We start from the raw sequence: 223,813 nt of genomic DNA, 5'->3' as shown, positions 1-223,813 counted from the left end.
AGCTCAGCGCGAAGGACAAGCAGTTCGACTCGGTGCGGTGGCTCGGACCGCATCCGGGGACGTAGCGGCCACGCCTGCTCCATGACATCGAGTCCGAACTACAGAGAGCTTCGGCGTACCGATTGAGGCCGGTGATCTTGATGCCGAAGCCGTGCACGTTCAGGTTGCGCGTGGCGAAGGCGCGCATGATGCGCTTGACGTCGGCGCTGCTCTGGCGGCGGTTGTCGCGGCAGTGGCCGTGTCCCGTTGTGAGCGTGTCGCGTTGCGACACAGCCAATGAAGCCCATCGGAGCCATGTGCGTCCACATTAGACGATCGGACTTGCGATCGGTGGATGGTGATGTCGTGTCGCGGTACGCCTTTGGAACAGATCTTCGTTCAGCCGCATGGTCCAGTGATCCTCGACTTCCTGGCGGTGGGGAGGGTGCGGACGTTGTTCGGCGAGTCGGTGCGCTGTCGAAGCCGGAGGATCTCTTCGTGCTGCGCGGCGAGTTGTGACAACGCGCGCTCCTTGAACTCGGTGAGTTCGGTGATCCGCGCATCGCGTTCCTGGACGCGTTCACGGAGCTTGGCGTTCTCGTCTTTCAGCCGGGTGATCTGGAGTTCGCGCGGGTCTGAGACGGTGCCCGCCTCGCGGAGATCGGCCAGCCGACGCTGAAACTCCTCGGCCAGGTGCTGATAGGGCCCTGGCCACTGGTGCCCTGTGGGTCGGTGCGTGCGTAGAAGCCCGTTCTGGCGACGCCGGCTTCTCGTGCGAGAGTCTTGAGGTTGCAACCGCCGCGGGCTGGAAGCTGCCCCAGCAGTAGGCGGTCCATCGCAGCACGGATGCTGGCCTCGTTGCGACGGCGCTGTTCGGTGGTCAGCGGCATGATGTGCACTCCTGCATTGCGGTCTGCGGAAACGTGGCGGAGGTCTGGGCCAGTTGGCGGGCCGATGATCGGTCCCTCTGCGTCGGCCGTTCACGAGGTCGTGATCATGGAATATCGTGCCGGTCATGACCACGGATGACTGGTTGGCCGACACCCGCACCTCTTATGACACGGTCGCGGTCAGCTATGCCGACCAAGTGCGAGGTGCCCTCGCCGGACACCAGTACCTTCGCGCGGCGCTGGCGTTGTTCGCCGACAGCGTGCGGGTCGCTGGCGGCGGGCCGGTCGCGGACGTCGGCTGCGGCCCCGGTGAAGTCACCGCCCACCTGCATGAGCTCGGTGTCGACGCCTTCGGTGTCGACCTCTCCCCGGGGATGATCGACGTGGCCCGGCGCGACCACCCCGGCCTGCGGTTCGAGGTGGGCTCGATGACGGAACTGGACCTCCCCGTCGCTTCGGTGGCCGGCCTGCTCGCCTGGCAGTCGTTGATACACATCCCCGACGACGAGGTGCCGACTGTGTTCGGGCACTTCCACCGAGCATTGCGTCCAGGCGGACCGCTGCAGCTCCTGTTTCACGTCGGTGACGAGTCGCAGTTGAAGACGGAGGGCTATGGCGGTCACCCGATGAAGGTCCATGTGTATCGCCGTCAGCCGGACCAGGTGGCATCCTGGCTGCGCGACGCCGGATTCGTGGTCGAGGCCGAGATGCTGCTCGACCCGGATGCGAAAGCTCAGCAAGCGATTCTTTTCGCACGCAGTAAGTCCTAACTTCTGCATCTGTCGGGCTCGCCACTCGGAACCGAAGGACATGCGGGTGTACTCATAGCGGTGCTGGTGGCCTGGTCGATGCTGTCGAGCACTCGTTGGACGCGGTCGTGCTCGCGTCGTAGCCGGGTCTTCTCCCCTGTGGGGACTCTGGGGTCGCCGAGGAACGCTTGAAAGGTGGCCGCCTGCTCGGCCCAGATCGGGCGGTGACCGGCATGATGGGTGGCCTGCGGACAGCGGGCCGAGTCGTAGAGTCCGATCAGCGGCCGAGTCGCCTCGGTGGTCCCGGCCAGCCGCAGGCAGAGCGCTTTCGTTGGGTCGCGGAACCAGCATTAGTTGGCCGGGCCGACATGCAGGGTTCCTGCGTGGGTGCGGAGCAGGTTCTCCACTCGACGGTCGGTGTCCAGCACCGACGGCTCCAACGAGGCGCCCTCCCGGAGCGCTCCGTCGACGTGGGTGAACGTCGCGATGAGATCCCGAGCTCTGGTCCGTCGACCAGGAGCAAAGAGTTCGGGTAGTGCCACGTTAGGCCCACAGCAGGTCAAAGGCCCTTCCCAGGGAATCGGGAAGGGCCTTTTCGCTATCCGTGCGGATGCGAAATACACAAAGGCGATGGCCCTTGCCCGCCGCGGGCAAGGGCCATCGGCTTTGTGGTCACTCAGGCGGATTTCACGCCATAGACGAGGTGCGTCACGCCTTTTCCTTCGATGACCCGGGGACCGGTCAGGTCGACCTCGAGGTCCTTGAACCGCTCGAAGAGGCGGATGCCGTCGCCGAGAAGCACGGGCACCACCGCGACCTGGATCTCGTCGAGGAGGCCGGCCTCCAGGCACTGCTGGGCGATGCTGGGACTCGCGACGCAGACCGACTTGTCGCCCGCGGCGGCCTTCGCCTGCGCGATGGCGCTCTCGATCCCATCCGTTACGAAAGTGAAGGGCACGTCCGCGCGCGGCCAGCCGTCCGGGACGCTGTGGGTGGCGATGAAGACCGGCACGCCCGTCGGGTGCTTGCCGTCCCATCCTTCGGCGAGATCGAAGGTGCGGCGACCCGAGACCAGCGCACCGGTGTCGGCGATGGCCTCACGCAGATACGCGGCGCTGTTCTCGCTCACCTGGAAGGTGATGTCGGGATGAGCGGACTCGACGGCGACATCACCGGTGCCGTACCAACCGAAAACCTTGTCGACCCCATCGGAAGGGTCGGCGACGAACCCGTCAAGCGACATCGACATGTCCGCGACAACCTTGCCCATTGTCTTCTCCGTTCATCGGTTGCGGTCCGTGGTCGTTCAGCCACGAAGTTCGCTTATTGAGACGTACGGAGTCTGGACGACTAATCGGTCCGCGCCGGGATTCACCCGTTAGTGCAGGTCACAAGGTCAGGGGCAGGCCGAACGCCGGAAACAGATGCGGTTCGAACGACATGACCTCCGCGATCTCGCCGTCTTCGATCCGCAGCACGTCGAGAACCTGGGCACGGAACACCTGCGTACCGGGCCGTTGTACGTAACCCGCGGCGGCGGGCTGCCGGTTCGCGACGGTCGGCAGATGCCGCCAGCGTCCGAAATAGCGCGGCGAACCGGGATCGATGACCGGCCCGAGGAATTTCGTGATCGAGTCCCTGCCGGACACCCACAGATCTTCGGGAGGCATCGTCAGCAGGGCGTCCTCACGAAGGAGTTCGGCCATCGCCTCGACGTCGTCCTCCTCGGTGGCGGCGATGTAGCGGCGCAGGACGGCCTGTTCGTCCTCGGTCGGCCCGGCCTGCCGCGGCCATTCGGACCGCCGCTCGGGAAGATGCTTGCGCAGGGTCGAGCGGGCACGCTGCAGCGCGCTGTTGACCGACGCCGTGCTCATCTCCAGGAGCTCCGCGGCCTCCGCGGCGGGCCAGGAGAGCACATCGCGCACGATCATCACCGCCCGCTGCCGTGGCGGCAGGTGCTGGATACCGGCGAGGAACACCAGCTCCACGGTCTCCCTCGACACCACCGCCGCGTCCGGCTCCTGCTCGGTCGAGACGACCTCGTTCAGCAGCTCGTCCGGATAGGGTTGCAGCCAGGTGATACGGGAAGGCGGTTCGGGACTGCCTTGGGTCACCCCCGCCGAGGCCTCGTAGTGCTGAGGCCGGCGCGAGTGCCGCCGAAGGAAGTCGAGGCACGCGTTGGTGGCGATGCGGTACAGCCAGGCGCGAAAACTGGACCGCCCCTCGAAGCCGTCGCGTTTGAGCCACGCTCGCAGGAAGGTCTCCTGCACCAGGTCTTCGGACTCGTCGTAAGAACCGACCATCCGGTAGCAATGCAGTTGCAGTTCCCGCCGATGCCGTTCGACCAGCGCCGCGAACGCGCCCTCGTCGCCGGTCCGCACCGCGTCCAGTGACACCTCGTCGCCGGGCTCGCCCGGGCACTCGGCCGGCGGCGACGTTTCCGTCACGCGGTCCGGTGTTACGTTTTTCGGCGGTTCCGCCTTCTCGGGCGAACCGGTGCCCGCCTCCGCCGCGTCCAGCGCGACACGGGCGACGCGGCGCAGCCTGCTCACCGAGGAAGACAGATCGACGACGTCGGCGTAGAAGGTGTCGGGGCGCTGCGGCGCGAGACTGGTGATCCGCTGCTCGATGTCGGCGATCAAATCGGTCACCCGATCCCGCTCCGCCGAGGTGTGCCGGTTCCGATACGACTTCTGACGGCACGCCGCCGAACAGTAGGCCGATGTCCTGCCCCTTTTGCCCGGCCGCCGCGGCAGCGGCTTGCCGCAGGTTCGGCAACCCTCGTCGGACATGACGCACCACCAATACTAGACCGGCCCTTGACATTACGCATTAAGCCACGTAATGCCAAGGGCCGCCAGCCGATCATCACAAACGTGAATTATTCATGAAACGACCGGTAGGAAATCATGTCCGATACTATCGGCGAACACCGACGAAGGTTCCGGTATCCGGCGAAAGCGCGTCCGCCCCCTCGACCAATTCGGCGGCGCAGCCCGCCTTTTCCAGCGCGGCGGCGTACTCGTCGCGGGTGAACAAGGTCAATCGCTGCACATTGACGAAATGGTTGATACCAGCGGAATCAGCGGTGACGAAGTGCGCCTCCTGCCGAACCCGGCGGCCCTCTCGCGCCGAATGCGAAACCCTGGCGATCGTCCGGCCGTCGTTCCGGGTGACGGAATCGGAGACATAACCCTCGATGTACTGCTCCGGTGAATACCACGGATCGATGACGAGGACACCGCCCGGCGAAAGGTGTCTCGCCATGCTGGCGACGGCACTGTCCAGCTCCTCGGTCGTGGCCATGAAGCTGATCGAATTGAACAGAATGCAGACCGCGTCGTAGGTGCGGCCGAGGTCGAACCGCCGCATGTCGCCTTCGTGGATCTGCACACCGGGGACCTTGGCGCGGGCTCGGTCCCTCATCTGCGCGGAGAGTTCCAGGCCCTCAAGGCGGGTGAAGGTCGACTTCAGCGCCGCGAGGTGCTCGGCCGTCCCGCACGCCACGTCCAGCAAGGAGGCCGCTTCCGGCCGCCGCGCGCGGACGATCGCGGCCAGCAGCGCCGCTTCGGCCTGGTAGTCGCGGGCGCGGTTGGTGTAGATCTGGTCGTAGATCTCGCTCAGGTCGTCGTCGTAGACGTTGTTGTCGGAGGTCTCAGCCTGGAGGGTCATGCCGCTTTCCTTACTGGAGAAGCCGAAAGGCGCCCCTGCTCACGGCGCTCACTGACACTGTCACGAACGGCGCCGACGATGCGCTCCACGTCGGCGTCCGAGAGGCCCTGGTGAATCGGCAGGAGCAGGGTGCTCGCCGACGCGGCATCGGACTGAGGCAGCCGCACGTCCGCACCGTAGGCCTTGACCTTGTGCAGCTGCGCGTAGCGGAAGGTGGTGTAGATACCTCGCGCGTACAGGTCGCGCGCGACGTCGTCCCGGATACCGTCGTCGAGCTGGATCCAGTACATGTAGTGCGAGGTCGTGTGCCCTTCGGGCAGCGGCGGCGGCTGGTGCAGGGCGTCGACGCCGGCGAGTTCCCGATCGTAGTGGGCCGCGATCTCGGCCCGGCGTTCGATGAATCCCGGCAGGCGGTCCAGCTGCACGCTTCCGACCGCGGCGAGCACGTCGTTGCTGATCGACCGCCTCGAAAACGAGGAAACCTGGAACTCCCACCAGCGGGTGCTGGAGCGCAGCGCTTCGTTGTAGCCGCTGGTCTGTTCCAGCCCGAAGTACGCCAGCTTGGGCGCGCGAGCGGCGAGTTCGGGGTCGCGGACGTACAACATCCCGCCGTCCACGGTCACCACGATCTTGCCGTAGTCGAAACTCCACACGCCGAAATCGCCGAACGTGCCACAGGGCTTTCCGTCCACAGTGGACGCGACCGAGACCGCGGCGTCCTCGATCAGCTGAATCCCCCGCTCCTTGCAGAGCGCCGCGATCTGGACGACGTCGCCCGGATACCCGCCGTAATGCAGGATCGCCACCGCCTTGGTCCTCGGCGTCAGGACGGCCTCGATGTCGGCGACGGTCGGATTGAGGGTGCGCCGATCGACGTCGCAGAACACCGGCCGCGCACCGCGCGAGGCGATGGCGTTGGCGACGCCGACGAAACAGATCGTCGGCAGCACGACCTCGTCACCCGGCCCGATATCGGCCAGTTCCATCGCGAGGAAAGTCGCTTCCGTGCACGAGTTCACCGACAGCACGTGGTCCTTGCCGACGCCGATGTGCCGGGCGAAGCCTTCCTGGAACTCCTCCACCTTCGTACCGCGGCCGACCCAGTTGCTCTCGAACACCTCTCGGATGGCCGACAGCTCACGTTCGCCCAACGACGGCTGAACCACATTGATCATCCCGGGCACTATGACTCCTCTCCGCACGGGTTTTCCACTGCTGGTCCGCCCCACCGCCCGACGGCGAGCACCGACCGGTCACGCGAGCCGCCCGGCTGTCTCCAGCCGGGCGGTCTCTTGGTTGCGTCTACGCGCTGGCCAGCGGAGCGCGCTCTTCTTCGGCGACGGCCTCCGGAGCTTCCTCGTCCCCGTGACCGTGGTCGCCGCTCATCGGCGGAACGTGCCGCAGTGTCGCGATCGCGACACCGGCGAGCCCGACGAACGCGACCGTGCACACCACCGCGACGATGTTCAGCCCGGAGGTGAACGCTTCCTTGCCGGAGGTGATGAGCGAATCGGCCACCGACGTGGACAGGTTCTTCGCGACCTCGAGCGCCCCGGCGAGCGATTCGCCGGCGGTCGCGCCGTCCGCCGTCCCCGCGATCTCGGCGGGAACGGTCACCTCACTGCGGTAGACGGCCGTGCCGATGCTGCCGATGGCGGCGACACCGAGCGCGACGCCCAGCTCACCACCGGTCGACGACAGCGACGACGCCGAACCGGCCTTGTCCTCGGGAGCGGCCGGGACGACCATCTGGCTGACCAGCGGGCCGACCGGGCTGACGCCCAGGTACACGATGGTGAAGCCGACGATCAGCAGCGCCACCCCCGTGGTCGCGGTCACCTGCGTCAGGACGAACATGCCGATCGCCGAGATCAGGGTGCCCGCCGCCAGCACGTAGGCCGGCCGGATCTTCTTGGCGACGGCCGAACTGATGAAGATCCCGGCCAGCAGCACCACGGTCGGCACCAGCAGCCACAGCCCGGCGTTCATCGGGCTGAAGCCTTCGACGAGCTGCAGCTGCAGCGCGATGAACAGCCCCGCGCCGCCCTGGACCGCGGCGATCAGGAACGACAGCAGCAGCGCGCCGCTCACCGCCTTGATCGCGAACAGCCGCACGTCCAGCAGAGGGTTCTCCAGCCGCCGCTGACGGAGGACGAACACGATGCCGAACACCACACCGACGATGATCGCCACGAACGAAAGCGTGTCCCAGCCGATCCGCGCCAGCTCCTTGAAGCCGTAGATGAAGGGCAGGATCGCGGCCAGCACGAGGATGACGCTGACCGGGTCGAGGCGTCCCGGGCTCGCTTCCTTCGTGTTCGGCAGCAGGAACGGTCCGGTCACCAGCAGCAGAAGCATCACCGGGACACCGATCAGGAAGACCGATCCCCACCAGAAGCTCTCCAGCAGCACACCACCGACGACCGGGCCCAACGCGACCCCCGCCGTCATCGCCCCGGCCCAGACCGAGAACGCGACACCCATTTGCTTCGGATTCGGGAACATGGTGAAGATCAGCGCCAAGGTCGACGGCATGATCGTCGCACCGGCGATACCGAGCAACGCCCGCGCCGCGATCAGCATCTCCGGCGAGGTCGAATACGCCGCGAGAATCGAGGCAAGTCCGAACGCCGCGGCACCGAAGAGCAGCACCCGGCGCCGGCCGATCCGGTCGCCGAGCGTGCCCATGGTGACCAGGAAACCGGCGATCAGGAATCCGTAGATATCACTGATCCACAATTGCTCCGACGCGGAAGCTCCCAAATCCGCTGACAAGCTCGGCAACGCAAGGAACAACACCGAAATGTCCAGCATCGTCAGCATTGTCGGCAGGGCCAATACCGCCAACCCCAACCATTCACGCCGACCTGCTCGAGGGACCGCCTCGTCAACAGACACAAACCTCACCTCTCTCGGAATGTTTCAAAGGGGCACCATCACGGGTCCCACTATGTGTAAGCGTGTCAAGACTCAGCGTCGGCGGCATCTTTCAAAATGCGACATCGAGGGCAAATGGGAACTTCTGTCGCCGGCAAGGCCTTCAGCGCCTACGATTCGCCTCGGTCAGTTTTTCGAGCATCGGAACGATTTCGTGCGGGCTCGGCCGGGAAAGCCACTCCTGGTACGCGGCCTCCGTACCCTCTCCGAACGCGGGTTCGGTCACCACCTGGAGGATCGACTTGCGAATCTCGTCGACCGACTGGGTCCGGTGATCGAGCCGCACACCGTTGCCGCGGCCGAGCACGTAGTTCGCGGTGGGAGTCGATTCCAGCTTCTTCGCCGGCATTTCCCACTGGGTGACCTTCTCGCGGGCCTCCTCGCGCACCCCGAACTCCCAGCCGACCCGGTACGTGCCCGAGTCCAGCGCACCCGGTTCCCCGGCGCCGGCGCACCGCGGGCACAGCCCGGCCGACGGCTCCTCCTCGACGGCCCGGATCAGCAGCGATTCGTCGGTGTCGCAGACGATCTGCGGCACCTTGAACGCGATCGACGCGGCGAAGGTGCCCATCCCGCCGTGGTGGATGATCGCCGAGCACGTGGGCAGCAGATAGGTCAGCGGGACCCACTCGATCCGCCGCACGTTGGCAGGCAGGGTGCCGACCCCGTACATCTGCAGTTCGTTCAGTGTCGCGATCACGTCGACGTCGAGATCGGCCACCGCCTCGATGATCGCCGGGGTGCGGCCCCAGTCCCCCTTGATGAACCGGCGGGTGGATTCGCCGAGCGTCAGCGCGATCCGCGGCCGCTCCGGCTGCTCGTACAGCCATTCCGGCAGCGTTTCGGTGCCCGAATAGGGCACGTAACGCATCGAAATACGGGTCGAGCTGTTCGGCAGGCCGAGGCCCGGCGGCAGCGGGTCGATGGACCATTGCCCGTACATCAGTTCGTCGTCGACTTCGATCCCGTATTTCTCGGCGAGCGGCCGGAGGAGATCCGCCTGTGGGTTTTCCGACAGACCCGCCGCCTGGAGCTCGGCACGGCGCTCGGCGAGTTTGTCCATGCTCCACGCGAAGCAGTCCGGGCCCATGAGGAAACGGGCGTGCGCGGCACCGCAGGCGCGGGCGGCGACCGGACCGGACGCGAACGTCGGATCCCAGATGACCAGATCCGGCTTCCACACCTTGGCGAAACTCACCAGGTCCGAGGCGTCCGGAAGGTCGGTCCGGACGTAGTCGGACACCGCGTTCAGCAGATACTGGTAGAAGGCGATCCAGTGCTCGCGACCCTCTTCGTCGAGGCCGAGGACCTCGGCGTAGTGCAGGACGTCCTCAGGCCCGGGCGGGGCCTTCGCGTCGGGACGCATCCGCGCCTCGTTGGCGTTCGGGTCGCCCAGCCCCACCGGCGAGAGACCGACGCCGGCGACGGCGTCGGCGAAGCTGGCGTGCGTGGCCACCCGGACCTCGTGCCCGGCGCTCTGCAGCGCCCAGGCACAGGGCACGATCGGCCACAGGTGGGCGAACGACGGATAGACGGTGAACAACACTCGCATCGGGACTCACCCCTCTCAGGCGACTCGCGCGGAACTGGTCCCGTTACCGGAAACGGCTCGCGCGTAGTGGTCGGCGATCGCGTGGAACGATTCCTTCTTCTCCCAGCGATACGTGGAATTCACATCCGAGAAGTCGTCCCTGATGGTCTTCAGGACGGCCATGCTCGCCATGTCCAGGTCGTATCGCGGATCGGGCGAATGCGGATGGGTCGGGTGGATCAGTTCCGAGACCGTGACGCCGTCGACGCCCGCCGTCTCGAACAGCTCCAGCATCTTCCGGTGGTAGCCCGCCTGCGCCGCCTCGTCGCGGACGTAGCCGTCGACGATCGTCGGCACCTCGCCGCTGCGGTCGGCGATGTCCCAGACGAAGAACGCCTTCTGCTCGGCGCCGGTGTAGGTCGCCGTCCCGTATTCGGTGATCCGGATCGGCTTGTTCCACTTGCGGTAGCCGTCGATGAACGCCAGATGCCCCTCGCGCGTCCGGGGTTTCGGCGTCCAGTGGTACTGGATGCCGACGAAGTCGAACGGATCCCAGTCCACGTCCTCGAACGGCGCGGCGGAGTAGCCGACCTCGCCCTCGAAGTTCGCCCTCGCCACCGCCGCGGCCTTGCCGAGGAACTCGTTGAGCAGGGGCGCGGCGGCCGCCGGATCGACCTGCGCGGTCGGGTGGAGCAGGAAGTGGTTCGCGTCGGCGAAGACGTTCGCCATCCGCTCGTGATAGAAGCCGCCCTCGATGAGCCCGGGGGTGAAGATCAGCTGCACGGCGCCCACGCCGAAGCTGATCAGAGCGCCGTCGCCGCGCAGCGACTCGGCGAGCCGGGCGCCCTCGGCGAGATGGTCGAGGATCTCCTGCTGCGTACCTTCCACCAGCCGCGGCTGGAGGTACACGTGCAGGCCGCGGTCCACCGCGGCGGTCGCGGTGGCGGTCAGCCGATCGAGATCCGTGCCGAAGACCGTGACCGAGTTGCAGTTCAGGTCCGAGCTGATGACGTCGATCTCGCTCTGCATCAGCGCGTCGCTCCAGACGTTCCTGGAGAGCTCGCCCTGGCCGGTGGCGAAGTTGGTGCCCGTGTCGTAGGCGACACCACGGTAATTCGTCATCGTGTCCTCCCCCTCACCAGGCGACCGGCAGCTCGAAGAGCCGCTGCAGGGTCCCGTCGTTGTTACCGGGGACCTGGTCGTGCGGAATGGTGATCCGCAGGTTCGGCATGCGCGCGATCATCGCCCGGAAGGTGATCTCGAGTTCGAGCCGCGCCAGCTCGGCACCGGGGCACCGGTGCACGCCGTGGCCGAACGCGATGTTCGCCCCTGGCTCCCTGGTGATGTCGAACCGGAAGGGATCGGGTGTCGTCGCCGGGTCGAACGCGACACCGACCGAGCTGATCAGGATTCCTTCGCCGGCCTTGATCACGTGACCGCCGAGGTCGATGTCCTCGGTCGCGACCCGGCCGTACTGCTCGATCAGGGAGACGTACCGCAGCATCTCGGCGACCGCGTTCGGCACGAGCCCCGGGTCGGCGACCAGCGCGTCCCACTGCTCCCGGTTGTCCAGCAGCGCCAGCGTGCCGAGTGAGATCACGTTCGTCGTGGTGTCCGTGCCGGCGACCAGCATCGCCAGCGCGAGCTGGATGAGGGTGGCCCGATCGACCTTGCCGCCCTTCAGCTGGTTCTCGACGAGGTCGTCGACGAGACCGACCGGACCGGCGCCCGGATTGGCCTCCTTGTGCGAAATCAGCTTCTCCAGGTAGGCGTTCAGGTCGGTCATCGCCTGCTCGGCCTGGCCCGGTTCCGCCGAGAACAGCCTTCTGGCGGGCTCGTCGAACTCTTCGCGTTCCTCTGCGGGGACACCGAGCAGCAGGCTGATCACCAGCGAGGGGACCGGGTGGGCGAACTGGGCGACGATGTCGCCGGTGTTCCCCTTGCTCATCATCTCGTCGAACTTCTCTTCGACGATGCGCTGGATGTCCGAGTGCAGCCGGTCGACGCGCCGCATCGTGAAGCTCGGCATGATCATCTGCCGCTGCTGGGTGTGCACGGGCGGATCCGCGCCGAAGAGCACCTCGGCGAAACCGCTGTCGACGATCGCCTCGAACTCCTCGTTCAGCATCGGGAAGTTCCCGACCTTGGCGCTGATGGACACCTTCCGGTGGTCCGCGAGGACGGTGCGGGCGGCCTCGGTGTCGGTCACCAGCCACGCGGTGCGGCCGTTGTAGAGCCGTACCTTGGTCATCGGGCTGTGCTTCCTGAGGTCGACGAGCTCACTCGCCGGCCGGTACGGGCACTTCCGCGGGATCGGGTACTCCGGCGGGTTTTCGGCGTGCAACGGCGTGGTGGTCATGGCGCCCTTCTCTCGGATATGAGGGACTCTGGTGCCATCTCCCCAGGCCCCGGCGAGCGGAAAGTCTTGCCTGTGAAGGGTTTCCGTCACAGGCGTTCGGCGGGATCAGTAGGTGGTCCCGCATTTGGCGCAGCAGCGCCCTTCGGCGGGTTTGCGGGCCGCGATGATTCCGTAGCCCATGCGTTCCCCGCCTGCCCCGAAATAGTTCCGGTAGCCCTGTTTCAAATTCTCGATGGCTTCTTCACCGAAGTCCGAGACCAGCTCGTCCTGCAGCTCGTTCGCCCGGTCGAGATAGCGCAAACCCATGCCGTAGACCCGAGGACCGCACTGGATGTACTCCTCGACGACGAAACCCGCCCGCTTCAACGTCTCGACCCACTGCGGGATCGTCAGCAGGCAGTGCATCTTGAACGCTTCCGACAGCTGGACGAACTCGTCGTCGCTCATCCCCGGTTCCCGGGTGCAGTCGGAAAGAGCGAGCCGTCCGCCGGGGCGGAGCACGCGATGGAACTCGGCGAGCACGGCGTCGAGATCGGGCGCGTGCATCAGCGACTCGATCGCCATGATCGCGTCGAAACTGCCGTCCGGATACGCGATCGACTGGTAGTCGCCGCGTTCGAACCGCACGCTCCGCGAAAGCCCGCTCTCGAAGGCGCGCCGCTCCCCCTCGGCGACCTGCGCCGCGCTGACGGTGATGCCCGTCACCAGCGCGCCGGTTTCCTTCGCGACGAGGACCGCGGGGGCGCCGACACCACAGCCGGCGTCCAGCAGGCGCTCCCCGGGACGCAGGTACAAGGTGTCCGCCACCTTGCGGGTGATCCGCTGCGCCGCTTCGAAAACCGTTGTGTCGTCTTCCTTTCCGTACCAGTACGCCAGATGCTCCTGCCCGTCGTTCAGCGCGATGGACAGGGGCGTGGTCTGGTCGTACATCTTGCCGAGCTCATCCGAGATCGTCCCCAGTTCGGTCATGGCTTCCCTCACCTCTTGTGCTGATGGAAACGCGCGCTCGACATCGGCGGATTCACTTGTCCATCAAGGTATCCGCGGCGGTTTCCGGTTGTCATCTCGTACGTTGCGCGAGGCGAAGCCACGCGGTCAGGCGGCCCGGCGCCGGATTTCGTAGGGCTCGACGAGGGTTTCGCGCAGGGTTCGCCGCAAGCCGTCCGCCGTTCCGGTGATCGTGGGCTCGTGGAAGAGATTGGTGTTGAACCCGAACTTGCCGAGGATGTCCCCGGCCGGGTCCAGTTCGAGCGACCACAGGGCGCCGTTGGGAATCTGGGTTCCCACGGGCGCGGACCGCAGCCGGCGGCGGATGGCGGTCCAGCGCACGCCGCCGTGTTCCTCGTCGGTCATGGTGAACGGCGACTGGACCGCCTGGAACACACAGGCCGCGCCGTAGGGCTCCATGACGGCGTTCATCAGTTCCGGCGCCTCGGCGATGATCTGGGAGAACGGGATTTCGTGTGTGTACGCCGAAACACAGGCCGCGCGCGTCTTGGCGACGACCTCCCGGAAGTCGGCGCATCCGGTGAGATCGACGCGCAGCGGCAGGAAATTGAAGAAGTACCCGACGCTTTCCTGAGTCCACGTGGGATGCCGCCCCGGCGTGAACGTCGGCACGACCAGATCGGATTCGCCGGTCTCGTCCCGCAGGTAGGTGAGATACGCGGCCAGCAGGACCATGAAGACGGAACTGCGGGTCTCCGCCGCCATCTCCACGGTCGCCGCACTGAACTCCGGCTCGAGGGTGTAGCGGTGCCACGAGGTCAGGAACGTGGCATCGGGCGAACGGGGCAGATCCGTCCGCATCGCCACCACGCGCCCGCCCCGCAGGTTCTCCCGCCAGAACTCACGCGCCCGGCGCACCGCCGGGGAGTCCGCGTTCTCGTGTTGCCACGTCACGTAATCCCGCATCTGCCGCACCGCGGGGAGCCCGTCCGCCGCCCCGTCCCGCCGCGCCGCGTAGCGGGCGACGAGATCGCGGACGAGCACCTGCGCCGACCAGCCGTCGACGGCGGTGTGATGCGCGACGAACGCGAGTACCGCGTCCCGTTCGTCGAACCGGCCGAGCAGGAACCGGACCAGCGGCTGTTCGCCGGCGCCGAACTCGCCCGCCTCGATCTCGTTGAGGAAGAGGTCGGCCACCTCGTCCCGGTCCGCGTCCCCGTCGAGCGCGCATTCACGCAACTCGGGCTCGACAGGCGGCAGGATCACCTGGTGCGGATCGTTCTCGTCGAGGACGACCCGGGTACGGAGTGCCTCGTGCCGCTCGACGACATCGGCCGCGGCGCCGCGCAGCGCGGCCAGGTCGATCTCGCCGTGGACCCGCCAGCCGCCGACGATGACGTACCGGGGCCCGAACGGGCCGGTGCCGTCTCCCCGGTCCATCATCCGCAGGAAATCGTGCTGGAACGAAAGCGGAAACCGCTCCGGCACACCGGACGTCTCGCTCATGAGGAAAGTTCCTTTCAGCTCGCGAGCCGCTGCGCGGGCAACGACCAGTGCAGACCGTCGGGAGAGGGGACGAGCCCCCCGTCCCGCACCGGGACCGTCTCGTCGGCGTTCGCGCCGACGACGGCCTGGACCTGGATCCTGGCCCCTTCCTTCGACACCGCCTTCGCCAGCGAGGTCTGCAGGAGGTCGCGGTCCTCCCCGGCCACCTTGACCGGTTGTTCGACGGCCTCGGTCAGCTCGCGGAACGCGGCCGCCCGGGAGTCCACATAGGACTTGGGATCGACGAGGGCGTGCTCGTGCGAGGCCCCGCCCGCCACCAGTTCGACGAACGCTTCCAGATCCGAGGCGACGTTGTTGGTGACCTTCTTCGCCTTCCAGAAGTACGAGTCCTCGTCCTGGTGCATGTCGTAGAACCCGACGAGGAAGTCGTGGAAGCGCGCGTATTCACCGCGGTACCGCGACTCGAACTCTTCGAAGCAGATCGTCTCGCCGACCTCACCGCGCAGCGCCGTGTTGAGGGAACGGGCCGCCAGCAAGCCGCTGTAGGTCGCCAGGTGCACTCCGGAGGAGAACACCGGGTCGATGAAACAGGCGGCGTCGCCGGCGAGGACCAGACCCGGCCGCCAGAACTTCTCCTGGATGTAGGAGTAGTCCTTGCGGACGCGGATCTCGCCGTACTGGCCCTCGGTGACCCGTTTCGCGTCGGCGAGGAACGACGCGATCAGCGGGCATTCCTCGATCAGGTCGAGCAGCGCCTTCTCGCGGTCCCCCTTCGCCCGTTCGAGCGCCTCCGGCATCAGCACGGCACCGACGCTGGTCAGCTCGTCCGAAAGCGGGATGTACCAGAACCACCCGGATTCGAACGCGGCGGCGAGGATGTTGCCCGCGTTGGGGGCGGGCAGCCGCTTGCCGCCGGTGAAGTAGCCGAACAGCGCGATGTTGCGGAAGAACTCGGAGTAGTGCCGTTTCCCGCCGACCCGGCCGTGGATCCGGCTCTTGTTGCCGGACGCGTCGACGACGTAGCGGGCGCGGATCTCACGCCGGACCCCGTCCTCGTCGGCGTACAGCACCCCGTTCACCCGGTCGCCGTCCTCGAGAACGTCCACCACCGACGCCTGCTCGCGGACGTCGACTCCCTTGCGGCGGGCGTTCTCGAGCAGGATCTGGTCGAATTTCGACCGCTCGACCTGGTACGCGGTCGACCCTTCGGTGGCGAACTTCGAAGAGACCGAGAACGAGAACGTCCACGGCTCCGGGTTGCGTCCCCAGCGGAACGCCCCGCCGCGTTTGACGACGAACCCCGCCTGCTCGAGCTCTTCGGTCACCCCGAGCAGGCTGCAGATCCCGTGCACCGTCGCCGGGAGCAGCGACTCCCCGATCTGATAGCGGGGGAATTGCTCCTTTTCGAGCAGCAGCACCCGATGCCCCTGCATCGCCACCAGGGTCGAGACGGTCGAACCGCAGGGGCCGCCGCCGACCACGACGACGTCGTAATCGTTCTCAGTGCTCACGTGTCAGTCCTCCTGATCCAATGCCGGCGAGCGGGCTTTCACCGAAGTTCGGCGCCGGCCCCCGTGGCGGCCGCGAGGAAGTCACCACGGGAGACCGCCTCGGCGATCGTCTCGATGTCGTCGGACATGTAGCGGTCTTCGTCGAGGGTCGGGACGAGCGCGCGCACCGCGTCGTAGGTGGCCTTCGCGACGGGGCTGAGCCCGGCGACCCGGCCGGAGATGTCGACCGCCTGCGCCGCGGCGAGCAACTCGACCGCGAGGATCTTTTCGTTGTTCTGCAGCACCCGGCGGGCGTTGCGGGCGGCGATCAGGCCCATGCTGACGACGTCCTGGTTGTCGCCGTTGGAGGGGACACTCTGCGTGCTCGCCGGGCCGATGGTCCGGTTCTCCGCGATCAGCGCGGTCGCCGGGTACTGGGCGCCGGCGAAACCGCTGTTGAGGCCGGGGTCGCCCTTGACGAGGAACTCCGGAAGACCGTAGGACAGGTGCCGGTTCAGCACCCGGTTGGTCTGCCGCTCGGAGAGCACGCCGAGCTGGGTCAGCGCGATCGTCACGAAGTCCATCGCGAACGCGATCGGCTGGCCGTGGAAGTTCGCGCCGTGGAAGATCTCCTGGCCCTCGAAGAACAACGGGTTGTCGTTGGACGAGTTGAGCTCGATGTCGAGCTTCGTCGTCGCGTGATAGAGGGTGTCCCGCACCGCGCCGAGCACCTGGGGGATGGCGCGCAGCGAGTACGCCTTCTGCAGGTAGATCTCGGTGCGCTGGACGCCGCCGTCGTGCAGCTTCCCGTCGTCACCGCCGCGCTCGCCCTGATCGGCGACCTGGCGCCGCAGATCGGCGTGGTCGACGGTGAGCTTGCTCCCGCTCATCAGCGCCCGCATGTTCGCCGCGGTGTCGATCTGGCCGGCGTGCGGCCGCGCGATGTCGTGGCCTTCACGGAGGAACGGGCTGTTCGAACCCTGCAGGACCTCGATGAGGAGCGCGGTGACGATCTCGGCCTGCCGCACCTGCTCGAGCGCCTTGTGCACGACGAGCGAGCCGACCCCGGTCATCCCGGAGGTGCCGTTGATCAGCGCGAGGCCTTCCTTGAACCGCAGTTCGAGCGGCTCGATGCCGAACTCGTCGAGGACCTCGCGGGTCGGGACCTTCTCGCCGTCACGGAGGACGTAGCCCTCGCCGATGAGCGTCGAGGCGATATGCGACAGGGTCGCGAGGTCACCGCTCGCGCCGAGGGAACCGATTTCCGGGATCGCGGGCGTGATCCCCAGGTTGAGGTACAACGCGAGACGCTCCAGCACCACGGGCCGCACCGCGGAGTGGCCCTTGGCGAGCGCGTTCAGCCGCGCGGCGACGATGGCCCGCGCCTCGGTCTCGGAGAACAGCGGTCCGACACCGGCGCTGTGGCTGCGGACGAGGTTGGTCTGCAGCGCCACCTCCTCCGAGGTGGCGACCAGCATGTAGATCATTTCGCCGTAGCCGGTGGTGACCCCGTAGATCGGGATCTCCTGGCGGACGATGTCCTCGAACATCGTCCGGCATTTGGCCGCTTTCTCCAGCGCGGACGGCGACACTCGGCACGGCACTCGGTCTTCGGCAACCCGCCGGACATCGGCAATGTCCAGCGTCTCGCCGTTGAAAACAACGGCTTCCTCGACCAGGGTCATCGCTCTCCTCCATCACTTGGACGGCAGCATTCGTCGCTGCCCGAACCGCTCATACCGCCATGTCCCGCACACCGTCCGGGTCTTCCCGCACGCCCGCCGATCCGAGCAACGCGGACAGACCGGAGACCGTGCAGTTTTCGAAGCAATCCCAGCTCGGGATCGCCACGCCGAACCGCTCCCGTAGGCGATCGGCGAGTTCGGGGATCAGCAGGGAATGCCCGCCGGAGGCGAAAAAACCGTCGTCGGCGCCGACTTCGACGAGACCGAGAAGGTCCGACCAGATGGCGGCGACCTCTCGTTCCACCCAGGTCCCCGGTGCCCTCCCGGCACCGGCCCGCAGCGCGCGCGGCGGGGGCAGCCGCCGACGGTCCACCTTTCCCGCCAGGTTGCGCGGCAACGCGCCCGCCACGATCTCGAACGACACCAGCACCATCGACGCGCCGAACCGGCGGCGCAGACGCGTCCGCCACTCCCTGACCGGCGCCGAGTCCCGCGGTACGACGTAGGCGATCAGCTGCGCGACCAGGCCGTCGTGGCCGGTCAGCGGGACCACCACGCATTCCGCGACCGACTCGTGCCCGGCGAGGGCGGCCTCGACCTCGGCGAGTTCGATCCGATTGCCCTGCAGTTTGACCTGGAAGTCCTTGCGGCCCCGGAACTCCAGCTGGCCGTCCCACCGGACCCGGGCGAGATCGCCGGTGCGGTAGCAGCGGATCTCCCGGTCACCGTCCGAGTCCTGGCGCACCGGGCGGAACGCGCCGCCCCGTTCGTCACCACCGAGGTAGCCCCGCGCGACGTGCGGGCCGCGGATCACGATCTCGCCGGTGACCCCGGTGGGGCACGGCCGGTCCGCGCCGTCCAGCACGAGCACCTGCCTGCCGGGGATCGGCCTGCCGATCGGCACGCTCCCGGCGACGGGCGGGTCGAGCACGCACCAGGTGGCCGCGATCGTCTCGGTCGGTCCGTACATGTTCGCGACGCGGGTCTCCGGCAGCGCCGCACGCAGGCCGTCGACCAGGTCGGCGGGCAACGCCTCCCCCATCAGCACCAGGTGCCGCAGCGAAACCGGGCGGGCGGCCCGCCCACCGGTGATCGCGACGAGCAGTTCCCGCGCGAAACTGGGTACGGTCTGCAGGAACGTGATCCGCTCCCCGGCGAGCCAGTCCGCCAGTTTCTCCGGATGCACCCGGACGTTCTCCGGCACCGGGAGCAAAGTCGCGCCACCGGAGAGGGCCGCGAACACTTCGCAGATGCTGGGATCGTGTTCCGGCGCGACCCAGGCCGCGACGCGTGCTCCCGGCCCGAAGCCGAATTCGCCCGCGAACCAGGTGACGAACTGGGCGAACGAACCATGGGACTGGGCGACGCCCTTCGGCTTCCCGGTCGAGCCCGACGTGTAGGCCACGTAGACCGGGTCGTCCGGCGTGACGCGTTCTCCGGCCGCCCCGGCGGCGTCCGCGCGGCCGGGCGCCGTGACGTCCACGATCCGGCCGCCGAGTTCGTCCCGGTAGTAGCGCGCCAGCTCGTCGGCGTCCGCGGCGCCGGCCAGCAGCAGGCAGGCGGGCCGCAGCTCGGCGAGAATCGATTTGGCCCGGTCACCCGCGTCGCCGGTGCCGAACCAGATCAGGTGCGCGCCCGCCCGCAGCGCGCCCAGGGACGCCGCGAGCTGGTGCGGCCCCGGGGTCATCCGGACCGCGGCGGCCCTTCCCGCGACGCCGAGCGCGCGCAGCCGGGTGGCGACCGCCAGCGCCTGGCGGTCGAGTTCCGCGTAGGTCACCCTGCCGCCGCTCCAGACGACCGCGTCGGCCGAGGGGATGCGCTCGGCGTGCCCGCGGACCAGCTCGTGCACGGGGACCGCGGCGGGCGGCTCGTCGCTCCGGTCCGCCGCACGGGCGATCTCGGCGGACCGTTCGGCGTCGTCGAGGGGAAGCTCGTCCACCACCGTGTCCGGCTTCGCCAGGGCGCCGGCCAGCAGCGTGCGGGTCTGCTCGAGCAGGACCGCCGCCTGCTCCGGCCGGAGCAGGTCGCCGTGGAATTCGAGCACCCCGTCGATCGACTCCCCGATCCCGGAGACGATCAAGGTGAGCTCGGCGGGCTGCCACGGGCGAGGGTGCCCGATCCGGCCGAGGTCGTACCGCCGGACCGTCGTTCCGGCGAGCCGCGGCACGGCCTCCGGTTCGTCGTGGACGACGAGCATCGCGTCGCACAGCGGTGCCCGGCGCGGATCGTGGTCGACGTCGAGCTCCCGCAGCAGCCTGCCGAACGGAACGGCCCGGCGCTCGAAGGCCGAACGCACCGTCGCGGTGCTCCTAGCGACGAGCTCGCGGAAGGTCGGTCCGCCGTCGAAATCGCCGCAGAGCACCAGAGTGTTGCCGAACGGGCCGATCGTCTTTTCCCAGCCCTCGGTGCGGGTGCCGACCGGGACACCGACGGGCACCCGGTCGCCACCGCCGTACCGGTACAGCACCGTCTGGAACGCGGCGAGCAGCACCGCGAGCGGCGTGGTGCGCTCCGCCCGGCACAGCCCGGCGAGCGCGGAGCCGAGTGCCTCCCACGAGAACGGGACGGCGCCGTCGGCAGCGGGCGGCCGGGTGAACCGGGGCCGCTCCACCGGCAGGACGGGCGGACCGGGTACCGGCGTCAGTTCCGCCTTCCACCACCGCAGGAGTTCCCGGAACTCGGCGGTCTCCTGCCGGGCGCGCTCCCGGGCCGCGTGAACGGCGTACGGGGCTGCGGCGGGGCCGGGCGAGGCCGGTCCCGGATAGCACGCGGACAGCTCGTCCAGGACGAGTGACAGCGAACGGTCGTCGGCGGCGGCCCGGTGCAGCACGAGGACGACGCGATGCACGTCGGCGCTCAGCCGGAGCACGGTCAGCCTGGTGACCGGTCCAGCCGCGAGGTCCAGCGGCTCGGCGGCCAGCCGCTCGGTGCCCGCGTCGTGGTCCGAAGGGGACAGATCGCTCTGATCGAGGTAGCGGAACGAATCCGTGCCGGCGGAGACGCTCGGCGCCGGACGGCCCGCGACGTCGGCGAGCGTGGTCCTCAGGATTTCGTGCCGTCCGACGACCGAGTACCAGGCCGCGCGCAACGCTTCCACCCGGAGGGGGCCGGAGATTTCGAACGCGCGGCACACCTGATGCGCCGGCCGCCACGACGCGACCCGGTCGAGCAGCCACACCGCGTCCTGCACGGATGACGTCACGACCGGGAAAGCGCGCGGCCCCGGCGCTTCAGAAGCGGTGGTTCCGCGTTCCTCTGGCATATTTGCATCGTCACACGGCGAAACCGGGCGCGGCATCTCACGAATTGCCGTTCCCGCGCGGTGAATTCCCGCCGGAAAGCGCGTATTTCCCGAACGCGTCGGCCCGACAGGAGACAGGACGCCATCACAGCCCGGCTACCATCAGTTTTCCTGTGATATCAACAAAGTCATCGTGCAGCGTCCCGCTCCCACCCGAGCGACACAAGGGCGAGACGGACATTTCGGCCCATGCGTTCTTCACGTCGAAAATATGTGAAACACCTCGATTTACGCCGAAAAAAGAAAAGGCGCCTTCCCGTTACCGGAAAGGCGCCTCGGCCGCGATGATCGAAGTTACTTCTTCCGCGCGATGGTCAACCCGTCCGCGAAAGGAAGCATGACGACATCGAACCGGTCGTCGGCGGCGAGGGCCGCGTTGAACGACCGCAGGGTTTCGGCGCACAGTCGCGGCAGCCCCGGCCCGGCGAGCGCCGGATCGACGACGTGGCCGTCGAGCAGCACGTTGTCCGCGATAAGCAGACCGCCGGAACGCACCAAGGGCGCGGCGAGCCGGTAGTACTTCGGATAGTTCATCTTGTCCGCGTCGATGAAAACGAGATCGGCGCTCGTCCCCTCGGCCAGTCCGGTCAGCGTCCGCCCGGCGGCGCCGAGCCGGAACTCGATGCGATCGGCCACCCCCGCACGCTCCCAATGCTCCCGCGCGAGAGCCAGCGAGTCGTCGGTGACGTCACAGGTGATGACCCGCCCGCCGTCGGCGAGCCCGCGGGCGAGCGCGAGGGCCGACAACCCGGTGAACGTGCCGATGTCGACGACCGTCTTCGCGGACACCAGCCTCGCCAGCATCGTCAGGAGGGTCGCCTGCGCGGCGGTCGCCATCATGCCCGCCGCCTCGCCGAGTGAAGCGGTGCGGTCGATCAGCGACCGCACCACGGGGTCGGGTGCCGTGGTGGCGGCGGCGAGATAGTCGCCCGTGGCCTGATCGACCAGTAAATGCTTGGTTTCGGCGAAACCCGCGCTGCCCATCGGTCCTCCTGGAACTCGGCACCCGGATACAGGGACATCGTCGGCCGATCCCGGCCGCGGGGCGTCCTGTCGATTGCGCTCGGCCGCCTCCGTATCCCCGCAAAGCGGAGGAGGCACGGGTGAGGGCACGGACTGAAAACTGATCGGCAAACTCCTTGGAGGTCGGTCGTGAGCCTTGCTGCCCCAGTCGCCCCGTTGGCCGCGCATCCGCTGCTGATCTTTCTCCTGGCGCTGGTCGTCCTGCTGGTGCTGGCCCGGTTGCTCGGCAGGCTGGCCGAAAGATTCGGGCTGCCGTCGATCACCGGCGAACTGCTCACCGGTGTCCTGCTCGGGCCGTCGCTGCTCGGCCATCTCGCGCCGGGTTTCACGGCCTGGCTGCTGCCGTCCGAACCGGCGCAGATGCACCTGCTCGACGCCGTCGGCCAGCTCGGCGTGCTGCTGCTCGTCGGGGTCACCGGCACCTATCTCGATCCCCGGATCCTGCGCCGACAGGGCAAGGCCGCGGCTTTGGTGAGCCTGTGCGGGCTGATCGTTCCGCTCGGCCTCGGCATCGCACTCGGCCTGCTGCTGCCGAGTTCGGTGACCGCGGGCGAGAAGGCGAGCCCGCTGGTCTTCGCGTTGTTCCTCGGTGTCGCCATGTGCGTCACCGCGATCCCGGTCATCGCCAAGACCCTGAGCGACATGCGGTTGCTGCACCGTGACATCGGCCAGCTCACCCTGGCCGCGGGGATGATCGACGACGCGGTCGGCTGGCTGCTCCTGTCCGTCGTCGCGGCCGCCGCGACCATCGGGATCAGCGCCGGCGGTATCACCCTCTCGGTGCTCTATCTGATCGGTTTCGTCGTGTTCGCCGCGACGATCGGGCGTCCGCTGGTCCGCAAGATCATGAACGTCGCCGCGCGATCCGCCGCGCCGGGGCCCGCGGTCGCCACCGCGGTGATCGTCGTGCTGACGGGTGCGGTGATCACCCACGCGCTCGGCATGGAGGCGATCTTCGGGGCCTTCGTCGCCGGCCTGCTGGTCGCCGGCTCGCCGGAGGCGCAGGTCAAACTGGCGCCACTGCGGACCATCGTGCTCTCCGTCCTCGCGCCGATCTTCCTCGCCTCGGCGGGGTTGCGGATGGATCTGACCGCGCTCGGCGATCCTTCCGTGGCGATCACCGCGGCGGCCGTGCTCGCCGTGGCGATCCTCGGCAAGTTCGGCGGGGCCTACCTCGGCGCCCGGCTCGGCAAGCTCAGCAGGCGGGAAGGGTTCGCGCTCGGCGCGGGGATGAACGCGCGAGGCGTCGTCGAGGTGATCATCGCGTTGACCGGATTACGGCTGGGCGTGCTGAACACGGCCACGTACACGATCATCGTCCTGGTCGCCATCGTGACCTCGCTGATGGCGCCCCCGCTGCTGCGCCTCGCCATGAACGGGGTCGAATACAGCGAAGAAGAACACCTTCGGCGGATCGATCACGAACGGTGGCAGGGCGCGCGCGCCGAAGACCCCGAATCCGACTACGAACGGCCGGCGGCCGCCTGATGTCGTGGCACACAAGCACTTCTCGATGCGCAAGCGCGACAGGCCCCGAAAGCGTCGAGCGGCCCGGCGCCGCCAGGACTGTCCAAAAAAGACTCGAGATCGGTCTTCGGCGCCCGATTAGAGCACTTCGCGCATTCTCGCGCCGGGGTCGCGAGCGGTAAAGAGGGCTACTGAAGGCTAGGCCGAGCGTGGCGTGATCCAACACGGGCCAGACCGGCTGACCCGAGCGGACGATGGCCCCGCGTGTCCGAGTGGGTTCGTCAGTGTTCGGGGTTCCAGTCGTCCTCACCACTCACGAGACCGGACGGCGTTTCCCGTGATGGACTGGACGACACGCGTGATCAGGCGGACGACACGCGTGATCAGGCGGACATCGCCGCGTGTCGTCCATCCAGTCACGCGTGTCGTCCGTCCAATCACGCGCATCGACAGTGTCCTTTATGGATGATCAGCCTGATCGGCTCGCGTCACGAAACCCTGCCTGACCCCTCGACAGGATGCGCAAACGTGAAGAGGACCGCCCAGGCGCACGCGTGTGACCATGACTGCATGGCTGAATTCGACGGCAAGACCGTACTCATCACCGGTGGCGGCAGCGGAATGGGCCTTGCCACCGCAGGACAATTGGTCGCCGCGGGCGCGAACGTCGTGCTCGCCGGCCGGGACCGCGAGCGGCTCACCACGGCGGCGAAGGAGCTCAACGCGGGAGACCGGGTCCTCGCCGTGCCGACCGACGTCGCGAGCACCGACGACCTCGACGCGCTCGTCACCGCGATCCGCGACCGGTTCGGCCGTCTGGACGGCGTGTTCGCCAACGCGGGCACGGCCGATTTCGCGCCGAGCGCGTACGTCGGCGAGGACGCCTTCGACAAGCTCGTCGGCGCCAACCTGAAGGGCGTCTTCTTCACCATCCAGAAGGCGGTGCCGCTGTTGGAAAACGGCGGATCCGTGGTCATCAACGGATCGTGGCTCGCGCATCGCGGGCTGGGCTTCGCCGCGGTGTACGCGGCGACCAAGGCCGCCGTCATCAACCTGGCCCGCTCGCTCGCGTCCGATCTCGGTGACGCCGGGATCCGGGTCAACGCGATCAGCCCCGGCTATATCCGGACCGACATGTTCGACGGCATTTCGCCCACCGAAGAGGCCCGCGAAGCGTGCCGGGTCCAGGTTTCGCTTGGCAGGCTCGGCCTTCCCGAGGACGTCGCGAGTGCCGCGCTCTTCCTGCTCTCCCCCAAGGCTTCGTACATCACGGGCCAGGAGCTCGCGGTCGACGGCGGCCTGACCACCTCCATCCCGATGAGCTCCGTCCAGGCCTGACGGCCACCCTTTGTCCCTTTGAAAGTGAAGGAGGTGACCGCGATGGGCCAGGATGCGCCAACCCGCGCGGTGGTACTCGGCGGCAGCATTGCCGGATTGTTCGCGGCCAGGGTCCTCGCGGACGCCTACGACGAGGTGCGCATCGTGGATCGCGACACCCTCGTCGGGACGAAGGGCCCTCGCCGTCACGCGCCCCAGGGGCGGCACATCAACGGTCTGCTCGCCAGGGGCCAGCAGATCATGGAAGAGCTGTTTCCCGGGCTCACCAAGCAGATCCTGGACTACGGGGTGCCCGGCGGCGACCTTTCCGGCAGCTGCCGCTGGTTCTTCGGCGGCAGGCGGCTGAAGCAGCAACGCGCCGGTCTCGTCACGCTGGGCGCGCGGCGGCCGGTGCTCGAGTTCCACATCCGTGAACGCGTCGAGAAGATCCCCAACGTGGTCTTCACCGAGCAGCACGACATCCTCGGCCTGGTCACCACGGCCGATCGCGGCACGGTGACCGGGGTCCGGGTGCAGCGGCGCGGTACGAAGACCGAGAAGGTGATCGAGGCCGACCTGGTCGTCGACGCCACCGGCCGAGGGTCGCGGACCCCCGTCTGGCTGGAAGAACTCGGCTACGGAGCCGTGCCGGAGGAACGGAAGAAGATCGACCTCGTCTACGTCACGCAGCATTTCCGCCTGCGCGAAGGGGCCGACCCGTTCGGCGACGACGTGGCGATCAACCCCGTCGCCTACCCCGGCAGTCCGCGCGGCGCGGTCTTCATCCGCACGGACAACGGCGAGCTCGAACTGACCACGTACGGCCTGCTCGGCGACCACCCGCCCACCGACCAGGCCGGTCTTTACGAATGGCTGAAGACGCTGCCCTCCAGGGACGTCTACGACGCCATCCGGTACGCCGACCCGGTCGACGAGCCGACGGCGTTCCGCTTCCCGACGACGGTACGCCGCCAGTACGAGAAGCTGACCCGGTTCCCCGCCGGCCTCCTGGTCACCGGCGACGCGATCACCTGTTTCAACCCGGTGTACGCGCAGGGCATGAGTGTCGCGGCGATGTCCGCGATGACCATGCGCCAGCATCTGCACAGCGGTGCGGCGCCCGAGCCGACCGACTACTTCCGCGATCTCGCCCACGACGTCATCGACCCGCCGTGGGAGATGACGAACACGGTGGACCTCACTTTCCCTGGGGTGAAGGGAAACCGCACGTTCCAGGTCCGGATGGCGCAGAAGTACCTGAAGCGTGTGCAGGTCGCCGCGACCCGCGACGGCAAGGTCACCGCCGCCTACATGCGGGCCGCGGGTCTCGTCGATCGTCCCGAGTCGCTGATGCGTCCCGGCATGGTCCTCCGGGTGCTGGCGAAGTCGCTGTTCGGCCCGTCGGCCGAAAGCGGCGTCCACGCGAACTGGGCACCGGCCGCGGACGTCACGCCGGTGATCGAAGAACGCCGGGCTGCGTGAGCGATGCCGACCACCACCGCGCACCGGACCTGCCCGATCTGTGACGCCGTCTGCGGCCTTCGACTGGTACTCGACGAGGGCCGCGTCCTCTCGGTGACCGGCGATCAGGACGATCCGTTCTCCAAGGGGTACATCTGCCCGAAGGGAGCGAGTCTCGGGAAGATCGAAGGGGATCCTGATCGTCTGCGGGTGCCGATGATCCGCGAAGGCGACCGGTGGCGGGAAGCGACCTGGGACGAGGCGTTCCAACGGGTCGAAACGGGATTGACGAAGGTGATCGAGACGCACGGCCGCGACGCGGTCGGTGTCTACTTCGGCAATCCGACCTATCACACGATGGCGGGTTTCATGTACCGGCAACCGCTGGCGCAGGTGCTGAACACCCGGAACGTCTACTCGGCGAGCACCATCGACCAGCAACCCAAGCACGTCTCGACCGGGTTCATGTTCGGTGATCCGTACGCCATCGCGGTCCCCGACCTCGACCGGACCGATTATCTGCTGATCATCGGGGCGAATCCGCTCGAGTCGCACGGGTCGCTCTGCGCGGCCCCGGATTTCCCGCGCAGGCTGAAGGCGTTGCGGCGGCGCGGCGGCACGGTGGTCGCCGTCGACCCGCGCCGCACCCGCACCGCCGAATTCGCCGACCGGCACCTGCCCATCCGGCCCGGCACGGACGCCGCACTGCTGTTCGGCATCATCCACACCCTGTTCGCCGAAAACCTCACCTCGGTCGACCTCGACGTGCGGGGGCTCCCGGAACTCCGGGAGCTCGCCGAAGAGTTCACGCCGGAGGCCGTCGAGGTGGTGAGCGGGATCCCCGCCGACGAGATCGTCAAGCTGGCCAGGGAATTGGCCGCCGCGCCGACGGCGGCGGTGTACACCCGGATCGGCACGTCGACGGCCGAGTTCGGGACCGTCACGCAGTGGCTCGTGGACACCGTGAACATCCTGACCGGCAATTTCGACCGGCCGGGCGGGGTGATGTTCACCAGGACGGCGGCACTGGAGATCTTCCGCACCGGTCAGCCGTTCGGTACCGGCCGGTGGCACAGCAGGGTCCGCGGCCTTCCCGAGACACTCGGCGAGCTCCCGGTCGCGACCCTCGCCGACGAGATCGAGACCGAGGATGACGGCCAGGTGCGGGCGCTGATCTCGATCGCGGGCAACCTCGTGCTTTCGGCACCGAACGGGCCGAGGCTGGATCGCGCGCTTCCCGGGCTCGACTTCATGGTGTGCGTGGACCCGTACCTGAACGAGACGACGAAGCACGCGGACGTGATCCTGCCGCCACCACGCATGACGCAGACCCCGCATTACGATTTCCTGCTGCTCATCGTCGCGGTCCGCAACTACACCCGGTTCTCGCCGCAGATCACGCCGCTGGACGACGATCAGCGGTCCGAGGCCGAGATCCTGGCCCGCCTGCTGCTCATCGCCGGTGGCCACGGCGCGGAGGCCGACCCGGCCGCGGCGGACGCCATGATCATCGAGGGGCTGCTCCAAGGTGTCACCTCGGCCCCGGGCTCCCCGTTCGCGGACGTCGACGTGGCCGCCCTGTACGAAGGGCTGACCGGGGACAGCGGTCCGGAGCGGATGCTCGACGCGATGCTCAAGCTCGGGCCCTACGACCTCTCCCTGGCCGAGCTGCGCGCCCGTCCGCACGGCATCGACCTCGGCCCGCTGGAGCCCAGGCTGAAGGAATTGATCACGACGCCGTCCGGGCTGGTCGAGCTGGCCCCGCCGGAACTGGTCGCCGACGTCGACCGGCTGCGTCGCGCGCTGGCCGGGCCTCCCGGCGAGTTCCTGCTGATCGGACGGCGCCAGCTCCGGTCCAACAACAGCTGGTTGCACAACACCGCGCCACTGGTCGGCGGGAGCAACCGGTGCACGCTGCACGTCAACCCGGCCGACGTGGCCCGGCTCGGGCTCGGCGACGAGGCGATCATCCGATCGGCGACGGGCGAACTCGTCGTCCCGGTCGAGCCGACCGACCGGATCATGCCCGGGGTGGTGAGCCTTCCGCACGGCTGGGGTCATCAGGGCAGTGCCCAGCGGGTCGCGGCGAACCATCCGGGGGTCAACGCGAACACGTTGACCGACGAGTCCAAAGTGGACGCTCTATCCGGGAACGCGGTCTTCAACGGCGTTCCCGTCACTCTCGCCCCGTACGACGGTTGAGCCGACCCATCGACGAGCCATTCGAGGAGAAGCAGATGCGCACAGCGCGAAGAGTCATGGGAATCGCCGCCGCCGTCGCGGTCGCGGGAGGCCTGACCCTGATCGCCCCGGCGACCGCGCAGGCGGGCACGGTCACGGTCACCTGGGGTTGCGGCTCACCGATGGGTCCGGGCGGCCAGAAGGGACTGCACGTCACGGTCACCGCCCCCGCCACGGCGACGGCGGGCGAAACCGTGACGATCCAGGCAAACACGGTGGAAACCTCGAACTATCCCTGGGCCGAACCGGCGGGGCGCTACACCGCGCGGCTGGCGATCGCCGTCGGCGGCCCGGCCGCGGAAACGATCCACGCCGAGGGGCTGTCGAATCCGGCGACAGCCGAGGGGACACCGTTGCGGCTGGACGGCGGGACGGCGCGGGTGACCTTGCCGACGGCCGGCGACGTCACCTTCAAGCCGACCGGCCTGCTCGTTTCGATCGACGGGATCTTCCGGTTCGTTTGTGGCGGGGCCGCCCCGATCGCGGCCACCACAAGGGTTTCCTGACCTTCACGCGGGCGTGAAGAGAGCAAGCTCGGAGACGGTGTCAGCCGCACCCGTGGAGGTACGGTCCGATGGTGGACAACGCAGCCGAAGCGGTCGTCGATCCGGGACAGGCGCTGCCCTTCGCCACCCGGCAGCGGTACGCCGAAGCGATCGAACAGGCCAAGGCCGCGGCGTCCGCGTACTACGACGGCGACGAAATCCTCGTCGACGACGCGACGTATGACGCTGTGCTGGCACGGATCGCCGCGACCGAAGCCGCTCACCCGCACTGGCGGGCGGCGGGGTCGCCGACCGGCGCGGTCGCCGGTGGCGCGGCGGCGGGCGGCGACATCGAGCACAGTTCCCCGATGCTGGGCCTCGACAACGTGTTCGCCGAGGACCAGCTGCGGAAGTGGGCGGCCCGGCTGGAAAAGCTGCTCGGCCGGCCGGCCGCCGGGTACACCGTCGAGCCGAAGATCGACGGCCTCGCCGTCGCCGCGTGGTACGCCGACGGCAGGCTGGTCCGGATCGCGACCAGGGGTGACGGGCGCACCGGCGAGGACGTGACCGGGACGGCCCGCCGGGCAGCCGGTCTTCCCGGACGGCTGAGCACCGAAGCGACCATCGAGATCCGCGGCGAGGTCTTCATGACCGACGCCGATTTCGAGGTGGCCAACGCGATGCGCGCCGAGCACGACGAACCCGTGTTCGCCCATCCGCGCAGCGCGGCCGCGGGAACGCTGCGCGCCGACAAACGCGGTTACCACGCGCCATTGTCGTTCTTCGCCTATGCCGTACACGGTCTGGACGCGGCGATGCCGCGTTCGGCCGCGGTCGCCGCGCTCGAAACCCTCGGCGTGAAGACCACGGCGAGTTCCGGACCGGGTATGACGATCTGCGACGGCATCGACGAGGTGCTCGCGGCGGTCGAGGCACTCCGGGAAGCCAGGGCGACGCTCGGCTTCGGGGTGGACGGCGCGGTGATCAAGGCGGACACCCCGGCGGACCGGGAGCTGGCCGGTTCGTCGAGCAAGGCCCCGCGCTGGGCGATCGCCTACAAGTTCCCCGCCGACACGCGCACCACCACCCTGCTCGGGATCGATGTCCAGGTCGGCCGTACCGGTGTCCTCACCCCGGTGGCCACGCTCGCCCCGGTGCTGTTCGGCGGCGTCAAGGTCACTTCGGCCACCCTGCACAATTTCGACGACCTCGTGCGGCGCAACGTCCGGGTCGGTGACACGGTGTTCGTCCGGCGGGCGGGTGACGTGATCCCGGAGGTCGTCGGGGCCAAACTGGACGAACGGCCGGCGGGTTCGGTCCCGTTCCTGCCACCGGCGCACTGCCCCCGGTGCGGAGGCGAGATCGACCGGAGCCAGAAGCGGTGGCGCTGCACCGGAGGGCGGATCTGCGGCGCGCGCCAAGCGCTCGCCTACTACGCGACGCGCAACGCGATGGACATCGAAGGGCTCGGCGAGAAGATCCTCGACCAGCTCGTCGGCGAAGGCATGGTCACCGACCCCGCCGATCTCTACGATCTCGACGCCGGGACACTGGCGACCCTCGAACGGTTCGCGGAACTCTCCTCGGGCAAGCTGGTGGCCGGTATCGCCGCGTCGAAGGGACGGCCGCTGTCCCGGTTGCTCACCGCGCTCGGCATCCGGATGGCCGGCCGCGCGATGTCGCGCCGGCTCGCCGCCCATTTCGGCACCATGCGAGCGCTGCTGGCGGCGACGATCGACGATCTACAGGCGGTCGACGGTGTCGGCCCCGAACGCGCGGTGACCATCGCGGCCGATCTCGCCGAACTGACCCCGTTGATCGACCGGCTGGCCGACCGCGGCGTCACCATGACCGAGCCCGGCCACGACCGGCCAGGACCGGACGGCGAGGAGCCCGCCTCGGCGCCACTGCGGAAACCGGACGGGACCCCGATGAAGGTCGTGGTCACCGGCGCGGTGCCGGGATTGACCAGGGACGAGGGCAACGAAGCCGTCGAACGGCTCGGCGGCACCGCGTCCGGTTCGGTCTCCGGCCGCACGGATCTGGTCGTGGTCGGCGCGGGCGCGGGGTCCAAAGTGGACAAGGCGATCGCGCTGGGCGTGCGCACCATGCCCGCCGAGCGGTTCGCCGCCCTGCTCGCGGCGCTGACCGCGGGCGAACCGGTCACGCTCGACGAGTTCCTGACCGGCTAGGCATTCGAGTCATGTTCGCGGTCTCCGCACCCAGGTGCCGCGAAAGTGGCCTTCGCGACACGCCCCCAGCCGCACGCCCCCTCGCCGGACGCCACCGCCCACTCGGCTGTCCACAAGGGACACTCTCCGACAGTGCGGGGCCCACACTGGGCCGATTCGATTGGCGCCACGAAGGGGTCGCGAGTAATAGAGAGGTTCTATCGAGAGGCAAGTCGAAGGTGGCGTGTTGCGAAAGCCACTTTCGCAACCTCTAGCGTTGCGAAAGTGGCTTTCGCAACGTCGGCGGGGATGGACGGTCGGCCGGATGGGGTCGATCGCGGCGGGAGGCGCCGGCGCTCTCGAGTGGGTCGCGAAGGTGGCTCTCGCGACGCTCCGACCGCACGACTAGACTGTCCACAAAGGAATCGCCCGGAGAAGACGGTGCCCACATTGGGCATTCGAGAGGACGCGGTCCGGTACCGGGCCGTGGGATGGTCGCGACGTTCCTTACTCGTGTCAGGAGGACATGATGCCGACCACCGACATACCGACGCGTGAGCAGCTGGTTCGCCAGGCCGCCGAGGTGGCGCCGGTATTGCGCGCGAACGCCGCCCAAGCCGAGGAAACCCGCCGGATACCGGAAGAGTCCATCGAGGCCCTCGCCGACGCGGGGGTCTTCAAGCTGCGTACGCCGGTCCGTTACGGCGGCTACGAAGTGGACACGAAGACACTGGCGGACGTGGCAGGAGAACTCGGTAGCGCGGATGGTTCGACCTCGTGGGTCGCCTCCGTCTACTGGATCCCCACCTGGATGACCGGTCTGTTCCCGGACCACGTCCAGGACGAGGTGTTCTCGACACCGGACGTCCGGGTGTGCGGCACGCTGAGCCCGGGCGGGATGGCCAAGCCGGTCGACGGCGGCGTCCTCGTCAACGGCAAGTGGGGGTTCATCAGCGGGGCGCTGCACAGCCACTGGCAGGAGATCATCGCGATCCTGGTCCCCGACGACGGTGAGCCGTACCCGATCATGGCGTTGGTCCCGATTTCCGACCTGCTGGTCGTCGACGACTGGCACACCGCGGGGTTGAAGGCGACCGGAAGTGTCACCACGGTCGCGCAGGACCTGTTCGTCCCGCAGGACCGGATCCTGCCGCTGCCCGCGGTACTCGAAGGGCAGAGCGCGTCGAAGCTGAACGCGGGGAGCCCGATCTACCGGGCGCCGCTGCTCCCGGTGGCGTCCGCGTCCGCGGTCGGCACGGCGATCGGCCTCGCGAAGGGCGCGAAGGACAGTTTCCTGAGCCGGCTGCCCGACCGGAAGATCACCTACACGGGTTACGAAAGCCAGCGAGAAGCCCCGCTCACGCACCACCAGGTCGCCGAAGCTGCACTGAAACTCGATGCCGCGGAGTTCCACGCGTGGCGGCTGACGAACCTCGTCGACACCAAGTCGGCGGAGAGCACGCCGTGGAAGCTGGGAGAACGCGCACAGGTGCGCGCCGACGTCGGCGCGATCGTCCGGCTCGCCAAGGAATCCATCGACATCTTCCAGTCGGCGAGCGGCGGTTCGTCCATCTACCTCGACGTGCCCATCCAGCGGATCGCGCGGGACATCCAGGCGATCAGCCTGCACGCGTTGATGAACCCGAACACCAACAACGAGCTGTACGGCCGGGTGCTGTGCGGCCTCGAACCGGACACGCTCTACATCTGACCGAGCCGTCCGAACGCGAGAGCCCTGGCCGGGTTTCCACCACGGCCAGGGCTCTTCTCCGCTCAGGACGCGAGGCGGGCCAGCAAGGGCACGACGTCCGCCGGGCGGAGCTGGCCGAACATCTCCCCGGCGACCTCGGTGGCGGCCTCGGTGTACCGGGGCACCGCCAGCAGTTCGCCGCTGTGGTCACCGATCGCGGCCGGGGTGAAGTCGGCCAGGGGCAGGCAGATCCCGGCACCCGCCCGGACCACCGCCGCCGCGTTGTCGAACTGGTCGTCGAACGTGGGCAACACGAGCTGGGGCAGGCTGGCCGCCAGCGCGGTCAGCGTCGTGCCCTGGCCGCCGTGGTGGACCACCAGATCACACGTCCGCAGGACCTCGGACAGGGGAAGCCTGCCCACATGACGGACGGCCTTGGGCAACGGAGGCCAGCCCGCCGCGACCTTCTCGTCCACGGCGACCACGATCTCCATGTTCATCCTGGCCAGTGTCTCCAGTACCGGCACCACCAGCTCATAGGCGTCGTCCAGGTACAACTGGGGCAGCACGGTCCCGAAGGTGACGCAAACCCTCGGCCGGTCCGCCGGGCGCAGCGCCCAGATCGGCACCCGCCCGTCGCCGTTGTAGTCGACGTTGCACATGCTCCGATGGCCGTCGGAGTAGGGCAGGCGCAGGCTCGGCGGCCACGGGTTGAGCACCGCCGAGGCGGACGGCAGCTCACCCAGTTCGGCCGCCGCCGACGCGCGGTACTCGCCGAGTTCGGCGACGGCCCAGTGCAACTCCACGACCGGGATGCCGCGTGCGGCGGCGGTCACCGGGCCGGCGTGCTCCGCCCGCTCGCTCACGACGACGTCCGGCCGCCACGAGTCCATCACCGCCGCCATACCCGGCAGGGCTCGCGCGGCGACGCGGGCGAACCCTTGCCCGTGCGCGTACCGCCGCTCCGCGAGTTCGTGCCCCTTGGCCAAGACGAAGGCCTCGTCCAGCCCGTCGGCCGCGGGACCGCACGGCACGACCGGCAGGCCCGACCGCGACACCGTCGGGACGAAGTTCTCCGCGGTGGTGACGAGCACTTCGTGACCGGCGAGCCGGCACGCCCAGGCCAGCGGAACCATCGGGAAGAAGTGCCCCGACAACGGAATGGTCGAGAACAGGACCCGCATCAGCTCCGCTCCAGCCGGTCAGGGGCACGGCGATCGTCGATTGCACCGCTCACAGCGATCTCCTTCTGATCTGAGGGGCGGCTTCGGAATCAGTGCAGCCGCATTGAGCAGGCTCGAAAGAATTGATTGAGCAATTCGAGTCTATGTCCGGGGACGTATTCCCGTACTCCTCGATTGCCCGCGCGATCACGGCTTCGCGAGCGAAGCCGCATCGGAGAAGGTGCCGCCGCGACGACACGGTGAAATGCTGATCGGAGAGGAATCCACGTGCGTGCTGTCGGGCAGGAATGAGGAAGAACTCGTGACGGGCGACCAGGACACCCCCGCAGGAACGCGGCCGCTGACCGGCGGCGAATACATCGAAAGCCTGCGTGACGATCGCGAAATCTACCTTTACGGTGACCGCGTCAAGGACGTGACCACCCATCCGGCGTTCCACAACCCCATCCGGATGACGGCGCGGCTCTACGACGCCCTCCACGACCCCAAGACCAAGGACGTGCTCACCACGTCGACCGACACCGGCGGTGGCGGCTACACCCACCGGTTCTTCACCACGTCGCGCAGTGTCGAGGATCTCGTCGCGGACCAGAAGGCCATCGCGCAGTGGGCACGGATGAGTTACGGCTGGATGGGCCGCAGTCCCGACTACAAGGCCGCCTTCCTCGGCACGCTGGGGGCCAACGCCGAGTTCTACGCGCCGTTCGAGGACAACGCCCGGCGCTGGTACCGGGAATCCCAGGAAAAGGTCCTGTACTGGAACCACGCGATCGTCCATCCCCCGGTCGACCGCGACCGGCCGCCGGACGAGGTCGCGGACGTGTTCATCAAGGTGGAGAAGGAGACCGACTCCGGTCTGCTGGTCAGTGGGGCGAAGGTCGTCGCGACCGGCTCCGCCCTCACCCATTACAACTTCATCGCGCACTACGGGCTGCCGATCAAGAAACGGGAATTCGCGCTGGTCGCCACGGTGCCGATGGGCGCGCCCGGGGTCAAACTGATCTGCCGCCCCTCCTATTCGGCGACCGCCGCGGTCATGGGCAGCCCGTTCGACTACCCGCTTTCCTCCCGGTTGGACGAGAACGACACCATTCTCGTGCTGGACAAGGTCCTCATCCCGTGGGAGAACGTGTTCATCTACGGTGATCTCGGCAAGGTGCAGATGTTCACCGGCCGTTCGGGTTTCGTCGAGCGGTTCACCTTTCACGGCTGCACCCGCCTCGCCGTGAAAATCGAGTTCATCGCCGGGCTACTGGCCAAGGCACTGGAGATGACCGGCACCCAGGACTTCCGGGGTGTGCAGAGCAGGCTCGGCGAGGTGCTGGCCTGGCGCAACCTCTTCTGGGCGCTTTCCGACGCGTCCGCGCGGAATCCGATCGAATGGAACAACGGCGCCCTGCTGCCCAATCCGCAGTACGGGCTCGCCTACCGGTGGTTCATGCAGATCGGCTATCCCCGGATCAAGGAGATCATCGAACAGGACGTGGCCAGCGGGCTGATCTACGTCAACTCCAGCGCGGAAGACTTCAAGAACCCGGCGATCCGGCCGTATCTCGACAAATACGTCCGCGGTTCGGGTGGCGCCACCGCGGTCGAGCGGGTGAAACTGATGAAGCTGCTGTGGGACTCCATCGGCACCGAATTCGGCGGGCGGCACGAACTCTACGAGCGGAACTACTCCGGCAACCACGAGAACACCCGGGTGGAACTGCTGTTCTCCCAGATGGCGGGCGGCGAACTCGACGGGTACAAGAGGTTCGCGGACGAATGCCTCGCCGAATACGACCTCGACGGCTGGACCGTGCCGGACCTCGCCTCGTACCCGGACTTGACGACGCTCCGGAACGACCTGCTCGGTGGAGACCTCGCGGCCTGACCGCAAACGTGGAGACGTGACGATCGGCGGTTCGCCGGGATCATGGATCGGAGAACCGGCGAGCAGGAGGATTCCACCATGACCAACGACGAGCGGCGTGCCGACCTGTCCACCGCGGCCGAGCACATCAAGGAGATCTGGAAGGACGTCCTCAACGTCCGCGAGATCCCCGCCGGCGCCACCTTCTTCGAGCTGCGGGGGCAGTCGATTTCGGCGGTCCGGATCGCGGCGCGGATCGAGGACGAGCTCGGCGTCCAGATCGACATGGGCGGCTTGTTCGAGGATCCCGACCTCGCCACCTTCACCCGGGACGTGGTGGCGAAGCTGGCGGCCTCGACGACCCCGGACAGCCGCACGGCCTGACGCCGTCGCACGAGATCCGCCTGTCGGGCCGGTCACGCTCACCCTTCCCGGGTGACGTGACCGGCCCTTTCAGTGTCCTCCCCCGTCGGGCCGGTGCACGACGTTCCACAGAGGACAGACGCCGACGAGGCCTGCCTCCGGCGGGAGGCAGGCCTCGTTCGGACATCACCGCCCGCAGGCGGCGGAACTCACTTGTCGCGCGGGGTGTTCTGGTACGCGGCGAGCCGCCACTCGCCGTCCTGGCGGGCGACGGTCCACGAGGCGCGGATCGCGTTGTGGTCGGCGACCTCGGACTCGCCCTTGTACAGCACACCTCCCTGGGTGAGCAGCACCGCGGAGTCCGCGGAGAGGAAGCGCAGGCCGACGGGCTTCCCGGTCACCTGCGTGCCCTTGTAGTTGGTGGCGTAGGCGTCCTTGAGGAACGCCCGGATCTCTTCGCGCCCGTTGGCGAAGCTGCCGGCGAGGATCATCGTGCCGTCCTCGGTGAAGACGTCGGCGAACGCGTCCGCGTCGTGATAGGCCCAGGCGGCGATGACCTTCTGGGTGAGGGCCGCGATGGCCGCCTTGTCCGCGTCGGTGACCTTGGCGGTTTCGGTGGTCGTCATGACTTTCCTTCCTGGAGGTCTCGGGTCGTCAGATGTAGAGGGTGTTCGGCTCGAGCCCGCACAGCACGCGCCCGTACAGCTCGTTGTTGGTGTCGGGGTGCATGAGCGCGTGCAGGTTGACCGCCTGGATGTCGCGGACGATCCGCTGGATCGGGACGTCGGCGAAGATCGACGACCCGCCGCTGGCGTTGGCGAAGATGTCGATGGCCTCTTTGCTCAGCTTCACCGTCGCGCCCATGTCCGCGCGCGCCTGGGCGCGCTCGTCGAGCTTCCACGGCGTGCCGTCGGCCGCCTTGCCGTCGACGAGCGAGGTCAGCCGGGTCGCGTGGAACTCGGCCTCGTCCAGCTTCAGCGTCGCGTCGGCGACCTGGTGGTGCGTCAGCGGCGCCTCACGCTGGCTTTCGTAGGCGGTGTAAGTGATCTTGCGGTTCGGCAGGCGCTTGAGGAACAGCTCCTTCGCGGCCCGGCCGAGGCCGAGGACGCTGCCGACCGACGACGCCGCGGCGACCGGGAGCAGGGGAGCCCGGAAGATCTCCAGCCCGGCGTTGGCCGTCGAGGAGTACTGCCCCTGCAGGACGGCCGGCAGGCTGATGATCCGCTCGCTCGGGATGAACAGATCCTTGGCGACCGTGCTGACGCTGCCGGTACCGCGCAAGCCGGTGGTGTTCCAGTCGTCGACGATCAGCAGATCCGTCAGCGGGACGACGCCCATGACCGGGTACGGCTCCGCGCCTTCCTCGACGAGGACCGCGATGACGACCTGCCAGTGGGCGTGCCGCGCGCCGCTGATGAAGCCCCACTTGCCGTTGACGACGATGCCGCCCTCGGCGGGCCCGGCGATCGCCGTCGGGCTGAGCGTCCCGCACACCCGGATGTCAGGACGGGAGAAGACCTCGTCCTGCACCGCGTCCGGGAAGAGACCGGTCATCCAGCTGGTGATCCAGCTGACCGCGGTCGTCCAGGCCGGGGACGCGTCGGCGCGGCCGAGTTCCGCGGCGACCTCGACGATGGTGCGGGTGTCCGCCTCGTATCCGCCGTACCGCTTGGGGACCCGCAGCCGGAAGAGACCGGCCTCGGTGATCGCCTCGATCGACTCGTCGTGCAGCCGCCGGTTCTCCTCCGTCCAGGCCGCGTGCTTCCGCAACGTCGGAACCAGATCGGTGGCCCGCTGGACGAGCTCTTCGCGAGTCGGGTTCTCGGTGATCGACACCATTTCCTCCTAGCCGTGGAACCGGGTGGGCTGGTAGCGGGAGGACACCGGTCCTCGCGTGAACCTGTTCCGACGATCCCAGCCGGGCGCGGCCGTGACGTCTCTCCGATTGCGGCAGGTTTAAGGACGTGAGGGGCCGGGCGGCGCGGAGACGATGGGTCGGCCGGGAGGGACTTCAGGCTCGCCCGCCGACCAAGAGGAGATCGTGGATATGGTCATCGTGATGACGCCGAACGCCACGGACGAACAGGTGTGGGCGATCGTCGACCAGGTGGAATCCGTCGGTGGAAGCGCCTTCGTCAGCCGTGGGGTGAGCAGGACGATCATCGGGCTGATCGGCGATGTCGACCTGTTCGAAACCCTGAATCTCAGCGGGCGCCCCGGCGTCGCACGGGTGACCCGGATTTCCGCGAAGTACAAGCTGGTCAGCCGCGAACACCGGCCGGAAGGCCGGTCGACGGTCGTGGTCGGCGGCGTGTCGATCGGGCCGGACACCACGACGCTGGTCGCCGGGCCGTGCGCGGTGGAGACGCCGGAGCAGACCCTCGAAGCCGCGCTGATGGCCAAAAGAGCGGGCGCCACCCTCCTGCGCGGCGGCGCCTTCAAACCGAGGACGTCGCCGTACGCCTTCCAGGGGCTCGGGGAACGCGGGCTCGGGATCCTGGCCGACGTCCGGGCCGAGACCGGGCTCCCGGTGGTCACCGAGGTGGTGGCGCCGCACGACGTCGACATGGTCGCCGAGTACGCCGACATGCTGCAGATCGGCACCCGGAACATGCAGAACTTCGGGCTGCTGCAGGCGGCGGGGCGGGCCGGGAAGCCGGTGCTGCTCAAACGCGGGATGAACTCCACCATCGAGGAATGGCTGATGGCGGCCGAGTACATCGCGCAGCGCGGCTGTCTCGACATCGTGTTGTGCGAGCGCGGGATCCGGACCTTCGAGACCTCGACCCGCAACACGCTCGACGTCTCGGCGGTGCCGGTGGTCCAGCATCTTTCGCATCTGCCGGTGATGATCGACCCGTCGCATTCCGGTGGCCGACGCGATCTCGTGCTGCCGCTGAGCCGGGCCGCGATCGCGGTGGGCGCCGACGGCGTGCTCGTGGACGTGCACCCGCATCCGGAGGAGGCGCTCTGCGACGGGCCGCAGGCGCTGGTGACCGAAGATCTTCAGGAACTGTCGCAGGCGCTGGACGCGCTGGGCACGCTGATGGGCAGGCGGCCGATGGTCGAGCCGTGGCGCCATCTTCGGGCCAGCTGATTCATTCCCGGCGTGTTGCGGCGTAGGCGGCGGCCGCCAGTGAGGCCGCGAAAAGCGCGTACGAGGCGAACAAACCGGTGCCGGAGGAGCTCAAAGCGCCACCGACGGCCCGGCCCAGCAGCTGCCCGACGCATTCCGCGGTGATGACGGCGGTCGCCAGTTCCGCGGCGGTGAAACCGCTCGAACCCGCGGTGGTGGCTCTGATGTACAGGCCCGGATAAGCGAGTCCGACGCCGATCCCGGCGACGGCCCAGGCGGTGAGAGCCGTGGCGAACGAACCACCGAAGGCGAGGACGGCGGTGCCGAGTGCGGTCATGCCCAAGCCCACGAAGGGAAAGCGAGCCGAAGTGAACTTGGCGGCCACCAGGCTCGTCACCGCCCAGCCGAGCGGGGCGGCGCTCAACACGATCGCCGCCTGCCCGAGGCTCACCTGGAACCCGCTCGTCAGGAGCACGGTGATGAGACTGTCCGCGCCGAAATAGCCGATGGCGAACAGGACCATCGCGCCGAGCGCGGCGGGGGTTCCCGGCCGGAGCCGTGCGGTGCCCGGCGGCAGGATCGCGACCATCCCGACGACGGTGATCGCCGCCCCGGCGAGCGCGAGCGGCCAGGAACCCCCGCTGAACACGACGAGTGCCGCTCCCAGCGGTACCGTCAGCGTCTTCGCGATCGGTCGCTGTGCGTCCTCTGTGGACGGTTCACCACTGGCGGCGCGCACGACCAGCAGCCGTCCGAAAAGGACGAACGGCACCGGGATCAGCAGGGTCCACCGCCAGCCGACGAGATGTTCCAGGCCGAGGGTCGCGGCCGGGCCGACGAGGGCGGGCACGATCCACATCGCCGAAGACGCCGCGACCACGCGGATCCGCAACCGGTCGTCGAGGTGCCGGATCGCCGAGCTGATCCCGAAGATCGCCAGCAGGCCACTGGCGAGCCCGGCGGAGAACTGGCCGAGGGCGAACATCCACGCCGTCCGGGACGTCGCGGCCAGGAGCAGCCCGCCGAGGTACGCGGCCATCCCGACGGCGAGCGTGCCGCGCGGGCCCAGCCTGCCGAGAACCCGGCTCGCCAGGGGAAGCGCGACGAACAACCCCAGTGTCGAGCCGGCGATCAGGAGCCCGAGATCGTTCCTCGCGTCAAGGTCCGCGGCGACGATCGGCAGCAGGCTGGAAGCGACGAAACCGGTGACGGCCGCCGCGAACTCGAGCGCGACGATGCCCACCGCGAGGAACAGCGGGCCCGCGCGCCGGGTCTCGGTCACGTGTAGAGGTCGCGGTCGTACAGGTTGAGCTGCACCCATACGCCGTCCGGATCCTGGACGCGCAACGAGTGACCGAAACCTTCGTCCATCGGCGGCCCCGGCTCGAAGCCGGCCGCTCGCAGGCGTTCCGCGACGTCCTCCAACGGTTCTTCGACCGCGAAGGCCAACTCGCAGCGGCCCACGTCGTCGCCGGAGGACCGGTGGATGGCCAGCACCCCGCCCGCGGCGGGCATCTCGACCCAGCCGCCGGGGCGGGACACCGGCCCGACGCGGAGGCCGAGCGTCTCGTAGAACCGCGTCATCGCCTCGACGTCCGCGCTGTAGCGGATCGGCATGACCTTCATCGCTCACGTTCCTCACTGGTCCGCAGCAGGTACTCCTCCAGCACCCGTTCGACGAACGACGAGAGCGACTCGTCGGCGTCGACGGACGCGTGCTTCACCCGCTTGATGAGGTCGTTCGGCAGGTAGACGTTGAATTGCCGTTTGGCGACCTGGGACATGCTCGCATGCTAGCAAGTGAGCATGCGATCACGCGAGCGGTCGAAGAGCACCAGCGGGATCGTGGCCAGCGCCAGTGCCGCGCCGATCCACGGGATCGCGGTCAGCGAAGCGCCCAGATTCAGCGCCCCGGCGGCGAAGGCCGGGGTGAGGCTGATGCCCAGTTGGAAGGCCGAGACCGTGGTCGCCCCGGCGAGGGTCGGGGCGGAAGCGGCGATCGTGAAGACCCGCCCGTAGAGCGCCGGATTGAGCACGAAGGCCGCGACACCCAGCAGGAACACCGTCGGCACGACCACCAAGGCCGAAGTCGCGAAAAGTGCGAGCAGCACCGAAAAGACCGCGATGCCGACGCCGCCGCCCAGCAGCGCGTGGTGCGGCCGTCGATCCGAGATCCGGCCGCCGAGCGACAGTCCGGCGAAGGCGCCGATCCCGAACAGCGCGAGGACCACGGGGATCCAGATCGCGGGCAGGACGTCCGCGAGCATCGCGGCCAGGTAGTTGAACGACACCATGTACGCGGCCGTGCTCAGGATGGTGATCGCGTAGACGCCCCAGAGGCGCGGCGTCCGCATGGCGCCCAGTTCACCCGAAAGGCTCGGGGCGGCGGACGTCGTGGCGGGCAGACCCACGGCACAGGCGACCATACCCACGGCGGTGAGCGCGACGACGCCCCAAAAGCCGCCGGTCCAGTCGGTGAGGTTGCTCAGCAGGGTGCCCGCCGGTCCCCCGGCCACCATGGCGACGCTGAGCCCGGCGACGACGACACCCGAAGCGCGGGCGTTGCGGTCGGGGGTGACCAGGCTGATCGCGGTCACGGCGGCGACGGCGAAGAAACCGGCGTAGGCGAGACCGGCGATGAACCTGGTGATCAGGAGGATCCAGTAGTCGTCGGCGAGCAGGCCGGCCGCGATGGCGACGGCGAAGACCGCCTGCGTGGTCATCAAAGCCGTACGCCGCGGCCACTTCAGGCTCAGTACGGCGAACGGTGGGCCACCGAGGACGACACCGAGGGCGAACGCGGTGATGAGCGCACCCGCGGACGACAAGGAGACGCCGAGATCGGCGGCGGCCGCGGGCAGGACCCCGGCCATCAGGAACTCGGCGCTCCCCATCGCGAACAGGCTGAAGGACAGGAGATAGACCCCGGCGGGAAGGCGTTTCGTCTCGATCATGCCGCCAGCATCGGAAGCTTCTGGCTGTTTCGGCAAAGAACTTTGCCGGAATCGGGACGAACTGCTGTGCTGGCGGCATGGAGAGCCAACCCACCGTCACCGCGGCGATCGAACAGATCGCGCCCCGGCTGCGCCGCGCCCGGGAGAAGAAGGGCACCACGCTGGTGGAACTCGGCCGCGCCACCGGCATCTCCACCAGCACCCTGTCCCGCCTCGAATCCGGGCAGCGCAAACCGAGCCTCGAACTGCTGCTGCCGGTCATCGCCGCGCTGGGCCTGCGCGTCGACGAGATCGTCGCCTCACCGAGAGTGCTCGAAGCGCCCGCAGATGGCCGGGACGGGCGTGTCCTTATCCCGCTCACCCGGCACGAGGACGGGCCCCGCGCCTACAAGATGACGATCCCGGCGAGCGACGACGAACCCCACCCGCGAACGCACGGCGGACGCGAGTGGCTCTATGTGCTGCGGGGCAGGCTCCGGCTCGTGCTCGGCGACCAGGACGTCGTGCTCGGCGCGGGCGAGGCCGCCGAGTTCGACTGCCGGACGCCGCACTGGTTCGGCGCCACCGGCCGCGGGCGGGTCGAGGTGCTCAGCCTGTTCGGCGAACAGGGCGAACGGGTCCACGTCCGCGCCCGCACCCGGTGAGCAGGTGCGGGATCCACGACACGCGTGTCGTCCATCCAGTCACGCGTGTCGTCCGCCGGATCACGCGTGTCGTCCGGTCGATCACGCGAAACCTCCGCATCGGCACCGGGGCCGGTCACGCCATGGACGACTTATCCCGGGATCAGACGCGCTGCTGGATACGGATCAGGTTCCCCGACGGGTCGCGGACGGCGCCGTCACGCAGGCCGTACGGCTGGTCGGTCGGCTCCTGGATGACCTCGGCGCCCGACTCGTGCAGGTGCTTGAAGAGGCCGTCGAGATCGTCGGAGGAGAACAGCATGCCCGCGTAGGTGCCCTTGGCCATCATCTCGCCGATGACGCGGCGTTCGTCCTCGGTGATGCCCGGGTCGACGGCGGGCGGGTGCAGCACGATCGACACCGGCTGCCCCGGCGGGCCGACGGTGATCCAGCGCATGCCGTCATAGCCGACGTCGTTGCGCACCTCGAAGCCGAGGATGTCGCGATAGAAGGCCAGAGCGGCGTCGGGGTCGGTCTGCGGGAGGAAGCTCCCGTGAATGGCGATGTCCATGACGGTCACGCTAGGTGAGGCCGGTTCCCTACGCTTCTCGATTCCTGATCGCCTCTATCGCGGCGACACTGCGGTCGACGTCCGCTTCGGTCGTGCTCCAGTTGGACACGGAGACGCGCATCAGGCGCATGCCGTGCCAGGTGGTCGCGCCCATCCAGCACTCGCCGGAACGCTGAAGGGCCTCGACGACCCGGTCCGTATCGTCGCCGAAGCTGACGAGGACCTGGTTCAGCGCCACGTCGTTCACGACGGTGACGCCTTCGCACGCGTCGAGTTTCTCGGCGAACCTCCTGGCCAGCGCGCAGCATCGGTCGATCATTTCGGCGATCCCGCCCCGGCCGAGTTCGCTGAGCGCCGCCCACGTCGCGAACCCCCGTGCGCGGCGGGAGGATTCCGGCACGAAGTCGCTCGGCGCCCTCACCCCGCCTTCTCCCTGGCCGGTCAGGTACGCGGCGGTGAGCGCCATCGCGGCCCGGTGCGACTCGGGATGGGCGCAGAAGGCGTACCCGCAGTCGTAGGGGACGTTGAGCCACTTGTGTCCGTCGACCGCCCAGGAGTCGGCTTTCTCCAGCCCCGCGGTCAGCCGCTTCAGCGTGGGGGCGGCGGCCGCCCAGAGCCCGAACGCGCCGTCGACGTGCACCCACGCTCCATGGCGGTGGGCGATTTCGGTCGCGGCGGCGAAATCGTCGAACGCGCCCGTGTTCACGTTGCCGGCCTGGAGGCAAACGATTGCGGGCCCGTCGAGCTTCCGCTCGAGATCGGCGATGTCGATGGCGCCTTGGCCGTCCGCGCGGACCGGCCGGACCGCGTCGGTGCCCAGGCCGAGCAAGCGGAGGGACCGGTCGATCGTCGCGTGCCGCTCTTCACTGGCGACGACCGGCAGCGGCGGCGCCCCGGACAACCCGCGGCGTTCGACGTCCCACCCGGCCCGCGCCAGGACGTGATGCCGGGCGGCGGCGAGGCCGACCGTGTTCGCGCCCTGCCCGCCGGTCACGAAACCGTACGAGGCGCCGGACGGCAGGCCGAGGACGTCCTTGAGCCATTCGCCCGCCACCTCCTCGACGATCGCGGCGGCGGGCGAGGTGATCTTGTTGAACGCGGGCTGGTCCCAGCCGGTCGCCAGCATGTCGGCCGCCGTCGCGGCGTCCAACGCGCCACCGGTGACGAAACCGAAGTACCGCGGGCCGGTGTTCGCCACCAGCGCCGACTCGACGGCGTCGGCCAGCCGCCGGATCACGTCGGCGGGCGCGGCGGGTCTTTCGGGCAGGTCACCGAGCTTCTCCCGGACGCCCGTCGTGTCGTCGGGGAAGACCGGGACGTCGGCGACGCTTTCGCGGTAACGGGTGACCCGGGCGGCGACGTCGGCCAGCAGATCCCGCAACTCGGTCATTCACTCATGATTCCACGACCTCGGCCGTGAAGGTTCTTCCCGAACCAGGCACCTGTCAGGAAGAGCGCGCCGATGAGCAGCAGGATCATCGTCCCCGCGTCGAAACCGCCCAGCAGTCCGAGCAGGACCGCCCACGCGACGACGCCCGAGCCCAGCCAAGCGGGCACGCGTTCGCCACGCCGGGTGTGCCGGACCACCAGCCCGCCGAGCAGGAGCAACGGCACTCCGAAACTGCCCGGGCTGAGCCAGAACGCCTCGGCCATGGGAAGCCGGTCGGGCGTGGGGTCCAGCGTGACCGTATTAAAGAATCCTTCGTCGAAGATCCGCGCCCAGACGTCCTGGCGCATGAAGCCGGCGACGACGGTGTGGAAGAGGCCACCGCCCAGCGCGAGGATCCCGCCCCAGGTGGCTGGGTCGCGCCACCGGAAGCGGGTGGCCGTGGTCGCTTCGGAAGTCGTTTCGATTGTCCGCATGCGCATCAGGCTGCTCGACGGCGCGACGGGAATCCTCGGCCTGAGGTAGTCGGCCCCTCCTCCGAAATGATGAGATCGGCTCAGCTCGGACGCACGAGTCCGTTCTCGTACGCGAAGATCACCGCCTGCACGCGGTCACGGACCTCGAGCTTGGCGAGGAGATGACCGACGTGCGTTTTGACCGTGGTTTCGGAGAGGAAGAGCCGCTGCGCGGTCTCGGCGTTGGAGTATCCCTGCGCGATCTCCAGCAACACGTCGCGTTCACGTCCGGTGAGCCGCTTCAGCAACGGAGAAGTGCCGCGTGCGACCGTGAGCTGGTCCAGCATGCGGCGGGTCGTGGAACGCGCGATCACGGCATCGCCGGCGTGGACCGCGCGGATGGCGTGCAGCACTTCGCCGGCCGACGCGTCCTTGAGCAGGAAACCGCTCGCGCCGGCGCGCAGACCGGCGATGGCGTACTCGTCCAGGTCGAACGTCGTCAGCAGGATCACCTTGGGCGCGTTCTCGCGGGCGGCGACCAGCCCGGTGGCCTCGACCCCGTCCATCCGCGGCATCTGGACGTCCATCAGCACAACGTCGACCCGGGTCTCGGCGAGCTTCGCGACCGCTTCCACGCCGTCGGCGGCCTGGACGACGATCCGGATGTCGTCGGTCGCGTCGACGACCATGGCCAGCCCGGTCCGGACCAGTTCCTGGTCGTCGACCAGCGCGACGTCGATCGTCATCTCGAAGCTCCCTGTTCGCCGACGCGGAACTCCGCGCGCACCCTGAAACCGCCGTCGGCCGGACCGGCCTCGAACGTACCGCCCGCGGCACGCACGCGTTCCCGGACGCCGCTCAGGCCGGCGCCCGTGCCGGGGAGCGACGGCCGCGCGCCTGCCCCGGCTCCGTCGTCCTCGACGACGAACACCGACACCTGCGGAGTGTGCGTGATCGTGACGGTGACGACCGTGCGCGGGCCCGCGTGCTTGACGCTGTTGGTCAAACCCTCCTGGACGAGCCGGTACGCCGCCATGGCCGCGCTCGCCGTCAGCGCGTCGGGCCTCCCGTGCTCCGTCAGGCGGACATCGGCACCCGTCGCGCGGACACGGTCCACCAGGGCCGGAATCCCGGCAAGCGTGGGCCGCGCCTCGGTCTCCCGCAGCACCCGCAGCGTGTCCCGCATGTCGGCCAGCGCCTCACGGGCGGTCCCGGCGATGACGGAAAGCGCCTGCGCCGCGCGGTCCGGCGATCTGGAGACGATGGCGGAGCCGCCTTCGGCCTGACGCACGATGACCGCCAGTGAATGGGCGACGATGTCGTGCATGTCGCGAGCGATGCGCTGTCGTTCCTCGGCCGCGGCGCGCTCGGCGGCTTCCGCGGCCTCGTCGGCGAGGCGGCGCCCCCGGTCGAATCGGAACCGACCCACGGCCCAGGTGCCAGCCACCGCCGCGACCAGAGCGAGAACGGCCAGCAGCAGCGTGAGCCACCCAGTGGGGAGCGCGCCGTAAGCCGTCGCCGTCCGAGCGGTGCACAGCAACGCTCCGAGCACGCCGATCCCGAGGGCGAGCAGGCTCTCGCTCCGCGGACGGCGCGCGGCGACGGTGTAGAGAAGCACCAGGAAGGCCGCCGACGTCGGGAGAAAGAACAGCGGGATCTCCATGCGGTCGCTGTCGCTCGCCAACCCCAGCGGGGCGGGCTGGACCACCGTGTTCGGCAGCGCGATGAGCACCGCCATCGCGAGCCCGGCGGCGAGGAACGCGGGTGCGGTGGCGAGCCGCCGCAACGCGACGGTGGAGTGCACCACGATCCCGCAGACACCCGCGACCCACAGCGCCCAGGCCGGGGAGTCCGCCACCAGGAGGATGTCGAGCGAAGGCGGCCCCAGCAGTGCCGCGACGGCCAGGGCGAAGAGGACGTCCAGAACGAGCGGGTGTGTCCGCGTCCACCGGTCCACGCGGTCGGTCCACGTCACGGCCATGATCGTAGCCACCGCCGGGCGTGACCAGGGCATCATGTGACCTTGGGAAACCTTGTTTGACCTGCGCCGGAATGCCCCGGTACCGTGTTGTGTTAGCACTCTTGTCGGCTGAGCGCCAATGCACGAAGGAGCAGCAGTGCCCACCTACCAGTACGCCTGCAAGGAATGCGACCACGCTTTCGAGGCCGTGCAGTCGTTCTCCGACGCGAGCTTGACCGTGTGCCCACAATGCTCGGGCCCGCTTCGCAAGGTCTTCAGCTCGGTCGGCGTGGTCTTCAAGGGCAGCGGTTTCTACCGCAACGATTCGCGCGACTCGAAGGCCAGCACGACCTCCGCCCCGGCCAAGACCGAGACCAAGTCGGAGTCGAAGACCGAGTCGAAGTCGGAGACCAAGAGCGCCGCATCCTCCTCCACGGGTACGACGAAAACGGCCACCGCCGCTTCCTGACGTCCCGAGTTGTCCACAGGCCCCCGGTTATCCACAGCCGGGGGTTTTCGTACTTTCCAGGGCAGCGCACCTGCCCCTAGCGTCGAGATCATCACCGATCGACGAGGGGGAATCCCGTGCTCCACCATCTGCCCGTCCTGCGAAGACTCCGCGGCAGGCCGGCCCGGCTGTTTCGCCGCTGGCTCGCCCTGTCCCTGCTGCTCGGCGGCCTGATCGTCCTGTTCCTGCCCGCGTCGGCGCGCGGCACGCCCGGCACCGCGACCGTCGTCTCCGCCCGCGACCTCCCGGCGGGTTCGCTGCTGCGCGCCGGGGACGTCACACTCGTCGACCTCCCGGACGACGTCCGTCCACAGGGCGCCACCGGCGTGGCGTCCTCAGTGGAAGGACGGATGCTCGTCGGGGCGGCACGGGCGGGTGAACCGCTGACGGACGTCCGCCTGCTGGAGGCGGGCATCCCCGGATCGGGTGATCCCGAGAGTTCGACCGTCCCGGTGCGGCTCGCCGACGCCGGTGTCGCGGAGCTGCTCAGGCCGGGCCGCCGGGTCGACGTAGTCGCGGCCGCCGAAGCCGGACGCGAGGCGTCCGTGCTGGCCAGCGCGGCCGTCGTGGCGGCGGTGGGCGAACAGGGCACCCGCGATCCGAAGGCCTCCGGCGCCGGGAGCAAGGGACCTTTGGTGCTGCTTTCCCTGCCTTCCGCGATCGCGACACGGGTCGCGGCCACCTCGCTGGAACGGTCCATAACGGTTACTCTCCGCTAGCTCGCGCCTGCCCTGCGGCGGCGGGCGCCTGCGTCCCCCCGGTATGGAAAAAAGGGACGGTCGGCGAACCGTCCCCAGGTGAAAGAGGAGAGCGTCTTGATCAAGGGCTTCAAGGACTTCCTGATGCGCGGGAACGTCGTCGACCTCGCGGTCGCGGTGGTCATCGGCGCCGCGTTCACAGCGATCGTCACGGCCTTCACGAACGGCCTGGTCAAACCGTTGATCAACACCATCGGCGGGTCGGACGCCGCCAAGGGGCTGGGGTTCAACATCCTCGCCGCGAACGATGCCACGTTCCTCGACTTCGGCGGCGTGATCAACGCGGCGATCAACTTCGTGCTGGTCGCGGCCGTCGTCTACTTCGTGATCGTGCTGCCGGTCAAGCACGTCCAGGAGCGGCGCAAACGCGGTGAAGAGGCGGGCCCCGCGGAGCCGACCGACGTCGAACTGCTCACCGAGATCCGTGACCTGCTGCGCGCCCAGCAGAACCGCCAGGGCTGAGCCGGATCACCGGTCGTGATGAGGCGGCCGGTTCTCCAGGAACCACGAGTCGGAGTCCGGGGGGCGCTGCCCCGGCTCTCGCTCGTCGGAGGTCGTGTCCGGCAGGACGTCGCCGAAGATCTCGTCGACCCGCCGTTTCTCCGTCGCCCCGCGGCGCTTGTCTTCGTCTTCACCTGGCATGACGTCTATTTTCGCACCGGTCGCGGGGGCCGTCCGCCGGTGGGACCATCGGCGCATGAGCATCGTCGACAAAGCGAAGGGGCTGGCCGCGCAGGCCATCCACAAAGCGGAAGAGGTCGCGGGCGACGTCCGCGAGAAGGCCGGGCCGCTGGCCGAGAAGGCGGGCGACTTCGCGGCCAAGGGTGTCTCGGCGGCGTCCGCCGGGGCGAACAAGGTCACCGGCGGCCGGTTCGAGGACAAGATCGGCCAGGTCACCGAGAAGGTGGAGGGGGTGCTGCACCAGGACAAAAAGGGCGAGCCCGGGACCGAACCCGGACCCGCCCCGAAGAACTGAAGAACTAGGCCTCTTCGAGCCCGGACAGTTCGTCGATCACGTACGGCACCAGCGACGAGAGCGTCGCCATGCCGTCACGCACGGCCGCGCGGGAACCCGCGAGGTTGACCACCAGTGTGCTGCCGGAGACGCCGACGAGCCCGCGGGAGATGCCCGCGTCCACCGCGCCGGCGGCGAGGCCCGACGCGCGCAGCGCTTCACCGATGCCAGGGATCGGGCGATCGAGCACACCGGCCGTCGCGTCGGGGGTGCGGTCGCGCGGGGAGACCCCGGTGCCGCCGACGGTGATCACCAGGTCGGCACCGCCGATCACCGCGGTGTTGAGCGCGTTGCGGATCGCGGCCGTCTCGGCCTCGACCACCACGACGCCGTCGACGATGAATCCGGCCTCTTCGAGCAGCTCCGTGACCAGCGGTCCCGTGTTGTCCTCGTGTTCGCCGTGGGCGACCCGATCGTCCACGATGACCACCAGTGCGCGGCCCAGCCGTTGTGCGCTCCGTTCCATGGTCACACCGTATCCGGTTTCGGCTGATCTTCGCTTCAGCGGTGCCGCGTAGTTGTGACGATTCCCTGACGTGAGCCCGCGATCCGGCGCCGCCGCCCTCGATCGCCCTTAGCGTCGGAACGGTGCGAACACTGGTAACCGGCGGGGCCGGGTTCATCGGCTCCCACATCGCCGATCTGCTGGCCGATGAAGACGAGAGCCATGAGGTTGTCGTTCTCGACAACCTCCTGAGCACCGCGCACGGTTCGTCCCGTCCGCCCGGCTACACCGGCCGCCACCGGTTCCTGCGTGGCGACGTCACCGACGCGGAGCTGGTCGCCGAGCTGCTGGACGGCGTCGACGCGGTCTGTCACCAGGCGGCCGTCGTCGGACACGGCGTCGACCCGTCCGACGCGCCGTCGTACGCGTTGAACAACGACTACGGGACCGCGGTCCTGCTCGCCGCGATGCACCGCGCCGGAATCCGGAAGCTGGTGCTCGCCTCGTCGATGGTCGTCTACGGCGAAGGCCGCTACGAATGTCCCGTCCACGGGATCGTGCCGCCGTCGGCCCGGAAACAGTCCGATGTGGACACCGGTCGCTTCGAACCCGCGTGCGTGGTCTGCGGCGCCGATCTCGATTGGCGGCTGGTCCCCGAGGACGCGCCGCTGCGGCCGCGGAGCACCTACGCGGCCACGAAGCTCGCGCAGGAACATCTGGCGGCGGCGTGGGCCCGGCAAACCGGCGGAACGGTCTGGGCTTTGCGCTACCACAACGTCTACGGTCCGCGGATGCCGCAGAACACCCCGTACGCGGGCGTCGCGTCGCTGTTCCGGTCCTCGCTCCTGCGCGGTGAGGCGCCGATCGTGCTGGAGGACGGGAAACAGCGGCGCGACTTCGTGCACGTCCATGACGTGGCGAGGGCGAACGTCCTGGCGCTGCGCACTGACGGGCCCGAAGGTGACCTGACCCCGCTGAACATCTGTTCCGGGCAACCGCACTCGGTCGGTGAACTCGCCGAGGAACTCGCGAAGGCCTGTGGCGGCCCGTCTCCGAGGATCGCCGGGGGCGCCCGGCCCGCCGACGTCCGGCACGTCGTCGCCGACCCGGCCCGCGCCCGGCAGCTGCTCGGTTTCACCGCGCGAACCGGTTTCGCCGAAGGCATCGCCGGGTTCGCCACCGCTGAGCTGCGAGAACCGGTCGGTCTCTGAACCCGGGAACAGACGCGGCCCCCGCTGGGTTGTCGTTCCCGGCAACGGAATCGACTTTTTGGGGGTTTTGGTGGGCATCACCATCGGAGACATCGAGATCGAAGCGCTCGGGGACGGTCTGATCAGGCTGCCGCTCGCGTTCTTCCCGGGTCTCGACCCCGAAGCCCACCCGGACGTCTTCGACGAGGACGGCACCGTGCACGTCCCGACCGGCGCGTTCCTGATCCGCGGCAACGGCCGCACGATCCTGGTCGACACCGGCCTCGGCCCGCGCGAATTCGCCTTCCCGCCGGGGATGACGCCCGCCAAGGGCGATCCCACCCCGCCGATGGGTACGGGCGGCGACCTCGCGGCCGCGCTGGACAAGGCAGGCTGCCCGGTCGACGAGATAGACACCGTCTTCCTCACCCACCTGCACAACGACCACATCGGCTGGATCGCCCCCGAAGGCGACCTGACCTTCCCCTGCGCTCAGGTCGTCTTCGGCCAACTCGACTGGGACGCCTTGATCGCGCCCGCCGGGACGGGCGAATGGAGCCGTGTCGGCATGGAGATCGCCCGCGGCGCGGGGCTGACCGAGGCGATCAGCGGCGACGTCGTCGAGATCGCGCCAGGGATCGTGGCGCGGCACGCCCCCGGTCACACGCCCGGCCATTACGTCCTCGACATCACCGCGGACGACGAGCGCCTGCTGCTGCTCGGCGACGTCCTGCACACACCCGCCCAGCTGACGGACACGCGAGTGGGCTTCCTCGGCGACGTCGACCCGGAACTCGCGTTCCGCACCCGGCAGCGGTTCCTCGCGGAAGCGGAAGAGGCCGGCGCGATCATCGCGCCGGCCCACTTCCCGGACATGGGATTCCTGCGGCTCTGAACTATTTGCCGCAGAGCACCTTGTCGGTGAGCAGCTGATCCGCCTCGCAGGTCCTGTTGCCGTCGGGAGTGCCGTATCCGTGAAGCCGAGCTGATCCGGTCAGGGCATGGCGAGCGGAAGCCGGACCTCGAACCGGCAGCCGGGGCCGTCGTTCCGCACGCCGATGCGGCCTCGATGGGCCTCGACGAGGCCTTTCGCGATCGCGAGCCCGAGCCCGCCGCCGCTCGCCAGCCCACCGCGCTCGGGAGTGCGCGCCGTCGTACCGCGGAACGCGACGTCGAAGACCCGCCCGATCTCGTCGTCGGGGATCCCGCCGCAGCCGTCGGAGACCGCGAGCAGCGCCTCGCCGCCGTCGATGCCGATCTGGACCGCGACCGTCCCGTCAGGCGGTGTGTGTCGCACGGCGTTGGACACCAGGTTGCGCACGATCCGCGCCAGTTCCGGGTCGCTCCCCGAGACCACCGGCCACACGTTCGCGTACTCGATCATCCGCACGCGTTTCTGCTCGGCGAGCGGCGCTTGCGCGGCGACGGCGTCGCTCACGACGTCACGCAGCGGTACCGCCGCCATGGTCAGCCGCAGCGCGCCGGCGGTGATCCGCGACAGTTCGAACAGGTCTCCGACCATGCCGGACAGCCGCGTGGTCTCGCCGCTGATCCGGCGCGCGTAGCCGGTGACCTCGATCGGGTCGGCGACGACGCCGTCCGCGACGGCCTCGGCCATCGCCTGGATCCCCGCCAGCGGGCTGCGCAGGTCGTGGCTGATCCAAGCGACCAGTTCGCGCCGCGACGCCTCGGCCGCGCGCTCCCGTTCCCGCGCCTCCCGTTCCCACACGCTGCGGCGCGCGATCGCGCGGCCGAGCACGAGCGCCGCCGGCACGGTCACCAGCGCGACCAGCAGGCAGACCAGCGTCATCGTGGTCAGCGCCGGGGTGAACATGAACCCGCTGATCCCGAGCACCGCGATCAGCGTCGCGAGCACCGGGATCAGCACGAGGATCGTCATCGTGCTGGCCAGCGAACCGCGCCGGAGCAGATACAGCGCCAGCCCGCCGAGCAGCATCACCGGCAACGCGAACAGCAGCGCGAACGGCAGGATGTGCCAGGCGTGCGCCAGCATCTCGCCGAACGACTCACCGGAGCCGATCATCGCCGCACCGGGTCGTACCGGTAGCCGACGCCCCACACGGTGGCGACGCGGACGGGTTTCGCCGGGTTCTTCTCGATCTTCTCCCGCAACCGTCTCACGTGGACGGTCACGGTGGACTGGTCGCCGAAGTCCCAGCCCCAGACCTTCTCCAGCAGATCGGCACGGGAAAACGCCACGCCGGGATGGGTGAGGAAGAACGCGAGCAGATCGAATTCCCGGCTGGTCAGGGGAAGTTCGACGCCACCGAGGGCCGCCTGCCGGGCGCTCATCTGCAACGCGAGGTCGCCGTCGGTGATCACCCGCGCCGCCGGTTCGGGCCGCGGCATCCGCGCGCGCCGCAGGACCGACGCCACGCGCAACGCGAGTTCCTTGGGGCTGAACGGTTTCGTGACGTAGTCGTCGGCGCCGAGCTGGAGCCCGGCGATCCGGTTCTCCTCCTCGCCGAGCGCGGTCAGCATCACGACCGGCACCTGGCTCACCTGCCGCAGGCGACGGCACACCTCCAGCCCGTTGAGCCCGGGCATCATGACGTCGAGGACCACGAGATCCGGCCCGGTCGCCGAGAAGAGCCGAAGCCCCTCGGTGCCGTCCCCGGCGACGTCGACTTCGAAGCCCGCGACCTCCAGGTACCGCCGGACGACGTCCCGCACGGTCTCGTCGTCGTCGACTACGAGCACCCTGCCCTGTTCCGTCATGCCATCCACCTCATCGTCTGTCAGTGAACCCGCGGCCGCGAGGGCGCCCTGCCACCGCGATAGCGGAATCTTCGCGCTCCGCCAACAGAAACTCACCAGCTCGTCAGCACCAGATGGTTCACCACCAGCGCCGTGGCCGCCGACGCGGCGAGCCACCACCGCCGCCCCTTCGACGGCAGCAGCGCCACCGCGGGCAGCAGCCACACCTCGAACGGTAACCAGATGCGTTCGACCTCCGCCTTCGACAGGCCGGACAGGTCGGCGAAGGCGATCGTCAGCACCGCGGCCAGCACGATCAAGGTGACCGGCTCGCGGAACGACCGTTTCGGCTCGGCGAGGAACTCCGCGCCGGCCCGTCGTGTCCCGGCGATCACGGCCGGGCCGAGCGCGATCAGCACCGCCGCGATATCCGCCCACACCCAGTAGGAGTACGGGCGCAGCGTCGCGATCCCCTGGTAGTAGCGCTCGACCACCAGGTGATAGCCGTCGAGCCACCAGAACCCGGCCAGCGCGAACGCCAAGACGACCACGGCCACCCCCGCCGTGGCGAGGAGCAGGATCCGCCACTCGCGGGTCAGCACAACGACGGCGAGCACGATCACGCCGAGCAGCACGAGACCGTAGGAGAGGAAGAGTCCGAACCCGAGCAGCAGACCGCCGGGGAGCGCGAGGATCCGCCGTCGTGTGGCGAGCGCCAGCAGCGCGATCCCGGTCGCCGTGACCCCCGCGAAGAGACCGTCGGCGGACACGCCGATCCAGATCGCGCCCGGGGTCAGGACGGCGAAGGGCAGGACCGTTCTCGCGGCGTCCTGCCTGCCCAGCGCGGAGAGCGTCACCGGCACCGCGACCACCGCGAGACAGCCGACCAGCACGACGACCGTCGAAGCCCACGCGCCGCCCTGCAGACCGAGCCGGTCGAGCCAGACGAAGACCAGCGTCGCGCCCGGCGGATGACCGGAGACGTGCGTCGTCCACGAATCCGGCTGGAAATCCAGGATGCGCGAGGAGAACTCGTTCAGCATCTTCGGGATGTCGGTGATCCCCGGGACCTCGTGCAGGTACTCGTGTTCGGTGGCGAGCCTGCCGGTGAAACCGCGCGCCCACCCGTCGATCATCGCCAGCGAGAACGTCCACGCCAGCGCGGTCACGTAGCCGAGCGCGAGCAGCGGACGCCACCGCAGCCGAGCGGCGAGCAAGGGACCTTTGGTGACGACCACGAGCGCGAGCACGACCGCGGCCACCGAACCCGGACCCACATGCGGCAGCCACAACCCGAACAGCGGCGGCGCGAAGGCGTAGATCACCACGCCGGAACCGGGACGGTTGTAGTGGAGGCCGACCGCGATCGCGGCGGCGACCACGAGCATCGCCAGCCCCACGGCGATCAGATCGGCCCGGCGGCCGGTGCGGGAAGGGGCGGTGACAGTGGGCATCACCGGCACCATAACCGCGTTCCCCCGGTCCGGCGGTCCGGAACGGTGGTCTGTCAGAACTCGGTAAGGACTTCCCCGGCGTCAGAATTCGGTAAGCAGGGCAAGGGTTTTGGTCCGTCCATCCCGGACTTAACGTGCGTTGTGTGAACGATGACCAGGTTGACGTCGTGCTCCCCTGTCTCGACGAGGCCGGTGCCCTCCCCGGCGTGCTGGCGGCTCTGCCCGAGCGGTATCGGGCGATCGTGGTCGACAACGGCTCCACGGACGGCTCCGCCGAAATCGCGGCCGGGCTCGGGGCGAAGGTCGTCCACGAACCCCGGCGCGGCTACGGCGCCGCGGTGCACACGGGGCTGGAGGCGGCCACGGCGGACGTCGTCTGTTTCGCCGACGCCGACGGTTCCCTCGACCTCGCCGAACTGCCGATGCTGGTCGGCGGCCTCACCGACGCCGAACTGACGGTCGGACGGCGGGTGCCGACCGGCCCCGGTGTCTGGCCGTGGCACGCGAGAGCCGGGAACGCGGTGATCTCGTCGCTCTTGCGGTACAAGGGATTGACGGTCCGCGACATCGCGCCGCTACGAGCCGTCCGGCGGCAGGCGCTGCTCGATCTCGACGTCACCGATCGCGCCTTCGGTTACCCGCTCGAACTGCTGATCAAGGCGAATCGCGCGGGCTGGCGGGTCACCGAGTTCGACGTGTCCTACGGCGAACGCGCCAAGGGCACCAAATCGAAGGTCTCCGGCTCGCTGCGAGGAACGCTCCGCGCCGCGCGGGATTTCGGGCGGGTGCTGAGCCGATGACCTTCTGCCTGTTGATCGTCGCCAAGGCGCCCGTGCCCGGTTTCGCGAAGACGCGGCTGTGCCCACCCGCGACGCCGGAGCAGGCCGCCGAGATCGCGGCCGCCTCACTGCTCGACACCCTCGAAGCCGCACTCCTGACCCCGAACGCACGCGTGGTCGTCGCCATGACCGGTGACCTCGGCAGGGCCGCCCGCGGCACGGAGATTGCCGCGATACTCCGGAAAACGGAGATGATCCCCCAACGCGGGGAAGGTTTCGACCTGCGGCTCGTCAACGCCCACGCCGACGCGCCCCGGCACGGGGAACCGGTGCTGCAAATCGGCATGGACACCCCGCAGGTCACCCCGGCGCTCCTGGCCGACGCCGCCGACCGGCCCGAAGATTCCGTCCTCGGGCTCGCCGAAGACGGCGGCTGGTGGGCGCTAGGGCTCAAGGATCCCTTGCACGCCAAGGCTCTCGCGGGCGTCCCGATGTCGCGTGACGACACCGGAAGGCAGACCCTGCGTGCTCTGGCCGACATCGGGCTGTCCCCCGGCGTCCTGCCCACACTGTCCGATGTGGACACTTTCCTGGACGCGCGCCGGGTCGCCGCCACGACTCCGCACGGCCGGTTCGCCCGAGCGGTGGCGGAAGTCCGGTGACCGCCTTCGACCGCGGCCTGCTCGGCCACCGCTGCTGGCTGGAACTGGCGACCGGCGAACGCGTCGACCTGCCGGTGGACCGCTGGACGGCCATCCCCTGCGACGGCGACGACGTCCTCCTCGGCGCGTGTGACGGCCCGACGCTGGACGTCGGCTGCGGGCCCGGCAGGCTCACCGCCGCGCTGACCGAACGCGGCGTCGCCTCGCTCGGCGTCGACATCTCGGCCACCGCCGTGCGGCTCACCCACGCCCGTGGCGCCGCCGCGCTCCACCGGGACGTGTTCGACCGGCTCCCCGGCGAAGGGCGCTGGCGGCACGTCCTGCTCGCCGACGGGAACATCGGCATCGGCGGCGATCCGCATCGCCTCCTCGCGCGGATGGCGGAACTGATCACCGACTGCGGGACGGTGCTCGTCGAACTCGACCCACCTGGTCGCGGCCTTCGCCAAGACCGCGTCCGCCTCCGCCCCGACAACGGCGCCTGGTTCACCTGGGCGTGGGTCGGCGTCGAGGCGATCGCGGACCTCGCCGCGCGCACCGCGTTCCGCGTCGCGTGGTCCACCAGCCACGGTCACCGCTGGTTCGCCTGCCTGGAGAAAGCATGAACACCCCTTCGGAGCGGGTGACGTCCCGGATCGGGCTCGCGCTCGCCGTCACGTTCACGCTGTGCTTCGTCACCGGCCTGATCAGCCATCTCATCCAGCATCCGCCGTCGTGGTCCGGCTGGCCGAGCCGCCCGGTCTGGCTGTACCGGGTCACGCAGGGCACGCACGTGATCTCGGGTATCGCGTCGATTCCCTTGCTGCTGGCCAAACTCTGGAGCGTCTACCCGAAGCTGTTCGAGCAGCCGGTGATCCGTTCGCTGCCGCACGCGCTAGAACGCCTGTCGATCCTCGTGCTTTCCGCGGCCGCGTTCTTCGAACTCGCCACCGGCCTGTTCAACGTCGCGCAGAACTATCCGTGGACGTTCTACTTCCCGCAGTTGCACTACGCGGTCGCTTGGGTGGCGATCGGCTCGATCCTGGTGCACATCGCGGTGAAACTCCCCATCGTCCGGCGCTCACTCACGACAAAGCCCGAACCCTCGCGGCGCGCCTTCCTCCGCACGACCTGGCTGGCCGCGGGAGTCGGCGTCGTCGCGACGGCCGGCGCCACGGTTCCGTTGCTGCGCGGTGTTTCCGGCCTGTCGTGGCGCAGCGACAAGGGCCCGCAAGGCCTGCCGGTGAACCGGACCGCCGCGGCGGCGGGCGTCCTGGACGCGGCGAACGACCCCGGCTGGCGGCTTTCCGTGGTGACGCCTAACGGTACGAAGACCTATTCGCTGGAAGAACTCCGTGCCCTCCCGAGAACTTCGGCCGAGCTGCCGATCGCGTGCGTCGAAGGATGGAGCGAGTCCGCGCGCTGGAGCGGCGTCTCCCTGCCGGAGTTGTTGCGGCACGCCGGAAGCGCACCGGGCACTCCGGTCCGCGTGTTCTCGTTGGAGAAGGCCGGGCTCTACGGGATCAGCGACCTCCCCGGCGAGCACACCGCGGACGACCTCACCCTGCTGGCGCTGGAACTCAACGGTGAAGTGCTCGACGCCGACCACGGCTTCCCATGCCGGATCATCGCCCCGAACCGGCCGGGCGTCCTGCAGACGAAATGGGTCACCCGGTTGGTGACGCTGTGAAGACGTTGCGGCTGTTGCTGTTCCTGCCCGGCCTCGCCGCGCTCGCGTGGGGCGCGGTGCTGTTCTCCGAGTACGCGTTCCCGCTGCGCCCGGACGTCTTCGGGACGCTCGGGTGGCTCGTCGGCGGCCCGCTCGCGCACGACCTGCTGATCGCGCCGCTGGTCGGTGCCGTGGGCTTCACGCTGAGCAGGTTCCTCCGGGAACGCTGGAAGACGCCGGTCAAGACGGGCGCGGTGCTCACCGGAGTGCTGACGCTGCTCGCGTTCCCGTTGCTGTGGCGGCCTTTCGGCGGCGCCCGGAACCCGGGCCTGCACGACGCCGACACCGTCACCGGCCTGCTCGTCACCTTGGCGGTCGTCTGGCTCGGCGTGCTCGTGGCCGCGCTGATCCGGCGGAAGGCGAACTAGCCGATCAAGCGCCGCGACCGTGTTGCGAAAGCCACTTTCGCAACGTTGAAGGTTGCGAAAGTGGCTTTCGCAACCCCTCCCGGTTCGGGCGGCGCGAGCTTGGCCCCTTACGAAAAGAGCCACGCGCGACCGGGATTGGCAGCCGGCCGCGCGTGGCTTCTTTGGGTCCGGCCCGCTGGGGGTTCGAGCCGGAGCTGGTCTCGGCCGCGCACTGCGGCCGAGCGTCTCTGGAAGGGCTAGTTCGGGGTGACGGGCTGCCCGCCGAGGGTCACCTCGATGACCTTGTCCCCGCTGAGCGTGAACTTCACCTTGTCGTTCGGCGCCCGGGTGCGGATCTCGGCGACGAGGGCGTCCGCGTTGGGGATCGAGCGGTCGTCCAGCTTCGTCACGACGTCACCGGATTTGAGGCCCGCCTTCTCCGCCGGGCTGCCCGGCGAGATCTCACCGAGCTGCGCCCCGCCCGCCGGCGCCGTCTGCACGCGTGCGCCGATGAAGGTCTGCGTCGCCTGTCCGGTGTTGATGATGTCGTCGGCCGTGCGGCGCGCCTGGTCGATCGGGATCGCGAAACCGATGCCGACGTTGCCGCCGCTCTCGCCGCCCTGGCCCTGCGCGGACTTCGGGCTGTAGATCGCCGAGTTGATGCCGATGACCTGGCCGGCCATGTTCGCGAGCGGGCCGCCGGAGTTGCCGGGGTTGATCGCCGCGTCGGTCTGCACCGCCGACATCACCGTGGTCTGGTCGCCGTTGCCACCGGCGCTCACCGGCCGGTTCAGCGCGCTGACGATGCCCGAGGTGACCGTGCCCGTCAGTTCGAACGGCGAGCCGATGGCGACCACCGGCTGCCCGACGCGCAGGTCGTCGGAGCGGCCGAGTTCCACCGGGGTCAGACCGCTGACGCCGCTGACCTTCACCACGGCGATATCGGTCGTCGGGTCACGGCCGACGACGGTCGCCGTGCCCTTCTTGCCGTCCTGGAACACCGCCTGGATCTGCCCGCCACCGGCGGCGACCTCGACGACGTGGTTGTTGGTCAGCACGTAGCCGTCGGTGCTGAGCACGAAGCCGGAGCCCTCACCCGCACCCGATCGCCCGGACACCTGGAGCTCGACGACGCTCGGCGACAGCTTCTGCGCCACCGATTCGACGGAACCGGCGGGCAGATTGCCCGTCTGCTGGGCCGGCTTCGGCGCGTCGAGCGCGTTCACGGAGGAGCCGCCGGACGCGTCACCGGTCAGGTAGCCGACCGTGCCGCCCGCGACGCCGCCGACGACCAGCGCGATCGCCGCGACACCGGCGAGCAGCTTGCCCGGCGTGGACTTCTGCGCCTGCCGCTGCTGCGGGACCGCGTACATCGACGGCCCCGGCTGGGTGAACGGCGTCTGCTGGCCGGGGATCTGGTGTCCCTGGGTGTACTGGCCCTGGGCGTGGTGCTCCTGAGCGGGCGCCTGCTGGGTCTGCGTCTGCGACTGGGGAGCCCACGGGTTGTAAGCCTGCTGCGCTCCGGTGTGCGGAGTGGCATGGCCGCCGAGGCCGGTCGCGTCAGGCTGCTGCGGCGCGGGCTGGGCCGCCCAGCTCGCGCTCTGCTCCGCGTCCGGCTGAGCGCCGGCGGGCCGCGCCTTCTCGGCGTCCTGGCCGCTGGGGTCGTTCTCGGTCATGTCTTCACCTTGCGGGATGGTCCTGAGAAGTTCCTGAGCCAAAGCTGTGCATCGCACATGAGTATGGCGCCCCCGGCCGTCGACTTCACGCTTCTTCGGCTTCTGCCGTTTCCGCCGTTTCGGCGATCATCAGCTCACCCGCCTGCTCGGTGAGGGTTTCCCTCGCCTTGTCGGACAAACCGTCGTCCGAGACGACGACGTCGGCCTCTTCGAGCCCGGCGATCGTGGAAATGCCGACGATGCCCCATTTGGTGTGGTCGGCCAGCACGACCAGCTTGCGGCCCGCTTCGACCAGCGCGCGGTCGGTCTCGGATTCGGTGAGGTTCGGCGTGGTGAACCCGGGCCCCTCGGCCATCCCGTGCACGCCGAGGAAGACGACGTCCAGGTGCAGCGATCGCAGGGTCTGCACGGCGACCGGCCCGACCAGCGCGTCCGACGGGGTGCGGACGCCGCCGGTGAGGACCACCGTGCGATCCGGCTGATTCACGCCGCGCAGCACGTCGGCGACCTGGATGGAGTTCGTGACGATCGTCAGGCCGGGGACGTCGTCGAGCGCCCTCGCCAGCGTCCACGTGGTGGTGCCCGCGGAGACGCCGATCGCGGTGCCCGGCCGGACCAGCCCGGCGGCGAGGGCGGCGATGGCCTCCTTCTGCGCGCGCTGGCGCACGGATTTGGCCTCGAATCCGGGCTCGTCGGTGCTCTTGCCGACGACGGAGGTGGCGCCGCCGTAGACCTTCTCGACCAGTCCGCGGCCGGCGAGCACGTCGAGGTCGCGGCGCACCGTCATATCGGAGACGCCGAGCCTCGCGACGAGATCGCTGACCCGGACCGCGCCGGTCCGGCGCGCCTCCTCGAGGATCACCGCCTGTCGTTGCCGCGCGAGCACGATGCCTCCGATGACTGCACTGGGCCAACTACACAAAATCCTACGCGATCAAACATGGCGCGACGAGCTGAGCCGCCTGCCACCATGAGGCCATGGCCAGGCTTCGCGACGTCGTCTTCGACTGCCGTCATCCCGCTTCGCTGGCGCGCTTCTGGGCATCCGTGCTCGACGGCTACGAAGTCGCACCCTATGACGAAGAAGAGCTTGATCGCCTTCGTTCACTGGGATTTTCGGGCCCGGAGGAAGATCCTTCGGTGCTGGTCGAGGCGGCGTCGGGACCGCGGCTCTTCTTCAATCTGGTTCCGGAACCCAAGATCACCAAGAACCGGGTGCATCTGGACCTGAGGGGAGACAGCGTCGAACGGCTCGTCGCCCTGGGCGCACGGGTACTGGCGCGTCCCGAAGACGGATTGGTCATGCTCGCGGATCCGGAAGGGAACGAGTTCTGTCTCGTTACTCCTTGACGCCCTCGATCGGAACGCCGCGGAAGCTCAGCACGAAAAGCGAGACGGCGCCGAAGAACAACGCGATGTCGGCGACGTTCCCGACGAACCAGCCGTTGTAGTCGATGAAGTCGACGACATGGCCGCGCGCGAAGCCGGGCTCGCGGAACAGTCGGTCGCCCAGATGCGTCGTGGCGCCGCCGAGCAGCAGCCCGAGCGAGATCGCCCAGCCCGCCGAACGGACCTTGCGGGAGATCCACAGCAGCGCGACCACCGCGGCCGCCGCCAGGATCGCGAAGACCCAGGTGGAGTTCGCGCCCAGCGAGAACGCCGCGCCCGGGTTGTAGAGCAGCCGGAACCGGATGAAGTCGCCGATCACCGGGATCGGCGCCTGTCCGGTGAGGGCGTCGACGGCCCACCATTTGGTCAGCTGGTCGGCGGCCAGCAGCACCGCGGCCACCAGCAGTGTCCACAGCAGACGGCGGGGCGGCGGCTCAGGCGCGTTCTCGGTGCTCATCACCCGTCAGCGTAATCACCCGTCAGGCGGGAGCTCCCGGGAGCCGCAAGGTCATCAGCGCGCCACCGGTGGACGCGCGGCCCGCGTAGACGTCGCCGCCGTGCCGCTGCGCCGCGTGCTGGACGATGGCGAGGCCGAGCCCGGAACCAGGCAACGTCCGCGCCTCCGATGAGCGGTAGAAGCGGTCGAACACCTTCGGCAGGTCCTCGTCGGCGATCCCCGGCCCGGAGTCTTCGACTTCGAGCACCGCGGTGCCGTCGCCGACCGGGTACAGCCGGACCCCGACCGTCGTTCCTTCCGGCGAGAACTTCACCGCGTTGTCCAGCAGGTTCAGCACCGCGCGCTCCAGCGCACTCGTGTCACCGGTCAGCACCCACGGCTGTAGCGAGACGTCGAACTCGATCTCGCCCGCGCGGCGGCGCGCCCTGTCCAGCGCGCGCTCGACGACGTCGACCATCTCGACCCGTTCGTGCTCGATCCGCGGCTCGTCCTGGCGTGCCAGCTCGACGAGGTCGCCGATCAGCTGGGTCAGCTCGTCGAGCTGGCCGCGGATGTCGGCCTCGATGTCGCTGCGGTCCTCGTCGGACAGCGTCCGCGCGCCCGGCCTGCTCGCGGAAAGGAGAAGTTCCAGGTTGGTGCGAAGCGACGTCAGCGGGGTGCGGAGTTCGTGGCCCGCGTCGGCGACGAGTTGCCGTTGCCGTTCCTGCGATTCGGCGACCGTGCCCAGCATCGTGTTGAAACTCTGGGTGAGGCGGGCGAGTTCGTCGTCGCCGCTGACCGGGATCGGCCGCAGATCACCCGTGGTGGCGACGCGTTCCGCCGCCGACGTGAGTCTGTCGACCGGCCGCAGGCCCGCTCTCGCGACGGCCGTTCCCGCGGCCGCGGCGACCAGGATCCCGGCGCCGCCGATCAGGAACAGGACCACGGAAAGCTCGTTCAGGGTGCGCTTCGTCGGCCCGAGCGACTGGGCGAGCACCATCGCCTGGCCGTCCCCCTGCGGAAGGGCGACGACGCGGCTGTCGGTCTTCGGGTCGGTGCGCAAGGAGAACGGCGACTCCCCGGTGGCGACCGCGATCTCGTCCGCGCCGTACGGCGGACGGCTGCCGGACTGCGGGAAGGTCAGCCGGATCTTTTCCCCGACCGTCAGCTGCCCGATCTGCAGGTCCGCGCTGGCCAGGAAGGCGCCCGGCACCTGCTGCAGCTCGGTCTGGACCTGGGGCGAATCGACCGCGGCCTGCGCGCGGGCGAGCAGGTTGTCGTCCACCTGCTGGTAGAGGTTGTCCTTCACGACGAGATACGCGCCGAGCGACACCAGCGCCACCGCGCCCGCCACCGAAGCGGCCGCGAGCAGCGTCACCCGGCCGCGGAGCGAGAAGCGCCGCGTGCTCCAGCGGTCGCCGCGCGGATCCTTTTCGGACACGTCGACGACCGGGACCGGTTCGGTCACGGCGGGGTTTCCCTCAGCACGTAGCCCACTCCCCGCACCGTGTGGATCAGCCTCGGTTCGTTCCCAGCCTCGGTCTTTCGGCGCAAATAGCCGACGTAGACCTCCAGCGCGTTGCCCGACGTCGGGAAGTCGTATCCCCACACTTCCTCCAGGATCCGGCTGCGGGTCAGAACGTGCTTCGGGTAGGAGAGGAACAGCTCCAGCAGGGCGAATTCGGTCCTCGTGAGACTGATCTCCCGCCCCGCCCGGCGCACCTCGCGCGTCCCCGGGTCCAAGGTGAGGTCCGCGAACGAGAGGACCTCGGCGTTCTGTCCGGCCTGCGGATCCGGGATCGCCCGGCGCAGAAGCGCGCGAAGGCGCGCGAGAAGCTCTTCGAGCGCGAAGGGCTTCGGCAGGTAGTCGTCGGCGCCGGCGTCGAGACCGGACACCCGGTCGGAGACGGTGTCCCGCGCGGTGAGCACGAGAATCGGCAGGTCGTCCCCCGTGCTTCGCAGCCTGCGGGCGACCTCGAGGCCGTCGAGCCGCGGCATCATCACGTCGAGGACCATCGCGTCGGGTCTGTTGGCGATGATCGCTTCCAAGGCCTGTGCGCCGTCCCCGGCCAGCTCCACCTGGTACCCATTGAACTCAAGGGATCGCCTGAGTGATTCACGGACGGCCCTGTCGTCGTCCACCACGAGGATGCGCATGGCGACAGTCTTACGCAGAGTGCTGAGACTCGCCTAAGAACACACACAGAACCAACAAAGGAAATCCGGCGATCCGGAAGACGTTTCAGCCGGTCTCGGGCCCTTTTGCAACGGGTGCGTTCCATCTCCGCCACAAAGCGAGCATCCGGACCCCCACCACGGCGGCGGCTGCTGCCAGCGTCACCACACCCGGTGGCAGTCGCAGAGCGTGACCGATCACGACGAGCACGGCCCCCGCGAGCGCCGCGACCGCGTAGATCTCCTTCCGCAGCACGAGCGGGATTTCCCGCAGGAGAAGGTCACGCACAGCGCCGCCGCCGATACCCGTCGTCATGCCGATCAGGCACGCCGCGTAGGGAGTGGCGCCCGCGTTCAACGCGATGGTGGTCCCCGCCGTCGCGAACACCCCGAGCCCGAGCGCGTCGGCCAGCAGCACGGCGCGCCGCAGCTTCGCGATCTGCGGATGGAAGACGAACACGACCAGCGCCGTCCCGCCACAGACCGCGAGATACGGCCACGTCCGCAGGGTGGTGGGCGGCGTGATCCCGAGCAGGACGTCACGGATGACCCCGCCGCCGAGCGCGGTCGTCAACCCGACGACGACCACCCCGAAGACGTCCAACCTGGCCCGCACCGCCGCGAGCGCCCCCGAAGCCGCGAACGCGATCAAACCGAGGAACTCGAGCGCGGTGAGGATCATTACTGGTCGAGCAGGCCACCGCGGTAGGCCAGCAGCGCGGCCTGCACCCGGTTCGCCGCGCCGATCTTGGACAGGACGGCCGAGACGTAGCCCTTGACCGTGGCCTCGGACAGGTGAAGGCGTCCGCCGATCTCCGCGTTGGACAGCCCCTGCCCGATCAGCCCGACGACCTCACGCTCCCGCTCGGACAGCGACGCGAGCAGCTTGCGCGCCGGCTGCGCGGCCCGCTGCTCGTCCCGGTGCGACTGGACCATGCGCGCCGCGACCCCCGGGTCGAGCACCGCGCCACCCCTGGCGAGATCCCTCACCGCCCGGAGGAGCGCCGCCGGGTCGATGTCCTTCAGCAAGAAGCCGTTCGCCCCGAGCCTGAGCGCGAGACTGACGTAGTCGTCGATGTCGAACGTGGTCAACATCGCCACGGTCGGCGGATCCGGCAGGGCGAGGATGGCCCTCAGCGCGCGAATGCCGTCGTCGGGCGCCCGCATCTTGATGTCGAGCAACGCGACGTCAGGGTGGTACCGCCGGGCGACCTCGACCGCTGATCTCCCGTCGCTCGCCTCGCCCACGATCTCGATATCGGCAGCGCCCGACATCATGGCCCGCAGGCCCGAACGGACCAGTTCCTCGTCGTCGGCGAACATGAGCTTGATCAACGAAGCCCTCCGGCAGCCGGGGGAGCGGCGTCTCGCGTCCCGTTAACGAAGATTACCTACTGTTGTTCAGGGTTTCGAAACCAGACACGTACGAGTGACCCGCATGGGTCATCTGTGTCGATCTAGGCGTCGATTCAGACCCTGGTTTGCCGGGCCTGAGTGTCGCTGCTCCTGGGTGGATCCGCAGGTCGAGTGTCACTAGACGGCCACTGTCGCTGTCCGGCCGCACGCCGTGTTGGCCTGCCGCGCAACCGCCGTTCGGGGCATTCGGGGCTTTCACCGGGCCGGCCGCTTGCTCCGCCCGGGTGCGACTTGCGACCTCGCGCTCGGGCGGCTCGCGTCACCCGGTAGGCTGCGCCTGGCAGTACATGCCCTCGTAGCTCAGGGGATAGAGCACCGCTCTCCTAAAGCGGGTGTCGCAGGTTCGAATCCTGCCGGGGGCACACTCTCCAGCGACCCTATGTTCGAGCTGCACGTTCCGTTTCAGCAGCGCGCCAAGACTGCGACAGCTTAGGCTTGGCCCCGTTCGGACTTGGGCACAATCTTCGGTTCAGGGACCGTAGCCATCATTTGCGGCAGGAACGCCAGACAGACGGCGATACTTCTTGGTCATGGAATCGCCTTTTCACTGGCCGCGCCTCAGGATGCGACCGTGAAGCAGCGCAAGCGAGTCGATCACGTCGCGGCCGCACGACCTGTCAGCCACTTCGCGTATCTATGCCGCTCAGCGGCCCGTCGGCAACCGTTGGCATCACGTCAAGTGGCCAAGCTACGGGTCAAGCTCCTAGACCATACGGGGTCGACCGTTGAAGCAATCTCTTGATCACGTCAACAACGCGTAAACTCCGGCTCATGGCGCCATCCGTATCGATCCCGGAGAAGACGCTGGAGCACTGGGCGAGCCAGTACGTGACGTACCGCTACCGCTCGAAGGCCGCTCTTTGGTGGCCTGCCCGTGGAGAAGACCTCGATGTCCGCTGGTTACCAACGAAACCCGGGAAGGTCGTGCAGCTAGAACTGAAGACAACGACCATCGTTGGGGCAGGTCTCCACGACGTCCTCATTGATCTCGGGCAACTCTGGGAATATTGTCAACGTCCGCTCGGACTTCAGCCCTTCTACGTATTCCCATCGCCTCACTGGGACGGAGAGCTAAATGCCGCAGCGAAAGCGAACGGCCACCCGGTCACCGAACTAGCATTCGCCCGCAGCGGATCAGGCTGGTGGTTCGCAGACTGGATGGTTGTCCTGACAACAGCGCAGGTCGCTGACACACTTAGGCCTGAGCTGACTGCCCACAGCTCAAGCACTCGGGGTAAGCGGAAGCGGCTCGTCCAATTCAACCTGAACCATTCTCCGACAACGCTCACTTGGGGCGCAGGAGGAGCGACACCACCCGATGTCACCCGGTGGCGTGACTTCTGGTCGAGGCTCGAGCTGTGCGGCCGACCCGAATGGCCACAAATGATCGTGCTCCCCGCTTACTTAACCCAAAATCTTGAGACGATCCCGCGTCCGCGAATCATTGAGTTACTCAGCGTGGCGCGAGACATGATGCAGGCTGAGCGCGGTCATTACGACGAGTTCGTAACCCTGATGCCCGACGTGAGCGGGCTTTACCAAATCGTTCATGGCCTTGCCGCCAACCACAGCGATCCCGAAAACGCCCCGGCTAGCCAGGTCGATGACCACCGGCAAGTGGTGTTCCTTGATGCGCGAGCACTGCTACGTACAACGTGAAGCGGGTGGACGGGATCCTCGATACCCCGTGCGCCAGTTCCACCGACCGGCCGCCGAGCAGGAGGTTCAAGTTTGCACGCTGGCGCGTTAGGTAGTTCTCCAGCATGAGCGATCCCAACCTTGGGGCGGCTTGTACTCAACGACACCGTCCGACCACGCCGGGTTTGACGCTGCCTAGGTCGCCAGACTCCGTATGCCTCGATCCACTCGACACACTCGGCCGGCGGAAAGGACAGTTCCAGGATCAGAATGCGCTGGCGCGACCGGCTGCGGGCGCACACCGCGACGATCTAATCGTCGGGCAGATCGCTCCGGTTAACCGTAACCTCGACCCCCGATCACCTCGGTACGGAACGGCGTGGTGCGATCGTTCTTCAGCATGGTGTACAAGCCAATGATGTACTCGCTGTCGTTGTGACGATCAAGGTTGACACACGACACCCGCCGAGGCTCTGGAGCTGGCCGCGACGCTGACCGCCGCCGACATGGCGGAGCGGCAAGCTGCACCGCAGGCGGCCGCAAAAGCGTGCTGACCAGGCGACCTGAGGGGCTCAATCGGAACTGTCGGTGCCCTCCCCATAATAGGATCGTGACCGCCTACCAGGAGCCCCAGCCGTTCGCGCACCTCAGCGCGCCGAACGCCGCGCTTTATCGCGACGTCCTGTTGACGTTCGCGCGGGCGAGGGACCGGTTCATCGTGCACATGCGCCCCGAGGACGTCACGACGGACTTGAACCGGCCGGGCGACATCGATCAGGTCGCGGACGCGCTGGACAAGCTGGTCGACTGGGGCAACTTGCGTGCCGATCCGGACACGAGCCGGGTGACCAGTGTCGCCGACTTCCATCGCGCTCGCTATCTCTACCAGCTCACTGCGGCCGGCCAGGCCGCCGAAGAGGCACTCGCGGTTTATGACCAGGCGCTGGGCCGCCGTGGGTCGCTGCAGTCGGTGGCGCTGGAGGACATCGCGGCGCAACTGCGGGCGCTCGTGGAGCTGGCCGGGGCCCGGGAGTTCGATCCGGCGAAGGTGCATCTGCTGCTGCTCGCGCTCGCCGAGCGATTCACCGGTTTGGCCGACAACGCGCAGGCGTTCATGGCGTCACTGCGCCGGGTCATCGATTTCGCCGATGGGGACGTGGAGGCGTTCGTCGCGTACAAGCAACGGTTGATCGACTACGTCAACCGGTTCATCGCGGATCTCGCGAACCGGGGCGCGGAGATCGCCACGTTGCTCGGCCGGATCGAGGAAGCCGGTGTGGAAGAACTGCTCATGGTAGCCGCGAAGCGCGAGGCGGCGGATGTCGCGCCGGACGATCACGAGAACGCGGCCGCCATCGAGAATTGCCATGACAGTTGGCGAAATCGCTGGCGGGGGCTGCACGACTGGTTCGTCTCGGCCGATTCTCGTCATCAGTCGCAGGCTCGGCTGCTCCGTGGCGCCGCTGTCACGGCGATCACCCAGCTCATCGACACGGTGGCCGCGCTCAACGAGCGTCGCTCCGGACGTTCCGATCGGTCGGCTGATTTCCGTACCTTGGCACGGTGGTTCGCCGAGGCCCCGGACGATGGCGCGGCGCACCGGCTGTGGCGGACGGCTTTCGGGCTCAGTTCCGCGAGGCACCTCACTGTCGACCACGAAACCGTTGCCGCGTGGGAAGAAGCGCAGCCCGCCCCGAATACTGCGTGGCGGGACGCGCCCGGGGTGCACATCAGCCCGCAACTGCGCAAAACGGGATCCTACGAGCGACGCGGCCAGCCCAACCGAGTCGCGGACCGTGCGGAGCAGCGACGGATTCTCGCCGAGCAGGCGGCTTTCGAATCCGAGCAGGTCGCCGAGGCGCGAGAGCGGTTGGCGACGCCAGGGCCGACCCGGCTGTCGGCGCTCGGCGAACTCGACGCTCGGGCGTTCCGGCTCTTCCTCGGCCTTCTCGGCGACGCGCTCTCGGCCCGTGCCCCTGGTGACCACGAAGTCCGCACCACCACCAGTGACGGCACGATGGAGATCCGGCTCACTCTCGTGCGTGGCGGCGGAACGGTGCGAATCGACACTGAGGACGGTGTGCTGAGCGGGCCTGAGCACCTGATCGAGATCATCGACCTGGTCGGCCGTGGCCGAGTGGAAGCGATCGCGTGATCACGCCCGTCGATGAAAGCGTTGCCCAGAAACGGAAAGCCCTGCGGGCACTGCTCACCAAACCGTTGCTGACAGCGAGCGCGGACGACGAGATTCTGCGCTTGGTCAGGCGCCACGCGGCGGAGCTGCGTGATTGGTTCTCCCTTGAGACGGGATGGCGGCTGACGGTCGGCGCCGAATCCGCGCGGCTGTTCAAAACCGCGCCGACGTTGACCGACCAGACCCATCCGGCGCGGGACGGTAAAGGCAAACCGCCGTTCGGCCGCCGCAGGTACGTCCTGCTCTGCTTGGCACTGGTCGTCTTGGAGCGCGCCGACGCGCAGATCACCCTCGGCCGCCTCGCCGAAGGCGTGCTCGCCGCCGCGGGTGAACCCGAGCTCGTCGACGCGGGCGTGTCGTTCACGCTGAGCAGGCGCGATGAACGTTCGGATCTCGTCGCCGCGGTCCGATTGCTGCTCACCTGGGGTGTGCTCGAGCGTGTCGCCGGCGAGGAAGACGCCTACCTGAGCGACAACGGGGACGTCCTCTACGACGTACAGCGCCGAGTGCTGGCTGCCCTCCTGACCAGTGGCCGCGGCCCTTCGACGATCAGCGCCATCGATTTCGAAACCAGGCTGGAAGAGCTCGCCCACGAGCCCGTCGCCGACACCGACGACCTGCGCAATCGAGCCTTACGCCACCGGCTCACTCGCCGCCTGCTCGACGATCCGGTGGTCTACTACGACGAGCTGCCCGATGACGAACGCGCGTACCTGACCGGGCAGCGGCACGCGATCACGCACCGGATCGAGGAGGCCACGGGACTGGTCGCCGAAGTCCGCGCGGAGGGCATCGCCATGGTCGACCCCGACGACGAACTGACCGACGTGCGCATGCCGGAGCAGCGCACCGATGGCCACGCCACCTTGCTCGTCGCCGAGTATCTCGCGGCACGGACCGGACCGGTGCCGATCGAGCGGATGCTGGCGTATGTTCGGAAAATCGCCCGTGAGCACGCCACCTACTGGCGCCGCGGAGTCACCGAAGAAGGCGCTGACGAGGAACTCCTCGCCATCGCGCTGCACAAGCTGCGCGCGCTGCGGCTCGTCGAGGATTTCGAAGGGAATCCGCCGATGGTGCGTGCGCTGCCCGCGATCGGCCGTTACCGGCTCGACGCGCCCACCATTCGGGAGAGGAGGACCGGGAAATGACTTTGCCCGTCCCGAACCGGGCCCGCTGGCAACCACTTCGCGCCGGCCTGGTCGACCTGTTCTACTACGACCTCGAAGAGTTCCATTTTCACGACGGCCGCTTGTTGCTGCGCGGCAACAACGGAACCGGCAAGTCCAAGGTGCTTGCGCTCACTCTGCCGTTCCTGCTCGACGGCGAATTGTCGGCGCACCGAGTGGAGCCGGACGGCGACCGCAACAAACGCATGGAATGGAATCTGCTGCTCGGCGGGAAACATCCGCACAAGGAACGCCTCGGCTACACCTGGCTGGAATTCGGCCGCACCCTTCCCGACGGGAGCACCGAGTACCGCACGATCGGCTGCGGCCTCAAAGCCGTCGCCGGACGCGGTATCGCCAGGCACTGGTTCTTCGTCACCGACCAGCGCGTCGGCCGGGACCTCTCCCTGGTGAGCCCGACCAGGGTGGCGTTGACCAGGGAGAAACTCAAGGACGCGGTCGACGGGCACGGCCTGGTGTACGACACCGCGTCGGAATACCGGCGGGCGGTGGACGAGGCACTGTTCGGGCTGGGGACACACCGCTACGAAGCCTTGGTCAATCTTCTGATCCAGCTACGGCAACCGCAGCTGTCGAAGAAGCCGGACGAGAAACTGCTGTCCCGAGCGCTCACCGAAGCGCTCCCGCCGCTCGACCCTGCCTTGGTGGCCACGGTCGCGGAAGCATTTCGTGGACTGGACGAGGAACGGGAGACGTTACGCGCACTCGCCGAAGCCAAGACGGCGGCGGAACAGTTCCTCACCCATTACCGGCGTTATTCCAGGATCGCGGCCAAACGTCGTGCGGCACCGGTCCGGCACAGCCACAGCAGGTACGAACAGCTCGGCCGTGAGCTGGGTGAAGCCGAGACCGCTTACGAAAAGGCGACGCTGGCACTCGAAGGAACACAACGGTCGCTCGCCGAGTTGGCGACCGCGAAAATCCGGCTGGAGGCACGCCGCACCGCGTTGCAGAGCAGTCCGGAAATGCGGGACGCCGAAAACCTGAAAAGGGTGGGGGAAGAGGCCGAGAAGCTCTCGAGATTCGCCACGGAGCGGGAACGCGACCTGACCTCGGCCGTCGACAACCTGCGACGCCGTGAAGAGCAAGCCGAAACCGCACGGCGAACGACCGAAGCCGACTCGGAAATTCTGGCGCGAGTCAAGGACATCGCGCGCGAGGCCGCCGAGGCCGCGTATGTGGCCGAGGGACATGCCGCTGTCGTCGCTGACGAAGACGAGCGAGCCGGGCAGGCTCTCATCGAACGGCAGAGCAAGGCTGTCGAGCAGCTGCAACGGTTGCTCGACGCCGCGACACAGGCCGAGGCCGCGTTGCGTTCCGCACGCGCGATCGTGGATCGGATCACCGCCGAGCAGCAGGACGCCGCCGAGCGGATCACAGCGGCCGAGGAGAGTGTCGCCGGGCATGGTGCGGCGCTCGTTGCCTCCTACCGCTCATACCTGGCCGCGACCGACCAATTCATCCTGTCCGATATGGACGGCCTGCTCGACTCGCTGGACTCGTGGACCGAAACACTGTCCGGTACCAACCCCGCGGCGTCGGCCGTGGAAGAAGCCGTGCTGCGGGCGACCTCCGAACTCGGTCGCAGGCAAGCCACCCTCGACGCCGAGCGAGCGGCGGCGGGAAACGAGCGGCGAGCGATCGTCGCCGAGATCGCCCGGCTCGAGGCGGGTGGTCACGACGCTCCGCCGAGGCCGTACACCCGTGACGAAGAGGCACGTGCGACGCTCCCCGGCGCTCCGCTGTGGAAGGTCGTGGACTTCGTGCCCGGTGTCAGCGCGGAGCATCGGGCCGGACTCGAAGCGGCTTTGGAGGCCGCTGGCATCCTCGACGCTTGGGTGACCCCAGACGGTGAACTGCACAGCACGCTGACCGGCGACGTGGTCGTCAAGCCGGGCGACGCCGCGCCGTCGGGCGGCCTCACCGCCTTGCTCGCGCCGGCGGTGGACCGGGCCGATCCGCAGGCGGCGGCCCTGGATGACGACGTGGTCGCATCGGTCTTGCTCGCGATCGGTCTCGGTCCCGGTGCGGGCACTTGGGTCGCGGTGGACGGCAAGTTCGCCGTCGGCGTGTTGAGCGGGGTGTGGCACAAGGACACCGCCGGTTACCTGGGCGAGGGCGCGCGCGAAGCCGCGCGCAGGGAACGCGTCCGTCGGCTGCGAGATGAGAGCGCCCAGCTGGACCGGCGCCTCGCCGAGTTGGCGGACGCCGCCGAAAGCCTGGTGGCCCAGCGTGCCGCCCTCACCGCGGAACATCGGGCTCAACCGAAGGACAACGATCTCCGCGAAGCTCATGTCATGCTCGCCGAGGAACATAAGTCGAAACGCCGGATCGACGCCCGCCTCGGCGAAGCGGTCACCGTTTCCGGCGAGTGCGTCGACGCGGCCGAGCGAGCTCGCGGAACGGTCATCGAGTTCGCCGGAGATGTCGGTCTGCCAACGGATCCCGACGAAGTGGCCCGAGTTCGCAAGGCCGTTGGTGACTACCGGGTCGCCCTGGCCGGGCTTTGGCCCGCGGCGCGGGCGCTGGCTCGGGCACGGGCCGGATCAGCCAAGGCCGAAGACGAACTTCGAGCCGCCGCCGAACACCATGGCGAAGCACAGGAATCGGCCGCGGAGGCCCGCGCCGACGCCGAGGTCGTGGTGGAACGTCATCGGGTACTGGTCGAGACCGCGGGCGCGGGAGTCGATGAGCTCTATCGGAAGCTCGCCGTGGTCGGTATGGAACTGGACGAGCGGGAGGCCCGCGAGAACCAGGTGCGAAAAGACGAGCAGGAGGTGCGCGAAGAGCGGGGTAACGCCAACGGGCGGCGCGAGACACTTCGAGGTTCGATCTCGATCGCCGTGGCCGAACGTGACCAGGCCATCAATGAGCTGCGGGCCTTCGCAGCGACGCGACTGTTGACAACGGCAGTTCCTGAAGTGGAGTTCCCCGATCCCGGCAAGGAGTGGGCGCCCAACCCGGCTGTCGCCCTCGCGCGGGCCATCAACGCTTCGCTGGACGGCGTGGACGACGCGGACCGGCCTTGGGAACTGGTGCAGCAGAAGGTGTCGGCTGAGCACAAACTGCTGACCGACGCGCTGTCCAGGCACGGCCATTCGGTCGGCATGACCGTTCGGGACGGGATCATCGTCGTCGATGTGCTGTTCCAAGGCCGAACCCAGGACATTCCGACGCTGGTGGCCGCTTTGGAAGTGGAGAACGAGCAGCGAGCGAACCTGCTTTCGGCCAAGGAACGTGAAATTCTCGAGAACCACCTCATCAACGAAGTGGCGGGCACGCTGCAAGAGTTGATCGGCAACGCCGAGGATCAGGTTCGGTCCATCAACACCGATCTGGAGGCCCGGCCAACCTCGACCGGAATGCGCCTGCGGTTGCAGTGGCGTACTTCGCGAACGGCGCCAGCCGGGCTCGACCGGGTGCGGGACCGGTTGTTACGGCAGACCGCCGACGCCTGGAGTGCGGAAGACCGGACCGCCGTCGGCGGGTTCCTGCAGGAGCAGATCAACCGCGAGCACGCCGAAGACGCGGCCGGCGGCTGGGTCGAACAGTTGACCCGTGCGCTGGACTACCGGTCCTGGCACGACTTCGCGATCCAGCGCTACCAGGACGGCCAATGGCGGTCGGCGACCGGGCCGGCGTCCGGCGGTGAACGGGTGCTCGCCGCGTCGGTTCCGCTCTTCGCCGCGGCCTCCTCGTTCTACTCGTCTTCGGCCAATCCTCATACCCCGCGTCTGGTCGCGCTCGATGAAGCGTTCGCCGGGGTCGACGACGACTCACGGGCCAAGTGCCTCGGCCTGCTCGCCGCGTTCGACCTCGACGTCGTGATGACCAGCGAGCGCGAGTGGGGTTGTTATCCGCAGGTGCCGGGGCTGGCCATCGCCCAGCTCGCCCGGCGCGACGGTATCGACGCGGTATTGGTGACCCCGTGGCGTTGGGACGGCCGCGAACGTGTTCAGGAAGAACGGCCGCTCCCCTACGTGCCGAGCGCTTGATGGCCGATCTTGTTCGCCTCCGCAGGCTTCTGGGTGGTGAAGAGACCTCTTGGCTGCTTGACCGTTTGCGCCGTCGGATGGTCGCCGGCAGGCCGTTGAGCGGAGTCGTCACTCTCGGCTCGGCGACACATGACCAGCGCAGGGCCATCGAACGACTGCTTGGGCGGCGGGCCGGGGCCGGTGCCTCTCTGAGCGTTTCTCTCGACGAAGTCGACGCGGTGCTTCGTCGCAGCGGTTCGGCCCCGGATGGGCTGGCCGACGTGACGAGGCTGTTGATCGGAACCGTGCCGTCCCGATCAACCGAGGCCGCAGCCTGGTCGGCGGCCTTCAGCCCCCTGGACGAACTGATCGCACGACGTCCCTTGCTGGCGACGTGGCGGGCGTGGTTGGACTCCACCGGCATGGTCCGGAGGCTGGCTTCCGATCCGGAGATCGCGTCGACGTTGATCACCGCGGCTGTCCGCGTTCTCGCCGAGTTGCCCTCGGAGGGCATCGCGCTGGGCCGGCTCGCGGCGGAAACCACGGGCGACGCGCACGGCTTGGATGATGGGTGCCCTTTGGCGACCATCGTCCTCTCGGCGGCCAGGGTCCTTCGCGGCAGCCCGCCGGCCGGAGACGGTACAGCGGGCGAACGCCGGACCTCCTGGGCGGCGGTCGGCGTACACCGTGACGAACTCTCCTCATCCGTGTTGTGCCTCGGTTTGCCAGGTGGCGCGGACACGGTGACCGGTCGCATGCTGGCGCTGGCGAAGGAATCCGGCGAACCGTGTGTCCTGACACTGCGTCAGTTGAGCGCAGCGCGGCTCGGCGTCGGAGCCGGGATGGTGTCGGTCTGCGAGAACCCGATCGTCCTCGCCTCGGCGGCCGACGAGCTGGGACCCGTCTGCCCTCCTCTTGTCTGCGTGAACGGCCAGCCCTCGGCTGCGGTGCTACGTCTACTCGATCTTCTCTCGATGGACGGCGCCGGTTTCAGGTATCACGGTGACTTCGACTGGGGCGGTATCCGGATCGGGAACACCCTGCGGGACCGGATTGCCTGGGAGCCCTGGCGTTTCGACGCTGAGGCGTACTCCTCGACGACTGTGGCAGGCGGTTCGCTGACAGGAAAGCCGGCCGACGCGACCTGGGATTCGGAACTACGGCCGGCCCTCGAGCGACGCGGAGTACGCATAGAGGAGGAACTCGTCCTCCCCGCCTTGCTGGACGACCTCCGCTAGGCCTCGTGGAAGTCGTCGAGGCGATGCGCTTCGGCTGAAGACTCCGTAGCGGCAAGCCAATGCGGGTAGGTGACATAGACCAGTTCCGTGTCTTCATCGGCCACGTAGACCACCTCGGCGCCAGAACGCAGGTAGATCACCTCGCCGGCCCGAGCAGTCACTGAGCCCGAAGGTCCCTCGACGGTGAAGGTGCCGGAAGTGATGACCAGAGCCTCGTCGTAGGTCATCTTCCACGGGTTCTTCTCACCCTTTCCGTAGCGAGCGAAGCCGACGGACATCGCCGCGCCGCTGTCTTGCGCGAGAACGTCGGCCAGGAAGATTTGCTGGTCGAGCCGTTGGAACCAGGTTGAAGCATCGTCGCTCGTGAAGTGTTCGACGGACATCCAAGTCTCCTTAAGTGGAACTTTCTCCACTTAGTTAACTGGAGAAAGTTCCACTTGTCCACCGGTTACGCTGGGCGAGTGCTTCCCATCGCAGGGGCCGGGACTCCAGAGCGGGCGGACGCGGCTCGCAACCGGCAGAAGATCGTCCGCGCGGCGGCCGAGCTCGTTGCGGCCAAAGGGATCGACGGGCTCGCGTTGGACGAGGTCGCGGCGGAGGCGGGCGTCGGGATCGGGACCGTGTATCGACGGTTCCCGGACAAGGGCGCGTTGGCGCAGGCGTTGCTCGACGAGAACGAGCGCGAGTTCCAGGAGGCGTTCATCAGCGGGCCGCCGCCACTCGGGCCGGGGGCGCCAGCAGCTCAAAGACTCAGGGCGTTCCTCGAAAATTACGTCGACAGGCTCGAGACACATGGCGAACTGTTGATGGTCGCGGAGACGGCGACGCCGATGGCGCGCTTCGTGACCGGCGCCTACCGGCTGCACCACAGTCATCTGGTCGCGTTGATCAGCGAGATCGAGCCGAATGCGGATGCGCATTTCCGGGCCGACGCGCTGCTCGCGCCACTGGCGGCCGCGCAGTACGTCTACCAGCGACAAAGCATGACACCGGAGCAGATCAAAGCGGGGTTGAGTGACCTGTGCCGGCTCGATGACTAGTGTCCTGGAAGTCTGAAAGGGGCTGCATGGATCTCGCGGTGAAGTCCGAACTGGTCGAGCAGGTGCGCGCGTTCACAGAATGGGTGGGCGCGGGGCGCAAACTCACCCAAACCGGGCGGCTTACCATGGCTGACGCCAGGGCACTGGTGCCGCTGCTGGGCACCGCAGACGTGCTCGACCGGGCCATCGGCGACCGCGTGTACAAAACCAGGTCGAGCGAGGAGCTGCCCAACCTGATGCTCGTCGTGGAGTGCGCCAAGGTGGCGCGACTGGTCCGCAAGACAGGCCAACGGCTGGTGCCGGTGAAGAAGAATCAGGCGCTTCTCGATGACCCACAGAAGTTGTGGCTCGCGTTGTTCACCGGATTCGACCAGCTGGGCGAGGCGTTCCTGCACTCGGGATTCGGCGAGTCACTGCTGCGCCCGGAGTTCGCGCACGGCAGCCGCGCCGCGTTGGCGGCGTTGTACAACACCGACGGTGCCGTCGGCATCGAGAGCTTGCGCGCGATCGTGTGGGATGTCGTCAGCGCGCCTTGGGTCTTGGACGATCTCACCGAACTGCAGTTCGAGATGTTGCGACGCTCGAATGACCGCGACACCAAGGAGACGCTCGAGGTCCTACAGCGATTGGGAGCGGTGACCCTCCGGGGTGAATCGGCTGAGCTGACCGAACTCGGCCGGTTCGGCATGCGGCGGCTCCTGGGGATGCCGGAAGCCGGTGATCCGATCTACCAGGTGAAAATCACTCTGCTGGAAATCGAAGGTCTTCCGGTGTGGCGGCGGGTGCTGGTTCCGGCGGCCATCCCGCTCGACCGGCTCCACGAGGTCATCCAGGCCGTAATGGGCTGGGATAACTATCACCTGCACTACTTCCTCGATGGGGAGACCTACTACGGCGAGGCCGAACCTGAACTGCAGTACCGCGACGAACGGAAAGTGCGGCTGGACGACTTGGTGAAGCCCGGCGGCCGCCTCTTGTACAACTACGACTTCGGCGACAGCTGGGACCACGAGATTCTCATCGAGGAAGCCACGGTCGCCACGGCCGATGGGCGTTATCCGCGGTGTGTCGCGGGCCAAGCGGCGTGCCCGCCGGAGGATGTCGGCGGCACCGGGGGTTACGCGAGGTTGATCCAGATCCTCGGCGATCCCGGCCACGAGGAACACCAGGACATAGTCGGCTGGCTCGGCATCGACGACCCTGGCCAGTTCGACGCCGCGCGCTTTGACCTCGACGAGACCAACCAGCGCCTCACCGCAAGGGCATAGGCATGCTCGACTTGGAGAAGTTCCACATCGGCGACATCGCGATGGCCCTGCAGGACCAGACCGACTACGAATACTTTCACCTGGTCGACCCACGGACCGGCGAGATGGGCCTGTGGACACAGGACGGCGGGATCGACGGCCGGAATCCGATCGACCTCGATGACGTGGACCTGGTGGTGATCGACCCCTTGCCGTCCGGTGTCTGGTACGAGGACATGGCCGACTTCGCGGCGGGTATCAGCGACGAACGGACCGGCCGACGGCTGGCGAATGCCCTCCGCGGCAAGGGAGCCTTCCGCCGTTTCAAAAACGAGTTACACGACGGATTCCCTGAACTCGTTTCCGTCTGGACCACCTTCAGCGACAACCGCGCACGTCGTCGCGCGGTGGACTGGCTCACCGACAACGGCCTTGTCGACGAAGGGACCGCTGACCGGTTCGCCGCGGAGCATCCGGATCCCGACCTGCCCTGAGGGAGCAGGCCGGGACACGATCAGCGCTCGCCGAGCTGCCATTCCGGCCGCACGTAGTGGCAGGTGTAGCCGTTCGGGATGCGCTCCAGGTAGTCCTGGTGCTCCGGTTCGGCCTCCCAGAAGTCACCGGCCTGGGTCACCTCGGTGACGACCTTGCCCGGCCACTTGCCGGAGGCGTCGACGTCCGCGATCGTCTGTTCGGCGACCTGCTTCTGCTTGTCGTCGGTGTAGAAGATCGCCGAGCGGTAGCTCGCGCCGATGTCGTTGCCCTGGCGGTCGCGGGTCGTCGGGTCGTGGATCTGGAAGAAGAACTCCAGGATCTGCCGATACGAGAGCCGCGCCGGGTCGAAGACGATCTCGATGCCTTCGGCGTGCGAGCCGTGGTTGCGGTAGGTCGCGTTCGGCACGTCGCCGCCGGTGTAGCCGACCCTGGTGGAGACGACCCCGGGGTGCCGGCGGAACAGGTCCTGCATACCCCAGAAGCAGCCGCCCGCGAGAACAGCCTTTTCCGTCACTGTTGATCTCCTTCGGTCGTTGACACCCAGTACAACGTGTCGCGCCGTCCCTGTCATCCCCGTCCAAGTGTGACGGAACGCTTACGTCCACCGTGCGTCTCACGTTAGGTGAAAACCCTGCTCGCGGTCCTCGCCCTCCTCCTGGCCGGCTGCGCGACGGCCCCACCGAGCCCGACACCCGAAGACGCGTTCCGGTTCGGCGGGATTTCGATGCCCGCCGGCGGCAAGGTGCTGGAGACGCAGCACGACCGGGGCATCGACTCGCGCTATGTGGTCGTCCTGACCCTGCCGGCGGAGGACGTGCCCAAGCTGCTCGAAGCGTCGAACTTCGCGCCCGGCGTCATGGAGGACGACCTGGTCGTGGACGGCCGCCGCGTGGTCCGCAAGGTGTCCGTCGACGGGACCACCGTGCGCCTTGAACTGTTCACGACGTAAGCACTCTGCGTGAAAAAGATGGGCCGTTCGGACTCGTCTGGGTGACCCCCTAACGTGTAGTTCCACGCACCAGCCGCCGGAGGACGCATGGATCCGATCCGTGTTCCGCCCGAGATGTTCCGTTTCACCGACGGCAGCAGATCCGGGCTCCCCCTGGCGATCCTGCACGCCTTCGGCGAGGCCAACGAGCGGCTCGAAACGGCGCTCGGGATCGACGACATCCGCACGAGGCTGCGGGAGGTCGGCTGGCTGGAGACGCTGGACGACGAAGACCTCGTCAAGGCGCTGGACCAGCTGAGGAGCCATGGCCACCTCGACGTCGTCCAGAGCCACGCGGGCGACTACCGGACGGCGTCGGAGTACGAGCGCCACAACCTCCAGTACTCGCTCACCCGGCAGGGCGAAGCGGCGTACGCGGGGGTGGTCCGCGCGAACGAGGTGCTCAACGCGTCCGGGGCGCTCCAGACGGCGACGCTCGAGGCGCTGGGTGAGCGGCTCGGCGAGCTCGCGAAGCAGCTCGAAGACGGCACGGACCGGCGCGTGTTCAGCACGCTCATCGAAGTCGAGAGCCACCTCGAAGCGTTCCGCGACAACACCAAGCGCTTCAACGGCGACCTCCAGCGCCTCCTGCACGCCGAAGCCGACCTCGCGACGTTCCACGAGGTCAAGGCGGCCACGGTCACGTATCTGCAGGAGTTCCTGAACGACCTGGAACATCACACGCACACGATCGCCACGCGGATCAAGGAGATCGACGACCACGGTGTCGAGCGGGTCCACCGGCGGGCGCTCAACGGAGCGGCGCTGCCGAACCCCGACCCGCGCTGGCTCGACGCCCGCAAGGCGCGCTGGGACGGCCTTCGCGCGTGGTTCCTGCCCGAAGACGGGGCGACGCCACGGGTCGAGGACCTCCATCGCCTCGCGCGGCGGGCGATCATCACGCTGCTCCAGGTCCTGGATCGGATCACCGAATCGCGGCGGCGCGCGAGCAGCGCGGTCGCCGATTTCCGCGAGCTGGCGCGGTGGTTCACCGTCGTCCCGGCGCAGGAGGACCTGCATCGACTGTGGTCCACGATGTTCGGGCTGAGTTCCGCGCGGCACGCGCACCTCGCCCACGCGGATCCGGAAGTGGTCAGCACGACGGCGTCGTGGCTCGACGCGCCGCCGGTCGAGGTGTCGGAACTGCTTCGCTCCGCGGGCCGCACCGAGCGGTTCACCAGGACCGGGCGGGTTCGCGACGTCAGCGCGATCAGGGCGGCACGGGTCCAGCAGGCGATCGCGGAACGCGCCGAACTCGAAGCGGCGTGGAACATGCTCGACACCGGCGGCGTCGTGCGGCTTTCGGCGTTCGAGAAGCTGGACCACAGCGTTTTCGAGCGGCTGCTCGACCTGCTGGGCCAGGCGCTGGGCAGCAGCCCCGGCACGGGCGGCGCCCGGCGGAGCACGACGTCCGACGGCCAGATCGAGATCGTCCTGCGGCCGCCGCGAAACGGCGCGGTCGCGCGCCTGACCACCACGAGCGGCGTCTTCCGGGGCCCCGACTACGAAATCGAGATCAGTACGGCCGGAGGCGGTGCGTGAGCCTCACCAACCAACTGGTCATCGCGGAACGCGAAGAGGTCGCGCGCGGGATCCGGGCCCTGCTGGCCACCCCGCTGATCGGCGAACGCGGCTCCCCCGACACCTTCGACCTGATCCGGCGCCGCCGCGAGCCCATCCGGCAGTGGTTCGACTACTACTGCGGTTGGACGCTCACCGTCGAACCGCGGCTGGGCTACGCGCGGCTGGTCAAGGTCCGCGCGGCCACCGATCCCACGCGTCCGGCGCGGCGGCTGCGGTCCGGGCGCGCCGCGTTCGACCGCCGCCGCTACGTCCTGCTGTGCGTGGTGGCCGCCGAACTGCTGACCGTGCCGGTGACCACCATCGGCCTGCTCGCCGGCCGCGTCGCGCAGGCGAGCGCCGCCGACGATCTCGTCACCACCTTCGACGTCGCCACCAGGGCGGAGCGTCTCGCGTTCGTGGACGTCCTCGAGCTCCTGGAGTCCTACGGCGTCGTCGAAACCGCGGACGGCGACGCGGAGTCCTTTGTGGACGATCTGGCGGCGAAGGTGCTGTTCCGGGTGGACGCGACCCTGTTGCTGCGGATGCTCGCCGCGCCGGTCGGTCCTTCCCAGCTGGCCGTGCCCGCCGACGACGTCGCGCTGCGGTTCGAGGAACTGCTTGAGGCGGTGTCGCACGAGCAACGCTACGGCCTCTCGTCGGGACGCCACGAGGACACGCCGAGCGCGTCGGACGTCCAGCGGAATCTGTGGCTCCGGCACACGGTCTTCCGCCGTCTGGTCGACGACCCGGTGCTGTACTTCGCCGAACTGACCGCGGAAGAGCGCGCGTACCTCGGCACGCCGACCGGGCGCCAGTTGCTGCGGCGGGCCGCGGAGCAGGGCGGTTTCGTCCTCGAAGAACGCGCGGAGGGCGTGCTGCTCGTCGACGTCGACGGGCTGGCCACCGACGAGCGGTTCCCGGACGACGGCAGCAACGCCAAGGTCGCCGCGCTCCTGCTGCTCGACGCGCTGGACGAGCCGCGGACCACCGATTACCTGCGCAACGCCACCGCCAAGCTGCTGAAACGCTTCCCGCGCTGGGCCAAGACGTACCGGGGCAAGGACGGGGTGCGGCGGCTGACCGTCGACGCGCTCGCCGTGCTGACCGGTTTCGGCCTGATCCGCACCGAAGCCGAACTCGTCCGGCCGCTCCCGGCCGCCGCGAGGTACACCGACCGCACCGAGGAGGCGCCGTGACCGTGACGAGGTGGATTCCCTCCCGTGCGGGCATTCTCAACATCTGGCGCTACTACGACGAAATCTTCGAGTTCCACGACGGGCGCCTGTTGTTGCGCGGCCCCAACGGGAGCGGGAAGTCCAAGGCGCTGGAGTTGCTGCTGCCGTTCCTGTTCGACGCGAGCCTGCGCGCCAACCGGCTGTCGACCTTCGGCACCAGCGAACGCAGCATGCACTGGAACCTGATGGGCGAAGGCGCTTCCGGCGCCACCCGCGTCGGGTACGTGTGGCTCGAATTCGGCATGGCCGGCGAGAAGTGGTTCACCTGCGGCGCGCGGCTTCAGGCCAGCACGCACACCAGTACGGTGCACGCCGACTTCTTCACCACCGATCTGCGGGTGGGCGACGGCTTGCAGCTGGTCAACGAGGCGGGCCAGCCGCTGACCAAGAACGCGCTGGAGGAAGCCCTCGGCGAACACGGGACCGTGCACGACGGCGCGGCCGAGTACCGCGCGGCGATCCGCGCGAAACTGTTCCCCACCTTGAGCGAACAGCGGTACGACGCGCTGATCACCGCGCTGCTCCAGCTGCGGATGCCCAAGCTTTCGCAGCGGCTCGACCCGAGCCTGCTGTCCAACCTGCTCTCCCGCGCGCTTCCGCCGTTGGGGCAGCAGGAGATCGCGGATCTCGCCGAAGGCTTCGAGCGGCTCGACGCGCAGCGCGAACGGCTGGGCTCGCTGGAGACCGAGGTCGACGCGACCCGCGCGCTCGCCGCGCGGCAGAAGACCTACGCCCAGCGAGTGCTGCGCGCGGGCGCCGCGAACCTCATCGACGCGACCACGGAACTCGACGAACTCGCCGCGGCGGCCCGCCGTTCGGCCGAGGAGCACGACGAGGTCGCCGCGAAGAAGGAAGCCGCCGAGAAACGGGCGGTGAGGCTCGAAAAGGACGTCGAAGAGACCGAAGCACGCCTCGCCGGGCTGACCGAATCCGAGTCGTACCGCAAGGGCCAAGAGCTGGACAAGCTGCGGCAACGGGCGTTGTCCACGCGGGAAAAGGCGGAAGCATTGCGCGCGGACGCGGATCGGCTCCGCGCCGAGGCGGACGCCGACGAGGAGCGTTCGCGGGCGGCGAAGCAGGTCGCGAAACGGCAGGCCGACCTCGTGCGCTCCCTGGAGACCGAGGTCCGTGCCGCCGCGACCCGCGCGAACCTGGCCGGGGTGCACGACGAACTCGTCGCCGGACTCGGCGAACCGGCCCGCCTCCGTCCGTTGCTCCAGGCCGCCGTCCGCGGCAAGCGGGACCAGGTCGAAACCCTCGGCCGCGCGCTGGACCAGCACGAACTCGCGGTCGGACGGCGGCACCGGGCCGAGGCGGATCTCGACCGCGCGCGATCGGACTTCTCGGCCACGCAGGAGCGGCTGGACCTCACGACGGCGACGCGGGAACTCGCGCTGAGCGATCTGCGCACCCGGCTCGCCGAATGGGCGATCGGCTGCCGCGAGCTGCGGTTCCCCGACGTGGAAGCGGTCGTCCGGGACGCCGAGGCGGAGGTCGCCTTGCTGGGCAGGCTCGGCGTCGTCGCCGAGACCGTGCTCGAAGACATCATCCGGCGGGAGGCGGCGACCGGTGCCGCGCTGGCCGCCGCGCGCACCGAGCACGACGAACTGCTCGTCGAGGCGGGCGTGCTCGAAACGGAGGACGTCCTCGCACCCGAGCCGCCGCGCACCCGCACGACGGACCGCGCCGAGATGAGCGGCGCGCCGCTGTGGCGACTGGTCGATTTCGCCGGCTCGGTACCGGAAAGCGCCCAGGCGGGGATCGAGGCCGCGCTCGAAGGCGCCGGCCTGCTGGACGCCTGGGTGAACTCCCACGGCGTCGTCGACGGACACGACGTGCTCGCGGAGACCGGGACGCTGCCGGCGGCCACCGGCCGTTCACTCGCCGACGTCCTCTTCCCCGAACCCGACGCGGAGCTCTCCCCGGCGAAGATCCGCCGGATCCTGGAAGTGATCGCCTTCGACGACACGCTCCCCGCCGGACCCGCCGCGATCGGCGCGGACGGCGGCTGGCGGATGGGCGGCCTGTCGGGCAGCTGGGCGAAGGACGCCCCGGCGTACATCGGTTCGTCCGCCCGTCTCCGCGCGCGGGAGCGCCGGATCGCCGGACTGCGGGACAAGATTTCCGTCCGGGAGAAGACCATCGCCGAACTGGAAGGCGAGCTGGCCGCGCTGCGCGGCAGGCGCGAGCTGATCAAGATCGAACGCGCCGCCCGGCCCAGCCACGAAGATCTCCTTGCCGCGACAGGAGAACTGACCGCGACCGAGGCCGAGCTGACCGCCGCCGACGCCGCCGTCCGGCATCTGGAGACCGCCGTCTCCGCGCTGGAGATCGAGGCCAAGACCGCGCTGCACGAGCTGACCGCCCAGGCCTCCGAGAGCGGGTTGCCGACCGAACGCGCGCCGCTGGCCGCGCTCGCCAAGGCCCTGCGCACCTACTCCGACCAGGGCGAGAACTGGTTGTACGAGCACGCGAACCTGCTCACCGCGACCCAGCGGGCCGAGCTGTGCGCCGAACAGGCGGACCGGTCCGAGGCGAACGCGGCCCGCCGTGAGGACGAGGCTTCCGAGGCGGAGGCCGAACGCGTCAAGCTCACGGCGATGCTCGAAGCGATCGAAGGGAGCGCGGGCAGCGATCAGCGCGAAGTGCTCGCCGAAATCGACGGGTTGCGCACGAAACTACGTGACCTGTCGGGCGAACTCCGCGCCGCGAACGCCGACGCCAAAGAGCTCGCGGTGTCGCTGGGCGCGCTCGGCGTCCGCCGCACGACCGACGCGCGGGCCCGCGAGGACGCCGCCAAGAAGCAGGACGCCGCCGCGCACCGGTTCCGGAAACTCGCGACCGGCGTCTTCCCCGCCGACGGCGGAATCGAGGACCTGCCGAAGTTCCAGGCCACCCTTTCCGCCTCCGACGGGGTGCGGTCGGCGCTCGAAACGGCGCGGCTGGTGGCCGCGGCGTGGCCGTCCGTGCCGCACGCGCCGAGCAACCTCGGCGAGGCGCTGCACCGGCTCTCCGAAGCCGTGCACACCTGCCGGAACACCCTCAGCGCGCGGGCGGAACTCGATCTGGAGACCGACGAGGACGTCCAGCTCTTCACCGCCGTCGTCGACGGGCTGCGGGTCGGCGCGGCCGAACTGCTGAAGATCCTTTACGCGGAGGCGGAACAGAGCAGGCACGAGATCACCGACCGGGAAAGCGATCTGTTCGACAAGACGCTGACCGGCGACACCCGCCGCCATCTCGCGGCCCGCATCCGGCAGGCCAACGACCTCGTCGACGGCATGAACGCGCGGCTGGAACGCGTGCGGACCGCGTCCAGGGTCGCCGTCCGGCTGGTCTGGCAGGTCTCCCCCGATCTGCCGCCGGGTACCAAGACCGCGCGGGATCTGCTGCTGAAGGATCCGGATCAGCTGACCGGCGAAGATCGTGTGTCCCTGCACAAGTTCTTCCGCGAGCGCGTCGAGCAGGCGAAGGCGGACGACACGGCGACCAGCTGGGAACAGCAGCTCGCGCAGGTCTTCGACTACACGTCCTGGCATCGGTTCGTGGTCAAGGTTGACCGCGCGAACGGCGCCGGCTGGCAGCTGCTGACCAAGAAGCTGCACGGCGCGCTTTCCGGTGGGGAGAAGGCGATCGCGCTGCATCTGCCGCTGTTCGCCGCCGTCGCCGCGCACTACCAGGCCGCGCCCGAGGCGCCGAGGGTCATCCTGCTCGACGAGGTGTTCGTCGGCGTCGACACCACCAACCGGGGGCAGGTGTTCGGCCTGCTGTCCGAACTCGACCTCGACCTGATGCTGACGTCGGACCACGAATGGTGCACCTACGCCGAACTCGGCGGCGTCGGGATCCACCAGCTCATCACCGGCGGCGACGGCGACGACGCGGTCACCACGGCTCGGTTCACCTGGAACGGTCACGACCTCGCGCCGGCGGGCCATTAGCCTGAGCGCCCCAAACCCCGGCGCAGCGGGGTTCTTTCCGCCGTTCGCCCTTGCCGCCGTGCCGTCCTGGGATTGCTGGTGCTCGCCGGCGGCGAGGCGATGTCCGAGCAGACCTCGGCCGTGCTCAACGCGGCCGCCGGGCCACCAAGGTCGGCGAATTCCCTTTGCCGGTCGGGGATATCGCTGTCGCGCTCGATACAAACTGAACGGGGAACGACGCTGTTCGTTGTCCGGTTGGGTGGTTGCCGGAAAACGGCGACGCCGTAGGCATTTCGGGTGCCCTGCTGACTGAAGCAACCCTTCTACCGCTTCGTGGCTGCCCGCCTGTGGCCTGCTTACCGGAGAACGACGACGCCACTTGGCGGCGGCCCTTCGTCGCCGAAAATCGGTAATGCATTGCGGTGTCGGCAGGGCCGGTTTTGTCGGTGGCGGGTCGTATGTTCGTGGGGTGGACACCTACTCCGCGCCTGTGGCGCTCCTGGAAAACCTCACCGATCCCGAGGTGCTGGCATCGGTCAACGCTGCCGTCGATTCCTTGGACGACAAGGATTCTGTCGCTGTCGCTCAGGCGGCGTCGGCCGGCATCGCGCGGCTGGAAGCGATCCGCTTCCGGGCTGTGGCGCAACTGAACCGGCACCGCGACGGCGCCCGCAGCGTGGCGCAGGAGGTGGCGTTCGCGTTGTCTGTTGTGGACAGTCACGCGGGTGCTGTGGTCGCCGCGGCTGAAGCGTTGACCACCCGCCTACCCCGCACCCTGGGTTTGATGGACCAAGGGAAACTCGGCGGGTTCGGTGCGATGAAGGTCGCCACGGCCACCTCCTGGCTCTCGGACACCGACGCGCGTGCCGTGGACGCGGTGCTGGAGGACCGGATCGCGGGCAAGAACCCCGATCAGATCCGCAAAGCCGCGAACCACGCGGCCACCACCATCGACCCCGACGGTGCCGACAGGCGGGCCGAGGGGCATCGTGACGGCCGACGTCTTACCCTGCGTCACGGCGAGACCGGGGTCGCGTCGGTCGAGGTCGAAGACGCCCCGGTGGAGAAGGCGGCCGCGGCGTATCAGCGGATCGACCGTGCGGCGCGAGCCCTGAAGACCGGTGGCGAGACCCGCACCTTGGACCAGTTGCGCGCCGACGTCGCGCTCGATCTCCTCCTCGGCGGCCAAAGCGGCACAAGCGAACGCAGCGAAGTGTTCCTCTATATGGATCTGTTCACCTATCTCGGTCTGAACAATGATCCGGCGGAGATGGCCGGGCACGGATCCGTTCCCGCGAGTCTGGCCCGCCACATCGCCACCGGACCCAACACGGTGTTGCGGCGGATCATCACCGACCCGCTCTCCGGGCAGGTTTTGGATCTCGGCCGGGGCCGGTATCGGCCGTCCGCGGGGTTGGGCGAGTTCGTGCGGGTGCGGGACCGGGAATGCCGAAGACCCGGCTGCCACCGTCCCGCCCAGGCCTGCGATATCGATCATTCGTTGCCGTGGCAGCACGGCGGTCACACCAACGCCGACGAACTGGTCGATCTCTGCCGCCGCGACCACCGCTTGAAAGACGAACCCGGCTGGACCTACCGGCTCGCCTCGGACGGCACCCTCACCGTCACCACCCCCACCGGCCAGAGCTACGACAGCACACCACCGCCGCTCCACCGACCCCGGCCAGCCGACGAACCACCACCATTCTGAGCCGGTCGCCGGAAAACGGCGACGGCCCTACCCGGTGGACGAGTTCTCCAGGCGCCGCGCCCCGTGCCTAGGCCGAGTCCTGCAAGTCTTGTTCGCGGCCTTCGCGCCCGGGCGGTCCCTGGCGGCGAACGGTCTGATGCCGATCTCGGTGGTGGATCTGACGGCGGACACGATCCCGTACTGGGAGCTGCGGGCGAAATCGTCGGTGGCGACCGGGATCGAAGGACCGTTCCTGGACGCCTATCGCGAGGGCAGCTTCCACTACCTGCTGATCGCCGCCGACCGCGTCTGATCCCGCGAGCCATCGGAGCAAGCGATGACCGCCTACCGCCCGTGGGGCGACGGATCGGCGCCGCCGCTGTATTGCCCCGGCCCCTGGCGGCACGGACGGATGCGGCCGAGTACGACCCGGTACGAGGCCGATCCTCCCGCCCCGTCAGGAACCACCTTCACGAAGCCCATCAAACAGACTTACCGGACACGGCTAGTCGAAAAACGGTGACGGCCCGCTCGAACGCTCACCAGTGCCAGCGTTGCCGTAGAACGGCAACAGCCCTACTGCAGCTGCCAGAGTGCCTCCGCGCACCCGCCACAAATCAAGCCCGTTCACGTCCTGATGGTCTTGCAGGTACCGAAGCGCGGCCTGCTGCCTCAGCCGCGTTGCCGGAAACCGGCAACAGCCCTGCCCATGCAGCGGACACGTTCTCCAGGCGCCAGTCGTCGCCAGGTACCGAGTTGCGGCCGGACACCCCTGCAGCCTCTCGACCTGCCACATAGCCGAAGCCCGGCAAAACCCACCGCCGTGAGTAGCCAGTATCCAACCCCGAAGCCAAACGACCCCTTATGAGAGAGCCCGACTCCACCCACGGGCTGAGCCAGAAGGCCGGACCGTGATCCGATCCGCGCCACCACCTCGAGCGGCAGGCTCATCGGCTATGGAAACCGATTACGTCTTCCCCGGCCGCCGCGTCGCCGCGGCCTCGATGGTCCTCGGACCGGTCTTGTTGCTCACCGGGACGCTGCTGCGGGCGCCCTTCGACTTCTTCTTCCCGAGCCAGCTCAGGGCGATGAGCGATCACCCCGCGCTGATGACCGCCGCGTACACGTGTTTCCTGGCGGGCAATGTCGTGCTGTGGCCCGCGATCGTCGCGCTCGCCACGAAGATCGGCCGTACCAGGCCGGCGTTGGCCGCCTGGGGTAGCTTGTTCGTCCTTTTTGGACTCTTTGGGCGGACCTTTCACGCCGGGATCGATCAGGCGGCACTGGGACTCGCTGAACGCCGCGGCGCCGGATTCGCCGAGAGCGTGGTCAGCGAGTCGTATCAGGACCTGCATCTGTTCAGTTTTCTGTCGTTCACGATCATGTTCGGCTGGTACGTGCTCGCCTTCGCCGCCTATCGGGCGAAAGTGCTCGGCGTCGTCGGGTCGATCGGGCTGGCGACGATGGGACTTCTGCCGCTCGGCGTTCTGAAAGGTACCGAATTCGTGTCGATCATCGGCACCGCCGGACTTTGTGTCGCGTTGGTTCCGGCCGGTATCCGGGCATTGCTGGAAAGTCCCAAACCGAGCCGCCGGACGATGCTGCTCACCGCGATCGCCGTTCCGGTTCTTGGCGCGCTCGCCTTCGCGAGCACACTGGGCTGAGGTCAGACCAGCCGCGCGGACGTTTTCCCTTTTCTGTCAACGGATTCGTGTTCGCGCCCCGCCGGGAGACAGCTCATCAGCAGTACGAGACCGACCGCACCGAGAAGCATGTGCCCGGCGAGGATGCACAGCCCACAGAATCCGATCCACAATGAGATCTTCATTCTCGGAGAGTAGTGCCGTTCCCGAGAGCGGAGCCCGAACTTGGGAAAGACTTAAGGTCTCCTTTGGGCAAAGGGTCTGTCCGGAGTACGCGCGTAATACACCACCAGTGACGCCGTCGCGGCGAGGAAAACCACCTGCATCAGGCTCCGCGGCACCAGTTCGTCCATCGTCGAAGTCACTGGCCCGTGCAGTGCCTTGTACACGTTCGCCGGGAACATTCCCAGCAACAACAGCGTCAGCCCGGCGGACGCCCACGGCGCCGTGCGCGACCACAGCACGCCCGCGGCACCCGCGAGTTCGAGGACGCCGGTGATGGTCACCAGCAGTCCCGGCGCGGGCAGGGCGGGCGGCACCATCGCGATGAGCTCCTCGCGCATGCCGACGAAGTGGGCGAGACCGGTCGTGACGAACAGCGCCGCGACGCCGCCGCGCACCGCGACGGGCCAGGGCTTCAGGCGCTGGACGCCGAAGACTCCCAGCAGGAACAACGTCGCTGTGACGGCGATCAGCATCAGTACGGGCGCGAGACCGGGATCCATGACCATGCCTTCCGAGCAGTGAATCTTTCCACTGACAAGATGCGCGATTGCGGACCATCTTGTCAATGACTAGATTCAGCGGCATGAGTCCGTACCACCACGGCGACCTCCGCCGGGCCGTGCTCGACGCCGCCGTCGCGGCCATCACCGAACACGGTCCGGCCGGGATCAGCCTCCGCGATCTCGCCCGGCGCGCGGGGGTCTCGCACGCCGGGCCGGTCCACCATTTCGGCGATAAGGCCGGGGTGCTGACCGCGCTGGCGGCCGAGGGATTCGACCTGCTTGCGGACGCGCTCGCGGCCGAGAGCGAGCGGGCTTTCGTCGAGGTCGGGGTGGCTTACGTGCGCTTCGCGATCGAGCATCGCGCGCATTTCGAGGTGATGTTCCGCCCCGAACTCCACCGCGAAGACGACGCTGCGCTGGCCGCCGCCCGTGACCGCGCGGGAGCCCTGCTGACCAGCGGCGCGGCATCGGTCAGCGACGACACCATGGCGGGAGTCGCCGCGTGGTCGTTGATGCACGGCTTCGCGAACCTGTGGCTCACCGGCGCACTGCGCGCCGAACTCCAGGAGGATCCGGACACCGCCGCCCGCGCGATCGCCCGGCTCCTGTTCCCGTGATCAGACCTGCGCCGTGGGCATCACGGTGACCTGCTGAAGGTTCACCCGAGCCGGGAGCGACGTCAGGAACGCCACGGTCTCGGCGATGTCCTCGGGCTTCAGCCAGGTCAGCGACTCGCGCACGCCGTCCAGCCACCGCAAAGCACCGGCGTCGGTGACGTGGCCCTGCAGTTCGGTTTCGACCAGCCCGGGCTCGATCGCCGCGACCCGCACGCCCTTCGGACCGAGGTCTGCGCGGAGGTTCTTCGACAAGTGCGTCACGTACGCCTTCGAAGCGACGTACACGGCGAAGGACGGGAAGACGGCCTGCGCGCCGATGGACGAGGTGTTCACCAGGTCCGCGACACCTTTTTCGGCCGCCGAAGCGACGAGATGCGGGACGAACGCGCCGATCGCGTTCATCAGGCCCGTCAGGTTGACGTCGATCATGCGCTGCCAGTCGCCGGTGGCGAGTTCGTCGATCGGCGCGGCCAGCATCACGCCGGCGTTGTTGAACAGGAGGTCCACGCGGCCCAGTTCCGCTTCGACCTCGGCCGCCGCGGCCCGCATCGCCTCGGCGTCGGCGACATCGGCGGCGAGCACGAGCGCGGTACCGCCGTCCCGCTCGATCTCCTTGGCCAGCGTTTCGAGCCGGTCCGCCCGGCGGGCGATCAGCGCGACCGCCGCGCCGGAGGCGGCGAGCCGCCGAGCGGCCGCCTCGCCGATTCCGCTGGACGCTCCGGTGACGACGGCGACCCTGTTCGCGTGCGGTGCCGGGGAGTTCGTCATCTCTGTTTCTCCTAGGTGGACTCGTTCTCGGTGATGAGTCCAGGAAACCGGGCACCGCCCGGAGATGGCACGGTCTGTTCAGCCCGGGTCCGGCAGTACCAGTCACCCCGGATCGCGGCCTGTCCGACCAAGGGACCCGGATCGACCTGCGACGATGTGCCCACGAAAAACAATTCCCGCCGGATGTCGAATCGGCGGGACGCTCTTCGTGTAGGTGATGACAAGCCGCTCCGACTTCAGGAGGACGCCATGACCCAGTACCTGATCAGCCTGTACCAGCCCGACGGTCCTGTCCCGCCGCCGGAGTTCCTGGAGCCGATCGCGCGCAAGATCCAGGCACTCGACGACGAGATGAAGGCCGCAGGAGTCTGGGTCTTCGCCGGCGGGCTGCACCCGCCGACCACGGCGACCGTGCTGCGCGCCAAGGAGAACGGCGAGATCGCGATGACCGACGGTCCGTACGTCGAGGGCAAGGAACATCTCGGTGGTTTCACCATCATCGAGGCACTGGATCTGGACGCCGCGCTCGAATGGGGGCGCCGGGTCACCGAGATCACCTACCTTCCGGTCGAGGTCCGGCCGTTTCAGGGCGACGAAGGACCTTCGTGCGTGTGACCACCGAAGACATCGGACGCGTCTTCACCGAGGAGTACGGCCGCGCGGTGGCCGTACTGGTCCGGGTCTTCGGCAGCATCGACATCGCCGAGGAAGCCGTCCAGGACGCCTTCGCCGAGGCGGTGGACCGCTGGCCGTCCAGCGGTCCACCGCCCAGCCCCGCGGGCTGGATCATCACGACCGCCCGCAATAAGGCCATCGACCGATTGCGCAGGGAAGCCGCGCGCGACGACAAACACGCCCAGGCCGCGCTGATCAGCGCCGGCGGTGAACCAGCGGAGGAGGGTCCCGTGCGTGACGACCGGTTACGGCTGATCTTCACCTGCTGCCACCCCGCGCTGGCCATCACCGCGCAGGTCGCGCTGACGCTGAAGCTGCTGGGCGGGCTGACCACCGGCGAGATCGCGCACGCGTTCTTCGTTCCCGAGACGACGATGGCGCAGCGCCTGGTCCGGGCGAAGGGCAAGATCCGCGACGCGAAGATCCCGTACCGCGTCCCGGACGACGCCGATCTGCCGGATCGGCTGCGTTCGGTGCTCGCCGTGATCTACCTCGTGTTCAACGAGGGCTACACGGCCACTTCGGGTGACCGGCTGGTGCGGGAAGACCTGTGCGCGGAGGCGATCCGGCTCGGCAGGCTGCTGACCGCCCTCATGCCCGACGAACCGGAGGCCACCGGGCTGCTGGCGCTGATGCTGCTCACCGAGTCCCGCCGCGCGGCCCGCACCGGCGCGGACGGCGAGGTCGTGCTGCTGGCGGAGCAGGACCGGTCGAGGTGGGGCCGCGAGCTGATCACCGAAGGGCAGGCCCTGGTCCGTGCCTGCCTGCGGCGGAACCAGCCGGGGCCCTACCAGATCCAGGCGGCGATCAACGCCGTCCACAGCGACGCCGCCGACGCGGCGAGCACGGACTGGTCGCAGATCGTCCAGCTGTACGACCTGCTGCTGGCGGCGAATCCGACGCCGATCGTCGCGCTCAACCGCGCCGTCGCGGTCGCCGAAGTGGACGGCCCCGAAGCGGCGCTCACCGTGATCGACGGCCTCGGTCTGGAGGAATACCACCTGTACCACGCCATCCGCGCGGATCTGCTGTCTCGTCTCGGCCGCCGGGAGGAATCGGCGCGGGCCTACGAAACGGCGATCCAGCGGGCCGGGAACAGCGCCGAACGACGGCTGCTGGAACGGAAACTGGCCGCGGTCAGTCCGTGATCAGCCGCGCAGGGCCGGGCCCCTTGGCGGCGAGGACGTCGCCGGGGTTCACCAGCACGCACTGTTCGAAGGACAGGCAGCCGCAGCCGATGCATTCGGTGAACCGGTCCCGCATGCACTCCAGCTGCTCGATGCGCTTGTTCAGTTCGGCGCTCCAGCACTGGGAAGCCCGCTGCCAGAACGCCTGGTCCGGCGCGGCGCCCTCCGGCAGGAAATCGAGCACTCCGCCGATCACCTCCAGCGGGATGCCGAGGTGGTGCGACGCGCGGATGAACGCGACCAGGCGGAGCGCGCTGCGGGGATAGCGGCGCTGGTTCCCGCTGGTCCGCCTGCTGCTGATGAGGCCCTGGCGTTCGTAGAACCGCAGAGCGGAGGTGGCGACGCCGCTGCGCCGGGACAGCTCTCCGATGGTGAGTTCGGACGGCAGCTCGGACATGGTGACGATCCTACCTTGACTTGAACCCTTGTTTAAGTTTCATGCTGGAGGCATGACAGCACAGGGGACCTCCGAAATGACCATCCACAACGGACATTGGCCGACACCGGACGAGTCGACGGTCGTGGTGGCGCGGGAATGGCCGGACGCAGACGCGGCGCGCGCGGCGTTCAAAAGCCTCGAAGGACTCGTTTCCTTCACCGCGTACGAAGGCATCGATCACGACGGCGCCTTCACCTACGAGCAGTGGACCAGCGAAGACGCCATCGAAGACCTGAACGGCGCGCCCGTGTTCCGCCTCTACCGCGGGCAGCGCGGCGAAGGGGCGCCCGGCTGCCTCGTGATCGTCTCGGTCGAGTTCGAGGGCCCCGACGAGCGACGGCAGCGCGACTGGATCGACCTCGTCTTCGAAGCGCTCGCGTCGGAACCCGCGCGCCCCGAAGGCGGGATCTCGGGGTTCTTTCACGTGAGCACCGACGGGACCAAGGTGCTGAACTACGCCGAATGGGCCAGCGCCGACGCCCACCGCGCCGCGCTCGCGGCTCCCGGCGCCGACGGCATCGGGACGACGGACGTGTGGAAGAAGGTGCAGACCTACCCGGGGATGTCGGGCGGGTCGGTCAAGCGGTACCGCCCGATCTTCTCGGCGGTGGCGGCATCAAGCCGATCCTGGTCGCGGGCGCCACGGGCAACGTCGGCTCGCGAGTAGTCACCCAGTTGCGGGCGCGAGACGTTCCGGTCCGGGCCCTGAGCCGCAATCCGCCGTCGGACGGCGTCCGCGGTGACCTGGCGAAACCGGAAACCATCGCGCCGGCGCTCGACGGCGTCGACACGGTGTTCCTGATGCTCGCCGGTTCAGCCGAGGCGTTGGTGCCCACGGTGTCGCTGCTCGGGGAACGGGTGAAGCGCGTTGTGTTCCTTTCCTCGGGCGCCGTCGACGATTCCCTGGCGGAGCAGGACAACGCCATCGGCGCCTGGCATCGCACCGTCGAGGAGGCGATCGAAGCCGCCGGCCTGGAATGGACTTTCCTGCGACCGCACGGATTCGCGACCAACACCCTCGACTGGGCGCCGTCGATCCGCGCGGACGGCGTCGTCCGCGGCGCGTACGGCGAGGCGTCGATGCCGCTGATCCACGAGAAGGACATCGCCGCGGTGGCCGTCGAAGCACTGACCGGCGATGGGCACGCGGGGGCGAAGTACGCGCTCACCGGCACCCGGCCGATGACGCAGGCCGAGCAGGTCCGGATCATCGGCGAGGCCGCGGGCCGCCCGGCGCGCTGGGAGGAGATCCCGCTCGAAGAAGCACGTGCCGCCCTGCTCACGAAGATGCCGGACTTCATCGTCGACACGATGCTGGCCGGGTTCCAAGGGCTGGTGACGGAACCAGGCGAGGTCACATCGACCGTCCAGGACGTCACCGGCAGGCCGGGGCTGGACTTCGAGGTCTGGGCGGCCGACCACGCCGCCGCTTTCCGGTAAGCTCGGGTTCGTGTCGACGCCGGTTCATGCCGCGGTGGTCCGCTAGCCACCGTTCCTGACCTTGTCCCCCGACGAGCCACGCCCGCGGGGTCTCTTCGCCGCAGGCAAATCCAGGAACGGAAACCCATGAACCCCCTGTCCACAAAGGACGGTGGTCGGCGCTGGCTGACCACCGTCGGCACGAAAATGCCCCGGCCCGTCGTCGCCGTCGATGATCGCGTCACCGCCGACGAGGCGTTCCGGCTCGCCGCGTCCGGCACCGGTCTCGCCTGGCACGGCGACTTCCCCGGCGCGCGGAACCTTCTCGCCGCGATGTCTCGGCGTTGCGGTATCGCGGCCGGGAAACCCTTCCAGGACCAGCGGAACCATCGAACACGCCGGGCGCGGATCCTCGGCAGGCTGCTGGTCCCGCTGGATCCCGGCCACGTCCTGCCGTTACGCCGCGGGCCGGACGTGCGCGAGGCCTGCACCGAGGTCTACGGTCCGTCCGAAACCGCGTCGCTGGTCTCCTTGCGTGAGCTGCTGGGCGTCGTCGGCGCGCACGAGTGGCGGGTGAAGGGTGTCGAAATCCCGGCGCTCGACGGGAAAATCCATCCACACCACGGGGTCTTCTCCCCCGTCCGCGGCGAGTACGTCGATCTGGTGGCGAGAACTCCGTTGCCCGCCAAGGAACTGGCGTTCGACATCGGCACCGGTACCGGTGTGCTCGCCGCGGTCCTCGCGCGTCGAGGAGTCGAACGCGTGGTGGCGACGGACAACGAGCCCCACGCGCTCGCCTGCGCGCGGGAGAACTTCGCCCGTCTCGGTTTCGGCGGGATCGAAACCCGCCACGCGGACGTGTTCCCGCCGGGTCGCGCGCCGCTGGTCGTCTGCAATCCGCCGTGGCTGCCCGCCCGTGCGCACACCCCGCTCGAACGGGCCGTCTACGACCCGGGAAGCCGGATGCTCAAGGCGTTCCTCGACCGGCTGCCCCGGCACCTCGAACCCGGCGGGGAGGCGTGGCTGATCCTGTCCGACCTCGCCGAACTGCTGGGCCTGCGCACGCGCGAACAGCTCCTCGACGCGTTCGAACGGTCCGGCCTCGAAGTCCGGGGCCGGGAGGACATCCGGCCGCGGCATCCGCGCGCCAACACGAAGGAGGTCACCTCGTTGTGGCGACTCAAAACGGGGCGGCTCACAACCCGAGCAGCGCCCGTGCCTGACTGATGAACACGCGGGCGGCGGGGCTGACCGGCCCCTCCGTCCGCCAGGCCAGCGCCAGTTTCGCCCGCAGGCCGGCGGGTCGCGTGATCTCCATGGCGTGCAGTTCCGTGTAGTGCGTCGCCAGCGACATCGGCACCACGGCGACGCCGAGCCCGCGCCCGACCAGTTCGGCGACGACGTTCGGGTCGCCCGCCTCCAGGGTCACCCTCGGCTGGGCGCTGTCGGCGAGGAACGCCGCGTCGACGATCGCGCGCATGCCGGTGCCCTTCGGGAGGCTCACCAGGGAACGGTTTTCCAGCTCCGACAGAGTGATCGTGGCCTGCTCGGTCAGCGGATCCTCCGGCCCGGAGATCGCGACGAGCGGCTCGTCGAGGACGACCTCCAGCCCGATCCCCGGCGGGGGTTCGCCGGAGACCCCGATCAGTGCGACGTCGAACCGGCCGTCGGCGACACCCGCGAGCAGGACGTCGGAGGTCGCCTCGGCGAGCGTGATGTCGACCGCCGGGTGCCGCTCGTGGAAACGCGCGAGCAGATCCGGCAGGTTGACCGGGCCACGCGAGGACACCATGCCCATCGCGACCTGGCCGCGGACCAGCCCGGTGAGATCGTCGACCGCCTGCCGCACCCCGGCGACGGCGGCGAGCGCGGCCCGCGCGTGCGGGAGCGCGGCGGCGCCGACCTCCGTCAGCCGCACCGCCCTGGCCGACCGGTCGAGCAACGGCTGCCCGAGTTCCCGTTCGAGGCGGCGGATCTGGGCGCTGACGCCGGGCTGCGCGACGTGCAACCGCTCGGCGGCTCGGGTGAAGTTCGCTTCCTCGGCCACCGCGACGAAGTATTCGAGCTGGCGGAGTTCCATAACCGATGATTCTAGTTGCCAGACAAACCAGATCTTGGACTTCTGGCCGAATCGAGACCACGCTGGTGGAATGACCACGATGCTCCGTTCCGGCGACCCGGATTACGACAACGAACTCGCCGGTTTCCAGACCGCAGTGCCCCGCCGTCCCGACGTCATCGTGCCCGCCGCGTCGGCCGCCGACGTCGTCGAGGCCGTCCGTCACGCCGTCGAGCACGACCTCCCGATCGCCGTCCACTCGACGGGACACGGCGTCGGCGTCCCCTTCGTAGGCGGCGTCCTCGTCACCACCCATCGGATGACCGGGATCCGGATCGACGACGGGATCGCGCGGGTTGAAGCGGGCGTGCGCTGGGGTGCGGTCATCGAGGCGGCCTCGGAGCACGGGCTCGCGCCGCTGAGCGGCTCCTTCCCCGGCGTCGGCGTCGTCGGCTACACGCTCGGCGGCGGGTTCAGCCTGCTCGGCCGCAAGTACGGCCTGGCGGCCGACCAGGTGACCGCGATCGAGGTGGTGACCGCCGACGGGGAACTCCGCCGCGCCACCCCGGACACCGAAAGCGACCTGTTCTGGGCGCTGCGCGGCGGCCGCGACAACTTCGGGATCGTCACCGCGCTGGAGTTCCGGCTCGTCCCGGTCACCCGGCTGTACGGCGGCAGCCTGCAATTCGGCACCGAATCGCTGTCCGCGGTGCTCCACGCCTGGCGCGACTGGGCGGCGGACATGCCGCGCGAGATGACGTCGTCGCTGGGCATGGTCCCGATGCCGGACCTGCCGATGGTGCCCGAGCCGCTGCGCGGGCAGCACGTCGCGCAGATCCGGATCGCCTACCTGGGTGACGCCGCCGAAGGTGAGCGCCTCGTCGCCCCGCTTCGCGCCGCCGCCCCCGTTCTGGGTGACACGCTCGCCGAACTCCCGTTCACCCAATCGGGCAAGATCGCGAACGAGCCGCCCTTCCCGCACGGCTACCGCGCCGACAACGCCACCGTGTCCGAACTCAACGACGCGATGCTCGACGCGATCCTCGAACACGCCGGCCCGGGCGCCCCGGTGCCGACCGTCGTCCTGCTGGACCTGCTCGGCGGCGCGCTGTCCGACGTACCCGAGCATCCCGGCGTCGGATGGGACCGTGAAGCGAGCTTCACCGTCCGAGCCCTGTCCGTGGTGGACGACGCTTCGATCGCCGAGATCCGCAGCGCGCACGCGAAGCTGTTCGACGCGCTGAAGCCCTGGTCGACCGGCAAACTGCTGACCTTCGTCTACGGCGAGAGCGCGGCGGGCGAGGAAGCGGCCAAGGTGTACTCCCCGGCCGATCTGCGGCGGCTCGCCGAGGTCAAGGCGGCCGTCGATCCGGCGAACCGGTTCCGGCTGACACACAACGTCGAACCGGCGCGTGCCGCGAGGTGATCCTCCCCCGCGTTTCGTCCTCTGGATGCGGTACTTGCGCGTGCAACTACCGCATCCAGAGGACTGAATGCGGGACGAGTCAACGCGAGATCGTGACGATCGGGATCACCCGATCGGTCTTCTTCTCGTAGTCGGCGAAGCCCGGCATCAGGCTGACCATCTTCGCGAAGAGACGGTCACGCTCGGCGCGGTCCACGACGGTCGCGGTCGCCTCGAACTTCTCCGTGCCGACCTCGATGGTGACCTTCGGGTTCGCCAGGATGTTGTGGTACCAGGCCGGGTTCTTGTCCGCCCCGGCGTACGACGCGGCGACGACGTACTTGCCGTCCTCCTCCGCGTACGCGAGCGGCGACGTGCGAGGCTCGCCGCTCTTCGCCCCGGTGGTGGTGAGGAGCAGCAGCGAGCCGCCCTCGAACGGGCCGCCCACCTTCCCCTCGTTCTCGCGGAACTCCTTGATGATGTTCTTGTTCCAGTCGAGCGCTTCGGACAACTTTCCTCCAGTGTCGATCTTCTCGACACCGAGGCTACTCAGCCTTCACGGGCCTTGCGGCGCTGTTCTTCGGCGCGTTCCCGGCACTTGCGAAGGAATTCTTCGTCGCCCTCGGCGCTCGTCGCGGCGAAGCGGCCCGGCCGGTCGTACTCCGGGAACGCCGGCGTCTCACGCTCGAAGCGGCCGCGCGGGGCTCGGGCGGCGTGCTGCGGACGACCGGCGACCAGCCAGACGATCGAACCGATCAACGGGACGAGCAGCACCAGCAGCAGCCACATCCCCTTGGGCATGTTGCGGCAGGATCCCTCGTCCGTGGTGATCACGTCGACGATGCAGAAGATCCACAGACCGAGCGTGAGAACGCCGAAGAAACCATTGAAATACAGCATCGAAAGACTCCCCAGTTCCAGATGACCGGGGTAAGTCTTAGCACAGGAGCGCGTCGAGAATTCCCGCGGCCACCCGCCGCGCCTGCGTTTCCCCGGGGCACCGCTTGGGCCCTGCGCCGAACGGACGTTTCGTCAGGTCCACCTCGACCACCTCGCCGCCGACCCACCGCCGGGTGACGCGGACCGGCGGATCCTCACGCAGGATCCGGTCGAGCAGTTCGTCGACGTCCTCGCCGGGCCGGTGGGCGGCCAGCGCTTTGCCGAGCAGCTTGGCCGTCGCGTCACAGGCCTGCACCAGGAGCCCGATCCGCGCGGCCGTCCGCTCGTCGGCGTCACCACAGGTTTCGACCAGCCGTCGCATGGCCGCTTCGGCGCCGGCCCCGATTTCCGTGTGCGGATGGTAAGCGCCGGAAACCTCCGCGATGTCGCGCGAAACGTCCGGCAGGCCGAGCTCCGCGGCCAGTACGGCCACCGGGACCGTCCACACGGTCCGTTCCACCGGCGCGTCCCGCATTTCCCTGGCGAGCGCGAAAGCCTTGTCCCGCAAGGACTTCATCGGTGCGAGCTCGGCGAGCACCAGCGCCCGCCGCCGCGCGTGGTCCTCCGGGCGGCTGAATCGGGCGACGTTCGCCCGCAACCACCGGACGCCGCCCGGCTCGGCGTCCTGGGGCACCGGCGGGACGGGGGCTTCGATCAGCGGATTCTCCATACCGTGACACTAAGTGCGGAACGCTTCGGTCACGGCCGAAACATGAGCACATCGTCGTTGTTATGGTGACCGGGTGACGGCCGTGTCGGAGGCAACCGAAGTCGACGGCGCGGGGCGAACGGCGCAACCGCGTCAGCTGATCGTGACCGTGTACGGGCTCTATTCCCGCGGTGAGGGCGGCTGGCTCTCCGTCCGTTCCCTGATCGATCTGCTGGCGGGCGTGGACGTCGAAGAACCGGCCGTCCGGTCATCGATCTCCCGGCTGAAACGGCGCGGGATTCTTTCCGCGGTACGCCGGAACGGGGCCGCGGGTTATGAGCTTTCCGAAACCGCGCTGGCGATCCTGCGCGAAGGCGACGAGCGGATCTTCCGCCGCGAACGCGCCACCCCCGGCGACGGCTGGCTGCTCGCGGTGTTCTCCGTCCCGGAAGCCGAACGGCACAAAAGGCACGTTCTTCGCACTCAGCTCGCCCGGCTCGGCTTCGGGACGGCGTCGTCCGGGGTCTGGATCGCGCCCGCGCATCTGCGCGACGCGACCTCCGACATGCTGCGGCGGCTCGAACTCGAGGGGTACGCCGATCTCTTCCACGCCGAGCACCTCGCGTTCGGCGACGTGCGGGAGAAGATCCGCGACTGGTGGGACCTCGATCAGCTCGAGTCGCTGTACACCGCCTTCCTCGACGAGCACGCGGCCGCGCTGCGGCGCTGGCAGCGGCGTAAGACCACGGGCGAGGCCGAAGCCTTCGCCGACTACGTCCGTGTGCTGACCGACTGGCGGCGCCTGCCCTACCTCGACCCCGGCCTGCCCGCCGAACTGCTGCCGCCGGGCTGGGCGGGCATCCGAGCGTCGGACCTGTTCTTCACGCTGCACGCGCGGCTGGGCGAAGCCGCGGCCGCGCACGTCTCACGCACCCTGCCTTAAACGACCGCGAAGCCCTGCACCTCCACCAGCGCCTCGACGTCCCAGAGCCGGCTGACGCCGATGCCCGCCATCGCGGGATATTCGCTCCCGGCCAGCCGCTTCCACACCGCGCCGATCTCGCGCGCGTGGGCGCGGTAGTCGTCCATGTCGACGATGTAGATGGTCACGCTGCACAGGTCCGACGGCGTCCCGCCCGCCGCGCGCAACGCGGTGAGCAGGTTGGACAGCGCGCGTTCGAACTGCTCGACCACGCCGTCGCCGACGATGCGGTTCTCCTCGTCCAACGCCGTCTGACCGGCGAGGAAGACGAATCTCCCGGTCGCGGCGACGGCGTGCGAGAAGCCGGAGGGACGGCCGAGCCCGGGCGGGTTGATGCGCTCCATACGGGTCAGCATATCCCGTATCGTTGACGGTCGTACATACTGCGACATACCCTGGGCGACGTGCGTATCGCGGTGTTAGGCGGCGGCCCGGCGGGGCTCTACTTCGCCACGCTGGCGAAACAGCTCCATCCCGATCACGAGATCACCGTCTGGGAGCGCAACGCGCCCGACGACACCTTCGGGTTCGGGGTGGTCTTCTCCGACGAGACGCTCGGCGGGATCGAACACGCCGATCCGGTGATCCACTCCGCCATGCGCCGGGAGTTCGCGCGCTGGGACGACATCGACGTCCACTTCCGCGGCACGGTGCACACCTCGGGCGGGCACGGGTTCGCCGCGATGAGCCGCAAACGACTGCTCGGCATCCTTCAGGAACGCTGCGCGGAACTCGGTGTCGACGTCCGTTTCCGCACCGAGGCGCCGAGCGCGGCCGAGGCGAGCGCCGAGTACGACATCGTCGTCGCGGCGGACGGCGTCAACTCCCCGACCCGCGCCGCGCTCGCCGAGAGCTTCCACCCGAGCCTGCAGACCAGGCGCTGCAAGTACATCTGGCTCGGCACGGATCTCGTGTTCGACGCCTTCAAGTTCCACGTCCTCGAAACCCCGCACGGGATAATGCAGATCCACGGCTACCCGTACGGCGACATCGCGAGCACGTTCATCCTCGAACTGCACGAGGACGTCTGGGAGCGCGCGTTCGGCGAGATCGCCGCGACCTCACTGGCGCCGGGCGAAAGCGACGAGAAGTCCATCGAGGTCATCCGCGAACTGTGCGCGGACGTCCTCGGCGGCCACCAGGTGTTCGCCAACAACTCGAAGTGGACCGCGTTCGCCACCGTGCGCTGCGCGAGCTGGCGGCATGAGAACGTCGTCCTGCTCGGCGACGCCGCGCACACGGCGCATTTCTCCATCGGCTCCGGCACGAAGCTCGCCATGGAGGACGCGCTCGCGCTCGCCGCCTGCCTGCACGAACAGTCCGATATGGACAGTGCGTTGGAAGCCTACGAGGCGGAACGAAGGCCGGTCGTCACCTCCACCCAGCGCGCCGCGCAGGCGAGCCTGGAGTGGTTCGAGAACATGGGCCAGTACACCCACCAGGATCCGGCGCAGTTCGCGTTCAACATCCTGACCCGCAGCCGCCGCGTCACCTACGACAACCTCCGGTTGCGCGATCCCGAGTTCGCCGCGAAGCTGGACACCTGGTTCGCGTCCACTGTGCACTCATCGGACTCGGACGTCCGGCCCCCGATGTTCCAGCCGTTCCGGATCGGGAACCTCGACCTGCCGAACCGCGTCGTCGTCTCGCCGATGGACATGTACTCGTCCGAAGACGGCGTTCCGACCGACTTCCACCTGGTACATCTGGGAAGCAAGGCACTCGGTGGTGCCGGGCTGGTGATGACGGAGATGGTCTGCGTCTCCGAAACCGGCCGTATCACCCCGGGCTGCGGCGGCCTGTACACCGAAGAGCAGGAGCGGGCCTGGGCAAGGGTGACCGACTTCGTCCACGGCCACACCCCCGCGCGCATCGGTGTCCAGCTGGGACATTCGGGCCGCAAGGGCTCGACGAAACTGATGTGGGACGGCATCGACCAGCCGCTGCCCGAGGGCAACTGGGAGATCTGCGCCCCGTCCGCGATCCCGTACAGCGAAACGAATCAGACCCCGCGCGAACTCACCGTCACTGAGCTACAAGAGATCCGCGACCAGTTCGCGCGCTCCGCCGGCGCCGCCGCGCGTGCCGGATTCGACCTCCTCGAACTCCACTGCGCGCACGGGTACCTCCTGTCTTCGTTCCTGTCGCCGTTGACCAACCGGCGGACCGACGAGTACGGCGGTTCGCTGGAGAACAGGCTGCGTTTCCCGCTCGAAGTCTTCGACGCCGTCCGCGCGGCCTGGCCGGTGGAGCGGCCGATGACGGTCCGCATCTCGGCGACCGACTGGCACGAAGGCGGAATCGACGTCGACGACGCCGTCGAGATCGCCCGCGCGTTCGCCGAGCACGGTGCCGACGGCATCGACGTGTCGACCGGCCAGGTCGTCAGCGAGGAGAAACCCGAGTACGGCCGCAGTTACCAGACGCCGTACGCGGACCGGATCCGCAACGAGATCGGGCGCGAGTACGGAGTCGCGGTGATCGCCGTCGGCGCGATCTCGTCCTACGACGACGTCAATTCGCTGATCCTGGCGGGCCGCGCGGATCTGTGCGCGCTCGGCAGGACCCACCTTTACGATCCACAGTGGACACTGCACGCCGCCGCCGAGCAGGGCTATCCGATGCCGTGGCCGAAGCAGTTCGCGGCGGGCAGCCGGAAACCGCAGGGCGGCCGCACCGACGGGCCGAAACCACGGCTGGAACTCCTTCGTTCCGGCGAAACCGGCACCGCGCGCGTCCGCTGGCGACCTGGGAGCGACCGATGACCGCCTTCGCACTGAGCCCCGAACAGCAGGCCTTCGCCGAAGAAGTCCGGCGGCTGGGTGCCGAAAAGCTCCGTACGCTGGCCGAATCCGGTACCGAAGGCGCGGTGAACCGGCCACTGCTCAAGGAAATGGGCGCGCTCGGCCTGCTCTCCCGGCTCTTCCCCGGTGTCGAGGGCGGCAGCCCGAGCCGAGAGGCCGCCGCGACGGATCTCTGCATCCTGCGGGAATCCCTGGCCAGCCAGAGCACCGAAGCCGAGACCGCGTTGGCGCTCCAAGGCCTTGGTACATATCCCGTGCTGCAGTCCGGGCAGGACTCGCAAGTCTCGAAATGGGTGCCCGCGGTGGCCGCGGGTGACGCCGTCGCCGCTTTCGCGCTCACCGAGCCGAACGCGGGCTCGGACGCGGCTGCGCTGGAGCTCGCCGCCGAACCCGACGGCGACGGCTGGCGGCTCACCGGCGAGAAGATGTGGATCTCCAACGCCCCCGAGGCCGATTTCTACAGCGTTTTCGCCCGCACCACCCCGGAAGCGGGCTCGCGCGGCGTCTCCGCGTTCGTCGTCCCGGCCGATCGCGCCGGTCTGACGGGCGAGCACCTCGACCTCGTCAGCCCGCATCCCATCGGCACCCTGGTCTTCGACGGCGTCCGGGTGGAACGGGACGAACTGCTCGGCGAACAGGATCGCGGCTTCGGCGTGGCGATGCGGACCCTGGACCTGTTCCGGCCGAGTGTCGGCGCGTTCGCCGTCGGGATGGCGCAGGCCGCGCTCGACGCCGCCGTCGCCCACGCCCAGAGCCGGGTCGCGTTCGGCGGGCCGTTGCTGAAGCAGCAGACCGTGGCGCACACCCTCGCCGAAATGGCGACCCGCACCGAGGCCTCGCGTCTGCTCGTCTACGCCGCGGCCGCCGCCTACGACGCGGGCGAGCGGAACCTCGCCGGCCGCGCCGCGATGGCGAAACTGTTCGCCACCGAGACCGCGCAGTACGTCGTCGACTCGGCCGTGCAGATCCACGGCGCGCGGGCGCTGCGGCGAGGGCATCTGCTCGAACACCTCTACCGCGAGGTCCGCGCGCCACGGATCTACGAAGGCGCGTCCGAAGTGCAGCGGACGATCATCGCGCGATCGCTGACTTCTTTTTAGCCGGGCGGCGATCCAGGTACCACTGCGTCGCGAGGATGACCAGCGTCGGGCTCAGCCAGGCCGTGATCGCGGCGACCGACTGGGTCAAGGCGAGTTCACTGCCGCCGAACGTGGTCTCCAGCTGCGGTTGCAGCGTGATCAGCGCGATCGGCCCGACCACCCGGCTGACGATGATCGACATGGTCAGCGCGAAACTGCGGATCATCCAGCGCCGGTGGTCGCCGAACCGGCGTTGCCTCGCCGCGCGCCAGCCGGCGAACGTGCACGCCAGCCACAGCACCCCCGCCACGACGTTGGCCACCCGCGTCGCCGGGCCGAACGGGCTCATCGCGCCGACGGTCAGCGCCAGCAAGCCTGCCGGGAGCACCCCGGCGAAGACGTACACCCGGCCGACCTTCCGGTGCACCGCCGGATACTTCGCCCGGAACCACGGCCAGATCTGGAGCAGCGCGCCGACCATCGCGATCGAACCGAAGAGCACATGCGCCGCGAGGAACCAGTAGTGCGAGGTGAACCCGGGCGGCTGCGGCACCCGTGACTGAGCCGGGTCCAACGACAGATACGGCGGCATCGAGAAGGCCAGGAAGACCACGACGACGACGGCCATGGGGCCGACCCATGGCCTTCGCCACCACGATTTCCGCGGCGCTGCCTCCCGGTTGCCCCGTTGCTCCAGCCTGACGGTCATCACTGTCCCCCACGTTTTCCGGTAGCGACAAACAACTTTCCGCTGCCGAATCTAGGACGCGGGGCGAGGCGGGAAGAATGGAGCAAGCCGCCGGTTCGATGGTGGAGCAGACCCTACCGCCGTCCGCCACGCACCCGCTGGACGACGTCCCGGTAGACCAGCCCGCTCTGTTTGATCGTCCGCGCCTGCGTCTCGCGGTCGACCCGCACCAGGCCGAGCCGCTTCGCGTAGCCGTACGCCCATTCGAAACTGTCCAAAAAGGACCAGGCGAAATAGCCGCGGACGTCGGCGCCCGCCCGCCGCGCGGCGGCCGTGGCGGCGATATGCGCGGACAGGTAGTCGGCGCGGTCGTCGTCGCGGACGAAACCGGTCTCGTCGGGGACATCCGCGAACGCGGCGCCGTTCTCGGTGACGTAAAGCGGTAAACCCGGATAGTCGTGGCTGATCCGGACGAGCAGTTCGGTGAGCTTGTGCGGCAGGATCTCCCAGCCCAGCACCGTCGACGGCGCCCCGGACGGGACCTTGCGGAACGCGGGCATCCCGAAATGCTCCACCGCTTCCCCGTTCTCCTCCACTCCGGAGTACCGCGTCCCGAAGTAGTAGTCGACGCCGAGGAAATCGAGCGGGGCCGCGATGATCGACGGATCCCACGGCTCCGACGGCAGGCGGATTCCGTGCCGCGCGAGGGTTTCGAGGACGTCCTCCGGATACCGGCCGTGCACGAGCGCGTCGAGGTAGAACCTCGTTCCGAGCCCGTCCTCGAAGTGCGCGGCGGCCCGGTCGGCCTCGCTCGGGGTGGCCGGATCGGCGGTGCTCAGGTTGAGCGTGATGCCGAATTCGGTTCCGGGCGGCGCGAGTTCCCGCATCCGCCGCACGGCGAGACCGTGGCCGAGCAGCAGGTGATGCGCCGCGGCCATCCCCGCGTTCGCGTCCCGGCGGCCGGGCGCCATCACCCCGTGGACGTACCCGTGCATGGCCGTGCACCACGGCTCGCTCAGCGTGGTCCAGTGGCGGACCCGGTCACTCAGCCGCTCGAACACGAGCATCGCGTAGTCGGCGAACCGGACGGCGGTGTCGCGCGCGGGCCAGCCGCCCGCGTCTTCGAGGTGCTGCGGCAGATCCCAGTGGTACAGCGTCAGCCACGGGTCGATGCCGTTGTTGAGCAGTTCGTCGACGAGCCGGTCGTAGAAGGCGATCCCGGCCGGGTTGACGCCGCCACGTCCGCGCGGCTGCACGCGGGGCCAGGAAACGGAGAAGCGGTAAGTGTCGACGCCGAGTTCCTTGAGCAGCGCGACGTCCGCGGGCATGCGGTGGTAGTGATCGCAGGCGACCTCGCCGGTGTCCCCGTTGTCGACCGACCACGGGGACCGGGCGTAGGTGTCCCAAATGGACGGTGTTCTTCCGTCTTCGGCGACCGCGCCTTCGACCTGGTACGCCGAGCTGCCGACGCCCCACCGGAAGTCCGGCGGCAAGGTGCCGATGAGCTCGTCGTCCCCCGTCATGGCCCTCTTCCCGCCTTATTTCACCAGTTGATACATGGCGGAGGATAAGGTCGTGGGGCATCCTGGAAAGGTCCGCCGCCATAAGATGGGTATCCGCATGCCTGCCAAGCGCACCACCGTCCGTGACCTGCGGCGGCACAACCGTTCCCTCCTGCTGTCGAAACTCTACTTCGACGGCCCGCTCAGCCGCCACGAATTGAGCGGTCTGACCGGGTTGAGCGCCGCGACCGTCAGCAACGTGACCGCCGAACTCGGCGAAGAACGCCTCATCATCGAGGCCGGGCTGGTCGAATCCGACGGCGGCAGGCCACGCGTCCTGCTCCGCGTCGACCCGGCGTACGGGCATGTCGCGGGCGTCGACATCGGTGAGACCGGGGTGAAGGTCGAACTGTTCGACCTCACCATGAACCGGCTGGCCACCGTCGAGCATCCGCTCGCCTCGCCCCGGCCGGACGCGGCCGCCGCGGTGACGCAGGTGGCGTCCGGACTCCGGGAAGTGATCACGGAAGCGGGCATCGACGAAGCGACCGTGCTCGGCGTCGGCGTCGGCGTCCCGGGCACCGTCGAGCAGGGCGAGTCACTGCGTGTACACGCGCCCACCATCGGCTGGAAGGAGGTCCCCCTCACCGACCTCCTGCGCGCGGAGGGCGTCGAGCTGCCACTGTTCGTGGACAACGGCGCGAAAACCCAGGGCCAGGGCGAAATGTGGTTCGGCGCCGGCCGCGGCGCGCGGCACGCGGTGATCGCGCTGATCGGTTCCGGCGTCGGCGCGGCCGTGGTCGCCGACGGCACCACCTACCGCGGCTCCACCAGCAGCGCGGGCGAATGGGGCCATACGACGATCGTCTACGGCGGACAGGAATGCCGCTGCGGATCGCGCGGCTGCCTGGAGTCCTACGTCGGCGCGGAGGGCGTCCTGGCCCGCTATCGCAAGGCGCGCGGCGGAAAGGCGTCGGACGAGGACGAGCAGACCCAGTTCGCCGCGCTGCTGGAATCGGCGGGCAAGTCCAAGGCCGCGGCCAAGGTGCTGGAAGAGACCGCGGGCTATCTCGGCGCCGGTATCGGCGATCTGATCAACCTGTTCAACCCGGAGCGGATCGTGCTGGGCGGCTGGGCCGGGCTGGCGCTCGGCGAGCGGTACCTGCCCGAGATCCGGCGCGTGGCGGGCGAGCACGCCCTGGCGCACGTGTTCGACCAGACCGAGATCGAGCTCGGCAGGCTCGGCCCGGACGCCGTCGCCATAGGAGCCGCCACCCTCCCGGTCGCCGCCCTCCTGGAGCAGGGCGCGGACCCGAGTACGGCCGGGTCGAAGCGGGGTACGGCCGCCTGACCTTAATTCGGGCTCAAAAAATACGTCTTGTCGCAGTGGTAGAGACCATGCATACTTTGTTGTCAGGCGCAACAAAGTGGTTCCGCCGCATGCCTTCTCCTCGGGTCCCCCACGGTCAGAGAGGCGACAACGATGTCCATCTCAGCTCGGTTCCGCTGGACGGCACTCCTCGCCGCCGGCGTTCTTCTCGGTTCGCTCCCGGCCACCGCACAGGCTCCGGCCGCCGAGGCCGCGGTCATGGCCGCGACCTTCACCGACGACTTCAACGGGCCCGCCGGCGCGGGCATCGACACGTCGAAGTGGCATTTCGAGACCGGCGACAACGTCAACAACCACGAGCGGCAGTGGTACACGTCCGGGACGAACAACGCGGCGCTCGACGGCCAGGGCAACCTGGTCATCACCGCGAAGAAAGAGAACCCTGGCAACTACAACTGCTGGTACGGGCGCTGCGAGTACACCTCGGCGCGACTGTCCACGCAGGGGCAGTTCACCCAGACCTACGGCCGGTTCGAAGCGCGGATGAAACTGCCGCGTGGACAGGGGATGTGGCCCGCGTTCTGGATGCTCGGCGCCGACATCGGCAACGTCGGCTGGCCCAACAGCGGCGAGATCGACATCATGGAGAACGTCGGCTTCGAGCCGAACACGGTGCACGGCACCCTTCACGGCCCCGGTTACTCCGGCGCGGGCGGTATCGGCGCGGCCTACAACGGTCCGAACTTCTCCGACGACTTCCACACCTACGCCGTCGACTGGGCACCGAACCAGATCAGGTGGTACGTGGACGGGAACCTCTACCAGACCCGCACCCCCGCCGACCTCAACGGCAACCGCTGGGTCTTCGACCACCCCTTCTACCTGATCCTGAACCTCGCCGTCGGCGGCTACTGGCCCGGTGACCCGAACTCCAGCACGGTCTTCCCGCAACGTCTCGTCGTCGACTACGTGCACGTCAATTCCAGCGACACGGCCGGGCGGACCGGCCGGATCACCGGGATCGGCGGCAAATGCGTCGACGTCGCGGGCGCCAACACCGCCAACGGGACGCCGATCCAGATCACCGGCTGCAACGGGAACGCCGCGCAGAACTGGACCGTCGGTGGCGACGGCACGATCCGCGCGCTCGGCAAGTGCCTGGACGTCTCCGGCGGCGGGACCGCGGACGGCACGGCCGTGCAACTGTGGGACTGCAACGGATCCGGCGCGCAGAAGTGGGCGATCAGCGGCGCTCGCGACATCGTGAACCCGCAGGCGAACAAATGTCTCGACGCCACCGGGAACAGCTCCGCGAACGGGACGAGACTCCAGCTCTGGACCTGCGGCGGAGGCGCGAACCAAAAGTGGACGACGCCCTAGTCACCCGATAGCCACATCTCGCATTTCGTCCTCTGAATGCGGTAGTTCGCATCGCCTACTACCGCATTCAGAGGACAAAACGCGTCAGGGGGAGCGTTCGGCGTAGGCCTCGACGAGCTGGTTTTCGGCGTCGGTGAGGTACTGCGCGAGGAGCTTTTCGGCGCCGAGGCCGTCGCCTGCCTCGATGCGCTCGAGGATCTCCGCGTTGCGCTTGAGATACGGCTCGTGGAAGCGCCGCGGGTCGGCCATCATGTGGAACACCAGCCGCAGCTCGGCGAGGATGCCGCGCATCAGCTCGTCGATCCGTTCGCTGCCACTCAGCTCCGCGATCGCCGAATGGAACCGGATGTTCGCGGTGCCGAGGTCCTGCCAGCGCTCGCCCCGCTCGGCGATCCTGCCGTCCTCGACCAGGCGCGCGAGCTTCCCGAACGTCGGCGGCTTCGCCGTCACCGCCCGCACCGCGGAGCACTCGACGACCTTGCGCACCTTGTAGAGGTCGACGACGTCCTCGACGGGCAGCACCCGCACGAAGACACCGCGGTTGAGCTCGTGGGTCAGCAGGCGCTCGTGCGTGAGCAGCCGGAACGCCTCGCGCAGCGTGTTGCGGGAGACGCCGAGCGCCGAGCCGATGTCCTGCTCCGACAGGCGGACGCCGGGCAGGAAGAAGCCTTCCGCGATACGCGTGCGGAGGACACCCGCGACCCTTTCGGCCGTGCTGGTGCGGCTGATCATGCCGCGATCCGCCTCGAGTCCTTCTACCGAGGCAGGACCACCCTCCGCGATCGTCACGTGACCGATCCTACCTAGGCACAAGAGGTTCAGCCAAGGATACTCTTGTGGAATTGTTGAACAATCCCTAAAGTAGCTGTCCATGTGACCCGTGCCACCCTGAGCTTCACCCTCTGGAGGTGCCGATGAACGCGACAGCCACTACCGAAGACACACGCCCCTTCGCCTGGTTCCGCACGCTCGGTTCGCGAGGCCGCCGGGCCTTCGTCGGCGCGTTCGGCGGATACGGGCTCGATTCGTTCGACTACCAGACCCTGCCGCTGGGCCTGGCCGCGATCACCGCCTACTACGGCCTCTCCGGCGGCGAGGCGGGCCTGCTCGGCACCACCACGCTGGTGGTGTCGGCGGTCGGCGGCATCGGCGCGGGCATCCTGGCCGACCGCATCGGCCGGGTCCGCACCCTCCAGATCACCATCGCGATGTACACGATCTTCACCGTGCTCTGCGGGTTCGCGCCGAACTTCGAGACACTCCTGGTCTTCCGCGCCCTGCAGGGCCTGGGCTTCGGTGGCGAATGGGCCGCCGGCGCGGCGCTGGTGGCGGAGTACTCGCAGGCGAAGTACCGCGGCCGCACGGTCGCCTTCGTGCAGAGTGCTTGGGCGGTCGGCTGGGCGCTCTCGGTCGTCGTCTACACCGTCGTCTTCAGCATCTGGAGCCCGGACATCGCATGGCGCGTGATGTTCTGGACCGGCGTCATCCCGGCGCTGCTCGTGCTGTGGGTCCGCCGCAACGTCCAGGACGCGCCTGTCGCCGAAGCGGCCCGCGCCACGAAGAAGGAACGCGGTTCGCTGGCGGGCATCTTCAAGCCGGACCTGCTGCGCACGACGTTGTTCGCCGCGCTGCTGGCCACCGGTGTCCAGGGCGGCTACTACACGCTCGCGACCTGGCTGCCGAGCTATCTGAAGACCACCCGCGGCCTCACCGTCATCGGGACCGGCGGCTATCTCGCGTTCCTGATCTCCGGTGCCTTCATCGGGTACGTCACCGGCGGCTACCTCACGGATCTCCTGGGCCGGAAGAAGACGTTCCTGCTGTTCTCGGTGCTGTCGGCGGGTCTCATCGTCGCGTACACGCAGATCCCGGCGGGCGCGAACACGCTCGTGCTGTTCCTCGGCTTCCCGCTCGGGTTCTCGATGTCCGCGATCTTCAGCGGGTTCGGCGCGTTCCTCGCCGAGCTGTACCCGTCGGCGCTGCGCGGGACCGGTCAGGGCTTCACCTACAACCTCGGCCGGGCCATCGGCGCCACGTTCCCCGCCGTGGTCGGTTTCCTCGGCGCGGGCGGCGCGATGGTGTTCGGCGCGGTCGGCTACGGCATCGCCGTGCTGGCGCTGCTCGGCCTGCCCGAGACTCGCGGCCGAGAACTTCTGTGACCACAATCGGAAGAGGAGGCACCGCGATGACCACCTTCGACGAACCGGCGACGTTGTCCCCCGGCGAGGCCCGCGCCCTGTTCCGCGCGGGCACGGCCCGCCCGACCACCGGCTGGTCCAACGGGTTCACCCAGACCAACCTGATCGCCGTCCCCGAGGACTGGGCCTACGACGTCCTGCTGTTCTGCCAGCGGAACCCGCAGCCCTGTCCGGTGCTCGACGTCAGCGACCCCGGCGACCCGGCGACCCGGCTGGCGCCCGGCGCGGATCTGCGCACCGACCTGCCGCGGTACCGCGTCTGGCAGAACGGCGCGCTGTCCGGCGAGCTCACGGACGCGAGCGGGCTGTGGCGCAGCGACATGGTCGCGTTCTCGATCGGGTGCAGTTTCACCTTCGAATCGGCGCTGGCCGCGGAGGGCATCCCGCTGCGGCACGTCGACCAGGGCCGCAACGTGGCGATGTACGTGACGAACCGCGAGTGCGTCCCGGCCGGGCGGCTGCACGGGCCCATGGTCGTCTCGATGCGGCAGATCCCCGAAGACCGCGTGGACGACGCCGTGCGCATCACCCGCGGGATGCCCGCCGTGCACGGTGCGCCGGTGCACATCGGCGACCCGGCCGCGCTGGGCATCACCGATCTCGGCAGACCCGATTTCGGCGACCCGGTCGACGCGGAACCCGGTGACGTGCCGGTGTTCTGGGCGTGCGGCGTGACCCCGCAGGCGGCACTGATGGCCTCGCGGCCGCCGTTCGCGATCACGCACGCGCCGGGCTACATGTTCGTGACCGACAAACTCGACAGTGAGTTCAGGGTGGCCTGATGGATCTCAACAGCGATTTGGGCGAGGGTTTCGGCGCCTGGAAGATGGGCGACGACGACGCCATGCTCGACATCGTCACCAGCGCGAACGTCGCTTGCGGCTTCCACGCCGGCGACCCGTCGGTGATGCGGCGTGTCTGCGAGCGCGCGGCGGAGCGAGGCGTCGTCATCGGCGCCCACGTCGCCTACCGCGATCTCGCCGGATTCGGGCGGCGGGCGATGGACGTCGCCCCCGCCGACCTCACCGACGACGTGCTTTACCAGATCGGCGCGCTGGACGCGTTCGCCCGCGCGGCGGGCTCGCGGGTGCGGTACGTCAAACCGCACGGGGCGTTGTACAACACGGCCGCGGTGGATCCGGAGCAGGCGGCCGCGGTGGTCGAAGGGATCCGGCGGTTCCACCCCGAGCTCGCGCTCCTGTGCCCGCCGGGGTCGAAAATGGCCGAACAGGCCGAAAAAGCCGGGTTCCCCGCGTACGCCGAGGCGTTCGCGGACCGCGCGTACACGTCCGAAGGCCTTCTGGTCTCGCGGAAACTGCCCGGCGCCGTCCTCCACGACGCCGACGAGGTGGCCGAACGCGCGGTCGCGATGGCGACGACCGGCAAGGTCGTCACCGCCGACGGGACCGAGCTGGCGCTTCAGCCGCATTCGCTGTGCGTGCACGGCGACACGCCCGGCGCCGTCGAACTGGCACGTCGGATCCGCGCGGGACTGGACGCCTCCGGTGTCCACATCGGACCCTTCATCGAGGCCGCGTGATGCGAATGCTGCCCTATGGGGCGCGTGCGGCCATGGTCGACTTCGACGATCCGTCGGAGGTGCTCGGGCTGCACGCGTCACTGGAGCAGGACCCACCGGACGGTGTCGTCGAGCTGGTCCCAGCCGCGCGGACCCTGCTCATCCGGTTCGACCCTGGCCGGACCCATCACGACCGGCTCGCCGGCGACGTCCTCGACCGGTCCACAGTGGACGTCGAACCGCGCGAGGCCGCCGAGATCGTCGTGCCGGTGCGCTACGACGGCCCGGACCTCGCCGACGTCGCGGCCGCCGCCGGCCTGTCGGCGGAAGCGGTCGTCCGGCGGCACGAGGACGGGACGTACGTCTCGGCGTTCTGCGGCTTCGCTCCCGGGTTCGCCTACCTGACCGGGCTCGACCCCGCGCTGCGTCTACCGCGCCGGACGAGCCCGCGCACACGGGTCCCCGCCGGATCGGTCGCGATCGCGGGCGAGTACACGGCGGTGTATCCGAACGCCTCGCCCGGCGGCTGGCAGCTGATCGGGCGGACCACGCTGCCGGTGTGGGACGTCGAGCGGGAGCCGCCGAACCTGCTGGCACCGGGCACCCGGATCCGGTTCACTTCATGACCGCGAAGATCGAAGTGATCCACCCCGGGGTCTTCGCCACCGTGCAGGATCTCGGGCGGCCCGGGCTGGCCGCGCTCGGCGTCGGCCGGTCCGGCGCCGCCGACCGCGGCTCACTGCGGCTGGCGAACCGGCTGGTCGGGAACCCCGAGAGCCACGCGGCCCTGGAGTGCGTTCTTGGCGGCCTCGTCCTGCGGTTCTCGGCTCCGGCGACCGTCGCCGTCACCGGCGCGCCCTGCTCGATCACCGTCGGCGGACGGGCTTTCGGTTCGGACTCGCCGATCCTGGTCGGCCCCGGCGACGAACTCGTTCTCGGGATGGCTTCTCACGGTTTACGTTGCTATGTCGCGGTGCGCGGTGGCATCGACGTCCCTCCGGTGCTGGGCGCGCGGGCGACCGACACCCTGGGAAAACTCGGCCCACCCGTGCTTTCGGCCGGGATGACCCTGCCGGTGGGACAAGAGGTGCTGGCCCACCCTGGGGTGGATCTCGCCCCTCGCGCTCCCTGGCCCGAGGTCCCGGTTCTGCGGGTCGGCGCCGGCCCTCGGGTCTCCTGGTTCACGTCCGACGCACTGTCCACTTTGGTCTCTTCCGGTTATGTCGCCACGGCCGACGTCGATCGGGTGGGCGTACGGCTTGAGGGCCCTGTGCTGTCGCGGGCGCGGGATGGCGAGCTGCCGCCCGAGGCCGCCGTGCCGGGCGCCTTGCAGGTTCCTCCTTCGGGGCAGCCGATCCTGTTCCTGGCCGACCATCCGGTGACCGGGGGCTACCCGGTGATCGCGGTGGTGGAGGAAGCGGATCTGGATATGGCCGCGCAGGTGCGTCCGGGGCAGCGGGTGCGGTTCCGGCTGATTTGAATGGTCAGGGCGGTTCTGGCCGCCTTACCACGCACGAGGCTTGACCCGCTCGGTACCGGTGTTTACTTGAAGGGCAGGTGTGAAGGTCGAGTTTCCTCGGCTCAGCCGAGGGAAGGCCCCCTTCACGCGCAGCCGTTGTGACTGCTGCTGCCTGCGTGACGAACGTGGCGATTGCCGAGTCCGTGAAGGCCTCCTTGAGGGACTCTGGGTCCCTCAAGGAGGCCTTCACGGACCGGGCCCTGATATCCAAGACCCCTGGCCGGAGGGGTTGCGAAAGTGGCTAGAACCGCTTAATCACCAAGACCCGAAACCCGCAAAGTGATGTTCAACCGCCCCACCAGCCCCAGCTCCGGATCGGCCGTCCCCGGCAAGATCCGAGGCACCCCGTGGAAAGCCAGCCGCGACTTCCCGCCGAACACGAACAGGTCGCCCGACCGAAGATCCACGTCCGTATACGGCCGCCCGCGATCGACCGTGTTCCCGAACCGGAAGACGCACGCGTCCCCCAGGCTCAGCGACACGACGGGTTCCAGCGAGGCCTCGTCCTTGTCCTGGTGCAGCCCCATCTTCGCCGCGGAGTCGTAGAAGTTCACCAGCGCGATGTCCGGCTCGTACGACGACGGGCCGTAAGCGGCCGAAACCGCCCGCCGCCCAAGGTCGCCCAGCCACGAAGGAAACGGCAGTACCGGAGAGCCGTCCGCGGTCACCTTCGAATACCGATACGGGTGCCAGTGCCAGCCGAGGCAGACCGTCCGCACCGACATGACGCCGCCGTTCGGCAACCGCGTCTGCCGGTAGCCACGCCAGCCCCGGCACGCTTCGACCAGACGGCGTTGTTCGTCGAGGTCGAGCCAGTCGGGAACATGCACCGCACCGGGTGCGACTTCGTTCCGCGGGCGAGGGATCAGCGCGTCCACGCGTCGAGTTTGCCAGGGCGCGCGCCGACGATCCGGTGGCCCCGCACCAGGACACCCGCCGCGACGAACCAGCGCAGCACGGACCGCCCGAACCGCGGCCGGGACGGAGCATCCATGACTGTCACGGGCAAGGAAGGTGCCACAAAGCGCCGGCGGAAGCCACCTTTCGGACTACTCCGATCGGCCGGTTGACCGCAGTGCGTTCACCCGGTCACCGTCCGAATTCGACCACCGTCACCCCGGCCCGCGCGGGCACCGGGTCGTTCATCTCCGCGAGCACCGCGGGGACGTCGTCGAGGCCGACCCGGTTGCCGATCATGCCTTCGAGGTCGATCCCGGCCGTCTCCACCACCCGCAGCATCTCGGGGTACTCGTGCGCTTGCAGCCCGTGGATGCCGACGATCTCCAGCTCCCCGCCGATCACCCGGTGCATCGGGATCGGCGCGATGCCCTGCGCGGGCGGCATCAGCCCGGCTTGGACGTGCCGTCCCCGCTTCCGGAGGCTGCCGATCGAAGCGGCGCAGGTAGTCGGCGAACCGAGGCAGTCGAGTGACACGTGCGCGCCGCCACCGGTCAACTCCCGGACATGAAGAGCTACGGCTTCGTGGCCTTCGAACGAGGACGGATCGACGGCCGAAGACGCCCCCATGCGCACAGCCAGCGCCCTGGCCTGCGGTGACGGGTCGACGGCGATGACCGACGCACCGGCCGCGACGGCCAGCAGGATCGCCGAGACGCCGACACCGCCACAGCCGTAGACCGCGACCTGCTGCCCAGGCCGGACCCCGCCCTGGCGCAGCACGGCCCGGAACGCCGTCCCGAACCGGCAGCCCAGCGCCGCCGCTTCGGCGCACGCCAGCGAGTCCGGCAGCGCCACGAGGTTGACCTCGGCGTTTTCGATGGCGACGTACTCGGCGAACGAGCCCCAGTGGGTCGCGCCCGGCTGGAACTCGCGGTCGCAGATCTGCTGGTCACCGGCCGCGCACTGGGCGCAGGTGCCGCAGGCGCAGACGAACGGCACCGTCACCCGGTCGCCCGCCGACCAGCCTCGGACGCCCTCGCCGAGCGACGCGATCCGGCCCGCGAGTTCGTGCCCGGCGACGTGCGGCAGCTTCACCGACGTGTCGTGCCCCTGCCAGGAGTGCCAATCGCTGCGGCACACCCCGGTCGCCTCGACGGTGATCACCACCCCGCCCGGCGGTGCGACCGGATCCGGCACCTCGCGTACCTCGGGCAGCACCCCGAACTCCTCGAAGACGACCGCCCGCACCCGCGCTCCCTCCCTAAGTCCCCGTGTCCCGGCCTCGCTGCATCACGATGCCCTCGCCGGGCACCGTACACCGGGCCGCCCGCCCTCGCGGCGGTCCCAAAAGCCGCGACAGGGACCCTGGCGGTACCCCGAGGACCTCCTCGAGATTCTTCAGCACCAGCAGGGATTCCGGCCGTTCCGGACGGCAGCGGCCGGACTGCCAGTGGCTCAGTGTCGCGAGGCTGACCGAGCACCCCCGCCCTCTGAGCCGGTACCGGATCCGATCGAGACCGAGGCCCCTCGCCCTGATCGCCGCCCTGAGGGCGTCCGCGAACGGCCCCGTGTCCAGCAGCCGCCTGAGTTCACGTCCTTCCGCCACCCCCCGGTCGATGGTGTGTGTCCGCTGACCGGTCATCTTCATCGCCTTCGCACGCTCGCTAGCCACCCGGAATAGCGCAGCCTAGGCGCGGGATCACATGATCGGAAGGGTCTTCGATCACCTATCGGCGTGGCAGGCGGGTGACGTAATTATGCAGAGACGTAGGGAAAATTCCCACCAGCCGCCCCAGGCCGGTACGTGTCCACAGTGGACACGTTCTCAGCGCAACGCGACCGACAGCGCCTGCGCGATCTCCTTGCCGATGGCGTGGGTCGCCGCGTCCGGCGGCGAGCCGACCTTGACCACCATCGGGCCGCCGAACGGCTGCCGCTCGACGACCTCGATCCGCTCGCCGAGGCCGATGGCGTGCTCGGTGAGGTAGCGCAGGAGTTCCGGGTCGGTGTCCCAGACGCGGACGATCTCGCCGACCGCGCCGGGCGGGAGGTCGTCGAGGATGCGCATCGGCATCTCCTCGACGCTGCCGTCGGGCGCGGGGATCGGGTCGCCGTGCGGGTCGCGCACCGGGTTGCCGAGCTTCGCGGCGATCCGTTCGACGAGCCTGTCCGACACCGCGTGTTCGAGCGCGTCGGCCTCGGCGTGCACCTCGTCCCAGGTGTAGCCGAGTTCGGACACCAGGTAGGTCTCGATCAGCCGGTGGCGGCGGAGTACCGAGCGGGCGAGCAGCCTGCCGTCGGTGGTCAGCTCGATCCCCCGGTACGGGACGTGCGCGACCAGCCCGAGCTGGGAAAGCTTGGTGACCATGCCGGACGCCGACGACGGGCTGACCTCCAGCCGCCCGGCCAGCGACGTGTTGGTGACGGCCTCGCCGCGTTCCACCAGCCCGTAGATCACCCGGACGTAGTCCTCCACGGACGACGACCTGCGGCTTGCCCCTTCACCCATGGGTGCGAGTTTACGGCTTGCCGCTCACGTGCGACTCACCCAGCGTGCGGTCGCCAGCGGTACCGGATCCAGCCGGGGACGGGCTCGGCGCCGAGCTGGGCGTAGAACGCCTCACCCTTCTCGTTGCCCTCCTGCATGTCCCATTCGACCCGGCCGGGTGTCCGCGCGCTCAGCTCGTCGAGCAGCTCCCGCCCGAGACCGTGGCGACGGTGTTCCGGGCGCACGAAGAGGTCGTCGAGCCAGATCCCGGGCCTGGCCTCCCAGGTGGAGAAGTTCCAGCTGCAGAAGGCGAAGCCCGCGGTCTTGCCCGGCTCACCCGGAGGGGTGGCCAGCAGCACCCAGGCCTTCGGGTCGGGTCCGAAGAGGAACCCGGCCATCTCCTGCCTGTCGAGTTTCAGATCGTGCTTGTCCTCGTAGACCGCGTGCTCCTCGATGAGCGCGCAGATCTCCTCGATGTCGCCCGCGACCGCGTCCCGTACCGGCATGGGTCTCAGCTCCGTTCGTAGACGATGTCGCCGCCGACGGCGGTGGCGACGACGTGGATCGAATCCAAAGTGGACTCGTCGGTCGGGTCGGCCGAGAGGACGGCGAAGTCCGCTAGCTTGCCGACCTCCAGCGTGCCCAGGTCCTTCTCGGCGAAAGCGGCGTACGCGGATCCGTACGTGTAGGCGCGCAGCGCTTCGGCGGGGGTGAGCCGCTCATCGGGACCCAGCACGACCCCGGACGCGGTCTTCCGCCGCACCATGTCGGCCAGCGCGAGCAGCGGCGCGCCCTCGACGACCGGGCGGTCCGAGCTGGCCGGGAGCACGCATCCGGCGTCGAGCAGGCTCTTGAGCCGATAGCACCACGGCTCGCGCTCGGGGCCCAGCGCGGCCCGCATGCCGTCGCCGATCTCGTTGACGAACCGGCCCTGCGGCGAGGCGATCAGCCCCAGCGACGCCAGCCGTTTCAGCTCCGCGGGCCGCAGCACCGCGCAGTGCTCGATGCGGTGCCGGTGATCGGGCCGCGGGTCGGCCTTCAGCGCGGCTTCGTAGGCGTCGAGGACGACGGTGATCGCGCGGTCGCCGATGGCGTGCGTCGCGATCTGCCAGCCGGCCTTGTGCGCGGCGGCGATCGTCCGCGCGATCTCGTCCTCGGGCACCTGGAAGTAGCCGACGTTGTCCGGCTCGCCCGCGAACGGCTCGTGCATCGCGCAGGTCCGGCCGATCAGCGAACCGTCGGCGAACAGTTTCATCGCGCCGATCCGCAGCCATTCGTCGCCGAACCCGGTGCGCATCCCCAGGTCGAGCCCGTACAGCGTGGATGGCTCCTCGGCGGGAAAGCGAGCCTCGGAGCGGGCACCGGCGTCCAGCTCGTGCAGCACGCTCGCCGCGACCATCACCGTGCTCCGCACACGCAACACGCCGCGCTCGCGTGCCAGCTGGTACGCGGCGAGTTCGGCGGGGGTCTCCCCCACGAGGCCCCCGCCGATCCCGGCCTCCTGCACACTCGTGATGCCCTCGGCCAGGTAGCGCTCGCTCGCCCTGTCCAGCCCGCGGACGACCCGCTCGACCGGCGTCGGGTAGGTCAGCGGCCGCAGCATGAGCTGGGCCTGCTCCCGCAGGAGGCCGGTCGGCGAACCGTCCTCGTCGCGGACGACGTCGCCGCCCACGGGCACGTTCTCCAGGTCCAGGTGCTCCAGTACCGCGGAGTTGACCACGGTCATATGCCCGGAAGTGTGCTTGAGCCGCACGAGGTGTCCAGGAGCGGCGCGATCGAGCCCCTGCCGCGTCGGATGGCCGCCCACGAGCTTGTTCTGGTCGTAGCCGCTGCCGATGATCCAGCCGCCCGGCGGGGTTTCGGCCGCGCGCCGCGCGACGGCGTCGTACACCTCGTCGACGCTGCGGCAATCCGAGAGGGCGACGTCGTCGAGCGCCATGCCGAACCAGGCCATGTGGTTGTGCGCGTCGTGGAATCCGGGCACCACCACCGATCCACCGAGGTCTACGCGACGTTTCGCAGTAAGCACGGAAAGTGCGGCGGCATCCTCGCCCAATGCGACGATCCGTCCGTTCAGCACCGCCAGCGCTACGGATTCCTCCGTTCCGGTGAGGAATCGGGCGTTCTCATAGACCGTGTCGACCCGCATGATTCGACTCTATCGATCGATCGATCGGTCGTCTAGGCTCGGCGTCATGAGCACCGTGGACTACGCACTCGACGACGGAATCGCAGTGATCTGGCTGAACCGCCCGGAGCGGCTCAACGCGGTGGTCGCCGAACTGGTCGACGACCTGTTGGAGGCGCTCGACGCGGCCGCCAAGTCGGACGCGCGCGCGGTCGTGCTGGCCGGCCGGGGCCGGGCGTTCTGTGCCGGTCACGATCTGAAGGAACCCACCCCGCCGGGGGATTCACGCCCGCGGCTCGACCGGCTACAGGACGTGACCCGCCGCCTGCGCGGACTGCGCCAGCCCGTCATCGCCGCGGTCCACGGTTACGCGATCGGCGCGGGCGCCGAGTTCGCGATGGGCTGCGACCTGATCCTCGCCGCCGAGGACGCGGTGTTCGCCTTCCCCGAGGTCTCGTTGGGCCTGAGCGTCACGGGCGCGGCGTCGCGGTTGCTGCCGCTGCTGGTCGGCCCGTTGAAGGCCAAGGAACTCCTGCTGCTGGGCGAACGCGTGAGCGGCACCGAGGCGGCCGGGCTCGGCCTGGTCAACGCCGCCCTGCCCGCCGACGACCTGATGGACACCGCGCTCGCCTGGGCGGCCAGGATCGCCGCGCATCCGGCGGCCGCGGCCACGATGGCCAAGCGTGCCCTCGATTCCGGCATCGACAGCTCCCTCGACGCCGCCCTCGAACTCGAAGTCAGCCATGCGCTGATCACCGAGCACTCCGCCGAGGTCGCGGCCTCGGCCGAGGCGTTCCGGAGCCGGGCATGACCTCGCTCGCCGGGATCGACACCCTCCTCGGCCTGACCACCAGGGCCGCCGCGCTCTGGCCGGACAAGACGGCGTGGATCTTCGACTCCACCGGGGAGAGCTTCACCTTCGCCGACGTCGACGCGCGCAGCACCGAGTTCGCGCGCGCACTGCTGGAACTCGGTGTGGAACCGGGTGACCGGGTCGCGGTGATGCTGCGCAACCAACCCGAGTTCCCCTTGCTGTGGCTGGCCTTGGCCAAGATCGGCGGGGTGCTCGTCCCGGTCAACACCGGGTACCGCGAGTTCGACGGCGCCCACGTGCTCCGCCACTCGGGTGCCAGGTTCGCCGTGGCCGCCGAGGAATTCCTGGAGCTGCTGAACAAGATCGCGCCGGAGACCTCGCTGGAACGCGTGCTCACACCCGGTGAACTCACCGGCTCCGGTGCCGCCCCGGCCTTCACGAGCGAAGCCGAGCGCCCGGTCAACATCCAGTACACCTCGGGAACGACGGGCGCGCCCAAGGGTTGCGTACTGCCGAACCGGTACTGGACGACCCTCGCGATCGGCCTGGCCACGGACTACCCGTCGGTCGGCACGGACGACGTCATCCTGACCGCGCAACCGTTCCACTACATCGATCCACAGTGGAACGTCGCGCTGGGGCTCGCGGGCGGCGCGACCCTGGTGGTACTCGACCGTTTCCACCCGTCGAAGTTCTGGGCCAAGATCCGCGAACACGGCGTCACCTGGTTCTACTGCCTCGGCCTGATGCCCACGCTTCTGCTGCGCCAGCCGGAAAGCGAGCTGGACAAGGCGCACCAGGTCCGCGCGATCTGCGCTTCGGCGATCCCGCGCGACCTGCACGCCGCGCTCGAAGCACGCTGGGGCGCGCCGTGGTACGAGGCCTTCGGCATGACCGAGACCGGCGGCGACATCCGGATGTACCCGGCGGATCACGAGGAGACCGTCGGCACCGGCTGCCTCGGCAGGCCGACGCCCTCGCGCGAGGTGATGATCGCCGGCGAGGACGGGAAACCGCTGCCGCGTGGGGAAACCGGTGAGCTGCTGATCCGCGGGGTCGGCCTGATGCACGGCTACCACGACGATCCCGAAGCGACCAGGCGCGCCTTCGACGGCGGCTGGTTCCACACCGGCGACCTGGCCACAATGGACGCCGAAGGCCGCGTGTACTACGTGGGCCGCACCAAGGACATGATCCGCCGGAGCGGCGAGAACATCTCCGCGGACGAGGTCGAACGGGCGCTGCAGCTGCATCCGGCGGTCAAGCTCGCCGCCGTCATGGCGGTGCCGGACGACATCCGCGGCGAGGAGGTCAAGGCGTACATCGTCCTCGACGAGAACGAGGGGCACCGGTGCGAACCTGCCGAGCTGGCGGAGTTCTGCGCGGCGAAACTGGCCTACTTCAAGATCCCCCGGTTCTGGGCCATCGTGGCGGAACTGCCGATGACGCCGTCGGAACGGGTCGCGAAGGGTGAGCTGAAGAAGGTGGGCGACCTCCGCGCCGGTTCGTGGGACAGGACCACCGAGACATGGCTCTGAACATGGACTCTCGGCGGGAAAAAGAACCTCGAGTCGTGAACACCCGCGAACGCGTCCGCCAGGCGGCGGTGAAACTGTTCGCCGCTAAGGGGTTCCACGGCACCGGCATCCGGGATCTGGCGCAGACGGCGGAGCTGTCGTCCGCCAGCCTGTACCACTACATGGGCACCAAAGAGGATCTGCTGGTCGCCATCATGAACGAGTCGCTGCGGCGCCTGCTCGACGCGGCCGAGCGGGCGACCGCCGGACTCACCGATCCCGTGTCACGGCTCGGCTCCCTGGTGGCGCTGCACGTGCTCGCGCACGCCATCCAGCCGGATGACACCCGCGTGGTGGACAACGAGGTCCACGCGCTCACCCCCGGCGCCAGGGCCGAAGTGGTGGGGCTGCGCGATGCCTACGAAAGACTGTGGGCGGACGCAATCGAGGACGGTGTCGCGGCGGGCGTCTTCCACACCGACCAGCCTTCGGTCACCCGGCTCGCACTGGTGGAGATGTGCAGCGGGGTCGCGCGCTGGTATTCCCCGTCGGGGCCGCTCACCCTGGATCAGCTGGCCGCGCATTACGCGGAACTGGCGCTGCGGGCGCTCGCCTGCGAAGGCCGGCTGGACGTCGATGCGTTGCAAAACTGCCGTGAAGTGGTCTCGGGAGTGTGGCGAGTGCCCGTTTAGCGGCGACTTTAGGTCCGTACGCCTTGCTCAGACGGCTTCTCTGGGGGACGCTCGAAGGGTGACTGAGCAAACGATCCAACTCGAACTGGACGACTCGGGTCTCTCGCCGGCGTTGCCGGTGCCTTCGAACCCCCGTGATCAGGTGCAGGACGTCCCCTACCGCCCGGTGGGATTCCGGGATGACGACCTGCCCACGGCGCTCGAACGGTGCGCGACATGGCTACGCCAGGCTCAGGAGTGGCTCGGGGAACCGGTCGATGTGCTGGCCGTCCATCTCGACTACGACGACCGCAAGGGTTCGCCGTACTACGACGTGAAACTTCTCTGCAACGAGGAGGACCTGGCCGGGGTCCCGATCGCGATGCGGAACCAGAAGGACGAGGACGAAGACTAGAGAGACCGACGCCATGAACGGGCCGTTCCTTGCGAAATTTGCGAGGAACGGCCCGTTCATTGCGTGTGAGTACATCGAGTCCGTGAAGGCCTCCTTGAGGGACTCTGGGTCCCTCAAGGAGGCCTTCACGGACCAGAAGTACCCAAGCGTCAGCCCAAGGTGCCGCCGACCTTGACGTGCCCCTTCAGCAGGTTGCGCGCGATGGTCCGGCGCTGGATCTCGTCGGTGCCCTCGTAGATCCGCAGCAGCCGCAGTTCGCGGTACCACCGCTCGACCGGCAGTTCCCGCGTGTAGCCCATCCCGCCGTGGATCTGCAGGACGCGGTCGACGATCTCGTTCGCCTTCACGCCGCCGTACAGCTTCGCCATCGACTGCGCGTGCCGCGAGTCCAGCTTCTGGTCGACCTGCCAGGCGGCGTGCAGCACCAGCCAGCGCAGGGCCTCCAGTTCGGTGCCGGAGTCCGCGATCATCCACTGGATGGCCTGGCGCTCGGCGATCTTCTGCCCGAACGTCTCCCGCGTGTTGGCGTGCTCGATGGCCATGGAGATCAGCCGCTCGCAGGAGCCGATCGCGCGGGCGGGCAGCAGGTAGCGGCCGGCGCCGATCCACTGCATGGCCAGGTCGAACCCGTGGCCGAGTTCGCCGAGGATCTGTGTCTCCGGCACGCGGACGTCCTCGAAGACCAGCGCCGCCGGTCCCCATTCGCCCATGGTGTCGATGTACTCGGACTTCCAGCCGGCGTCGCGGTCGACGAGGAAGCAGGTGACGCCGCCGTTGGCGCCCTTCTCCGGGTCGGTGATCGCGAAGACCATCACGAAGTCGGCCTCGTTACCGCCGGTGATGAAGGTCTTCTCGCCGTTGATGACCCAGTCGGTGCCGTCCTTGCGGGCGGAGGTCCGGATGGCCTTGGCGTCCGAGCCCGCACCGGGTTCGGTGATCGCGAAGCACGACTTGCGTTCGCCCGAGATCGTCGGGAGCAGGTAGCGCTCCTTCTGCTCGTCGTTGGCGTAGTACAGGATGTTGTCCGCGGCGCCGCCGAACCGGAACGGCACGAACGTGCGGCCGAGTTCGGCCTCCAGCAGCGCGGTCATCACCGCGGACAGGCCCATGCCGCCGTACTCCTCGGGCGTCTGCACCCCCCAGAAGCCGGATTCCTTGGCCTTCAGCTGCAGTTCGCGCAGCTCGTCGGAGGTCAAGCCGGGCTGACCGGCGCGTTCGCGGCGCAGCACCTCCTGCTCACGCGGCATCAGGTCGCGCTGGACGAAGGTGCGCACCCAGTCGCGCACCTCGCGTTCCTCGACGCTCAGAGAGAAATCCATGGTCAGCCCGCTCCGTTCGACAGTGGCCTAGCGCTGACTAAGCGCTCGCTTAGTCCAGGGTACCGCTTCGGTTGTCGTTCGCCGAGGAGTTGTCATAAGTTTTCGCAATCCGTCCCCACCTCGTCGAAGGGCACCCATGAGCACGGCAGCACCCGCGGCGAAGCGGGATCGCACCCATTACCTCTACATCGCCGTCATCGTGGCGGTGGCGCTCGGCATCGCGGTCGGCATCCTGTTCCCCGCCCTCGGCAAGGAACTGAAGCCGCTCGGGACCGGGTTCGTGAACCTGATCAAGATGATGATCTCGCCGATCATCTTCTGCACGATCGTGCTCGGCGTCGGCTCGGTGGCGAAGGCCGCGAAGGTCGGCCGCGTCGGCGGGCTCGCGCTCGGCTATTTCCTGATCATGTCGACGGTCGCGCTGGTCATTGGCCTGGTCGTCGGCAACATCCTCCAGCCCGGCAGCGGGTTGCACCTGACCCCCGAGATCGCCGAAAAGGGGCAGGACCAGATCGCCAAGAGCGAAGGCACCGTCGACTTCCTGCTCGGGATCATCCCGAAGACGCTGGTCTCGGCGTTCACCGAGGGCGAGGTGCTGCAGACGCTGCTGGTCGCGCTGCTCGCCGGGTTCGCGCTGCAGAAACTGGGCACGAAGGGCGAGCCGATCCGCCGCGGCATCGAGCACATCCAGCGGCTCGTGTTCCGGATCCTGGCGATGATCATGTGGGCGGCGCCGGTCGGCGCGTTCGGCGCGATCGCCGCCGTCGTCGGCGAGACCGGCTGGAAGGCGCTGCAGAGTCTCGCGGTGATCATGCTCGGCTTCTACCTCACCTGCGCGTTGTTCGTGTTCGTGGTGCTCGGGCTGATCCTCGGCCTGCTCGCCAGGGTCAACATCTTCAAGCTGCTGAAGTATCTCGGCCGCGAGTTCCTGCTGATCCTGTCGACGTCGTCGTCGGAGTCGGCGCTGCCGCGGCTGATCGCGAAGATGGAGCACGCCGGCGTCTCCAAACCGGTCGTCGGCATCACCGTGCCGACCGGGTACTCGTTCAACCTCGACGGCACCGCCATCTACCTGACGATGGCGTCCATCTTCATCGCGGACGCGCTCGACAAACCGCTGACCATCGGCGAGCAGATCTCCTTGCTGGTGTTCATGATCATCGCGTCGAAGGGCGCGGCCGGGGTCACCGGCGCGGGGCTCGCGACGCTGGCGGGCGGACTGTCGTCACATCGGCCGGAACTGGTGGACGGCGTCGGGTTCATCGTCGGCATCGACCGGTTCATGTCCGAGGCCCGCGCGCTGACGAACTTCGCGGGCAACGCCGTCGCGACCGTGCTGATCGGCACCTGGACCAACGAGATCGACCGCGAGCAGCTCGACCGGACGCTGGACGGCCGGTCACCGTTCGACGAAGCGACGCTGCTCGACGAAAACGCGAGTGAGGCCGGTGCGGAATCGGGTACAAAGAAGACGTGATCGAATGTGCGGTCCGCTGGTCCCCGCCCCTGCCCGCCGAACCCCGGTTCCTGGCCTTGCTCGACGAGCTGGAGCAGGGCCGGTACGGAAACTACCGCCAGGAAATCGACCAACGCCGGTTCCTGACCGGCCGGGTCCTCGCCAAGACGGTCGCCGCCGAGCGGCTCGGCATGGCCGTCGAGGACGTGAGCTTCGACGCGACCTGTGACGACTGCGGCAAACCGCACGGACGGCCCAGGGTCCCCGGCGCGCCGCTGATGCTGTCGATCTCGCATTCCGGCGACCTCATCGGCGTCGCGGCCACCGCGGGGACGCCGGTCGGCCTCGACGTCGAGACGGCCACCAGGCGAGCCGAGGACTCGCTCATGGAGTACGCGCTGACCCCCGCCGAGCTGGCGGCGATCTCGGGGCTCTCCGACGACGAGCGAACGACGGCGTTCTTCACCTACTGGACGCGCAAGGAAGCCGTCATGAAGGCCACCGGGAAGGGCCTCAAGATCCCGCTGCAGAGCATCACGTTCTCCGGCTACGACGAGCAGGCGCGGCTGGTGCGGTCGAGCCACCAGGCCCTCGACCCGGACCGGACCCGGCTCGCCGACCTGAAGGCGGCCGAGGGCTACCGGGCCGCCGTCGCGCTCCTGACCTCGGACGACATCTCGGTCACCGAAGACTTCACGCCCCTCTGACCCCCCGCGTTTCGCGTCAGATCTCCAGGCCCATGGCGGCGAGCAGGGTGCGGAACTTCGCCGAGGTCTCGTCGAGTTCGGTCCGGGGGTCGGAGGCGGGGACGATGCCGCCGCCGGCGTACAGCCGCATGGAGGTGCCGGCGATCTCCGCGCACCGGATCCCGACGGCCCATTCGCCGTCCCCGGCCGCGTCGACCCAGCCGACGGCGCCCGCGTAGTACTCGCGGTCGAACGGCTCCAGCTCCTGGACCAGCGAGCGCGCGGCCGCGGTCGGCGTGCCACAGACCGCGGGGGTGGGATGCAAGGCGGCGGCGAGGTCCAGCGCGGTGACGTCCTGGTCGATCAGCTCACCGGTGACGGTGGTCGAGAGATGCCAGATCGCCGGGGTCGAGACGAGCTCCGGGCTGCGGACGTCGAGGGTGCGGCAGAACGGCCGCAGGATCTCGACGACGGACTCCACCACGACGGCGTGTTCGACGTGGTCCTTTTCGGACGCCAGCAGCGCCTCACCGTTCGCCTTGTCGATCGCCGGGTCCGCGGACCGGGGCATCGACCCGGCGTGCGGCCTGGACACGACGGCGCCGCCGGTGCGGGAGAGCAGGAGTTCGGGAGTGGCGCCGACCAGCGTGCGCCCGCCGGGCAGCTGCGCGGCGTAGGTGGTGTGCCGGGGGTTGCCGTTCGCCAGGTTCCGGACCACCTCGGCGACCGGAACGGCCTCGTCGAAGTCGAGATCGAGCGCGCGGGCCAGGACGACTTTGCGCAGGTCACGGTCGCTCAGCGCGGAGACGGCGGCGCGGACGGCGGCCAGATGTGCCTCGGGTTCGGGCACGGGAGTGACCTTGACCGGCTGCGGAAGCGCGGTGCGCGGCGGGACGGCCGCGTGGTCGGAAGACGCGCGATGGACCGCGCGCGGGAGCACCAGATGCCCCGGCATCGAGGTGGTGTCGAAGGGCAGCACGCCGACCGCGATCGACGCGCCCGAGTCGGTGAACAGCCCGGGAAGCGCCCCGGACAGCCGCGACGGCTCGGTCTCGGTCGCGGTGGCCACGACGCCGCTCGCGAGGAGCGCGTGCCGTGCCGTGGCCAGGAGGAAGTCGCCCCGCTCGTAGCGGGCGGCCAGGTCTGCCGGGGTCGCCGGTGCGGTACTGGTCGTCACCCCACCAGCGTCCCAGGCTCCGGCTGAGGCCAGGGGAAAGTGTTGCCCGGGCAACAGCCTCTCAGGCAACACCTTCCCCCGGACCGCCCGTGACCTGGGCGGTGTCTCTCAAAGCGCACTGTCGGATTTCCGCAGCCGGGCCGCAGCATCGGCTGGCCGCTCGCCCAGCCATGTCAGCGGCCCGCCTCCGCAAATCCGAGGCCTTCGGCCGAGAAGAGACGCGCGGAAGCGTTACTTCAGCGCCTCGAGAAGGGCCTCGCGCTGCCGTTCGCCCAGGCCGGCGGCACGCCGGTCCGGGTCGATTCCGGCCTGCTCCAGCAGGGCGGCGACCTTGACCGCGCCCAGGCCGGGCACGGCCTTCAGCAGCTGCGTGACCTTCGTCTTGCCGATGGTCTTGTTCTCCTTGGCCTGCTTGAGCACCTTGTCGATGCTCTCCTTGCCGGACTTGATCGACGCAAGCAGCTCGGAGCGCGCTTTGCGAGCCTCAGCCGCCTTGGCGAGGGCATCGGCGCGCTGCTCCGGAGTCAACGTGGGCAGAGCCAACGTAGTAGTCCTTTCATCTCAGGTCTCCGCTTTCGCGGCCGACGGCCTTTAAACCATGCTTGCAAGAGCAAGCGCTGGCCAGCCGTCTCTGTACCACGGCTCCAGTAAACGCCACCCGTTCCTCGGCCGTGAAACCGACACGCACTTATTACCCCTCGACCACGTCACGGGCAACCCGCCCCAGCCTGCGGAAACACGCCGTTCGAGCGGCGATTCGCCCGCGTTCATCACCCTTATGAGCGATGTCGACACTTCGCACTGTCAGCCATTTTCCGTTTCATGGCAGGAAAAATGCGAATTATTGATGATCTTGGCCCGAACCGGCGAACACCCGTTAGCGCGACACTGTGACCGAACGGTTGCCTGCGATGTTACTGACCGGTTCACCCCTCCCGGATTAGAGTCGGCGCAACCCCAGTTCACCGGAGAACGAGCACCACGGGAGTACGCGATGTTGAGCACGATGCAGGACGGGCAGCTGTCACTGGGCAGGCTCCTCCGCCACGGCACCACGGTGCACTCCGAGAGCGAAGTCATCACCTGGACCGGTTCAGAAGCCCGCCGCGAGACCTTCGGCGAACTCGGCAAGCACGCCGCCCGCCTGGCCAACGCCCTCCGGAGCCTCGGTGTCACCGGCGACCAGCGCGTCGGCACCTTCATGTGGAACAACGCCGAGCACATGGCCGCGTACCTGGCCATCCCGGCCATGGGCGCGGTGCTGCACACGCTGAACATCCGGCTGTTCCCCGAGCAGCTCGTCTTCGTCGCCAATCACGCCGAGGACCAGGTCGTCATCGTCGACGGCACGCTGATCCCGCTGCTGGCCAAGCAGCTGCCCGAACTGAAGACCGTGCGTCACGTCATCGTGGCCAACGGCGACGCCTCCGCCCTGACCGCACCGGACGGCGTCCAGGTGCACTCCTACGCCGAGCTGCTGTCGGGCCAGCCGGACACCTTCGACTGGCCCGAGGTGGACGAGCGCTCGGCCGCCGCGATGTGTTACACCTCGGGTACCACGGGTGACCCGAAGGGGGTCGCGTACTCCCACCGGTCGATCTGGCTGCACTCCATGCAGGTCACGATGTCCGACAGCATGCGGCTGGCCCAGCACGACAAGGCCCTCGCGATCGTCCCGATGTTCCACGCGATGGCGTGGGGGATGCCGTACGCGGCGATGATGGTCGGCGCCTCGCTGCTGATGCCGGACCGCTTTCTCCAGCCCGCGCCCATCGCCCAGATGCTCGAGGTCGAGAAGCCGACCTTCGCCGGCGCCGTCCCGACGATCTGGCAGGGCCTGCTCTCCCACCTCGACGCGAACCCGCAGGACATCTCGCATCTGCGCGAGGTCGTCGTCGGCGGGTCGGCCGCGCCGCCGTCGCTGATGCACGCGTTCGAAGACCGCTACGGCGTGCCGATCCTGCACGCCTGGGGCATGACCGAGACGTCGCCGCTGGGCAGCGTCGCGCGTCCGCCCGCCGCGGCGACCGGCGAGAAGGCGTGGGAGTACCGCTACACCCAGGGCCGGTTCCCGGCGTCCGTCAGCGCGAGGCTGATCGGCGACAACGGCGAGGAACTGCCGTGGGACAACGAAAGCGTCGGCGAGCTCGAAGTGCAGGGCCCGTGGATCGCGGCGTCGTACTACAGCGGCACGAGCGGTGACGAGCCCGACCCGGAGAAGTTCCACGACGGCTGGCTGCGCACCGGCGACGTCGGCAAGATCAGCCCGGACGGCTACCTCACGCTGACCGACCGCGCGAAGGACGTCATCAAGTCCGGCGGCGAGTGGATCTCCTCGGTGGATCTGGAGAACCAGGTGATGGCGCACCCCGCGGTGGCCGAGGCGGCCGTGGTCGGCATCCCCGACGAGAAGTGGGACGAGCGCCCGCTGGTCGCCGTCGTGCTCAAGGAGGGCCAGAACGTCACGGCCGAGGAACTGCGCGAGTTCCTGTCCGACAAGGTCGCGAAGTGGCAGCTTCCGGAGAACTGGACCTTTGTGGACGAAGTCCCGAAGACCAGTGTCGGCAAGTTCGACAAGAAGCGGCTGCGGGCGTTTCACTCCGAAGGCAAACTCGACATCAGTCAGCTCTAACGGGTTAATCTCCCGCGCGCCTGCCCTTCCGTGAAGGCCATCTTGAGGGACGCTGTTCCCCGAAGATGGCCTTCACTGCGTTCGGCGAAGGGTTTTGTTGGTGCCTAAGACAAGCAGGCGGGCGTTCCTGGCGCTGGCGGGGACCACCGTGCTCTCTGCCTGCGGGTCCAACACCGTCCAAAGAGGAAATCCGCCACCCTCGACGGCCTACTCCGCCGGGGTGACCAGGCCCAAACCGAAACCGGTGGAACTCGCGCAGTGGTACCACCCGTATCCCGAAGCCGGTGTCCAGGAAGCCGTCACGCGCTACGCGGCCGCCTACCATAGGTCCAAGGTCGCGGTGCAGTGGAATCCCGACGACTACGAGACGAAACTGAACGCCGCGCTGCAGGCCGGTCCGGTCCCGGACGTCTTCGAAGGCCAGGTCACCGTCGACCGCGTCCGGCAGAACCTCCTCGTTCCGCTGGACGACGTGATCGGGCCCGTGCGCGGGGATTTCACCCCTTCGGTCCTCGCGGCGCGGACGGTCGACGGCAAGACCTACGGCATCCCGCAGGCGCTGGACACCCAGGTCCTCTTCTACCGCAAGAGTTTCCTGCAGGAGGCCGGGGTCCAGCCGCCGCGGACGCTGGACGAACTCGTCGACGCGGCGAAGAAACTGTCCAAGGACGGCGTCAAAGGACTGTTCGCGGGCAACGACGCGGGCGCGGCGGTGCTCGCGGGACCGCTGCTGTGGTCGGCCGGGCTCGACTACGTCAAGGACGGCAAATCCGTCGGTTTCGACGATCCGCGCGCCGCCACGGTGTTCGCGAAACTCCACGAGCTCAACGGATCGCTGCTGCTGGGCGCTTCGACGGACTGGCCGGATCCGCTCCCGTTCATCGACGGGCTCACCGCCATGCAGTGGACCTGGCTGTGGAATCTGCCGAAGATCCAGGACACCCTGAAGGACGACTTCGGCGTCCTGGCGTTCCCCCGGCTCGACGCGGCGGGCGCGCCGTCCGTCCCGGTCAGCGGACTGAGCGCGATGGTGCATGCCAAGAGCCTGAACCCCAACGCCGCCAAGGATTTCGTCAAATGGCTGTGGCTGGAGCGCGTCGACTTCCAGCAGGAATTCGCCACCAGGTTCGGTTTCCATCTCCCCGCCCGGCTGAGTGTGCTCGACAAGGTCGCCGCGACGGCCGACGCCGCGAAGCTGGTCAAGGAGAGCGGCCGCGCCGCCGGTCCACTGTGGACACCGACGGCGAACACCGCGCTCGTCGACGCGCTGGGCCGGATCGCCCGTGACGGCGCCGACGCCGTCGCCGAGACCAAGGCCGCCGTCGAGGCCGTCAAAGCCGAACTGAGTCGCCTTTCCGCGTGAGCCGCCGCGAACGTACCCAAGCGATGATCAGCACGATCGACAGGATCACCGCTCCGCCGTCGGTGACCAGGGACGGAAGCACACCCGGCCAGCCGTGTTCGGCGATCGCCGCCCGGTGTACTTCGAACGGCACGACGTACACCCCGAACGCCTGGCCGATGTTGACCACGAGCACCGGCCAGAACAGCCATCGCCAACGGAACCACACCAGCAGGCCGAGCGCGTTCCCGGCGATGAAGACGTTCCCCACCAGCCGTAACGCGCTCAGGTAGGCGGGCGCGCCGTCGGTGTCCACCCCCTTGAGCCGCATGCTCGCCTCGATCAGGTCCAGATCGATGATCACGTAGTTCTGCAGCGTCGTCCCGAGGACGAAAACGACCGAGCACAGCACCGTGACCAGGCGGATCTTCGGTGTCCAAAGCATCACTTCCCCCGTTCCCTATCAGTGATAGAGACAAATCTATCACTGATAGAGTCCTCGGGTGGCACGCAAAGGCTCGCTCGACCTCGCCAAGATCACCCAGGCCGCCGTCGGACTGCTCGACGAGGCAGGCCTCGCGGAACTGAGCACCCGGCGGCTGGCGGCGAAACTAGGTGTCAGCTCACCGACGCTGTACTGGCATGTGAAGGACAAGGCCGAACTGCTGGACCTGGTCGCCGAGGCGATCTGCGCCGACGCCTTCGAGATCGACGGCGACCTGCCATGGCGCGAACAGCTCATGAGCGGGCTTCGCCAGTTCCGCGCACTGCTGTCGCGTCATCGGGACGCGGCCGCGCTGCTGCGAGAGCGGCCACCGACCGGACGGCACCGGCTCGGCCACATCGAGACGACCGCGCGGATCCTGCTGGAGGCGGGCTTTTCGGAAGAGGACACCGCGGGGATCTCGCGGCTGCTCACGGCGCACGTGCTGGCTTCGGCGGAGACCCTCCCCGCGCGGAAGCCGGATGAGGCGTTCCTCGAACGGCTCGCGGCGTATCCCCACGTGAGCAGGCTCGGCCCGGCTTTCGCGACGCAGAGCGACGAAGACCTGTTCGAGCTGGGCGTCGAGGTGATCCTCGACGGGCTCGCGGCCCGGCTGCCGGTGGCCAGGACCGATGATTCGGATGGCGAGCCGGAGACCGACCTGCAAGGCCGATCATGACCCTGGACCGTCCATAAGGGACTCCCCGACTCGCCAGATGCCTGATTTGAGCGCTTTGCGCAGGGGTCGTGAGTGGTAATGGTCGTTCTAACGCTCTTTATCACTCACGACCCCCGCGCCTGAATACGCAAAGTAGTCAAACCGGACACCGCTGCCGCCACTTCAGTCCCTTGTGGACAGAGTTGACAACCGGGCCGCGCCGAGGCTTTCGAGACCCGACACGTTTGCCTTACCTCTCAAGTCAAAACGGGCGTTCAATCGACGCAAAGTGTCCCTTGTGGACAATGTGCGCGAGCGTCAAGCCGGCAGCCTGCGCGACGCGGCCCGGCTCTAGTCTCCGGAGACACCCCAGATCGCCAGCTCGACGGCGACGTCGTTCTCGTACAGCAGCGCGCAGTTCGCGCTCCAGCGCGGGCGGCGCTCGTACGGCAGGCGTCCCGCCTTGTCGAGTTCGTCGAAGTCGGCGACGGACGGCTCCTCGGTACCGAAGGCGGCGACGAGTTCGGCGTCGGTCAACGGGCGGATCGTGCCGAAGTCGTCCTCACCCGTGGCGCTGATGAACTCGTGCACGTCCAGCACGGAGTGGGTCCCGGACTCCTGGACGCTCTCCACCTCGTACAGCTCGTCGATCGAGTCCGGGCGGCCGAGTTCGTCCTCCTCCCAGAGGTAGTCACCCTCCTCGAAGACGCGTGCCTTCAACGCGTCCAGCGCCGCTTCCGGATCACCGTCGAACCGGCCGCGGACGGACCAAGCCGAAGCGCCCACCTGGCCACCTCCCACCTTCGCCAAGCGGCCAGCGTAACCAGCCCGCTTGGCTTCCCCGAACATTCCACCGAACGTGACAAATTTTCGCATTACCCTTTTCCTGCGTTCACCTCACGGCTAACGTCTTGCGGCATCGTCCTTCCGCGACATCCATCCGCGACGACTGGGGGCACCGCCATGTCCGTCATCTCGAGGCGCACCTTCACCGCGGCGGGCGCCGCCGGCGCCGGCCTGCTGCTGTGCACGCCGACCGCCAACGCGCTCGACCGGGCGCTGGCGCGGACCACGACCCGCGCGGTGCGCACGGCGGGCACCACACTCGAAGCCGCGGCGGCCCCGCTGACCAGCGGGCCGGGCTACACGCGGCTGACCGCGGGCCCCGGCTGGCCGCTCGTCGTCCGAGGCGATCTGGCCGCACCGAAGTCCGGCCGCGACGACCGGCGCCGCGCGATGGCGTCCTTCGCGCAGTTCACCGACCTGCACTTCACCGACGCCGAAAGCCCGGCGCGGTTCGAGTACCTGCACCCGTTCGTCGGCTCGGCGCACCGGCCGCAGGAGACCCTCGGCCCCGTCGCGACGACGGCGCTGGTGGAGCGGGTGAACAGCCTGAAGGCGGGCCCGTTCACCGGACGGCCGATCGACTTCATGGTCACCACCGGCGACAACACCGACAACCACGAGCTGATCGAGCTCGAATGGTTCCTCAAGGTGCTCAACGGCGGCACGGTGAACCCGACTTCGGGCGACCCGGACGTGCACGAAGGCGTTCAGACGTCCGGATCCTCGCACTACTGGAACCCCGGCAAGACGCTGGACGACGCGTACACGAAGAAGGGTTTCCCGCAGCTGCCCGGCCTGCTGGGCGCGGCCTCGAACACCTTCACCTCGCCCGGCCTCGACATCCCGTGGTTCTGCACCTTCGGCAACCACGACGACAGCATCGTCGGCACCGTGCCGGACTTTCCGGGAATGGACGCCTGGTACACCGGCCGCTTCAAGGTGATCGGCAAGGACGAGACGACGTCGCGGAAGCTCGCCAAGGCGATCGGGTCCGGCTCCGGCGTCCCGGTCACGGAGCTGTTCGGCGGCTCGGGCACGATCCGCGAGATCACCCCGGACAAGCGACGGCGGCCGTTCAGCACCGCGGAATTCGTGCGGCACCACCTCGACTCCGCCAACACCGGACCCGGCCCGGTCGGCCACGGGTTCAGCGAGAACAACGCCGACGGGCGGAACGTGTACTACACCTTCCGCATCGCGCCGGGCGTCATCGGCATCAGCCTCGACACCACGACGATGGCCGGGCTGGCCGACGGATCGATCGGGCTCGGGCAGTTCACCTGGGTGGAGAACACGCTCAAGCGCAACAGCTCGACGTACTACGACTTCTTCGGGCGCAAGGTCACGCGGAACGTGACGGACGAGTTGTTCATCCTGTTCAGCCACCACACCAGCGACACCATGGGCAACGTGCTGCCGGACGCGCGGCATCCGCTGGAGATCCGGCTCAACGGCGACACGTTCGTCTCGCTGCTGCACCGGTTCCCGAACGTGCTGGCGTGGGTGAACGGGCACACGCATCGCAACAAGATCACCCCGCACGTCGGGAAGACCGCGAAGCAGAGCTTCTGGGAGATCAACACCGCTTCGCATATCGACTTCCCGCAGCACGCACGGATCATCGAGGTCGCCGACAACGCCGACGGCACGTTGTCGCTGTTCACAACCCTGATCGAGGCTGAAGCCCCGTACGAGGCGTCGTACTCGGACACCTCGACGCAAGCGCTTGCGTCGCTGTACCGGGAGTTCTCATACAACGACATCCACGCCTCACTGTCCGCCGTCGGCACCGCCCAAGACCAGAACACCGAACTCCTCCTGCCCCACCCGCTGGCCTGAGTTACGCCTTCAATCACGCGAGTCGTCCGTCTGATCACGCGAGTCGTCCGTCTGATCACGCGAGTCGTCCGTCTGATCACGCGAGCACGTCCAGCGCCACACGGCCGAACGACGTAACTCGCGTGCTTGGAGGCGTAACTCGCGTGATCAAAGGCGTGACTCGCGTGATCAGAGGCGCAACTCGTGCGAATGGGGGTAACTGTTTACATACCTCGCGCGAACGGCGAAAATCCCTTCCCTACTGGGTGGACACGAGGGATGGAGCCGGGATGCGGATACGAGGGCTGGTCACGCTGCTCACGATCGCGACGATGACCGCGGTGACGGCACAGACGGCGGAGGCCGGTCCCGGCCGCCCGGACGACGAGTCGATCGACTACCACGAATGGTCCGGTCACCACGGTTTCCGTGACGGCAGGTTCGAAGGGCTCGGCCTCGAACACGGCGCGCTGCGCATCGACCGCCCGATCGGCACCATCGAGCACACCGAACCCGAGCTCGGCACCACGCGAACGTATGAATACGGCCAGTGGACGTCGAGGAGCCACACGCAGGGCTTCGACGCCTCCCAGCTGATCGCCTCGTGGAACGCGAAGACCCCGGCCAAGACGTGGATCAAGGTCGAGGCGAAGGGCCGCACCGCCGCGGGCACGGAGACCTCCTGGTACGTCATGGGCCGGTGGGCCGGCGGGGACGCCGACATCAAACGCACCAGCGTCGACGGCCAGAGCGACGCCAACGCCGCGGTCGACGTCGACACGCTGGTCATGAAGGCAGGTGTCGCGCTCCGCTCGTACCGGCTGCGGGTCAGCCTGTACCGCGAGGCGGGCTCCCGCGCCACGCCGTCGGTCACGTCGGTCGGCGCGATGACGTCGCTGGTTCCGGACCGCTTCGAGGTCAAGGCGACGAAACCGGGCCGCGCCACCGGCATCGAGCTCAGGGTGCCCGCCTACGCGCAGAACCTCCACAAAGGACAGTTTCCCGAGTACGGCGGCGGCGGGGAGAACTGGTGCAGCCCCGCGTCCACCGAGATGGTCGTCGAATACTGGGGCAAACGGCCCAAGCGCCAGGACATGACGTGGATCCCGGAGGGTTACGTCGATCCGACCGTCGCGTACGCCGCCCGCTACACGTTCGACTACGCCTACGACGGAACAGGCAACTGGCCGTTCAACACCGCGTACGCCGCTTCACTCGGACTGCGTGGGCACATCACCCGTTTGCACTCCTTGACCGAACTCGAAAAGTACATCGCGCGCGGCATCCCGGTGATCACGTCGCAGTCGTTCAAGGCCGAGGAACTCGACGGCGCGGGCTACGGCACCGCGGGGCACATCATGGTCGTCGTCGGCTTCACCAAGGACGGTGACGTGATCGCGAACGACCCGGCCGCCAACAGCAACGACCGCGTCCGAAACGTCTACAAACGACACCAGTTCGAGACGATCTGGCAACGCACCAAGCGGTACAACACGAATGGCGGCGTTTCCAGCGGTCCCGGCGGCGTCGCCTACATCATCACGCCTGGGCACTGAACCGATACCGCACCCGAGCGGATGTCGCGATCCGGGTCGTTTTCGTGGCAAGCTACGGAGTCGACTACTCGGAGGTGGGCATGCCGTACGAGGTCCAAGGCGTCGTTTCCCGCGCCAAGGGTGAGCCGGTCTCGCTGGAGTCCGTGACGGTGCCCGACCCCGGGCCCGGCGAGGCCGTCGTCTCGGTCAAGGCGTGCGGCGTCTGCCATACCGACCTGCACTATCGCGAGGGCGGGATCAACGACGCGTTCCCGTTCCTGCTCGGCCACGAAGCCGCGGGTTTCGTGGAGGCCGTCGGTGACGGCGTCACCGACCTCGAACCGGGCGACTACGTGATCCTGAACTGGCGCGCGGTCTGCGGCACCTGCCGGGCGTGCCGCCGGGGCAAGCCCTGGTACTGCTTCTCGACGTTCAACGCCGCGCGGCCGATGACGCTGGCCGACGGCACCGCCCTGTCGCCCGCGCTCGGTGTCGGGGCGTTCCTCGAGAAGACGCTAGTCCACAGTGGACAATGCACGAAGGTCGACCCCGCCGCCGAACCGGCCGTCGCCGGGCTGCTCGGCTGCGGGGTGATGGCGGGTCTCGGCGCGGCGCTGAACACCGGCGCCGTGAGCCGCGGGGATTCCGTCGCGGTCATCGGCTGCGGCGGTGTCGGCGACGCCGCGATCGCCGGGGCGAACCTGGCCGGCGCCAAGACCATCGTCGCCGTCGACACCGACGACCGGAAACTCGCCTGGGCCAAGGAATTCGGCGCCACGCACACGCTGAACAGCAAGGGCTTGAGCGAAGAGCAGGTCGTCGAGGCGATCCGGGAGTTCACCGATTCGTTCGGCGCGGACGTCGTGATCGACGCGGTCGGCAGGCCCGAGACGTGGCGGCAGGCGTTCTACGGCCGCGATCTGGCGGGCACGGTCGTGCTCGTCGGTGTCCCGACCCCGGACATGCGGCTCGATCTGCCGCTGATCGACTTCTTCTCGCGCGGCGGCTCGCTCAAGTCGTCGTGGTACGGCGATTGCCTGCCCTCACGCGATTTCCCCATGCTGATCGACCTCTATCTCCAGGGCAGGCTCCCGCTCGACAAGTTCGTCACCGAGCGGATCGCCCTCGACGGCGTCGAGCAGGCCTTCGAGCGGATGCACCACGGCGACGTCCTCCGCAGCGTGGTGACGTGGTGAAACTCTTCACCGACGCCGATTTCCCGGCCGAGCCGTATCCGGGAGCACGGCCGGGGCATTCGTTCGTCCACTTCGACGGCGCCGGGCACAGCCTCGACACCGCGCCGGAGGGCTGGCGCGGACGCCAGGCCGTACTCGCCTACGGCTCGAACGCGTGCCCGTCCAAGATCACCTGGCTGCGGGAGAACATGGACCTGCCCGGACCGGTCGTCGTCTGTCACGCGCGCTGCACCGACCTCGCCGCGGTCTGGGCGTCCGGCCTGCGGTTCCGGGACGGGCAACGGCCCGCGACGCTCGCCGCCGCGCCGGGTGTCGTCGAGGAGCACTCCGTCTGGTTCGCGACGCCGGAGCAGCTCGCCGTCCTCGATCGCTGCGAGGGCAAAGGACAGCGCTACAACCTGGTGCGCTTGACCTCCCCCGCCATCACCCTCGACGACGGCACGGTGCTCGACGACGTCGTGGCCTACGTCGGGGCGGCGGACATCCGCCTGCCGATCCTGGTGGACGGCAGGCATATCCGCGTCGCCGACCTCGAACAGCGCCGGGCCGCGGCGCTGGACGGGGTCCCCGCCGAAACGCACGGTCTGGACTGCACGCTGGTCAACCCAGGGACGCTGCTCAGGAAATCTGTCGGTGAACCCGCGTCCGCGATCGACGTCGGCAGGGCGGGGCCTGGGCTTCCGGCTCACGAAGGTGCCGAAGGCGCCCTGCCACCGCGATAGCGGGGCCTTCGGCCGGGCAAGTTCACTTCCCGAAAGGTCCTCAGCTCCGCCGACAGGCTCAGAGAAGCTTCCCTGGATTGAGGATCCCGGTCGGGTCGACGGCGTTCTTCGCCGCTCGCAACACTTCGACGCCGAGCTCGCCGATCTCCGCCGCCAGGTAGCGCGCGTGGTCGACGCCGACGGCGTGGTGATGCGAGATCGTGCCGATCCCGGTGATCGCTTCCGACGCCGCCGCCTTCGCCCGTTGCCACTGGCCGATCGGGTCGGCCTCGTCGCGGGCGGTGAGCACGGTGAAGTACAGCGACGCGCCCGTTTCGTACGCGTGCGAAACGTGGCACATGATGATGGCGTTGCCGAGCGTCGCGGTGAGCGCGGCACGGACGGCGTCGCGCAGGTCGCTCAGTTCTGTCCAGTACGCGGCGGTTTCGAGGGTTTCGACGCAGACACCGTTGTCCATCAAGGCATCCCGTTGCCGAGGTCCGGAAAACCGGCCGCGGCGCCACGATTCGCCGAGCGCGGCCCCGATGCGGACGGCGCCGAACTCCGCCAGTACGCGGGCGGTCTTCTGACGACGCCGGGCGACCTCGCGCTTCGACGCACCTTCCCAGCCGACGATCAGCAGGCAGGGCGCGTGCACTCCGCGCGCCTTGAGATACCGGCGCAGCGCCTTGGTCTTCAAACTGTCGTTGAGCGCCAGCGAAACCTCGCTTTCGTCTACATCGGACAGTCGCGTGACGTCCGCGAGTACCTGCCGCTGGGCGAGTTCGCGGACCGCGTCGGCGCCCTTCTCCCAGCCGTCCAGGACATACCCCTCATAACGGCACACTTCCGGCACCGGGCGGACGCGGAGGGCGACCTCGGTGATCACGCCGAGCGCGCCTTCGCTGCCGATGGCCAGATGCCGCAGGTCGGGTCCCGCGGCCGACGCCGGCGCGACACCCAGTTTCCATTCACCGCGCGGCGTCGCGAGCCGGACACCCTTGACCATGTCCTCGAACCGGCCGTAACCCGACGAAGCCTGGCCGGCGGATCGGGTGGCGGCGAATCCACCGATGGTGGCGCGTTCGTAGGACTGCGGCACGTGCCCGAGGGTGAAGCCGTGCTCGGCGAGCAACCGGTCCGCTTCCGGGCCGGTGACGCCCGCTTGCAGGACCGCGATCCGGGAAACGGGGTCGACGGAGACCAGTTCGCCGAGCCTGGTCAGGTCGAGCGCGATCACCGCGCTCTTGTCCCCGCGCAGCGCCGCGACCCCGCCGACCACCGACGTCCCGCCGCCGAACGGGACGACGCCGACGTCGTGCCGGGCACAGATTTCCAACAGCGACTGAACTTCGGCGGGATTCTCCGGCAGGACGACGGCGTCCGGTACCGGAAAATCACCGAACCCCCGCCGCCGCACCAGGTCCAGATAGGACAGACCGCTCGCCCGGGCGAGCCGTTCCCCGGGCGCCAGCAGTACCTGGCCGGCGCCGACGAGTTCCTCGAGGTCTCGTTTCGGCTGTTCGCCCAGCGCCGAATCGGGAACGGACAGGGCCGAATCGGGCGCGAGGGGCGCCGCGGAGCCCAGCGGACCGATACGCTGGACGAGCCACCGCAAGGCCTTCGCCGGAAGGTGGGCCGCGTCACCGCCTTCGGGCGTCCAGGATCGTCTTAACCGGTGGTCAATAAGCTCCGTCACGACTACAGTGTTACATATGGACGTAAAACGTCACTCACCTGCGGAAACAGGCGTTTCGGCGCTGGCGGACACCCGATCCCGCCAGGCCTCCACGCGTGTGTCCGACGACGTTCTGCTCGACGCCGCGAAGAAGTGCGTACTCGCAGTCGGCGTGAGGCGGACCACCCTCGCCGAGATCGCCCGCACCGCGAAGGTCAGCCGGATGACCGTCTACCGGCGGTTCCCGGACGTGCGCAGCGTGCTCGCGACCCTCATGACCCGTGAGTTCGGCGGCCTGCTGCAGGGTGCCGCCGAGCCTAAGGTCGAGCCCGCCAACTTCCGCGAGAAGCTCGTACAGAGTTCGTCCGCCGCCGTCGCCGCGCTGTCGGGCGACCCGTTGTTCCGCACCCTGCTGGATCTCGACTCCGAACTCGTCCTGCCCTACATCGTCGAGCGGTTCGGGAAGACGCAGCGTTTCGCCGAAGGCGTGATCCTGCACCTGCTGAAGTCCGGCCACGAAGACGGCTCGATCCGCAAGGGCGACCTGCCCTCGCAGGCGCGCACGCTGCTGCTGCTCATCCAGTCCTTCGCGTTCTCCTACCGCCCCGCCATCGCGGACGTGAACGAGAAGGAGCTGATGGCGGAGTTCGCCCACGTGCTCGACGCGGCGTTGCGGCCGTGACGCCGGGCTCGCTCAACGCTCTGCGGCGCGACCGGGAACTCACGGCGCTGGCCGGCGGCGAGCGGGTCGATCTGGTGGTGGTCGGCGGCGGTGTCACCGGCGCGGGGATCGCGCTGGACGCGGCCGCGCGCGGGCTTTCGGTGGCCCTGATCGAGGCGTATGACCTGGCATACGGGACGTCACGCTGGTCCAGCAAGCTCGTCCACGGCGGCCTCCGGTACCTGGCCAAGGGCGATCTGGCGCTGGCGCACGAAAGCGCCGTCGAACGCGGGATCCTGATGACCCGCACCGCGCCGCATCTCACCAGGGCGATCCCGCAGCTGTTCCCCCTGTACCGCGAGACCTCCCGCGGCCAGCAGGCGTTCATCATGACCGGCCTCGTCGCCGGCGACGGCCTCCGCCGCGCGGCCGGAACACCGGCGTCGGTGTTGCCGCGGCCGAGGTCGGTCCCGGCCGCGGAGGCGCTGGCGCTCGCACCCGGTCTGTCCCCGCGAGGCCTGCGCGGCGCGCTGCTGGCCTACGACGGCGCGCTGACCGACGACGCGCGTCTGGTCGTGAACCTGGCCCGCACGGCGGCGTCACGTGGCGCGAAGATCCTGACCAAGGTCGAGGCACTCCGGCTCGACGGGGAATCGGTACTGGCCAGGGACCGGCTCACCGGGCAGGAGATCGAGATCCGCGCCCGTCAGGTGATCAACGCGACGGGCGTCTGGGCGGGCGAACTGGCGGAATCGGTGCGATTGCGGCCTTCCCGCGGTTCACATCTCATCCTGGCTTCGGGAGCGGCACGAATCGGTGCGACGTCAGTCAACGTGCCCGTCCCCGGTGAGAACAACCGCTTCGTCTTCCTGCTGCCGCAACCGGACGACCGGGTGTTCGTCGGGGTCACCGACGAGCCGACCGACGGCCCGGTCCCGCGCGTACCGACCGTGCCGGAGTCCGATGTGGACTTCCTGCTCGAAGTGGCGTCGACGGCGTTCACCCGCCCGCTGACGCGGGCCGACGTCGCGGGCTCGTTCGCCGGGCTGCGGCCGCTGGTCGACGACGCCGGGGGGCCCGGCTCGAAGCACTCTTTCCCGCTGAGAGCCCATCGGAGGAGCGCGGACCTCTCGCGCAAGCACGCGGTGGTGACCGGCGCCGACGGCGTGCTCACCGTCGTCGGCGGCAAGCTGACGACGTACCGGAAGATGGCCGAGGACGCCGTCGACGCGGCGCTGAAACGGTCCGGGCTCCTCGCCGGGCCGTCGACCACGTCCCGGCTCCCGCTGCTCGGCGCGACACCGCGAAGCCGTCTGTCCACTGTAGACGCGCCGCCTCGGCTGGTCGCGAAGTACGGCACCGAGGCGCCGCGGGTCGCGGCACTCGGCGAGGTCGATCCGGAACTGGGCCTGCCCCTGTTCGACGGGACCGAGATCAGCGCGGCGGAAGTCGTCTGGGCCGTGCGGCACGAGGGCGCTCTCGACGTCGAGGACGTCTTGGAGCGCCGCACCCGGCTCGGCCTCGTCACCCCGGACGCCGAGGCCGCCCGCGGCCGCGTCCAGGATCTTGTCGACAAATCGCTCGCCGGACTCGCCTGAACGTCCCGCATTTCGTCCTCTAAATGCGGTGATACATGTCCTCAGCTTGACGAGTCGTTGGGTTTTTGCAACAGTATGTTCCATGAGTCCGGTCAGACGGGGCAAAGAGCTGCCGATCTACAACCGGCTTCCCGTGCTCCGGGCGGAGCGCGGACTGAGCAGGGCCGCCCTCGCGGCGGCCGTCGAGGTCAACCCGCAGACCATCGGCGCGCTCGAACGGGGGGACCACTACCCGAGCCTGGACCTGGCGTTCCGCATCTGCGCGGTGTTCGACCTCCCGGTCGAGGCCGTGTTCAGCCGCGAACCGTTCACGCCGCTGTCCACTCAGGTCTACCGGGAGGGGGGAACATGAGCGAAGGGCGAGGCCGCCTCGCGGCGTACTGGGAGCGCCAGCAGGAACGGCTGGACGAACTGGAACGCAAGCGGTCGCTGAGGCTGCCGACCTGGCGCACGAGGAAGCGGCGACGGACGTTGAGCGTACTGGTGATCCTCGGCGATCTGATCCTGATCGCCGGTGCCGCCGTGTTCCATCGGCAACCGGAACCGGTCTTCGTCGTGTGCTGGTTCGGAGGTGCGGTGATCGCCGGCGGCGCGCACTACCTGCTGCGGATCCTCACCGGCAAGATGAGCGGCGGATTCTCGCTCCGGCTCGACGAACGCGAGCGGGAATGGCGCCACCGCGTCACCTACGTCAGTTATCAGGTCCTGGTCGGGCTGATGATGGTCGCGGTGCTCTACGGCCTGGTCATCTCCGGCACGGAGGACGGCGGCCCCCGCGGCGCGATGATGGCCTGCGCGCTGCTGGTCACCGGGACCACGCTCTCCGGCGTCATCCTCGGCTGGTCGCTGCCGGACGACGACCCCGAGGACTACACCGATTTCGAAGAGGTGAGCCCCGCATGACCACCACCCGGACGCGATCGGACCGGCGGTCGCTCGCCGTCGCCGCGGTGATCGGTCACCTCGTGGTCATCGCCGGGGCCGCGTTGCTCCGCGAGCCGACGTTCTGGTTCGCGGTCGGCCTGATGGGGCCGGGCCTCGGGGTCTGTGTCAGTACCACGGCGGTACTGCGCAAGGCCGTCGGCAGACCCGGTTCCGCGGCGAAGGACCTCGACGAGCGCGAACTGCTGCTGCGCGACCGCGCGCACTACGCTGCGTTCCAGGGGATCTGCGTGCTGATGCTGGTGGATCTCGCATACGGGCTCTACGCGGCAGGACAGCCGGACTCCGGTTCTCTGCTTTCCGCGATGACAGCGGCGTTGTTCGTCTTCGGGACGTCGCTTCCGGCGCTGTGGCTCGCGTGGCGACTGCCGGACGATGATCCCGAAGACTTCGAGGGGGTGGCTCCGGCATGACCGGGGACAAGAAGCGGCACAAAGTGTCCATCGGCGTGGTCGCCGTCGTGCTGGTGGCGGGTGGGGTCCTCGCCGGCGCGGGCCGGGCGGTCCTGGTGTACCGGGCCAGTTCGGTGGTGAGCAACGTCGAGCTGGACGGGCTGATCGAGCGGAACCGCACGGTTTCCGGCGTCCATCGGGGATTCACGGCGCTGGTGCGGTATTTCGAAGAGGGGAAGTGGAAATGAGCGAGGGGAAACTGGAGATCGACCGGATCTCCAAAAGGTACGGCGCGAAGGTCGCGCTGGACGAGGTGAGCTTCGAGGTCCAGCCCGGTGAGCTGTTCGGGTTCGTCGGCAGCAACGGCGCGGGCAAGACCACCACGATGCGGATCGTGCTCGGCGTGCTCGCGGCCGACTCCGGCCAGGTGCGCTACGACGGCGCCCCGATCACCCACGAGACCCGCACCCGCATCGGGTACATGCCGGAAGAACGCGGGCTGTACCCGAAGATGAAGGTGCTGGAGCAGCTGGTCTATCTCGCCGAACTGCACGGGATGTCGGCCAACGACGCCCACCGCAGCGCCGAGAACTGGATCGCGCGCCTCGGGCTGACCGAACGGCGCAAGGACGAGGTCCAGAAGCTGAGCCTCGGCAACCAGCAACGCGTGCAGCTCGCCGCGGCGCTGGTGCACGATCCGAAGGTGCTGGTGCTGGACGAGCCGTTCTCCGGTCTCGACCCGCTGGCCGTGGACGTGATGAGCGGCGTGTTGCGCGAGAAGGCCGCGACCGGTGTGCCGGTGGTGTTCTCCAGTCACCAGCTGGATCTGGTCGAGCGGTTGTGCGACCGGGTCGGCATCATCCGAAGTGGACGGATGGTCGCCTCCGGCACCGTCGGGGAGCTGACCGCCGGCGCGGGCAACGGTCTCGTCGTCACCGCGCCCGCCGCCGCGCCTGGCTGGGCTTCGGCCGTTCCCGGTGTCCGGACGGTCGAGCAGAACGGCTCGACCACGATCCTCGAACTCGAGGCGGGAGCCGACGATCAGGCCGTGCTCGCTGCGGCGCTGGCCACCGGCCCGGTCACCGAGTTCACCAAACGCAGGCGTTCGCTGACCGAGCTTTTCCGCGACGCGGTCGCCGAGAAGCCGGCGGCACAGGGAGTTTCCGCATGAACACCGTATCCTCATGGCGCGCGGTCTGGCTCATCGCAAAACGCGAGCTGAACACCCGGCTGCGCACCAGGTCCTTCGTGGTCGGCACCGCGGTGCTGCTGGTCATGCTGATGGGCTACGTCCTGCTGCAGTCCACGCTGATCAGCAACGAGGACAAGAGCAAGGTCGGGCTCACCGGACAGACCGCCGGGATCGCGCAGCAGCTCAAGACCGCGGGCGAGGCGATCGGCGAGAAGATCGAGACCGTCACCGTCGCCGATCCGGCTCAAGGCCGGTCACAGATCGAGAACGGCGACCTCGACGCGTTGCTGTCCGGCAACGCCACCGAGCTGAAGGTCCTCGTCAAGTCCGAATTGGACACGAAGCTGCGCTCCCTGCTGAACGGTGTATCCCAGCAGGAAGTGCTGAACGGCATCCTTTCCGAGGCCCAGAAGTCGCCGGACGAGGTGATGCGCACGGTCCACCAGACCCAGGTCGAGGTCGCCTCGATCAAACCGCCGGACCCGGAGAAGGCGCAGCGGATGGTGATCGGGCTGATCGTGGCGGTGCTGCTGTACATGAGCATCGTGACCTACGGGACGCTGGTCGCGCAGGGCGTGGTCGAGGAGAAGTCCAGCCGCGTCGTGGAGATCCTGCTGTCCACGGTCCGGCCGTGGCATCTGTTGCTGGGCAAGGTGATCGGGCTCGGCCTGGTCGGGCTGACGCAGCTGGTGATCATCGGCGGCGCCGGGTTGATCGTCGCTTCGGCGACCAACGTGCTGACCCTGTCCGGGGTCGCGACGGGTGCGCTGCTGTGGGGTGTGGTGTGGTACCTGCTCGGGTTCCTGTTGTACGCCACCGTCTACGGCGCCATGGGTTCGCTGGTCTCCCGGCAGGAGGACACCCAGTCCGTGATCGGCCCGGTCAACATCGTGCTGATCCTGGGCTTCATCGTCGGGTTCAACCTCCTGGCCCAGGCGCCGGAGGGCACGGGCACGAAGGTGCTGTCCCTGGTGCCGCTGCTTTCCCCGGTGCTGATGCCCGCCAGGATCGCGGCCGGGACCGTCGAGACGTGGGAGATCGTGGCGTCGCTGGGCCTGACCGTGGGCGCCATCGCCCTGTTCACCTGGCTGGGCGCGCGGATCTACCAGAACAGCGTCCTGCGGGTCGGCAGCCGGATCAAGCTTTCGGATGCCCTGCGCGGCTGACCCACAGGTACATGAAGGCCCCCTTCCTTGCGCCTAGGTACAGGAAGGGGGCCTTCACGTACCTTTGATGGCGCCGTAGCGTTCCAGGGCGACCTGGCGCTCGTGAGCGTGGTCGACCATCGGCGCGGGATAATCGGGAACGTCGGCGGGTTTGTGCACGGCTTTTCCCGGGACGGAGCGGAGTTCGGGCACGTAACGGCGCACGTAATCGCCGGCGGGGTCGAACTTCTCCCCCTGCGTGGTCGGGTTGAAGATCCGGAAGTACGGCGCGGCGTCGGTGCCGCTGCCCGCGACCCACTGCCAGTTCAGCTGGTTCGACGCGAGATCGCCGTCGACCAGATGTTTCATGAAATGCCGCGCGCCGAGCCACCACGGCAGATGCAGGTCCTTGACCAGGAAACTCGCCACGATCATCCGGACGCGGTTGTGCATCCAGCCCTCGGCGAGCAGCTGCCGCATCCCCGCGTCGACGATCGGGAAGCCGGTGCGTCCCTCGCGCCACCGCTGGAAAGCCTCGTCGTCGTTCTCGTGTTCCATGGCGTCGAACCGGGAATCGTAGTTCTTCCGCGCGGTTTCGGGACGGTGCCACAGAACGTCGGCGTGGAACTCACGCCAGGCGAACTCGCCGCGCAGCGCCTTGGCGCCGGATCCCTCGTTTCCGGCGAGATCGGCCAGCAGGGTGCGCGGGTGGACGCAACCCCAGCGCAGATACGGCGAAAGTCTTGTCGTGCCGGGGCGATCCGGCCGGTCGCGGTCCTCGTCGTAGGTTTCGAGGCCGTCGTCCAGGAACTCGTGCCAGCGTTCCAGCGCGGCCTTCTCACCGGGCTCCGGCAGCTCCATTCCTTTGAGCGACGGGGACTTCGGGAGCTCGACGGATCGCGGCGGCGCCACCCAGTCCACTATGGACTCGCCGGTGTCCGCGGGCCGCGGCCAGCCGTGGCGCACCCACGCGCGATAGAACGGGGTGAACACGCGGTAGGGGTCGCCATCGGGTTTGGTGGTGCGCCCTGGCGTCACCGCGTACGAAGACCCCGTCTCCACCCACGCGATGTCGTGCTCCGCCAACGCCCTCTTGACCTCGTCGTCGCGGCGGCGGCCGTACGGGCCGGTGTCCGCGCTGACGTGCACCGCCGCGGCACCGATCTCGCGCGCGGCCTTGACGACCTGTTCGGCCGGGTCGCCCTTGACGAGCATCAGCCGTCCACCGAGCTGGTCGTCCAGCGCCTTCAGGCAGCCGTGCAGGAAAGCGACGCGCGGGGCGCCGGAGGGCTTGAGGAGCGCGTCGTCGAGGACGTACAGCGCGAGGACGTGCTTGCTGTGCTTCGAGGCCTCCAGCAGGGCGGCGTGGTCTCCGAGCCGGAGGTCGCGGCGGAACCACAGCACTACGGGGGCTTCTCTGGTCACTCCCGAAACCCTATGCGCGCTCCCCTGACCCCGCACGCCCGGATGCAATGAAGGACGCTTTCATAGCAAAATTCGCCATGAAAGCGTCCTTCATTGCACTTGAGAGAGCCGGGATCAGCGCTCCGCGATGGGCGCGTAGTCCCGCGACGCGTAGCCGGTGTAGATCTGCCGCGGGCGGCCGATCTTGGTGGCCGGGTCCTGGATCATCTCGCGCCAGTGCGCGATCCAGCCCGGCAGGCGGCCGAGCGCGAACAGCACGGTGAAGTACTTCGTCGGGAAGCCGAGCGCCCGGTAGATCAGACCGGTGTAGAAGTCGACGTTCGGGTACAGCTTCCGCTCGATGAAGTAGTCGTCCGAGAGCGCGGTCTCTTCCAGCTTCTTCGCGATGTCGAGCAGCTGGTCGCCGCCCTTGAGCTTGGAGAGGATCTCGTCCGCGGTGTTCTTGATGATCTTCGCGCGCGGGTCGTAGTTCTTGTAGACCCGGTGCCCGAAGCCCATCAGGCGGACACCCTTTTCCTTGTTCTTCACGCGGGTGACGAAGTTCGCGACGTCGCCGCCCTCGGCCTGGATGCCCTCGAGCATGTCCAGGACCGCGCTGTTGGCGCCACCGTGCAGCGGGCCGAAGAGCGCGTTGATCCCCGCCGAGATCGAGGCGAACAGGTTCGCCTCGGAGGAGCCGACGAGGCGCACGGTCGAGGTCGAGCAGTTCTGCTCGTGGTCGGCGTGCAGGATGAACAGCAGGTCGAGCGCCTTGGCGACGTCCGGGTCGACCTCGTAGGGCTCGGCGGGGAAGCCGAAGGTCATCCTCAGGAAGTTCTCGACCAGGCCGAGCGAGTTGTCCGGGTACAGCATCGGCTGGCCGACGGACTTCTTGTACGCGTACGCGGCCAGGGTCGGGACCTTGGCCAGCAGGCGGATGGTGGACAGCTCCACGTTCGCTTCGTCGAACGGGTTGAGCGAGTCCTGGTAGAAGGTCGACAGCGCGGATACGGCGCTGGACAGCACCGGCATCGGGTGCGCGTCGCGCGGGAAGCCGCTGAAGAAGGCCTTGAGGTCTTCGTGCAGCAGGGTGTGGCGCTGGATCTTCCCGGTGAACTCCTCCAGCTGCGCCTGGGTCGGCAGCTCGCCGTAGATGAGCAGGTACGAGACCTCGATGAAGGTCGACTTCTCGGCCAGCTGCTCGATCGGGTACCCGCGGTAGCGCAGGATGCCGGCGTCACCGTCGATGTAGGTGATGGCCGAGGACGCGGCGCCGGTGTTCACGAAGCCCGGGTCGTGGGTGATGTACCCGGTCGTCGCCAGCAGCTTCCCCAGCTCGATCCCAGGCGCGCCCTCGACCGGGTGGATCACCTTGAACTCGTGCTCGCCGTTGGGCAGGCGCAGCGTGGCGGTCTCGCCCGTCGTCGCGTCGGACATGTAAGTCCCTCTCACGTTCAGCACGGGCCGGCGGCGCCTGTAGGTTCCACAGGTACGCCCTCTTTCACGCGCGTGACCCACGGCCTCGCTGCACACCGCCCCGCTGGGGTATGAATTCCCCTCTACGCTAGTCGAGAATGGGGTCAACGCGCAGCGGGTGAGTTGCTCACAACAGCCCCTTTGGGACCAGGTTCACACGGCGGATGCCATATCGCCCGCCGTCGGCGGTTCGGCCCCGCTCCGCGACACGGTGATCGACGCCGCTTTCGCCGCGAATTCGAGCGCCGTACGCCAGCCGACGGCGTCGAGAGTGGACAAGTCACGCACTCCGTTCGAGTACAGCCACGCCAGCAGAGCGCCCTGCACGGTGTCACCGGCGCCGATGGTGTCGACGACATCGACCCGGCGTGACGGGACCTGCGCGATTTCGCCCGCTCGTGTGATCACCGACAACCCCCGCGCGCCCCGGGTGAGCACGACGGCATCGACTCCACAAGAGGTCCAGACCTTTGCCGCGTCGACCGGGTCGGCGCCCTCGGCGAGCCATTCCGTGTCGTCGTCGGAGATCTTGAGCAGGCGGACATGCGGCAGCCAGGACTCGAATCTCGCCCGGTAGGCCGCCGGATCGGTGATCAGCGCCGCACGGATGTTCGGATCGAGCACGGTCAGGACACCGCGGGCGGATTCGCGGCGCAACACGGTTTCGTACGTGCTCGCGCCCGGCTCCAGGACCATGCCGAGGGTGCCGAGCGAGAGCGCCGTCACATCTTCGGGCAGCGGGCCGGGGTCGGCGACCAGCCGGTCCGCGGTGCCCTCGGTGTAGAAGGTGTACCGCGCGGAACCCTTCTCGTCGAGCGCGACCACGGCGAGTGTCGTCGGCTCGTTTCCCCGCTGCAGCAAGGCGGTGCCGACACCGGACGCGTGCAGCCGGTCCACCAGCGCGACGCCGAAGCGGTCGTTCGAGACGCGCGAGAGGAAGCCCGTCGGGACGCCGAGCCGCCCGGCGGCGAGCGCGACGTTGTAGGGACCACCACCCATCCGGGGCAGCAGCGCGCGCAACCCACCGTCCACAGTGGAATCCAACGGTGCACCGGGAACGAGGTCGACCAGCGCCTCTCCACCTACGACGATCACGGGCGCGATGTTAGCCGAGGCGGCGGTGAGACCACCAGAATTGTCATTTCAGGACATTTTGGGTTCAAGGCCGCCGAGAAGGACTTCCGAAAGCGCGGTGAACGCTTCGGCGTCGGTCACCCCGGTGCGCTGACCGATGACCCCGGTCTGGATTCCCTCGATGATCAGTCCCGCCATTTCCGCGATCAGCCGCGCGTGCACCTCACGGAAAACACCGTCGGTGACGCCGCGATCGATGAACGACCGGATCCGGCCTGCCGCGACACGACTGTTGAGCTGATACGCGTCCCGCGTCGGCGCGAATTCGGCGATATCGGTCATGAAAGCGGCCGAGGCGCGATTCAGGTACTCGGAGATCCCGGCGAGGTACTCCCCGAGGATCTTGCGGGCGTCGTCGATACCGTCGATCCGCTCCTCCAGCAGTTCGGCGGCGCCCTTGAAAAAGTGGGTGACGACCTTGACCGCGAGCTGCTCCTTGCTGGGCGCGAGCGCGTAGAGGGTCGACTTGGAGCAGCGGAGCCTGGCGGCCAGGTCGTCCAGCGTGAACTGGGAGAACCCTTCGGCGAGGAAGATCGCTTCAAGCTCCGAGAGCAGTGCTCTCTGACGCGCGGTTGGCTGGCGGCGCGAGGTCATCGGATCACTATCCCCTACGCGAACGGTGTCCCCCCAGCGCCGTCTACTGTACGCTGGATCAGCCCACAGTACTGTTTTTAGTACAGCTCGGTTTTAGTACAGCTCAGCTCGGAGGAGCCATGCCGGCGGACCGTCTGCTGCCCAGCACCGAGGCCCAGGATCTGATCGGCCTGGCCAAGGAGATCGCGCGCGAGGAGCTCGCCCCGATCGCGAGCAAGTACGAGGAGACCGCGCAGTTCCCGCGCGAGCAGTTCCGGCTGCTCGGTCAGGCCGGGCTGCTCGGCCTGCCGTATTCGGAACGCTGGGGCGGCGGCGAGTTGCCGTACGAGGTCTACCTGCAGGTCCTGGAGGAGATCGCGACCGCGTGGATGTCGGTCGGCGTCGGGCTCTCCGTGCACACGATGTCCTGCTTCGCGCTGGCGCACCACGGCACCGACGAGCAGCGTGATCGCTGGCTGCCCGCGATGCTGGAAGGCGGCCTGCTGGGCGCGTACGCGCTCTCCGAGACCCATGCCGGTTCCGACGCGGCCGCCCTTTCGACCCGCGCGCGGCTCGACGGCGACCGGTACGTCGTGAACGGGACGAAGGCGTGGATCACCCACGCGGGTGAGGCCGACTTCTACACGACCATGGTGCGCACCAGCGACGACGGCGGCCAGGGCATCTCCTGCCTGCTCGTCGACGCCGCGACGCCGGGCCTGTCGGCCGCGCCGCCCGAGCGGAAGATGGGCCTCACCGGGTCGACCACCGCACAGCTGATGTTCGAGGACGCCGCCGTCGACGCCGACCGGCGGATCGGCGAAGAGGGCGAGGGACTGAAGATCGCGCTGTCGTCGCTCAGCTCCGGACGGCTGGGCATCGCCGCCTGCGCCGTCGGGCTCGCGCAGGCCGCGCTGGACGAGGCCCTCGAATACGCGAAGGGCCGCACGCAGTTCGGGCGGCCGATCATCGAGTTCCAGGGCCTGGAATTCCTGCTGGCCGACATGGCCGCGACCGTCGAGACCTCGCGCGCGATGTACCTCGACGCCGCCCGCCGCCGCGACCGCGGACTGCCGTTCCAGCGGCAGGCGTCGATCGCGAAACTCGTCGCGACCGACGGCGCGATGAAGGTGACCACCGACGCCGTGCAGGTCCTCGGCGGCGCCGGGTACACGAAGGACTTCCCGGTGGAGCGGTACATGCGGGAGGCGAAGGTGCCGCAGATCTTCGAGGGCACGAACCAGATCCAGCGCATGGTGATCGCGCGGGAACTCCGGAAAAACTGACTCTCCGCGCTGCTATGGTCACCATTGGTCACCCTGCAAGCCGTGAGAAATTGCGGAAGACGTGAGGAGACGCTGTGACAGTCCTTCCCTCCTCCACGGCCGGGTCGCACGGTGAATCAGGGTGGGCCGTTCCGCATCATCTGCTGTCCGTCGCGGAATACGCGGCGCTCGGTGAACCCGATTCCGGATTCACCGAGCTCGTGGAAGGCCGCCTCGTCCTGTCGCCGAGCTCCAGCAGGAGACACAACAAGGCGCTGTACTTCTTGGCCAGGCAACTGGAATCCCAGCTGCCCGAGCACCTCGAATTCGTCCAGGACATCGATGTCGACCTTGGACTGGTTCCGCCTGGCGAGCCGGGTTTCGCCAGGCGGCCGGATCTGATCATCGCCCTTCGCGAAGCGGGCGAACGGATCGACGAAGAAGACACGATGTACCACGCGGACGACGTCGTCGTCGTGGTCGAGATCGTGTCGCCGGGCTCGAAGCGCACCGACTACGTGACCAAACACGGCGAGTACGCCGACGCGGGGATCCCGCATTACTGGATCGTCGATCTCAGCGAGCCCGTCTCGCTTGTCGCCTGCCACCGAGCAGGCGAACTCGGCTACCAGGACGCTCCGGCCATGACAGGCGAATTCGCCACCACCGAGCCGTTCCCGGTGAAATTGGATCTCGACCGCCTTCTGGCGTAGCCGCTCAGTGCCCTGTCGGGCCGAACTGTTGCGGCGGTCGCTGCTGTGGCGGTTGCTGCGGCCAGCCGCCTTGCGGCGGGAACGGCTGCTGATACTGCTGAACGGCTTGCGCCGGCGGGCCGGGCCGCCGCGGCGGGTACTGCTGAACCGCCTGGTTCGCGTACGGCCGCGGGTTTCCTTGCTGCGGCGGAAATCCCGGCTGCGGCTGGCCTTGCCACTGCTGCTGCCCTTGCCATTGCGGCTGCGGCTGCGGCTGCGGCTGCGGGTATCCGCCTTGCGGCGCCGTCACTCCGGCTCGCGTCGCACTCCGCCGCTTGCGAATCAGCATGGTCGCGCCCAGCCCGGTCAGTCCGGCCCCGACTCCGCCCACCCACAGACCATGGTCGCGGAAGATCTTCTCGCGGGTTTGGGCGCCCGCCTTCATCTCGTCGTAGGTCTCCGTACGGATGGTGCGGCCACCCTTGGTGGTCTCACAGACGTCGCCGTACGACATGAGCCTGCCGCTGCATTTGACGGCACTCGAGTCTTCGGACGCCCACATCAGGCACACACCCAAGAAACCGAAGCCGATCACCAGAACAAGAACCCAGCGCTTCATGTGTTACACACCCTCCCCAGTGTGTCACACATGAGAGCACAGGTGGGGCCGTCCTGGCAAGACCGAGATCAGCCCTCGCGGTACCGGCGTTCCTCGGTGACGCCGACGCCGGCCACCTCGTCGAAGTGGTAGACCTCGCGCCCGCGCACGAACACCCGCATGGCCCGGTTCATCACGTCCAGCGGGTCACCCGACCAGATGACAACGTCGGCGTCGAGGCCCGGCTTCAGCGAACCGACCTGGTCGTCGAGATCCAGCATCGCGGCCGGGTTGACGGTCAGCGCCTTCAGCGCGGTCTCCGGGTCGAGGCCGTCCTTCACCGACAGCGCGGCCTGGTACACCAGGAAGTTGATCGGCACGACCGGGTGGTCCGTGGTGATCGCGATCCGCACGCCCGCCCTGGCGAGGATGCCGGGCGCGCGCAGGGTGCGGTTGCGCAGCTCCACTTTGGACTTCGTGGTGAACAGCGGGCCGAGGATCACCGGCACGTCCCGCTCGGCGAGCAGGTCCGCGATCAGATGCCCTTCGGTGCCGTGGTTGATCACCAGTTTGTAGCCGAACTCGTCGGCCAGCCGGATCGCGGTCACCATGTCGTCGGCGCGGTGGACGTGCTGGTCCCAGTACAGCTCGCCGTCGAGGACCTTGGCCAGCGTCTCCTTGGTCAGGTCGACGTCGAACGGCTTGCCCTCGCCGGCGGCGTGTTCGCGCTGGGCGGCGTAGTTGCGCGCGGCGGTGAACGCGTCGCGGATGGTCGACGCGACGCCGAGCCTGGTCGACGGCGTCTGCTTCTTCTCCCCGTAGACCCGCTTCGGGTTTTCGCCGAGCGCGCTCTTCACGCTGACGCCCTCGGCGAAGATCATGTCGAGCACGGTCCGGCCCCAGGTCTTGACGCCGATCGTCTGCCCGCCGATGGGGTTTCCGGAGCCGGGCTTGATGACGACGCTGGTGACGCCGCCCGCGAGCGCGTCGTCGAAGCCGGGCTCGTACGGGTCGATCCCGTCGATCGCCCGGAACCGCGCGCCGTTCGGGTCGGTCATCTCGTTCGTGTCGTTCCCGGACCAGCCTTCGCCGTCTTCGTGGACGCCGAGGTGGGCGTGCGCGTCGATGAACCCGGGCAGCACCCAGCTGCCCGCGGCGTCGATCAGTTCGGCGTCGTCGGGGACGTCGACGTCGGCGTCGGTGCCGACCGCGGCGATCTTCCCGTTCTCGATGAGGACCGTGCCGCCGTCGATGGGATCACCGTCGACCGGGACGACGTAACCACCGACGATGGCCTTGACCTGTGCTTTGTGAGACATACTTTGACACGCTAACGAACTGGGCCACCGGTCCGCACGCGGGGCTTTTCGAAGTGGACCAGTTCGTAGTGCTTCTCGGGCGTGCGGTGCGTCTCGACGTAGCCGAGCTTCCGGTACATCCGCAGCGGACCGGCGCTCCGCTCCCCGGTGAACAGGCGGAACACGGTCACCGCGGGTGGCGCGGCCGCTTCGGCGGCGAGAAGCAATGAGCTGCCGAGCCCGTGTCCCTGCCTGTCCGGCGCCACGATGAGCCTGCCGACGAGACCGGCCTCGCCGTCCACGACGATCCGGACGCTCGCCACCAGCCGCCCGGATTCCCTGACGCCCCAGGCGAAACACGCGGGATCGCCCAGGGCGGCCTTGGCCTGCTCGAAGGTTTCCAGCAGCGGCGGGAGATCGAGGTTCTCGTGCTCCCTTGCCTCCGGGACGTACGCCGCGCGCTGCAACGTGAGCACTTCGCCCGCGTCCACGGGGCCCAGTCGGAGCAGCGACGGCGGTGACATCGTCAGCGCACCCGAATTCCCCAGCTCCCGGTCCACGAGGACGCGGGCTCCAGGTCGATCAGGTCGGTGCCGGTGTTGAGCGCGTCGGCAGGGCAGGTCATCGGCTCGATCGCCACCGCCCGGCCGCGGCCGACCAGGTCGTCCGGCGTGAACACCTGCGCCCAGCGGAAGTCCGGCCCGGCCCAGACCAGCAACTCCTGCTCCCCGTGCGAGAGGACGTGGTGGTGGTTCCCGTCCTCGGCCACGCTCAGCCCGCCGAACGCCGTGTCGAGGTCGACGCCTTCGAGTACCTTGCCGGACCGAAAGTCGTACTCGGTCCCCTCGACGTCCTGCTCGTCGGCGTACGGCATCTGCTCGTCACCGAGATACGGGCGGACCCGGCTCGCGGGCAGCGTCAGGGTCAGCTCGTCGGTGGGCACGTCGCCGATGCGGAAGTAGGGGTGTGTGCCGAGCCCGACGCCGATCGGGCTCTCGCCCTCGTTGCGGATCTCGTGCGTCACGACCAGTTCACGCGGCGAGATCTCGTAAGTGATCGTCGCGCGCAGCGGTACCGGCCAGCCCTCCTGCGCCGGGACGTCGATGGCCAGCGTGATCGACGACTCCGCGTGCTCGAGAAGCTCCCACTCCTCGTGCCGGGTCAGGCCGTGGATCGCGTTGCCGCGCGCCTCTTCGGTGATCGGGAGCTGCTGTTTCTCACCCTGGTGCACCCACTGGCCGCCCTTGGTGCGGTTCGGCCAGGGCAGCAGCACCTGCCCGGCGCCCTTCGGCGGCTTCTCGTCTTCGGCGAACGCCTCGACGTACGGCACTCCGCCGACCTCGAACGCGCGCAACCCGGCACCGATCTCGGTGACGACGGCGCGCGCGTTGCCGCGGGTGATCTCGAACTGCTCTCCGGTGGGATTGGCCATGCGGACGAGGTTACTGTGGGAATGCCAGGCCCGGACGAAGGAGACCGTCGCGATGACCGTTCCCGGCTACCCCAGCACCGTCGGCCGCGTCCTGGAACGGAGCGCGCGCCGCGTCCCGGGACGGGTCGCGCTCACCTTCGCCGATCGCGTGTGGACGTACGCGGAGCTCGACCGCGCGGCGGGTCGGGTCGGGGCGAAACTGCTCGGCCGCGGGCTAGTCCACGGTGACCGCGTCGCGGCCTTCGGCAAGAACTCCGACGCGTACCTGTTGCTGTACCTCGGTTGCGCGCGGGCCGGGCTGGTGCACGTGCCGGTGAACTTCAACGCGCGCGGTGAAGAGCTCGCGTATCTGCTCACGCAGTCCGAACCCGCCGTCGCCTTCGTCGATCCCGCGCTGGCCGAGCACGTCGGCGTCGAGCATATGTCCACATTGGACATTCTGGAGTGGGCGCTGGACGAAACCGTCGAACCGCACGAGGAGTCCGGGGTCGCCGACGACGACCTCGTCCAGCTGCTCTACACGTCCGGGACGACCTCGCGGCCGAAGGGCGCGATGCTCACCCACCGCGCGCTGGTGCACGAGTATTCGTCCTGCATCGCGGCGCTCGACCTGAGCGACCGTGACGTGCCGCTGCACGCGCTGCCGCTGTACCACTCGGCGCAGATGCACGTCTTTCTCATGCCCGGACTGGCCGTCGGCGCGACCAACCATCTCGTCGAGGCGCCCGACCTCGGTGACATCCTCGCGCGGATTCCGCGCCAGGGCATCACTTCCCTGTTCTTCCCGCCGACCGTCTGGGTGGGACTCGCGAACCATCCCGGTCTCGCGGACGCGGATCTGAGCTGCCTCACCAAGGCCTACTACGGCGCGTCGATCATGCCGGTGCCGGTTCTGAAAGCACTGCGTTCACGGCTGGAAGGAGTCGGTTTCTACAACTGCTTCGGCCAGTCGGAGATCGGTCCGCTCGCGACGGTCCTGCGCCCCGAAGAGCACGACGCGCGGCCGGATTCCGTCGGCCGTCCGGTCCTCTTCGTCGAGACGCGGGTGGTGGACGCCGAGATGAACGACCTCCCGCCGGGCGAACTCGGCGAGGTCGTGTACCGCTCTCCCCAGCTGTGCACCGGTTACTGGGGCAAGCCCGAGGAGTCGGTGGAGGCGTTCGCGGGCGGCTGGTTCCACTCCGGTGACCTGGTGCGACAGGACGAGGAGGGCTACCTGTTCGTCGTGGACCGGATCAAGGACGTCGTCAACACCGGTGGTGTCCTGGTCGCCTCACGAGAGGTGGAGGACGCGCTGTACGCCCATCCCGCCGTCGCCGAGGTCGCCGTCGTCGGCCTGCCGCACGAACGCTGGATCGAGGCGATCGCGGCGATCGTCGTGACGAAGGAAACCGTCGAGGAAGCGGAACTGATCGAGTTCGCCAAGAAGTCACTGGCGGCGCACAAGGTGCCGAAGTCGGTGCATTTCGTCGGCGAACTGCCGAAGAACGCGTCCGGGAAGCTGCTCAAACGCGAGCTGCGGCACCAGTTCGGCGGATCAGCGTCGGCGATCGGTGTCTAGCGTTTCGGCGTACGCGGCGAATTCGCGGGCCGCTTCGAGGCTGCCCGGACGAGGCGGATCCTCCGGAGCCCAGCCGAGTTCGCGGTCTTGGAGCACCTGCGTGAGCAACGGCCGCCACCGCGGGTCGAGATGTTCACGCGCCCATTCGAGCGCGCCGCGCTTCGACTCGACCTCGGCCGTGCGCAGGGTGTAGAGCACACGGCAACAAGTCGACACGAGGTAGCGCTGGGTCCACGCGATGTCGAAGGGCGCCCACCTCCGGACGCCGTCGACCAGGCCGTGCAGTTCCTCGCGCATCGCCGCGCGCATCAGCTCCGGTGGCGGTTCGTCGACCAGGCTCGCGATCGTAAGGCGCGACTCGCGTGATCAGACACGTAACTCGCGTGATCAGACGGCGAACTCGCGTGATTGGAGGCGTAACTCGCGTGTGCGCCGCTTGATCACGCGAGTGCGGCATCGCGCTGCTAACTAGACCGGTCGTCATAGTTTGGGTTACAGTCGGCCGCATGGTCCGCCGCACCGATACTCGGCAGCGCATGCTCGATTCCGCCGCCGAGCTCTTCCACCAGCAGGGTTACCACGCCACCGGGCTCAACCAGCTCGTCGCCGCCGTCGGCGCGCCCAAGGGATCGCTCTACTTCCACTTCCCCGGCGGCAAGGAGCAGCTGGCCGCCGAGGCCATCCGTCAGTCCGCCGACCGGCTCTGCGATCTGTTGCGCACGACCGCCGCGAACGCGCCCGACATCGTCACCGGGATCGAAAACGTGGTCGAAGCGCTGGCGACCTCGCTCGAGGAGTCGGATTACCAGCGCGGCTGCCCGCTCGCGACGGTCGCGCTCGACGCGTCGGGTGACAGCGAGACGATCCGGCAGGCCTGCGCCGACGGCTACAGGTCCTGGCACACCGTCATCGCCGACGCGCTCGACACCGACAAGGCGGACCACCTGGCCACGATCGTCCTCGCCGCCGTCGAGGGCGGCCTGCTGCTGGCCAAGACGTTGCACGACACCGCGCCGCTGCGCGCGATCGCTCCTCACCTCCGTGCCACTCTCGAACGGGAGCTGTCCTGATGCGCGTCCATCACCTGAACTGCGGAACCATGCGGCCGGTCGGCGGCAAACTCGTCGACGGCAGGCCCGGCCTGTTCCGTCGCGCCGAACTGATCTGCCACTGTCTTCTGTTGGAGACCGGAACCGGGCTCGTGCTCGTCGAGACCGGTGTCGGAACGCCGACCGTCACCCGTCCGATCGAATGGCTCGGCGCCGGTTTCGTCCGGCTGGTCCACCCCGACAGCGACGACGACCTCAGCGCCACCACGCAGATCCGCAAGCTCGGCTTCGACCCGGCCGACGTGCGCGACGTCGTGCTCACCCACCTCGACCTCGACCACGCGGGCGGGCTCGTCGACTTCCCGCAGGCGCGGGTCCACGTCCACGATCGCGAGCTCCAGGCACTGGAGAAGCCGGTCGACCGCAAGGAGGCGAGCCGCTACCGGAAGGTCCAGTTCAGCCACGGTCCACTGTGGAGGTCGTACCGCGCCGACGGCGAGCCGTGGTTCGGTTTCGACGCCGTCCGCGAACTCGAAGGGGTCCCGGACGTCCTGATCATCCCCCTCGCCGGGCACACCCGGGGCCACGCCGGCGTCGCGGTCGACACCGGCGACGGCTGGCTCCTCAACGCCGGTGACGCCGTCTTCCACGGCGGCGAGCTGGAGCGAAAGCCGCATATCCCGCCGGCTTTGGGTTTCTTCGAGTCGTACATGCAGACGGAGAAGACCGCACGACTGGACAACCAGCGCCGGCTGCGCGAACTTGTCAGTGACAACGGTGACGAGGTGACGGTGTTCGCCGCGCACGACGCCACCGCATTCGAACGGCTCAGCCAGAGGAGCAGGCTATGAAGGTCCACCACCTGAACTGCGGCACGATGCGCGCACCGGGAGGCAGGCTGCTCGACGGCCAGCCCGGCCTGCTGCGCCGCTCGGAGCTGGTGGCGCACTGCCTGCTCATCGAGACCGGCGACGGACTCGTGCTGGTGGACACCGGTTTCGGCCGCAAGGGCGTCGAGAATCCCGGCGCGTGGCTCGGCACGCCGTTCACGATCATGGTCGGCGCGAAACCGGTCGAGACGGAGACCGCGGCGCATCACGTCGAGGCGCTCGGCCACCGGCTCGAAGACGTCCGGCACATCATCTGCACCCACCTCGACGTCGATCACGCCGGCGGGCTCGCGGACTTCCCGAACGCCGTCGTGCACGTCCGCACCGCGGAGCACGACGCGGCGACGTCACCGGCGAACCAGAGCGAAAAGCTGCGGTTCCGCGCCAACCAGTTCGCCCACCGTCCACTGTGGAGCATGTATGACGAGGCCGGGGACGACTGGTTCGGCTTCCAGGCCGTCCGCGAGCTGAAGGGCCTTCCGCCGGAGATCCTGCTGGTACCGCTCGCGGGGCACACCAAGGGCCACACCGGGGTGGCCGTCGACACCGGCGACGGCTGGCTGCTGCACGCGGGCGACGCGTATTTCTTCCACGGTCAGCTGGATCCCGTGAAGCCGCACTGCCCGCCGGGGATGACCGCGTTCCAGAACATGGTGCAGACCCTGCGCAAACCGCGGCTGGAGAACGTCGAGCGGCTGCGGGAGCTGAGCCGAGAACACGCCGACGAGGTCACCGTGTTCTCGGCCCACAGCCCGGTGGAGTACCAGTCGCTCAGCCGGGGCTAGGAGTGGTCAGCCGACCGGCGGCTCGAGGGGCTGCCGGTCCTCTTCCTTGTGCGTGGCCCGCATGACGAGCCAGTTGATCCCCCACAGCACGATGCCGACGCCGAGCAGGATCGCGGCGACCTTGTAGTCGCGCGCGGGCCGCCCGGACAGCGGCGTCACCAGGTAGAGACAGAAGATCGCGGCCAGCACCGGGATGATCGTCGGCGCGCGGAAATGCCGGTGCGCCGCCTTCTCCTTGCGCAGTACCAGGACGGCGACATTGACGATGGCGAACACCGCCAGCAGGAGCAACGCCGTCGTACCGCCGAGCACACTGATGTCCACAAAGGACACAAGGCCGATGGCGATGACACTGGTGAACACGATCGCCACCCACGGGCTGCGGCGGAACGGGTGCACGGTGCCCAGCTGCTTCGGGATGATCCGCTGGTTCGCCATGCCGTAGAGCAGACGGCTGGCCATCAGCATGTTGATCAGCGCCGAGTTGATGACCGCGAAGAGACCGATCGCGGAGAAGATCTCGCGCGGGAACCCGGGGGCCCCGACGTCGAGCACCTTCAGCAGCGCGCTGCTCTTGGCGGCCTCCAGTTCGTCGGCGGGCACCAGCAGCGAAGAGGTCACGGAGACCAGGATGTAGATGGTCGCGGCGATGACCATGCCCCACAGCATCGCCTTCGGGAAGATCCGGATCGGGTCCTTGCACTCCTCGGCCATGTTCACCGAGTCCTCGAAACCGACCATCGCGAAGAACGCCAGCGACGTCGCCGAGGTGATCGCCACCAGCATCGTCTGGTTCTCGGTGTCGAACTCGACCAGCCGCGACGCGTCCCCGCTGCCGTTCAGCACCGCCCACACGCCGACCCCGATGATGATCAGCAGACCGCCGATCTCGATGCAGGTCAGCACCACGTTGGTCTTCACCGATTCGGAGACCCCGCGGAAGTTGATCAGCGCGAGCCCGATCACGAACAGGATCGCCACCAGCGGCATCGGCGCGGTGATGAATTCCTTGAGGTAGGTGTCACCGAAGGCCTTCGCCGCCGACGAGGCCGACGTGATCCCCGAACACATCACCGCGAACGCCACCATGAAGGTGAGGAAGCGGATCTTGAACGCCTTGTGCGTGTAGAGCGCGGCCCCCGCCGCCTGCGGGTATTTCCCGACCAGTTCCAGGTAGCTGAACGCGGTCATGATCGCGACCACGAACGCGATCAGGAAGGGAAGCCAAAGCGCGCCGCCCACCCGGCCGGCGACCTGTCCGGTGAGCGCGTAGACGCCCGTCCCGATGATGTCCCCCACCACGAAGAACAGCAGGAGTTTGGAACCCATCACCCGCTTGAGGCTCGGTTGGCCGGCGGGGCCGGCCTGTTCTGTTGTCGTCGTGTCCGCCATGCGGCAAGAGTGTGCCGTATCACGTCTGGGGCCGACAGTCCGGTTTGGTCAGTTCTTCGTCACGGGTTGACGAAGCACGCCTTTGGGCAATTCCGTCAGTTGGCGTCGACCGCGGTCTTCACCAGCGGGAGCATCATGTCCTGCGTCATCTTGGTCGGTCCGGTGTAGTTGACCAGGACCGGCACGTTGTCCACGAGTTCGGCGGCCGCCAGTGTCGCGGTCTTGTTGTCGTCGGTGTAGTAGATGGCGCCTTCACCGACTCCGGCGACGTCCTTCGCGTTCGGCTTGGCGTTCTTCAGCGCGGCGACCATCTCGACCGGCTTGATCTTGTTGCCCTCGAAGCGGGTCACCGCGAGCGCGCCGATCTGCTTGCCGGCGGCCGAGAAGACACAGCTCTTGGCCTTGCCGCCGTTGGCGGCGTTGTCCTGCACCGGGCCCGGCGCCGACGTCACTCCCTGGATCGACACCGCCTTGCCGACCGCCTCGGCGGACAGCAGCGCGCACGGCTCCTTCCCGCCGGTGCCGCCGGAGGAAGCGGCCGAAGAACTCGGCGCGGCGGAAGGAGCGGGAGCCTGGCTCGACGGCTTGGCCGCGTTGTCCGTTTTCCCGTCCCCGGACGAGCAGGCGGAAAGGGTCGCGATGACAGCGGCGAACAGGATGATCGCCCGTGAAATACGCATGGACCCGACGATAGCCCGAACCGGCTCAGTTCACCGGGGCCCGGTACCGCCAGAACGACGGGATGAGCAACGCCGCGCCGATGACCAGCACGATGACCAGGACCCCGCCACCGGAGGCCGCGGCGGCCGTGCCGACACCGGCGGCGGCCCAGCCGTGGGTGAGGTCGGCGATCCGCGGGCCGCCCGCGACGACGACGGTGAACACGCCCTGCAGCCGTCCGCGCATCTCGTCGGTGGTGGCGAGTTGCAGGATCGACATGCGGTAGATCGCGCTGACCATGTCGGCGGCACCGGCGAGCGCCATGAAGAACACCGCGAGCCACAACGAGTTCGCGAGTCCGAAACCGACGACGGCGGCGCCCCAGACGCAGATCGAGACGATCACGCCGACGCCCTGTTTGCGGATCCTGGTCAGCCAGCCGGAGAAGAGGCCGATCAGCATCGCGCCCGCGGGGAGCGCGGCGTACAGCCAGCCCAGCGCCGGGCCGCCGCCGGGCGGGTCGCCGAAGGTGCGCTCCGCCATCTCCGGGATCAGCGCGCGCGGCATGCCCGCGACCATCGCGATGATGTCGACGAGGAACGAGGCCAGTAGGATCTTCTGGGTCGCCAGGTATTTGAAGCCGTCGATGATGTCGCGGATCCCGGCCCGGCGGGCGATCTCGCCGAGCGGCGGGATCGGGGGCAGCTTCCAGACCGCGATGAGGGTCAAGGTCAAGGCGACGACGTCGATCAGGTAGAGCGTCGAGAGACCGAGGATCGGGATCAGCGAACCGGCGAGCAACGGGCCGAAGACCGCGCCGAAGGTGGACATCGTGCTGCTCAGCGCGGTCGCCGGCGCGATCAGGTTGTCCGGGACCAGCCGGGCGACGACGGCGCCGCGGGTCGGCATGTTGATCGCGAAGAACGCCTGGTTGACCGCGAGCAGGCCCAGGACGAGCCAGACGGAACCGAGGTTCAGGAACGCCTGGAGCCACAGGACCGCCGAAGTGAGGGTGATCCCGACGTTGGTGACGAGCAGGAGCTTGCGGCGGTCGACGGCGTCCGCGATGGCGCCGCCCCAAAGACCGAACACGAGCAGCGGGATCAGCGCGACCAGGCCGGTCAGGCCGACGTACGCCGACGAGCCGGTGAGGTCGAAGACCTGTTTGGGGACCGCGACGGCGGTGAGCTGGCTGCCGACGGCGGTGACCGCGGTGGACAGCCACAGACGGCGGAACGCGGGGATCTTGAGCGGCCGGGTGTCGACGACGATCGAGCCGACCAGCTTGCGGACACCTTTGCGCTGGTCAACCCCCACGTCGTCACTCACAACCCGACAGCTTAGCCGCGCTAACTAACCATCCGCGCGCGATTTACGTCACCGGCTCACGCCGAGGACCCGGCCGATCGCTGCCTCGAGCAGGTTGCGAAAGCCACTTTCGCAACCTTCAACGTTGCGAAAGCCACTTTCGCAACACCAGACCACGACCACCCCAGCGCCCCACACCCCAGCGACCAAGCCTCACGCGACCGACCCAGGGGCCGAGCCTCAAGTAACCCAGACTCAAGCGCCCCAGCCCCAAACCCAAGCGACCCAGCCTCACGTAACCCAGACTCAAGCGACCCAACGGTCTCCCGGGAGCGCGCCAGCGCGACGGGGAGACTTCACCGTCGCGCGCCTCTTTCGGGCCGAAGGCCCCCGGAAACGCGACGAAGGGGCGCCCTCCGCTCCCAACGCGAGTTGCAAGCGATCCGGGCGCCCCTGCGGCGCGTTTGCGGAAGCGCGCGACAAACATCACGGCGCGACAAAAAATTACGGCGCGACGCGCTCGATCTGCCAGCCGTCGTCGGTGCGGACGTAGCGGAGCCGGTCGTGCATGCGGTCCTCGCGGCCCTGCCAGAACTCGACGACGTCCGGCCGGATGCGCCATCCGCCCCAGTGCGGCGGGAAGGGGATCTTCTCGACGTCGGCGAACCGGCGCTCGATGCCGTGGAGCGCGTTCTCGAGGGCACGGCGGCCGTCGACGACGCGCGACTGCGGCGACGCCCAGGCCCCGAGCTGCGAGCCGCGCGGGCGGGACGCCCAGTACTCGGCGGTCTCGGCGACGTTGACCTTTTCCACCTCGCCGCGCACGTGGACCTGACGCTGCAGGGCGTACCACGGGAAGGTGATCGACGCGTAGCGCGTCGCGGTGAGGTCGTGGCTCTTGGTCGAGGTGTAGTTCGTGTAGAAGACGACACCGCGCTCGTCGAGCCCCTTGCACAGCACGGTCCGGGAGGACGGCCTGCCTTCCGGGTCGGCGGTGGCGAGCACCATCGCGTTCGGTTCGGGGATCCCGGCGGAGACGGCTTGGTTCAGCCAGTCCTGCAACTGGGCGGTCCAGGTCTCCGCCAGCGCGGACTCGTCGAAGGCCGCCCCTTCGTAGGCCACCCGCATCCCGGGCAGGCGAACGACGGCGTCGTCGGCGCCCTCTTTGATCTCCGGCATCATCCGCCAAACCTCCGTACCCGATCGGGGCCATGACTTCGGCTTTGCCGCCGACGGTATTGCCTCGAAGGCGGCGGCGAAACCCACTGAACGGTGACACCCGCCACCCCTGCCCGATCATCTGTGTGTAGCCGCTGGACCGCAAGCCGTCACCTCCCCGTTACCTGACGGGACCTGATCGATCAAGGTCGATCGTCGGTCGTTCCGTCCGCCCGCGAAATCACGCCCGGCTTCACAAAGGAGGATAAACCGCCTGCACAGGCCGGGTCGGCAAGGAATTGACGCCGCGCCATCCGCTTTTGTTTCGTCGATATTTCGGGACTCCGCGAACAATTCTTCCGGCATTCGCGGCGACGCCGGCGCCCGCCCCGGTCAATTCTGTCGATTGACAGAAATTACCGCCCTCGGCACATCTCCGGGAGATGTGCCAGACGACGGCGCGAAGGCCGGCAATTCGCGTCCCGAAACCGGCCTTCGCGCCCTCTGCCGTGCTGTCAGTTCGTGACAGTGAACTCCGCCCGGACGATCCAGCCCCAGCAGTCGTACGACGCCGGGTACCGCCCCGGCACCGTCCCGACCGGACCGTCGCCGCGCAACGCGACACCGATGCCGCCGGTGCCGCCGTCTCCCACCACCCGCAAGGGAATCGGCGCGCCGAGTCCGTCCGCGACGAGCGTCGTCGCGAGCTCGCCCGCCCCCGACGGGCGCAGGCAGTAGATGTCCGCGGTGACCGTCCCACCTGCGACGACGGCCTTCGGGTTCACGACCAGACTGGACGGTCTGGTCGCGTTCGCCTGCCCCGCGCCGGCCAAAGTGGACAAGATCGCCACCCCCGCGACGCACGACGCGGCCGCACGAAATTTCATCCTCTGCTCCCTCCGGAAATTTCCACCCGCCACCCGATGGACGTACGGCGCCAGGCACCGGGTTGCCCACCGGACGAGAGTTCGCCCTTGGGGGCGAACGGCCGGATTTAGCAGAATGTGACAGCGAATCGGGCAAGAGCCGACGATCACACTAGGTAGACCTTGCGCCACTCGATAGGATCGCCGCCGAGAGCAACGGGGTGATCACCTCTATCCAGAGTGTTCAGAGGTTTTGATGGGACGGCCGGGTGTGCGGCCGCGCCATCGCCATTACCGGCCGGGCTTCCGCGAGGGAGTTCGACACCGGTCGATCAGTCCTGCGCTCGAACAGCCGGAACTTTCCACGCCCGAGTTACTCCCCTTCCCCAGGAGTGCGTTGTGATTTCCCGTTCCCGCCGTCTCATGACGGCGTTGTTGTGCGCCCTTTCGCTGGTAGGCGTGACCGCCCTTTCGGCTTGTTCCGACAGCACGGCCGCCTCCGGCAGCAAGGTCACCATCGGTTACAGCGCCTGGCCGGGCTGGTTCCCGTGGGCGGTCGCCCAGGAGAAGGGCTTGTTCGAGAAGAACGGCGTGAACGTCGACCTGAAGTGGTTCGACAGCTACACCGAGAGCATCAACGCCCTGTCCTCCGGCGCGATCGACGCGAACAGCCAGACCCTGAACGACACCCTCGCCTCGGTCAGCGGTGGCGCGAAGCTGTCGGTCGTGCTGGTCAACGACAACTCGACCGGTAACGACAAGATCATCGCGCGCCAGGGCATCACCGGCGTCGCCGACCTCAAGGGCAAGAAGATCGCCGTCGAGCAGGGCACTGTCGACCACTACCTGCTGCTGCTCGCGCTGCAGGAGGCGAAGCTGACCGAGAAGGACGTCGAGCTGGTCCCGCTGCTGACCGACGCCGCCGCGGCCGCGTTCGTCGGCGAGCAGGTCGACGCCGTCGCCGCCTTCGCGCCCTTCACCACGAAGGCGCTCGAGCGTCCCGGCAGCCGCGCGATCGCGACGTCCGCCGAGTTCCCCGGCGCCATCCCCGACCACCTTGTCGTCTCCGAGCAGATGTCGAAGGAGCGCAAGAAGGAGGTCCAGGCGCTGGTGAACACCTGGTTCGAGACCGTCGGGTGGATCAAGCAGAACCGGGACGAGGCCGTGCGGATCATGGCCAAACGCGGTGCGGTGTCGGTCGAGGAGTACAACAGCTACGACGCGGGCACCACGATCTTCACCAAGCAGCAGAACCTCGACGCGTTCACCCCCGGCGTCACCCCCGCCCACCTGAACTTCCAGGCCGGGAGGATCGCCGAATTCATCGTCTCCAACGGCCTCGCCCAGAGCAGGCCGAACTTCGACGGGCTGTTCGACGACCAGTACGTCAAGGCGGTGAAGTGAGCGCCACGGACGCGTCGGGGCGCGCCGCTCAGCGGACGGACACCGCCGACGAGGCCGAAGCGCATCGCCTCGAAGACGAACAGCGGCTCGCCGAGGCGCAGGAGGAGCGGCGCGGCACGCGACCGGACTGGTCACCGCTGCCCCGCCGGGCGGGCCTCAAGCCGAACGCCTCACCGCTGCTCTCGCTCCGGACGCCGATCCCCGCGCGCTGGCGGTGGACGCTGGCGGTGGCCTCGTTCGTCATCCCGCTCCTGATCTGGGTGACGCTGAACGCGCTGGGCACGATCAAGCCGATGTTCCTCCCGACGCCGGTCGCGGTGTTCGACGCGCTCCTGAAGATGATCGAGTCGGGCGAACTGTTCAGCGACCTCTGGGCCACCACCCAGCGCGTGCTGCTCGGCTTCGGGCTCGCGATCCTCGTCTCGGTGCCGCTCGGCATCGTGATGGGGACGTTCGACGCGGGGCTGGCACTGTTCGAGCCGGTCATCGCGATGCTGCGCTATCTGCCGGCGAGCGCGTTCATCCCGCTGCTGATGATCTGGCTCGGTCTCGGCGAACCGTCGAAGGTCGCGGTCCTGTTCCTCGGCACGGTCTTCTTCAACACGCTGATGATCGCCGACGCCGTCCGCGGGGTGCCGCGTTCCCTGCTCGACGTGTCGTACACGCTCGGCGCGCGGCGCGGCGAGGTCCTGCGCAAGGTGATCGTCCCGCACGCGCTGCCCGGCATGATCGACGCGACCCGCGTCAACGCCGCGGCCGCGTGGAACTTCGTGGTGGTCGCCGAACTGATCAACGCCACCGCCGGCCTCGGCCTGCGGATCATGCGGGCGCAGCGGTTCACCCAGACCGACCGGATCTTCGCGCTGCTGATCGTGATCGGCCTGCTCGGGCTGGTCATCGACATCGCTTTGCGGCTCCTGCGGGCCCGGGTCGGGAAGTGGGCGGCATGACGCTTCAGCTCAAGGCCGTCGCCAAGGACTACACGGTCCGCGGCGAGACCACTCGCGCGCTCGACGGGATCGACCTCGACATCACGCGCGGCGACTTCGTCTGCGTGGTCGGCGCGAGCGGGTCCGGCAAGTCGACCCTGCTGTCGCTGATCGCGGGGCTGACCGAGCCGACCGAAGGCCTGATCACCCTCGACGGCGACGCCGTCACCGGGCCTGGCCCGGATCGCGGGCTGGTGTTCCAGCACGGCGCGCTGTACCCGTGGCGCACGGTCGAGAGCAATGTCGCGTTCGGACTCGAACTGCTGAGCCTCGACAAGGCCGAACGGGCGCGCCGGATCGACTGGTATCTCGGCGAGACCGGCCTCGGCCACCTGCGGAAGTCGTTGCCCAAACAGCTTTCCGGCGGGCAAAAGCAGCGGGTCGCGATCGCGCGGGCGCTGGCGTGCGAGCCCGACGTGCTGCTGCTGGACGAGCCTTTCGGCGCGCTGGACGTCCAGACCAAAGAGGACATGCAGGTCCTGATCCGCCGGATCTGGACCGACACGCACACCACCGTGCTGATGGTGACCCACGACGTCGAAGAGGCCGTGTTCCTCGGCCGTCGCGTCGTGGTGCTGGCCTCGGATCCGGGCCGGGTGGCCGCCGACATCGTGGTCGACCTGCCCGCGGAACGCGAGCTCGCGGTCAAACGCGCGCCGGAGTTCGTCGCGCTGCGCGCGTCCATCGAAGACCTCGTCCGGGAGCAGCACCGCGGACACCTCGGGCGGAGCCGGGGAGAAAGGTGACCATGAGGCACGGGAAGTCCCGGCCGGAACGCGGGTCGCGGTCCGGATTGCTCGGCAGACTCGGTATCCGGGGCAAGCTCAACCTGCTCCTGATGCTGCCGCTGACCGCCGTGGTCCTGGTGTCGGTGCCCTACGTCGCCGGGGAGATCGACGACGCCCGGTCCGCGCGCACCACCGCCGACGTCGCGTCGCAGGCCCGAGCGCTCGGCACGCTGGCCTGGGAACTGCAGCGGGAACGGCTGCTGACGGCGCACTACATCGCGTCTTCGTCGGCGAGCAGTTCGGCGATGCTGAAGCAGCAGAGCGTCGTCGCGGACACGGTGAACCAGGTGCGTTCGCAGCTGAGCGCCGACGCGCCGGAGGAACTCGCGGCGGCGCTGGTGCGCATCGGTTCGCTGAACGAGATCCGGGAGAACGCGCTCCGGCGCGGCGCCTCGCTCGACAGCGTGGCGCGGACGTATCACGCGGTGATCGACGCCGTCATCAACTCGCTTCGCCTGGTCCCGCAGCAGACCAGTGACGCCGCGGGCACCCAGCAGCTGACCGCGCTCGACGCGCTGCTGCGCGCGAACGAGGAGAACTCGTTGCGCGGGGTGGCGTTGATCATCGTGCTGGTCACCCCCGAATCGGGCGCGCCGGTGCTGGCCGACGCCAAGCAGCAGTCGTCGCTGTTCCTCGAACGGTTCGTGCAGCAGGCCGACGTCACCCAAGCCACGCAGGTCGTCGCGGTCGAGGAGGGCGACACGGGCCGCCGGGTCGACGCGCTGGAAGCCAGGATCGCGGAGGCCCGTGGCCCGCAGGCCGTGCAGAGCCTGTTGCCGGACATCCTCGGTGCCGTCGACGCCCAGTCGAACCAGCGACGCCTCGCCCAGGACGCGGTCACCACCGGGATCACCGACGCCGCGACCGCGCGAGCCGACGCCGCGCAGAACCTGGCGTGGACGATCGGTATCGGCGCCGGTGTGCTGTTCCTGCTGGTCGGTGGTCTCGCGATCGCGGTCAGCCGGTCGATCGCGGATCCGCTGCGGAAGCTGACCACGGCGGCGACGTCGGTCGCGGACCTCGCGAGTACCGAACTGGTCCGCGTCACCGACACCGAGCAGGCCGAAGAACTCGCGCCGCGGCTCGCCACCATCGACGTGTCCTCACAGGACGAACTCGGCAAGCTGGCCGAAGCGTTCAACCGGGTGCAGGCCACCGCGGCCGAACTGGTGGAACGGCAGGCCGTCACGCGGCGCAACGTCGGCCTCATGTTCGCCAACGTCGCGAAGCGCACGCAGAACCTGGTGGGCAGGCAGCTGGCACTGGTCGACGAACTGGAGCGCAACGAGCAGGACGTCGCCCTGCTGGCCAGCCTCTACCGGCTCGACCACCTCTCCACCCGCCTGCGCCGGAACGCGGACAACCTCCTCGTCGTGTCGGGAAACCGCGACGAGGCGCGGATTTCCGGCCCGATCGAGCTGTCGACCGCGCTGCGTTCGGCGCTCGCGGAGATCGAGGACTACCAGCGGGTCCGGCTCGGCTCGATGGGCGACGTCCTGCTGTCGTCGCCGTTCGGCTCCGATCTGGTGCTGATCTTCGCGGAGCTGCTGGAGAACGCGACGTCGTTCTCCCCGCCGGAGTCCTTTGTGGACGTCGGGACGAAGATCCTGCCCGACGGCTCCTGCCTGATCGTGATCGTGGACCAGGGCATCGGCATGACCGCGGAACGGCTCGCCGAGGAGAACCGGCGGCTGGTCGAACGCGAGCGGCTCGAACTGGCGCCGACCAGTGTGCTCGGGCTGTTCGTGGTCGGACGGCTCGCGCGGCGGCACGGGCTCAAGGTCGAACTGACCGAGACCGAGCCGGGAGCGGGGATCACCGCGCGGCTCACCGTCCCGCCGAACCTGCTGACGTATCGGCAGCCCGTGCCGAAGTCCGTCCCCGCGCCGCCGGTGTGGCCGACGGCGGAACCGAGCGACGAGCCCGAGCCGCCGTCCCTGCCCGCGCCGCGGGCGAACGCGACCGGACACGAGCCGCCGACGCTGGCGATCGCCGGGATGATCCCGCGCGACGGCATGCGTCCCAAGGACTTCCGGTGGTTCCGCAAGACCGACGGGGAGTTCCCGGAACCCGCGCCGGCTCCGGTACCGCTGCCGGCGCCGGTGCCCGAACCGGCGCCGGTGTACCAGGCACCCGCGCCGACGCTCACCGCCGCCGATTCCGGCGAGACCCGCGGCGGGCTGCGGCGGCGAGTCAAGGGCGCGCAGCTTCCCGGAGCCCCCGAAGCACCGTCGCGGCAGAAGTCCAGGCATGATCCAGAAGCGGCCAAGGCGGCCTTCGACGGCTTCGAGGCCGGGCTCGCGAAGGCCACCGCACCGCCGGCAGCAGCCGCAGCGCCGGTGTCGATGCCGACCCCGACACCGGTGCCCGCCGCCTCGCGCGGCGGTCTCACCAGAAGGGTCCCCGGCGCGCAGCTGGCGCCGGGGCTCGCCAAAGGTCCGGCCGCGCGGCACCAGACCGCGCGGGCGGCGCTGAACACCACCAAGCCCAAGGGCATGCGTGACCCCGAGGCCGAGCGTGCCGCGTTCGACGCCTTCAGTGACGGGTTGGAGAAAGCCGTCAACCCGGAGATGGAACAGAGAGAGAAGAGCAAGAGATGACGACCGGAGTCAGCGTCGAAGCCCGGAATTTCAACTGGTTGGTGACGCGCTTCGCGCAGAACACGGCGAGTGCGATGGGTGCGATCGCCGTCTCGGCGGACGGCCTGCTGATCGCGATGTCGTCCGAGCTGGAGAGGGCCAACGCCGACCGGCTGGCCGCGATCTGCTCGGCGATGCTCGGCCTCGCGCACGGTGTCTCCGAGAGCCACCCGCTCGGTTCGCCCGACAAGATCATCATCGAGCTGGAGCAGGGCTACCTGCTGGTCTGCACGATCAGCATCGGGTGCTCGCTCGGCGTGCTCGCCACCAAGCAGGCCAGCCTCGGCACGATCGCCTACGAGATGGCGATGTTCGCCAACCGCGCGACCGAGGTGCTCACCCCCGCGCTGATCGAGGAACTCAAGAAGAGCGTCGGCAGCTGAACTGACGAGGGGACAAGGGAATGAGCGACGACCAGGTACCTCAGCCGCGGGGCGCCGAACAGGGCATCTCGCCGCTACGCCCGTATCTGCTCACCGCCGGCCGCGCGCAGCCGGTGGACGGCACGCTCGAAATCGAGGCTCAAGTACTCACGAGCAGGCTCGGCGCGGCGTCGCACGCGAGGCTGACCTTCGAACGACGGGAGATCGTTTCCCTTTGCCGGGAAACGAAATCCGTCGCCGAAGTGGCGGCGATGCTCGGCCTGCACATCGGCGTGGCCAGGGTGCTCGTGGCGGATCTCGCCGCACTCGGCTACGTCGTGCTCCGTCGCCCGGCCGGTGCCTTCACCCAGGACCTCGGCATGATCGAAAGGGTCATTCGTGGACTCGAAGCAATTCGCTGAACCGGCGCCTGCCAAGCCGCCGACACCGGTCAAGATCGTCATCGCGGGCGGGTTCGGCGTCGGCAAGACGACCACCGTCGGCGCGATCTCGGAGATCAAACCGCTGACCACCGAGGCCGCCATGACCTCGACCGGCGCGGCCGTCGACGGCACCGGCGAGAACGTGCCGTCCAAGACCACGACCACGGTGGCGCTGGACTTCGGCTGCATCACCATCGACGAAGAGGTGAAGCTGTACCTCTTCGGCACGCCGGGACAGGACCGATTCGGGTTCATGTGGCACGACCTGGTGCTGGGCGCCCTCGGCGCGCTCGTCATCGTCGACACCCGGCGGCTCGACGACTGCTATCCGGCCGTCGACTACTTCGAGAAGGCCGGATTGCCGTTCGTGGTCGGGGTGAACGTCTTCGACGGCTCGCTCAAGCACGACCTCGAAGACGTGCGCTGGGCCCTCGCCGTGGGCGAGGACGTCCCGCTGATCACCTTCGACGCACGGCAGCGCCTCTCGGTCCGAGACGCGCTACTGGCCGTACTGCACAACACATTCCGGCGGGCCTCCACCGTCTCCTGACGCGTTTCGTCCTCTGAATGCGGTACTTGCGCGCGCAAGGACCGCGTTCAGAGGACGAAACGCGGGGGTCAGGAGGGCCGGGTGATGGCGGCCAGCATCAGGGCCCGGAGTTCGGCGGCGACGTCGGCGACCGGAAGCGGCGGGGTGTGCGCCTGCCACTCGCGCAGCAGACCGGTCGCCGCGCCGACGAGCGCGATCGCCGTCAGGCGGTAGTCGCGATCCGGCGCCACCCCGTGCGCGGCGGCGTGCCGGGCCTCGGTTTCGATGAACGCGGCCCACCGGTCGACCCATTCCTGGTGCTGTGCCTCCAAAGCGGCGCTGACGCCGACGGCCTCGACGTAGTTCAGCCGCGGCATCCGGGGATCCGACGTCACCGTGCCGACGAAGACGTCCAGCAGCGTCCCGATCCGGGTGACCGCGTCGGCGTCCTCCAGCCGCTCCAGGGTGCCGGTGACGTGCTCCAGCGCGAGCGCGTTGATGCGCTCGTGCAGGGTCAGCAGCACCTTCTCCTTGCTCTCGAACTCCTCGTAGAAGTTCCGCGTCGAGACGCCGGCACGGGTGCACAACTCGGTGATCTTCGCCTGCCGGTAACCCGTCGAGGTGAACAGGTCCAAGGCAGCCGAGAGCAGGCGTTCACGCCGCTCGGCGCGCCGCTGCTCGGGCGCGACCCCGCCGTAGGTGCGGGCCACTCGACCTCCCCCGATTCGGTAACAGGGATTGCCAGATGCTAGCAACACCGCCTACATTGCGAAAATCTCGATTACCAAACTGGAGGCTGTAATGCGCCTGGCGCTTCGGACAGTTCTGGTCTCAGCCCTGGTAGCCACCCTGATCGGCGCGCCGGCCGCGCAAGCCGCGCCGAGCGCGCCCGGGGACCTGGTCGACTACAAATCGGTCGTCGCCACCGCCCCGGCGAAGGCCTGGAAACTCCACTACCGCTCCACCTCGGCGACGGGACAGCCGAACACGGTGTCGGGCATCCTGCTGGTCCCGCACACGCCGTGGACGAAGGGCGCCCGCCCGCTGGTCAGCTACGCCGTCGGCACCCACGGCCTCGGCGACCGCTGCGCGCCGTCGGCCCGGCTGACGAACGGGTCCGAGAACGAAGTCCTCCTGATGAGCCAAGCGCTTTCGCGTGGCTGGGCGGTCGTCGTGACCGACTACGAGGGCCTCGGCACCCCCGGCACGCACACCTACGCCGTCGGCCAGTCCGAAGGCCGGGCCGTCCTCGACGCCGCACGCGCCGCGTCGCGGGTCCCCGAAGCGGGCCTGTCGAAGACCGGACCGGTCGGCGTTTTCGGTTACTCGCAAGGAGGCCAGGCCGCGGCCTTCGCCGGTGAGCTCCAGCCGTCCTACGCACCCGACGTCAACCTGGTCGGCGTCGCGGAAGGTGGGGTCCCGGCGGATCTGAACGCGGTCCTGAAGTTCAACGACGGTGGGCCGGCGTTCGGCCTCGTACTCGGTGCCGCCGTCGGTTACGCGACCGCTTACCCGGAACTGCCGTTCAACGAGGTGCTCAACGCGAAGGGCGAGAGGATCGTCGCGAAGGTCAAGGAAGCGTGCACCGTCGAACTCGGCGCCGCGGCGCCTTTCGCGCGGCTCAACGACTTCACGACCGTGCCGAACGTTTCGTCGGACCCGCGCTGGCAGGCCCGGCTCGGCGAGAACCTGGCGGGCAAGACCAAACCCGGCGCGCCGGTCTTCCTGTACCACGCGTCGCTGGACGAACTGATCCCGCTTTCGGTCGGCAAGGGCCTGCTCGACCGCTACCGCGCCCTCGGCGCCGACGTCACCTGGCAGGAGTTCCCGCTGCTGGAGCACATCGGCGGCGTCTCGGCGGGCGGTCCGGTCGCGATGGCCTGGCTGGGCACCAAGTTCTGACGGGCGAGAGTGACGCGAAAGCCACTTTCGCAACCTTGAAGGTTGCGAAAGTGGCTTTCGCAACGCTTTCCGCCGTCACACGAGCCCACCGGCCCCTCCGGTGCGAAGCAAGGGACCTTTAGTACCGCTAGCTCTACTAGCAACGCTAGCGGACCGGCGGCACGCTGCCTGAACGGACATCGCCCGTGATCAGACGGACGACACATGTGATTAAAGGGACGACACACGTGATTGGACGGACGACACGACCGAGGCCGGATCTCACCCGCGTGTCGTCCGTCCAGTCACGCGTGTCGTCCGTCTGATCACGCGTGTCGTCCAGTCGCGACCGGCGCTACGCGGTCTCGAACATCCGGAGCGCGGTCACGGCATCGTGAGCCAGCGACGTCGTGAGTATCCCACCGGCCGCCAGGGACGTGCGGGACCACCACTCACCCGAGGCGGCAGGCAGTGAAGGGCCGCCCACGACGAGGTCGGTCGCCAGCACCCGCCGTCCCGCCAGATGCGCGAGACTGAGGTCCAAAGTGGAATCTCCGATCTCCAGCGTCTGCCGCAACACCGGGATCTGTCCTCGTGTCACCTGCTGTGTCGTCACCAAGGACCCGGGTCGCTCACCCGCACGCCCCAGGACCAACACCTCCCGCGTGTGCAGGTACGCGTCGGCCGCCAGGGACGCTTTGAACACGGCGGCGTGCCGAGCGCGAGCGGTCACCACGGTCGGCTCCGGCAGATACTCCAGCGAACCGCCGTCCTCCACGACAACGTCCACAAGGGACGAACTTCCCTCGCCGTGCAGACCTGGCAACGCGATCGTCGCCGCGACCCCGGAAAGCCGCAGCGAAGCCCCGGCGCCGACGCGGATGGTCAGCTTCAGCTCGTCACCGCCCAGGGGCGACGTCGCCGAGTTGACCAGGCGCACCACCGCCGTCGCACCGGTGCCCCGTTTGGGAAGGAGCGTGAGCGGCGCCATCGAGCGCAGCTCACGCAGTACGGTCCGGCCGCCCTCGAAGCAGGCGGTCAGCCGCGCGTGTGCCTTCACCCCGCGCGGACCGGGAGCAGCGAGCGGACCCAGTCCGCCACCGCCGGCGCGTTCGGAGTGTCCACAAGGGACTGGGTGATCACCGGCAGCTCACCCCGCATCCGGTGCGCGTCCGAGGTCATCACGGCCATGTCCGCGCCGACCAGATGCGCGATGTCGATCTTGTTGATCACCAATAGATCCGCCGTCGTGACGCCCGGCCCGCCCTTGCGCGGCACCTTGTCACCACCGGCGACGTCGACCACGAAGACCTGGCTGTCCGCGAGTCCCCGGCTGAACACCGCGGTGAGGTTGTCCCCGCCGCTTTCGATGATCACCAGATCCAGTCCTGGGAAGCGCTCCTCCAGCCGTTCGACGGCGTCGAGGTTCGCGGTGATGTCGTCCCGGATCGCGGTGTGCGGGCACGCGCCGGTCTGCACGGCCTCGATCCGTTCCGGGTCGAGCACTCCCGCCTTGCGCAGGAAGTCGGCGTCTTCGGTGGTGTAGATGTCGTTGGTGACGACGGCGAGGTTCACCTCGTCGCCGAGCGCCCGGCACAGCGCCGCGGTGAGCGCGGTCTTCCCGCTCCCCACCGGCCCGCCGATCCCGATCCGGTAGGCGCGCCCCGCGGTCGGCGCCTGCTCGAAGTGGTCGGGTTCCGCGGCGGCCGGGTCGAAGTTGACCGGGTGGACGTGCCCATGACCGTGACCATGTTCAGCTGGCAAAGAGACGCACCTCTTCCTGGTGATGCCGGGCGTGTGCCTCGGCGAACAGATCGAGCGCCGGAGAACCCGGCGCCGGGAGATCGGCCGGATCGTCGCCCGCGACCTCGGCCGCGCGCAGGGAAACCTCCCGGACCTCTTTCGCGAGCCGGGCCACGACCGCGTTGACGGCGAACGGGTCGAGACCGAGCAGCCGCACGGCCGCGCTCGCGGGTCCGCTGATCGCGAGGTACGCCACCGCCATCGCCGCGTCGAAGGGCACTCCGATCAGCGCACCGGCGACCACCGGATGATGAGGTCGCGGGGTTTCCTTCAACAGCTGGGAAAGCACCGGCGACGGCCATGCCGCCTTGCCCGCCCTGGCCGTCCCGCGACCTTGTGCGCGGGACGCCTCGCGCTGGGCGAGCGACGGCGTCCTGGCGTCGAGTTCGACGTCGAGCCGCCGCCAGTGTCCACTCTGGACATTCCGCGCGGCGGCGTGCGCCGACGCGGCCGCGAACACCGCGACCAGCGAGCCGGCCGTGCGCAAGCGCCCGGCGAGGAATCCCGGAAGGTCGCGCTCATGCGTGATCAGCTTCCGGGTGACGGCCTCTTCAAGCCCGCCGGAATGGACGTGCCCGCCCCCGGGGAACCGGGAGTCGGCGAGGATGATCGCTGAAAGATCCATCAGAACAAGAAATACCTTTGCGCCATGGGCAGTTCGGTCACCGGCCGCGGCTCGATCAGATCTCCGTCGACGTGCACCGCGAAGCTGTCCGGATCCACCCGGATGTCCGGCGTCGCGTCGTTCAGCACCATGTCGGCCTTGCCCCGCGAGCGCGTGTTCGAGATCGGCACGAGCTTCCGCGTGATGCCGAAGCGCTCCGCCACCCCGCTTTCGAGTGCTTCCGGTGCCACGAAATGGAAGCTGCTCGCGGCGGCGACCACCGGGACCGCGCCGAACATCGGCCGCGCGAGCACCGGCTGCGGCGTCGGGATGGACGCGTTCGCGTCACCCATCGCCGCCCACGCCGGGAAGCCGCCCTTGAGCACCACATGCGGCCGGACCCCGAAGAACTTCGGCTCCCACAGCACGAGATCCGCGAGTTTCCCGACCTCCACCGAGCCGATCTCGCGCTCCATGCCGTGCGCGATCGCGGGGTTGATCGTGTATTTGGCGACATAGCGACGAGCCCGCAGGTTGTCGGCCGCACCGTCGCCGGGCAGGGCACCGCGCCGCCGTTTCATCACGTGCGCGGTCTGCCAGGCCCGGATGATCACCTCGCCGATGCGGCCCATCGCCTGCGAATCCGAGCTCATCATGGAGATCGCGCCGAGATCGTGCAGGACGTCCTCGGCCGCGATGGTCGTCGGCCGGATCCGGCTTTCGGCGAACGCCAGGTCCTCGGGTACCGATGGGTTCAGGTGGTGGCAGACGACGAGCATGTCGAGGTGCTCGTCGAGGGTGTTCGCGGTGTGCGGACGGGTGGGGTTCGTCGACGACGGCAGGATGTTGGGCAGCCCGGCGACTCCGATGATGTCCGGCGCGTGCCCGCCGCCCGCACCTTCGGTGTGGTACGCGTTGATCGAGCGGCCGCGGATGGCGTCCACAGTGGACTCCAGGAAGCCCGCTTCGTTCAGGGTGTCGGTGTGGATCGCCACCTGGACCCCGGATTCGTCGGCCACGGTCAGGCACGCGTCGATCGCGGCCGGCGTGCTGCCCCAGTCCTCGTGGAGTTTGAACCCGCCCGCGCCGGCGACGAGCTGTTCCCGCAGCGCTTCGTGCCGGACGGTGTTTCCCTTGCCCAGCAACAGGACGTTGACCGGCTGACCGTCCATCGCCTGCAGCATCCGGCTGAGGTTCCACGCGCCGGGGGTGACGGTGGTGGCCTTGCTGCCTTCGACCGGGCCGGTCCCGCCGCCGACGAGCGTGGTGACCCCCGACGCCAGAGCGGTGTCGGTCAGCTGCGGGCAGATGAAGTGGACGTGGCAGTCGATCCCGCCCGCGGTGAGGATCTTCCCGTTGCCGGACAGTACTTCCGTGGACGGGCCGACGACCAGCGCGGGGTCGACGCCGTCCATCGTGTCCGGGTTGCCCGCCTTGCCGATGCCGGCGATCCGGCCGTCGCGGACGCCGACGTCGGCCTTGACGATGCCCCAGTGGTCCAGGATCACGGCGCCGGTGATGATCAGATCCGGCGCGCCTTCGGCCCGGGTCGCCATCCCCTGGCCCATCGACTCGCGGATGACCTTGCCGCCGCCGAACAACACTTCGTCGCCGCTGCCGGACGGGCCCATGCTGTGGTCTTCGGTGACTTCGATCAGCAAATCGGTGTCCGCGAGGCGGATCCGGTCGCCGGTCGTCGGGCCGAACAGTTCGGCGTACCGCTCCCGATCGATCGACGACATCAGGACTCCCGCCGCAATCCGGGCACCGCGCGGTTCCCGGCCAGCGGGACGAGGTCGACTTCGCGCTCGACGCCCGGTTCGAACCGCACCGAAGTCCCCGACGGCACGTCGAGCCGATGTCCTCGCGCGGCGTCGCGATCGAATTCGAGTCCCGGATTCACCGCCGCGAAATGGTAGTGCGATCCGACCTGGACGGGCCGGTCGCCGAGGTTCCGCACGAGCAGCCGGACCCGAGGCCTGCCCGGGTTCAGCTCGACCGGCCCGTCGCCGGTGATGATCTCCCCTGGTCGCACTCGCGGCCCTCCCCAGACGATCGGGTCGTGCACGGTGACGAGCTTCGTGCCGTCCGGGAAAGTGGCTTCGACCTGTACCGAATCGACCATCTCCGGCACTCCGTCCAGCACCTGCGCCCGCGAGAGCACCGAACGTCCGCTCGCGACGAGTTCGCTCACCGTCCGGCCGTCGCGGGCGCCCTCGAGGACGTGGTCGGTGATCAGCGCGACCGCTTCCGGGTAATTCAGCAGGACCCCGCGTTCCAGGCGTTTGCGCGCCACGTCCGCCGCGACGTGGACGAGCAGTTTGTCCCGCTCCTGGGGGCTCAGGTGCATGGGAAAGGTCTATCACCGGAAACCGCCCGCCGCCGGTTCTCGAAACACAGGATTTACGTCGGCGTCCGGTACACGCAAAGTGAACGACACCGTAACTCTTCGCGTACGAGTGGCGTTTTCACTGAATCGTTCTCGTAATCGTGACCGAAAGCACCACATCTTTCGATTGCCCCGCGCCGCGCCGTGGAGCAAAGTTTGTCCATCCGTGCGATGAGGCGCGCCTTTGCTGCGTGCATCCCGTCCACGCATGAAACACAAAGCCGGGGAATGCGCATCGAAAGGTTTCACCACAGTGAGTGCCTCCACGATCAGCACCAAGCCGTCCGACCAGGTCGACGACGGTTTCCGACCGGGTCTCGAAGGTGTGGTCGCCTTCAAGACCGAAATCGCCGAGCCCGACCGGGACGGTGGCGCGCTGCGCTATCGCGGTGTCGACATCGAGGACCTCGCCGGCAAGGTGACCTTCGGTGACGTCTGGGGTCTTCTCGTCGACAGCCGCTTCGGCCACGGGCTGCCGCCCGCCGAGCCGTTCCCGCTGCCGGTGCACACCGGCGACGTCCGCGTCGACGTCCAGGCCGCGCTGGCCATGCTCGCCCCCATCTGGGGTTACCGGCCGCTGCTCGACATCACCGACGACGAAGCGCGCGACCAGCTGGCCCGCGCCTCGGTGATGGCGCTTTCGTACGTCGCGCAGTCCGCCCGCGGCATCGGGCAGCCCGCCGTCCCGCAGACCCGGGTCGACGAGGCGAAGTCGATCACCGAACGCTTCATGGTCCGCTGGCGCGGCGAGCCCGACCCGGCCCATGTCAAGGCCATCGACGCCTACTGGGTCTCGGCCGCCGAACACGGCCTCAACGCCTCCACCTTCACCGCCCGGGTCATCGCCTCGACCGGTGCCGACGTCGCCGCGGCGCTGTCCGGCGCGATCGGCGCCATGTCCGGCCCGCTGCACGGCGGCGCGCCGGCGCGGGTGCTGCCGATGATCGAAGAGGTCGAGAAGACCGGCGACGCGGTCGGCCTGGTCAAGGGCATCCTGGACCGCAAGGAACGGATGATGGGCTTCGGGCACCGCGTGTACCGCGCGGAGGACCCGCGGGCGCGCGTACTGCGCCGCACCTGCCAGGAGCTCGGCGCGTCGCGCTACGAAGCCGCCGCGGAACTGGAGCAGGTGGCGCTGAAGGAGCTGCGCGAGCGGCGTCCGGACCACCCGATCGAGACCAACGTCGAGTTCTGGGCGGCCGTGATCCTGGACTTCGCCCAGGTGCCGCCGCACATGATGCCCGCGATGTTCAGCTCGGCGCGCACCGCCGGCTGGGCCGCGCACATCCTGGAGCAGAAGAAGACCGGGCGCCTCGTGCGGCCGTCGGCCAAGTACGTCGGGCCGGAGCCGCGTAAGCCGGAAGACGTCGAAGGCTGGGACCTGGTCGCGAAGCAGTCCTGACACGCGCTATGAAAGGTCCTTTCCTTGCAAAATTTGCAAGGAAAGGACCTTTCATAGCATCTGCGGGACCGAAGAATCGTGCCGCGCCGTCGCCGACAGCATGGCCGTGAGCTGATCGACCAGCCACCCGTCGAGCACCTCGCGCGGCACGGCCCGCTCCTGCAGCCAGCTCAGCAGCGAGCCCTCCACCACCGCGGTCCAGCAGCGCAAGGTCAGCAGGAGCATAGGCGAGGGCTCCGACACTCTCAGCGCGTCGAGGATGAGCTCGACGGCGCGGTTGCGGACCTCGTCGATCGCCGCGTCCGTCTCCGAAGTCGCGATCACCGAGCCGCTGCGCAACAGCGCGACATAGCCCGCCCGGTAGTGATCGGCGACGTCGATCAGCCCGCGGACGGCGGCCCGCAGCCGGGTTTCGGGCGGGCCTTCCTCGAGTCCGGCCAGGCCGTCGATGAGCCCTTCGGTGACCGTTTTCAGCGCTTCGACCTGCAGTTCCCGCAGGCTGGAGAAGTACCGGTAGAACAGCGGCCGCGAAACCTCGGCGCGGGCGATGATGTCGTCGACCGTGACGAGTTCGGGCGCGCGCGAGCCGAACAGGTCCAGCGCGGCGCGGATCAGGTCCTCGCGGCGCGCTTCCGGCGACATCCGGCGAGGGCGTCGGGTCACGGGGTGACGTCCAGTTTCGCCGCGGCCCGCAGCAGTCCGGGGGTGAGCCGGGAGAGGACGAGCGCGGCCTTGGCTTCCGGCGTCGACGGCTGGATCGCCTTGTCCTTCTCGACCGCGCGCAGGATGTCGCGGGCGACCTTCTCCGGGCCGAAACCGCGTTTCGCGTACAGCTTGCTGCTCGACTTCTGGCGCCGCTTCTGCTCGACGTCGTCGACGCCGACGAAGCGGGTGGTGCTGGTGATGTTCGTGTTCACGATGCCGGGACAGATCGCGGTGACCCCGATGTTCTCGGCGGCGAGTTCGGCCCGCAGGCACACGCTCAACGTCAGCACGGCCGATTTCGTGGTGGCGTAGGCGGAAAGGATCTTCGACGGCAGATAAGCGGCGGCCGAGGCGACGTTGACGATCTGGCCGCCTTCGGCTCGCTCGCGCATCTGCTCGGCGAAGACGCGGCAGCCGTGGATGACGCCCCACAGGTTCACGTCGATGAGGCGTTCCCAGTCCTTGACCGTCGTGTCGAGGAAGGGGCCGGACAGCCCGATCCCCGCGTTGTTCACGACGATGTCCGGGACACCGAACTCGGCCTTGACCTGCTGGGCGAACTTCTCGACCGCCTCGGCGTCGGAAGAGTCCACTGTGTACTCGCCGACGGTGACGCCCTTGTCCCGCAGGAGTTTCGCGGTATCCGCCGCGGCGGAGCCGTTGATGTCGGTGATGATCAGGTCGGCGCCCTTGTCCGCGAACGCGAGCGCGGTCGCGCGGCCGATCCCGCTGCCGGCGCCGGTGACCACGACGAGCTTGTGCGCGAAGCCTTTCGTCCTGGCCCGTTTGAGCGCACGGCTCTCCTCACCGCCTTCGACGTGGTCGATCAGCTCGGCGGTGGCGTCGGCGATCACCTGGGGTTTCTCACGGACCACCCAGTGCGTGCCGACGATCCGGCGGACCCGGAGATCCGGCGCCCAGCGCTCGATCTCGGTCTGCAGCGGTGTGGTGACGAACTTGTCGCCGGTGGGCGCGAGCACCTGCACCGGGATCTCGGCTTGGTGCGGCCGCGGCCGGGACAGGCGGGTGAACATGTTTGCGCGGTAGAGGTTGAGTCCGTACAGACCGTCCGAAGTGGACGGCGCCGCGGCCGCCGGGTCCATCCGGCCGATGAGCGCGCCCATCGCACCGGTGCGCCAGAGCACCTGCGGGACCAGCGGGATCTGGAAGCCGAGGATGTAGGTCGAATGCGCCCACTGGACGAGCGCGTTCTTGAGCCGTTTCGGGCTCGGGCGCACCTGCGCGCGGAACCACGCGCCGGCGTGGTCGAGGCTCGGACCGGAGATCGACGTGAACGACGCGAGCCGTCCGCGCAGCCTGTCCCCGGTGACCGAATGCCAGGTCTGGATGGAGCCCCAATCGTGCGCGAGCAGGTGGACCTTGCCCTCGGGCTGGACCTCGTCGACGACCGCGGCCAGGTCATCGGACAGCTGGTCCAGTTTGTAGGACGCGCGTCCCGACGGCTTGTCCGAACGGCCCGCGCCGCGGACGTCGTACACGACCACCCGGTAGCGGCGTTCCAGCAGGGCGGCGATGCCGTCCCACATGGACCCGTTGTCCGGGTAGCCGTGGACGAGCACCACCGTGGGCGCGTCGTCGACGCCGGTCACCCGGACCGAAAGGCGGACACCGTCGCCGGCCGTCACCCACTTATGAGACATGCTGTCATGTTAGACAACTTGTCAATAAGGCCGCTTTTTCCGCACCGCCCGGCCAAGAGTCCACACCGTGTCGATCACGAGGACGAAGGTCCAGATCCGGCCGATGTTCAACAGCCAGTGACCGCTGGAGTTCCAATACCACTCGGCGGGGTGAGGGCCGCCGAAGAACGCTTCGACGGGCCAGCTGTAGCCGGCGAGCGCCAGCGCTGCCTGCGCGAGGACGTACACCGCGACATGGATCGCCCAGTTCAGAAGCGGGTTCGCGCGCTTGTTCGGCTCCCGCGTCACCGATTCGGCCGCTTGCGAACTCTCCACGACCGTGCGGGTGACCGGACTTTCCTTTTGTGACACCGTTTTTCGTGGTTCCACGGGAAACTCCGCAACTCCGACACGCCGTACGGCGCCACGAACCACGAATGATCCGACGAGCAAAAGCGCCGCCGCGCCGAAGCACGCGACACGCCAGCCGGCGTCCGAGCCGTAGAGCTGACCCGCCACGAAGGTGCCGATCGTCGCTCCCAGTAGCGTCGCGCTCTCGTAGATCCCCATCGCCCGACCGAGACTGAGCCCGGCCGCCTCGGCGACCACCGCCTGTTCCACCGGGATGGCCGCCGCGAACGCCGCCGCGGACAGCACCCTCATGACCGCGAGCACCGCCGGACTCGGCGCGAACGACAACCCGGCGGCGAAGATCGCGCTCGCCACCATCGCCAGCGCGAGCACCCGCGTCCGGCCGACCTTGCTGACGAAGCCGTGCAGGTAGTCGGGCAGCAGGCTGTACACGATGAAGCCGGGGATGAACACCGCGGCGATCTCACCGAGCTGTAGCTGATGCCCGCGTTGCAGATGCATCAGGAGCAACAGGGCGACCCCGGCCTCGGCCATCGCGGTCAACGCGACGAGCGCGAGCATCGGGCGCATCCGCTTTCCCAGTTGCAGAAGCCGCGGCGCGCCTTCTTCGCGGATGGGCGTGGACTTCGCGTTCAGCAGGACCACCGCGGCCACCGCGCAGGCCGCCGCGCCGAGCCAGAACACACCCCGGTAGTCGATCCAGGCGATGGCGCTCAGTGCGACCACGAAGGCGATCCACGTCCCGCCACCCTCGGCCGCGAACAACTTGCTGAACGCGCCGTCGTCCCTCGCGAGCCCTTCCCCCACGCGGGCCCGCAACGCGACCCAGAACAGCGCGCCGCCCGCGCCGCCGAGAACCGCGGCCAGATAGGCGACCCCGATGCCCGGCTTCACCGCGTAGACCACAAAGGACAGTCCATAGAGGACCGCTCCAGTGGCCGCGATCCGGCCCCGGTCGAACCGGTCCGCGAGCGCACCCGCGATCGGCCGGACCACGAACGACACCAGCGTCTCCAGCGCCGTCAGCGCCCCGACCTCGGCGGCCGACGCGCCGAGCTGACTCCCCACCCACAACGGCAGGAGGAAATCGAGAACCTCCGCCGGACCTTTGGTCAGCGCGGCGGCGAGCTGGTTCTCCTCCGCCCTTCGTTTCTGCGCTACTTCGTCCACCCCGGTACCCCCTGTTCAGATACGACTGTATTCTAAAGAGGGTCGGTCCGGCAAGAAGTCCCCCGTCGACCGCCCCGCGTTTAGTCGACTACTTGCGGCCGACCCCCCGGCGGCGTGTTGCGAACGCCACTTTCGCAACGTTGAAGGTTGCGAAAGTGGCTTTCGCAACGCCCGACTCGGGTCACGAAGGGCGAATCAGCCGACGAAGAGGAGGATGCGTCCGTGCCGAAGATCGTGGACCGCGCCGAACGCCGCCGCGAGATCGCCGGCGCCCTCCTGCGCATCGTCGCGCGCGAAGGCGTCGAGGCCGTCAGTGTGCGCTCGGTCGCCGTCGAAGCCGGGGTGTCCGCGGGCGCGGTACAGAAGTACTTCTCCACCAAGGAAGACCTGTTCCGCTTCGCCCTCGACATGACGAGCGAGTTCCTCGAACAGCGCTGGAAGACCCTCGATCAGTCCGGCAACCTGCTCGACCTTCTGCTGCGTTTGCTGGTCGAGGCGATGCCCCTCGACGAACAGCGCCGCGCGGAGGTCATCGTCATCAACGCCTTCACCGCCCGCGCCGCCGTCCGGCCGTCGTGGGCCGAGTTCATCCGCACCGGCTACGACGAACTCGCGGAGATCACGACCCAGTACCTCTCGGAAGCGCAGACCGCCGGCCACGTCCGCGACGACCTCGCGGCCTCCGACTTGGCCGACGCCGTCCTCGCCCTGACCGACGGCTTCGCGAACCGGATGCTCACCTCCGCCGACCCGGCCACCCTCCTCCCTTCCCTCGAAACCTCCGTCCGCACGCTCCTGAAGCAGCATTAGTTACATCTAAAGGTAAACTTCGCTGCATGAGGACGGCCGATGCTCTGCGACTGCTCAGTGCGTTCACCAGCGCTCAGTGGGGCATGGTCACGTCTCGGCAAGCCAAGGGCGCCGGGGTCGACGGCGTCACGCTGCATCGCTTGGAGAAAGCCGGCCACCTCGATCGTGTCCGTCACGGTGTCTACGCGGCCACGATCGCCGTGGTGACCGAAGCCCGCGAGGAGCAGGCGGCCTGGCTGATGCTCGACCCCGCCGAGCCCGCGTGGAAACGGACTTCACTCGATCCGAACGGCGGGGTGATCTCCCACGAGTCGGCCGCCCGGTTGCACGGGCTCGGCGAACTCGTCGACGATCGGATAGTCCTGACCACCCCACGCCGTCGTACCAGCCGAGATCGCGACGTGCGCTTCAGGATCGCCGGACTCCTCGAAGACGACGTGACGACGATCGACGGACTTCCCGTGACCACGGCATCGCGCACCATCCTCGATCTGCTGGATCAGCACACGGATGGCAGCCATATCGCCACGATCATTCAAGAGGCGGTGGAGGCAGGCTTCATTCGCCTAGATGTCTTGGCAGAGCGCATCGGCCCCTATGCCTTGCGTTATGGCGTCCGTCGCCCCGGAGACGGCGAAGCGTTGCTCGATCGGCTACTCGCCGAGATCGGCGGCTCGATCGCACATCTCGCCCAACGTCCGGCTCCGCCGCGGCCCTAGACCTTGCGTGGCGGCAAATCGAGACCGCGACACCTTCTCCATCGAGTTCGTACGGTCGCACGACGATGGAGGAATGCCCTCGCAGCGCCCGAGAACACCGCGCGGTTATCTCGATTCCCAGAAGAGCAGAGCGAAGAACAGTGCGGAACGGACTGGCGCTTCCGCCGGCGAACTACTGCAGTTGCGTTTCCATCGACGTCTGATCGCCCGGGTCTTCCATGGCGACGACGCCGCGAACCGGGTGCTGAAAGGCGGCCAAGCCCTGCTCGTCCGTTGGCCCTCGGCGCGCTACTCGACCGACATCGACCTGCTCTCCGCGGAGGACACGACCGACGTCGCGGTCGGCGCGCTCAAAACGGCGGCCGCGCTGCGTCTCGACGATCACCTCTGGTTCTCCCACCTCGGCACCTCCGACCAAACGCATGTCGAACGCCCGACCCGCAAGGTGTCGTTCATGGCGATGTTCGAAAACGCCCCGCTCGATCACCGGGTCCGCGTAGACGTCGTCGCCTCCGAGCACCCGCCACGCGGACTCATCACCACCGAGCCGCTCGCGCCTCCGTTCGCCAGTGATTGCACCCCTTGGCCGGAAGCCCGGATGTTCCCGATCGAAGACCACGTCGCCGAGAAGATCTGCGCGATATACGAGCGTCATCGCATCGGCGGCCATCCGTCGAGCCGCTACAAGGATCTCGTCGACCTCGCCCTGTTCGCGCTGAAGTCGCCCCTGCCGGGCAGGGAGACCCACGAGATCCTGCACGACGAGATCGCCCGCCGCCGGAGACGCGGGATGACGGTGGTTCCACCCGCCAGGTTCGAGGCCCCCGATCCTCGTTCTTGGAAGGGCGGCTATCGCAAAGCCGCCCAAGGCGTCCGCGCCCTGCCCGCCGAATTCCGGACACTCGAAGGTGTGCGTGACCTCGCGGACGCCTTCGTCACCCCGCTTCTGCGGGCGACTCCCCCGACAGGGCGGTGGATCCCCGGAGAACGAACCTGGGGATGACGCCGGTGTCCATCGATCGGTGGACACCCGGGTTCAGTCCAGCGGACGTCCCGCGACCCAGCTCCCGCACAGCACGATCGGGGTATGAGAACGGCAGTGAGAGTGCGCGGTCTGCGCAAGGAGTACCCGGGCCACACGGCCGTCGGGGGGATCGATCTCGACATCGAGCAGGGCGAGGTATTCGCGCTGCTCGGCCCCAACGGGGCGGGCAAGACGACGACGGTCGAGATCCTGGAGGGCCACCGCGAACGGACCGAAGGCGAGGTCGACGTGCTCGGCGAGGATCCCGGCACGGCGGGCCGGGCTTGGCGGGCGCGGCTCGGGATCGTGTTGCAGACGGCCAACGACGCCGCCGAGCTCACCGTCGCCGAGACGGTCCGGCATTTCTCCCGCTACTACCCGGATCCCCGTGACACCGACGAAGTGATCGAGCAGGTCGGCCTGACAGAGAAGGCGGGTGCCCGCGTCAAGAGCCTTTCCGGCGGGCAACGGCGTCGGGTGGACGTCGCGCTCGGGATCATCGGGCGGCCCGAGCTGGTGTTCCTCGACGAGCCCACGACCGGGTTCGATCCGGCGGCCCGGCGCCAGTTCTGGGAGCTGATCAGGAGTCTCGCTCGCGAAGGCACCACGATCCTGCTCACCACCCATTATCTCGACGAGGCCGAGGCGCTGGCCGACCGCGTCGCGGTCATCACTCGCGGGGAGATCGTCGCCGAAGGGACGCCGCAGACGCTCGGCGGCCGCGCCACCGCGGAAGCCACCGTTCGCTGGGCCGATGAGCGTGGCAGTCACCAGGAGCGCACCCATTTCCCGGCCAAGCTGATCCGCGAGCTCTCCGCCGACGGCCGCGAGCCGTCGGAGCTGACCGTCCACCGCCCCACCCTCGAAGAGACCTACCTCGACCTGATCGGAGAAGCCCGATGAGCACGGTGGCCCTTCCGGGCACCTTCTCGCTCGGCCTCGTCCGGGGCGCCGCGGAGATCAAACAGTTCTTCCGCATCCGGGAGCAGGTGATCTTCACCTTCGCGTTCCCGTCGCTGCTGATGATCCTGCTCGGCTCGATGCTGAACTCGTCGATGCCCGGCGTGGCGATCACCACCGGTCAGGTGCTGGCCGCGGGCATGATCGGCTCCGGCATCGTCTCGACGTCCTTCACCAGCATCGGGATCAACCTCGCGTCCGATCGCGAGCTCGGCGCGTTGAAAAGGCTGCGCGGCACGCCGATGCCCGCGGCGTCCTACTTCGTCGGCAAGATCATCCTGGTCGGCTTCACCAGCATCGCGCAGGTGGTGCTGATGTCGATCGTGGGCAGCCTGCTGTTCGATCTGGACCTGCCCACCGACCCGGCGAAACTGCTGACCGCGCTGTGGGTCTTCCTCCTCGGCATCACCAGCTGCACGTTGCTGGGTATCGCGCTCGGCTCCGTCACCAGGACGGTCAGCGGCGCGGTCGCGGTGACCAACCTGATCTACATCGCGCTGCAGTTCGTCTCCGGGGTGTTCGTGACGCCGATCACCGCTCTGCCGAAGGTTATGGTCGACATCGCTTCGTTCTTCCCGGTGAAGTGGATCTGCCAGGGCTTTCGCTCGGTGTTCCTGCCGGCCGAAGCCGCGACCCAGGAAATGGCGGGGACATGGGAACTTCCGATGGTGGCACTGGTGCTGACGACGTGGTGCGCCGCGGGACTGCTGCTGGCGAAGCTGACGTTCCGCTGGTCGAACGAGGGCAGGTGAACGCCTGGGAGCGGTTCTACTGGCTCTGGGAAGTCCTGTTCGGGGTCACCTTCGTCGCGACGACGGCCTTGGTACTCCTCGAAGACGGGACGACGACGGGCAAGACGATCGCGCTCCTGTGCCTGGCCGGGCTCGGCGTGACCTACCTGGTCCGAGGACGCCGCCTCATCAAAGGTCCGGATTACGACCACACGCCGTGGTTGTTCGCCGGCGTGATGATGCTCTTCACGCTGGGGGCCGTGTTCGCCTCGGGCAACTCGAGCTTCGTCCTCTTCCTGGTCTGCCCCGTGCTGTACATGACGATGCCGACGAAGGCCGCGTCGATCCTCACCACGGCGGCGGTGCTGTCGACCCCGGCTTCCCTGCTCGTGCGGGGCGGCCTCGACGAACAGCCGGTCCTGCTGCCGATGACCGCGATCCTGATCATCTTCAGCCTCCTCGCCGGCCGCTACACCACCCAGATCATCCAGCAGAGCAAGAGCAGGGCCGCGTTGATCGACCAGCTGAAAGCCAGTCAGGCGGAGGTTTCCCGGCTCTCGCGGGAGGCGGGGACGGCCGCCGAACGCGAGCGCATGGCCCGCGAGATCCACGACACGCTCGCGCAGGGCTTCACCAGTATCGTCACGCTCACCCAGGCGATCGAGTCCGAAATGGACACCGATCCGAAGGCGGCCCGCCGTCACCTGGAGCTCGCCGCCCGGACGGCGCGGGAGAACCTGGCGGAGGCGCGGGCGATGGTCGCGGCACAGGGGCCGACGGCGCTCGCCGCCGCCTCGCTGGAGGAAGCGTTGCGCCGTCAGGTGGAACGGCTGACCGAGGAGACCGGTATCGAAGCGTCGGTCGACGTCGACGGCCCGCTGCCCGCGCTCCCGATGGCCACCGAAGTCGTCCTGCTGCGAGGAGCGCAGGAGGCGCTGAGCAATATCCGCAAGCATTCCCGCGCCAGCGCGGTCTCACTGCGTCTGTCCGTTGTGGACGGACAAGTCCGCCTCGCCGTGACCGACGACGGCAGGGGATTCGACCCCGCCGCGCCCACCGGCGGCTTCGGCCTGGCGGGGATGCGGACGCGCACCGATCAGGTCGGTGGCATCGTGACACTCAAGAGCGAACCCGGTGCGGGGACGACGCTGGAACTGGAGGTGCCCGCGTGATCACGATCATGCTGGTCGACGATCACCCCGTGGTGCGGGAGGGCCTGCGCGGCATGCTGGAGGCCGAGCCGGACCTGAGCGTCATCGGGGAAGCGGGCTCCGGCGACGAGGCCGTCGCGCTGAGCCGGGTCAAGCAGCCGGACGTGATCCTGATGGACCTGCGGATGCCCGGTCTCGACGGCGTCGGCGCGACGCGGAAGATCCTCGCCGACCGACCTGGTCAACGGGTCGTCGTGCTCACCACCTACGAGACGGACGCGGACATCCTGCGCGCGGTCGAAGCGGGCGCCTCCGGCTACCTGCTGAAGGACGCTTCGCGCGCGGAGCTCGCCGGTGCGATCCGTGCGGCGTCACGCGGCGAAACGGTGTTGGCGCCTTCGGTGGCCGGGAAACTCGTGAACCGCGTGCGCAACCCGACGACATCGCCGTTGTCGGCGCGCGAGATCGAAGTACTCCGGCTGGTGGCACGGGGAAGCACGAACGCCGACATCGGCCGGGCGCTCCACATCAGCGAGGCGACCGTCAAGACCCATCTGCTGCGCACGTTCGGCAAACTGGACGTTTCGGACCGCACGGCCGCTGTGACCACCGCTATGCGACTGGGCCTGCTCGGGTAGGCAGAATGCGTCCCATGCTTGCCTCGACCGAATTGGCGCTGCTACGCCGCCTCGCGCACGAGCAATCCTCGTGCCGCGCCCCGTCCATCGTCGCCGCCGTCGTCCGTGACGGCGAACTCGCCTGGTCCGGAGGGCGCGGACGCGTCGACGGCGAGACACCCGGCGCCGACACGCAGTACCGGCTCGGCTCGATCACCAAGACACTCGTCGCGACGGCCGTCATGCGACTGCGCGACGAAGGCAAGCTCGACCTCAACGACCCGCTGGAGCAGCACCTGCCGGGCACCGCGTTCGGCTCGGCCACCATCGCGCAGCTGCTGTCGCACACCTCGGGCCTGACCGCGGAATCCCCGGGCTCGTGGTGGGAGCGCACGGTCGGCGCCGACTGGAACGCGCTGGTCGAGAGCCTCAAGGACGGCGCGACGCGGCTGCGGCCGGGCAGCAGGTTCCACTACAGCAACGTCGGCTACGGCGTGCTCGGCGAACTGGTCGCCCGGCACCGGGGGCAGCCTTGGCTCGACGTCGTCCGTGCCGAGATCCTCGGCCCGCTCGGCATGACCCGGACGTCGCCGCATCCCGAAGGCGCGCACGCGAGCGGATTCGCGGTGCACCCCTTCGCCGATCTCCTCATGCCGGAGCCGTCACCGGACGCGGGCGCGATGGCACCCGCCGGACAGCTGTGGTCGACGATCACCGACCTCGCCCGCTGGACGTCGTTCCTCGGCGGCCACACCGGTGGCGTGCTCAGCGAGCAGACCGTCGCGGAGATGCGCGAAATGGTCACCGTGGACGACGGCGACGCCTGGACCACCGGGTTCGGTCTCGGTGTCATGCTGGTCCGCACCGAAGGCAGGCGGCTGGCCGGGCACACCGGGTCGATGCCGGGGTTCCTCGCCTGTTCGCTGGTCGACGCGAACGCCGGCATCGGCGCGCTGGTGCTGACGAACTCGACGGCGGGTGTCGGCATCACTCAGCTCTGCCTCGACCTGATGAAGCTGACCGAGCAGCACGAGCCGTCCATGCCCGCCGAGTGGCAACCGTCCACTGTGGATCCGAAGCTGCTGGAACTGACGGGGCTGTGGCACTGGGGCCCGACGCCGTACCACCTGCGGCTGCTCCCCGGCGGCCTGTTCTCCCTCGCGCCGATCGACGGACCCGGCCGCGCGTCACGGTTCGCGCCCGTGGGCGAGGACACCTGGGTCGGCCTCGACGCCTACTACGCGGGCGAAACGCTGCGGGTCGGTCGGGACTCGGCGGGCAAGCCGAACCACCTCGACCTCGCGACGTTCATCTTCTCGCGGACCCCGTTCGACCCGGCCGCGCCCATCCCGGGCGGTGTCGACCCCGAGGGCTGGCGTTAACGGAAGCGGAAGGCGGCGGTCGTGAACTCGCGGCCGCCGTCCGCGCACACCAGGGCATCGCCGTAGTGGGCGTCGCCGACGACCCACATCCGGCGCGGACCGCGCAGCGACTCGGCGAGTTCGCCGGGACAGTCGTCGATGGCGAATTTCGCGGGGTCGCCGTCGAGGACGGCCCATCCGCGCGCGGTCTCGGCGTCCGGATCCAGCGTGGCGGTGGCGAGCGACCAGGGACCGAGTACGACGTCGAGGACACGTTCACGACGCCGGCACGTGTACCGCAGCGCCGCCCACCACTGGCGGGTCCTCGGCGAGGACCTCTCCCCAGGGAGGTCTCCGTGCATCCAGGACGGTAGGCCGGGAACGAACACGAGCACGAGCGCGCCCACGAAACCGACGATCGCGCCGATGGTGGCCGTGTCGTCCCAGTCGCGGAAGAGCCAGTGCCCGGCGAGCGCGAGGAGGTACAGGAGCAGGAAACCCCATCTGGGTCTCCACGGGTCGGGCATCAAGCGGCCGGGGTGTGCCCGACGGCGGCGCCGACGGCCGCGATGAACTTGCGGGCGATGCGCTTGCCCTCGCCCCAGTCGACGAAGCCGAATTTGAGGCTCGTCTGGATCGCCAGCCCGGAGCCCTCCGACGTCCGCTCGACCTTCACCGTGACCGTCTGTCCGTAACTGAAGAAGCCCAGCTTCGTCGATAAGGTGACGTAGCCCGCCGCCGCGTCGTAGAACGGGGTCTGGCCCTTGACCGCGTCGACCCCGTTGGGGAGGGCCTGCCACAACGCCTCGGGGGGCACGGGGAAACGTTCGTGCACTGTCGCCATGAGGCGAGAAGCTACCCGGCGGTCGCCGCCGGTGGGAGCCGGTCCGCGGATCCCACATGGCGGACACGCCGCACCGACTTTCAGCAGGCCCGTCCCGACCTGAGAGACTGGGCGCATGACCGACGCACCTGAGTTGACCCTCCCCGCGGACCTGAAGCCTGCCGATGGCCGCTTCGGCTGCGGACCGTCCAAGGTCCGTGACGAGCAGCTCGCCAACCTGGCGAAATCCGGTGCCACCTACCTCGGCACCTCGCACCGTCAAAAGCCGGTGAAGTCCCTCGTCGGCCGCGTGCGTGCGGGTCTGTCCGAATTGTTCTCCCTGCCCGAAGGCTATGAAGTGGTCCTCGGCAACGGCGGGACGACCGCATTCTGGGACGCCGCCGCGTTCGGGCTCGTGCGGGAACGTGCACAGCACTTCACCTACGGCGAGTTCTCCTCGAAGTTCGCCACGGTGACCAAGGGCGCCCCGTTCCTCGCCGACCCGATCGTCGTCAAGGCCGACCCGGGCAGCGCGCCCGAGATCGCCTACGAAGCCGGTGCCGACCTCGTCGGCTGGGCGCACAACGAGACCTCGACGGGTGTCGCGGTGCCAGTCCGTCGGCCCGAAGGCAGTGAAGGCGCGCTCGTCGCCATCGACGCCACCTCCGGCGCGGGCGGCCTGCCGGTCAAGGCCGAGGACTTCGACGTCTACTACTTCGCGCCCCAGAAGTCCTTCGCCTCCGACGGTGGCCTCTGGATCGCGCTGGCCTCGCCTGCCGCGGTCGAGCGCATCGGCGAGATCGGTGCGAGCGACCGCTGGATCCCCGAGTTCCTGTCGCTGACCACCGCGCTGGACAACTCCCGCAAGGACCAGACGTACAACACCCCGGCGGTGTCGACGCTGTTCCTGCTGGCCGACCAGATCGAGTGGATGAACTCGAACGGCGGCCTGGAATGGACGACGTCGCGCACCCGCGACTCGTCGACCCGGCTGTACGAGTGGGCCGAGAAGACCAGCTACACGACGCCGTTCGTCAGCGACCCGTCGCTGCGCTCGCACGTCGTCGGCACCGTCGACTTCGCCGACGAGGTGGACGCCGCCGCGGTGGCGAAGGTGCTGCGCGCCAACGGGATCGTCGACACCGAGCCGTACCGGAAGCTGGGCCGCAACCAGCTGCGCGTCGGCCTGTTCCCGGCCATCGACCCGGATGACATCACGAAGCTGACCCAGAGCATCGAGTACGTCGTCGAGCGCCTGGGCTGAGCTAGCTTTCCGTGAAGGCCTCCTTGAGGGACCCAGAGTCCCTCAAGGAGGCCTTCACGGATTTAAGCACCAGCAGTAGCCCGAGGCCGTACAGCACGTAGGACTCCGTCGCCAGCCACCAGCCGAAGCTCCCGGCGGGCCGCGGCGCGAGCCACATCGGCGCGATCACGAACAGCGCCACCGTCACGGCCGCGAGGGCGCAGGAAACGACCGACCGGGCCCAGAGCAGCAGCGCGAGGATCGGCACGCACCAGATCCAGTGGTGCGTCCAGGACACCGGGGACACCAGCAGCCCGCCGACGGCGCACGCCGTCAGCGCGAACACCGGCTCCGCGACGCGCACGATGACGAACGCGGTCAGCGCGACCACGGCGACCGAGGCCAGCACCCAGACAACGTCTTCCGCCGAGCCGAGCCCGAACCGCGCGAGCATCCCGCGCAGCGACTGGTTGCCGACGTAACCACGATCGCCGATCCGGCTCGTGTCGAAGAGGATGTTCGTCCAGAACTTCGCGGACGCGTCCGGCGCGGCCAGGAACATCAGCGCGCCCGCGCCGACGAACCCGGCCACGACCCGGGCAGCGGAGCGGAAGTCCTTGCGGAACAAGAAGAACAGGATGAAGAAGGCCGGGGTCAGCTTGATCGCCGCGGCGACGCCGATCAGCAGACCCTTCGTGCGGGCGCGGCCCGGCAGGAGCGCGTCGAGGACGACGATCAGCATCAGCAGCGTGTTGATCTGGCCGAAGCCGAGCGTCGAGCGGACCGGCTCCATGATGCCGCCGACGGCCTGTGCCCCGATCGCCGCCAGGACGGCGATGGCGCGGCCCCGGACGTTCGCACGATCGGTGAGCGAGCCGTTGAGCGTCGCCACGAAGACGTAGACGACGATGCCGCCCGCGATGATCGACGCGAGCCCGACCAGTCTCGTGGCCAGCGCGGCGGACAGCAGCGTGCCGGGCAGGAACACCGCGGCCGCGAACGGCGTGTAGGTGAAGGGCAGCCAGCCCCCGTGCGTCTGCACCCACGTGCCGTACGGGTCACCCGAGTCGACGAGCAGCCGCGCGCCGCCGACGTAGACCTCCAGGTCCTGGCCGTCGAAGACCTTGAGGGTGAACAGCACGCCGACCACGACGACTTCGAGCGCGATCAACGCCCCCGCGAGTTTCCGTCCCGACAATCCCACCAGCACCCGGCGAGATTACCCACCGCCACCCGGCGTTCAGTCCTCTGGATGCGGTGAACCACCGCATCCAGAGGACGAAACTCGAGCTAGGCGAGGGCTTGGGTGGGTGGGAGCCGCGCCGCGCGCATCGCCGGATAGGCACCGGCGACGGCACCGACCAGAGCCGAGACCCCGACCCCGCCGAGCAGGGCGCCGACCGGGAGCACCGCCGGCCAGCCCTGGCTGAGCGCGTACCCCGACGTCACCAGCACGCCCACCAGGACCCCGGCGATCCCGCCGAGCCCGGACAACAGCACCGACTCGGCCAGGAACTGACCTCTCACCTGCCGTTTCGTCGCCCCGAGCGCGCGACGCAGCCCGATCTCCCGGCGTCGTTCCAGCACCGAGATCACCATCGTGTTGGCCACGCCGACGCCGCCGACCAGCAGCGCCACCCCGCCGAGACCGAGGAACAGCGCGCTGTAGGTGTTCTCCGTCAGCTTCTGCGCCTCCAGCGCCTCCGACGGACGGCGCACCTCGACCTCGTTCGGCGCCTCCGGGTTCATCGTCTGCGCGAGCACCGAACGCACGTTCTCGACCTGCGCGTCCTTCGCCCGCAGGTACACGGTGGTCGGATGCCCCTCGAAGTCGAGGAGCCGCTTGGCGGCGTCCCAGCCGACCAGTACCGAGCGCTCGATCTCGGGCGCCAGCGGCGTCGGCCCGAGGATGCCGCCCACGGTGAACCACTTCCCGTCGACGAACACCTGCGGCGGCTTGGCCGGGTCGATGTGGTCGATCCCGAGCCGCGCGGCCGCGACCGAACCCAGCACGACGACCGGGTAGCCGCGAGTGGCGTCGCGGAGGAACTGCCCGTCGCGGACGGCACCGCCGATGACGTCGAGCAAGTCCGGGGTCGCCGCGTAGACCCCGAGGCCGGACGTCTCGTCCTTGTCGATCTTGTCCGTGCGCCGTACGGTCGCGCCGGTGGTCCCGGTCGCGGACGCCGCCGTCACCGGGGCGATCCGCTTCGCCATCGGCACCGCGCTGTCCGGCAGGGTCGCGTCGCCGCCGAACATCGTCTTCCCGGGCCCCGCGGTGAGCAGGTTGGTGCCGAGCGCGGACAACTGGTCTTGCAACGCCTTCGCACCCGACGCCGGGATCGCGAGCACGGCCACCATCGCCGCGATCCCGATCCCGATGCCGAGCGCGGACAGCACCGCCCGCATCGGCCGCGTCCGCATCCCGTGCGCGCCGAGGTTCAGCACGTCACGCGGGCCGAGCCTGGCCGGATTCGGCGTCGGCGTCTTGTCGGCGACGGGTGCGCTCACACCAGCACCCCCGTCCCGGTGTCGAGCCGGATCCGGCCGTCCCGCAGCTCGATCCGCCGCGGGATACCCGCCGCGATCTCCCGGTCGTGCGTGATGATCACGACCGTCGTCCCCTGCGAACTCAGCGTGGCGAGCAGGTTGAGGATCGCCGCGCCGTTGCCGGTGTCGAGGTTCCCGGTCGGCTCGTCGGCCAGCAGGATCGACGGCGAGTTGACGACCGCCCGCGCGATCGCCACCCGCTGCCGTTCCCCGCCGGAGAGCTCGTTCGGGAAATGGCCCGCCCGATGCGCGAGACCGACTCGGTCGAGCGCCGCCAGCGCGCGCTCGTGCCGTTTCCGCCGCGGCACCCCCGCGTACAGCAGCCCCGTCGCGACGTTGTCGACCGCGCTCACCCCCTCGCTGAGGAAGAACTGCTGGAACACGAACCCGATCCACCGTGACCGCAACGCGGAAAGCTTGCGGTCGGGCAGTTTCGCGACGTCGTGCCCGCGCAGTTCGATGACGCCGCTGGTCGGCCGGTCGAGCGTGCCCATCAGCTGCAGCAGCGTCGACTTGCCGGAGCCGGACGGACCGACGATGGCGACCATCTCCCTGTCCTCAATGGACAGTGACACCTCGTGCAAGGCCCGCACCCCACCGGGATAGGTGCGCGAGGCGCCGCGCACGTCCAGCACCGGGGTCATGAGGTCGTCACCACCCGCATCCCGGCGGCGAGGCCGGTACCGCTGATTTCGACGCGGCCACCAGAGAACAAACCCGTCTTCACCGCGATGAGGCGCCGATTTCCGCCTTCGTCGACCTCGACGGCGTATCCACCCTCGGCGAGCGCGAGCAGCGCTCCGACGGGAACCGCCAGCACTCCACTGTGGACTTCCTTGGTGAAGCGCACCGAAACGGGCGTCGAATCGAGTGACTCCGCCGCGGCCGGATCGTCCAGCTTGATCTTCACCTTGATCTTCGGCTTGCCGTCGTCCTGTCCGGCGCCGTCCTTGCCGGTTTCCGCGACCTTGCCGACTTCGGTGATCACACCGGTCGTGTTCTTGCCGCCGGTGATGTCGACCCCGACCTTGTCCCCTTCCTTCGCGATGGCCTGTTTGGCGGCGTCGAGCTTGACCTCGATGAGACGCTCGGTGCCGGTGTACTTCAGGAGTTCGCCGCCGCCGGGGCCGCCGAGCTGCGCGGCGACCTGCGAAACCCGGATCTCGCCGGGGGCGAGGACGACGTCGCCCTGCCCGAACGCACCGGTCTGCTCCAGGCCCAGCGACTTCTGCCACTTCTTGAGCGTGGCGGCGGTGGCCGAGGTGAATTTCTTGTCCGGGGTGCCGAAACCGCCGAAACCGAGTGCCTTCAGGTTCTCTTCCAGCTGCTTGACGTCCGGGCCGTCCGTGGCCCCGTCCGCGAGGTCACGGAAGAACGGCAGGGTGCCGTAGAACAGCGGCACCGGTTTGGCGTCGACGCCGTACACGGCCTTCCCCCGGGTGTACACCGCACCCGTGTCCGGCAGCGAGGTGACGGTGCCCTGTTTCCGGCCGGCGAGGGCGTTTTCCGCGCCGTAGCCCAGAGTTCCGTTCGCCTCTTCCTCCTCCTGCAGATCGGTCTTCTCGATTTTCGCGGTCTCGACCGGCGGCGGCGCCTGCCCGACCTGCTGGGCCTCCGACGTGACCCTGGTCAGCACGACCACGGACATCGTCCCGACCACGACGGCGAGAACCGCCGCGATGATGAACCAGCGCGCCCGGCGCGAACGCCGTGCGCCGCCGGGTCCTTCGTGTTCGCTCATTTCGCCGGAGCCGCCCTCATGGTCATGCCGAGACCGCAGGCCTTCGCCGCTTCTTCGAACTTCTTGGGGTCACCCGCGTCCATCGCGATGGCGGCGCCCTTGCCACTGGGATCGGGATCCGGGAAGTCGACGCCGTGCTCGCGCATGCATTTGGCTTCCTTGCGCATCTTGTCGAGCTCTTCCGGCGTGGGCGGCTTGATCTCGCCGCCGTTCGGCAGCAACTTCTTGCACGCGTCGCTCGCGGCGTTCATCTTCTTCTCGTCCGGCATGTCACGCGCGTCGAAGGTGACCGTGTCCTGCCCGCTGCCGTCGGGTTTGGGTTCGGGCATTTCGATCCCGTGCTCGCGCATGCATTTCCGGTAGTTGCGCATCTTGTCTTCGTCGGACACGTTGTCCGCCTGCTTCCCGTCACCCGCGGCGCCGGAGGCCGGCGGCGACGAGATCGAGGCGACCTTGTCGCCGCCGTCCCCGCCACCGCCACAGCCGGCCACCAGCGCGAGGACCGCTCCGGCGATCAGTGCCGCCATCGGTCGTTTCCGCATCGCTGCTCCTTCGGTCGTCTTGGCGCACCGATTTCTACGGAGCGGGCGATTCCGGCGCGGTAAGCGAAGTCGCTTATGCCGCGCTTACCGTCCCAGTCAGCGGAACAAAGATCCGACCTGTCTTCGGTCTTTACGGGTGAACTGAGCGTGGCTTCCTAGAGTCCCCGGCGTCCACACCTCAGCGAGGAGGGGCCCTGACGGCCCTCGTCATCGCGACCACCGCATTGGGCGTCGTACCCGCCGTGGAAGCCGCGCCACCCCCGTCCGACCACGCCTGGCACGCGAGTTCGGTCGGCTGAACCAGGCAGGGACGACCATCGAGCAAGGGCCCGGGTGTCGCGCAGGGCGAAGTGACGTTGCGAAAGCCACTTTCGCAACGCTCAACGTTGCGAAAGTGGCTTTCGCAACCCCCGGGCCGCACCCGTCGGCCGAGCGCGCTTATCCCGCGCTTACCCCCATCCGGGGCAGACTGGCCAGGTGAGAGTGCTGGTGGTGGAAGACGAGCGGCTGCTGGCGGACACGATCGCCGAGGGCCTGCGACGGTTCTCCATGGCCGTCGACGTCTGCTACGACGGCGCGCAGGCCCTGGACCGAGTCGGCGTGCACGGTTACGACGTCGTCGTACTCGACCGGGATCTCCCCCTCGTGCACGGAGACGAGGTCTGCGCCGCGGTGATCGGGACCGGCGGCGAGGCGCGGGTACTCATGCTGACGGCCGCGGCCGACGTCGACGACCGGGTCGCCGGCCTGGGCCTCGGCGCCGACGACTACCTGACGAAACCGTTCGCGTTCGCCGAACTCGTCGCGCGGGTGCAGGCGCTGTCGCGGCGCGCGCGGCCGGCGCTGCCGCCGGTGCTGGAGCGCGGCGGCGTGGTCCTCGACCTGCCCCGGCACCAGGCGTCGCGCGACGGCCGGTTTCTTCCCTTGTCCCCCAAGGAATTCGCGGTACTGGAGGTGCTCATGCGCGCCGAAGGGACCGTGGTCAGCGCGGAAGACCTGCTGGAGAAGGCGTGGGACGAACACGCCGACCCGTTCACGAACGCCGTCCGGGTGGCGATGATGACGTTGCGGCGCAAACTCGGTGAACCGCCGCTGATCGAGACCGTTCCCGGCGCCGGTTACCGGTTCGGATCGTGAAACCGCTCCGGCTCTCCGTCCGCACCAAGCTGACGGCGCTCTACGGCGGCGCGTTCCTGATCGTCGGGCTCGCCCTGCTCATCGTCAACTATCTGCTGGTGAGCTCGACCCTGCCGGATACGGCGGCGTTCGCGAGCGACGCCGCGGGCATCGCGGTCCAGCGCGCGTATCCGATGGACACGACGACGATCATGCCCGTGGAGCGCGCTCAAGCCACGCAACTGGTCGCGACCTCGATCACCGAGTACCGCTCGGACGTCCTCTCGACCCTGCTGTGGCAATCGCTGGTGGCGCTGGCGATCGCCGGCGCGCTCGCGGTGCTGCTCGGCTGGCTGATGGCGAGCCGGGTACTGCGGCCGTTGCACGCGATCACCTCGACCGCGCGGAAACTCGAGGTCGAAAACCTCGACCGGCGGATCGACCTCGACGGTCCCGACGACGAACTCAAGGAACTCGCCGACACCTTCGACGGCATGCTCGACCGGCTCGCCGTGTCGTTCGACAGCCAGAAGCGCTTCGTCGCCAACGCCTCCCACGAACTGCGGACCCCGCTCGCCGTCCAGCGCACGCTGGTCGAGGTGGCGATGGCCGACCCCGACGTGGGCCCCGAGGTCCGGAAACTCGGCGAACACCTGATCTACACCAACGAACGCAGCGAACGGATGATCGAAGGCCTGCTCGTGCTCGCCCGCAGCGACCGCGGCCTGGCCGCGCGCGGCCCCGTCCGGCTGGACGAGGTCACGGCGACGGTGATCCGGTCGGCGTCGGCCATGGCCGAGGACGCGGGCGTCACGGTGGAGTCGCGGCTGCGGCCGAGGACGGTGTCCGGCGATCCCGTGCTGCTGGAGCGGCTGGTCACGAACCTGGTGCACAACGCCATCACCTACAACCACAAGGGCGGCTGGGTCCACGTCGACCTCGGTGTCGATCCGGCGCTGGTGGTGCGCAACACCGGCCCGCAGGTGCCGCTGGACGCCGTGCCCGCGCTGTTCGAACCGTTCCGCCGCCTGTCGGGCGACCGCACCGGCGACTCCCGCAACGCTGGGCTCGGGCTGTCGATCGTCCGGTCCATCGCCAAGGCGCACGGCGGGACCGCGGGCGCGGAACCCGGCGGACGCGGCGGCGGACTGGTCGTTCGGGTGCGGCTGCCGTAGATTCCCCCGATCGTGACTGTGCGTGTCCGGCGCGTCACGCGGCGGGCCGACCGTCGCTCCCGCAGAATTCCCCTTGCCGTCCTGAACAAAATAGTAAGCAGGACACATGATATCGGCGCGCCTCACACGTCAAGGCGACGCGCCGTTTTAACGTGGACACCCACAAAGGTGAAGAATCGGGGAGGCGAGAATGCGAGCGCTACGGGTGGTCGGGCTGCACGAGGACGGTAAGTCCATCGTGTGCGAAGACCCGGCGAGCCGCACGCGCTTCCTGCTCCCCGCGGATGAGAGGTTGCGAGCGGCGGCGAGGGGTGACATCACCCGCCTCGGCCAGATCGAGATCGAGTTGGAGAGCCAAATGCGGCCACGCGAGATCCAGGCACGAATCCGGGCCGGTGAGTCCGTGGAGCAGGTCGCGAGCAGCGCCGGCGTCACCGTGCAGCGCGTGGAGCGGTTCGCGTACCCCGTCCTCCTCGAACGTTCCCGCACCGCCGAACTGGCCCAGCGGGCGCATCCGGTCCGTGAAGACGGCCCCGACGTCCAGACGCTCGGCGAGGTCGTGGCGCACTCCTTCGGGCAGCGCGGCCACGACTACAGCCAGGCGACCTGGGACTCCTGGCGAGGCGACGACGGCAAGTGGGTCGTCGTGCTGAGCTGGAAGGCGGGCCGCTCGGACAACCGCGCGCACTGGTCGTTCGCGCCCGGCGCGCACGGCGGCACCGTGCAAGCCCTCGACGAGAACGCCGAAGTCCTGCTCAACCCCAACGCCTACCGCGCCCCGCGCACGGTTCGGGCGCTGGACCCCGGCAAGGAAGCGGCCGTCCAGCCCACTCTTGATTCGGCCCCCGACGAGCCGGTCGCGAAGGTGATCGACGCGCCGATCGCGGAGCCCGAAGAAGAGGCCGAGCCACCACTTCCGGCTGACGAGCCGGAGGAAGTGGCCGAACCCGCTCCACGGGCGAAGGGGAAGAAGAACCACCCCATCGTCCCATCCTGGGAAGACGTCCTTCTGGGCGTCCGATCACAACGAGGTTGAATCCGCACGTAATGGCCCCTTCCGGTGGAGGGGCCATTACGTGCGTCCGGGGACCTGCGCGATCAGGGCTTTCGGCGCCACGAGGCAATACGCGTCGGTGACGATCCGGTCGATCTCGGCCCAGTCGACGTCGACGTCCAGCCGCACCCCGATGCCCGACATACGGCGGACGGAAGAACCGCTCCGGCTCGGCGCCCGCCAGCTCCTCCTGCGCCCCCGGCGGCGCCGGGCACCAGAAGGCGACCTTGTCGTCGTGATGACGGTCGGCGTTGCACTGGCAGCTGCACGAGATCGAGGCGCGCAAGGCCGAGAAGGCCAAGGCACTCGCCGCGGCGGGTGAAGTGACCGAAGTGACCTCCCCCCACGGGTGGCGACGGTGACCGGCGCTTGGTGACGCCATCACGGCGACCATCCGGCGGGCGCTGACCGGCGAGCCCGCACCGCGGCCGGACCCCGTTGCGGATGACCACGACGAGCCGATCGACACCGTTTTCGATCTTCAGAAGACGACGATCAGCACGCCGATCCACGCGATCACGATGCCCGCGGCCGCGCCGAAGGAAGCCCACCGCACGATCGGTACCCGCCGCGCGAGCCACAGCGACGGCGCGATCCCGGCGGTCACGACGGCGGACGCGAGCAGCGCGAGCCAGCCGTTGGTCTCGCGCGCGAGGGTGTTCGCCAGCGCCAGCATCGCCACGACGACCAAGGCCGCGGCGAACGCGGAGACGGTCAGCCCGGTCAGCCACGGTGTCGGTTCCCCGGCGGGGTCCGGCGTGCCGAAGAGCCGCCGCGCGAGTTCGTTGCGGGGGGTGGGGGCGGGCGGGTCGATGATGACGCCGGCACCGGAGACGGGATCGACGAACCGCACCGACGTGCCCATCGTGGCGGCGACCCGCTGGGCGAGCTGGCGGCCTCGCTGGGAGACCACGGAAGCGGCCTCGGTGCCGGTGCCGCCGACGGCGGACGCGACCCTGGCCCATTCGTGCAGCGCCTGAGCGAGATCCGAACCGATCGCGAGTGAATGCGGGTCCACTTCGCGCGCGCGTTCGCCGCCCGGACCGGCCAGCACCGCGCGTCCCTCACGGATCCGCAATTCCATCGGTTCTCCTCGTGATCGCTCGGGTGCTCACGATAGCGGTGGACGCGTCTCGTAGAACGCGATCGCGCCCGCCGTGGCGACATTCAGCGAATCGACGCCTTCCGGCATCGGGATCCGGACCGCGACGTCGGCCGCGGCGATGGCCTCCTCGGTCAGGCCGGGGCCTTCCGCGCCCAGCATCAGCGCGACCTTCCCCGGTGTCTGGTCCCGTAACTGGCGCAGCGAAACGGAATCCGCACGAGGAGTGAGGGCCGCGATGCGGAAACCGCGTTCCCGCAGCAATTCCAGGTCGCCGGGCCAGGAGCCGAACGTCGCGAACGGCACGCGCAGCACGTGCCCCATCGAGACGCGGACGCTGCGCCGGTACAGCGGGTCCGAGCAGCCGGCGCCGAGCAGGACACCGTCGACGCCGAGCGCGGCCGCGTTGCGGAACAGCGAACCGAGATTCTCGTGGTCACCGACGCCTTCGAGCACCGCGAGCACCCGTGCGCCGTCGATGACCTCTTCGACCGCCGGCGGCGGGACCGGCCGGTCCGCGACGGCCAGGATGCCCCGGTTCAGGTGGAAGCCGACCACGTCGGCCATCGTCTCGGCCGAAGTCACATAACCGGGGACGTCGACGGCGTCCAGGTCGCCGCCCAGTTCGTGGAATCGCCGGTCCACTCCGAGCAGGGAGCGGACCGGGTAGCGGGACTTGAGCAGGCGCTCGACCACGACGGTGCCTTCGGCGATCACAAAGCCACGCCCACCCGGCCTATCGGGACGCCGATCGGCTGTGGACAAGTCGCGGAAATCGTCGAGCCGCGGGTCGCCCGAGTCGTCGATGGTGATCAGTTCTGCCACCGGGAGAGTGTGTCATCCGCCCGCTGCGCGCCGTTTGCGTCCGATCGTCCACGGGTAAGTAGTACGAACGGAGGTATTTTGCTGTCAGTTAACCCCTGGTGACGGAGAGCACCAGTTTGGCCGCTAGCCGGGCGACAGCGAGGCGTGAAACCGTTGGGCCGCCTGGCAGTCCCGCCTGGATCCCGCGGAGCGTGGCCAATGAGGAGCTCGACGAACATGGGTAAGAATCTTTCGGCGGACCCCTCCGAGCCGCAAGATCGCGGCCGCTATCGCCGGAAGGTACAGCGCTGCCTCGACACCTTGGCCCGGATGCTCACCGACGGGAGTTTTTCCTTCCCGCGCAAGAACATCGGCCTCGAGGTCGAACTCAACCTCGTCGACGGCCAGCTGCGCCCGTCGATGACGAACACCACGGTGCTCGAAGCGCTGAACGATCCGTCGTTCACCACCGAGCTCGGTCAGCACAACCTGGAACTCAACGTTCCGCCGCGGCCGCTGGCCGGCGAGTCCGCCTTGCAACTGGAGGAAGACCTCCACGCGTACCTGGGCGCCGCCTCCCGCAAGGCCGAGGAATCCGGCGCCTCCCTGGCGATGATCGGCATCCTCCCGACGCTGCGGCACGAGCATTTCGACCAGAAGTGGCTCACCAACAACGCCCGGTATTCGCTGCTCAACGACCGGATCTTCGCCGCGCGCGGCGAGCGCACCGTGCTCTCGATGGAAGGCTCGCCGCTGCCCGGCCGTCAGCCCGAGCGGCTGCGCAGCTACTCCGAATCCATCCTGCCCGAGGCCGCCTGCACCTCCGTCCAGCTGCATCTGCAGGTCGCGCCGGACGAATTCGCGGCGCACTGGAACGCGGCGCAGGCGCTGGCGGGCGTCCAGGTCGCCGTCGGCGCGAATTCGCCGTTCCTGCTCGGCAAGGCGCTCTGGCACGAGACGCGGATCCCGCTGTTCCTGCAGGCCACGGACACCCGGCCCGAAGAGCTGAAGAACCAGGGCGTGCGGCCGAGGGTGTGGTTCGGCGAACGGTGGATCACCTCGATCTTCGACCTGTTCGAGGAGAACGTCCGGTACTTCCCCGGCCTGCTTCCCGAGACCGACCGGGAGGACCCGATCGAGGCGCTCGACTCCGGGCAGGCCCCGAAACTCACCGAACTGCGGATGCACAACGGCACCGTCTGGCGCTGGAACCGGCCGGTCTACGACGTCGTCGACGGCCTGCCGCATCTGCGGGTGGAGAACCGCGTGCTGCCCGCCGGCCCGACCGTCGTCGACATGGTCGCGAACGCCGCCTTCTTCTACGGCGCGCAACGGGCGCTCGCCGAGGCCGACCGTCCTGTGTGGACACAGATGTCGTTCCAGGCGGCCGAGGAGAACATGTACGCGGGGGCGCGCCGGGGTTTCGACGCGCAGCTGTACTGGCCGGGTATCGGCTGGATCCCGCCGGACGAGCTGGTGCTGCGGGTCCTGCTGCCGCTGGCGCACGAGGGACTACGCCGATCGGACGTTTCGGACGAGGCGAGAGAGCGTTATCTGGGCATCATCGAGCAGCGGTGCCTCACCAGGCGGACCGGCGCGGCGTGGCAGCGGGAGTACGTCCTGCGCGCGGAGGAGCGCGGCGCCGAGCGGGAGACCGCGCTGAACCGGATGCTGGGCCGGTACCTGGAGCTGTCGGCCACCGAGACGCCGGTGCACACCTGGTCGCTGGAGGCTTAGAGTTTCCTCCAGGGAGGTGGCTCGTGCCCAAGATCATCGGCCGGTCGCTGGAGGAGCACCGGCGCGAGGTCCGCAGCAGGGTGTTCGACGTCCTGCGCGGGCAGCTGTACGAGCGCGGGTTCGACGCGATCACGCTCGCGGGTGTCGCCGCCGAAGCGGGCCTCGGCCGCACGGCGATGTACAACCACTTCCCCGACAAGGAAAGCCTGCTGGTCGCCTTCGTCGAGGACGAGGCGACCAGGTACGTCGAACGGCTGACGGCGGCCGTCGCGACCGCGGACACCCCGGTCGAGAAGCTTTCGACGTTCGTCCGGCTCCAGCTGCGGGTGCTGGCCGAGTACCACCTGCCGCCGGGGACGGCGCTCGCGTCGGCGCTGGCACCCGCCGCGTACCGGCGGATCAGCGCGCACGCCGACCCCATCACCGGCCAGTTGCGCGAGATCCTCGCCGAGGGGGTGCCGGACGAGGACCCGGACGTGCTGATCCCGATGATCACCGCCGCGCTGGGCAGCCGTCAGGTGGTCGACGTGCCACCCGAACGGCTGGACGACGCGATCGAGGGAGCGGTCCGCTTCGTGCTCAGAGCGGTCGGGATGACCGGGAAACCTGAAAATTAGGGTAGCCTAACCCGCAGTTGTGCCTTACGCTCTTTCTGACAGCATGTCAGATCGATGCTTGGAGGCTCTGTCCATGCCGGTGACCACCGACGTCGAATCCGGGCCGTTCTCCGCGACCCTGCGCGCCTCCACCCTGCCCGCCCACGAGCGGGCCAACCACTCCGAGTACATGAACGCACTGCTCGGCGGCGAGCTCACTCGCGACGGGTACACCCGGCTGGCGATCCAGTACTACTTCATCTACCAGGCCATCGAGCTGGCCGCCGACAAGCTGGCGAAGGACCCGGAGGCCGGCAAGTTCGTCTTCGAGGAGCTGCGGCGGCTGCCGAGCCTCGAACGCGACCTCGAACACCTCGTGGGCCCGGACTGGCGCGAGACTGTCCGGCCACTGCCCTCGACGGAGCGTTACGCGCGGCGCGTGGCCGAGGCGTCGGACTGGTCCGGCGGGTTCGTCGCCCATCACTACACGCGCTACCTCGGCGACATCGCCGGCGGCCAGGTCATCCGGCGGCTGCTGGAGCGCAAGTACGAGCTCACCGAAGCGGGTTCGCTATTCTACCACTTCGACCGGCTGGGCAGCGCGCCCAAGTTCCGGGACAACTACCGGGAGCAGCTGAATTCGGCGCCGTGGACCGAGGACGAGCGCGCGCGGCTGATCGAGGAGGCCATCGTGGCCTTCGAGTGCAACATCGCGGTGTTCGACGAGCTGGCGAGCGAGCTGGACGCGTACCGGGCCGCTTGACCTCGTGAGTGATAAGGACGGTTAGAACCGTCCTTACCACTCACGAGCAGCTTGATGCGGGCCGGGCGCGGGGTAGGGCAGGCCCCACCCCGCGATCGGCGGCCCGCCGGATCCCTTCTCCCCGGGGAAATCCCTAACTTTCGGGGTATGTTCCGGATCGCGGCCACCGCCGCCCTGCTGACCTTCGCGACGGTCCTGAGTGCCCCCGCCGCCCATGCCGCGACACCCGCCGGCGTCTTCGACGAAATCCTCCCGCGAAGCCTTGCCGAGCATCACATCCCGGGCGCCGCCGTGGTGGTCGTCGAGGGTGGGAAGACCGTGTTCTCGGCGGGCTACGGAGTGTCCTCGGTGGACACTCAGGCCAAGGTGGACCCCGAGCGCACCGGGTTCCTGATCAACTCCGTCGGCAAGTCGATCGCCGCGACCGCCGCGATGCAGCTCGTCGAACAAGGCAAGCTGGCGCTGGACGCCGACGTCAACACGTACCTGAAGTCGTTCAAGATCCCCGAAACCTTCCCCGGCCGCCCGGTCACCCTGTTCTCCCTCCTGACCCACACCGCGGGTTTCGAAGATCGCGTGTACCGGATGTTCACGCCACGCGACGAGAAACTCCCCTCACTCGCCGAGCATCTCGCGAACGAGATGCCGACCCTCGTCCGCCCGCCCGGCGAGGTCGCCTTCTACTCGAACTACGGCTACGCGCTGGCCGGGCATCTCGTGGAACTCGCGTCAGGACAGTCCTATGCGGACTACGTGCGGCAGCACATCTTCGAACCGGCGGGCATGAAGGACAGCAGCGTCGCCCAGCCCACCCCGGACGTCCCGCTGGCGAGCGGGCACCGCTGGGACGGGTCCGCGCAGGTCGTCCCGCCCGCCAACTTCGGCCCCGAACCGCCCGCCGGTGACGGGAACGTCGCCACCCCGGCCGATATGGGCCGCTACCTGTCCGCGAACCTCGTCCCCGGCGCGTTCAGCCGCTCCTTGCTCGACCAGCTGCACGGCGCGCGGTTCCGCAACGACCCGCGACTGCCCGCGATGGGTTTCGGCTTCTCCGAGCGGTACCTGAACGGGCTGCGCATGGTGGAGAAGACCGGCGACTCACCGGGATTCTTCAGCGTGCTGGAGCTGATCCCCGAGAAGAACATCGGCGTGTACCTGGCGTTCAACGGTGGCGCGTTCTCCGGTGACGCCGCCGCGGTGACCGCCGAGGTGCTCAAGGCCTTCGTCGAACGGCTCCAGCCCGCCGCTCCCGTTCCCGCGCCTGTGACCCTCGCGGGTGATGTCTCGCGGTTCGAAGGCAACTACAACAACACCCGGCTGGACTACGACAGCTTCACGAAGGTCCGTGCGCTCGCGGGCGGCGTCACGGTGACCGCCGACGGCGACGGTGCGCTGACGACGTCCGGCCTCGGCGAGGGGACCCGGCGGTGGACGCAAACCGACGCCGGGCTGTTCACCGACGCCGCGGGCGAGCGGCTCGCGTTTCGCGAGTCCGGCGGGGAGATGCTGCTCTTCGCGGGCGACGACCCGAACTCCTCCTACGAACGCACGTCGTGGCTCGGATCACCCTCCACGCACCTGCTGATCCTCGGTATCGCGCTGCTGCTCCTGCTGGGCGCGCTGCTGTGGTGGCCGATCCGCGCGTTCGTCCGGCGAGGCCGTGAACGGAACCCGTCGGGCGCCCGGTTCGCGACCGTCGCCGCCTGGTCCGCGGCCCTCGCGGTCCTGCTGTTCACGGGCGGTTTCGCGCTCCTCATGAGCGATCTGAGCGCCGCCGCCGTCGCGCTGACCTCCGGGCACTCCCCCTTGCTGAGCATCACCCTGCTTCTGCCGAACGTCGTCCTGCTCCTGACCGGCGCGGCCGTCGTCTGCACGGCGCTCGCGTGGCTCCGCCGGTGGTGGAACACGCCCGCCAGGATCACCTACACGGTGGTTTCCGTGGCGCTGGTGGCTTTTCTCGGGGTGCTCGCCTCCTACCACCTGGTCGGGCTGCCCTACCTTGCTTGATGACCGGCGTCACATCGCCCTTGACCTCCAGCTAACTGGAGCTAGCAGGGTGGGTTTCAGGCGGTGGCCCCACCGGGTACAGCCGCTACGAACGGGTCGTTCCACCTGGGGAGAAACGCGGCGCCCCCGGTCGCCGCAAACGGGTGAAGACGACTAAGTTCGTCCTTGGAAACTTGTGTCGAAGACAGAAGGAGGGCCGATGGCCCGCTACGTGCTCCCCGATCTCGACTATGACTACAGCGCTCTGGCGCCGCACATCTCGGGCGAGATCAACGAGCTGCACCACAGCAAGCACCACGCGACCTACGTCAAGGGCGCGAACGACACGCTCGACAAGATCGCCGAGGCCCGCGAGGCCGGCAACTTCGGCGACATCGTCGGCCTGCAGACCACGCTGGCGTTCCACCTCGCCGGGCACGCCAACCACGTCGTGTGGTGGAAGATCCTCTCCCCGGAAGGCGGCGACAAGCCGACCGGCGAGCTGGCCTCCGCGATCGACGAGGCGTTCGGCTCCTTCGACAAGTTCAAGGCGCAGTTCACCGCGGTCGCCACCACGATCCAGGGCAACGGCTGGGCCGCGCTCTCCTGGGACCCGATCGGCAAGACGCTGATCACCCAGCAGCTGCGTGACCACCACAACAACCTGGTCCTGCCGACCACGCCGATCCTGCTGGTCGACGTGTGGGAGCACGCGTTCTACCTGGACTACAAGAACGTGAAGCCGGACTACGTCAAGGCGCTCTGGAACATCTTCAACTGGGCCGAGATCTCCAAGCGGTTCGACAACGCCGTCGCCGGTGGCAACGGCCTGCTGCTCGGCTGACCTCTCGCCACGAAGCGGGGCTCTCCTTCCGGGAGGGCCCCGTTCTTTGTTTCCGCCCTTGACCTCCAGCGGAGTCGAGGTGTGAAGGTGGACGCATGGACGTCGCCGCATACCTCGACCGCCTCGGGCTCGACCGGCCCGCCACCGCGGACGTCGCCGCGCTGCGGACGCTGCAGGACCGCCATCTCGCGGTGGTCCCGTTCGAAAACCTGAGCATGCACCTCGGCGAGCCGATCGTCCTGGAGACCGAAGCGCTGTCCGACAAGATCGTGCGACGGCGGCGCGGCGGCTTCTGTTACGAGCTGAACGGGCTCTTCGCCGCTTTACTGCGGAAACTGGGGTTCGACGCCGAGCTGAGATCGGCGAAGGTGTTCCGGCCGGACGGCACCCTCGGGCCGCCGTTCGACCATGTGGTCGTCCACGTCGACCTGGACGAACCCTGGCTGGCCGACGTCGGTTTCGGCCGGTTCAGCCGGTTCCCGCTGCGGCTGTCCGCCACCGAGGCGCAGGCCGACCCGGAGGGTGAGTTCCTGTTCCTCGACGCGCCCCACGGCGACATCGACGTGCTGCGGGACGGTGATCCCCAATACCGGATCGAGCGACGGCCACGGGACCTGGACGAGTTCGTCCCGACGGCGTTCTGGCAGTCGACGTCGCCGGACTCGCCTTTCACGCGAGGGCCGACCTGCTCACTGTCGACCAGGCACGGCCGGGTCACGCTGGCGGGTGACAGGCTGATCGTCACCACCCACGGCGTGCGCGAGGAGACGACACTTTCGGGTGATCGGGAGCTCCTGGACGTCTATCGGAAGGAGTTCGGGATCGAACTCGACCGGACGCCTTGACCGAATCGGCATGGTCATCGACCATGAACCCTCCGGAATGAACGAAGCCCCGCCGCCGGGGGTGACCCGGTTGCGGGGCTTCGTCCGTTCCCGAACTGACTGCCGCTCCCACCACGAAGCGGACATGTATGAGGTTAGCCTAACCTCATCTACCCGGACAAGGGGTACGGCCGAGAGATGCCGATCTCACCCTTCCGGGTGACGGCACACTGGTCTCCATGAGTCTTCTGAGCGGCAAAGCCGTGGTGATCACCGGTTCCGGACAGGGTCTGGGCAGGGCTTTCGCCCACCACGCGGCCGCACAGGGCGCGGCGGTCGTGGTGAACGACGTCGAAGCGGGGCTCGCGGAGCAGGTCGCGCGAGAGATCCGCGACCTGGGCGGGCGGGCCGTGTCCTATGCGGGCTCGGTCGCCGAAGCGGAGCCGGCCGCCGGAATGATCGACCGGTGCGTCGCCGAGTTCGGCGGACTCGACGGCTTGGTCAACAACGCGGGCGTCAACTACCGGGCCGACCCGTGGGCGGACGACCCGGCGCGGATGCGCGAAGTGGTCGAGGTCAACGTGCTCGGCCCGCTGTTCTGCGGCACCGCGGCGGCGAAAGTGCTGCGCGAACGGGGCGGCGGCGTGATCGTGAACGTCGGGTCCGGCTCGATGATCGGCCAGCGGCGCGCGGCCGCGTACTCGGCGTCGAAAGGCGCCGTCGCCTCCATGACCGCCTCCTGGGCGGCCGACCTGGCCGAGCACGGCATCCGGGTCAACGCCGTCGCGCCGGTGGCCTGGACACGGATGGCCCGGAACGACCCGACCGTCGTCCAGACTCCCCAGCACACCCCGGAACGGGTGGCACCACTGGTGACGTATCTGCTCAGCGACCTGTCGGCCGGGGTCACCGGGCAGATCCTCCGGTTCCGCGGCGACATCCTGTGCGTGCTTCGGCAGACCGCGATCAAGGATCCCGTGCTGGAACGGGAAGACTGGACCGTCGAAGACATCGCGGACGCCGTGGGCGGCGATCTGCGGGAGGCATTGGAGCCGCCTCCCTCGGCGAGGTGGAGGTAGCCGGGAGGCTGAACGGATTCGCGGGACGGGGCATCGGCCCGGTTTCCTCCGGCGGTCCTGCCTCCTCACCCTCGAGTAGGGACCGCAGCCTTTTCTTGCTTACGCGCAAAGGCATCACACTCGGCCGATGATCTTCTTGTCGGCCCTCACCGGAACAATGCACGGATGACCAGCCACGTGTTCGTCGACGAGAGCAAAGAGCGCGGCTACTTGGTGACCGCCGCCGCGCTGCTTTCAGGCGACCTCACGTCCGCCAGGCGCGCTATACGCGGTCTTGTGCTTCCCGGGCAACGTCGTCTGCATTTCACCCACGAGAACGACGGACGCCGGAAACGGATCCTGGACACCATCGCCGGACTCGGGCCGACGGTGACGATCTACGACGCTTCAGCGCATCATCGACGTCGGCAGCGCGAAGCCTGCCTCGACGCGCTCGTCGAAGACCTCGCGAACGCCGGGGCACGAATGCTGGTCCTGGAGAGCGACGAGTCGATAGTGGAGCTGGACAGGAAGACGCTCTATCGCTCTGTCCGACGGCACGGATGCCACGACACTCTCGCGTACCGGCATCTTCGTGCCTTCGAGGAACCACTGCTGGCCGTGAGGGAAATGGCCGAAGAGATCAGAACCGTATGAGGTCCGGATACGCGAAACCCGGCCCACCCACCGTCCGGAAGGCTGCCGGGTCCACTTCGCCGGTTTACTAACCAGCGCTGCTCGAATTCTACCCCAACCCTCCCCCGAAGGCCCACTCCGCGGATCCATCCATCGGGTTGGCGTTTCGCCGGACAGCAGGCCCCCGACCGGCTAGCTTCACCCCGTGGCCACCCCGAACGACTACCGCGCCATCGCGCGCAAGACCGACCGTCCGATGTGGATCTGGGCGGGCTGCGCGCTGATCAGTGTCCTGCTGCTGTTCGGGGCGGGGATCGTCGTCGCGATCACCCTGCTGAACCGGGACGACACCGGATCCGAGGCGAAGCTCCCCGAAGTCTGGCCGACCAAGTCCGGGCAGGCGCTCCGCCCGGTCGTGATGCCGACGGGTGAGATGGTGGCCGCGCTGACGGACGAGACCGGCGCGCAAGTGCTGTGCCAGGTGATCCCGGAGCAGCGCTGGGAGGAGATCCTCGGCGGTCCGACGCTCCGGGAGGCGGGCGGGGCCTGTCACGCGGTCACCGCGAAGCTCGACGTCAGCGCGCAGATGATCGCCGCGCTGCCCGAGGACACGAGCCGGGGCATGCCCACCAGGACCACCGTCGCGGGCAAGCTCGCGGTCATCGCGACCGACAAGGACGGCACCAGCCTGAGCGTCGAGCTCGTCGAGGTCTTGCCGCACCACGGTGCCTCACCGGTGCTGCACGTCTCCGTTCGCGGCAGGACCACCGAAACCCCTGAAGCCGAAGGGAAGGCGAAGGCGCTCGCCGAGGCGCTGATCGCCGGTGCGACGCCGCCCGGGCCGAAGTTGCCGAAAATCGGCGAAGACGGCGAGATCCCCTTGGAGAAGACCGAGCCGGGTCCGATCAAGGACCGGCCGCTTCCGGTGATCTCCTGGCTGCTGTGCGGAGAACTCGGCCGCGCCCTCGGCGTGCCCGTCGACAACGCGAAGCCGACCTTCTTCGCCGCGTGCGAGCTGAACGGCGTGACCGCGGATTACAGCGCGCTGTCCTCGGCCGTCGTCCCGACCACGACCATCGCCGGGCTGCCCGCCCAGGTCGACGGACGGGGTGTCGTCGTGCAGCTCACCGACGATCCGGACGGGCAGACGCTGAAGTTCAAGGGCAGCGGCGATCTCCCGGCGCTCGCCGAGAAGATGGTGCCGCCGCTGCTCGGCCGCTAAGCCCGGTAGTTCGACAGGAGGTCGCCGAGCAGGGTCTCGTACGCCTTCCGCTCGAACCTGGCCCCGGCGAACAGGTCCTCGTCCAGGCCGTCGAACGGCTCGTAGTCGGTTTGCCAACCGAGGGTCCGCCACTCGACCACGTCGTCGCCGAACACGACCTCGACGCTGTACGCGCCGCAGCCGAGGTCACCGCACGCCGGGCAGACCAGCAGCGCGACCCGGCCATCGTCGAAATCACCTGGCAGTTCGCCCAGCAGACGGCGAAGCGTCTCGACAGCGGCCTCGCGCCACACATCGTCGTCCAGGAACAGCGGTGTCTGCTGCTGCGGCGGCTCGGAAACCATCGAGCGCAGCGCGACGCCGTCGATCGTCCAATCGAGGAACCGGGCCTCGCCGTCGGTCCACCGAGTCAGCGACGGCTCGACGCCGAGTCTGTTCACACCCGCTCCCTCTTCAGCACTCGCAGACCGTTCCCGAACCGCCGCACCGGCAGGCTCACCCCGCCGCGCCGGATCAGCACGACAGCGCACGCTATCGCGGCGAGCGCGGAGACCGCGCCGCCGATGTAGAACGGCGAGCGGCCACCGAAGGCGTGGGCCATCCAGCCGGTCATCGGGCCGCCGACGGGGTTGCCGCCGATCAGCACCAGCACGTACAGGCCCATCACGCGGCCGCGCATCTCCGGGCTGACCGCGGTCTGCACCAGCGCGTTCGCCGTGTTCAGGAAGGTGATCGTGGCGAAGCCGAGCGGGATCAGCGCTAGGCCGAAGGTCAGGTAGGTCGGCATGAACGCGGTGACCACCTCGAACGCGCCGAGCAGGAACGCCGAGATCAGCAGCAAGCGCACCCGCGGACCACCGCGGCTGTTGCGGCGGGCCGACATCAGCGCGCCGGTGAAGGTGCCGACGGCGACCAGTGTCGACAGCAGGCCGTAGCCGTCGGCGTCGGTGTGGAAGACGTTCGCGGCGACGATCGGCAGCGACGTGAAGTATGTGATGCCGAACGTGCTCACGAAGAACACCAGCACCATCACGGTCATCAGATCGCTGCGCCGCCGCACGTACCGCAGCCCCTCGACGAGCTGCCCCTTCTCGCGTGGGATGGCCGGGCCGCGGAAGAGCTTGTCCGGGTTCATCATCACCAGCGCGGCGATGACGGCGCCCGTGCTCACCGCGTTCGCCATGAACAGCCACCCGGTGCCGACCCAGGTGATCGCGAAACCCGCGATGGCCGGACCGACGATCCGGGCCATGTTGAAGATCGAGGAGTTGAGCGCGACGGCGTTGGTGACCTTGTCCCTGCCGACCATCTCGGCGACGAACGACTGCCGCGCGGGTACTTCCAGCGACGCCGTCACGCCGAGGGTGAAGCAGAGCAGGTAGACGTGCCAGAGCGCGGCGATCCCGCTCAGGTCGAGCGCGCCGAGGACGACCGCCTGTGCCAGCACGGCGATCTGGATGCCGATCAGCAGCCGCCGCTTGTCGACGCGGTCGGCCAGCACCCCGGCCCACAACGAGAGGAACAGCGTCGGCAGGAACTGCAGGGCGACCGCGATACCGAGCGCGATCGGGTCGTTGCCGCTGAGGGTGAACACCAGCCAGTCCTGCGCGATGCGCTGCATCCAGGTGCCGATGTTCGAGATGACCTGGCCGGTGAAGAAGAGCCGGTAGTTACGGACCTTCAGCGAGGAGAACATGCTCCCGCGCGGCTTCTCGGGCGCGGGGGACGGTGGTGGAGCGGGTTCCCGGGTAACGGTGGTCTTGGAAGGACACTGTGTTTCGTTACCCGTGGTCGTCACCGCTGTTAGTTCCCCGCCATCCTGTCGATGATCTCGGAGGCGCGAGAGAGCACTTCACGTTCTTCGGCGCTCAACTCCGCCAATTGCTTGTCCAGCCAGATCTCCCGCGCGGTGATCTGCTCGATCACGTAGGCCCGGCCGCGGTCGGACAACTCGACGATGGCCTGGCGGCCGTCCGTCGGATGCGGCCTGCGCTCGACGTAACCCATCTCCTCGAGCGCGGCGATCACCCTCGTCATCGAGGGCGGCTGGACGCCTTCCTTCGCGGCGAGCTGACCGGGGGTCAGCGCACCGCATTTGTGCAGCGTCGACAACGCGGACACCTGGGTCAGCGAGATGCCGTCACCGGCCCGCTGGGCCCGCAGCCGTCGATTCAGCCGCACCACCGCGAGACGCAGGCGGCTCGCCAATGAGCGCTCGTGCGTGTCTCCGGACATATAGTTAGCTTACCTCACGATCGGATCATCGGCCCGTGAGATCGCCCACGGCTGACATAACCGCTGGTCAGTTGAACGCGGCTTGGATGGGGCCGACCGCGAAGTAGGCCACGAACATCACCGCGATACCCCACATGAGCGGGTGCACGCCCTTGGCCTTGCCGGTGACCGCGCGGATGACGACGTAGCTGACGAAGCCGGCGCCGATGCCGTTGGCGATCGAGTAGGTGAACGGCATGACCACGATGGTCAGGAAGGCGGGCAGCGCCACGGTGAAGTCGGCGAAGTCGATCTCCTTGACCTGGCTCATCATCAGCGCGCCGACGACGACCAGCGCCGGAGCGGCGGCCTCGACCGGGACGACCTGGTAAAGCGGGGTCAGGAACATGGCCGCGATGAAGAGGACGCCGGTGACGACGTTCGCGAGCCCGGTCCTGGCGCCCTCGGCGATACCGGACGCGGATTCGACGAAGACGGTGTTCGAACTCGACGACGCGAAACCGCCCGCCACGGCGGCGGTGCCGTCGACGAACAGGGCCTTGCCGACGTTCGGGAGCTTGCCGTCGGGCGGGAGCAGGCCGCCCTCCTTCGCCAGGCCGGTCATCGAGCCCATGGTGTCGAAGAAGTCCGCCAGCACCAGGGTGAACACCAGCAGCACGACGGTGATGATCGGCAACCGCGTCCAGGCGCCGAAGGAGATCTCACCGACCAGCGAGAGATCCGGCACGCCGAGGACCTGATCGGGCAGCGCCGGGTAGCCGAGGTTCCAGCCCTGCGGGTCGACGCCCTTCGACGGGCCCACCTTGGTGATCGCCTCGACGACGATCGCCAGCACGGTCGAGGCGAGGACCCCGATCAGGATCGCGCCCTTGACCCGCTTCGCCACCAGGATGCCGGTGACCAGCAGGCCGACGACGAACACCAGCGTCGGCCACGACGCGATCGAACCGTTGATGCCCAGCCCGACCGGCACCGTCGTCTTCGCGTCGTCCGGGACGCGGCGGACGAAGCCGGCGTCGACCAGGCCGATCAGGCAGATGAACAGGCCGATGCCGACCGCGATCGCGGATTTCAGCGGGGGCGGCACGGCGTTGAACACCGCCGTCCGGATACCGGCGAACACCAGCAGGACGATGACCAGTCCTTCGATCACCACCAGGCCCATCGCCTCCGGCCAGGTCATCTGGGCGGCGAAGGTGACCGCGATCAGGCTGTTGATGCCGAGGCCGGTGGCGATGGCGAACGGGTAGTTCGCGACCAGCCCCATCACGATGGTCAGCACCCCGGCGACCAGCGCGGTCACCGCGGCCACCTGCGGGACGGGAAGGATGTTGCCGAGGACGTCCTTGTGCGCGCCCGCGTCGTCGGCGGAGAAGCTGCCGAGGATCAGCGGGTTCAGGACCACGATGTAGGCCATCGTGAAGAAGGTGACGACCCCGCCGCGGATTTCCCGCCCCGGTGTCGAGCCGCGCTCGCTGATCTTGAAGAACCGGTCCAGTGTGGACCGGGTGCGCTGCTCCGCCATCGCGTATCACCCTTCAGCCGTTGCCGGGTACCCTTCCCCACGTGGGCGAATCGATCAATTCCGGGGAAGTGAACGGTTCGTTGCGGCCAACGCCGGAACTGCCGAAGCGGCTGACCGACCTGACGCCGGTCGTGATCGTAGGTACCTCGCTCTGGGCGGTCGCGACCGTGGTCCTGTTCTTTGTGACCGACGGCATCTGGGTGCAGACGGCGTTGTCCGGCCTCGTGCTCGGCTTCATCGGTCTCGCGATCATCGCCTGGCAGCGCGCCGCCGCCCGCCGGGGCTCGAAGGGCGCCCAACGCTTCTGACCCACCCCGCGTTTCGTCAGTTGAGCAGGGCCGAAGGCGAGGGGTCATCGAGCAGGGCCGTGAGGACGTGGCGGTCGGCCCATCGGTCGGTGGCCCAGGCGAAGGCCCGGCCGAGGCCTTCGGGGGTGTCGGCCGCGTGCAGCCTGCCGTCGGACCACCAGGCGACGTCGTGCTCCGCGTCCTCGAAGGTCACCGTCAGCGCCTCGTGCAGCAGCACCCCGCCCTCGGGAAGCTCGACGCCCAGCTGATCCGCGGCCAGCCGGAGCGCGGACAGCTCCGTCCACGGCACGAACTCGCCGTCTTCGGTGACCTTGGCGTCGAGACCGCTCGCCACCGGCAGATCCAGCAGTTCCGCCAGCGCGGCGGCGCCGCTCGCCGCGACGACCATCCGCTCCGGCGCCAGCACCGCGGCGAACCACGGCACGTCGAGCACGACGGCGTCGCGAGCGTCGACGGCCGAACCGTCCGCGGCGCGGACGCGATCCGGCGGCGTGACGTCCACTGTGTACTCGGCGAGGGCCGCGTGCGCCCGGGAAGCGAGCCCGGGGCTCACCTTGCGCTCGGGATCGCCCAGCCGCTCCAAGAGGTCTTCGACGTCTTCGGCGTCGGCCCCCAGCTCCGTCCGCACCCCGGCGGCGAGCAGGATCTCCTTGCTCAGCCCCGAATCCGGGACGACGTCGTAGAGCCCGGCCAGCGCGGACGCTTCCGGCATCCGCCAATCGAGCGGCGCGTGCCCGTCCAGGAGCGCGTACCGCGCCAGCCACCAGCCAGTGTGCCCGCCGGGTTCGGTGAGGGCCCGCCAGGTTTCGGGGCGGGACGCGAGCAACCGCAGCGCCGCCGGCCAGGCGTCGTCGCCGACGAGGTCGAGATCGCGCACGGCGAACACGCGTGACGGCGGGCGCTCCAGCGAATCCCACCAATTGTGCTCGTCGGGCAGACCGTGCTCGGGTTCCAGCGGTTCGTCGTCGGTGATGATCGCGAAGGAATCCAGCACGCCGACCGCGACGAGCGTGGCCGACGGCCAATCCTCGGCGAATTCCTCGTCCAGTACGGACAAAGCGCCGTCTTCTTCGAACACTTCCGGATCGAAGATGTCACCGAGCGGCGACGTGGGCAGGACGAGTTCGTCCGCGCGTCGCCAGCCGTCCTCGCTCGGCAGAGCCAGCGCACCCGCCCAATCCGGGGCTTCGTCGCCGACCTCGGCGATCAGGCGGAGCACCGCGCCCGCGAGGGCCGTACCGTCCAAACCGGACCGGACGTCTTCGACGCTGCGTTCGACGGCGGCGCTCAGCGCGTCGGCTTCGAGCAGGTCCCTCGCCTCGGCATGCTTGGCTCCCAAGCGTTCCAGCAGCGGGTGCGCCGCGGCCGGGTGCACGAGCCGCAGGCCGATGATGTCCACATCGGACAGAAGTTCGAGCAGCTCCGCCGAGCCGCCGACGAGCAACGCGTCACGGACGCCGGGCAGGGTGCGGCCGTCCGACATCGGCACCGGCAACGCGCCGAGGTCGTCCTTGGTGAGGTCGTGCGCTTCGAGCGCCGGCAGCAGCACGTCGTAGAGCGAACGCCACCACGAGGGTTCACGTTGCGCCCCGGTCAGCAGATCGATGGCCTCGGACGGCGAAAGCGCCTGCGCGCCGACGGCGCGAAGGTCCACACCGGACAGTGAAATCAGTCCGGGCACGAGGTCGGCCAGCAGCGGCGCCAACCCCGGCACATCCACCGACAGGACGCGCGCCTGACGCCCCGGCAAGTCGTCACCCGCTTGCGCGGGAAGCCAGGGCGAGTCGGCGAGATTTTCGAGGATGGCCTCCCGCAACGTTCCGTCCACAGTGGAACGCGGGAAGTCCGCACCGGGCACGAGCGCCAGGCGTTCCTTGCCGGGCAAGGAACGGACGAGTTCGACGTACTCCCGCGCGGCGTTCTTCAGCGCCGCCGTCAGCTCCGGACCCGGCAGCGCGCGGCGGCGGGACGGCTCGATCGGCAACGTCGCGATCAGCCTGGCAGGCAGGGAAAGCTCGTCGTCGGTGGGCGTCGGCGCGTGCAGGACGTCGGCACCGAGCGGCCGGGGCGAACCGGCCCCGTCCAGCGGGACGGCCCAGACGACGTCGCCGCGATGAACCTGCCAGTGCTCGGAACCGTCCGGCGACGCGAGCTCGACGACGCCGTCACCCAGCTCGGATCGGCGCCAAACACCACCATCGACCTCGATGCTTTCGAGCCAGGACAGGGTGAGCAGGAGATCGCTGACGTCGTTCTTCAGGTCCGCCAGCAACGCCTGACTGTCGATGCCCTCACGCAACGGAAGCCGGACCTCGGTGGTGAAGCCTTCGGGCACAGGAGGTTCGGCTTCGGCGACCGGCCACGGAAGCCGGAGCACGGGAACGTCGCCGGTGCGGCCGGCTTCGGCCCGCGTGCGTTCCGCGGAGAAGGCGACCCCACCGGTCGCCGAAACGATCCTCGGCTCGGCGGAAACCGTGAGCACGGCGGCGAATCCGACGCCGAAGCGGCCGACGGTCTCCTCGCCCTTGCCGGAAGCGCGAAGGGAGGCAAGGGATTCGACACCGCGCGCGTCCAAGGGAGCGCCCGTGTTGGCGAACCTCAGCTCACCGTCCACAACGGACACCCGGAGCCCGCCGCGTTCACCGGCGGCCAAGGCCGCGTCGGCGGCGTTCTGCGCCAGCTCGACGAACAGCCGGTCACGGTAGCCGCCGACCCGCAGGTCGTTCTCGGTGTTCGTGTCCTCGGTGAACCTCGTCGGCGAATCCGCCCACGCCCGCAGGACGGCGGCGCGGAGCCGCTCGGTGCCGAACGGGTCAGTGCTCACTGGTGCTTTCGGCCTCGACCTGCGCTTCGTCGGCGGTGTCCGGCACGGCGGCCTCCGGCTCGACCTCCGGCTGGACCTCGGCGGTCTCCGGCGTCTCGGCCACCGGGGCCTCGGACTCGTCGACGACCGTGGCCTCGGCAGGCTCGGGCTCGGGCTCGGGCTCGGGCTCCGGCTCGGCGGGGGCCTCCGGCGCGGCCTCGAAGTCGATCAGCGAGTCGTCGTAGACCAGCTCCGCCACCGGCACCGACGAGGTCACCTCGACCTCGATCTCGGAATGCGCGCCGCAGCCGTACTCGACGTCGACGACGTGGCCGTCCGCCGGGGAGATGTCGTTGGTGCACGCGCCGAAGGCCGCGCTGAGCGACCCGGCGAGCGGCACGAAGAACCCGCAGCTCCCGCAGACGTCCGGCGCGCTGCGCGCCATGTCCGACCGCGGACCGAACTCGCCGCCGTGCCAGCGGGCGGCGGCGTCGAGCCTGCCGTGCCGGGACAGCACGTGGACCCGGCCGAGACCGGCCTCCATGGCGACCGCTTCGACCGCGGGGTCGTCGGACTCCAGGTACGCCGGGACGAGCCGCAGGTCGTCCTTCTCCACCGGGAAGATGTCGCCGACGCCGAGGTCGCCCGCCTGGACGCGGCGATCCCACGGGACCCACGCCGGGGCGACGCGCGCTTCCGGACCGGGGATCAGCACGACCTCGCTGACCGTGATCGGCTCTTCCTCGCCGGCGAG

At 68.8% G+C, this 223,813-nt stretch carries 215 protein-coding genes, 1 tRNA gene and 3 pseudogenes (1 of these 219 running past the window's edge); 115 read left to right on the top strand and 104 right to left on the bottom strand.

Annotation, left to right across the window (positions count from 1 at the left end; translation table 11 throughout):
- The first annotated feature begins 994 nt into the window (after positions 1-994).
- Positions 995-1,639, top strand: coding sequence for a class I SAM-dependent DNA methyltransferase (locus ACLJQ7_RS12940; RefSeq protein WP_410648588.1), 645 nt, complete (start codon positions 995-997; stop codon positions 1,637-1,639).
- Between the two features lie 655 nt (positions 1,640-2,294).
- Here ACLJQ7_RS12940 and ACLJQ7_RS12935 read toward each other — a convergent pair.
- From ACLJQ7_RS12935 to ACLJQ7_RS12870, 14 genes are all read right to left on the bottom strand, one after another.
- Positions 2,295-2,888, bottom strand: a complete 594-nt coding sequence (locus ACLJQ7_RS12935) for a dihydrofolate reductase family protein (protein WP_410648423.1) — start codon at positions 2,886-2,888, stop codon at positions 2,295-2,297.
- A 118-nt stretch (positions 2,889-3,006) separates the two neighbouring features.
- The gene (locus ACLJQ7_RS12930) at positions 3,007-4,269 is read right to left on the bottom strand and encodes a sigma-70 family RNA polymerase sigma factor (protein WP_410648421.1); all 1,263 of its coding nucleotides are present in this window, start codon (positions 4,267-4,269) and stop codon (positions 3,007-3,009) included.
- A 268-nt stretch (positions 4,270-4,537) separates the two neighbouring features.
- Entirely contained in the window at positions 4,538-5,290 is a 753-nt protein-coding gene (locus ACLJQ7_RS12925; RefSeq protein ID WP_410648420.1) for a class I SAM-dependent DNA methyltransferase, read from the bottom strand.
- Positions 5,287-6,465 (bottom strand): DegT/DnrJ/EryC1/StrS family aminotransferase, encoded by a 1,179-nt coding sequence (locus tag ACLJQ7_RS12920; protein ID WP_410648419.1) that lies wholly within the window; start codon positions 6,463-6,465, stop codon positions 5,287-5,289. The genes ACLJQ7_RS12925 and ACLJQ7_RS12920 overlap by 4 nt, the downstream gene beginning before the upstream one ends.
- A gap of 127 nt (positions 6,466-6,592) precedes the next feature.
- Positions 6,593-8,104, bottom strand: a complete 1,512-nt coding sequence (locus ACLJQ7_RS12915) for an MFS transporter (RefSeq protein WP_410648418.1) — start codon at positions 8,102-8,104, stop codon at positions 6,593-6,595.
- 226 nt (positions 8,105-8,330) lie between these two features.
- Positions 8,331-9,779 carry a nucleotide disphospho-sugar-binding domain-containing protein gene (locus ACLJQ7_RS12910; RefSeq protein WP_410648417.1) on the bottom strand — a complete coding sequence of 483 codons (1,449 nt, stop codon included), beginning with the start codon at positions 9,777-9,779 and terminating at the stop codon, positions 8,331-8,333.
- Positions 9,780-9,794: 15 nt separating this feature from the next.
- Positions 9,795-10,880 carry a hypothetical protein gene (locus ACLJQ7_RS12905; protein WP_410648416.1) on the bottom strand — a complete coding sequence of 362 codons (1,086 nt, stop codon included), beginning with the start codon at positions 10,878-10,880 and terminating at the stop codon, positions 9,795-9,797.
- Between the two features lie 13 nt (positions 10,881-10,893).
- Complete coding sequence (locus tag ACLJQ7_RS12900; protein WP_410648414.1) at positions 10,894-12,117, bottom strand: cytochrome P450; 1,224 nt, start codon at positions 12,115-12,117, stop codon at positions 10,894-10,896.
- 105 nt (positions 12,118-12,222) lie between these two features.
- Entirely contained in the window at positions 12,223-13,086 is an 864-nt protein-coding gene (locus tag ACLJQ7_RS12895; protein ID WP_410648413.1) for an SAM-dependent methyltransferase, read from the bottom strand.
- 126 nt (positions 13,087-13,212) lie between these two features.
- On the bottom strand, positions 13,213-14,571 hold the full coding sequence (locus tag ACLJQ7_RS12890; protein WP_410648412.1) for a condensation domain-containing protein: 1,359 nt from the start codon (positions 14,569-14,571) through the stop codon (positions 13,213-13,215).
- Between the two features lie 14 nt (positions 14,572-14,585).
- Positions 14,586-16,082 carry a tryptophan 7-halogenase gene (locus tag ACLJQ7_RS12885; protein ID WP_410648410.1) on the bottom strand — a complete coding sequence of 499 codons (1,497 nt, stop codon included), beginning with the start codon at positions 16,080-16,082 and terminating at the stop codon, positions 14,586-14,588.
- A gap of 38 nt (positions 16,083-16,120) precedes the next feature.
- Positions 16,121-17,746: a tyrosine 2,3-aminomutase gene (gene cmdF, locus ACLJQ7_RS12880; RefSeq protein WP_410648409.1), complete on the bottom strand. Its 1,626-nt coding sequence runs from the start codon at positions 17,744-17,746 to the stop codon at positions 16,121-16,123.
- Between the two features lie 49 nt (positions 17,747-17,795).
- Positions 17,796-21,008, bottom strand: a complete 3,213-nt coding sequence (locus tag ACLJQ7_RS12875) for a non-ribosomal peptide synthetase (protein WP_410648408.1) — start codon at positions 21,006-21,008, stop codon at positions 17,796-17,798.
- Positions 21,009-21,341: 333 nt separating this feature from the next.
- Entirely contained in the window at positions 21,342-22,031 is a 690-nt protein-coding gene (locus tag ACLJQ7_RS12870; protein ID WP_410648407.1) for an O-methyltransferase, read from the bottom strand.
- 168 nt (positions 22,032-22,199) lie between these two features.
- Between ACLJQ7_RS12870 and ACLJQ7_RS12865 the strand changes: the two genes are divergently transcribed.
- The 7 genes from ACLJQ7_RS12865 to ACLJQ7_RS12835 all read left to right on the top strand — a co-directional run bounded on the left by ACLJQ7_RS12865 (position 22,200) and on the right by ACLJQ7_RS12835 (position 32,923).
- Positions 22,200-23,558 carry a cation:proton antiporter gene (locus ACLJQ7_RS12865; protein ID WP_410648406.1) on the top strand — a complete coding sequence of 453 codons (1,359 nt, stop codon included), beginning with the start codon at positions 22,200-22,202 and terminating at the stop codon, positions 23,556-23,558.
- Between the two features lie 549 nt (positions 23,559-24,107).
- Entirely contained in the window at positions 24,108-24,875 is a 768-nt protein-coding gene (locus ACLJQ7_RS12860) for an SDR family NAD(P)-dependent oxidoreductase (RefSeq protein ID WP_410648405.1), read from the top strand.
- Between the two features lie 42 nt (positions 24,876-24,917).
- Positions 24,918-26,336, top strand: coding sequence for an FAD-binding monooxygenase (locus ACLJQ7_RS12855; RefSeq protein WP_410648404.1), 1,419 nt, complete (start codon positions 24,918-24,920; stop codon positions 26,334-26,336).
- A 3-nt stretch (positions 26,337-26,339) separates the two neighbouring features.
- Positions 26,340-28,517: a molybdopterin-dependent oxidoreductase gene (locus ACLJQ7_RS12850; RefSeq protein ID WP_410648403.1), complete on the top strand. Its 2,178-nt coding sequence runs from the start codon at positions 26,340-26,342 to the stop codon at positions 28,515-28,517.
- A 35-nt stretch (positions 28,518-28,552) separates the two neighbouring features.
- Positions 28,553-29,062, top strand: coding sequence for a hypothetical protein (locus ACLJQ7_RS12845; protein WP_410648402.1), 510 nt, complete (start codon positions 28,553-28,555; stop codon positions 29,060-29,062).
- Between the two features lie 68 nt (positions 29,063-29,130).
- Positions 29,131-31,233, top strand: a complete 2,103-nt coding sequence (gene ligA / locus ACLJQ7_RS12840; protein WP_410648401.1) for an NAD-dependent DNA ligase LigA — start codon at positions 29,131-29,133, stop codon at positions 31,231-31,233.
- A gap of 508 nt (positions 31,234-31,741) precedes the next feature.
- Positions 31,742-32,923 (top strand): acyl-CoA dehydrogenase family protein, encoded by a 1,182-nt coding sequence (locus ACLJQ7_RS12835; RefSeq protein ID WP_410648400.1) that lies wholly within the window; start codon positions 31,742-31,744, stop codon positions 32,921-32,923.
- A 62-nt stretch (positions 32,924-32,985) separates the two neighbouring features.
- Here the strand turns inward: ACLJQ7_RS12835 and ACLJQ7_RS12830 are convergent, their stop codons facing one another.
- The gene (locus ACLJQ7_RS12830; RefSeq protein WP_410648399.1) at positions 32,986-34,086 is read right to left on the bottom strand and encodes a nucleotide disphospho-sugar-binding domain-containing protein; all 1,101 of its coding nucleotides are present in this window, start codon (positions 34,084-34,086) and stop codon (positions 32,986-32,988) included.
- Between the two features lie 301 nt (positions 34,087-34,387).
- Between ACLJQ7_RS12830 and ACLJQ7_RS12825 the strand changes: the two genes are divergently transcribed.
- Positions 34,388-35,962, top strand: coding sequence for a 4-hydroxyphenylacetate 3-hydroxylase N-terminal domain-containing protein (locus tag ACLJQ7_RS12825; RefSeq protein WP_410648398.1), 1,575 nt, complete (start codon positions 34,388-34,390; stop codon positions 35,960-35,962).
- Between the two features lie 78 nt (positions 35,963-36,040).
- Complete coding sequence (locus ACLJQ7_RS12820) at positions 36,041-36,325, top strand: phosphopantetheine-binding protein (protein WP_410648397.1); 285 nt, start codon at positions 36,041-36,043, stop codon at positions 36,323-36,325.
- 188 nt (positions 36,326-36,513) lie between these two features.
- On the opposite strand, the gene ACLJQ7_RS12815 is transcribed toward ACLJQ7_RS12820, so the two are convergent.
- Both ACLJQ7_RS12815 and ACLJQ7_RS12810 read right to left on the bottom strand, forming a co-directional pair.
- A complete protein-coding gene (locus ACLJQ7_RS12815) occupies positions 36,514-36,930 on the bottom strand; it encodes an SgcJ/EcaC family oxidoreductase (protein WP_410648396.1) in 417 nt (138 codons plus the stop codon).
- Positions 36,931-36,958: 28 nt separating this feature from the next.
- A complete protein-coding gene (locus ACLJQ7_RS12810) occupies positions 36,959-38,140 on the bottom strand; it encodes an acyl-CoA dehydrogenase family protein (protein WP_410648395.1) in 1,182 nt (393 codons plus the stop codon).
- Between the two features lie 223 nt (positions 38,141-38,363).
- Here ACLJQ7_RS12810 and aroF point away from each other — a divergent pair, with 223 nt between their 5' ends.
- The gene (gene aroF / locus ACLJQ7_RS12805) at positions 38,364-39,401 is read left to right on the top strand and encodes a 3-deoxy-7-phosphoheptulonate synthase (protein WP_410648394.1); all 1,038 of its coding nucleotides are present in this window, start codon (positions 38,364-38,366) and stop codon (positions 39,399-39,401) included.
- 1 nt (position 39,402) lies between these two features.
- Here aroF and ACLJQ7_RS12800 read toward each other — a convergent pair whose 3' ends face one another.
- From ACLJQ7_RS12800 to ACLJQ7_RS12785, 4 genes are read right to left on the bottom strand one after another with little or no spacing between them, the layout of a single operon-like run.
- Positions 39,403-40,662 (bottom strand): MFS transporter, encoded by a 1,260-nt coding sequence (locus ACLJQ7_RS12800; RefSeq protein ID WP_410648393.1) that lies wholly within the window; start codon positions 40,660-40,662, stop codon positions 39,403-39,405.
- The gene (locus ACLJQ7_RS12795; protein WP_410648391.1) at positions 40,659-41,006 is read right to left on the bottom strand and encodes a VOC family protein; all 348 of its coding nucleotides are present in this window, start codon (positions 41,004-41,006) and stop codon (positions 40,659-40,661) included. Before ACLJQ7_RS12795 ends, ACLJQ7_RS12800 begins: the two co-directional genes overlap by 4 nt.
- Positions 41,003-41,164 (bottom strand): CopG family transcriptional regulator, encoded by a 162-nt coding sequence (locus ACLJQ7_RS12790; protein ID WP_219148215.1) that lies wholly within the window; start codon positions 41,162-41,164, stop codon positions 41,003-41,005. The genes ACLJQ7_RS12795 and ACLJQ7_RS12790 overlap by 4 nt, the downstream gene beginning before the upstream one ends.
- A 9-nt stretch (positions 41,165-41,173) precedes the next feature.
- Positions 41,174-42,334, bottom strand: coding sequence for an MFS transporter (locus tag ACLJQ7_RS12785; RefSeq protein WP_410648390.1), 1,161 nt, complete (start codon positions 42,332-42,334; stop codon positions 41,174-41,176).
- 77 nt (positions 42,335-42,411) lie between these two features.
- On the opposite strand from ACLJQ7_RS12785, the gene ACLJQ7_RS12780 reads away from it, so the two are divergent.
- On the top strand, positions 42,412-42,978 hold the full coding sequence (locus tag ACLJQ7_RS12780; protein ID WP_410648389.1) for a helix-turn-helix domain-containing protein: 567 nt from the start codon (positions 42,412-42,414) through the stop codon (positions 42,976-42,978).
- A 142-nt stretch (positions 42,979-43,120) separates the two neighbouring features.
- On the opposite strand, the gene ACLJQ7_RS12775 is transcribed toward ACLJQ7_RS12780, so the two are convergent.
- The 5 genes from ACLJQ7_RS12775 to ACLJQ7_RS12755 all read right to left on the bottom strand — a co-directional run bounded on the left by ACLJQ7_RS12775 (position 43,121) and on the right by ACLJQ7_RS12755 (position 47,345).
- Positions 43,121-43,528: a VOC family protein gene (locus tag ACLJQ7_RS12775; RefSeq protein WP_410648388.1), complete on the bottom strand. Its 408-nt coding sequence runs from the start codon at positions 43,526-43,528 to the stop codon at positions 43,121-43,123.
- Between the two features lie 28 nt (positions 43,529-43,556).
- Complete coding sequence (locus ACLJQ7_RS12770; RefSeq protein WP_410648387.1) at positions 43,557-44,918, bottom strand: pyridoxal phosphate-dependent decarboxylase family protein; 1,362 nt, start codon at positions 44,916-44,918, stop codon at positions 43,557-43,559.
- On the bottom strand, positions 44,915-45,391 hold the full coding sequence (locus ACLJQ7_RS12765; RefSeq protein WP_410648386.1) for a DUF6463 family protein: 477 nt from the start codon (positions 45,389-45,391) through the stop codon (positions 44,915-44,917). The genes ACLJQ7_RS12770 and ACLJQ7_RS12765 overlap by 4 nt, the downstream gene beginning before the upstream one ends.
- 80 nt (positions 45,392-45,471) lie before the next feature.
- Entirely contained in the window at positions 45,472-46,116 is a 645-nt protein-coding gene (locus tag ACLJQ7_RS12760; RefSeq protein WP_410648385.1) for a response regulator, read from the bottom strand.
- Positions 46,113-47,345 carry a sensor histidine kinase gene (locus tag ACLJQ7_RS12755; protein ID WP_410648384.1) on the bottom strand — a complete coding sequence of 411 codons (1,233 nt, stop codon included), beginning with the start codon at positions 47,343-47,345 and terminating at the stop codon, positions 46,113-46,115. Before ACLJQ7_RS12755 ends, ACLJQ7_RS12760 begins: the two co-directional genes overlap by 4 nt.
- Positions 47,346-47,487: 142 nt before the next feature.
- Between ACLJQ7_RS12755 and ACLJQ7_RS12750 the strand changes: the two genes are divergently transcribed.
- From ACLJQ7_RS12750 to mscL, 3 genes are all read left to right on the top strand, one after another.
- Positions 47,488-47,799, top strand: a complete 312-nt coding sequence (locus ACLJQ7_RS12750) for an FmdB family zinc ribbon protein (RefSeq protein ID WP_410648383.1) — start codon at positions 47,488-47,490, stop codon at positions 47,797-47,799.
- Between the two features lie 116 nt (positions 47,800-47,915).
- Positions 47,916-48,557: an SAF domain-containing protein gene (locus ACLJQ7_RS12745; RefSeq protein ID WP_410648382.1), complete on the top strand. Its 642-nt coding sequence runs from the start codon at positions 47,916-47,918 to the stop codon at positions 48,555-48,557.
- Between the two features lie 96 nt (positions 48,558-48,653).
- On the top strand, positions 48,654-49,058 hold the full coding sequence (mscL, locus tag ACLJQ7_RS12740; protein ID WP_410648587.1) for a large-conductance mechanosensitive channel protein MscL: 405 nt from the start codon (positions 48,654-48,656) through the stop codon (positions 49,056-49,058).
- Between the two features lie 6 nt (positions 49,059-49,064).
- Here mscL and ACLJQ7_RS12735 read toward each other — a convergent pair whose 3' ends face one another.
- Complete coding sequence (locus ACLJQ7_RS12735; protein WP_410648381.1) at positions 49,065-49,238, bottom strand: hypothetical protein; 174 nt, start codon at positions 49,236-49,238, stop codon at positions 49,065-49,067.
- 55 nt (positions 49,239-49,293) lie between these two features.
- Here ACLJQ7_RS12735 and ACLJQ7_RS12730 point away from each other — a divergent pair, with 55 nt between their 5' ends.
- Positions 49,294-49,572 (top strand): hypothetical protein, encoded by a 279-nt coding sequence (locus ACLJQ7_RS12730; protein ID WP_410648380.1) that lies wholly within the window; start codon positions 49,294-49,296, stop codon positions 49,570-49,572.
- Between the two features lie 4 nt (positions 49,573-49,576).
- On the opposite strand, the gene ACLJQ7_RS12725 is transcribed toward ACLJQ7_RS12730, so the two are convergent.
- Complete coding sequence (locus ACLJQ7_RS12725) at positions 49,577-50,077, bottom strand: molybdenum cofactor biosynthesis protein B (RefSeq protein ID WP_005155592.1); 501 nt, start codon at positions 50,075-50,077, stop codon at positions 49,577-49,579.
- Positions 50,078-50,199: 122 nt separating this feature from the next.
- Here ACLJQ7_RS12725 and ACLJQ7_RS12720 point away from each other — a divergent pair, with 122 nt between their 5' ends.
- Together ACLJQ7_RS12720 and ACLJQ7_RS12715 are read left to right on the top strand one after the other, a co-directional pair.
- A complete protein-coding gene (locus tag ACLJQ7_RS12720; protein ID WP_410648379.1) occupies positions 50,200-51,267 on the top strand; it encodes an NAD-dependent epimerase/dehydratase family protein in 1,068 nt (355 codons plus the stop codon).
- A 70-nt stretch (positions 51,268-51,337) separates the two neighbouring features.
- Positions 51,338-52,141 carry an MBL fold metallo-hydrolase gene (locus ACLJQ7_RS12715; RefSeq protein WP_410648378.1) on the top strand — a complete coding sequence of 268 codons (804 nt, stop codon included), beginning with the start codon at positions 51,338-51,340 and terminating at the stop codon, positions 52,139-52,141.
- A gap of 99 nt (positions 52,142-52,240) precedes the next feature.
- Here ACLJQ7_RS12715 and ACLJQ7_RS12710 read toward each other — a convergent pair whose 3' ends face one another.
- The 3 genes from ACLJQ7_RS12710 to ACLJQ7_RS12700 form a co-directional block, all read right to left on the bottom strand.
- On the bottom strand, positions 52,241-53,290 hold the full coding sequence (locus ACLJQ7_RS12710; RefSeq protein WP_410648377.1) for a sensor histidine kinase: 1,050 nt from the start codon (positions 53,288-53,290) through the stop codon (positions 52,241-52,243).
- Positions 53,287-53,985: a response regulator transcription factor gene (locus tag ACLJQ7_RS12705; protein WP_034305757.1), complete on the bottom strand. Its 699-nt coding sequence runs from the start codon at positions 53,983-53,985 to the stop codon at positions 53,287-53,289. The genes ACLJQ7_RS12710 and ACLJQ7_RS12705 overlap by 4 nt, the downstream gene beginning before the upstream one ends.
- Positions 53,986-54,077: 92 nt before the next feature.
- Positions 54,078-55,430 (bottom strand): hypothetical protein, encoded by a 1,353-nt coding sequence (locus tag ACLJQ7_RS12700; RefSeq protein WP_410648376.1) that lies wholly within the window; start codon positions 55,428-55,430, stop codon positions 54,078-54,080.
- Positions 55,431-55,561: 131 nt separating this feature from the next.
- On the opposite strand from ACLJQ7_RS12700, the gene ACLJQ7_RS12695 reads away from it, so the two are divergent.
- The 5 genes from ACLJQ7_RS12695 to ACLJQ7_RS12675 are packed head-to-tail and all read left to right on the top strand — an operon-like array spanning position 55,562 to position 58,935.
- Positions 55,562-56,218, top strand: coding sequence for a glycosyltransferase family 2 protein (locus tag ACLJQ7_RS12695; protein WP_410648375.1), 657 nt, complete (start codon positions 55,562-55,564; stop codon positions 56,216-56,218).
- The gene (locus tag ACLJQ7_RS12690) at positions 56,215-56,859 is read left to right on the top strand and encodes a DUF2064 domain-containing protein (protein WP_410648374.1); all 645 of its coding nucleotides are present in this window, start codon (positions 56,215-56,217) and stop codon (positions 56,857-56,859) included. The genes ACLJQ7_RS12695 and ACLJQ7_RS12690 overlap by 4 nt, the downstream gene beginning before the upstream one ends.
- Positions 56,856-57,464: a methyltransferase domain-containing protein gene (locus ACLJQ7_RS12685; protein ID WP_410648373.1), complete on the top strand. Its 609-nt coding sequence runs from the start codon at positions 56,856-56,858 to the stop codon at positions 57,462-57,464. Before ACLJQ7_RS12690 ends, ACLJQ7_RS12685 begins: the two co-directional genes overlap by 4 nt.
- Positions 57,461-58,528 carry a molybdopterin-dependent oxidoreductase gene (locus ACLJQ7_RS12680; protein ID WP_410648372.1) on the top strand — a complete coding sequence of 356 codons (1,068 nt, stop codon included), beginning with the start codon at positions 57,461-57,463 and terminating at the stop codon, positions 58,526-58,528. Before ACLJQ7_RS12685 ends, ACLJQ7_RS12680 begins: the two co-directional genes overlap by 4 nt.
- The gene (locus ACLJQ7_RS12675) at positions 58,525-58,935 is read left to right on the top strand and encodes a hypothetical protein (protein WP_410648371.1); all 411 of its coding nucleotides are present in this window, start codon (positions 58,525-58,527) and stop codon (positions 58,933-58,935) included. The genes ACLJQ7_RS12680 and ACLJQ7_RS12675 overlap by 4 nt, the downstream gene beginning before the upstream one ends.
- Before the next feature lie 236 nt (positions 58,936-59,171).
- Here the strand turns inward: ACLJQ7_RS12675 and ACLJQ7_RS12670 are convergent, their stop codons facing one another.
- A complete protein-coding gene (locus ACLJQ7_RS12670) occupies positions 59,172-60,590 on the bottom strand; it encodes a S1C family serine protease (protein ID WP_410648370.1) in 1,419 nt (472 codons plus the stop codon).
- Between the two features lie 85 nt (positions 60,591-60,675).
- The gene (locus ACLJQ7_RS12665) at positions 60,676-61,476 is read right to left on the bottom strand and encodes a DeoR/GlpR family DNA-binding transcription regulator (RefSeq protein ID WP_410648369.1); all 801 of its coding nucleotides are present in this window, start codon (positions 61,474-61,476) and stop codon (positions 60,676-60,678) included.
- 92 nt (positions 61,477-61,568) lie between these two features.
- Here ACLJQ7_RS12665 and ACLJQ7_RS12660 point away from each other — a divergent pair, with 92 nt between their 5' ends.
- Positions 61,569-61,940, top strand: a complete 372-nt coding sequence (locus ACLJQ7_RS12660; protein ID WP_410648368.1) for a VOC family protein — start codon at positions 61,569-61,571, stop codon at positions 61,938-61,940.
- Here ACLJQ7_RS12660 and lspA read toward each other — a convergent pair.
- The 5 genes from lspA to ACLJQ7_RS12635 all read right to left on the bottom strand — a co-directional run bounded on the left by lspA (position 61,930) and on the right by ACLJQ7_RS12635 (position 65,925).
- Entirely contained in the window at positions 61,930-62,436 is a 507-nt protein-coding gene (lspA, locus tag ACLJQ7_RS12655; protein ID WP_410648367.1) for a signal peptidase II, read from the bottom strand. The genes ACLJQ7_RS12660 and lspA overlap by 11 nt on opposite strands.
- 22 nt (positions 62,437-62,458) lie before the next feature.
- Positions 62,459-63,883 (bottom strand): ATP-binding protein, encoded by a 1,425-nt coding sequence (locus ACLJQ7_RS12650; protein ID WP_410648366.1) that lies wholly within the window; start codon positions 63,881-63,883, stop codon positions 62,459-62,461.
- The gene (locus tag ACLJQ7_RS12645) at positions 63,880-64,572 is read right to left on the bottom strand and encodes a response regulator transcription factor (protein ID WP_037340466.1); all 693 of its coding nucleotides are present in this window, start codon (positions 64,570-64,572) and stop codon (positions 63,880-63,882) included. The genes ACLJQ7_RS12650 and ACLJQ7_RS12645 overlap by 4 nt, the downstream gene beginning before the upstream one ends.
- A gap of 85 nt (positions 64,573-64,657) precedes the next feature.
- Positions 64,658-65,272 (bottom strand): trimeric intracellular cation channel family protein, encoded by a 615-nt coding sequence (locus ACLJQ7_RS12640; RefSeq protein ID WP_410648365.1) that lies wholly within the window; start codon positions 65,270-65,272, stop codon positions 64,658-64,660.
- The gene (locus ACLJQ7_RS12635) at positions 65,272-65,925 is read right to left on the bottom strand and encodes a response regulator (protein WP_005155565.1); all 654 of its coding nucleotides are present in this window, start codon (positions 65,923-65,925) and stop codon (positions 65,272-65,274) included. Before ACLJQ7_RS12635 ends, ACLJQ7_RS12640 begins: the two co-directional genes overlap by 1 nt.
- A gap of 370 nt (positions 65,926-66,295) precedes the next feature.
- On the opposite strand from ACLJQ7_RS12635, the gene ACLJQ7_RS12630 reads away from it, so the two are divergent.
- The 6 genes from ACLJQ7_RS12630 (at position 66,296) to ACLJQ7_RS12605 (ending at position 76,240) form a co-directional block, all read left to right on the top strand.
- Positions 66,296-66,368, top strand: a tRNA-Arg gene (locus ACLJQ7_RS12630).
- A 409-nt stretch (positions 66,369-66,777) separates the two neighbouring features.
- Complete coding sequence (locus tag ACLJQ7_RS12625; RefSeq protein WP_410648364.1) at positions 66,778-67,665, top strand: hypothetical protein; 888 nt, start codon at positions 66,778-66,780, stop codon at positions 67,663-67,665.
- A gap of 589 nt (positions 67,666-68,254) precedes the next feature.
- Positions 68,255-69,799 (top strand): TIGR02677 family protein, encoded by a 1,545-nt coding sequence (locus tag ACLJQ7_RS12620; protein ID WP_410648363.1) that lies wholly within the window; start codon positions 68,255-68,257, stop codon positions 69,797-69,799.
- Positions 69,796-70,989, top strand: coding sequence for a TIGR02678 family protein (locus ACLJQ7_RS12615; RefSeq protein WP_410648362.1), 1,194 nt, complete (start codon positions 69,796-69,798; stop codon positions 70,987-70,989). The genes ACLJQ7_RS12620 and ACLJQ7_RS12615 overlap by 4 nt, the downstream gene beginning before the upstream one ends.
- Complete coding sequence (locus ACLJQ7_RS12610; RefSeq protein WP_410648361.1) at positions 70,986-75,023, top strand: TIGR02680 family protein; 4,038 nt, start codon at positions 70,986-70,988, stop codon at positions 75,021-75,023. Before ACLJQ7_RS12615 ends, ACLJQ7_RS12610 begins: the two co-directional genes overlap by 4 nt.
- Positions 75,023-76,240, top strand: coding sequence for a TIGR02679 family protein (locus tag ACLJQ7_RS12605; RefSeq protein ID WP_410648360.1), 1,218 nt, complete (start codon positions 75,023-75,025; stop codon positions 76,238-76,240). The genes ACLJQ7_RS12610 and ACLJQ7_RS12605 overlap by 1 nt, the downstream gene beginning before the upstream one ends.
- Here ACLJQ7_RS12605 and ACLJQ7_RS12600 read toward each other — a convergent pair.
- Complete coding sequence (locus ACLJQ7_RS12600; protein ID WP_410648359.1) at positions 76,237-76,623, bottom strand: cupin; 387 nt, start codon at positions 76,621-76,623, stop codon at positions 76,237-76,239. The two genes, ACLJQ7_RS12605 and ACLJQ7_RS12600, sit on opposite strands and share 4 nt — an antisense overlap.
- A gap of 78 nt (positions 76,624-76,701) precedes the next feature.
- Between ACLJQ7_RS12600 and ACLJQ7_RS12595 the strand changes: the two genes are divergently transcribed.
- From ACLJQ7_RS12595 to ACLJQ7_RS12585, 3 genes are read left to right on the top strand one after another with little or no spacing between them, the layout of a single operon-like run.
- On the top strand, positions 76,702-77,280 hold the full coding sequence (locus ACLJQ7_RS12595; protein ID WP_410648358.1) for a TetR/AcrR family transcriptional regulator: 579 nt from the start codon (positions 76,702-76,704) through the stop codon (positions 77,278-77,280).
- Positions 77,281-77,306: 26 nt separating this feature from the next.
- Positions 77,307-78,548 carry a plasmid pRiA4b ORF-3 family protein gene (locus ACLJQ7_RS12590; protein WP_410648357.1) on the top strand — a complete coding sequence of 414 codons (1,242 nt, stop codon included), beginning with the start codon at positions 77,307-77,309 and terminating at the stop codon, positions 78,546-78,548.
- Positions 78,549-78,550: 2 nt separating this feature from the next.
- Positions 78,551-79,021, top strand: coding sequence for a UPF0158 family protein (locus ACLJQ7_RS12585; protein WP_410648356.1), 471 nt, complete (start codon positions 78,551-78,553; stop codon positions 79,019-79,021).
- A 20-nt stretch (positions 79,022-79,041) separates the two neighbouring features.
- Here the strand turns inward: ACLJQ7_RS12585 and msrA are convergent, their stop codons facing one another.
- Positions 79,042-79,536 (bottom strand): peptide-methionine (S)-S-oxide reductase MsrA, encoded by a 495-nt coding sequence (gene msrA, locus ACLJQ7_RS12580; RefSeq protein WP_410648355.1) that lies wholly within the window; start codon positions 79,534-79,536, stop codon positions 79,042-79,044.
- A gap of 108 nt (positions 79,537-79,644) precedes the next feature.
- Between msrA and ACLJQ7_RS12575 the strand changes: the two genes are divergently transcribed.
- The 7 genes and pseudogenes from ACLJQ7_RS12575 (at position 79,645) to ACLJQ7_RS12545 (ending at position 90,082) form a co-directional block, all read left to right on the top strand.
- Positions 79,645-79,971: a hypothetical protein gene (locus ACLJQ7_RS12575; protein ID WP_410648354.1), complete on the top strand. Its 327-nt coding sequence runs from the start codon at positions 79,645-79,647 to the stop codon at positions 79,969-79,971.
- An 87-nt stretch (positions 79,972-80,058) separates the two neighbouring features.
- Positions 80,059-81,552, top strand: a complete 1,494-nt coding sequence (locus tag ACLJQ7_RS12570; RefSeq protein ID WP_410648353.1) for a TIGR02677 family protein — start codon at positions 80,059-80,061, stop codon at positions 81,550-81,552.
- A complete protein-coding gene (locus ACLJQ7_RS12565) occupies positions 81,549-82,769 on the top strand; it encodes a TIGR02678 family protein (RefSeq protein ID WP_410648352.1) in 1,221 nt (406 codons plus the stop codon). Before ACLJQ7_RS12570 ends, ACLJQ7_RS12565 begins: the two co-directional genes overlap by 4 nt.
- A complete protein-coding gene (locus tag ACLJQ7_RS12560) occupies positions 82,766-86,749 on the top strand; it encodes a TIGR02680 family protein (protein WP_410648351.1) in 3,984 nt (1,327 codons plus the stop codon). The genes ACLJQ7_RS12565 and ACLJQ7_RS12560 overlap by 4 nt, the downstream gene beginning before the upstream one ends.
- A 469-nt stretch (positions 86,750-87,218) precedes the next feature.
- Complete coding sequence (locus ACLJQ7_RS12555; protein ID WP_410648586.1) at positions 87,219-88,439, top strand: DUF222 domain-containing protein; 1,221 nt, start codon at positions 87,219-87,221, stop codon at positions 88,437-88,439.
- A gap of 112 nt (positions 88,440-88,551) precedes the next feature.
- Positions 88,552-88,731 (top strand): annotated as a pseudogene (locus ACLJQ7_RS12550) (SAM-dependent methyltransferase); the annotation flags it as partial.
- A gap of 643 nt (positions 88,732-89,374) precedes the next feature.
- The gene (locus ACLJQ7_RS12545; protein WP_410648350.1) at positions 89,375-90,082 is read left to right on the top strand and encodes a hypothetical protein; all 708 of its coding nucleotides are present in this window, start codon (positions 89,375-89,377) and stop codon (positions 90,080-90,082) included.
- A 2-nt stretch (positions 90,083-90,084) separates the two neighbouring features.
- On the opposite strand, the gene ACLJQ7_RS12540 is transcribed toward ACLJQ7_RS12545, so the two are convergent.
- Both ACLJQ7_RS12540 and ACLJQ7_RS12535 read right to left on the bottom strand, forming a co-directional pair.
- Positions 90,085-90,246 carry a hypothetical protein gene (locus tag ACLJQ7_RS12540; RefSeq protein WP_410648349.1) on the bottom strand — a complete coding sequence of 54 codons (162 nt, stop codon included), beginning with the start codon at positions 90,244-90,246 and terminating at the stop codon, positions 90,085-90,087.
- Positions 90,247-90,297: 51 nt separating this feature from the next.
- Positions 90,298-90,792: a hypothetical protein gene (locus tag ACLJQ7_RS12535; protein ID WP_410648348.1), complete on the bottom strand. Its 495-nt coding sequence runs from the start codon at positions 90,790-90,792 to the stop codon at positions 90,298-90,300.
- Between the two features lie 77 nt (positions 90,793-90,869).
- On the opposite strand from ACLJQ7_RS12535, the gene ACLJQ7_RS12530 reads away from it, so the two are divergent.
- Positions 90,870-91,406, top strand: coding sequence for a TetR/AcrR family transcriptional regulator (locus ACLJQ7_RS12530; RefSeq protein WP_410648347.1), 537 nt, complete (start codon positions 90,870-90,872; stop codon positions 91,404-91,406).
- Here ACLJQ7_RS12530 and ACLJQ7_RS12525 read toward each other — a convergent pair whose 3' ends face one another.
- Entirely contained in the window at positions 91,407-92,174 is a 768-nt protein-coding gene (locus ACLJQ7_RS12525) for an SDR family oxidoreductase (RefSeq protein WP_410648346.1), read from the bottom strand.
- A 249-nt stretch (positions 92,175-92,423) separates the two neighbouring features.
- Between ACLJQ7_RS12525 and ACLJQ7_RS12520 the strand changes: the two genes are divergently transcribed.
- Positions 92,424-92,789 (top strand): YciI family protein, encoded by a 366-nt coding sequence (locus tag ACLJQ7_RS12520; RefSeq protein ID WP_410648345.1) that lies wholly within the window; start codon positions 92,424-92,426, stop codon positions 92,787-92,789.
- Complete coding sequence (locus ACLJQ7_RS12515; RefSeq protein WP_410648344.1) at positions 92,780-93,997, top strand: RNA polymerase sigma factor; 1,218 nt, start codon at positions 92,780-92,782, stop codon at positions 93,995-93,997. Before ACLJQ7_RS12520 ends, ACLJQ7_RS12515 begins: the two co-directional genes overlap by 10 nt.
- Here the strand turns inward: ACLJQ7_RS12515 and soxR are convergent.
- Complete coding sequence (gene soxR, locus ACLJQ7_RS12510; RefSeq protein WP_126730613.1) at positions 93,987-94,433, bottom strand: redox-sensitive transcriptional activator SoxR; 447 nt, start codon at positions 94,431-94,433, stop codon at positions 93,987-93,989. The genes ACLJQ7_RS12515 and soxR overlap by 11 nt on opposite strands.
- Positions 94,434-94,485: 52 nt before the next feature.
- Here soxR and ACLJQ7_RS12505 point away from each other — a divergent pair, with 52 nt between their 5' ends.
- The 3 genes from ACLJQ7_RS12505 to ACLJQ7_RS12495 all read left to right on the top strand — a co-directional run bounded on the left by ACLJQ7_RS12505 (position 94,486) and on the right by ACLJQ7_RS12495 (position 97,121).
- The gene (locus ACLJQ7_RS12505; protein ID WP_410648343.1) at positions 94,486-95,142 is read left to right on the top strand and encodes a hypothetical protein; all 657 of its coding nucleotides are present in this window, start codon (positions 94,486-94,488) and stop codon (positions 95,140-95,142) included.
- Complete coding sequence (locus ACLJQ7_RS12500) at positions 95,091-95,915, top strand: NAD(P)H-binding protein (protein ID WP_410648585.1); 825 nt, start codon at positions 95,091-95,093, stop codon at positions 95,913-95,915. The genes ACLJQ7_RS12505 and ACLJQ7_RS12500 overlap by 52 nt, the downstream gene beginning before the upstream one ends.
- 126 nt (positions 95,916-96,041) lie before the next feature.
- A complete protein-coding gene (locus ACLJQ7_RS12495; RefSeq protein WP_410648342.1) occupies positions 96,042-97,121 on the top strand; it encodes a methyltransferase in 1,080 nt (359 codons plus the stop codon).
- On the opposite strand, the gene ACLJQ7_RS12490 is transcribed toward ACLJQ7_RS12495, so the two are convergent.
- On the bottom strand, positions 97,090-97,974 hold the full coding sequence (locus ACLJQ7_RS12490) for a LysR substrate-binding domain-containing protein (protein WP_410648341.1): 885 nt from the start codon (positions 97,972-97,974) through the stop codon (positions 97,090-97,092). The two genes, ACLJQ7_RS12495 and ACLJQ7_RS12490, sit on opposite strands and share 32 nt — an antisense overlap.
- A gap of 70 nt (positions 97,975-98,044) precedes the next feature.
- On the opposite strand from ACLJQ7_RS12490, the gene ACLJQ7_RS12485 reads away from it, so the two are divergent.
- On the top strand, positions 98,045-99,379 hold the full coding sequence (locus ACLJQ7_RS12485; protein ID WP_410648340.1) for an FAD-binding oxidoreductase: 1,335 nt from the start codon (positions 98,045-98,047) through the stop codon (positions 99,377-99,379).
- Between the two features lie 79 nt (positions 99,380-99,458).
- Here ACLJQ7_RS12485 and ACLJQ7_RS12480 read toward each other — a convergent pair whose 3' ends face one another.
- Genes ACLJQ7_RS12480 through ACLJQ7_RS12470 form a run of 3 tightly spaced genes read right to left on the bottom strand, consistent with a single transcriptional unit; the run spans position 99,459 to position 100,967 of the window.
- Positions 99,459-99,869 carry a nitroreductase family deazaflavin-dependent oxidoreductase gene (locus tag ACLJQ7_RS12480; RefSeq protein WP_410648339.1) on the bottom strand — a complete coding sequence of 137 codons (411 nt, stop codon included), beginning with the start codon at positions 99,867-99,869 and terminating at the stop codon, positions 99,459-99,461.
- Between the two features lie 38 nt (positions 99,870-99,907).
- Complete coding sequence (locus ACLJQ7_RS12475) at positions 99,908-100,258, bottom strand: PLDc N-terminal domain-containing protein (RefSeq protein WP_410648338.1); 351 nt, start codon at positions 100,256-100,258, stop codon at positions 99,908-99,910.
- 37 nt (positions 100,259-100,295) lie between these two features.
- Positions 100,296-100,967: an oxidoreductase gene (locus tag ACLJQ7_RS12470; protein WP_410648337.1), complete on the bottom strand. Its 672-nt coding sequence runs from the start codon at positions 100,965-100,967 to the stop codon at positions 100,296-100,298.
- A gap of 73 nt (positions 100,968-101,040) precedes the next feature.
- Between ACLJQ7_RS12470 and ACLJQ7_RS12465 the strand changes: the two genes are divergently transcribed.
- Positions 101,041-101,889, top strand: coding sequence for a PaaX family transcriptional regulator C-terminal domain-containing protein (locus tag ACLJQ7_RS12465; protein WP_410648336.1), 849 nt, complete (start codon positions 101,041-101,043; stop codon positions 101,887-101,889).
- Here ACLJQ7_RS12465 and ACLJQ7_RS12460 read toward each other — a convergent pair.
- Positions 101,886-102,284 carry a RidA family protein gene (locus ACLJQ7_RS12460; protein ID WP_410648335.1) on the bottom strand — a complete coding sequence of 133 codons (399 nt, stop codon included), beginning with the start codon at positions 102,282-102,284 and terminating at the stop codon, positions 101,886-101,888. The two genes, ACLJQ7_RS12465 and ACLJQ7_RS12460, sit on opposite strands and share 4 nt — an antisense overlap.
- Positions 102,285-102,332: 48 nt before the next feature.
- On the opposite strand from ACLJQ7_RS12460, the gene ACLJQ7_RS12455 reads away from it, so the two are divergent.
- Entirely contained in the window at positions 102,333-104,693 is a 2,361-nt protein-coding gene (locus tag ACLJQ7_RS12455; RefSeq protein ID WP_410648334.1) for a bifunctional salicylyl-CoA 5-hydroxylase/oxidoreductase, read from the top strand.
- Positions 104,690-105,832, top strand: a complete 1,143-nt coding sequence (locus ACLJQ7_RS12450; RefSeq protein ID WP_410648333.1) for an acyl-CoA dehydrogenase family protein — start codon at positions 104,690-104,692, stop codon at positions 105,830-105,832. The genes ACLJQ7_RS12455 and ACLJQ7_RS12450 overlap by 4 nt, the downstream gene beginning before the upstream one ends.
- Here ACLJQ7_RS12450 and ACLJQ7_RS12445 read toward each other — a convergent pair.
- Positions 105,804-106,439 carry a DUF2306 domain-containing protein gene (locus ACLJQ7_RS12445; RefSeq protein ID WP_410648584.1) on the bottom strand — a complete coding sequence of 212 codons (636 nt, stop codon included), beginning with the start codon at positions 106,437-106,439 and terminating at the stop codon, positions 105,804-105,806. The two genes, ACLJQ7_RS12450 and ACLJQ7_RS12445, sit on opposite strands and share 29 nt — an antisense overlap.
- Positions 106,440-106,633: 194 nt before the next feature.
- Positions 106,634-108,022: a GH1 family beta-glucosidase gene (locus ACLJQ7_RS12440; protein WP_410648332.1), complete on the bottom strand. Its 1,389-nt coding sequence runs from the start codon at positions 108,020-108,022 to the stop codon at positions 106,634-106,636.
- A gap of 85 nt (positions 108,023-108,107) precedes the next feature.
- Between ACLJQ7_RS12440 and ACLJQ7_RS12435 the strand changes: the two genes are divergently transcribed.
- Both ACLJQ7_RS12435 and ACLJQ7_RS12430 read left to right on the top strand, forming a co-directional pair.
- Complete coding sequence (locus ACLJQ7_RS12435; RefSeq protein WP_410648331.1) at positions 108,108-109,352, top strand: ROK family protein; 1,245 nt, start codon at positions 108,108-108,110, stop codon at positions 109,350-109,352.
- Between the two features lie 132 nt (positions 109,353-109,484).
- The gene (locus ACLJQ7_RS12430; protein ID WP_410648330.1) at positions 109,485-110,711 is read left to right on the top strand and encodes an RICIN domain-containing protein; all 1,227 of its coding nucleotides are present in this window, start codon (positions 109,485-109,487) and stop codon (positions 110,709-110,711) included.
- 84 nt (positions 110,712-110,795) lie between these two features.
- Here ACLJQ7_RS12430 and ACLJQ7_RS12425 read toward each other — a convergent pair whose 3' ends face one another.
- Positions 110,796-111,443, bottom strand: coding sequence for a GntR family transcriptional regulator (locus ACLJQ7_RS12425; RefSeq protein ID WP_410648583.1), 648 nt, complete (start codon positions 111,441-111,443; stop codon positions 110,796-110,798).
- Between the two features lie 182 nt (positions 111,444-111,625).
- On the opposite strand from ACLJQ7_RS12425, the gene ACLJQ7_RS12420 reads away from it, so the two are divergent.
- From ACLJQ7_RS12420 to ACLJQ7_RS12400, 5 genes are read left to right on the top strand one after another with little or no spacing between them, the layout of a single operon-like run.
- Entirely contained in the window at positions 111,626-112,870 is a 1,245-nt protein-coding gene (locus ACLJQ7_RS12420; RefSeq protein WP_410648328.1) for an MFS transporter, read from the top strand.
- Between the two features lie 26 nt (positions 112,871-112,896).
- Positions 112,897-113,691 (top strand): putative hydro-lyase, encoded by a 795-nt coding sequence (locus ACLJQ7_RS12415; RefSeq protein WP_410648326.1) that lies wholly within the window; start codon positions 112,897-112,899, stop codon positions 113,689-113,691.
- The gene (locus tag ACLJQ7_RS12410; protein ID WP_410648325.1) at positions 113,691-114,449 is read left to right on the top strand and encodes a LamB/YcsF family protein; all 759 of its coding nucleotides are present in this window, start codon (positions 113,691-113,693) and stop codon (positions 114,447-114,449) included. Before ACLJQ7_RS12415 ends, ACLJQ7_RS12410 begins: the two co-directional genes overlap by 1 nt.
- Complete coding sequence (locus tag ACLJQ7_RS12405; RefSeq protein WP_410648582.1) at positions 114,449-115,054, top strand: 5-oxoprolinase subunit B family protein; 606 nt, start codon at positions 114,449-114,451, stop codon at positions 115,052-115,054. The genes ACLJQ7_RS12410 and ACLJQ7_RS12405 overlap by 1 nt, the downstream gene beginning before the upstream one ends.
- Positions 115,051-115,908, top strand: coding sequence for a biotin-dependent carboxyltransferase family protein (locus ACLJQ7_RS12400; protein WP_410648324.1), 858 nt, complete (start codon positions 115,051-115,053; stop codon positions 115,906-115,908). Before ACLJQ7_RS12405 ends, ACLJQ7_RS12400 begins: the two co-directional genes overlap by 4 nt.
- 290 nt (positions 115,909-116,198) lie before the next feature.
- Here ACLJQ7_RS12400 and ACLJQ7_RS12395 read toward each other — a convergent pair whose 3' ends face one another.
- The 7 genes from ACLJQ7_RS12395 to ACLJQ7_RS12365 form a co-directional block, all read right to left on the bottom strand.
- On the bottom strand, positions 116,199-116,825 hold the full coding sequence (locus ACLJQ7_RS12395) for an alpha-ketoglutarate-dependent dioxygenase AlkB family protein (RefSeq protein ID WP_410648323.1): 627 nt from the start codon (positions 116,823-116,825) through the stop codon (positions 116,199-116,201).
- Complete coding sequence (locus ACLJQ7_RS12390; protein ID WP_410648600.1) at positions 116,813-116,950, bottom strand: hypothetical protein; 138 nt, start codon at positions 116,948-116,950, stop codon at positions 116,813-116,815. Before ACLJQ7_RS12390 ends, ACLJQ7_RS12395 begins: the two co-directional genes overlap by 13 nt.
- Positions 116,951-117,036: 86 nt before the next feature.
- A complete protein-coding gene (locus ACLJQ7_RS12385) occupies positions 117,037-118,095 on the bottom strand; it encodes a zinc-dependent alcohol dehydrogenase family protein (RefSeq protein WP_410648322.1) in 1,059 nt (352 codons plus the stop codon).
- Positions 118,096-118,108: 13 nt separating this feature from the next.
- Positions 118,109-118,495: a transcriptional regulator gene (locus ACLJQ7_RS12380; protein ID WP_410648581.1), complete on the bottom strand. Its 387-nt coding sequence runs from the start codon at positions 118,493-118,495 to the stop codon at positions 118,109-118,111.
- 177 nt (positions 118,496-118,672) lie between these two features.
- Positions 118,673-119,356: a metal-dependent transcriptional regulator gene (locus tag ACLJQ7_RS12375; protein ID WP_410648321.1), complete on the bottom strand. Its 684-nt coding sequence runs from the start codon at positions 119,354-119,356 to the stop codon at positions 118,673-118,675.
- Between the two features lie 35 nt (positions 119,357-119,391).
- Complete coding sequence (locus ACLJQ7_RS12370; RefSeq protein ID WP_410648320.1) at positions 119,392-119,841, bottom strand: GNAT family N-acetyltransferase; 450 nt, start codon at positions 119,839-119,841, stop codon at positions 119,392-119,394.
- Positions 119,842-119,846: 5 nt separating this feature from the next.
- A complete protein-coding gene (locus ACLJQ7_RS12365) occupies positions 119,847-121,484 on the bottom strand; it encodes an amidohydrolase (RefSeq protein ID WP_410648319.1) in 1,638 nt (545 codons plus the stop codon).
- Positions 121,485-121,530: 46 nt separating this feature from the next.
- Between ACLJQ7_RS12365 and ACLJQ7_RS12360 the strand changes: the two genes are divergently transcribed.
- Genes ACLJQ7_RS12360 through ACLJQ7_RS12345 form a run of 4 tightly spaced genes read left to right on the top strand, consistent with a single transcriptional unit; the run spans position 121,531 to position 124,880 of the window.
- Positions 121,531-122,274 carry an enoyl-CoA hydratase/isomerase family protein gene (locus ACLJQ7_RS12360; RefSeq protein WP_410648318.1) on the top strand — a complete coding sequence of 248 codons (744 nt, stop codon included), beginning with the start codon at positions 121,531-121,533 and terminating at the stop codon, positions 122,272-122,274.
- Complete coding sequence (locus ACLJQ7_RS12355; protein ID WP_410648317.1) at positions 122,271-123,815, top strand: ATP-dependent acyl-CoA ligase; 1,545 nt, start codon at positions 122,271-122,273, stop codon at positions 123,813-123,815. Before ACLJQ7_RS12360 ends, ACLJQ7_RS12355 begins: the two co-directional genes overlap by 4 nt.
- Positions 123,816-123,850: 35 nt before the next feature.
- The gene (locus ACLJQ7_RS12350) at positions 123,851-124,486 is read left to right on the top strand and encodes a TetR/AcrR family transcriptional regulator (protein WP_410648315.1); all 636 of its coding nucleotides are present in this window, start codon (positions 123,851-123,853) and stop codon (positions 124,484-124,486) included.
- 58 nt (positions 124,487-124,544) lie between these two features.
- On the top strand, positions 124,545-124,880 hold the full coding sequence (locus ACLJQ7_RS12345; RefSeq protein ID WP_034308634.1) for a hypothetical protein: 336 nt from the start codon (positions 124,545-124,547) through the stop codon (positions 124,878-124,880).
- Positions 124,881-125,029: 149 nt separating this feature from the next.
- Here the strand turns inward: ACLJQ7_RS12345 and ACLJQ7_RS12340 are convergent, their stop codons facing one another.
- Positions 125,030-126,199, bottom strand: coding sequence for an acyl-CoA dehydrogenase family protein (locus ACLJQ7_RS12340; RefSeq protein WP_101610775.1), 1,170 nt, complete (start codon positions 126,197-126,199; stop codon positions 125,030-125,032).
- Between the two features lie 136 nt (positions 126,200-126,335).
- Here ACLJQ7_RS12340 and ACLJQ7_RS12335 point away from each other — a divergent pair, with 136 nt between their 5' ends.
- Entirely contained in the window at positions 126,336-127,676 is a 1,341-nt protein-coding gene (locus ACLJQ7_RS12335) for a cation:dicarboxylate symporter family transporter (RefSeq protein ID WP_410648314.1), read from the top strand.
- Positions 127,673-128,362, top strand: coding sequence for a 4'-phosphopantetheinyl transferase family protein (locus ACLJQ7_RS12330; protein WP_410648312.1), 690 nt, complete (start codon positions 127,673-127,675; stop codon positions 128,360-128,362). The genes ACLJQ7_RS12335 and ACLJQ7_RS12330 overlap by 4 nt, the downstream gene beginning before the upstream one ends.
- Before the next feature lie 16 nt (positions 128,363-128,378).
- Here ACLJQ7_RS12330 and ACLJQ7_RS12325 read toward each other — a convergent pair whose 3' ends face one another.
- Both ACLJQ7_RS12325 and mihF read right to left on the bottom strand, forming a co-directional pair.
- On the bottom strand, positions 128,379-129,518 hold the full coding sequence (locus tag ACLJQ7_RS12325; protein WP_410648311.1) for an isochorismate synthase: 1,140 nt from the start codon (positions 129,516-129,518) through the stop codon (positions 128,379-128,381).
- Positions 129,519-129,749: 231 nt separating this feature from the next.
- Positions 129,750-130,061, bottom strand: coding sequence for an integration host factor, actinobacterial type (mihF, locus tag ACLJQ7_RS12320; RefSeq protein WP_005155963.1), 312 nt, complete (start codon positions 130,059-130,061; stop codon positions 129,750-129,752).
- A gap of 451 nt (positions 130,062-130,512) precedes the next feature.
- Here mihF and ACLJQ7_RS12315 point away from each other — a divergent pair, with 451 nt between their 5' ends.
- Both ACLJQ7_RS12315 and ACLJQ7_RS12310 read left to right on the top strand, forming a co-directional pair.
- Positions 130,513-132,150 (top strand): long-chain fatty acid--CoA ligase, encoded by a 1,638-nt coding sequence (locus tag ACLJQ7_RS12315; protein WP_410648310.1) that lies wholly within the window; start codon positions 130,513-130,515, stop codon positions 132,148-132,150.
- A gap of 100 nt (positions 132,151-132,250) precedes the next feature.
- Complete coding sequence (locus ACLJQ7_RS12310; protein WP_410648309.1) at positions 132,251-133,513, top strand: ABC transporter substrate-binding protein; 1,263 nt, start codon at positions 132,251-132,253, stop codon at positions 133,511-133,513.
- On the opposite strand, the gene ACLJQ7_RS12305 is transcribed toward ACLJQ7_RS12310, so the two are convergent.
- Positions 133,482-133,937 (bottom strand): hypothetical protein, encoded by a 456-nt coding sequence (locus tag ACLJQ7_RS12305; protein WP_410648308.1) that lies wholly within the window; start codon positions 133,935-133,937, stop codon positions 133,482-133,484. The two genes, ACLJQ7_RS12310 and ACLJQ7_RS12305, sit on opposite strands and share 32 nt — an antisense overlap.
- Before the next feature lie 58 nt (positions 133,938-133,995).
- Between ACLJQ7_RS12305 and ACLJQ7_RS12300 the strand changes: the two genes are divergently transcribed.
- Positions 133,996-134,655, top strand: coding sequence for a TetR/AcrR family transcriptional regulator C-terminal domain-containing protein (locus ACLJQ7_RS12300; protein WP_410648307.1), 660 nt, complete (start codon positions 133,996-133,998; stop codon positions 134,653-134,655).
- 330 nt (positions 134,656-134,985) lie between these two features.
- On the opposite strand, the gene ACLJQ7_RS12295 is transcribed toward ACLJQ7_RS12300, so the two are convergent.
- Positions 134,986-135,435 carry a hypothetical protein gene (locus ACLJQ7_RS12295; RefSeq protein ID WP_410648580.1) on the bottom strand — a complete coding sequence of 150 codons (450 nt, stop codon included), beginning with the start codon at positions 135,433-135,435 and terminating at the stop codon, positions 134,986-134,988.
- A 162-nt stretch (positions 135,436-135,597) separates the two neighbouring features.
- Between ACLJQ7_RS12295 and ACLJQ7_RS12290 the strand changes: the two genes are divergently transcribed.
- From ACLJQ7_RS12290 to ACLJQ7_RS12275, 4 genes and pseudogenes are all read left to right on the top strand, one after another.
- Complete coding sequence (locus tag ACLJQ7_RS12290; protein ID WP_410648306.1) at positions 135,598-137,319, top strand: TIGR03767 family metallophosphoesterase; 1,722 nt, start codon at positions 135,598-135,600, stop codon at positions 137,317-137,319.
- A 269-nt stretch (positions 137,320-137,588) separates the two neighbouring features.
- Positions 137,589-138,854 carry a C39 family peptidase gene (locus ACLJQ7_RS12285; protein ID WP_410648305.1) on the top strand — a complete coding sequence of 422 codons (1,266 nt, stop codon included), beginning with the start codon at positions 137,589-137,591 and terminating at the stop codon, positions 138,852-138,854.
- A gap of 80 nt (positions 138,855-138,934) precedes the next feature.
- Positions 138,935-140,029: an S-(hydroxymethyl)mycothiol dehydrogenase gene (locus ACLJQ7_RS12280; protein ID WP_410648579.1), complete on the top strand. Its 1,095-nt coding sequence runs from the start codon at positions 138,935-138,937 to the stop codon at positions 140,027-140,029.
- A pseudogene (locus ACLJQ7_RS12275) lies at positions 140,023-140,643 on the top strand (gamma-glutamylcyclotransferase family protein); the annotation flags it as partial. The gene ACLJQ7_RS12280 and the pseudogene ACLJQ7_RS12275, both read left to right, overlap by 7 nt.
- A gap of 166 nt (positions 140,644-140,809) precedes the next feature.
- On the opposite strand, the gene ACLJQ7_RS12270 reads toward ACLJQ7_RS12275, so the two are convergent.
- On the bottom strand, positions 140,810-142,429 hold the full coding sequence (locus ACLJQ7_RS12270; protein WP_410648304.1) for an FAD-binding oxidoreductase: 1,620 nt from the start codon (positions 142,427-142,429) through the stop codon (positions 140,810-140,812).
- A gap of 97 nt (positions 142,430-142,526) precedes the next feature.
- Here ACLJQ7_RS12270 and ACLJQ7_RS12265 point away from each other — a divergent pair, with 97 nt between their 5' ends.
- The 8 genes from ACLJQ7_RS12265 to ACLJQ7_RS12230 all read left to right on the top strand — a co-directional run bounded on the left by ACLJQ7_RS12265 (position 142,527) and on the right by ACLJQ7_RS12230 (position 148,359).
- On the top strand, positions 142,527-143,090 hold the full coding sequence (locus ACLJQ7_RS12265; protein WP_410648578.1) for a TetR/AcrR family transcriptional regulator: 564 nt from the start codon (positions 142,527-142,529) through the stop codon (positions 143,088-143,090).
- On the top strand, positions 143,087-144,667 hold the full coding sequence (locus ACLJQ7_RS12260; RefSeq protein ID WP_410648303.1) for a glycerol-3-phosphate dehydrogenase/oxidase: 1,581 nt from the start codon (positions 143,087-143,089) through the stop codon (positions 144,665-144,667). Before ACLJQ7_RS12265 ends, ACLJQ7_RS12260 begins: the two co-directional genes overlap by 4 nt.
- 82 nt (positions 144,668-144,749) lie before the next feature.
- Positions 144,750-145,019 carry a helix-turn-helix transcriptional regulator gene (locus tag ACLJQ7_RS12255; protein WP_034308595.1) on the top strand — a complete coding sequence of 90 codons (270 nt, stop codon included), beginning with the start codon at positions 144,750-144,752 and terminating at the stop codon, positions 145,017-145,019.
- Positions 145,016-145,570, top strand: a complete 555-nt coding sequence (locus ACLJQ7_RS12250) for a hypothetical protein (RefSeq protein WP_410648302.1) — start codon at positions 145,016-145,018, stop codon at positions 145,568-145,570. Before ACLJQ7_RS12255 ends, ACLJQ7_RS12250 begins: the two co-directional genes overlap by 4 nt.
- Complete coding sequence (locus tag ACLJQ7_RS12245) at positions 145,567-146,022, top strand: hypothetical protein (RefSeq protein WP_410648301.1); 456 nt, start codon at positions 145,567-145,569, stop codon at positions 146,020-146,022. The genes ACLJQ7_RS12250 and ACLJQ7_RS12245 overlap by 4 nt, the downstream gene beginning before the upstream one ends.
- Complete coding sequence (locus ACLJQ7_RS12240; protein WP_410648300.1) at positions 146,019-146,249, top strand: hypothetical protein; 231 nt, start codon at positions 146,019-146,021, stop codon at positions 146,247-146,249. Before ACLJQ7_RS12245 ends, ACLJQ7_RS12240 begins: the two co-directional genes overlap by 4 nt.
- The gene (locus ACLJQ7_RS12235; protein WP_410648299.1) at positions 146,246-147,172 is read left to right on the top strand and encodes an ABC transporter ATP-binding protein; all 927 of its coding nucleotides are present in this window, start codon (positions 146,246-146,248) and stop codon (positions 147,170-147,172) included. The genes ACLJQ7_RS12240 and ACLJQ7_RS12235 overlap by 4 nt, the downstream gene beginning before the upstream one ends.
- Positions 147,169-148,359: an ABC transporter permease gene (locus tag ACLJQ7_RS12230; protein WP_410648298.1), complete on the top strand. Its 1,191-nt coding sequence runs from the start codon at positions 147,169-147,171 to the stop codon at positions 148,357-148,359. Before ACLJQ7_RS12235 ends, ACLJQ7_RS12230 begins: the two co-directional genes overlap by 4 nt.
- Before the next feature lie 54 nt (positions 148,360-148,413).
- Here ACLJQ7_RS12230 and ACLJQ7_RS12225 read toward each other — a convergent pair whose 3' ends face one another.
- From ACLJQ7_RS12225 to ACLJQ7_RS12210, 4 genes are all read right to left on the bottom strand, one after another.
- Positions 148,414-149,763 carry a cryptochrome/photolyase family protein gene (locus ACLJQ7_RS12225; protein ID WP_410648297.1) on the bottom strand — a complete coding sequence of 450 codons (1,350 nt, stop codon included), beginning with the start codon at positions 149,761-149,763 and terminating at the stop codon, positions 148,414-148,416.
- A 114-nt stretch (positions 149,764-149,877) separates the two neighbouring features.
- Positions 149,878-151,179, bottom strand: a complete 1,302-nt coding sequence (locus ACLJQ7_RS12220) for a citrate synthase (protein WP_410648296.1) — start codon at positions 151,177-151,179, stop codon at positions 149,878-149,880.
- 192 nt (positions 151,180-151,371) lie between these two features.
- On the bottom strand, positions 151,372-152,313 hold the full coding sequence (locus ACLJQ7_RS12215) for a carbohydrate kinase family protein (RefSeq protein WP_410648295.1): 942 nt from the start codon (positions 152,311-152,313) through the stop codon (positions 151,372-151,374).
- A 48-nt stretch (positions 152,314-152,361) separates the two neighbouring features.
- A complete protein-coding gene (locus tag ACLJQ7_RS12210) occupies positions 152,362-152,946 on the bottom strand; it encodes a TetR/AcrR family transcriptional regulator (RefSeq protein WP_410648294.1) in 585 nt (194 codons plus the stop codon).
- 119 nt (positions 152,947-153,065) lie between these two features.
- Between ACLJQ7_RS12210 and ACLJQ7_RS12205 the strand changes: the two genes are divergently transcribed.
- On the top strand, positions 153,066-154,211 hold the full coding sequence (locus ACLJQ7_RS12205; protein WP_410648292.1) for an acyl-CoA dehydrogenase family protein: 1,146 nt from the start codon (positions 153,066-153,068) through the stop codon (positions 154,209-154,211).
- A gap of 74 nt (positions 154,212-154,285) precedes the next feature.
- Positions 154,286-154,903, top strand: coding sequence for a Uma2 family endonuclease (locus ACLJQ7_RS12200; RefSeq protein WP_410648291.1), 618 nt, complete (start codon positions 154,286-154,288; stop codon positions 154,901-154,903).
- Between the two features lie 4 nt (positions 154,904-154,907).
- Here the strand turns inward: ACLJQ7_RS12200 and ACLJQ7_RS12195 are convergent, their stop codons facing one another.
- The 4 genes from ACLJQ7_RS12195 to ACLJQ7_RS12180 all read right to left on the bottom strand — a co-directional run bounded on the left by ACLJQ7_RS12195 (position 154,908) and on the right by ACLJQ7_RS12180 (position 158,210).
- Positions 154,908-155,501, bottom strand: coding sequence for a hypothetical protein (locus tag ACLJQ7_RS12195; protein WP_410648290.1), 594 nt, complete (start codon positions 155,499-155,501; stop codon positions 154,908-154,910).
- Positions 155,502-155,569: 68 nt separating this feature from the next.
- The gene (locus ACLJQ7_RS12190; protein ID WP_410648289.1) at positions 155,570-156,799 is read right to left on the bottom strand and encodes an amidohydrolase; all 1,230 of its coding nucleotides are present in this window, start codon (positions 156,797-156,799) and stop codon (positions 155,570-155,572) included.
- Between the two features lie 11 nt (positions 156,800-156,810).
- Complete coding sequence (locus tag ACLJQ7_RS12185; RefSeq protein WP_410648577.1) at positions 156,811-157,302, bottom strand: GNAT family N-acetyltransferase; 492 nt, start codon at positions 157,300-157,302, stop codon at positions 156,811-156,813.
- A gap of 2 nt (positions 157,303-157,304) precedes the next feature.
- On the bottom strand, positions 157,305-158,210 hold the full coding sequence (locus tag ACLJQ7_RS12180) for an aldose 1-epimerase family protein (protein WP_410648288.1): 906 nt from the start codon (positions 158,208-158,210) through the stop codon (positions 157,305-157,307).
- A 52-nt stretch (positions 158,211-158,262) separates the two neighbouring features.
- On the opposite strand from ACLJQ7_RS12180, the gene ACLJQ7_RS12175 reads away from it, so the two are divergent.
- Positions 158,263-159,771 carry a fatty acyl-CoA synthetase gene (locus ACLJQ7_RS12175; protein WP_410648576.1) on the top strand — a complete coding sequence of 503 codons (1,509 nt, stop codon included), beginning with the start codon at positions 158,263-158,265 and terminating at the stop codon, positions 159,769-159,771.
- On the opposite strand, the gene ACLJQ7_RS12170 is transcribed toward ACLJQ7_RS12175, so the two are convergent.
- Positions 159,748-160,107, bottom strand: coding sequence for an aminoglycoside adenylyltransferase domain-containing protein (locus ACLJQ7_RS12170; RefSeq protein ID WP_410648575.1), 360 nt, complete (start codon positions 160,105-160,107; stop codon positions 159,748-159,750). The two genes, ACLJQ7_RS12175 and ACLJQ7_RS12170, sit on opposite strands and share 24 nt — an antisense overlap.
- Before the next feature lie 170 nt (positions 160,108-160,277).
- On the opposite strand from ACLJQ7_RS12170, the gene ACLJQ7_RS12165 reads away from it, so the two are divergent.
- From ACLJQ7_RS12165 to ACLJQ7_RS12155, 3 genes are read left to right on the top strand one after another with little or no spacing between them, the layout of a single operon-like run.
- Positions 160,278-160,841: a TetR/AcrR family transcriptional regulator gene (locus ACLJQ7_RS12165; protein WP_410648287.1), complete on the top strand. Its 564-nt coding sequence runs from the start codon at positions 160,278-160,280 to the stop codon at positions 160,839-160,841.
- Positions 160,841-161,671, top strand: coding sequence for an MBL fold metallo-hydrolase (locus tag ACLJQ7_RS12160; protein ID WP_410648286.1), 831 nt, complete (start codon positions 160,841-160,843; stop codon positions 161,669-161,671). Before ACLJQ7_RS12165 ends, ACLJQ7_RS12160 begins: the two co-directional genes overlap by 1 nt.
- Positions 161,668-162,495, top strand: coding sequence for an MBL fold metallo-hydrolase (locus ACLJQ7_RS12155; RefSeq protein WP_410648285.1), 828 nt, complete (start codon positions 161,668-161,670; stop codon positions 162,493-162,495). Before ACLJQ7_RS12160 ends, ACLJQ7_RS12155 begins: the two co-directional genes overlap by 4 nt.
- 6 nt (positions 162,496-162,501) lie before the next feature.
- On the opposite strand, the gene ACLJQ7_RS12150 is transcribed toward ACLJQ7_RS12155, so the two are convergent.
- The 5 genes from ACLJQ7_RS12150 to ACLJQ7_RS12130 form a co-directional block, all read right to left on the bottom strand.
- Positions 162,502-163,887 carry an APC family permease gene (locus ACLJQ7_RS12150; protein WP_410648284.1) on the bottom strand — a complete coding sequence of 462 codons (1,386 nt, stop codon included), beginning with the start codon at positions 163,885-163,887 and terminating at the stop codon, positions 162,502-162,504.
- Positions 163,888-163,982: 95 nt separating this feature from the next.
- A complete protein-coding gene (locus ACLJQ7_RS12145; RefSeq protein ID WP_410648283.1) occupies positions 163,983-164,567 on the bottom strand; it encodes a DUF3558 domain-containing protein in 585 nt (194 codons plus the stop codon).
- A 25-nt stretch (positions 164,568-164,592) separates the two neighbouring features.
- Complete coding sequence (locus ACLJQ7_RS12140; protein ID WP_410648282.1) at positions 164,593-165,876, bottom strand: MFS transporter; 1,284 nt, start codon at positions 165,874-165,876, stop codon at positions 164,593-164,595.
- Positions 165,877-166,359: 483 nt separating this feature from the next.
- Complete coding sequence (gene pdxH / locus ACLJQ7_RS12135; RefSeq protein ID WP_410648281.1) at positions 166,360-167,037, bottom strand: pyridoxamine 5'-phosphate oxidase; 678 nt, start codon at positions 167,035-167,037, stop codon at positions 166,360-166,362.
- 491 nt (positions 167,038-167,528) lie between these two features.
- Positions 167,529-167,900: a hypothetical protein gene (locus ACLJQ7_RS12130; protein ID WP_410648280.1), complete on the bottom strand. Its 372-nt coding sequence runs from the start codon at positions 167,898-167,900 to the stop codon at positions 167,529-167,531.
- 378 nt (positions 167,901-168,278) lie between these two features.
- On the opposite strand from ACLJQ7_RS12130, the gene ACLJQ7_RS12125 reads away from it, so the two are divergent.
- From ACLJQ7_RS12125 to ACLJQ7_RS12095, 7 genes are read left to right on the top strand one after another with little or no spacing between them, the layout of a single operon-like run.
- Positions 168,279-169,283: an ABC transporter substrate-binding protein gene (locus ACLJQ7_RS12125; protein ID WP_410648279.1), complete on the top strand. Its 1,005-nt coding sequence runs from the start codon at positions 168,279-168,281 to the stop codon at positions 169,281-169,283.
- Positions 169,280-170,233 carry an ABC transporter permease gene (locus ACLJQ7_RS12120; protein WP_410648278.1) on the top strand — a complete coding sequence of 318 codons (954 nt, stop codon included), beginning with the start codon at positions 169,280-169,282 and terminating at the stop codon, positions 170,231-170,233. The genes ACLJQ7_RS12125 and ACLJQ7_RS12120 overlap by 4 nt, the downstream gene beginning before the upstream one ends.
- Positions 170,230-171,018 carry an ABC transporter ATP-binding protein gene (locus tag ACLJQ7_RS12115; RefSeq protein WP_410648277.1) on the top strand — a complete coding sequence of 263 codons (789 nt, stop codon included), beginning with the start codon at positions 170,230-170,232 and terminating at the stop codon, positions 171,016-171,018. The genes ACLJQ7_RS12120 and ACLJQ7_RS12115 overlap by 4 nt, the downstream gene beginning before the upstream one ends.
- Positions 171,019-171,020: 2 nt before the next feature.
- On the top strand, positions 171,021-173,660 hold the full coding sequence (locus tag ACLJQ7_RS12110; protein WP_410648574.1) for a nitrate- and nitrite sensing domain-containing protein: 2,640 nt from the start codon (positions 171,021-171,023) through the stop codon (positions 173,658-173,660).
- Entirely contained in the window at positions 173,657-174,082 is a 426-nt protein-coding gene (locus ACLJQ7_RS12105; protein ID WP_005156032.1) for a roadblock/LC7 domain-containing protein, read from the top strand. The genes ACLJQ7_RS12110 and ACLJQ7_RS12105 overlap by 4 nt, the downstream gene beginning before the upstream one ends.
- Before the next feature lie 20 nt (positions 174,083-174,102).
- The gene (locus tag ACLJQ7_RS12100) at positions 174,103-174,483 is read left to right on the top strand and encodes a DUF742 domain-containing protein (protein WP_034308529.1); all 381 of its coding nucleotides are present in this window, start codon (positions 174,103-174,105) and stop codon (positions 174,481-174,483) included.
- Positions 174,461-175,054: a GTP-binding protein gene (locus tag ACLJQ7_RS12095; protein ID WP_410648276.1), complete on the top strand. Its 594-nt coding sequence runs from the start codon at positions 174,461-174,463 to the stop codon at positions 175,052-175,054. The genes ACLJQ7_RS12100 and ACLJQ7_RS12095 overlap by 23 nt, the downstream gene beginning before the upstream one ends.
- A 68-nt stretch (positions 175,055-175,122) precedes the next feature.
- Here the strand turns inward: ACLJQ7_RS12095 and ACLJQ7_RS12090 are convergent, their stop codons facing one another.
- A complete protein-coding gene (locus tag ACLJQ7_RS12090; protein WP_410648275.1) occupies positions 175,123-175,743 on the bottom strand; it encodes a TetR/AcrR family transcriptional regulator in 621 nt (206 codons plus the stop codon).
- Between the two features lie 91 nt (positions 175,744-175,834).
- Here ACLJQ7_RS12090 and ACLJQ7_RS12085 point away from each other — a divergent pair, with 91 nt between their 5' ends.
- Complete coding sequence (locus ACLJQ7_RS12085; protein WP_410648274.1) at positions 175,835-176,935, top strand: lipase family protein; 1,101 nt, start codon at positions 175,835-175,837, stop codon at positions 176,933-176,935.
- A 334-nt stretch (positions 176,936-177,269) separates the two neighbouring features.
- Here the strand turns inward: ACLJQ7_RS12085 and ACLJQ7_RS12080 are convergent, their stop codons facing one another.
- From ACLJQ7_RS12080 to ACLJQ7_RS12060, 5 genes are read right to left on the bottom strand one after another with little or no spacing between them, the layout of a single operon-like run.
- The gene (locus tag ACLJQ7_RS12080) at positions 177,270-177,974 is read right to left on the bottom strand and encodes an urease accessory protein UreD (protein ID WP_410648273.1); all 705 of its coding nucleotides are present in this window, start codon (positions 177,972-177,974) and stop codon (positions 177,270-177,272) included.
- The gene (gene ureG / locus ACLJQ7_RS12075; protein ID WP_410648272.1) at positions 177,971-178,678 is read right to left on the bottom strand and encodes an urease accessory protein UreG; all 708 of its coding nucleotides are present in this window, start codon (positions 178,676-178,678) and stop codon (positions 177,971-177,973) included. The genes ACLJQ7_RS12080 and ureG overlap by 4 nt, the downstream gene beginning before the upstream one ends.
- Positions 178,668-179,342 carry an urease accessory protein UreF gene (locus ACLJQ7_RS12070; protein WP_410648271.1) on the bottom strand — a complete coding sequence of 225 codons (675 nt, stop codon included), beginning with the start codon at positions 179,340-179,342 and terminating at the stop codon, positions 178,668-178,670. The genes ureG and ACLJQ7_RS12070 overlap by 11 nt, the downstream gene beginning before the upstream one ends.
- Complete coding sequence (locus ACLJQ7_RS12065) at positions 179,342-181,063, bottom strand: urease subunit alpha (protein WP_410648270.1); 1,722 nt, start codon at positions 181,061-181,063, stop codon at positions 179,342-179,344. The genes ACLJQ7_RS12070 and ACLJQ7_RS12065 overlap by 1 nt, the downstream gene beginning before the upstream one ends.
- Entirely contained in the window at positions 181,063-181,671 is a 609-nt protein-coding gene (locus ACLJQ7_RS12060; RefSeq protein WP_410648269.1) for an urease subunit gamma, read from the bottom strand. The genes ACLJQ7_RS12065 and ACLJQ7_RS12060 overlap by 1 nt, the downstream gene beginning before the upstream one ends.
- Before the next feature lie 292 nt (positions 181,672-181,963).
- Here ACLJQ7_RS12060 and ACLJQ7_RS12055 point away from each other — a divergent pair, with 292 nt between their 5' ends.
- Positions 181,964-183,112, top strand: a complete 1,149-nt coding sequence (locus tag ACLJQ7_RS12055; protein WP_410648268.1) for a citrate synthase 2 — start codon at positions 181,964-181,966, stop codon at positions 183,110-183,112.
- A 51-nt stretch (positions 183,113-183,163) separates the two neighbouring features.
- On the opposite strand, the gene ACLJQ7_RS12050 is transcribed toward ACLJQ7_RS12055, so the two are convergent.
- The 3 genes from ACLJQ7_RS12050 to ACLJQ7_RS12040 are packed head-to-tail and all read right to left on the bottom strand — an operon-like array spanning position 183,164 to position 186,999.
- Entirely contained in the window at positions 183,164-183,754 is a 591-nt protein-coding gene (locus tag ACLJQ7_RS12050; RefSeq protein WP_410648573.1) for a TetR/AcrR family transcriptional regulator, read from the bottom strand.
- Between the two features lie 17 nt (positions 183,755-183,771).
- On the bottom strand, positions 183,772-185,463 hold the full coding sequence (locus ACLJQ7_RS12045) for an SDR family oxidoreductase (protein ID WP_410648572.1): 1,692 nt from the start codon (positions 185,461-185,463) through the stop codon (positions 183,772-183,774).
- Between the two features lie 36 nt (positions 185,464-185,499).
- Positions 185,500-186,999 carry an MFS transporter gene (locus ACLJQ7_RS12040; RefSeq protein ID WP_410648266.1) on the bottom strand — a complete coding sequence of 500 codons (1,500 nt, stop codon included), beginning with the start codon at positions 186,997-186,999 and terminating at the stop codon, positions 185,500-185,502.
- Positions 187,000-187,221: 222 nt separating this feature from the next.
- On the opposite strand from ACLJQ7_RS12040, the gene ACLJQ7_RS12035 reads away from it, so the two are divergent.
- The 8 genes from ACLJQ7_RS12035 (at position 187,222) to ACLJQ7_RS12000 (ending at position 194,393) form a co-directional block, all read left to right on the top strand.
- On the top strand, positions 187,222-187,809 hold the full coding sequence (locus ACLJQ7_RS12035) for a TetR/AcrR family transcriptional regulator (protein ID WP_410648265.1): 588 nt from the start codon (positions 187,222-187,224) through the stop codon (positions 187,807-187,809).
- Positions 187,810-187,835: 26 nt separating this feature from the next.
- The gene (locus ACLJQ7_RS12030; protein ID WP_410648264.1) at positions 187,836-188,528 is read left to right on the top strand and encodes a type IV toxin-antitoxin system AbiEi family antitoxin domain-containing protein; all 693 of its coding nucleotides are present in this window, start codon (positions 187,836-187,838) and stop codon (positions 188,526-188,528) included.
- A 73-nt stretch (positions 188,529-188,601) separates the two neighbouring features.
- The gene (locus tag ACLJQ7_RS12025; RefSeq protein WP_410648263.1) at positions 188,602-189,531 is read left to right on the top strand and encodes a nucleotidyl transferase AbiEii/AbiGii toxin family protein; all 930 of its coding nucleotides are present in this window, start codon (positions 188,602-188,604) and stop codon (positions 189,529-189,531) included.
- Positions 189,532-189,615: 84 nt separating this feature from the next.
- Entirely contained in the window at positions 189,616-190,455 is an 840-nt protein-coding gene (locus tag ACLJQ7_RS12020) for an ABC transporter ATP-binding protein (RefSeq protein WP_410648262.1), read from the top strand.
- Entirely contained in the window at positions 190,452-191,264 is an 813-nt protein-coding gene (locus ACLJQ7_RS12015; protein ID WP_410648261.1) for an ABC transporter permease, read from the top strand. Before ACLJQ7_RS12020 ends, ACLJQ7_RS12015 begins: the two co-directional genes overlap by 4 nt.
- Positions 191,261-192,415, top strand: a complete 1,155-nt coding sequence (locus ACLJQ7_RS12010) for a sensor histidine kinase (protein WP_410648260.1) — start codon at positions 191,261-191,263, stop codon at positions 192,413-192,415. Before ACLJQ7_RS12015 ends, ACLJQ7_RS12010 begins: the two co-directional genes overlap by 4 nt.
- Positions 192,412-193,032 (top strand): response regulator, encoded by a 621-nt coding sequence (locus ACLJQ7_RS12005; RefSeq protein WP_410648259.1) that lies wholly within the window; start codon positions 192,412-192,414, stop codon positions 193,030-193,032. The genes ACLJQ7_RS12010 and ACLJQ7_RS12005 overlap by 4 nt, the downstream gene beginning before the upstream one ends.
- A gap of 14 nt (positions 193,033-193,046) precedes the next feature.
- On the top strand, positions 193,047-194,393 hold the full coding sequence (locus ACLJQ7_RS12000) for a serine hydrolase domain-containing protein (protein WP_410648258.1): 1,347 nt from the start codon (positions 193,047-193,049) through the stop codon (positions 194,391-194,393).
- Here the strand turns inward: ACLJQ7_RS12000 and ACLJQ7_RS11995 are convergent.
- Together ACLJQ7_RS11995 and ACLJQ7_RS11990 are read right to left on the bottom strand one after the other, a co-directional pair.
- Positions 194,390-194,899 carry a hypothetical protein gene (locus tag ACLJQ7_RS11995; RefSeq protein WP_410648257.1) on the bottom strand — a complete coding sequence of 170 codons (510 nt, stop codon included), beginning with the start codon at positions 194,897-194,899 and terminating at the stop codon, positions 194,390-194,392. The genes ACLJQ7_RS12000 and ACLJQ7_RS11995 overlap by 4 nt on opposite strands.
- A complete protein-coding gene (locus ACLJQ7_RS11990) occupies positions 194,899-195,216 on the bottom strand; it encodes a hypothetical protein (RefSeq protein WP_410648256.1) in 318 nt (105 codons plus the stop codon). Before ACLJQ7_RS11990 ends, ACLJQ7_RS11995 begins: the two co-directional genes overlap by 1 nt.
- A 115-nt stretch (positions 195,217-195,331) precedes the next feature.
- Between ACLJQ7_RS11990 and serC the strand changes: the two genes are divergently transcribed.
- Positions 195,332-196,459, top strand: a complete 1,128-nt coding sequence (gene serC, locus ACLJQ7_RS11985) for a phosphoserine transaminase (RefSeq protein ID WP_410648255.1) — start codon at positions 195,332-195,334, stop codon at positions 196,457-196,459.
- Between the two features lies 1 nt (position 196,460).
- Here serC and ACLJQ7_RS11980 read toward each other — a convergent pair whose 3' ends face one another.
- The 5 genes from ACLJQ7_RS11980 to ACLJQ7_RS11960 form a co-directional block, all read right to left on the bottom strand.
- Positions 196,461-197,648, bottom strand: coding sequence for a glycosyltransferase 87 family protein (locus ACLJQ7_RS11980; RefSeq protein ID WP_410648254.1), 1,188 nt, complete (start codon positions 197,646-197,648; stop codon positions 196,461-196,463).
- 80 nt (positions 197,649-197,728) lie between these two features.
- On the bottom strand, positions 197,729-198,949 hold the full coding sequence (locus tag ACLJQ7_RS11975) for an ABC transporter permease (protein ID WP_410648253.1): 1,221 nt from the start codon (positions 198,947-198,949) through the stop codon (positions 197,729-197,731).
- Complete coding sequence (locus ACLJQ7_RS11970) at positions 198,946-199,632, bottom strand: ABC transporter ATP-binding protein (protein ID WP_034308470.1); 687 nt, start codon at positions 199,630-199,632, stop codon at positions 198,946-198,948. Before ACLJQ7_RS11970 ends, ACLJQ7_RS11975 begins: the two co-directional genes overlap by 4 nt.
- On the bottom strand, positions 199,629-200,729 hold the full coding sequence (locus ACLJQ7_RS11965; protein WP_410648252.1) for a peptidoglycan-binding protein: 1,101 nt from the start codon (positions 200,727-200,729) through the stop codon (positions 199,629-199,631). The genes ACLJQ7_RS11970 and ACLJQ7_RS11965 overlap by 4 nt, the downstream gene beginning before the upstream one ends.
- The gene (locus ACLJQ7_RS11960) at positions 200,726-201,271 is read right to left on the bottom strand and encodes a hypothetical protein (protein ID WP_410648251.1); all 546 of its coding nucleotides are present in this window, start codon (positions 201,269-201,271) and stop codon (positions 200,726-200,728) included. The genes ACLJQ7_RS11965 and ACLJQ7_RS11960 overlap by 4 nt, the downstream gene beginning before the upstream one ends.
- 477 nt (positions 201,272-201,748) lie before the next feature.
- Here ACLJQ7_RS11960 and ACLJQ7_RS11955 point away from each other — a divergent pair, with 477 nt between their 5' ends.
- From ACLJQ7_RS11955 to sepH, 3 genes are all read left to right on the top strand, one after another.
- Positions 201,749-202,408, top strand: coding sequence for a response regulator transcription factor (locus ACLJQ7_RS11955; protein WP_034308461.1), 660 nt, complete (start codon positions 201,749-201,751; stop codon positions 202,406-202,408).
- The gene (locus ACLJQ7_RS11950) at positions 202,405-203,562 is read left to right on the top strand and encodes an ATP-binding protein (RefSeq protein WP_410648250.1); all 1,158 of its coding nucleotides are present in this window, start codon (positions 202,405-202,407) and stop codon (positions 203,560-203,562) included. The genes ACLJQ7_RS11955 and ACLJQ7_RS11950 overlap by 4 nt, the downstream gene beginning before the upstream one ends.
- 190 nt (positions 203,563-203,752) lie before the next feature.
- Positions 203,753-204,598 (top strand): septation protein SepH, encoded by an 846-nt coding sequence (gene sepH, locus ACLJQ7_RS11945; RefSeq protein ID WP_410648249.1) that lies wholly within the window; start codon positions 203,753-203,755, stop codon positions 204,596-204,598.
- Positions 204,599-204,634: 36 nt separating this feature from the next.
- Here sepH and ACLJQ7_RS11940 read toward each other — a convergent pair.
- The 3 genes and pseudogenes from ACLJQ7_RS11940 to ACLJQ7_RS11930 all read right to left on the bottom strand — a co-directional run.
- Positions 204,635-204,866: pseudogene (locus ACLJQ7_RS11940) on the bottom strand (MmcQ/YjbR family DNA-binding protein); the annotation flags it as partial.
- A 231-nt stretch (positions 204,867-205,097) separates the two neighbouring features.
- Positions 205,098-205,700, bottom strand: a complete 603-nt coding sequence (locus tag ACLJQ7_RS11935; RefSeq protein ID WP_410648247.1) for a DUF2537 domain-containing protein — start codon at positions 205,698-205,700, stop codon at positions 205,098-205,100.
- Positions 205,701-205,727: 27 nt separating this feature from the next.
- Complete coding sequence (locus ACLJQ7_RS11930) at positions 205,728-206,543, bottom strand: TrmH family RNA methyltransferase (protein WP_410648245.1); 816 nt, start codon at positions 206,541-206,543, stop codon at positions 205,728-205,730.
- Positions 206,544-206,759: 216 nt separating this feature from the next.
- Here ACLJQ7_RS11930 and ACLJQ7_RS11925 point away from each other — a divergent pair, with 216 nt between their 5' ends.
- The 9 genes from ACLJQ7_RS11925 to ACLJQ7_RS11885 all read left to right on the top strand — a co-directional run bounded on the left by ACLJQ7_RS11925 (position 206,760) and on the right by ACLJQ7_RS11885 (position 216,188).
- Entirely contained in the window at positions 206,760-208,259 is a 1,500-nt protein-coding gene (locus ACLJQ7_RS11925) for a glutamate-cysteine ligase family protein (protein ID WP_410648244.1), read from the top strand.
- A gap of 23 nt (positions 208,260-208,282) precedes the next feature.
- Complete coding sequence (locus tag ACLJQ7_RS11920) at positions 208,283-208,876, top strand: TetR/AcrR family transcriptional regulator (RefSeq protein ID WP_410648243.1); 594 nt, start codon at positions 208,283-208,285, stop codon at positions 208,874-208,876.
- 73 nt (positions 208,877-208,949) lie between these two features.
- Positions 208,950-209,618: a heme oxygenase (biliverdin-producing) gene (locus ACLJQ7_RS11915; protein WP_410648242.1), complete on the top strand. Its 669-nt coding sequence runs from the start codon at positions 208,950-208,952 to the stop codon at positions 209,616-209,618.
- A gap of 147 nt (positions 209,619-209,765) precedes the next feature.
- Positions 209,766-211,625 carry a serine hydrolase domain-containing protein gene (locus ACLJQ7_RS11910; protein WP_410648241.1) on the top strand — a complete coding sequence of 620 codons (1,860 nt, stop codon included), beginning with the start codon at positions 209,766-209,768 and terminating at the stop codon, positions 211,623-211,625.
- Positions 211,626-211,824: 199 nt separating this feature from the next.
- Entirely contained in the window at positions 211,825-212,448 is a 624-nt protein-coding gene (locus ACLJQ7_RS11905; protein WP_016337537.1) for a superoxide dismutase, read from the top strand.
- Between the two features lie 95 nt (positions 212,449-212,543).
- Positions 212,544-213,293, top strand: coding sequence for an arylamine N-acetyltransferase family protein (locus ACLJQ7_RS11900; protein WP_410648240.1), 750 nt, complete (start codon positions 212,544-212,546; stop codon positions 213,291-213,293).
- A gap of 218 nt (positions 213,294-213,511) precedes the next feature.
- Positions 213,512-214,351 (top strand): SDR family NAD(P)-dependent oxidoreductase, encoded by an 840-nt coding sequence (locus ACLJQ7_RS11895; protein ID WP_410648239.1) that lies wholly within the window; start codon positions 213,512-213,514, stop codon positions 214,349-214,351.
- 165 nt (positions 214,352-214,516) lie between these two features.
- The gene (locus ACLJQ7_RS11890; protein ID WP_410648238.1) at positions 214,517-214,987 is read left to right on the top strand and encodes a hypothetical protein; all 471 of its coding nucleotides are present in this window, start codon (positions 214,517-214,519) and stop codon (positions 214,985-214,987) included.
- A 184-nt stretch (positions 214,988-215,171) separates the two neighbouring features.
- A complete protein-coding gene (locus tag ACLJQ7_RS11885; protein ID WP_410648237.1) occupies positions 215,172-216,188 on the top strand; it encodes a hypothetical protein in 1,017 nt (338 codons plus the stop codon).
- On the opposite strand, the gene ACLJQ7_RS11880 is transcribed toward ACLJQ7_RS11885, so the two are convergent.
- The 4 genes from ACLJQ7_RS11880 to ACLJQ7_RS11865 all read right to left on the bottom strand — a co-directional run bounded on the left by ACLJQ7_RS11880 (position 216,185) and on the right by ACLJQ7_RS11865 (position 219,948).
- Positions 216,185-216,628 carry a hypothetical protein gene (locus tag ACLJQ7_RS11880; protein ID WP_410648236.1) on the bottom strand — a complete coding sequence of 148 codons (444 nt, stop codon included), beginning with the start codon at positions 216,626-216,628 and terminating at the stop codon, positions 216,185-216,187. The two genes, ACLJQ7_RS11885 and ACLJQ7_RS11880, sit on opposite strands and share 4 nt — an antisense overlap.
- Positions 216,625-217,884 (bottom strand): MFS transporter, encoded by a 1,260-nt coding sequence (locus ACLJQ7_RS11875; protein WP_410648234.1) that lies wholly within the window; start codon positions 217,882-217,884, stop codon positions 216,625-216,627. The genes ACLJQ7_RS11880 and ACLJQ7_RS11875 overlap by 4 nt, the downstream gene beginning before the upstream one ends.
- A 107-nt stretch (positions 217,885-217,991) precedes the next feature.
- Positions 217,992-218,423 carry a MarR family winged helix-turn-helix transcriptional regulator gene (locus tag ACLJQ7_RS11870; RefSeq protein ID WP_016337543.1) on the bottom strand — a complete coding sequence of 144 codons (432 nt, stop codon included), beginning with the start codon at positions 218,421-218,423 and terminating at the stop codon, positions 217,992-217,994.
- Positions 218,424-218,490: 67 nt separating this feature from the next.
- Positions 218,491-219,948, bottom strand: coding sequence for an NCS2 family permease (locus ACLJQ7_RS11865; RefSeq protein ID WP_410648233.1), 1,458 nt, complete (start codon positions 219,946-219,948; stop codon positions 218,491-218,493).
- A gap of 80 nt (positions 219,949-220,028) precedes the next feature.
- On the opposite strand from ACLJQ7_RS11865, the gene ACLJQ7_RS11860 reads away from it, so the two are divergent.
- On the top strand, positions 220,029-220,256 hold the full coding sequence (locus ACLJQ7_RS11860; RefSeq protein ID WP_410648571.1) for a DUF2530 domain-containing protein: 228 nt from the start codon (positions 220,029-220,031) through the stop codon (positions 220,254-220,256).
- 16 nt (positions 220,257-220,272) lie between these two features.
- On the opposite strand, the gene ACLJQ7_RS11855 is transcribed toward ACLJQ7_RS11860, so the two are convergent.
- Positions 220,273-223,080, bottom strand: coding sequence for a sacsin N-terminal ATP-binding-like domain-containing protein (locus ACLJQ7_RS11855; protein ID WP_410648232.1), 2,808 nt, complete (start codon positions 223,078-223,080; stop codon positions 220,273-220,275).
- Positions 223,070-223,813: the 3' portion of a DUF3027 domain-containing protein gene (locus tag ACLJQ7_RS11850; protein WP_410648231.1), read on the bottom strand. Its footprint extends 213 nt past the window's final position; 744 of the gene's 957 nt are visible here — the last part of the coding sequence; its start codon lies beyond the right edge, outside the window; the stop codon is at positions 223,070-223,072. The genes ACLJQ7_RS11855 and ACLJQ7_RS11850 overlap by 11 nt, the downstream gene beginning before the upstream one ends.

This window comes from Amycolatopsis sp. cmx-4-54, from assembly GCF_046548895.1.
GTDB lineage: Bacteria > Actinomycetota > Actinomycetes > Mycobacteriales > Pseudonocardiaceae > Amycolatopsis.
This window is presented reverse-complemented; position numbering and strand designations above follow the sequence as displayed.

Coding starts and splice junctions, on each gene's coding strand:
- ACLJQ7_RS12940 (WP_410648588.1), top strand. CDS start 995: ATGACCACGGATGACTGGTTGGCCGACACCCGCACCTCTTATGACACG.
- ACLJQ7_RS12935 (WP_410648423.1), bottom strand. CDS start 2,888: ATGGGCAAGGTTGTCGCGGACATGTCGATGTCGCTTGACGGGTTCGTC.
- ACLJQ7_RS12925 (WP_410648420.1), bottom strand. CDS start 5,290: ATGACCCTCCAGGCTGAGACCTCCGACAACAACGTCTACGACGACGAC.
- ACLJQ7_RS12920 (WP_410648419.1), bottom strand. CDS start 6,465: ATGATCAATGTGGTTCAGCCGTCGTTGGGCGAACGTGAGCTGTCGGCC.
- ACLJQ7_RS12915 (WP_410648418.1), bottom strand. CDS start 8,104: ATGCTGGACATTTCGGTGTTGTTCCTTGCGTTGCCGAGCTTGTCAGCG.
- ACLJQ7_RS12910 (WP_410648417.1), bottom strand. CDS start 9,779: ATGCGAGTGTTGTTCACCGTCTATCCGTCGTTCGCCCACCTGTGGCCG.
- ACLJQ7_RS12905 (WP_410648416.1), bottom strand. CDS start 10,880: ATGACGAATTACCGTGGTGTCGCCTACGACACGGGCACCAACTTCGCC.
- ACLJQ7_RS12900 (WP_410648414.1), bottom strand. CDS start 12,117: ATGACCACCACGCCGTTGCACGCCGAAAACCCGCCGGAGTACCCGATC.
- ACLJQ7_RS12895 (WP_410648413.1), bottom strand. CDS start 13,086: ATGACCGAACTGGGGACGATCTCGGATGAGCTCGGCAAGATGTACGAC.
- ACLJQ7_RS12890 (WP_410648412.1), bottom strand. CDS start 14,571: ATGAGCGAGACGTCCGGTGTGCCGGAGCGGTTTCCGCTTTCGTTCCAG.
- cmdF (WP_410648409.1), bottom strand. CDS start 17,746: ATGACCCTGGTCGAGGAAGCCGTTGTTTTCAACGGCGAGACGCTGGAC.
- ACLJQ7_RS12875 (WP_410648408.1), bottom strand. CDS start 21,008: ATGCCAGAGGAACGCGGAACCACCGCTTCTGAAGCGCCGGGGCCGCGC.
- ACLJQ7_RS12870 (WP_410648407.1), bottom strand. CDS start 22,031: ATGGGCAGCGCGGGTTTCGCCGAAACCAAGCATTTACTGGTCGATCAG.
- ACLJQ7_RS12860 (WP_410648405.1), top strand. CDS start 24,108: ATGGCTGAATTCGACGGCAAGACCGTACTCATCACCGGTGGCGGCAGC.
- ACLJQ7_RS12855 (WP_410648404.1), top strand. CDS start 24,918: ATGGGCCAGGATGCGCCAACCCGCGCGGTGGTACTCGGCGGCAGCATT.
- ACLJQ7_RS12850 (WP_410648403.1), top strand. CDS start 26,340: ATGCCGACCACCACCGCGCACCGGACCTGCCCGATCTGTGACGCCGTC.
- ACLJQ7_RS12845 (WP_410648402.1), top strand. CDS start 28,553: ATGCGCACAGCGCGAAGAGTCATGGGAATCGCCGCCGCCGTCGCGGTC.
- ligA (WP_410648401.1), top strand. CDS start 29,131: ATGGTGGACAACGCAGCCGAAGCGGTCGTCGATCCGGGACAGGCGCTG.
- ACLJQ7_RS12835 (WP_410648400.1), top strand. CDS start 31,742: ATGCCGACCACCGACATACCGACGCGTGAGCAGCTGGTTCGCCAGGCC.
- ACLJQ7_RS12830 (WP_410648399.1), bottom strand. CDS start 34,086: ATGCGGGTCCTGTTCTCGACCATTCCGTTGTCGGGGCACTTCTTCCCG.
- ACLJQ7_RS12820 (WP_410648397.1), top strand. CDS start 36,041: ATGACCAACGACGAGCGGCGTGCCGACCTGTCCACCGCGGCCGAGCAC.
- ACLJQ7_RS12815 (WP_410648396.1), bottom strand. CDS start 36,930: ATGACGACCACCGAAACCGCCAAGGTCACCGACGCGGACAAGGCGGCC.
- aroF (WP_410648394.1), top strand. CDS start 38,364: ATGACGCCGAACGCCACGGACGAACAGGTGTGGGCGATCGTCGACCAG.
- ACLJQ7_RS12795 (WP_410648391.1), bottom strand. CDS start 41,006: ATGAAGGTCATGCCGATCCGCTACAGCGCGGACGTCGAGGCGATGACG.
- ACLJQ7_RS12790 (WP_219148215.1), bottom strand. CDS start 41,164: ATGTCCCAGGTCGCCAAACGGCAATTCAACGTCTACCTGCCGAACGAC.
- ACLJQ7_RS12785 (WP_410648390.1), bottom strand. CDS start 42,334: ATGATCGAGACGAAACGCCTTCCCGCCGGGGTCTATCTCCTGTCCTTC.
- ACLJQ7_RS12780 (WP_410648389.1), top strand. CDS start 42,412: ATGGAGAGCCAACCCACCGTCACCGCGGCGATCGAACAGATCGCGCCC.
- ACLJQ7_RS12775 (WP_410648388.1), bottom strand. CDS start 43,528: ATGGACATCGCCATTCACGGGAGCTTCCTCCCGCAGACCGACCCCGAC.
- ACLJQ7_RS12770 (WP_410648387.1), bottom strand. CDS start 44,918: ATGACCGAGTTGCGGGATCTGCTGGCCGACGTCGCCGCCCGGGTCACC.
- ACLJQ7_RS12765 (WP_410648386.1), bottom strand. CDS start 45,391: ATGCGGACAATCGAAACGACTTCCGAAGCGACCACGGCCACCCGCTTC.
- ACLJQ7_RS12760 (WP_410648385.1), bottom strand. CDS start 46,116: ATGACGATCGACGTCGCGCTGGTCGACGACCAGGAACTGGTCCGGACC.
- ACLJQ7_RS12735 (WP_410648381.1), bottom strand. CDS start 49,238: ATGCCAGGTGAAGACGAAGACAAGCGCCGCGGGGCGACGGAGAAACGG.
- ACLJQ7_RS12730 (WP_410648380.1), top strand. CDS start 49,294: ATGAGCATCGTCGACAAAGCGAAGGGGCTGGCCGCGCAGGCCATCCAC.
- ACLJQ7_RS12725 (WP_005155592.1), bottom strand. CDS start 50,077: ATGGAACGGAGCGCACAACGGCTGGGCCGCGCACTGGTGGTCATCGTG.
- ACLJQ7_RS12710 (WP_410648377.1), bottom strand. CDS start 53,290: ATGATCGGCTCCGGTGAGTCGTTCGGCGAGATGCTGGCGCACGCCTGG.
- ACLJQ7_RS12705 (WP_034305757.1), bottom strand. CDS start 53,985: ATGACGGAACAGGGCAGGGTGCTCGTAGTCGACGACGACGAGACCGTG.
- ACLJQ7_RS12700 (WP_410648376.1), bottom strand. CDS start 55,430: ATGGTGCCGGTGATGCCCACTGTCACCGCCCCTTCCCGCACCGGCCGC.
- ACLJQ7_RS12690 (WP_410648374.1), top strand. CDS start 56,215: ATGACCTTCTGCCTGTTGATCGTCGCCAAGGCGCCCGTGCCCGGTTTC.
- ACLJQ7_RS12680 (WP_410648372.1), top strand. CDS start 57,461: ATGAACACCCCTTCGGAGCGGGTGACGTCCCGGATCGGGCTCGCGCTC.
- ACLJQ7_RS12670 (WP_410648370.1), bottom strand. CDS start 60,590: ATGACCGAGAACGACCCCAGCGGCCAGGACGCCGAGAAGGCGCGGCCC.
- ACLJQ7_RS12660 (WP_410648368.1), top strand. CDS start 61,569: ATGGCCAGGCTTCGCGACGTCGTCTTCGACTGCCGTCATCCCGCTTCG.
- lspA (WP_410648367.1), bottom strand. CDS start 62,436: ATGAGCACCGAGAACGCGCCTGAGCCGCCGCCCCGCCGTCTGCTGTGG.
- ACLJQ7_RS12645 (WP_037340466.1), bottom strand. CDS start 64,572: ATGCGCATCCTCGTGGTGGACGACGACAGGGCCGTCCGTGAATCACTC.
- ACLJQ7_RS12640 (WP_410648365.1), bottom strand. CDS start 65,272: ATGATCCTCACCGCGCTCGAGTTCCTCGGTTTGATCGCGTTCGCGGCT.
- ACLJQ7_RS12625 (WP_410648364.1), top strand. CDS start 66,778: ATGGCGCCATCCGTATCGATCCCGGAGAAGACGCTGGAGCACTGGGCG.
- ACLJQ7_RS12610 (WP_410648361.1), top strand. CDS start 70,986: ATGACTTTGCCCGTCCCGAACCGGGCCCGCTGGCAACCACTTCGCGCC.
- ACLJQ7_RS12605 (WP_410648360.1), top strand. CDS start 75,023: ATGGCCGATCTTGTTCGCCTCCGCAGGCTTCTGGGTGGTGAAGAGACC.
- ACLJQ7_RS12600 (WP_410648359.1), bottom strand. CDS start 76,623: ATGTCCGTCGAACACTTCACGAGCGACGATGCTTCAACCTGGTTCCAA.
- ACLJQ7_RS12590 (WP_410648357.1), top strand. CDS start 77,307: ATGGATCTCGCGGTGAAGTCCGAACTGGTCGAGCAGGTGCGCGCGTTC.
- ACLJQ7_RS12585 (WP_410648356.1), top strand. CDS start 78,551: ATGCTCGACTTGGAGAAGTTCCACATCGGCGACATCGCGATGGCCCTG.
- ACLJQ7_RS12570 (WP_410648353.1), top strand. CDS start 80,059: ATGGATCCGATCCGTGTTCCGCCCGAGATGTTCCGTTTCACCGACGGC.
- ACLJQ7_RS12545 (WP_410648350.1), top strand. CDS start 89,375: ATGGAAACCGATTACGTCTTCCCCGGCCGCCGCGTCGCCGCGGCCTCG.
- ACLJQ7_RS12540 (WP_410648349.1), bottom strand. CDS start 90,246: ATGAAGATCTCATTGTGGATCGGATTCTGTGGGCTGTGCATCCTCGCC.
- ACLJQ7_RS12535 (WP_410648348.1), bottom strand. CDS start 90,792: ATGGTCATGGATCCCGGTCTCGCGCCCGTACTGATGCTGATCGCCGTC.
- ACLJQ7_RS12530 (WP_410648347.1), top strand. CDS start 90,870: ATGAGTCCGTACCACCACGGCGACCTCCGCCGGGCCGTGCTCGACGCC.
- ACLJQ7_RS12525 (WP_410648346.1), bottom strand. CDS start 92,174: ATGACGAACTCCCCGGCACCGCACGCGAACAGGGTCGCCGTCGTCACC.
- ACLJQ7_RS12520 (WP_410648345.1), top strand. CDS start 92,424: ATGACCCAGTACCTGATCAGCCTGTACCAGCCCGACGGTCCTGTCCCG.
- soxR (WP_126730613.1), bottom strand. CDS start 94,433: ATGTCCGAGCTGCCGTCCGAACTCACCATCGGAGAGCTGTCCCGGCGC.
- ACLJQ7_RS12505 (WP_410648343.1), top strand. CDS start 94,486: ATGACAGCACAGGGGACCTCCGAAATGACCATCCACAACGGACATTGG.
- ACLJQ7_RS12495 (WP_410648342.1), top strand. CDS start 96,042: ATGAACCCCCTGTCCACAAAGGACGGTGGTCGGCGCTGGCTGACCACC.
- ACLJQ7_RS12490 (WP_410648341.1), bottom strand. CDS start 97,974: ATGGAACTCCGCCAGCTCGAATACTTCGTCGCGGTGGCCGAGGAAGCG.
- ACLJQ7_RS12485 (WP_410648340.1), top strand. CDS start 98,045: ATGACCACGATGCTCCGTTCCGGCGACCCGGATTACGACAACGAACTC.
- ACLJQ7_RS12475 (WP_410648338.1), bottom strand. CDS start 100,258: ATGCTGTATTTCAATGGTTTCTTCGGCGTTCTCACGCTCGGTCTGTGG.
- ACLJQ7_RS12470 (WP_410648337.1), bottom strand. CDS start 100,967: ATGGAGAATCCGCTGATCGAAGCCCCCGTCCCGCCGGTGCCCCAGGAC.
- ACLJQ7_RS12460 (WP_410648335.1), bottom strand. CDS start 102,284: ATGCTGACCCGTATGGAGCGCATCAACCCGCCCGGGCTCGGCCGTCCC.
- ACLJQ7_RS12450 (WP_410648333.1), top strand. CDS start 104,690: ATGACCGCCTTCGCACTGAGCCCCGAACAGCAGGCCTTCGCCGAAGAA.
- ACLJQ7_RS12445 (WP_410648584.1), bottom strand. CDS start 106,439: ATGGCCGTCGTCGTCGTGGTCTTCCTGGCCTTCTCGATGCCGCCGTAT.
- ACLJQ7_RS12440 (WP_410648332.1), bottom strand. CDS start 108,022: ATGACGGGGGACGACGAGCTCATCGGCACCTTGCCGCCGGACTTCCGG.
- ACLJQ7_RS12435 (WP_410648331.1), top strand. CDS start 108,108: ATGGGTATCCGCATGCCTGCCAAGCGCACCACCGTCCGTGACCTGCGG.
- ACLJQ7_RS12430 (WP_410648330.1), top strand. CDS start 109,485: ATGTCCATCTCAGCTCGGTTCCGCTGGACGGCACTCCTCGCCGCCGGC.
- ACLJQ7_RS12425 (WP_410648583.1), bottom strand. CDS start 111,443: ATGATCAGCCGCACCAGCACGGCCGAAAGGGTCGCGGGTGTCCTCCGC.
- ACLJQ7_RS12420 (WP_410648328.1), top strand. CDS start 111,626: ATGAACGCGACAGCCACTACCGAAGACACACGCCCCTTCGCCTGGTTC.
- ACLJQ7_RS12415 (WP_410648326.1), top strand. CDS start 112,897: ATGACCACCTTCGACGAACCGGCGACGTTGTCCCCCGGCGAGGCCCGC.
- ACLJQ7_RS12410 (WP_410648325.1), top strand. CDS start 113,691: ATGGATCTCAACAGCGATTTGGGCGAGGGTTTCGGCGCCTGGAAGATG.
- ACLJQ7_RS12405 (WP_410648582.1), top strand. CDS start 114,449: ATGCGAATGCTGCCCTATGGGGCGCGTGCGGCCATGGTCGACTTCGAC.
- ACLJQ7_RS12400 (WP_410648324.1), top strand. CDS start 115,051: ATGACCGCGAAGATCGAAGTGATCCACCCCGGGGTCTTCGCCACCGTG.
- ACLJQ7_RS12380 (WP_410648581.1), bottom strand. CDS start 118,495: ATGAAGATGACCGGTCAGCGGACACACACCATCGACCGGGGGGTGGCG.
- ACLJQ7_RS12375 (WP_410648321.1), bottom strand. CDS start 119,356: ATGGGTGAAGGGGCAAGCCGCAGGTCGTCGTCCGTGGAGGACTACGTC.
- ACLJQ7_RS12370 (WP_410648320.1), bottom strand. CDS start 119,841: ATGCCGGTACGGGACGCGGTCGCGGGCGACATCGAGGAGATCTGCGCG.
- ACLJQ7_RS12365 (WP_410648319.1), bottom strand. CDS start 121,484: ATGCGGGTCGACACGGTCTATGAGAACGCCCGATTCCTCACCGGAACG.
- ACLJQ7_RS12360 (WP_410648318.1), top strand. CDS start 121,531: ATGAGCACCGTGGACTACGCACTCGACGACGGAATCGCAGTGATCTGG.
- ACLJQ7_RS12355 (WP_410648317.1), top strand. CDS start 122,271: ATGACCTCGCTCGCCGGGATCGACACCCTCCTCGGCCTGACCACCAGG.
- ACLJQ7_RS12340 (WP_101610775.1), bottom strand. CDS start 126,199: ATGGATTTCTCTCTGAGCGTCGAGGAACGCGAGGTGCGCGACTGGGTG.
- ACLJQ7_RS12335 (WP_410648314.1), top strand. CDS start 126,336: ATGAGCACGGCAGCACCCGCGGCGAAGCGGGATCGCACCCATTACCTC.
- ACLJQ7_RS12315 (WP_410648310.1), top strand. CDS start 130,513: ATGTTGAGCACGATGCAGGACGGGCAGCTGTCACTGGGCAGGCTCCTC.
- ACLJQ7_RS12305 (WP_410648308.1), bottom strand. CDS start 133,937: ATGCTTTGGACACCGAAGATCCGCCTGGTCACGGTGCTGTGCTCGGTC.
- ACLJQ7_RS12290 (WP_410648306.1), top strand. CDS start 135,598: ATGTCCGTCATCTCGAGGCGCACCTTCACCGCGGCGGGCGCCGCCGGC.
- ACLJQ7_RS12285 (WP_410648305.1), top strand. CDS start 137,589: ATGCGGATACGAGGGCTGGTCACGCTGCTCACGATCGCGACGATGACC.
- ACLJQ7_RS12280 (WP_410648579.1), top strand. CDS start 138,935: ATGCCGTACGAGGTCCAAGGCGTCGTTTCCCGCGCCAAGGGTGAGCCG.
- ACLJQ7_RS12255 (WP_034308595.1), top strand. CDS start 144,750: ATGAGTCCGGTCAGACGGGGCAAAGAGCTGCCGATCTACAACCGGCTT.
- ACLJQ7_RS12250 (WP_410648302.1), top strand. CDS start 145,016: ATGAGCGAAGGGCGAGGCCGCCTCGCGGCGTACTGGGAGCGCCAGCAG.
- ACLJQ7_RS12245 (WP_410648301.1), top strand. CDS start 145,567: ATGACCACCACCCGGACGCGATCGGACCGGCGGTCGCTCGCCGTCGCC.
- ACLJQ7_RS12240 (WP_410648300.1), top strand. CDS start 146,019: ATGACCGGGGACAAGAAGCGGCACAAAGTGTCCATCGGCGTGGTCGCC.
- ACLJQ7_RS12235 (WP_410648299.1), top strand. CDS start 146,246: ATGAGCGAGGGGAAACTGGAGATCGACCGGATCTCCAAAAGGTACGGC.
- ACLJQ7_RS12230 (WP_410648298.1), top strand. CDS start 147,169: ATGAACACCGTATCCTCATGGCGCGCGGTCTGGCTCATCGCAAAACGC.
- ACLJQ7_RS12220 (WP_410648296.1), bottom strand. CDS start 151,179: ATGTCCGACGCGACGACGGGCGAGACCGCCACGCTGCGCCTGCCCAAC.
- ACLJQ7_RS12210 (WP_410648294.1), bottom strand. CDS start 152,946: ATGACCTCGCGCCGCCAGCCAACCGCGCGTCAGAGAGCACTGCTCTCG.
- ACLJQ7_RS12205 (WP_410648292.1), top strand. CDS start 153,066: ATGCCGGCGGACCGTCTGCTGCCCAGCACCGAGGCCCAGGATCTGATC.
- ACLJQ7_RS12195 (WP_410648290.1), bottom strand. CDS start 155,501: ATGAAGCGCTGGGTTCTTGTTCTGGTGATCGGCTTCGGTTTCTTGGGT.
- ACLJQ7_RS12190 (WP_410648289.1), bottom strand. CDS start 156,799: ATGTCTCACAAAGCACAGGTCAAGGCCATCGTCGGTGGTTACGTCGTC.
- ACLJQ7_RS12185 (WP_410648577.1), bottom strand. CDS start 157,302: ATGTCACCGCCGTCGCTGCTCCGACTGGGCCCCGTGGACGCGGGCGAA.
- ACLJQ7_RS12180 (WP_410648288.1), bottom strand. CDS start 158,210: ATGGCCAATCCCACCGGAGAGCAGTTCGAGATCACCCGCGGCAACGCG.
- ACLJQ7_RS12175 (WP_410648576.1), top strand. CDS start 158,263: ATGACCGTTCCCGGCTACCCCAGCACCGTCGGCCGCGTCCTGGAACGG.
- ACLJQ7_RS12165 (WP_410648287.1), top strand. CDS start 160,278: ATGGTCCGCCGCACCGATACTCGGCAGCGCATGCTCGATTCCGCCGCC.
- ACLJQ7_RS12160 (WP_410648286.1), top strand. CDS start 160,841: ATGCGCGTCCATCACCTGAACTGCGGAACCATGCGGCCGGTCGGCGGC.
- ACLJQ7_RS12155 (WP_410648285.1), top strand. CDS start 161,668: ATGAAGGTCCACCACCTGAACTGCGGCACGATGCGCGCACCGGGAGGC.
- ACLJQ7_RS12150 (WP_410648284.1), bottom strand. CDS start 163,887: ATGGCGGACACGACGACAACAGAACAGGCCGGCCCCGCCGGCCAACCG.
- ACLJQ7_RS12145 (WP_410648283.1), bottom strand. CDS start 164,567: ATGCGTATTTCACGGGCGATCATCCTGTTCGCCGCTGTCATCGCGACC.
- pdxH (WP_410648281.1), bottom strand. CDS start 167,037: ATGATGCCGGAGATCAAAGAGGGCGCCGACGACGCCGTCGTTCGCCTG.
- ACLJQ7_RS12130 (WP_410648280.1), bottom strand. CDS start 167,900: ATGAAATTTCGTGCGGCCGCGTCGTGCGTCGCGGGGGTGGCGATCTTG.
- ACLJQ7_RS12115 (WP_410648277.1), top strand. CDS start 170,230: ATGACGCTTCAGCTCAAGGCCGTCGCCAAGGACTACACGGTCCGCGGC.
- ACLJQ7_RS12110 (WP_410648574.1), top strand. CDS start 171,021: ATGAGGCACGGGAAGTCCCGGCCGGAACGCGGGTCGCGGTCCGGATTG.
- ACLJQ7_RS12105 (WP_005156032.1), top strand. CDS start 173,657: ATGACGACCGGAGTCAGCGTCGAAGCCCGGAATTTCAACTGGTTGGTG.
- ACLJQ7_RS12100 (WP_034308529.1), top strand. CDS start 174,103: ATGAGCGACGACCAGGTACCTCAGCCGCGGGGCGCCGAACAGGGCATC.
- ACLJQ7_RS12085 (WP_410648274.1), top strand. CDS start 175,835: ATGCGCCTGGCGCTTCGGACAGTTCTGGTCTCAGCCCTGGTAGCCACC.
- ACLJQ7_RS12070 (WP_410648271.1), bottom strand. CDS start 179,342: ATGGATCTTTCAGCGATCATCCTCGCCGACTCCCGGTTCCCCGGGGGC.
- ACLJQ7_RS12065 (WP_410648270.1), bottom strand. CDS start 181,063: ATGTCGTCGATCGATCGGGAGCGGTACGCCGAACTGTTCGGCCCGACG.
- ACLJQ7_RS12060 (WP_410648269.1), bottom strand. CDS start 181,671: ATGCACCTGAGCCCCCAGGAGCGGGACAAACTGCTCGTCCACGTCGCG.
- ACLJQ7_RS12050 (WP_410648573.1), bottom strand. CDS start 183,754: ATGTCGCCGGAAGCGCGCCGCGAGGACCTGATCCGCGCCGCGCTGGAC.
- ACLJQ7_RS12030 (WP_410648264.1), top strand. CDS start 187,836: ATGAGGACGGCCGATGCTCTGCGACTGCTCAGTGCGTTCACCAGCGCT.
- ACLJQ7_RS12025 (WP_410648263.1), top strand. CDS start 188,602: ATGCCCTCGCAGCGCCCGAGAACACCGCGCGGTTATCTCGATTCCCAG.
- ACLJQ7_RS12020 (WP_410648262.1), top strand. CDS start 189,616: ATGAGAACGGCAGTGAGAGTGCGCGGTCTGCGCAAGGAGTACCCGGGC.
- ACLJQ7_RS12015 (WP_410648261.1), top strand. CDS start 190,452: ATGAGCACGGTGGCCCTTCCGGGCACCTTCTCGCTCGGCCTCGTCCGG.
- ACLJQ7_RS12000 (WP_410648258.1), top strand. CDS start 193,047: ATGCTTGCCTCGACCGAATTGGCGCTGCTACGCCGCCTCGCGCACGAG.
- ACLJQ7_RS11995 (WP_410648257.1), bottom strand. CDS start 194,899: ATGCCCGACCCGTGGAGACCCAGATGGGGTTTCCTGCTCCTGTACCTC.
- ACLJQ7_RS11990 (WP_410648256.1), bottom strand. CDS start 195,216: ATGGCGACAGTGCACGAACGTTTCCCCGTGCCCCCCGAGGCGTTGTGG.
- serC (WP_410648255.1), top strand. CDS start 195,332: ATGACCGACGCACCTGAGTTGACCCTCCCCGCGGACCTGAAGCCTGCC.
- ACLJQ7_RS11970 (WP_034308470.1), bottom strand. CDS start 199,632: ATGACCCCGGTGCTGGACGTGCGCGGCGCCTCGCGCACCTATCCCGGT.
- ACLJQ7_RS11965 (WP_410648252.1), bottom strand. CDS start 200,729: ATGAGCGAACACGAAGGACCCGGCGGCGCACGGCGTTCGCGCCGGGCG.
- ACLJQ7_RS11960 (WP_410648251.1), bottom strand. CDS start 201,271: ATGCGGAAACGACCGATGGCGGCACTGATCGCCGGAGCGGTCCTCGCG.
- sepH (WP_410648249.1), top strand. CDS start 203,753: ATGCGAGCGCTACGGGTGGTCGGGCTGCACGAGGACGGTAAGTCCATC.
- ACLJQ7_RS11935 (WP_410648247.1), bottom strand. CDS start 205,700: ATGGAATTGCGGATCCGTGAGGGACGCGCGGTGCTGGCCGGTCCGGGC.
- ACLJQ7_RS11925 (WP_410648244.1), top strand. CDS start 206,760: ATGGGTAAGAATCTTTCGGCGGACCCCTCCGAGCCGCAAGATCGCGGC.
- ACLJQ7_RS11915 (WP_410648242.1), top strand. CDS start 208,950: ATGCCGGTGACCACCGACGTCGAATCCGGGCCGTTCTCCGCGACCCTG.
- ACLJQ7_RS11910 (WP_410648241.1), top strand. CDS start 209,766: ATGTTCCGGATCGCGGCCACCGCCGCCCTGCTGACCTTCGCGACGGTC.
- ACLJQ7_RS11905 (WP_016337537.1), top strand. CDS start 211,825: ATGGCCCGCTACGTGCTCCCCGATCTCGACTATGACTACAGCGCTCTG.
- ACLJQ7_RS11900 (WP_410648240.1), top strand. CDS start 212,544: ATGGACGTCGCCGCATACCTCGACCGCCTCGGGCTCGACCGGCCCGCC.
- ACLJQ7_RS11895 (WP_410648239.1), top strand. CDS start 213,512: ATGAGTCTTCTGAGCGGCAAAGCCGTGGTGATCACCGGTTCCGGACAG.
- ACLJQ7_RS11890 (WP_410648238.1), top strand. CDS start 214,517: ATGACCAGCCACGTGTTCGTCGACGAGAGCAAAGAGCGCGGCTACTTG.
- ACLJQ7_RS11875 (WP_410648234.1), bottom strand. CDS start 217,884: ATGTTCTCCTCGCTGAAGGTCCGTAACTACCGGCTCTTCTTCACCGGC.
- ACLJQ7_RS11870 (WP_016337543.1), bottom strand. CDS start 218,423: ATGTCCGGAGACACGCACGAGCGCTCATTGGCGAGCCGCCTGCGTCTC.
- ACLJQ7_RS11865 (WP_410648233.1), bottom strand. CDS start 219,948: ATGGCGGAGCAGCGCACCCGGTCCACACTGGACCGGTTCTTCAAGATC.